This window comes from Pseudomonas sp. UC 17F4 (genome assembly GCF_900101695.1).
In the GTDB taxonomy this organism is placed as follows: domain Bacteria; phylum Pseudomonadota; class Gammaproteobacteria; order Pseudomonadales; family Pseudomonadaceae; genus Aquipseudomonas.
The window spans coordinates 2,246,289-2,473,822 of record NZ_FNKV01000001.1 but is presented as its reverse complement, the minus strand read 5'-3'; the positions used below and the strand labels follow the sequence as shown (position 1 = coordinate 2,473,822).

The following is a 227,534-nucleotide window of genomic DNA, read 5'->3' as shown; positions in this document are numbered from 1 at the left end:
TGGCGTTGCCGACGATGGGCTGCACAGCAGCCCCGACTTCACGATTTGAACAATTTTCCCTGCTGCCGTTAGTCGCAAGCCCCCGGATGGATTAAAGTATCAGCCCCCGCCCGGGCGCTTTTACGCCGCACGCCCTGGCTTTTTTCCAGGAACCGTCAACGATGGAACACCGTGAGGCGCTGATCGCGCTGCGCACCTTTCTTTCAACCCAGATCCTGGGCCAGGAAAAACTCGTCGAGCGCTTGCTCATCGTGCTCCTCGCCGACGGCCACATGCTGGTCGAAGGCGCCCCGGGCCTGGCCAAGACCAAGGCCATCAAGGAACTGGCCGAAGGCGTCGAAGCCGAGTTCCATCGTATCCAGTTCACCCCCGACCTGCTCCCGGCCGACATCACCGGCACCGAGATCTATCGCCCGGAAACCGGCAGCTTCGTGTTCCAGCAGGGGCCGATCTTCCACAACCTGGTATTGGCCGACGAAATCAACCGCGCCCCGGCCAAGGTTCAGTCGGCGCTGCTCGAGGCCATGGCCGAACGCCAGGTCAGTGTCGGGCGCAGTACCTACGAGCTGTCGCCGCTGTTCCTGGTGATGGCCACGCAGAACCCGATCGAGCAGGAAGGCACCTACCCGCTGCCCGAAGCCCAGCTCGACCGCTTCCTCATGCACGTCAAGATTGGTTTTCCCGATGCCGCCGTCGAACGGCGCATCCTCCAGCAGGCCCGGGGCGAGGCGCTCAACGGCGAGACCAAGCCGGAACGACGGGTCAGCCAGCAGGCGATCTTTGCCGCACGCAAGGAAATCCTCGGCCTGTACATGGCCGACGCGGTAGAGGAATACCTGGTGCAACTGGTGATGGCCACCCGCACCCCGGCCAAGTTCGACCTGGAGCTGGCCGACTGGATTGCCTACGGCGCCAGCCCGCGCGGCTCGATTGCCCTCGACCGCTGCGCGCGGGCTCATGCCTGGCTGGCCGGACGCGACTTCGTCAGCCCTGAAGACATCCAGGCGGTGCTGTTCGACGTACTGCGCCACCGCATCATTCTTTCCTTCGAGGCCGAGGCCGCCGGGATTGACCAGGACCGGGTGATCCAGCGCATCCTCGACGTCGTCGCCGTCGCCTGAACCCATGCCCAATCGCCTGCTGGCCGTGCCCGGAATCCGCATCAGCCTCGCCGAGCTGATCGAGATGCGCCATCGCGTGCGCGAAGTGCAGTTGTTCTCCCGGCCCGGCCAGCGCAGCCCGCTGGTCGGCCTGCACCACTCGAAACTGCGCGGACGCGGGGTCGACTTCGATCAGGTGCGGGTGTACCAGGCCGGCGACGATGTGCGCAACATCGACTGGCGGGTGACCGCGCGCACCCAGGAGCCGCATACCAAGCTGTTTCATGAGGAGCGGGAGCGGCCGATCTTCATCCTCGTCGAACAAAGCCAGCGTCTGTTCTTCGGTTCCGGGCTGATGTTCAAGTCGGTGCTCGCCGCCCAGGCCGCCGCCCTGATCGGCTGGGCTGCGCTGGGCCACAACGACCGCATTGGCGGCCTGGTGTTCGGCGACAACGAGCACTACGAAATCAAGCCACGGCGCAGCAAGCAGAGCCTGTTGCAGTTGCTCAACCGCCTGGCACGGGTCAACCAGTCGCTGCATACCGAAGCCGTGCCCCAGGCCGACAGCCTCGGTATCGCCCTGCGCCGCGCCCGCGAAGTGCTGCGCCCGGGCAGCCTGGCAATCATCATCTGCGACGAGCGGGCGCTGACGCCTGCGGTCGAGCAGCAATTGAGCCTGCTTTCGCGTCATTGCGACCTGCTGCTGTTGCCGTTGTCCGACCCGCTCGACCATGCCCTGCCGGCCGCCGGCCTGCTGCGCTTTGCCCAGCACGGTGCGCAACTGGAGCTCGACACCCTCGACCCGACCCTGCGCAAGAGCTACCGCCAGCAAAGCGAGGCGCGCATCGAACGCTGGGAGCTGCTGGCGCAAAAGCTGCGGGTGGTGCTGATGCCGCTGAGCACCCAGAGCGAGATGATCGAGCAACTGCGCGAGTACCTTAACGCGCAACGACCGGGGAAAACCTCGTGAACCCGCTCGATCAATTGCAGCCGCTGCTGGCCCCACCGCCGATCGGCTGGTGGCCGCTGGCGCCAGGCTGGTGGGCACTGCTGTTGCTGCTGCCGCTACTGGCTTGGGGCCTGTGGCGCCTGCGCCATTGGCGCCCGGGCAAAAAGCCCATCGTGCGCGCCGAACTGCCCCTGGACCCGGTACGCATCGAGGCCCTGGCCGAACTCGCGCGCCTGCCCAAACCCTACGACGGTGCCCCGGCCGGGGCCTGGCTGCAGCAGATCAACGCACTGCTCAAGCGCCTGTGCCGCAACCATTACCCGGGCAGCCACAGCCATACCCTCAACGGCCGCCAATGGCTGGCGTTTCTTGATAACCGCTGCCCGGCCGCCGGCCTGACCCGCTGGATGGTACTGGTCGAAGGCGCCTACAAGCCCGAATGCAAACTCGACGACAAAGCCATCAACGGCCTCAACCAGTCGGTCGAAACCTGGATCCGCAAACATGTTTGAACTGGCCTGGCCGTGGATCTTCGTGCTGCTGCCGCTGCCCTGGCTGGCGCGCCTGCTGCTGCCGGCCGCCGACAGCGGCGAGCCGGTGCTCAAGGTCAGTTTCCTCGATGAACTCGAAGGCCTGGCCGGGCGCCGCGCGCGCCTGAACCTGCCGACCTGGCGCCAGCAAGCGCCATTCGTGCTGGTCTGGCTGTTGCTGCTGTTTGCCGCCGCCCGCCCGCAGTGGCTGGGCGAACCGCTGCCGGTGGCCGCCAGTGGCCGCGACCTGCTGGTGGCGGTGGATGTTTCCGGCTCCATGGACTTTCCCGACATGCAGTGGCAAGGCGACGACGTCAGCCGCCTGACCCTGGTCAAGGCCCTGCTCGGCGACTTTCTCGAAGAGCGCCAGGGCGATCGCGTCGGCCTGATCCTGTTCGGCAGCCAGGCCTACCTGCAGGCACCGCTGACTTTCGACCGGCGCACCGTACGCACCTTCCTCGACGAAGCGCAGATCGGCATCGCCGGCAAGAACACTGCCATTGGCGATGCCATCGGCCTGGCGCTCAAGCGCCTGCGTCAGCGCCCGGCGCAGAGCCGGGTGCTGGTGCTGGTCACCGACGGCGCCAACAACGGCGGGCAGATCCACCCGCTGACCGCCGCGCGCCTGGCCGCCCAGGAAAACGTGCGCATCTACACCATCGGCATTGGTGCCGACCCGGAGCAGACCGGCACCGCCGGCTTGCTGGGCATCAACCCGAGCCTGGACCTGGACGAAGCCTCGCTCAAGGAAATCGCCGAACTGACCGGCGGCAGCTACTTCCGCGCCCACGACGGCGAAGAACTGCAAGCCATCGGCGACGCCCTCGACCGCCTGGAGCCTGTGGCCCAGCAGCCGACCCAGGCGCGCACCGCCGAGCCGCTGTACAGTTGGCCGCTGGCCCTGGCGTTGGTGCTCAGCGTGCTGCTGGTGGTCGAACAGCAATGGCCCGACAACCTGTTGCAGCGCCTGCTGCGCCGCCCACGCTTTTTGCAGCCGCACCCGGAATGGCGCCAGCGCCTGCAACGGCTGCGCTTGAGGAGGCGGCGATGAACGAACTGTGGCCGCAATGGCTACGCCCGCTGTGGCTGGTCGTCCTGCCGCTGCTGGCCTGGTTGCTGTGGAAGCTCTGGCACCGGCAAAAACGCGCCGGGCGCTGGCAGATGATCCTGCCCGCGGCCTTCCATGCCGTGCTGCTCGGTGGCGGCAACGGTCGCGACAGCAAACTGCCGTGGATCGCGTTGGGCCTGGCCTGGCTGATCACCGTGCTGGCCCTGGTAGGCCCAAGCTGGCAGCGCCTGGAGGACACCCGCCAGCGCCCGGCCGACCCGCTGGTGGTGCTGCTTGAGCTGACCCCGCAGATGCTTGCCGACGACGCCGCGCCAAACCGCCTGGAACAGGCCCGACGCAAGATCCTCGACCTGCTCGAGCACCGCCGCGACAGCCAGACCGCGATCATCGTCTACGCCGGCAGCGCGCACACCCTGGTGCCGCTGTCCGACGACCTGGCCACCAGCCGCAACCTGCTCGAAGCCCTGGACCCGGCGATCATGCCGCAAGCCGGCCAGCGCGCGGATCTTGCCGTGCGCAAGGGCCTGGCCCTGCTCGCCCAGGCAGGCATCGGCCAGGGCCGGCTGCTGTTGATCGGCTCATCGCTCGATACCCAGGAGCGCCAGGGCATCGTCCAGGCGCTTGGCCGCCAGGGCCCGAGCCTGTTGATGCTCGGCGTCGGCAGCGCCGAGGGGGCGCCGGTCAGGCAGGCCAACGGCGAGTTCCTCAAGGACGATCAGGGCGGCATCCTCTTGCCGCGCCTCGACAGCGCCAGCCTCAAAGCCTTTGTCACCAGTACCGGCGGGCGTTATCGCAGCGCCCGCATCGACGACCTCGACCTGCGCGGCCTGCGCCTGTTCGACAACCCGCGCAGCCTGCGAGACGATGGCCAGACCGTGCAGCTCGACAGCTGGGCCGACCAGGGCTATTGGCTGTTGCTGCCACTGTTGCTGCTGGCCGCCTGCGCCGGCCGCCGTGGCTGGCTGTTCTGCCTGCCGTTGCTGCTGGCCCTGCCGCAACCAAGCTACGCCTTCGAGTTCAACGACCTGTGGCTGCGCCCCGACCAGCAAGGCCAGCGCCTGCTTGAGCAGCAGCGCCCGGCCGAAGCTGCGCGACACTTCGAAGACCCGCAATGGAAAGGCCTGGCCTTGTATGAGGCCGGCGACTACAACGGCGCCGCGCGCCAGTTCGCCCAGGGCAACCGCGCCGCCGACCATTACAATCGCGGCAACGCCCTGGCCCGCAGCGGTGAACTGGAAGCCGCAGTGGATGCCTACGAGCAGGCTCTGGAGCGCCAGCCGGAACTGCAACCGGCGCTGGCCAACAAGGCCCTGGTCGAGCAATTGCTGCAACAACGCCAGGCCGAACAGACGCCTGAGCAGCCGCCCGAAGACAACCAGCAAAGCGACCCCAACAGCAGCAGCGACGCTGCCAGCAGCTCGCAGAACGCCCAGGACCAGGCCGCAGCAAAACCACCGCAAGAGGCCGATGAAGCAGGCAAACCTGCAGACAACGCCAACGAGCAGGCACAAAACCAGGCCAGCGGCGCGGACGACGAAGACACCACCCGCCCGCCCCAGCGCCCGACCGACAGCAGCCTTGATGCCGAACAGCGCCAGGCCCTGGAACAATGGCTGCGACAGATTCCGGACAACCCGGCCGAGCTGTTGCGGCGTAAATTCTGGTATGAACAGCAACAACATCAGGAAACCCATCGATGAGTCGCGTCTGCGTCCTGGTCTTCAGCCTCTTTATCGCCCTGCAGGTGCAGGCGGCGGCGCTGCTCGCCAGTGTCGACCGCACCCGCCTGAATGCCGGCGAAACCCTTGAGCTGACCCTCGAGACCCAGGATGTCACCCAATTCGGCAAGCCCGACCTGACGCCGCTCGATGCCAGCTTCGAAGTGCGTGGCACCCGCCAGGTCAACAGCCTCAACAGCCTCGACGAGAACAGCGCCAACACCCGCTGGATCATCACCCTGTTGCCACGCCAGAGCGGCAGCGTGGAAATACCCGCTCTGCAACTGGGCGAGGTGCGCAGCCAGCCGATCAGCCTGCAGATCCAGGCCAACGAGATCAGCAGCGAAAACCACGGGCCGGTGTTCATCGACGCCAGCCTCGACCAGCCCGAGGTTTACGTCCAGGCCCAGGCGGTGCTGACCCTGAGCATCTATCACTCGGTGCCGCTGTACGACGACAGCAGCCTCAGCCCGCTGCAGCTGGACAACGCCAGGGTCGAGCCGCTGGGTGAGTCGCGCACCTTCGAAAAAGTCATCGACGGTGTGCGCCACGGCGTGATCGAGATGCGCTATGCAATTTACCCGCAGCAAAGCGGCGACCTGAAAATCCCGGCCCTGACCTTCAGCGCCACCGCCGCGCAGAACGACGCCGAGCAGGAACTCAACACCCCGCGCGCCGGCAAGCAGGTGCAGGTCAGCTCGACACCGCTGGTGTTGACGGTCGACCCGATCCCGGCCGATTACCCAGCCGATACACCGTGGCTGCCGGCCAACAGCCTGACCCTGGAAGAACACTGGAGCCCGGACCCGGCCCAGCAACAGACGCAAATCGGCGACTCGCTGACCCGCACCGTGATCCTCCAGGCCGAGGGTTTGTCCAGCGCCCAGTTGCCACCACTGCCCGGCACTGAAGTGAGCGGCCTGCGCCGCTACCCGGACCAGCCGCAACTGCGCAACCAGGTCAATGACCGCGGCCTGCTCGGGGTGCGTGAAGAGCGCGAAGCGCTGGTACCGACCCACGCCGGCAGGCTGGAACTGCCGAGCCAGGAAGTGGTCTGGTGGAACACCCGCGAAGATCATCTGGAGCGCAGCAATCTGCCGGCGCGCAGCCTGCAGATCGAGGACAACCCGGCGCTGAGCGCCGACAAGCCGGCCAGCGTCGACCCGGTCACGGTGCACACCTACCTGCTCTGGCCCTGGCAACTGAGTACCCTGGTGCTGGCCCTGACCACCCTGCTGGGCTTTGCCCTGTGGTGGCGGGCGCGCTCGCAACCGGCGGTGCTGCGCGCGGCGCAAAGCGGGCCGAGCCCGCGCACCCTGCTAGATGACCTCAAGCGCGCGTGCCAGGCCAACGACCCTCAAGCGACGCGCCAGGCCCTGGATGCCTGGGCGCGCCAGCAACCGGAAACCCTGGCCGAGATGGCCGCGCGTTTCGTGCCGCTGTCCGATGCCCTCGATGGCCTCAACGGCGCCTTGTACAGCGAAAGCGGGCAGTATTGGCAAGGCGAAGAATTATGGCGGGCCATCGGTACCATCCCGGCCGCCGAGCAGGTCCAGCCTGCACAAAGCGAGAACGGCAGCTTGCCGCCGCTGTACCCCAAATAACCTCAAGGCGTGACGCCCCGGGCGCCACGCCGGCACACTGCGGAACCCTTCATGCGTCTGTTTCACACCTCCGACTGGCACCTGGGTCAAACCCTGCACGGCCAGGAACGCGACTTCGAACACGCCTGCTTTCTCGAGTGGCTGCTCGGCCAGCTCAAGCTGCGCCAGCCCGATGCCCTGCTGATTGCCGGCGACATCTTCGACACCGTCAACCCGCCGGTCAAAGCCCAGGAACGGCTCTACGACTTCATCGTCCAGGCCCACGAACAGCAGCCCAAGCTGACCATCGTGATGATTGCCGGCAACCATGACTCCGGTTCGCGCATCGAGTTGCCGGCGCCGCTGATGCGCAGCCTGCGCACCCACGCCCTGGGCCGTGTGCAATGGCTGGATGAAGGCGAGCTGGACAGCGAGCGCCTGCTGATTCCGCTGACCAACGCCAAGGGCAAGGTCGCCGCCTGGTGCCTGGCGCTGCCATTTTTGCGCCCGGCAGAAGTCACCGGTGCGCACCTGGGCGATGACTACCTGCGCGGCATCGCCCAGGTCCACGAAAAACTCATCGCCGCCGCCCTGCAACGGCGCAAAAACGGCCAGGCGCTGATTGCCGTGAGCCATGCCCACATGGCCGGCGGCTCGATCTCGGAAGACTCCGAACGCAGCCTGATCATCGGCAACGCCGAAGCCTTGCCGGCGCGGCTGTTCGCCCCGGAGATCAGCTACGTCGCCCTCGGCCACCTGCACAAACCGCAGAAGGTCAACCGCGAAGAGCGCATCCGCTACAGCGGCTCGCCGATCCCGCTGTCGTTCTCGGAAATCGGCTATCAGCACCAGGTTCTGGAAATCGAACTGGACGGCGCCAAGCTTGCCAGCGTCGAATCGCGCCTGGTGCCGCGCGCCGTGCACCTGCAACGCCTGGGCCCGGCGCCGCTGGCCGAGGTGCTGGAGCAACTGGCCGAGCTGCCGGTGGTCGACCTGCTCGACGACCCGCAGCGCCAACCCTGGCTGGAGATCCGCGTACGCCTGGACGAACCCCTGCCCGACCTGCGCGCGCAACTTGAAAGCGCCCTGCACGGCAAGGCCGTGCGCCTGGTGCGCATCGCCGCCGAATATGCCGGCAACGGCCGCAGCGCAGACGACAGCAGCGCCGACCTGCTGGAACTCGGCCAACTGACCCCGCACGAGCTGTTCAGCCGCGCCTGGGAGCAGGCCTACGGCAACGCCGTCGATGAACAGACCCTGGCCGACTTTGCCCTGTTGCTGCAGGACGTCCAGCAGGAGCAAGAACAGCCATGAAGATTCTCGCCATCCGCCTGAAGAACCTGGCCTCCCTGGAAGGCCCGATCGAGATCGACTTCAGCGCCGAGCCGCTGGCCAGCGCCGGCCTGTTCGCCATTACCGGACCTACCGGCGCCGGCAAGAGCACCCTGCTCGATGCCCTGTGCCTGGCGCTGTTCGGCGCGGTGCCGCGGCTGAGCAACATCGGCCGCGAAACCAAAGTGCCGGAAGTCGACAGCGACATCCTTACCAGCGACCCGCGCACCCTGCTGCGTCGGGGTTCGGGCAGCGGCTTTGCCGAGGTGGATTTCGTCGGCATCGACAGTCGTCGCTACCGCGCCCGCTGGGAAACCAACCGCGCCCGCGACAAGGCCAACGGCAAGCTGCAAGGCAGCCGCCAGAGCCTGCATGACCTGGACAGCGAGCAACTGCTGAGCAACCAGAGCAAGGCCGAATACAAGCAACTGATCGAGTCGCGCCTGGGACTTAATTTCGAGCAGTTCACCCGTGCCGTGATGCTCGCCCAGAGCGAGTTCAGCGCCTTCCTCAAGGCCGATGACAAAGAGCGCAGCGAGCTGCTGGAAAAGCTCACCAACACGGCGATCTACAGCCAGTTGGGGCGCCGCGCCTACAGCAAGAGCAAAGAAGCCGAAGAGGCGCACAAAGCCCTGCAGGACCAGGCCAGCGGCGTGCTGCCCATGGCCGCCGAGGCTCGCGCCGAACTGGACCTGCACTACACCCAAGCGCTCGACGGGTTCAAGGCCGAACAGGCGCAACTGCGCCTGCTCGAACAGCAACGCAGCTGGCTCAGCGAGCTGCTGCAACTGCAAGAGCAAGTGCAGGCCAGCAGCGCGCAACTGCACAGCGCCCAACACCACCACGATAGCCTGCACGGTGAGCGGCTGAAGCTTGCGCGCCTGGAACAGTTGGCGCCGCAGCGTCACCAGTTCGCCCGCCAGCAGGCGCTCAATGCCCAGCTCAGCCCGCTGGCCGCGAGTATCGCCGCGCAGCGCCAGCAACATGAGCAGTTGCATAGCCGTCAGCAGCTGCAGGACGAACAGGCCAAGGCCCGCGAAGCCCTGGGCCTGGCCCTGGCACAACAAAGCGACAGCGCACCTGCGCTACGCCAGGCCTTTGCCGAACAAAACACCCTGACCCGTTTGCAGCAGGAGCTGACCAACAGCACAGGGCTCAAGCAGCAGGCCGAACAGGCCAGTGCCGAAGGCCAGCAACAGCTGCTGAGCCTCAATGAGCAGCAACGCCTGAGCGAACAACGCTTGCAGCAGATCGGCGCGCAGCTTGAGCAAAGCGTGGCGCTGGCTGGCTTGAGCGAAGCCTGGAATGCCTATCGCCACCGCCTGCAGCAACTGATGCAACTGGGCAACCGCCTAAACCAGGGCCGTGCCGAACTGCCGGGCCTGCAGCAACGCGCCAGCGAGGCCCACGCCCAGCTTGAAACGCAACGCGCCGCCCTGGCCCTGCTCTACCGCGAAGCCGAGGCCGAACCCGAGGCACTGGCCGAACAGATCGGCCTGCTTGGCGAGCTGTTGCAGAAAAACCGCCAGCAGCAACGCCAGGTCGAAGAACTGAGCCGGCTGTGGAGCAACCAGCAAGAGCTCGAACAGCGCCTGCAAGCCCTGCGCGAACGCCAGCAAGCTGCCCTGCAACAACGCGAACAGCTGATCAGCGAAGGCCTCAATGGCAAAAACCAGTTGACCGCCGCCGAACAGGCGCTGAACGTTACTCGCCAGTTGCTCGAACGCCAGCGCCTGGCCCGCAGCCAGAGCGTCGAAGAACTGCGCGCGCAATTGCAGGACGACCAGCCCTGTCCGGTCTGCGGTAGCCAGGAACACCCTTACCATCAGCCCGAAGCCCTGCTGCAAAGCCTCGGCCGCCACGACCAGAACGAAGAAGCCAATGCCCAGCAGGTGGTCGACGGGCTGAAGAAGCAACTCGATGAGCTGCGCACGCAACTGGGCGGGGGCAACGGCCAGATCAAGGAGTACCTGCACCAGCAGGAGCAACTGGGCAGCCAGCAACAGGCGCTGCTGCCCAGCCTCCAAGCGCACCCGCTGTACCCGTCGCTGGCCGCTCAGGACGCAAGCCAGCGCAGCACCTGGCTGGACTTGCAGGCACGCAACCTGAACCACGACATCGGTCGTGACGAGCAGCGCCAGAACGCCCTGCTGACCCTGCAAAAAGACGCCAGCCGCCTGCAACAGCAGCTGCAGGCAGCCCAAGAAGCCAGCCAGCAGGCCAGCCAGCACCTGAGCCAGCAGCAAACAGCGCTGGCCAGTGACGAAGAACGCCTGGAACAGGAACTGGGCAGCTTCGCCAGCCTGTTGCCCGCTGACATCCTCAACGACCTGCGCCAGGAGCCGGCCGCCGCCTTCATGCGCCTGGACCAGCAACTGGCCCTGCGCCTGGATCTTTTGCAACGGCAAAAGGACGAACAGCAGGAACATGCCGAGCGCCAGCAGAGCCTGGACAAAGCCCAGCTGCAGCAACAGGCGCGGGTACAAAAACACGAAGAGCTGCAACAACAGTGCACTGAGCTGGAACACCAGCATCAAAGTAGCCGCGACAGCCTCACCGCCCTGCTCGGCGAACAGGCCAGCGCCGAACACTGGCAGCAGCATCTGGAACAGGCCGTGGAGCACGCACGCCAGGCTGAAACCCAGGCGCTGCAACAACTGCAGCAAACCCAGGCGCAACTGATCGAACTGGCCGCCGAGCTCAAGGCCAAAGACGAACGCCTGAGCAACCTGGAACAGGAACACAACGAGGTTCGCGCGCAGATCGAACAATGGCGCCAGGGCCACCCGGAACTGGACGATAGCGGTCTGGAGCAATTACTGGCACTGGACGACAACGCCGTAGCGCAGCTGCGTCAGGGTCTGCAGGACGCCGAAAAAGCCATCGAACAGGCCCGCACCCTGCTGCAGGAGCGCCAGCAGCGCCTGGACCAGCATCAGGCCCAGGGCAACGCCGAGCTCACCCGCGAAGCCCTGGAGCAGGTAATCGACAGCCTGCAGCTACAGCTGGCGGCCAGCGAACAGACCTGCGCCGAACTGCGTGCCGCCCAGGCTGAAGACCAGCGCCGGCAACTGGCGCACCAGGCCCTGGCCGAACGGATCGCCAGCGCCTACGGCGAATGGCAGCGCTGGGCGCGGCTCAACGCCCTGATAGGCTCGGCCACCGGCGACACCTTCCGCAAGATCGCCCAGGGCTACAACCTCGACCTGCTGGTGCACCACGCCAACGCCCAATTGCGTCAGCTGGCCCGGCGCTACCGGCTCAAGCGCGGTGGCAGCCTGCTCGGCTTGCTGGTGCTGGACACGGAAATGGGCGACGAGCTGCGCTCGGTGCATTCGCTGTCGGGCGGTGAAACCTTCCTGGTCTCGCTGGCCCTGGCCCTGGGCCTGGCATCGATGGCCTCGAGCACCTTGCGCATCGAGTCGCTGTTCATCGACGAAGGCTTCGGCAGCCTCGATCCGGAGTCGCTGCAACTGGCCATGGACGCCCTCGACGGCCTGCAGGCCCAGGGCCGCAAGGTCGCGGTGATCTCCCACGTACAGGAAATGCACGAGCGTATCCCGGTGCAGATCCAGGTGCGTCGCCAGGGCAATGGCCTGAGCACGGTGGAGGTCAGCGGATGATCCTCTACTCGTTCCGCCGCTGCCCGTGGGCCATGCGTGCGCGCCTGGCGCTGCGCTATGCCGAGTGTCCGGTAGAAATTCGCGAAGTCAGCCTCAAGGCCAAACCTGCCGAGCTTCTGGCACTGTCGCCCAAGGGCACGGTACCGGTGTTGAGTGCAGGTAGCCTGGTGCTGGAGGAAAGCCTGGAGATCATGCGCTGGGCCCTCGCCCGGCATGATCCGCAAGACTGGCAACTGGCGGCCGACCCGCAGGCGGCGCAGGCCGCCGAGGCGCTGATCGAGCGCAATGATCGCCAGTTCAAGGTGCAGGTCAATCTGTACAAGTACGCTGAACGCTACCCGCAGCACTCGCGTGAGGAGTACCGGGCACAGGCTGAACCCTGGCTGGCCGAGCTGAATGAGCGACTGGCGCACCAGGGCTACCTGTTCGCTGACCATCCAAGCCTGGCGGATGCGGCGTTACTGCCATTGATGCGCCAGTTCGCCGGGGTCGAGCCTGAATGGTTTGCCCAGGCGCCCTACCCGCACTTGCGGGCGTGGCTGCAGGGTTGGCTGGAGTCGGCGCTGTTCAAGGCGATCATGGCGCGCTAGGCTTGTGGTCCAGCGCGGCGTAGAAGTTGGCGCTTTGTTGCAGGTACTTCTGGGTATAGCTCTGGGTCGACGATTTGCGCTCGCTGAGCTCGACGTGGGCGTTGGCCGGCAGGACCACCGAAGCAGAAATGGCGGAAGCGGCGATGACCGGGAAAAGGTTGAAGTTCATGGCGCTGACCCTCGAAGTCTGTGGTTTGAAGTGGCCGTCTGGGGCCGTGGTTCAAACTTACGCCGCTGGCGCGGCGCACAGAAATTCATTGCAGCAGTAGCAAACATCAGCGTAATTGATAGTCAGTTGACGAACTTCAGGTCCGAGGGCGCATCCTGGGCCAGCTTCTGCACGGTTTCACCGAGCAAGCCACTGCGCGGATCACGGCGGATCACCACGATCTGGTTACTCTTCTGATTGGCCACCAGCAGGAACTTGCCGCTCGGGTCGAGGGTGAATTCCCGAGGATGATCACCTTCGACACTGCGCCTCTGCACCTGCATCAGCTTGCCGGTCTTGTCATCGACGGCAAACACCAGCAGCTCGTTGGCCGTACCGCGGTTGCTGACATACAGAAAGCGCCCGTCAGCCGACAGGTGCAAGGCCCCCGCCGCGCGGGCCGAGGCATCACCCTGTTCGGTCAAGGGCAGGCGCTGCAGTTCCAGCAGCTTGCCGTCCTGGTACTCGAACGCCACCACTTGCGCGCTCATTTCCAGGGTCAGGTAGGCATGCTTGCCGTCGCGGTCAAACAGCAAATGGCGCGGCCCGCTGCCCGGCGGCAGGCTTACCGGCTCGACCGCGCTCAGGGGCTGGGTGGGGCTGGCACCGTCGTAACGGTAGACAAACACCTTGTCGGCGCCAAGATCACTGGCGAACACGTACTTGCCGTCGTCCGAGGACACCACCGAATGCACGTGCGGCCCGGTCTGGCGCTCCGGGTTGACGCCGCTGGGCTTGTGCCGGTCTTGCTGCACCGAGGCCTGCAAACGGCCTTTACGGTTCACCGGCAACACACTGAGGCTGCCGCCCGGGGCGGGCAACACGCCGTAGTTGGCGACGAACAGGTAGCGCTGGTCATGGCTGAGGCTGGAATGGGTCGGCTCGTCGCCCAGGCTGGGCACCTGGTTCAGGGCCTTGAGGCTGCCGTCCTTGCCGATGGCAAAACTGCTGACCTGACCGTTGCCGGCGCCATTCTCGTTGACCGCGAACAGCAGGCGCTTGTCGACCGAGAGGGTCAGCCAGGACGGGTTTTCACTGTTGAGCACCTGCAGCGGCGTGGGGTCGATCTGGCCGCTGTCGCTGTTGAAGCGATAACGGTAGATGCCCTCGCTGCTGCCTGCGGTGTAGCTGCCGACCAGCAGCTCATGGGCCTGGGCGGTGAACATCAGGCTCATGCTACTGGCGATCAGCAGGTTCTTCAGCAGGCGCGTCATCGTCATCCTCTTCGCGGGCACTAAAGGCACTCATACAGACTAGCCGATGCTCGCCGGTGTCGGCCGTGATCAGCCAGTCGGTACCTTCGAGCCGGGCGGCGCCGATCTGCTCGGGGGAGAACGCGTATTTTTTCAAGGCGCGGCCGTCCATCAACTCGATGCGCAGGCCGGTTTCGTCGAAGCTGAAGTCAAAGGCGTGCAGGCCGTCGACCAGGAGCATGTTGCAGGATTCGAGGGCTTGGGAGAGGGTTGTCATTGCAGGGATATCACTGGCGGGAAACCCCCATGATACCTGAAAGCATCGCGGGTCAAGTCGGATCGCCGCACCGCGGCTCCCACAGCCAGGGTGGGAGCGGCGGTGCGGCGATCCGACTTGCCCCGCGATTGCCGCATCAATGGGCGAAAATCGAACCGCCCTGCTTGCCCGCCATTTTTTCCGGCTTGATCAGGAACCGCGCCAGTGCCGGCAGCAGCCACAACGCGCCGAACATGTTCCACAGCAGCATGAAGGTCAGCATCAGGCCCATGTCGGCCTGGAACTTGATCGCCGAGAAGATCCAGGTGCACACGCCGATGGCCAGGCACAGGCCGGTGAACAGCACCGCCTTGCCGGTGGACTTGAGGGTCTGGTAGTAGGCTTCCTGCAGCGGCAGCCCGGCACGCAGGAAACTCTCCAGGCGGCTGTAGATGTAGATGCCGTAGTCCACGCCGATACCCACGCCCAGCGCCACCACCGGCAGGGTCGCGACCTTGACGCCGATGCCCATGAAGGCCATCAGGGCGTTGCCCAGCACCGAGGTCAGCACCAGCGGCAGGACAATGCACAAGGTTGCGGCAAACGAGCGGAAGGTGATCATGCACATCACCGCCACGCAGATGTACACCAGGATCAGGATGGTCAGCTCGGCCGACTTGATCACCTCGTTGGTGGCCGCCTCGATACCGGCGTTACCGGCCGCCAGGAGGAACTCCAGGCCTTCCTTGTTGTGGGTGTCGGCAAATTCCTGCACCGCCTTGACCGCGCGGTCGAGGGTCTCGGCCTTGTGGTCGTTGAGGAAGATCAGCACCGGCGCCAGCGAGCAGTCGGCGTTGTACAGGCCGTCGGCTCGGGAGATCGAGCTGTTGAGCACGTCCGGGTTGCGCGACAGGCTTTCCCATTTCAGGTTGCCCTCGTTCATGCCCTTGATCATCTGCTTGGACACAGTCACCAGGGAGATCGCCGATTGCACCCCCTGGGTGTTCTCCATCTTCCACATCAGCTCGTCGATCGGCGCCATGGTCGAGTGCACCGAGCAGCCTTCGGTCGGGGTCTTGACCATGACCACCAGCACGTCGGAGCTGGTCGAGTAGTTGTTGATGATGAAGGCGTTGTCCTGGTTGTAGCGCGAGTCCGGACGCAGCTCCGGCGCGCCCTGGTCGAGGTCGCCGATCTTCAGGTTCTGGCTGTACCAGAGGCCGCCACCGAAGGCCAGCAAGGCCAGGACGATGGACACCGGCGCGACCTTGGCGCTGGCAAAATTCGACAGCAGGCGCCAGAACGGATGCTCGCGGGTGGCGTCCTTCTTGCTGCGCTCGATGGCCTTCTTGCTGATGCCGACATAAGAGATGGCGACCGGCAGCAGGATCAGGTTGGTAAAGACGATTACCGCCACACCGATCGAGGCACCGATGGCCAGCTCGCGGATCACGCCGATGTCGATGATCAACAGGGTGATGAAGCCCACGGCGTCGGCCAGGATGGCGATCATCCCCGGCAGGAACAGCTGGCGGAAGGTGCGCCGGGCCGCGGTCAGGGCGTTGTCGGCATCACTGGACTGCAAGGCGATGCCGTTGATCTTTTGCACCCCGTGGGAGATGCCGATGGCGAAGATCAGGAACGGCACCAGCATCGAGTACGGGTCAAGACCGAAACCCACCGCATGCATCAGGCCCAATTGCCAGACCACCGCCACCAGGGTGGTGATCAGCACCGCGATGGTGCTGCGGATACACCAGGTGAACCAGTACAGCAGCACCCAGGTGATCACCAGGGCGATGCCGAAGAACATCGCCACCATCATCAGGCCGTCGATCAGGTCACCGACCTTCTTGGCGAAGCCGACGATGTGCACCTTCACGTTGGGGTTCTGGGCCTGGAACTTGTCGCGGATCTTCTCTTCGAGCTGATGGGAGAATTGCTGGTAGTCGAGCTTGATCAGCCTGCCCTGGTCCTGCGGGTCGGGGTAGGACTCCAGCAGCGGGATGTCGATGATGCTCGACTTGAAGTTGTTGGCCACCAGGCGCCCGACCTGCCCGGACTTGAGCACGTTGTTGCGCAACTGGTCGAGGCTGTCGGCCGAGCCGTCGTAGGTCTGCGGGATCACCTCGCCGCCGGCGAAGCCCTCTTCGGTCACTTCGGTCCAGCGCACGCTGGGGCTCCACAGCGACTTAAGCCCGGAGCGGTCGACGCCGGGAATGTAGAACACCTCGTCATGCACCTGACGCAGGGTTTCCATGTAGTCCTTGCTGAAGATGTCGCCGTCGGTGGCCTCCACCGAGATGCGCACGGTGTTGCCGAGGTTGGCCAGGTCGTTGCGGTGTTCGAGCATCTTCTCGATGAACGGATGCTCGAGCGGGATCATTTTTTCGAAGCTGGTGGACGGACGAATCTGCGTGGCCTGCCAGAACAGGAACACGCTGACCAGCAGGCAGATGAGGATCACCACCGGGCGGTTATTGAAGATCAGGCGCTCAAGCAAGGTCGCCTTGTCCTGATGGTGTTGCTGCTGGTTCATGTTGAACTGCTCCTGACGGGTCATGGCTGCACTCCTTCGGCGCCCTGGGCCGAAGCCAGGTGCACGCCACCCTGGCCCACCAGCACCAGGCGCCCTTCATTCAGCCCGCTGACGCCGGCCAGGGCAATGCGATCGGCCCGGTTGAACACGCTGAAGCTCTGACCGTCGTCGCTGCTGCGCAGCACGCTGCCGCCATTGCCCACGAGTACCAGGCTGCCATCATCGAGAAGCGTAGCGCTTGCCAGACCAAATTCGAGGTTGCCGCGCGCGGCTTTCAATTTGATCTGTTGCCAGGTGTCGCCAAAATCGCTGGAACGGTAGAGGTTGCCGCGCAAGCCGTAGGCCAGCAAGGTGCGTGGCTGGGCGGTGCCGGTGACGCCGAACAGCGAGCCTTCATAAGGGCCTTCGAGCTTTTCCCAGGTCTGGCCGTCGTCGCTGGAGCGGAACATGCTGCCCTGCTCACCAACGATGAACAGGCCGGCGTCTTTTACCGCGGCGATGCCGTTGAGGTGGAACTGGTCATCGTTATGCAGCCGATCGCCGACATCGTTCCAGTGCTTGCCACCGTCGGTGGTTTCCAGCAATGCGCCATAGGCGCCCACGGCGATGCCGTGCTGGGTGTCCTTGAACCAGACATCGAGCAGCGGCGCTTCACGCGCCAGGTCTTCGAATTGTTTGCTCCAGGTAGCGCCGCCGTCGGTGCTGGCGAGGATCTGCGCATCGTGGCCGACCGCCCAGCCGTGCTGGTCGTCGACAAAATAGACGGCGGTGAGCAGTTGCCGGGTCGGCACCTTGGCCTGGGTCCAGGACTTGCCCTGGTCATCGGAAAACAGGATATGGCCACGATCACCCACGGCGACCAGGCGTGCGCCGGCCTTGGTGACGTCCAGCAGCAAGCTTTTTACCGCCTTGGACGATTGGGTGGAGTAGTCATCGGTTTGCGCGGCTGCGGCTTCGGCCGTATTGGCCCACAGCCCGATTGCCAAGACCAGCAAGCCGCTGGCGGCCAATGCCCAAGGGCGATTGCCGGCTTTACGCGCAGCAGCGCCGAGACCCGCCATGACAGGCTCAGTCATAGATCTATCCCCCGTTTATTGTTATTTGGGTCAATCTATATGCAGGTACTGCAAAAACCGTGTTCCAGAGCCCCGCAATAGCTGAGAGCCATCCTATCGGGGTTTGCAAAGGGCTGACAACGAACGGGACGTTATCTTTTGTTAAGCGCAGGATTTGCGGGGAAGCAATCGCGGGTCAAGCCCGCTCCCACAGGGTCGGTGCATGCAATTCCCTGTGGGAGCGGCGGTGCGACGCCTCGACTTGACCCGCGATAGGGTCTTCAGGCCAGACTTTTGCTCACAACCTCATACACATCGCTGGACAACGAACCCGACGCCAGAATCCGCTCCAGCTCGCCTTTCATCAACGCCTGACGGGCGCTGTCGTGTTTGCGCCAGCGGGTCAGCGGCGCCAGTTGCCGCGAAGCGATCTGCGGGTTGAGGGCGTTGAGCTCGATCACCAGGTCCGCCAGGAAGCGATAGCCCGAACCATCGCCGGCATGGAAGTTGACCAGGTTCTGCCCGGCGAAGGCACCGATCAGGGCGCGGACCTTGTTCGGGTTCTTCATGGTGAAGGCCGGGTGCTGCATCAGCGCCTTGACCCGCGCCAGGCCGCCCGGCAGGGTGCTGGCCGCCTGTACGCTGAACCATTGGTCCATGACCAGGGGGTTGTCCTTGAAGTGCTCGGCAAAGCTTTCCAGGGCCTTGGCCCGCTCCGTCTCGAACGGCGAGTTGACCAGCACGGCCAGGGCGGTGAGGCGCTCGGTCATGTTGTCACAGGCGTCAAACTGCTCCAGGGTTGCAGCCAGCACTTCGGGCCGGGCGCTGAGCATCAGGTACGAGAGCACGATGTTCTGCAGGCTGCGACGGGCAAAGTGCTCGGCTTCGGCAACGTACTCGGTGCCACGCGATAGCGCGCGGTTGGCCTGGTAGCGTGCGTTGAGGGCATCGAACAGCTGCTCGGCGATCTGCTTGCGGGCGAACTCGCGGGCGGCGTGGATGGCATCGACGTCAGCCACTTCGCTGATTTCGGTGAGGTAGGCTTCGCTGGGCAGCGAGAGCATCTCGGCGACCATGGCCTGGTCCAGTTGCTCGTTGGCCAGCACCGTACCCAACGCGGTCACCAGGCGCTGATCCAGCATTAGCTTGGCGCCCTGCTGGTGCTGGGCGATCAGTTCCTGCAGCACCTGTACCGACAGTTGCTGGCCGGCTTCCCAGCGATTGAAACCATCGCTGTCGTGCTGCATGAGGAACATCAGCTGGTCACGGTCATACGGAAAGCTCAGCTTGACCGGGGCACTGAAGCCACGCAGCAAGGAGGGTAGCGGCTTGGCAGCGATGCCCTCGAAGGTGAAGGTCTGCTCGGCTTCGGTGACCGACAACACCCGCGAGGTGCCGTCTGCTGCCGCTTCACCTTGCAGGCGCAGGGCAATGTCGTTGCCCTGGGCATCGAGCAGGCCCAGTTCCACCGGGATCACGAATGGTTTTTTCTCGACCTTGTCCGGGGTGGCCGGGCAGCTCTGGCGGAACGTCAGGCTGTAAGTCTGCGTGGCGCTGTCGTAAGCCTCGCTGACTGCCAGGCGCGGCGTGCCGGCCTGGCTGTACCAACGCTTGAACTGGGTCAGGTCGACGCCGTTGGCGTCTTCCATGGCCTTGATGAAGTCATCGCAGGTCACGGCCTGGCCGTCATGACGCTCGAAGTACAGGTCGCTGCCTTTACGGAAACCCTCGGCGCCCAGCAGGGTGCGGACCATGCGCACCACTTCCGAGCCCTTCTCGTACACGGTCAGGGTGTAGAAGTTGGAGATCTCGATGAAGCTGTCGGGGCGCACGGCGTGGGCCATGGGCCCGGCGTCTTCGGCGAACTGGTGGGTGCGCAGGTAGGCGACGTCCTCGATACGCTTGACCGTGCGCGAGTTCATGTCGGCGCTGAACTCCGAGTCACGGAACACCGTGAAGCCTTCCTTGAGCGACAGCTGGAACCAGTCACGGCAGGTCACGCGGTTGCCCGACCAGTTGTGGAAGTATTCGTGGGCGACCACCGCCTCGACCCGCTGGTGCGCGGCGTCGGTGGCGGTTTCGGCGCGGGCCAGCACGCAGCTGGAGTTGAAGATGTTCAGGCCCTTGTTTTCCATGGCGCCCATGTTGAAGTCGTTGACCGCGACGATCATGAAGATGTCCAGGTCGTACTCGCGGCCATAGACTTCCTCGTCCCAGCGCATGGACTTCTTCAGGCTGGTCATGGCGTGCTGGCACTTGTCGATGTTTTCCGGCTCGACATAAATGCGCAGGGTCACGTCACGGCCCGACTGGCGGGTGAACTTGTCTTCGACGCACCACAGGTCACCGGCGACCAGGGCGAACAGGTAGGCCGGTTTCATGAACGGGTCTTCCCAGGTTGCCCAATGCCGGCCATCTTCCTGCGGGCCAGTACCGACCGGGTTGCCGTTGGACAGCAGCACCGGGTAGCGATGCTGCTCGGCGATCACCGTGGTGGTGAACTTGCTCATCACGTCCGGGCGGTCGAGGTAGTAGGTGATCTTGCGAAAACCCTCGGCCTCGCACTGGGTGCAGAACATGCTGCCGGACTTGTACAGGCCTTCGAGGGCGGTGTTGCGCTCGGGGTGGATCTTCACGCTGGTGTCGAGGGTGAAGGTCGCAGCCTTGGGCTGTACGGTCAGGTGGCTGTCATCGAGCTGGTAGTCGCCGGCGGCCAGGGCCTGGTCGTCCAGGGCGACGCTGAGCAGCTCCAACTGCTGGCCGTCGAGCACCAGCGGCGGCAGGCCGGCACCACGGGCCGGATTGCGGCGCATGACCAGCTGCGCGTGGACCAGGCTGTGGTCCTCGAACAGTTCGAAGGTCAGGTGGGTCTCGTCGATCAGGTATTCGGGGGCCTGATAGTCCTTGAGGTAGATCACTTGCGGCTGTTCGGTACGCATGTGGCGGTCCTTTTTTACTGATGCACGGCGAGCTGGTACGCCGTGTATTTGCGAATATTGATCACGCCGGTGTCGAAGATCAGGTACTGGCCCTTGATGCCCAGCAGCGTGCCTTCAGCCACGGGATTCTTATCCAGGTTAAAGCTGACGATCTTGCTCGGGTAGGCCTCGACCGGGTAGCGGATTTCCAGCACTTCACCATCATTCAACGGCTGCACGGCCTGTAGGCCGAATCGCGCCTGCAGGGCAGTCAGGCCCTCGGCGCAGCTGTCGAACAGTTGATCGCGCACGGCAAGCAGGTCGACCGCCTCGGCATCGCCCTTGAGCAAGGCGCGCCAGTTGGTGCGGTCGGCCACCTGGCTGCGGAACAGGTCTTCGACCAGCCCCGACTGCTGGCGGGTGGCAACCCGCACGATCGGCAGCGCCTGGCTGGCGCCCTGGTCTAGCCAGCGGGTGGGCAACTGGGTCGCCCGGGTAATGCCGACCTTGATGCCTGAGGAGTTGGCCAGGTACACCACATGATCGGTCATGCAGAACTGCTCGCCCCACGAAGGTTCGCGGCAGGTGCCCTGATCGTAGTGGCATTTTTCCGGGGCCATGATGCACACGTCGCACTGCGCAAGCTTGGTCATGCACGGGTAGCAATAACCCTGGCTGAAGCTGGTCTTGGTCTTGCGCCCGCAGTGGCTGCAATGGATGGCACCGAGGTATTCCAGGCGCAGGGTCTTGCCGATCAAGGGGTTGACCGGCACTTCCTGCTCGCCCAGACGAAAAGCGTACTGCACCACCGGCGCATCGAGACGCGCCGACATTTTACTGATGGAGCCGCGGCCGAGTTCGATCAATGGATCGCATCCGACTTGAACAGGATGTTCGGCACCGGTGCCGACTTCGAGGCGCATTCCTGCGGGCCCATGTAACCGGTACGCTGTTCTTCCGGCAGGTTCTGCAGCTCCCAGGCGATCACCGCCTGCAGCGACAGCTCTTTCTGCTCGGTGGTGAGCTTGCGCCCGTCTGCCCATTTGCCCAGCTCTACCGCCAGTTTCAGGCTCTGGTAGATTTCCGGGGTGATGTTTTCAATCATTTGCGCAAAAGTGGACATAAGGTCTCCCAAAATCAAGCGGTCAGTTTACGCCGGGCCAGCGCCCCGCCCAAGAGCCCGCTGAGGCAACCGACCAACAGCCCGCCGACATGGGCGGCGTTGGCGATCTGGCCGAAGCCGAGCAGGCTGATCAAACCGGACAGGCACAGCAGCAGCCACACCAGCATCATCACCAGCACGCCGCGCGGCATGCGATACACCGGGTTGGGCGCCAGCCACTGGTACAGCCAGATGTGTCCGAGCAAACCGTAGAGCACCCCCGACAAGCCGCCGAACAGGCTCGGGCCGCCAAACAGGTACTGCGCAGCGTTGGACACCAGGCTGAACAGCAAGGTCAGGCCGAGCAGGTTCCATGGCCCCTGGCGCAGTTCGATGCGCCGGCCCAGTTCCCAGTACCAGAGGCCGTTCATGGCCAGGTGGAGGATGCCGAAATGCACCAGCATCGGCGTGAACAGGCGCCACCACTGGCCATCGGCAAGGCTGGCGGCCAAGGGGGTGAAGTACAGGTAGTCGCCCTGCACGCGAAAATCGAGGAAGGTCAGCCAGCTCAAGGTCGCGAAGTTGTCGCCAAGGCCAGTAAGGCCGGCGACGATCAGGCACAGCAGGAGGATCGCCGCCGTGGCCTTGCTGGCGCGCAACTGCTCGCCGATGCTCGGACGCGCCGGCGGCGCCAGGGCGGCATCGGCCGGCAGTTCGAACTCGGCATTGCCCTCGGGGAAACGCTGGTAAAGCTGGCGTACGTCTTCGGCGAGGTTCTCGGCCACCCACAACACCTGGTCACCGCCCTCCTCGCTGACCCGGTGCGGCACCTGCAGGCGCCGCAACAGGCCGACAAAGCCGCTGAGATCGGTACTCAACGGCATGCGTAATACCACCACTGCAGTCATTGGCTGGCCTCCGGCCGGTCGACATCAACCCAGACGAACTTGCGCGGGTCGATGCGGGTTTCAGCATCCAGGCGGTAAGCGACCAGTTTGCCGTACAGCACCGCACTGTAGTCCAGGCAGGCCAGGTTGGCGCGGATCGGCGCTGGTTTGCCGCTGCGCCAGTAATGGCCGACGAACAGCATCGGCTCGTCCTCGCTGTAGCGCAGCAAGGCGTTCTTCTGGCTGTGGCTGAGCGGCGCACTGGCCACCTGCTCGGGCAACGCATCGGGCTGGAAGACGATATCGCCGTAGGTCTGCGGGTCTTCTTCCCAGAACTTGGTGCGGAAAAACGCCCGGGTCAGGCCGTCGCCGCCAGTCAGGGTCAAACCGTCCGGCAGGCGCATGTCGGTGCCGCGCAACAGGCGGTTGCAGACTGTGGCGGCAAAGCTCTCAGGCACTGCCGAAGCCTGGATGAAATGCTCGTCGATGCGCCCGTCCGGGTACTGCTGGCGCAGGGGGTCGATCAGCCGCGCATCCCAGCAGGCATGGACAACGCGAAAACGCCCGGCGTCGATGAACAACGGCAGTTCGTAGAACCACTCGAGAAAGTCATGCCAGTCGCCTGGATGCTGTTCGAACTGGGTCAAGGTTTCGTAGATCAGCCGGCCGTGGCGCGGGGTGTGCTCGCGCACGTAGTGCTTGCCGCTCTCGGGCAGCGCCGGGGTGTTCCAGCCCAGGGCGTTGTACTCGTGGTTGCCCATGATGCAGTGGGCCTGGCCGGCCTCGACCATGTCATGGACGATGTGCAGCGCTTCGCGAATCCGCGGGCCACGGTCGATGATGTCGCCAAGGAACACGGCCTGGCGCGACGGATGCCGCCAGACGCCACCCTGGCGCTTGTAGCCGAGGGCGTCGAGCAGGCGTTCGAGGGTATGTGCACAGCCGTGCACGTCACCGATCAGGTCGAAACTGCGAGCGGGATCGAGCATCACTCGCCTCCACCACCCAGGCGGCTGCCCCAGCCGAGCTTGGTCCGGCATACCTCGTAGTAATTGTGATCCAGCGGATGGATCAGGCGCAGCTTCTGCGGCTTCTTGTTGACCGTGATGGTATCGCCAGGCGCGCAGGTGAAATGGTTCTGGCCGTCGCAGGAAATCTGCGGGTAGATCTGCAGGTCCTTGGACACGACGATCTTCAGCTCACTGTTGCCGTCAACCACGATCGGCCGCCCCGACAGCGTGTGCGGGTACATCGGCACGATGACGATGGCGTCGAGCTTGGGGTGCATGATCGGCCCGCCCGCCGACAGCGCGTAGGCGGTCGAGCCGGTCGGCGTGGCGACGATCAGGCCGTCGGCCTTCTGGCTGCAGACGAACTGGCCATCGATGTAGATCTCGAACTCGATCATCCGCGTCGACTTGCCCGGGTGCAGCACCACATCGTTGAGGGCGTCGCCCTGGCCGATGGCTTCGGCGTGACGGCGCACTTCGGCCTGCAGCAGGAAGCGGTTTTCCACCAGGTAGTGGCCGTCGAGCACCTCGGCGACCTTGACCTCCAGCTCATCGGGGCGGATGTCGGTGAGAAAGCCCAGGCTGCCACGGTTGATGCCCAGTACCGGAATGTTATGCCGGGCTAGGGCGCGGGCGGCGCCGAGCAGGCTGCCGTCGCCACCGACGACGATCACCAGGTCGCAGACCTCGCCCAGCAGCTTGCGGGTCGAGGTTTGCAGGCCGTGGCCGGGCAGGACTTCGGCGATGGTGTCCTCGAGGATCACGTGCAGATGCCGCGCCAGCAGGAATTTTTTCAGTCGGCGAATGGTATCGAGCACCTGGGAGCTGCCCAGACGTCCGATGATACCGATATTGCGAAATTGCTCCATGGGGCTCCAGGGCTCTGCGGCGGGTAAAGAGGCGATGCTCGCCAAAGAGTTCGATTATGGGCGAAAGCGCCGGGCAGCGGCAAACGCCGGAGAAATTCAGCAAGCGCGCAGGCTGAGCGGCTATGCTCGCAGAATGAACCCGTTTCCCAGCCTGACCGACCTGCCCCGCCAGTTGCGCCAGCCCCAGGTGCGCGACCTGGCCTGGGTGATCCTGGCGCCGCCGATGCTGCGCGACACGCCGTGGCCGCAGCGCCACCCGCTGGCGGCCAGCCGCTGGGTAGCCGAGCCTGAACAACTGCGCCAGTGGCTGCTGGCACAAGACCGCGACAGCCAGCCCCTGCTGCACTGGCTGGCCCAGGCCAGCACCCGGCGCCTGGGTTTGTACTACGAACGTCTATGGCAGTTCGTCCTCCAGCATGCTCCCGGCGTGACCCTGTTGGCTGCCAACCTGCCGATCCGCAATGGCGGGCACACCCTCGGCGAGCTGGACCTGTTGCTGCGCGACAGCGACGGTGTGCACCACCTGGAGCTGGCGATCAAGCTGTACCTGGGGCCGCAGAACGGCACGGGAGAGAACCCGGCGCAGTGGCTGGGGCCGGGTTGCCATGACCGCCTGGACCGCAAGCTTGCCCACCTGGCCGAACACCAGTTGCCGATTTCGGCGCGCGCGGAAAGCCGCGAAGCGCTGGCGGCGCTGGAGATCGAGCAGTTCAGTGCGCAATTGTGGCTGGGCGGTTACCTGCTCTACCCCTGGCCGGGGCAGGCGCAAGCGCCGCGTGGGGCCAACCCGCAGCATTTGCGCGGGCTCTGGTTGCATCAGCGGGACTGGGCGTCATTGCGGGCGCAAAGCGCGGCTGGTCGCTGGCAGCCGCTACCGCGCCATGCCTGGCTGGCGCCGGCCTGTTATCCGGCGCAGGACTGCTGGTCGGTGCAGCGCTTCGAAACCTGGCTGCAGGCCCTGGACCCGCTGGCACCGGCGCAATTGCTGGTAAGGCTGGTCGAGGGCGAGCGTGGCGAGTGGGAGGAAGCCGAGCGCTTGTTCCTGGTCTCTGACCTTTGGCCCAATCTTCCCGGGTAAATGGTTTTGTGGGAGCGGCGGTGCGACGCCTCGACTTGCCCCGCGATCAGGCCAGCCCTAAACCACCGTCAAGCGCAACGCCAGCGCCACCAGCGTCAGCAGCAACACCGGCAGCGTCAGCACAATCCCGACCTTGAAGTAATACCCCCAGCCAATCTTCACCCCCTTGCGCTCCAGCACATGCAACCACAACAGGGTCGCCAGGCTGCCGATCGGGGTAATTTTCGGCCCCAGGTCACTGCCGATCACGTTGGCGTAGATCATCGCTTCCTTGACCACCCCGGTGGCGGCACTGGCATCGATCGACAAGGCGCCGATCAGCACCGTCGGCAGGTTGTTCATGATCGACGACAGCACCGCGGTCAGCAGCCCGGTACCCAGCGCCGCACCCCACACCCCGCCGCTGGCGAATGCGTTGAGCCAACCGGCCAGGTAATCGGTCAGCCCGGCGTTGCGCAGGCCATAGACCACCAGGTACATCCCTAAGGAGAACACCACGATGTGCCAGGGCGCTTCTTTGAGCACCTTGCGCGTGGAAATCCTGTGCCCGCGTGCCGCCACCAGCAGCAACACCAGTGCACACACCGCCGAAATCGCGCTGATGGGGATGCCCAGCGGCTCAAGGGCAAAACAGCCGAGCAGCAGGATCGCCAGCACCAGCCAGCCGGCAACAAACGTCGCCGGGTCTTGCACCACGCTGCGCGGCGCATCCAGTTGCAGCGGGTCGTAGTCTGCCGGGATATCACGGCGGAAGTACCACAACAGCACCGCCAGGGTTGCCGCCACGGCAACCAGGTTGACCGGCACCATCACCGCCGCATAACGGTTGAAACCAATACCGAAGAAGTCGGCGGAGACGATGTTGACCAGGTTCGACACCACCAGCGGCAAGCTCGCGGTATCGGCTATAAAACCTGCGGCCATGACAAAAGCCAGGGTCGCCGCCGGGCTGAAGCGCAGGGCCAGGAGCATGGCCACCACGATCGGGGTGAGGATCAGCGCCGCGCCGTCGTTGGCAAACAACGCCGACACCAGTGCCCCCAGCAGTACGATGAAGCAGAACAGCCGCTGGCCACTGCCGCGCCCCCAACGCGCCACGTGCAGCGCCGCCCAGGCAAAAAAGCCAGCAGCATCGAGCAACAGGCTGATGATAATCAGGGCAATGAAGGTGCCGGTGGCGTTCCAGATGATCTGCCAGACCACCGGAATATCGCTCCACTGCACCACCCCGCAGAGCAACGCCAGCAGCGCCCCGCCCGTGGCACTCCAGCCAACGCCCAGGCCGCGGGGCTGCCAGATCACCAGGGTAATGGTCAGGAGGAATATCAGCGATGCCATCAGCATGAAGTACAAGCCTTGTAGAAATGGGGCACAAGCGCCGGATTCTAGCGACAGATCAAGGCCTGCGTGACCAATTTCTGCTGCAATGGCCGGGTAATCGGCTGGCAAGCGGTTACAGTTAGCTGACTGCGCCACAAGAGCGCGGACTTCGACCTGATGATGAGGAATACCCATGACGTTGAGCCAAAACCAGGCCCGCTATGGCGGTCTGTCGATTGCCCTGCACTGGCTGATGCTGGTGCTGCTGGCGGCGGTCTACGCCTTTATCGAACTGCGCGGCATGTTCCCCAAGGACAGCGCCGAGCGCGCGCTGATGAAAGACCTGCACTTCATGCTCGGCCTGACGGTATTCGTGCTGGTCTGGCTGCGCCTGGCCCTGCGCCTGGGCCGCCCGACCCCGCCGATCATTCCGGCGCCGCCGGCCTGGCAGACCGGCCTGGCGCACCTGATGCACCTGGCCCTGTACCTGCTGATGATCGGCCTGCCGCTGGCCGGCTGGCTGCTGCTCAGCGCTGCCAACAAGCCGATCCCGTTCTATGGCTTCGAGCTGCCGGCGCTTATAGCCCCGGACCCGGACCTGGCCAAGTTCATCAAGGGCTGGCACGAGCGCATCGGCACCTGGGGCTACTGGTTGATCGGCCTGCATGCTGTTGCCGGCCTGTTCCATCACTATGTGCAGCGCGACAACACCTTGCTGCGCATGTTGCCACGCAATAACTAGGCGAACCCGCGGCGGCCCTGCAGGCCGCCGCTGTGCAAAAAGATCAGCCGGGTGCCGGCGGCAAAAGCCCCCGCTTCGACTTCCCGGCGCAGCGCCAGCAAGGCCTTGGCGGTGTACAGCGGCTCCAGCGGCATGCCCGTTTCAGATTCGCAGTCGGCCATAAACGCCAGCAGCTCGTCATCGACCTTGGCAAAGCCGCCACGGCAGGCCTCATGCAGCCTGTAACCTGCCTTGCCAACCAGTGTTTCTACAGACTCGGGCACGCCGTGGTCCAGCGGTACGGCCAGGGCGCCATGCACCTCACGCCGGCCCGCCTCGGCCAACACCAACCCGGCCAGGGTGGTGCCGGTGCCGGCCGCCAGCCACCAGCCGTGGTAATCCGCCCAGCCCAGCGCCGCCAACTGCGCTTGCGCCTGCTCGACGATCAACGCACAACCCTTGGCGCCCAACGCCCCGCCACCGCCTTCGGCGACACATTGCCACCCCGGATAAAGCGCCTGCCACGGCTGCCAGAACCCCGGTTGATGACGCTCGCGATAACCGCCATACCCCAACCAGTGCAGCTGCATGCCAAAGGCTTGCAGGTCGCGCACGGTCGGGGTGTCCTGGGCATGGCCACGCAACAGCCCGGCGGTAGCAAAGCCGAAGCGCTTGCCCGCCGCCGCCAGGGCATGCAGGTGATTGGAATGGGCGCCGCCAAGGCTGATCACCCCGGGCGCCCCTTGGGCCTGGGCGATTCGCAGGTGTTCGAGCAGCTTGAACCACTTGTTGCCACTGATCAGCGGGTCGATCAGGTCCAGGCGCAACACCGCGAGCTTCACGCCATGAGGGCGTAGCCAGTTCAACGGCAAGGGTTGCAGGGGGGCGAGCGGAAGGTCGTCGAAATTGCCAATCATGGGCGGGGCACAACAGGGTTGCCAGGGCAACGCAGTGTAACAGCGCGACGGGCCGGGCGGCCCGCCGCGCTGCGCCGGTCAGAGCTCGGCGGCCAGACGCGAGCCCTGGTTGATGGCGCGCTTGGCGTCCAGCTCGGCAGCGACATCGGCGCCACCGATCAGGTGCACCGACTGCCCGGCGGCGAGCAGGCCGTCCTGCAGTTCGCGCAGCGGATCCTGGCCGGCGCAGATGACGATGTTATCCACAGGCAGCACCTGCAGCTCGCCCTCGGCGATACGGATGTGCAGGCCGGCATCGTCGATGTTCAGGTATTCGACGCTGTTGAGCATCTGCACCTGCTTGTTCTTCAGGCCCGTGCGGTGAATCCAGCCGGTGGTCTTGCCCAGGCCGTCGCCTACCTTGGTTTTTTTCCGTTGCAGGAGGAACACCTGGCGCGCCGGCGCATGCGGCTCGGCCTTGATCCCGGCCACGCCGCCGCGGGCTTCAAGCCGGGTATCGATGCCCCACTCCTTCCAGAACGCTTCACGGTCCTGGCTGGTGGCCACGCCCTGGTGCACCAGGTACTCGGAGACGTCAAAGCCGATACCGCCAGCGCCGATCACGGCGACCTTCTGCCCTACCGGCTTGCGCTGCAGCAGCACGTCCAGGTAGCTCAACACCTTGGCGTGCTCGATGCCAGGGATGGCCGGCAGGCGCGGGGCGATACCGGTGGCGAGGATGATCTCGTCAAAGCCGCCCGCCGCCAGTTGCTCGGCATCGACGCGGGTGTTCAGGCACAACTCGACACCGGTGGTCTGCAGCTTGCGCTTGAAGTAACGCAGGGTTTCATAGAACTCCTCTTTGCCCGGCACGCGCTTGGCCACGTTGAACTGGCCGCCGATCTCGCTGGCCGAATCGAACAGGGTCACTTCATGGCCGCGCTCGGCCGCCACGGTGGCAGCCGCCAGGCCGGCGGGGCCGGCGCCCACTACGGCGATACGCTTGACCTGGGTTACCGGCAGGTAATTGAGCTCGGTTTCGTGGCAGGCGCGCGGGTTGACCAGGCAGCTGGTCAGCTTGCCGCCGAAGGTGTGGTCCAGGCAGGCCTGGTTGCAGCCGATGCAGGTGTTGATCTCGTCGCCACGCCCGGCGGCGGCCTTGTTGACGAACTCCGGGTCAGCCAGGAACGGCCGCGCCATCGAGACCATGTCGGCGTCGCCCTCGGCAAGGATCTGCTCGGCGACTTCCGGGGTGTTGATGCGGTTGGTAGTGATCAGCGGGATCTGCACCGCGCCGCGCAGCTTGGCGGTGACCTTGGTGAATGCCGCACGCGGCACCTTGGTGGCGATGGTCGGGATCCGCGCTTCGTGCCAGCCGATACCGGTGTTGATGAGGGTCGCGCCGGCCTGCTCCACGGCCTTGGCCAGCTGCACGATCTCTTCCCAGCTGCTGCCGCCCTCGACCAGGTCGAGCATCGACAGGCGGAAGATGATGATGAAGTTCGGCCCTACCGCTTCGCGCACCCGGCGCACGATCTCCACCGCCAGGCGCATGCGGTTCTCGTAGCTGCCACCCCAGCGATCGGTACGCTGGTTGGTGTGGGCGGCGAGGAACTGGTTGATGAAGTAGCCTTCCGACCCCATGATCTCGACGCCGTCGTACTCGGCGCTTTGCGCCAGCAGCGAGCAGGTGACGAAGTCCTGGATCTGCTTCTCGATGCCCTCTTCGTCCAGCTCACGCGGCTTGAACGGGTTGATCGGCGCCTGGATCGCGCTCGGCGCTACCGATTTGGGGCTGTAGGCATAGCGCCCGGCGTGAAGGATCTGCATGCAGATCTTGCCACCGGCTTCATGCACCGCTTTGGTGACGATGCGGTGTTTATCGGCTTCTTCCGGCGTGCTCAGCTTGGCGGCGCCGGAATACACCCCGCCCTCCACGTTCGGGCCGATGCCGCCGGTCACCATCAGGCCGACGCCGCCACGGGCACGCTCGGCAAAATAGGCCGCCATGCGCTCGAAACCGCCGGGCTTTTCTTCAAGGCCGGTGTGCATCGAGCCCATCAGGGTGCGGTTGCGCAAGGTGGTGAAACCCAGGTCCAGCGGGGCGAGCAAATGCGGGTATTGAGCGGCGGCCATAGTGAACTCCACAACAGGCGTAATCACGGAATGCGGGCGCCTCGCCAAGGCTGGCGGGGCCCGTCAGTTATCTGAGGCCGACATTAAAGAGCCAGCGGGCGCGGCTCAATGACCGAAAGTGACAAGTTATTGATCCTGCTGCACTCGGGGTCTACCCTAGGGGCCGAATCCCTTTTCGGCGCTGTCCCGTTTCATGCGAAAACTTCTGTTGAGCGCCCTGGCGCTGGTTGTCATTGCCGTCCTCAGTGGCTACGGCTTCTGGACCGAGCAGCGCCCGGCCGGGCACTACCTGTCGGACCTGCGCATCGAGCTGGCCCTGAGCGAAGGCGTGCCGGCCGATCACGGCAACCTGCTGGGCGTCGAGCCGCAGCTGTTCCCCGGTGACTACCAGAGCCTGCAGCGCCTGCACCGCAAGCTGGCCGCCTACCTTGAACACGCCCGCGCCCAGGGCCTGGTCAACGCCAAAACCATCGTCATCCTGCCCGAACACATCGGCACCTGGCTGTGGGCCCGAGGCGAGAAGAGCGAGCTGTACCAGGTCACCCAACGCCGCGAAGCCCTGCAATGGCTGGAACTGAGCAACCCGCTGCGCTACGGCCTGGCCCTGCTCGGCGCCGAGGGTGACGACCGCCGTGCCGACGCCCACCTGCGGATGAAAGCCGGGCAGATGGCCGAGGATTATCAGCAGCTGTTTGGCGGTCTGGCCAAGGAGTTCGGCGTGACCCTGGTGGCCGGCTCCATCGTCCTGCCTGAACCTTACGTCGAGCGCGGTACCCTGCGCATCGGCTCCGGCGCCCTGTACAACGCAAGCCTGGTGTTCGCCAGCGACGGCTCGGTGCTCGGCCAGCCGCAACGCCAGCAGCACCCGGACAGTGAAGTGCGGCGCTTTATCAGCAGCGGCACCGATCAACTGCCACAGGTGCTGCAAACCCCGGCCGGGCGCCTGGGCGTGTTGATCGGCAGCGACAGCTGGTACCCGAGCAACCAGCAGCAACTGGCCAACCAGTTTGCCCAGATCGTCGCCAACCCGGTGTTTCTCAGCGGCCATGACAGCTGGAACGCGCCGTGGCGCGGCAACCGGCATCAACCCCTGGCCTCGTCGCTGGCGCTAAAGCCCGGTGAGGTGAGCGAACACGAAGCCTGGCAACGCCTGACCCTGAACGCCAACGCCGCCAGGGTCAGCAGCATGAGTGTGTTCCTGCGCGGGCGCTTCTGGGACCTGGCCGCCGATGGCCAGGGCTTTGCCCAGCTCAACGGGGTGAACCTGGGCGGCACGTCCAGCCCCGGTGCGCGCCTGCTGAACCTCTGGTTGTAGGGCATGAACCGTCCCCGCGTGCGCCTGGGCGACCTGTCGGTCGGTTTTATCCAGCCGCTGAGCGAAACCCTGCAGCAACGCGGCATCGATCCTACGGCCCTGCTCGCCCGCTACGGCCTGGAGCCAGCGCGCCTGGCCGAAGCCGGCGCGCGCCTGTCGATCCCGCGCTATATGCACCTGGGCCATGCCGCCATCGAACTGACCGGCGACCCGGCCCTGGGCCTGCGCATGGGCCACATCAGCCGCCTGGGCCAGGCCGGCCTGGCCGGCGTCACTGCGGCACAAGCACCCACCGTGGGCGAAGCGGCGCGCACCTTGTTGCGCTTCGAGCCACTGTACGCGGCCAACTACCGCGGGCACTCAAGCTTTCATGAAGACAGCAGCGGCGCCTGGCTACGGTTCTATTCGATCAGCCCGTACAACGCCTATAACCGCTTCGTGGTGGATTCGCTGCTGGCCGGCTGGCTGGCGCAGCTGTCGAGCCTGGCGGGTACGATGCTGCTGGCCGAACGGGTCGAGATCGAGTTCGAGGCGCCCGCCTACGCCGCCCACTACCAGGCATTGAGCTGCAACCCGGTGCAGTTTGGCGCCGCCACCAATCAACTGCGCCTGAGCCGCGCCAACCTGGCCCTGCGCAACCCGGCGCACTGCCCAAGCACCTGGCAGCACTTGCTGCAGCTGTGTGAGGCCGAGCTTGAGCAACGCACGCGGATACGCAGCCTGGGCGAGCGCATCGCCCACCTGCTGGGGCCGCTATTGAATGGCGGACGGGAACCGGATCTGGAGGAAGTGGCCAGGCACCTGCAATTGCCGACCTGGACCCTGCGGCGCAAGCTGGCCGAGGAAGGCACGCAGTTTCGCGCCATCCTCAACGATACCCGGCGCGATCTGGCCATGACCTATATCCGTGACACGGAACTGGCCTTTGGCGAGATTGCCTACTTGCTCGGGTTTGCCTCGGCGGAGGCGTTTCAGCGTGCGTTCAAGCGCTGGAACGGCATCACCCCGGGCGAGTTTCGCCGCAGCCAGCGGCGTACCGGCTGATTACAGCTCGGTAGCGTCTTCGGCCGGCTCGACCGGGTCGAGCTCAATGGCGCGGTATTCGAGTAGTTCTTCTTGATAGTCGTCCATCGTCTGCTCCGTTGTTTCTCATTCATGTCATTGATTCATCAACGAGCCTAAAGTGCCGCGATGAAAGAAAAATGACAATGACGCTTATCAAAACAACGTAGCAGAGACGGGCGAATTTACAGCGGCGCCTGCTCGCTGCTGGCCGGTGCTACCGGGGCGATGGTCGGGGTCGGCTCTACGGGTGCCGGTGTGCTGCTGTCCTGGACGCTGATTGGCGCAGCTTCGGCGGGCGGCGGCACCGGCTGCGAGCCACTGCTGTCATCCACCACCGGCGCGGCCGGCACTTCGGCAGCCGGGGCCGGCGACGGTTCGCTGACCGGTACGCCAGCCGCTGGTGCTTCAACCGGAGCCGGAGCCAGGGCGGCCGCTGGTGCTGCCGGCGCGGTCTCGGGCACACCCAGCTCCACCGCTGGCTTGGCTGCAGGCTTTGCCTCAGCCTTCTTCTTGGTTTCCTTGGGCAGGAAACTTTCCACCAGGGCGAAGTAACGCTCGTAGAACTTGGCCGAGGTCACGGTCTCGCTGGCAACCTTGACCATCGAATCGTCACTGGAGCCGATCGGCATCGACACCGAACCCAGCACGCCAACGCCGAGGCTGGCCGAGGTGTTGGATTTTTTCAGCGCATAGCGATCCTGCAGGGCGTTGGCGAACATGGTCGAGCGCTGCTCGTCGCCGCTGTCGCGGGCACAGACCACGTTGAAGCTGATCTGCAGGTGCGAATCGCCAGTCTGCTGGAAGCTCTTGTTGCCATTGACCTGGCCAGCGTCGCTGCTGGTGATGATATAGCCCTGGCTGAGCAAGGCACGGCGCGCCGCTTCGCAGGTACCGGCTTCACTCACCGCAAAGCTGCGCGAGAAGGTACCCGAGTCGTCGAAATTCTCGTGTTCGTAAATGGCAGCTTTCTTCGAAGAACAGCCGGAAACACCCGCCAGCACAAGGGCCAGCCCGAGCGCACCGCAGACGGTTGACTTTGACATTGCAAATCCTGAGGAAACGGTCGGCGCCTATTGTGCAACACATCGACGGAATGCTGAAACCACAGGCGGGCAATCACCGCAGAAAATTCATACAAGGGGCCAGTGATCGCCCCTGATGCCGGGGTTTGACCATTGGTCGATAAACCCACAAATCCTTCGCTCAAGCCCTACGAACAGATCGGACTCATCCGACTTTTGCCCTGCCCATTCTACGACTACGCTGGCAACTAGCCATCACCGCCTACCGGTCGACAGGAGTTATCTCGGTGAAAAACCTATCTGTGAAAATCAAGTTGCTGCTTGGCTTTGCGCCCATTCTGGTACTGATGGTGCTACTCGCCATTACCGCCATCAACAGCTTGAACACCCTGACCCAGCGCGCCGATCGCCTGGTGTCGGTCAACTACATCCTCGACAACCTCAATGAAATGCGCGCCGCCCAGCTGAGCTTCGAGCAACGCCGCGAAGGCAGCTTCGCCAGCCAGCTGGTACAGGCCCACCAGGAGGCCAGCCGCCTGGTCGAGGAAAACCTCGGCGCCCTGCCCGATGCCGACTCGCAGCGCCTGCTCAAGGCCACTGGCGATGATCTCAAGCAGTACCTGCAACAGTTCGAGCAACTCAAGGCGGCCAGCGGCGGCACCCTGCTGCAGAGCAAGCTGCATGACCAGTTGCTGCAGACCGTGCATCAGGGCCTGGAGGCGATCAACCAGTTGATCACCCTGCAGAACCAGAAGAGCACCGAGGAATCCAGCGACAGCCGCAGCCTGATGCTGGGCTTGCTGTTCGCAGCCCTGGTGCTGGGCGTGCTGATCAGTGCGCTGATCATCCGCCAGGTCACCCAGCCGCTGCGCCAGGCGGTGGAAATTGCCCGGCGCATTGGCCAAGGCGACCTGACCAACACTGCCAGCGAACCACGCCGCGACGAATTCGGCCAGCTGTTGCAGGCGCTGGCGCAAAGCGGCGAGAACCTGCGCGAGATGCTTGGCCAGGCCGGGCATGTCACCCGCCAGCTGTCGACCGCCGCCGAGGAGCTGTCGACCATCACTGAACAGACCAGCGCCGGCATCACCAGCCAGAAGGTCGAAACCGACCAGGTGGCCACGGCAATGAGCGAGATGGTTGCCACCGTCCAGGAAGTCGCGCGTAACGCAGAAGAAGCCAGCGAAGCCACGCACCAGGCCGACAGCCAGGCCAAACAGGGCAACCGCGTAGTGCAGCAGGCCCTGAGCCAGATCGGCCAGCTGGCCGACGACATCGGCAATTGCGCCAGTGCGGTCAGCCAATTGTCGGAAGAAAGCGAGCGCATCGGCACCGTGATGACGGTGATCAACGCCATTGCCGAACAGACCAACCTGCTGGCTCTCAACGCCGCCATCGAGGCGGCGCGCGCGGGTGAGGCCGGGCGCGGCTTTGCCGTGGTCGCCGATGAAGTGCGCGGGCTGGCCCAGCGCACACAGCAATCAACAGCGCAGATCGAGACGCTGATTCTGTCGTTGCAACAAGGCGCGCAGAAAGCCGCCGAAATGATGCAAGCCAACCAGCAACAGGTCGGCGGTACTGTGGAATTGGCCAACCAGGTCGGTATCGAGCTGCAGGCCATCACCCAGACCGTGACCGGCATCCAGACCATGAACCTGCAGATCGCCACCGCCGCCGAACAGCAGAGCAGCGTCGCCGAATCGATCAACCGCAGTGTGCTCAGCGTGCGCGACGTTGCCGAACAGTCGTCCACCGCGTCGCAGCAGACGGCGGCTTCGTCGGTGGAACTGGCGCGCCTGGGCAGTGAACTGCAACAGCTGGTGGCGCGCTTTCGGGTGTAACCGGTAAGTCAGCCGAACAGGCCGCCGTCGTCGCTGTCGATAACGATCGACGACAGGCTCACATGCCGCGGCCGGGTCACGGCAAACAGCACGGCCTCGACCACGTCACGGTTGGTGCCGCGCTCGCCCTTCTGGCGCTGGGCGGCGGCCTCCCAGGCCGGTTGCGTCGGGCAGATGTCGTCCAGGTACGGCGGGTGCACGCACAGCGAACGGATCGGCGTACCGGCCAGTTGCTGACGCAACCCCTCTGCCAGTGCACGCTGGGCCTGCTTGGCGGCGTAGAACGGCACTGAGACGCTGTGCAAGGCGGCATTGGGCAGCGCGCTGATCGAGCCTATGGTGACGATGTCCGGGCGCTGAGAGCGGCGCAGAGAGGCCAGCAAGCCCTGGGTGAAGAGGAAGGTACCGGTGACCGCAGCGTTGATCACGCCGTGGACCTCTTCAGGAGAATAACTTTCCTCGTTGTGCTCCAGCCACATGGCGCCGTTGTTGATCAGCAGATCGATAGTGGGGAAGCGCTGGCTGATGGCCTGCGTTGCGTGGGTAACGCTGGCGCTGTCGGCGAGATCGACCTGGACAGTCAATGGCAGTTGAGCGGTGCGGGTTTCGATCGTGGCAGCGACTTGGGCCAGGGCTGCTTCGTTGCGGCCACAGAGCACGACCTTGCAACCAGCGTCGGCCAGGGAGATGGCCAACGCGGCACCCAGGCCGCGTCCGGCACCGGTGATGACCGCGATCGAGTCTTGAAGATTGTTCATCCTGAACCTCAGTGGAAGACTTGAGGCGCTAGCATACCGGTTGTGCGGACTGGATGCAGACCAAGCAGGCCTGAAAAGCATCGCGGGTCAAGCCCGCTCCCACAGAGTGGGAGCCGGCCTTGCTGGTGATGAACGTACCACGGTGCCAAAATTTCGGCACAAAAAAAGCGACCCGAAGGTCGCTTTCTCTGGTACTGCAATATGGCGCAGCGGACGGGACTCGAACCCGCGACCCCCGGCGTGACAGGCCGGTATTCTAACCGACTGAACTACCGCTGCGTGTCGTGCTCACCCGGGCTGCGCAAAGGCTGCAAATCCCGGGCACAAAAAAAGCAACCTCAGGTCGCTCTCTTTGTTGCTTCGAGGAGTTCAAGGGCCTCGAAGCGAAGATGGCGCAGCGGACGGGACTCGAACCCGCGACCCCCGGCGTGACAGGCCGGTATTCTAACCGACTGAACTACCGCTGCGTATCGTACAGGCTTGCGCCCGCTTGAAACTGGGATCTGGCTACAAGGCTGTTTGGCCCTGGAACCTCAAACCGGTCGTTAAACCGATCTGGAGAAAAGTGGCGCAGCGGACGGGACTCGAACCCGCGACCCCCGGCGTGACAGGCCGGTATTCTAACCGACTGAACTACCGCTGCGCATATGGACTTGCGTCCGGTTCCTCTCTGGTAACACCTTCTTGCGAAAGTGTCGGGTCAGGAACATCTCAGGAAGTGGTGGGTGATGACGGGATCGAACCGCCGACCCTCTGCTTGTAAGGCAGATGCTCTCCCGGCTGAGCTAATCACCCGTGTGCTTCGCTGAGGTGGCGAAATTTACGCAGGTATCTAACCTAAGTCAATAGCCTGATTGAAGTTTTTTTCACGGAGGTGGAAAAAACAGCTTCAAGGTTCAAGCTGCAAGCTACAAGAAAAAGCAAAATCAAAAGCACAACGCGGACGTCTTGTCGCTTGCCGCTACCGATAAATCATCTTCTTGGTCATGCCGCCGTCGACCACGAATTCCTGGCCGGTGACGAAGCCGGCGTTGCGCGACAGCAACCAGGCCACCATCGCCGCCACGTCTTCTACCGTCCCTACCCTGCCCGCCGGATGCTGAGCATGGTCGGCTTCGGTCAGCGGCTCGGCACGGCGCTGGGCTGGATCACGGGCGTCGATCCAGCCGGGGCTGACGGCGTTGACGCGAATCTCCGGGCCCAGGCTCATGGCCAGGGCATGGGTCAGGGCCAGCAGCCCGCCCTTGCTCGCGGCATAGGCCTCGGTGTCGGGCTCCGATTGCCCGGCGCGCGTTGACGCCAGGTTGACGATCGCCCCGCAATGGGCGCGCAGGTACGGCGCACAGTGCTTGGCCAGCAGCATCGGGCCGCCGAGGTTGACCGCCAGCACCCGGTTCCAGTGGGCCAGGCTCAGGCTTTCGAGGGTGGTGTTGTGCGGGTCGGCAATCGCCGCGTTGCATACCAGGGCGTCGAGCCGGCCAAACTGGCCCAGCACTTCGGCCACGCCGGTCATTACCTGGGCTTCGTCGGCGACATCCATGCCGACGAACCAGGCGTTGTCACCCAGCACCTTGGCCACTTTCGCGCCACGGGCCCGGTCGAGGTCGGTGAGCACCACCTGCCAGCCTTCGCTGATCAGCCAGGCGGCAATGCCCAGGCCGATGCCCCGCGCCGCGCCGGTGACCAGGGCGACGCGGCCGTTATGGCTGCTGTCGCCCACCGACCAGTCGATCACAGTGCCGCCAGCCCGCGGGCCAGGTCGGCCTTGAGGTCAGCGACGTCTTCCAGCCCCACGGCAACCCGGATCAGGCTGTCGCGAATGCCGGCGGCCTCACGCTCCTGCGGCGACAGGCGGCCGTGGGAGGTGGTGCCCGGGTGGGTGATGGTGGTCTTGCTGTCACCCAGGTTGGCGGTGATCGAAATCAGCCGGGTGGCATCGATGAAGCGCCAGGCGCCCTCTTTGCCGCCCTTGACCTCAAAGCTCACCACTGCACCGAAGCCGCTCATCTGCTGCTTGGCCAGCTCGTGCTGCGGATGGCTGTGCAGGCCCGCGTAGTGGACCTTGTCGATACCGTCCTGCTGCTCCAGCCATTCGGCCAGGGCCTGGGCATTGGCGCAGTGGGCGCGCATGCGCAGGTTGAGGGTCTCAAGGCCCTTGAGGAAGATCCAGGCGTTGAACGGGCTCAGGGACGGCCCGGCGGTGCGCAGAAAGCCCACCACTTCTTTCATCTGCTCGCTGCGCCCGGCAACCACGCCGCCCATACAACGGCCCTGGCCGTCGATGAACTTGGTCGCCGAATGCACGACGATGTCGGCGCCCAGCTTCAGCGGCTGCTGCAAGGCCGGGGTGCTGAAGCAGTTGTCGACCACCAGCTGCGCGCCCTTGGCATGGGCGATTTCAGCCAGGGCAGCAATATCCACAAGCTCCGCCAACGGGTTGGACGGTGACTCGACGAACAGCAGCTTGGTGTTGGCCTTGATCGCCTGGTCCCAGCCGGCCAGGTCGGTCAGCGGCACGTAGTCGACCTGCACGCCAAAGCGCTTGAAGTACTTCTCGAACAGGCTGATGGTCGAACCGAAGACGCTCTGCGACACCAGCACATGGTCGCCGGCGCTGCACAGGGCCATGACGGTCGAGAGAATCGCCGACATGCCGGTGGAGGTGGCAACCGCTTGCTCGGCGCCTTCAAGGGCGGCGATGCGCTCTTCGAACGCGCGTACGGTGGGGTTGGTGTAGCGTGAATAGACGTTGCCTGGAACCTCGCCGGCGAACCGCGCGGCGGCATCGGCCGCCGTACGGAACACATAGCTGGAGGTGAAGAACAGCGGATCGCTGTGCTCACCTTCCGGCGTGCGATGCTGGCCGGCGCGTACCGCCAGCGTGTCGAAAGCGACCCCTTCGAGGTCGCTGTCCAGGCGCCCGGCATCCCATTCCTGTGTCATGCCGCTGCTCCTAACTTAGTTGTTGTAGAGGTCGATGATCGCGCTGACCGCCTGGTTCTTGACCTTGGAGGCGTCGTTGCGCGCCTGCTCGATCTTGTCCAGGTAGGCTTCGTCGATGTCGCCGGTGACGTACTTGCCGTCGAACACCGCGCAATCGAAATGCTCGATCTTGATCTTGCCACCGCCGACCGCTTCGATCAGGTCCGGCAGGTCCTGGTAGACCAGCCAGTCGGCGCCGATCAGCTCGGCGACATCCTGGGTGCTGCGGTTGTGCGCGATCAGCTCGTGAGCGCTCGGCATGTCGATGCCGTAGACGTTAGGGAAGCGCACCGCCGGGGCGGCCGAGCAGAAGTAGACGTTTTTCGCGCCGGCTTCGCGGGCCATCTGGATGATCTGCTTGCAGGTGGTGCCGCGCACGATCGAGTCGTCGACCAGCATCACGTTCTTGCCGCGGAACTCCAGCTCGATGGCGTTGAGTTTCTGGCGTACCGATTTCTTGCGCGCGGCCTGGCCGGGCATGATGAAGGTACGGCCGATGTAGCGGTTCTTGACGAAGCCTTCGCGGAACTTGACGCCCAGGTGGTTGGCCAGCTCCAGCGCTGCGGTGCGGCTGGTGTCGGGAATCGGGATGACCACGTCGATGTCGTGGTCAGGGCGCTCGCGCTGGATCTTCTCGGCCAGCTTCTCGCCCATGCGCAGGCGCGCCTTGTACACCGAGACGCCGTCGATGATCGAGTCAGGCCGGGCCAGGTAGACGTGTTCGAAGATGCACGGCGACAGTTGCGGGTTGGTCGCGCACTGACGGGTGTGCAGCTTGCCCTCTTCAGTGATGTACACCGCTTCGCCCGGCGCCAGGTCACGGATCAGGGTGAAGCCCAGCACGTCCAGAGAAACGCTTTCGGAAGCGATCATGTACTCGACGCCTTCGTCGGTGTGACGCTGACCGAAGACGATCGGGCGGATACCGTTGGGATCGCGGAAACCGACGATGCCGTAGCCGGTGATCATCGCCACCACCGCGTAACCGCCAACGCAACGGTTGTGCACGTCGGTGACCGCGGCGAACACGTCTTCTTCGGTCGGTTGCAGCTTGCCACGCACCGCCAGCTCATGGGCGAAGACGTTGAGCAGCACTTCCGAGTCAGAGCTGGTGTTGACGTGGCGCAGGTCGGACTCGTAGATCTCCTTGGCCAGCTGTTCGACGTTGGTCAGGTTGCCGTTGTGCGCCAGGGTGATGCCGTAGGGCGAGTTGACGTAGAACGGCTGGGCCTCGGCCGAGGTCGAGCTGCCCGCGGTCGGGTAGCGCACGTGGCCGATACCCATGTGACCGACCAGGCGCTGCATATGGCGCTGCTGGAATACGTCACGGACCAGGCCGTTGTCCTTGCGCAGGAATAACCGGCCATCATGGCTGGTCACAATACCGGCAGCGTCCTGGCCGCGGTGCTGGAGGACGGTTAGCGCGTCATACAGCGCCTGATTGACGTTCGACTTACCGACGATACCGACGATGCCACACATGCGACGCAACCCCTACTTAATGAAACTGGATTGAAAAGCGCTCAAGGCGTTTTGGGCCCCAGCAGCTGTTCCTGGAACGGGAGATCAGCCGGTGCGCTGATCCCGCTGGCTAGCCACTGACTGGTGAACCCCAGAATGAGGTTTTTCGACCAGTCAGCCACCAATAGAAATTGTGGCAGGAGGCGAGACTCCTGCCACCACTGATCCTGTTGTACCGGCCCCAGGCTCAACAGCCCGACCGCCACGACCACCAGCAAGGCCCCGCGGGCGGCGCCGAAGGCCATGCCCAGGAAGCGATCGGTCCCGGACAGCCCGGTGACGCGAATCAGCTCGCCGATGAGAAAGTTGATCATGGCCCCCACCAGCAGGGTGGCGACGAAAAGAATGGCGCATCCGGCGATGACCCGGGCCGAAGGCGTCTGGATATAAGCTTCCAGGTACTGCGACAGCGAGCCACCGAACATCCAGGCCACGGCACCGGCGATGATCCAGGTAAGCAGCGACAAGGCCTCTTTGACAAAGCCGCGCTTGAGACTGATCAGCGAAGAAATGGCGATGATCGCGAGAATCGCCCAGTCGACCCAGGTAAATGCCACAGTGTTGCCTGCAAACGGATAAGGCGGCGCATTTTACCAGAGCAACGGGCTGTCGGTAAGCAGTGATTTACCGCCCGGTACGGGCCGGGCGGCAAGGGTTCAACTGCGCTCGGGCTGGAAGCGTACGACAAAGCCCTTGAGCTTCTGCTGGCGGTTGATCACATCGCGCAGGCGCTCGGCCTCGGCGCGCTCGATCAACGGTCCGACATACACCCGGTTCATGCCTTCGGCCGAACGGATATAAGCGTTGTAGCCCTGGCTGCGCAGGGTTTTCTGCAGGTTGTCGGCGCTGGCGCGGTTGGCCAGGCTGGCCATCTGAATCGACCAGCTGACCGGCAGGCCATTGGCGTCGATCTTGCCCGCAGCAGGCTTGGTCGCAGCGGCGACGGTGGCTGCCGGCTTGGCTTCTACCTTGGCGGGCGCCGGCGTCGCCGGTTTTGCCGCGACAGCCGGTGCGGCCGGGGCCGGTGTCGGCAGCGGCGTGGCAGCTGGCGCCGGGGCAATCGGCGTGCTTGGCGCCTGCACCGGTGCCGCAGGCTGCTCGACGATCAGCGACTCTTCAGGCACTACCTGCGGCTCGGGGACCTGCACCGGCTCTACCTGCACTTGCGGCAGGGTCGGCGCAGCCGGTGCCTCGGGGGCTTCGACGCGCACCTGGCGCATTTCGTCTTCGCGCGAGAACAGCATCGGCAGGAAGATCACCGCCAGCGCCACCAGCACCAGCGCCCCGACCATGCGTTGCTTGACCACTTTATCCAGCAATGCCATTTGCCCCGTCCTCCGTGGCCTGCCGGTCGAGCCACTGCAGGGCTTCGCCGACACAGAAAAATGATCCGAACAGCAGGATTTCGTCATCCGCCGTTGCCTGCGCGCACTGCCCTTCCAGGGCGGCGGCGACGCTGGGGTAAGACTGCACCGCAGCGCCAAGGTTCGTCAGCGCCGCCTGCAACTCGCCAGCCGGCCGGCTGCGGGCGGTGTCCAGCGGCGCCACGGCCCAGGCCTGAACCTGGTGCTGCAGCGGCTTGAGCACACCGTCGAGGTCCTTGTCGGCGAGCAAACCGAACACCGCCAGGCGCTTGCCCTGCGGCGGCCGGGTGGCCAGGCGCTGAGCCAGGTACTCGGCAGCATGCGGGTTGTGCCCGACATCCATGAGGATAGTCAAAGGTTTGCCTTGCCAGGTAAAGGCTCGCCGATCGAGGCGGCCGACCATGCGCGTGCTGCGCAGGGCCTCGGCAATCTGCCCGGCATCCCACGGCAGGTCGAGCAACAGGTAGGCCTGCAATGCCAACGCGGCGTTTTCCATCGGCAGGTCGAGCAGCGGCAAATCCTGCAGCTCGACCACCTCGCCACGGGCATTGACCCCACGCCACTGCCAGTACTGGTCAGTGCTGGCCAGGTCGAAATCGCGACCGCGCAAAAACAGCGGGCTGTTCAGGGCACGGGCCTTGTCCAGCAACGGCTGCGGCGGATTGAGGTCACCACATAGGGCCGGCTTGCCCTGGCGGAAGATCCCGGCCTTCTCGAAGGCCACCAACTCACGGGTGTCGCCCAGGTAGTCGACATGGTCAACGCCGATGCTGGTGACCAGCGCCAGGTCGGCATCGACGATGTTGACGGTATCCAGGCGTCCGCCCAGGCCGACTTCGAGCACCACGGCGTCGAGCGCCGCCTGCTTGAACAGCCAGAACGCCGCCAGGGTACCGGCTTCGAAGTAGGTCAGGGAGATGTCGCCGCGGGCCGCTTCAACCGCGGCGAAGGCTTCGCACAGCTGCTCATCGCCGGCTTCAGCGCCGTTGATCTGCACCCGCTCGTTGTAGCGCAGCAGGTGCGGCGAGCTGTAGACGCCGACCTTGAGGCCCTGGGCGCGCAGCAACGCGGCAACGAAGGCGCAGGTCGAACCCTTGCCGTTGGTGCCGGTCACGGTGATTACCCGTGGCGCCGGCTGGCCCAGCCCGAGCCGCGCAGCGACCTGTTGCGAACGCTCCAGGCCCATGTCGATGGCCGACGGATGCAACTGCTCGAGGTAGGCGAGCCAGTCGCCAAGGGTACGTTGGGTCATACGGTGGCAGGCGCCGGCGGCACGACGATCGGCTCGATCACCGGGGCGACGAACGTGGGCGTCGGCAGGCCCATCATCTGGGCCAGCAGGTTGCCCAGGCGCTGACGCAGCTCCTGACGCGGGATGATCATGTCGATGGCGCCGTGCTCCAGAAGGAACTCGCTGCGCTGGAAGCCTTCTGGCAGCTTCTCGCGTACGGTCTGCTCGATCACCCGCGGGCCGGCAAAGCCGATCAGCGCCTTGGGCTCACCGACGATGACATCACCAAGCATCGCCAGGCTGGCAGAAACGCCGCCGTAGACCGGATCGGTCAGCACCGAGATGAACGGGATGCCTTCTTCGCGCAGGCGTGCCAGTACTGCGGAGGTCTTGGCCATCTGCATCAGCGAGATCAGCGCTTCCTGCATGCGCGCACCACCGGAGGCCGAGAAGCAGACCATCGGGCAGCGGTTTTCCAGGGCGTAGTTGGCGGCACGGACGAAACGCTCGCCGACGATGGCGCCCATCGAACCACCCATGAAGGAGAATTCGAAGGCGCTGACCACGATCGGCATGCCCAGCAGGGTACCGCTCATGGAGATCAGTGCGTCTTTCTCGCCGGTCTGCTTCTGGGCAGCAGTCAGGCGGTCCTTGTACTTCTTGCCATCGCGAAACTTCAGGCGGTCGACCGGTTCCAGGTCAGCGCCCAGCTCGGCGCGACCTTCGGCATCGAGGAAGATGTCGATACGGGCGCGGGCGCCGATACGCATGTGATGGTTGCACTTAGGGCAGACATCCAGGGTCTTTTCCAGCTCCGGACGATACAGCACGGCCTCGCAGGACGGGCACTTGTGCCACAGGCCTTCAGGGACCGAACTCTTCTTCACCTCGGAACGCATGATCGAAGGGATCAGTTTGTCTACTAACCAGTTGCTCATGCTTTCTTTCTCCAGTAGCGGCGACCGGCAGGCTATGGCTGCCGGCTCGCGCGTATGCCCTTGAGCTCAATTCGTGTATGACGCGATGAAGATGCGGCTCCGGCGCCCGCCTGCAGCGAGCCACCCCGATACCGCACCCTCGTCAACCTGTAAGGGCGACGCCCGTGGCGTCACCCGCTAATTTCGACCGGCCCATGGGCGCGATCCGGCAGCACCGGGCTGCGAAAGCTATGGACGATGGCGCGCGGCCAGCCGTCACATCCGCAGCATGCAGCGCTTTCACGCCTGCTTGACCGCGCGGATAAACGCCTCGATCCGCGCCGGGTCCTTGATGCCCTTGGCCTGCTCCACGCCGCCGCTGACATCCACCGCATAAGGCCGCACCTGCGCAATGGCCTGGGCGACGTTATCCGGCGACAGGCCGCCGGCGAGGATGATTGGCTTGCTCAGTTGCGCAGGCACCAGCGACCAGTCGAACGCCTCGCCGGTACCGCCGGGCACGCCGGCCACGTAGGTATCGAGAAGAATGCCGCTGGCACCGCTGTAGCGCTTGCAGCTGGCCTCCAGGTCGTCGCCCGGGCGCACCCGCAAGGCCTTGATCCATGGACGGTTGTGACCTGCGCAATCGGCCGGGGTTTCATCGCCATGGAACTGCAGCAGGTCGAGCGGCACCGCTTCGAGGATTTCCGTCAGCTCGCAACGGCTGGCGTTGACGAACAGGCCGACGGTGGTGACGAACGGCGGCAAGGCGGCGATGATCGCCCGCGCCTGCTGCACATCGACCGCCCGCGGGCTCTTGGCATAGAACACCAGGCCGATGGCATCGGCGCCCGCCTCGGCTGCGGCCAGCGCATCCTCGATGCGGGTAATGCCGCAGATTTTGCTGCGAACGGCGCTCATGACCTGTGAACCTCAGCAGAAAGCGGAAAGTCCCGGATGTTAGCAAATGGCTTGCGGGCCGTCAGCCCGTCAATGCCTCGTAGCCGGTAATGAAGTGTGGGCCGATGTAACGCTCGGGCAGTTCGAACTCGTCGTGGTACTCGACCTGCACCAGGTACAGCCCATACGGATGCGCGGTCACCCCGCCGGCGCGCCGCTCGCGGCTTTGCAGCACTTCCAGGGCCCACTCCGGCGGGCGCTCGCCAGCGCCGATGGTCATCAGCACGCCGGCAATGTTGCGCACCATGTGGTGCAGGAAGGCGCTGGCGCGGATGTCGAGGACGATCATCTGGCCGTGGCGGCTAACACGCAGGTGATGGAGGTTCTTGACCGGCGACTTGGCCTGGCACTGGCCGGCGCGAAAGGCACTGAAATCGTGGGTGCCGACCAGGTACTCGGCGGCCAGGGCCATGCGCTCGGCGTCCAGCGGCCGGTGGTTCCAGGTCACCTCTTCGCCCAGGTGCGCCGGGCGGATCTGGTCGTTGTAGATCACGTAGCGGTAACGCCGGGCAATGGCCTTGAAGCGCGCATGGAAGTGCGCCGGCATCTGCTTGGCCCAGGACACGCTGATGTCGTGCGGCAGGTTGATGTTGGCGCCCATGGTCCAGCCCTTCATGCTGCGCACCGCCTGGGTGTCGAAATGCACCACCTGGCCGCAGGCATGCACGCCGGCATCGGTGCGCCCGGCACAGTGCAGGGTGACCGGCGAATCGGCCACCCGCGACAAGGCTTCTTCGAGGGTTTGCTGCACGCTTGCCACGCCACTGGCCTGGCGCTGCCAGCCGCGGTAGCGCGAACCTTTGTACTCAACGCCCAGGGCGATACGAAAGAAGCCTTCGGCGGCCACTTCGGCAGCCGCGTTATCAATGATTTCCAAGGGGATACAGCCTGTCGGTTTAGCAGATGGCGGCAATTATAACGACAACGGCAGCCACTTGGGCTGCCGTTGGTTTTACACAGGGTGAACTCAGACCAGGCGCGAGAGCAGCTCGTCGGCTTCCTGGCGCTGGGCATCGCTGCCGTCCTTGCGCACTTCGTCGAGAATGTCGCGGGCGCCGTCATGGTCGCCCATGTCGATATAGGCCCGGGCCAGGTCGAGCTTGGTGGCCACTTCGTCGGCGCCGCCGAGGTAGTCGAAATCATCGTCGAGGTCGTCGCTGATCGCGGCGTCCGCTTCGCTGAAGTGCGGCTCGATCGACGGCTGCTCCAGGCTTTGCGACAGCTTGTCGAGTTCGGCGTTGACGTCATCGAGCTCCGAGGCAAAGTTTTTATCCGCCTGCGAGTCCTCCAGTGACAGCGACAGGTCGAAGTCTTCCGGCAGGTCCAGCTCGCTCAACGGGTCGAACTCGGGCATGGTTTCATCGAACGCCGCCAGCTCTGCGGCGATATCGACGGTCTCGCTGTTCGGCGCCAGCGCCGGCTCGTCGCCAGCGACGTCGAGGTCGAAATCGGCGAGGTCGTCCAGGGCCTGCTCAGGCTCGGCAAGATGCTCTGCGAGCAAGGCGTCGAAGTCCGGTTGCGCCGGGCTGGCTTCGCTCGCGACTGCTTCGGCTTGTGGCGCTTCAACAGCCAGCGAGGGCTCGTCGAGCAGTGGCGGCGCGTCCAGCTCCAGGCCTTGCAGGTCGTCATCCAGGCTCAGGTCGAAGGCACTGTCCAGGTCGTCTTCAGGAACAGGCTCAGGCTCGGCCAGCGATTCTTCAACCACAGGTTCAGGTTCAGGTTCAGGCTCAGGTTCAGGTTCAGGCTCGGCCCCTGCTTCTGGCTCAACGGCTGGCTCGACGGCTGGTTCGGCTTCTGCCAGCGGTTCGGCTGGCACCTCGTCCTGCAGCAGCTCCTGGACATACTGGGCATCCAGTTCGGCCGCCAGCGCCGCCGCGCTGACGCCCGCCGCCGCGACGGCGAGCATGGCCGGGAAGCGGTTTTTCAGGGCTTCGACATCGGCATGGTTCTGGCCGGTGGCAATCAACTGCCGCTCGTGGCCGACAAAGGCATCGCGATCGCCCTGGCGGGCATAGACTTCCATCAGCTTCAGGCGCAGGTCGCTGCGCTCAGGGGCTGCGGTAACCGCAGGCTCGAGCAGTTCGGCGGCGTGATTGAGGCGACCACGGGCAATGCTCAACGCTGCTTCGTCGAGCACAGCGTCGCCGGTCGGGGCTGCCGGGCTGGCCGCCGGAGCAACCAATGGCGCGGCAATCGGGCCTTGCACCGGCTTGCTCGGCGCTGGCTCCGCCACCACAGGCGCCGGCTCTTCGGCAGGCAAGGCGGCGGCTGTGGCGGCGGCGGCAGATGCCGCGACCACTGCCGGTGCCAGGGTCACGCTCGGCGGCGCGATGTCCAGGCCTTCAAAACTGCTTGGCGGCAGGTCCAGGTCTGGGGCGCGCTCGCCCTCTTCGGCCAGGGCGCGGGCCATGCGCAGGTGTTTTTCCGCTTCCTGGTCGGCCTTGCGCTTGCGTGCCAGCAACAGCAGCAGAAGCAACAGCACCAACAACGCGGAACCGGCGATCAGCGCCAGCAACAACGGGTTGCCGAGCAGATCGTCGAGCATCTTGTTCGAGTCGGCCGGTGCCTGGTCGGCAGCAGGCTGCGCCGGATCAACCGGTGCGGTATCGACCGCAGCCGGTGCCGGGGTGACCACCGGTTCGGCAGGAGCCGGCTGCAACTCGGCGGCAATGGCCGGCGGCTGGGCCGCGGCAGCTTCAGGCGCCGGCGCGCCAGCGGCGCCCTGGGCTTCAAGCTTGGCCAGTTGGTCGTTTTTCAGCGCGATCAGGCGCTGCAGTTTGTCCAGCTGGCTCTGCAGGTCGGCCATGCGGCCTTTGAGCTCTTCATTGTCACGACGGCTGGTGTCCAGGCTTTCCTGGGCCACAGCCAGCTTGTCGTTGAGACCTTTACTGCCCGCAGCGCCTTTGCTGCCGGGTGCGACCAGCTTGAGGTTGTCCTGGTTGGCGATACGTGCCGGCGCCGCCTCGGTGCCGCTGCGCCGGGTGGCGTCCAGCTGGCGTGCGCGCGGGCCCAGGCGCCGGCCTTCGCGCCAGGCAGCATACTGCTCGGCCACTTCGGTAACGGCCTGGGCCTGGGGAATACTGGTGATCTGCTGTTGATCGGGCAGGCGCAAGACCTGGCCGGTTTTCAGCAGGTTGATGTTGCCGTTGATGAAGGCATCCGGGTTCAGCGCCTGAATGGCCAGCATGGTCTGCTGCACCGACCCGCCCTGACGGGCTTTCGAGGCGATTTCCCACAGGGTGTCGCGACGCACGGTGGTGTAGTTGGCCGCGGTTACCGCAGGCGCAACGCCGGCCGGCGCCGGTTGCCCGGCCGGAGCGTTGAACTTGGCCGCGTCAATCAGCACGCTGTAGTCGCGCAGCAGGCGACCGCTCGGCCACATGACCTGGACCAGGAACTTGACCATCGGCGCCGGCAGCGGCTGGCTCGAGGTCACCCGCAACACGCTCTTGCCGTTGGGGTTGATCACCGTGGTAAAGGTCAGGTCATTGAGAAACGCCTGGCGCTCGACACCGGCCTTGGCGAACTCTTCGGCCGGCGCCAGGCTCGGCGCTACTTCGGCCGCGGTCAGGTCGCGGACATCGAGCAGTTCGATCTCGGCATCCAGGGGCTGGTTCTGCGCTGACTTCAAGGTCAGCTCGCCCAACCCGAGGGCATGCGCCATACCGGACGACAGCGCCGACGCCGCGGCTATTGCTAAGACCAGTTTGCGAATTCGAAGCATGACCTCTTCCTTTGAATGAACCTTCCCCGGCAAGCGAGAACAAGTGGAGCAAATTGTCGGCAAGTATCTTTTACACAAGGCCTTTTATCAACAATTGCGCCAGCTGGACCGCGTTCAGGGCCGCACCTTTGCGCACATTGTCGGTGGTCAGCCAGAGGTTGAGCTGCTCAACCTCGTCAATTCCACCCCGTACCCGTCCAACATAGACCACGTCCTGGCCCACTGCGTCACCCACCGGCGTCGGATAATCACCCTCCTCCACCAGTTCGATGCTGTCAGCGGCTTCCAGTGCGGCGTTGACCGCCGCCAGGTCGACCGGCGTGCGGCTTTGCACGGACACACTGTAGCTATCGCCGAAAAACACCGGGACTTGAACGCAGGTCACCGAAATCTTCAGTGAAGGCAAGCCGAGCACTTCGCGCAACTCACTGACCAGGCGGCGTTCAAGGGCGCCATGGCCGTCAGCATCGCTGGCACCGACCTGGGCCAACAGGTTGAAGGCCATTTGCCGGTCGAAGAAGCGCGGCTCCAGCGGGCGGGCGTTGAGCAGCTCGGCGGTCTGCCGGGCCAGCTCGTTGACCGCCTCGCGACCCTGGGCCGAGACCGCCAGGCACGCGGTGACATTAATGCGCTCAAGTTCCAGCAAGCCCTTGAGGGGCGCCAAGGTTACCGCCAGGGCAATCGCTGCGGCGCTTGGGCTGCTCAGTTGCTGCGGCGCCTTGAGGCTGTCGAGCACTGCCGGGTTGGCTTCCGGCACCACCGCCGGCGCCTGCTCGGCCGGCAAGCCGCCGGACAGGTCGATGACTGCGCAACCAGCCGCCTGGGCCCGTGGCGCGAAGCTGCGGGTCACTGCCGGGCCGGCGGCGAAGAAGGCCAGCTTGACCTTGCTGAAGTCGAAGCTGTCGACCTCGCGCACGCGCAGGCTCTTGCTGCGAAACATCACGCCGCTGCCCGCCGATTCGTTGCTGGCCAGCAGGTGCAGGGTGCCGACCGGGAAATCGCACTCGTCAAGGATCTGCACGAGGGTTTCACCGACAGTACCGGTGGCACCGATAACGGCAATATCAATAGGCTGGCTCATGGAAAAATCCTCTGCTGAAACGGCGGGAGCGGCACTTTACTTGGATTCTCATGCGCGGAACACCTGAATCGCGGGTCAACCCCGCTCCCACAGCGTGGACCACCCACAAAAAAGCCCGTGCTGTTTCCAGCACGGGCTTGGGTTCAACACTGCCTGGCGATCAACGCTCCAGGAGGATGCGCAGCATGCGCCGCAGTGGCTCGGCCGCGCCCCACAGCAGCTGATCACCAACGGTGAAGGCGCCCAGGTACTGGGAACCCATGTTCAGCTTGCGCAGGCGACCCACCGGGATGTTCAGGGTACCGGTGACGTTGGTCGGGCTGAGCTCCTGCATGCTGATTTCACGCTGGTTCGGCACCAGTTTCACCCAAGGGTTGTGCTGGCTGATCATGCCTTCGATGTCGGCAATCGGCACGTCCTTGTTCAGCTTGATGGTCAGTGCCTGGCTGTGGCAACGCATGGCGCCGATGCGCACGCAGATGCCGTCGACCGGGATCGGGCTCTTGAAGCGGCCGAGGATCTTGTTGGTCTCGGCCTGGGCCTTCCACTCTTCACGGCTCTGGCCGTTAGGCAGCTCTTTGTCGATCCACGGGATCAGGCTGCCGGCCAGCGGCACGCCGAAGTTCTCGGTCGGGTAGGCGTCGCTGCGCATGGCCTCGGCAACCTTGCGGTCGATGTCGAGGATGGCGCTGGCCGGGTTGGCCAGGTCATCGGCGACCGCGGCGTGGGTCGCGCCCATCTGGCGAATCAGCTCGCGCATGTTCTGCGCACCGGCGCCGGAGGCTGCCTGGTAGGTCATGGCGCTCATCCACTCGACCAGGCCGGCTTCGAACAGGCCGCCCAGGCCCATCAGCATCAGGCTGACGGTGCAGTTGCCGCCGATGTAGTTCTTGGTACCGGCGTCGAGCTGCTGGTCGATGACCTTGCGGTTGACCGGGTCGAGAACGATGACCGCATCATCCTGCATGCGCAGGCTGGAGGCGGCGTCGATCCAGTAGCCCTGCCAGCCGGCTTCGCGCAGCTTGGGGAAGACTTCATTGGTGTAGTCGCCGCCCTGACAGGTCAGGATCACATCGAGGGTCTTGAGCTCTTCAATGCTGTAAGCGTCCTTGAGCGGAGCAATATCCTTGCCCACTGCCGGACCCTGGCCACCGACGTTGGAGGTGGTGAAGAACACCGGCTCGATAAGATCAAAATCCTGCTCTTCCAGCATCCGCTGCATGAGCACGGAACCGACCATACCGCGCCAACCGATCAGACCTACACGTTTCATCGCAACTACACCTTTGCTAAAAAGTGGGCCGCTGCTTCACTAGGAAAAACAGCAGCGGGCCCGAGAGATTACAGATTCCGCAGCGCTGCGACTACTGCGTCGCCCATTTCCTGCGTACCTACCTTGCTGCAACCGTCCGACCAGATGTCGCCGGTACGCAGCCCCTGATCCAATACCAGGCTGACGGCCTTTTCAATGGCCTCGGCTGCCGCCTGCTGGTTGAAGCTGTAACGCAGCATCATCGACACCGACAAGATGGTCGCCAGCGGGTTGGCGATGCCCTGGCCGGCGATGTCCGGTGCCGAGCCGTGGCAAGGCTCGTACATGCCCTTGTTGTCGGCATCCAGCGACGCTGATGGCAGCATGCCAATGGAGCCGGTGAGCATGGAAGCCTCATCCGACAGGATGTCGCCGAACATGTTGTCGGTGACCATCACGTCGAACTGCTTGGGCGCACGCACCAGTTGCATGGCGGCGTTGTCGACGTACATGTGGCTGAGTTCGACGTCCGGGTAGTCCTTGGCGACTTCCTCGACGATCTCGCGCCACAGCTGGCTGGAGGCCAGGACGTTAGCCTTGTCGACCGAGCAGAGTTTTTTACCGCGCACGCGGGCCATGTCGAAACCGACCCGGGCGATACGGCGGATTTCGCTCTCGCTGTATGGCAGGGTGTCGTAGGACTGACGCTCGCCGCCTTCCAGCTCGCGGGTGCCGCGGGGTGCGCCGAAATAGATGCCGCCGGTCAGCTCGCGAACGATGAGGATGTCCAGGCCGGCGACGATTTCTGGCTTGAGCGACGAAGCGTCGGCCAGTTGCGGGTAGAGAATCGCCGGACGCAGGTTGGCGAACAGGCCCAGTTGCGAGCGGATTTTCAGCAGGCCGCGTTCAGGGCGAATGTCGCGCTCGATCTTGTCCCACTTCGGCCCGCCAACGGCGCCGAGCAGCACGGCATCGGCCTTGCGAGCGCGCTCCAGGGTCTGGTCGGCCAGCGGCACGCCGTGCTTGTCGATGGCGGCGCCGCCGATGACGTCGTGCTCCAGGCTGAAACCGAGCTGGAACTTGTCGTTGGCCAGTTCCAGCACCTTGACCGCCTCGGCCATGATTTCCGGACCGATGCCATCACCTGGAAGAATCAGAATCTGCTTGCTCATGCTTTCCTCTATTCAATTCAAGCGGCACGCCCTGTTGGCCTGCCGGAAAAAACCTAGCGTTCGGCCCAGAGCACCACGACATCGGTGCTGAACGAGCCGTCGGCTTCAATCTGGTAATACTGCCGTACTTCTTCGCCCATCGCCTGCTGCAATTGGCGGATGGCGCCACGCATCACTTCAGGGGTGCGCATGCGCTCGACCCACGAGCTGTACTCCAGGCGCAGGCGCTGGCGGCTGTGGCTGCGGGTGAACAGGCCGGCTTCGCTGACCTGCTGCAGCCATTCGCTGGCCGAATAATCGCGTACATGGCTGGTGTCGCGCAGCACCTCGACGCTCTGCAGGTAAGTGTCGAGCAACGGGCTGCCCGGCGACATGACGTCGATGAAGGCTGCCACGCCGCCGGGCTTGAGCACCCGTTTCACTTCCCGCAGCGCCAGGCCCAGGTCGCTCCAGTGGTGCGCCGAATAGCGGCTGAAGACGAATTCGAACGATGCGTCAGCGAACGGCAGGCGCTCGGCGGCGCCGCGTTCGGTGACGATGTTCTCGAAGCCACGTTCGCTGGCAGCGGCGGCGACCACATCCAGCATCTGCTGCGACAGGTCGTAGGCCACCACTTCACGCACCAGCGGGGCAACGTGGAAACTCACATGGCCGGCGCCACAGCCAAGGTCCAGCAGGCGTGCCCGGCCTTGGCCGGCAAGTTCGGCCTGCAACAGGGCGAACTCGCTGCCCTGGGCATGCACGGCGCTGCTCAGGTAGGCACTGGCCTGTTCGCCGAACTGGCGCTGGACGACGTCCTTATGGGTGGTGCTGGTCATCTGCATCTCCTGGGGCCTTATCGCGGGGCATGTGAGAGCGGGCTTGCCCCGCGATTGGCATCAATCAAGCGTCACGAAACAACCAGGGCTGGCTGGCCCGGTGCTTGGCTTCAAAGGCGGCAATCGCATCGCCATCCTGCAAGGTCAGGCCGATGTCATCCAGGCCGTTGAGCAGGCAGTGCTTGCGAAATGCATCGATCTCGAAGGTCAGCACCTTGCCGTCCGGGCGGGTCACGGTCTGAGCCTGCAAGTCGATGCTCAACTGGTAACCCGGATCGGCTTCAACCTGCTTGAACAGCTCGTCGACTTCCTCATCGCTGAGGATGATCGGCAGCAAGCCGTTCTTGAAGCTGTTGTTGAAGAAGATGTCGGCATAGCTTGGCGCGATGATGCTGCGAAAGCCGTACTCTTCCAGGGCCCACGGCGCATGTTCACGGCTTGAGCCACAACCGAAGTTCTCGCGGGCGAGCAACACGCTGGCACCTTGATAACGCGCGTGGTTGAGCACGAAATCCGGGTTCTGCGGGCGCTTGCTGTTGTCCTGGTACGGCTGGCCGACATCCAGGTAACGCCATTCATCGAACAGGTTGGGGCCGAAGCCGGTGCGCTTGATCGACTTCAGGAACTGCTTGGGAATGATCTGGTCGGTGTCGACGTTGGCACGGTCCAATGGCGCGACAAGGCCGGTGTGCTGGGTAAAGGCTTTCATGCTGCGCTCCCTTGGATCAACTCGCGTACATCGACAAAACGGCCGGTAACGGCGGCGGCGGCGGCCATGGCCGGGCTCACCAGGTGGGTACGGCCACCGGCGCCCTGACGCCCTTCAAAGTTGCGGTTGGAGGTCGAGGCGCAATGCTCGCCACTCTCCAGGCGGTCGGGGTTCATCGCCAGGCACATCGAGCAACCCGGTTCACGCCACTCAAAGCCCGCTTCGAGGAAAATCTTGTCCAGGCCTTCTTTCTCGGCCTGGGCCTTGACCAGGCCCGAGCCCGGCACCACGATCGCCTGCTTGATGGTCGCGGCCACCTTGCGGCCCTTGGCGATCTCGGCGGCGGCGCGCAGGTCTTCGATGCGCGAGTTGGTGCAAGAGCCGATAAACACCCGGTCGAGCTGGATGTCGGTGATCGCCTGGTTGGCATTCAAGCCCATGTACTTCAACGCCCGCTCGATCGAGCCACGCTTGACCAGATCGGCCTCGGCAGCCGGGTCCGGTACGCGCTGGTCGACGGCCAGGACCATCTCCGGCGAGGTGCCCCAGCTGACCTGCGGCTTGATCTGCGCAGCGTCCAGCTCGATCACCGTGTCAAACACCGCATCGGCGTCGGAGACCAGGTCTTTCCAGGCTTCGACCGCTTGCGCCCACTGCTCGCCCTTGGGTGCATAGGGGCGGCCCTTGACGTACTCGACGGTTTTTTCATCGGTGGCCACCAGACCTACCCGGGCGCCGGCTTCGATGGACATGTTGCAGATGGTCATGCGCCCTTCGACCGACAACTCGCGAATCGCGCTGCCGGCGAATTCCATGGCATGGCCGTTGCCGCCGGCGGTGCCGATCTTGCCGATCACGGCGAGGACGATGTCCTTGGCAGTGACGCCGAACGGCAATGTGCCTTCAACGCGCACCAGCATGTTCTTCATCTTTTTGGCCACCAGGCACTGGGTAGCGAGCACGTGCTCGACCTCGGACGTACCGATACCGTGGGCCAGGGCGCCGAAGGCACCGTGGGTCGAGGTGTGCGAGTCGCCGCAGACCACGGTCATGCCCGGCAAGGTCGCACCCTGCTCCGGGCCGATGACGTGGACGATGCCCTGACGCACGTCATTCATCTTGAATTCGACGATGCCATACTCGTCGCAGTTTTCATCGAGGGTCTGAACCTGCAAACGCGAGACCTGGTCGACAATGGCGTCGATACCGCCCTTGCGCTCCGGGGTGGTCGGCACGTTGTGATCAGGCGTGGCGATGTTGGCATCGATGCGCCAGGGTTTGCGATTGGCCAGACGCAGGCCTTCGAAGGCTTGCGGCGACGTCACTTCGTGAATGATGTGACGGTCGATGTAGATCAGCGCCGAACCATCGTCGCGCTGCTTGACCAAATGCGAATCCCAGAGCTTGTCGTAAAGCGTTTTGCCGGCCATCAGACTGTTCCTCATCAGCGTCTTTCTATGCCAATAACCCCTTGGCTTGTACGGACGATGCTATGCCGGTAGATTGAATAACTCAAATTCATAATTTTTATGCTTTGGATAACCAAAAGGAATTCGAGTAGTGGACCTGGCCAACCTCAATGCCTTTATCGCGATTGCCGAGACTGGCAGCTTCTCCGGGGCCGGCGAGCGCCTGCACCTGACCCAGCCGGCAATCAGCAAACGCATCGCCGGCCTTGAGCAGCAACTGGATGTGCGCCTGTTCGACCGCCTCGGCCGCGAGGTCAACCTGACCGAGGCCGGACGCGCCCTGCTGCCGCGCGCCTACCAGATCCTCAATGTGCTGGACGACACCCGCCGGGCGCTGACCAACCTCACCGGGGAGGTCAGCGGGCGCCTGACCCTGGCCACCAGCCATCACATCGGCCTGCACCGCCTGCCGCCGCTGCTGCGAGCCTTTACCCGCCAGTACCCGGCGGTGGCGCTGGATATCCAGTTTCTCGATTCGGAAGTTGCCTACGAAGAAATCCTCCATGGCCGCGCAGAGATCGCCGTCATCACCCTGGCCCCGGAGCCGCACCATCTGGTGCGCGCCGTGCCGGTATGGGACGATCCGCTGGACTTCGTCGCCGCCCCAGAGCACCCGCTGGCACGCAAAGGCGCGGTCAGCCTGGCCGACATTGCCCACCATCCGGCGGTGTTCCCCGGTGGTAACACTTTCACACACCATATCGTCCAGCGCCTGTTCGAAGCCCAGGGCCTGACGCCGAACATCGCCATGAGCACCAACTATCTGGAAACCATCAAGATGATGGTCTCCATCGGTCTGGCATGGAGCGTGCTGCCGCGTACTATGCTCGACGAGCAGGTTGCGCCCATCGCCTTGCCGGGCATACAGCTGTCGCGCCAGCTAGGCTACATTCTGCACACCGAACGAACGTTATCGAATGCCGCCAGGGCCTTTATGGCATTGCTCGACAGCCATGCAAGCCCCTTGAACCACTGAGGTAGTACCCGGGCACACCCGCCCGCTCAAGGACGCGTTATCTGCCAAAGGTCTGGTATCGATGCCCAAATCAGCAAACCGTTTTCCGCGCATGCCCCGAATTCATGCAGCGGACCCCCAGGAATCGGAGCAAACCTGGGAAAACGCCCCGCAACTGTTGGCGGCGCTTAACGGTGCGCGCCTGGGTGCCTGGTTCTGGGATGTCGAGACCGGGCAGATCAGCTGGTCGCGCGGCACCCAGGCGCTGTTCGGCTTTGACCCGCACCAGCCGCTGCCCAATGACCTGGACTACCTGGAACTGGTGCCCATGGAAGACCGCGCCCGCGCCCTGCAGGCCTTTCATGCGGTGGTCAACGGCGAGCCGGTCGAGCAAGCCCTGCGCCATCGCATCCGCTGGCCCGACGGCAGCCTGCACTGGCTGGAAATCAACGGCAGCATGACCAAGGACCGCAACGGCCGGCGACAGATGGTCGGGGTGATTCGCGAAATTACCCGCCAGCGTGAACGGGAAGCGGCGCTGATCAACTCGGAAAAGCGCTTTGCCACGCTCTTCCACCTGAGCCCCAATGTCATCCTCCTGACCCGCCGCGCCGACGGCATGATCTACGAGGTCAACCAGCACTTCGAGAACATCCTCGGCTGGCCGGGCCACCAGATCATCAACAAAAGCACCCTCGAACTTGGCCTGTGGGTGCATCCACAGCAGCGCCTGCAGGTGCTGGCGGCGACCAGCGGCACCAGCGGCCCGGTGACCCTCGAAGTGCAGTTTCGCGGCAGCAGCGGCGAAGTCCACGACGGTCTGCTCTGTACCCAGAACATCGACCTGGAAGGCACCGCCTACCTGCTCAGCACCTTCGTCGACACCAGCGAGCGCAAACGCGCCGAACAAGCGCTCAAGGACAGCCAGGAACGCCTGGACCTGGCCCTGGACTCGGCACAACTGGGCACCTGGGACTGGCACATCCCCAGCGGCATGCTCTATGGCTCGGCGCGCGCCGCCGAACTGCACGGCCTTGAGCCGGTGCCGTTTCACGAATCCTTCGAGTCGTTTTTCGAAGGCGTGCCGGAAATGGAACGCAGCAGCATGCGCCAGGCCTACCGCAGCCTGCGCGAAGGTCCGGCCGGCAATTACCAGATCACCTACCGCATCCAGATGGAAGACGGCAGCTCGCGCTTCATTGAAAGCCGCGCGCGCCTGTACCGCGATGAACAGGGCAACCCGCTGCGCATGGCCGGCACCTTGCTGGACATCACCGAACAAGTGGAGCGCGAGCAGCGCCTGACCAGTTCCGAAGAAAAGTTCGCCAGCCTGTTCCAGGCCAGCCCCGACCCGATCTGCGTGACCCGCCAGGACAGCGGCCAGTTCATCGAGATCAACCCGGCCTTTACCCAGGTGTTTGGCTGGAACGCCGAACAGGTACTGGGCAACACCGCCGAACAGATCGGCCTGTGGGCCGAGTCGGCCGAACGCGCCCGGCGCATCGAACGGGTGATCCGCGACCAGGCCTTGAACAACGTCGCCGTGGTGGTCAACCACAAGGACGGGCAGCCGCTGACCTGCGTGATTTCCAGCCGCCTGATCAAGGTCGACAACCAGCCCTGCAGCGTCACCACCCTGCGCGACATCACCCAGCAGCAGCGCGCCGAAGCGGCGCTCAAGGCCAGCGAAGAGAAATTCGCCAAGGCCTTCCATTCAAGCCCCGACGCCATCACCATCACCGAACGCGACAGCGGCCGCTACCTGGAGGTCAACGACGGTTTCTGCCGCCTGACCGGCTACAGCGCCGCTGAAGTGATCGGCCAGACTGTGCACGACATCGGCATCTGGGCTGACGACAAACAGCGCGCCGCGCTGCTCAACGAATTCCACGACAAAGGCCGCGTGCATCACCGGGAAATGCTCGGGCGCAACAAGCGTGGCGACATTCTCACCGTCGAGGTTTCGATCGAGCCGATCAACCTCAACGAAACCGAGTGCCTGCTGCTCACCGCCCGCGACGTCAGCCAGTTGAAGAATGCCCAGGCGCAGATCCGCCACCTGGCCTACCACGACCCGCTGACCAACCTGCCCAACCGCGCCCTGTTGATGGACCGCCTGAGCCAGCAGATCGCCCTGCTCAAGCGCCACAACCTGCGTGGCGCCCTGCTGTTTCTCGACCTCGACCACTTCAAGCACATCAACGATTCGCTTGGCCATCCGGTCGGCGACACGGTGCTGAAGATCATCACCGCGCGCCTGGAAGCCAGCGTGCGCCTGGAAGACACCGTCGCGCGCCTGGGTGGTGACGAGTTCGTGGTGCTGCTCAGCGGCCTTGAAGGCAGCCGCGAGGAAGTCACGGAAAAAGTCCGCGAACTGGCCGACACCCTGCGCGAACTGCTGGCCGAGCCAATGTCGCTGGACGGCCAGCGCCTGCAGGTGACGCCGAGCATCGGCGTGGCGCTGATCCCCGACCACGGCTCGACCCCGGCCGATTTGCTCAAACGTGCGGACATCGCCCTGTACCGGGCCAAGGACTCCGGGCGCAACACCACGCAAATGTTCCACACCACCATGCAAAAGGCTGCCAGCGAGCGCCTGCGCATGGAGAACGACCTGCGCCTGGCCCTGGCCCGCGGCGAACTGGCCCTGCACTTCCAGCCCCAAGTCGACGCCCGCGACAACCGCATCGTCGGCGCCGAAGTGCTGTTGCGCTGGCACCACCCGCAACTGGGCCAGCAGCCGCCGGCGCAGTTCATTCAGGTACTGGAAGAAAGCGGGCTGATCCTCGAAGTTGGCAGCTGGATCCTCGACGAAGCCTGCGACGCCTGCGCCGGTATGCTGCGCGACGGCCTGATCGACCCCGACGACTTCAGCCTGTGCGTGAACATCAGCCCGCGCCAGTTCCGCCAGAACGACTTCGTCGAACGGGTAATGCGCAGCCTTGACGACTACCGCCTGCCGCACAAGATCCTCAAGCTGGAAATCACCGAGGGCATCGTCATCCAGAACCTCGAAGACACCATCAGCAAAATGCGCGAGCTCAAGGCCTTTGGCGTGAGCTTTGCCATGGATGATTTCGGCACCGGCTACTCCTCGCTGACCTACCTCAAGCGCCTGCCGGTGGATGCCCTGAAGATCGACCAGTCCTTCGTCCGCGACGCCCCGATCGACCCCAACGACGCCGAAATCGTCCGCGCCATCGTCGCCATGGCCCGCAGCCTGGACCTGGCGGTGATTGCCGAAGGGGTGGAGCTGTCGGAGCAACTGGAGTTTCTTGAGCGGCTGGGCTGCCACTTGTACCAGGGCTACCTGCATAGCCGGCCGTTGCCGCTGGGGGAGTTTCGGGCGATGTTGCTTGAAGCGCCGGCGGGCTACTGAAGCTTTCGAAAATGTAGAAGCGGGCTAGCTCCGCGATATCGTCCCGCCCGCCACATCGCATCGCGGGTCAAGCCCGCTCCCACAAAAGCAACTCGAATCGTGCTCTTGATCTGCCGGCCCCGTTAACCAGAAGGGCCGTAGCGACACCGGAGCGAGGGAACCCGAAGCGCAGCGTAGGGCCCACTGGTGGGGCGAGAATTTTTGCTTACTTTTTTTTCGACTGAAAAAAGTAAGCCGCCGTAAGGGCGGAAAGGTGCCTCGGCAGCACCCTCGCCAATGGATAATCACCAAAGACAAAAAGGGCACCCGAAGGTGCCCTCATTCACATCAAACAATCAATTCAGAGCAGGCTTGCTCTCACCATTGATAGGAATCCGCTTGGCCTTGGCCTCTTCCGGCACAATCCTCAGCAGATCAATGCTCAGCAGCCCGTTCGCCAGACCAGCCGCCTTGACCTCGATATGGTCAGCCAACCGGAACGACAACTTGAACGCCCGTTGGGCGATGCCCTGATGCAGATAGGTAACGCTATCAGCGTTGCTGTCACGCTTGCCGCCAGTCACGGTCAAGACGCCTTTTTCCACCTGCAGGTCCAGATCCTGCTCCTGGAAACCGGCCGCAGCAACGACGATTCGATAATGGTCATCGCCATGTTTTTCAACGTTGTAGGGAGGGTAGCTGCTACCCGCCTCATTACGCGCCGCAGATTCGAACAGGTCATTGAAACGGTCGAAACCCACGGAATGGCGGAACAGTGGAGCCAGAGAAAAAGCAGTAGTCATGATGCATCTCCTGAAAATCAGCGAGGTTGTGTAGTAACGCGACCCGACTTCGGCATCGCGTACTCCCTAGATAAGGACCCTCGCCTGCTTTTCAAGCAACCCTGCAAAAAATTTTTCAGGCCGCCTCGCTGACCGGTACACCAATCAACTGCCCGACCCGATTGCAGTCGGTTTCCCGACGCAATTCGGTGAACAGCGCCACCGCTTCGGGGTAGGTGCGGGTCAGCATCGCCACCCATTGCTTGAGACGCCCCGGCGCCTGGCGCGGGGTCATCTGCGCGCGGGCCTGGCCCCAGAAGTCCTGGATCAGCGGCAGCAAGCTCTGCCAGACCATGGGCACGAACTCGACGCCATCGCGTTCGGCGGCAATCTGCCGGGCCAGGTCCGGGCGCGAAACCAGGCCACGCCCCAGCATGATGTCTTCAACGCCACTGACTTCGCGGCAGCGCCGCCAGTCTTCCAGGGTCCAGACCTCGCCGTTGGCATACACCGGCACCTTGACCACCTCTTGCACCCGCGCCACCCACTCCCAATGGGCCGGCGGCTTGTAGCCGTCAACTTTGGTCCGCGCGTGCACCACCAACTGCTCGGCGCCGCCTTCGGCCAGGGCCCGGGCGCAGTCCAGGGCGCCGTCGGGGCTGTCGAAACCCAGGCGCATCTTGGCCGTGACCGGGATATGCGCAGGCACCGCGCGACGCACTTCACACAAGATCGCGTGCAGCAGTTCCGGCTCCTTGAGCAGCACCGCCCCGCCCCGCGACTTGTTGACGGTCTTGGCCGGGCAGCCAAAGTTGAGGTCGATCACCGGCGCGCCCAGCTCACAGGCCAGCACTGCGTTCTCGGCCAGGCACACCGGGTCGGAACCGAGCAATTGCACCCGCAACGGCACCCCGGCCGCAGTGCGGGCGCCCTGGCTCAGCTCCGGCGCGAGCTTTTCGAAGGTCGCCGCCGGCAGCAGGCGGTCGCAGACCCGAATGAACTCGGTGACACACCAGTCGATGCCGCCCACCTGGGTCAGTACGTCGCGAAGAATGTCGTCGACCAGCCCCTCCATCGGGGCCAGGGCAATTTGCATGGGTTGCATCTCGGCTGGAAAAGGCCGGCAGTCTAGCAAAATCCGCGGCTTACAGCGCTCCGGCCATCAGCGCCGGGCCATAGCCGTCGATAAACTCGGCCGGCATGCGCTTGGGTCGCCCTGTGGATAACTCGATGCAGACGAAGGTGGTTTGCGCACGCAGCAAGGTGGTGCCGTCGCTGGGGCGGACCAGCTGGAAGCGCCGGGTCATTTTCAGCCGCTGGTCCCAGTCGACGATCCAGGTTGCCAGTTGCAGCTCGTCGTCTTCGTAGGCAGCGGCCAGGTAGTCGATTTCGTGGCGGACCACCGCCATGGCCCGGTCCAGGCGCCGGTATTCGGCCAGGTCCAGCCCCAGGCGCTGGGAGTGGCGCCAGGCGCAGCGCTCGAGCCAGGTGACGTAGACCGCGTTGTTGGCGTGGCCGAGGCCGTCGATGTCGTCGGCAGCGACCCGCAGGTCGATGATGAACGGTGTTGCCAGGTCCCAACTCATGCCCGCTCCAGATCCGTGGTTAACGGGCAGAGTGTACCGGATGCTCAGGCCGATTGCCGGGCCGGTGAACTGCTGCGCTGCAGCAGCGCCAGCACCCCTTCGCGCACTTGTGGGTCAGCCAGCACCCGCAGGTGACCACCGTCGGACAGGCGCAGCAGGCGGCTGTCGAACCAGGCGCGGTGGATGGCGTCGGACTCGTCTACCGGTACCAACTGGTCGTCCTCGGCATGCACGATCAAGCCGGGCAGCTCCAGTTGGTAGCCGCTGACATCCAGGCGAGAAATCTGCACGCCGACATCGCGCTCAATCTGGCGAATGAACGCCGCCCGCGCCCGCGCCGGCATGCCCAGGTGACGAGCGAAACCGCGGATCACGCCAAGCAACTGCGCCGGCGCGGCGATGCTCACCGCCACTTCGGCGCGCAGCCCCCACTGCAACGCCAGGAGCATGCTGGCGCCGCCCATGGAATGGCCAACCACGGCCTTGAGCGGCGGCAGTTCGGCGGCGGCTTCCAGCAAGGCACGGGCGAACAGCACCACGTTAGCTTCGTTGCCCGGCGAGCGGCCATGGGCCGGGCCTTCCAGGGCCACGGCGGTGTAACCGGCGTCGACCAGGCTGTCGATCAGGTGGGCGAACTGGGTCGGGCGCCCTTCCCAGCCGTGCATCAGCAGCACGGTCGGGCCCTGGCCCCAGCGCAGTGCCGAGAGGCCGAAACGCAAGGTGATGCGCTCGGCGCGGGCCAGCAGCGGCAGCTCCCAGTCTCGCGGCGGCCGGTTGCGCGGGGTCATGAAGGCACGGCGCATCTTGCGTGCGATATGTTCCGGCGCCAGATGCCCGAGGGTGCCGTTAACGCTACGAATCCAGCTCAAGGTATTCATCGCTTCACTCCGGTGGATATCGCGTAGTTCAGACAACCGCCGACTTGGCGGCGCGCAGGATGCGGTCAGACAGCTCGTCAGTGCCCAGGGCCCGGGCCAGGGCCAGGCCACCGATCATCAGGGCCATGTCGGCGAGCACCTTGTCGGCCTCTTCCGGGCTGTCGGCGAGGTTGGCCATCATCAGTTCAATGTGTTCGGCCAGCACTTCGCGGAAGGCTTCCGGAAGGCGCGCCATTTCGCCCAGCGAGGTCGGCAGCGGGCAGGCACGCTCGGTGGCGTCGCGGTGCTTGCGCGACAGGTAGAAGGCGGCAACCAGAGCCCGGCGCTCCTCGCCGCTCATGTTCGGGTCGACTTCGGCGAGCAGCGCCCGACGCTCGCCCAGCAACTGGCGAAAGGCTTCGAGCATCAACGCGTCCTTGCTGTCGAAATGGGCGTAGAAGCCACCGACGGTCAGGCCGGCGGCGCCCATCACCTGATTGACGCTCGGCTCGGCGGGGCCATGCTGGATCAGCGCACTGCAGGCAGCATCGAGAATCCGTTCGCGGGTCTTGGCCTTTTTGTCGTTCATGCTCGCCTCCAAAATATTATGGTTAGAATATTATTCTCATCATATTTTTTAGCAAGCAGAAATTGCTGCCGCTGGTCGCGTCAGGCAAGAAAGGCGTGAGGAGAAGTTTTTTCAAGACAAAAACAAAAGGCTCATTCAATAATCGAATGAGCCTTGAAATCCCACAAAGTGGGTAAAATGGCGTCCCCTAGGGGACTCGAACCCCTGTTACCGCCGTGAAAGGGCGGTGTCCTAGGCCACTAGACGAAGGGGACTTGTAACCTTCGTGCAGATCCGTTTTCACGAATCCTGGCAAAATTGGTGGAGCTAAGCGGGATCGAACCGCTGACCTCCTGCATGCCATGCAGGCGCTCTCCCAGCTGAGCTATAGCCCCAGATTTCTAGCCTCGCGGCCCAGCGACTTCTTTCGACGTCGCTTGTGTAAAACTGGCGTCCCCTAGGGGACTCGAACCCCTGTTACCGCCGTGAAAGGGCGGTGTCCTAGGCCACTAGACGAAGGGGACGAACCTTCTTACCTTACCAACCCGGTCGCTGGAACCCGGTTGATTCCGCAGTCAGTCTAGCTGACTGCGAATCGGAATTTGGTGGAGCTAAGCGGGATCGAACCGCTGACCTCCTGCATGCCATGCAGGCGCTCTCCCAGCTGAGCTATAGCCCCACTATGTCGCTTTGAACTTGAATCGCTTGGCTGGGTGCTTCGCGTTTCGTTTTCGTTCATCGCTGTGGACGGGGCGCATATTAAGATCGGATGGCGAACCTGTCAAATATATTTTCAACAAAATTCAAAAAAAATTTCCGAGATAACAAACACTTACCGCCCGAGCGGATGAAACACCCCGGTTTTACAGGGGTTTGCGGGCTTCTTCGCGGGGCAAGCCCGCGCCTACTGAACAGGTAGGAGCGGGCTTGCCCCGCGAAGTTTTACCAAGGTCAGGCAATCAGGCGATGGTGCCCAGGAGCTTTTCCCACTCTTTGTTTTCTTTCTTCGACACACCACCGAGCAGGTCCAGAGCCTGGCGCAGGCGGTAGCGGGTCAGGTCCGGGCCGAGGATTTCCATGGCATCGAGCACCGAAACCGAGCTGGCCTGGCCGGTGATGGCGGCAAACATCAGCGGCATGGCATCACGCAGCTTCAGCTCCAGGGCTTCGACCACCGCCTGGATGCAAGCGGTGATCCGCTCTTTTTCCCACTGGCGCAGGCTTTCGAGCTTCCACAGGATCAGCTGGATCACCTGGCGTACCTGGTCGGCCGAGAGCTTTTTGCTTTCGAACAGCTTGGCGTCGAGCTTGAGCGCACCTTCAAAGAAGAAGCCGCCCAGCGGCACGACCTGGCTGAAGGTCTCTACCCTGCCCTGCACGTGCGGCGCGATCTGCATCATGTAGTCGCTGTTGAACGCCCATTTCTGCAGGCGCGCAGCGAATTCCTCTACCGGCAGTTCGCGCAGCCACTGGCCATTGAGCCACGACAGCTTCTCGATGTCGAAGATCGGCCCGCCGAGGGACACCCGCGACAGGTCGAAGTGCTCGACCATCTCGGCCAGGGAGAACTTCTCGCGCTCGTCCGGCATCGACCAGCCCATGCGGCCCAGGTAGTTGAGCATGGCTTCGGGCATGAAGCCCATGCGCTCGTAGAAAGTCACCGAGGTCGGGTTCTTGCGCTTGGACAGCTTGCTCTTGTCCGGGTTACGCAGCAGCGGCATGTAGCACAGGGTCGGTTGTTCCCAGCCGAAGTACTCGTACAGCTTGATCAGCTTGGGCGCCGACGGCAGCCATTCTTCACCGCGCAGCACGTGAGTGATGCCCATCAGGTGGTCATCGACGACGTTGGCCAGGAAGTAGGTCGGCAGGCCGTCGGTCTTCATCAGCACCTGCATGTCCATGCGGTCCCACGGGATTTCGACGTCGCCACGGAGCATGTCCGGGACCACGCAGACGCCTTCGCTCGGCACCTTCATGCGGATCACGTGCGGCTCGCCAGCGGCCAGGCGGCGCTGCACTTCTTCAGCCGACAGCAGCAAGGCGCGACCGTCGTAGCGCGGGGTTTCGCCGCGGGCCATCTGCTCGGCACGCATCTGGTCGAGCTCTTCGGCGGTGCAGAAGCACGGGAAGGCGTGGCCAAGGTCGACCAGTTGCTGGGCGTACTGCTTGTAGATATCGCCCCGCTCGCTCTGCCGGTAAGGGCCATGCGGGCCGCCGACGTCCGGACCTTCGCTCCACTCGATGCCGAGCCAGCGCAGAGCGTCGAAGATTTGCTGTTCCGACTCGCGGGTCGAGCGCAGCTGGTCGGTATCTTCGATACGCAGGATGAACTCGCCGCCGTGCTGCTTGGCAAAGCAGTAGTTGAACAGGGCGATGTAAGCGGTGCCGACGTGGGGATCGCCAGTAGGCGAAGGCGCGATACGCGTGCGAACGGTGGTCATGGACAGTCTCGAACTAGAGATGAAACAAAGGCTGGATGTTAACAGGGAGCGGGCACCGGGCTCCAGCAATGGGCGCGATCGGCACTTGTAAGCACGGCTGCAAACGCTGTTAAATTTGCTTACATTTTTACAACGATCGTACCCATGCCTGCCCAACTCAAGCGTCGCCTGCTGATTTTTCTTGCCCTTGTCCTGCTGATTGCCCTCGCCTTCCTGGCCCACTGGTACTTCAAGGGACGCTTCTATGAAAGCACCGACAACGCCTACGTGCAGGGCGAAATAACCCGGGTTTCCAGCCAGCTGAGCGCGCGCATCGATCAAGTGCTGGTACAGGACAACCAGCACGTGGCCAAGGGCGACCTGCTGGTGCGCCTTGAGCCCGAAGATTTTCGCCTGGCCGTTGAACGCGCCCGCGCCGCCCTCGATACCCGCGAAGCCGAACGCCTGCAGGCCGAAAGCCGGCTCACCCAACAAGCCAGCCTGATTGCCGCAGGAAAAGCGCAGGTTGCCGCTAACCAGGCCACCCTCGGCCGTGCGCAACTGGACCTGAACCGCGCCGAGGCCCTGCGCAAACCGGGCTTTGTCTCGGAAGAACGGGTCACCACACTGTCAGCCGAAAACCACGTCGCCCGCTCCCAGGTGAGCAAGGCCCAGGCCGACCTGCAAGGCCAGCGCCAGCAGGTCAACGCCCTGGCCGCCGAGATCAAGCGCCTCGATGCGCAGATCGTCAACGCCCGCGCCGACCTGGCCCAGGCCGAGCTGAACCTGACCCGCAGCGAAATCCACGCCCCGATCAGCGGCATCATCGGCCAGCGCGCCGCGCGCAATGGCCAGGTGGTCCAGGCCGGCGCCTACCTGCTGTCGATCGTCCCCGATGAAGACATCTGGATTCAGGCCAACTTCAAAGAAACCCAGATCGGCCACATGCAGCCCGGGCAAAAGGCTGAACTGCTGTTCGACAGCTACCCGGACACCCCGATCGAAGCGCGGGTCGACAGCCTGTTCGCCGCCTCCGGCGCGCAGTTCAGCCTGCTGCCGCCCGACAACGCCACCGGCAACTTCACCAAGGTGGTGCAGCGCATTCCGGTAAAACTGACCTTCGCCGCCAACAACCCGCTGCACGGCAAGATCCGCCCGGGCATGTCGGTAACCGCCACCGTTGATATCCGCGACAACGCCGACCATGGCCGGTGACCAGTTGATCCGTCCCGCCGGCGAACCCAGCCGGCGCGACTGGATCGCGGTAATGAGCGTGATGCTCGGCGCCTTCATGGCGGTGCTGGACATCCAGATCACCAATTCCTCGCTCAAGGACATCCAGGGCGCGCTGTCGGCAACCCTGGAGGAAGGCTCGTGGATTTCCACCTCCTACCTGGTGGCCGAGATCATCATGATCCCGCTCACCGCCTGGCTGGTGCAGCTGCTGTCGGCGCGGCGCCTGGCGGTGTGGGTGTCGCTGGGCTTTCTGGCCTCATCGCTGCTCTGCTCCATGGCCTGGAACCTGGAGAGCATGATCGTCTTCCGCGCCATGCAGGGCTTTACCGGCGGCGCGCTGATCCCCCTGGCCTTCACCCTGACCCTGATCAAGCTGCCCGAGCACCACCGGGCCAAGGGCATGGCCATGTTCGCCATGACCGCCACCTTCGCCCCCTCGATCGGCCCGACCCTGGGTGGCTGGCTGACCGAGAACTGGGGCTGGGAGTACATCTTCTACATCAACATCCCGCCGGGGCTGATCATGATCGGCGGCTTGCTGTACGGCCTGGAGAAGAAAGAAGCCCATTGGGAACTGCTGAAAAGCACTGACTATGCCGGTATCGTCACGCTGGGCGTCGGCCTTGGCTGCCTGCAGGTGTTTCTAGAGGAAGGCCACCGCAAGGACTGGCTGGAATCGAGCCTGATCGTCACCCTGGGCAGCATCGCCCTGCTCAGCCTGATCACCTTCGTGATCCTGCAGTTTTCCAAACCCAACCCGCTGATCAACCTGCGCATCCTTGGCAACCGCAACTTCGGCCTGTCGAGCATTGCCAGCCTGGGCATGGGCGTGGGTTTGTACGGTTCGATCTACCTGCTGCCGCTTTACCTGGCGCAGATCCAGAACTACAACGCCCTGCAGATCGGTGAAGTGATCATGTGGATGGGCATTCCGCAGCTGTTCCTGATTCCGCTGGTGCCGCAGCTGATGAAGGTGATTTCACCGAAGATCCTCTGCACCCTGGGTTTCGGCCTGTTCGGCCTGGCCAGTTTCGGCTCCGGGGTGCTCAACCCGGACTTTGCCGGCGAGCAGTTCAACCATATCCAGATCATCCGCGCCCTCGGCCAACCGATGATCATGGTGACCATCTCGCTGATTGCCACCGCGTACATCCAGCCACAGGACGCCGGCTCGGCCTCGAGCCTGTTCAACATCTTGCGCAACCTGGGTGGCGCCATCGGCATCGCCTTGCTGGCGACCTTGCTGGATGCACGTACCAAGGTGTATTTCGATTACCTGCGCGAGTCGATCGTGCCGAGCAACCCGCAAGTCGCGGAGCGTCTGGCGCAACTGGCAGAGCGACTGGGCAGCGATGCGGCGGCGCTGGGCAAGCTGAGTGAAATCACCCACCAGCAGGCGATGATCATGGCCTATAACGATGCCTTTCACTTTGTCGGCATCGGCTTGGCGATCAGCATGCTGGCGGTGGTGATGACGCGCAAATTGCCGCAGGGGTTGAAGGCTGGGGAAGCGCACTAATCGCGGCGCCTTATCGCGGGTCAAGTCGAGGCGTCGCACCGCCGCTCCCACAGGTAAGGCAATCATAGGGCCAGCGATAAGGCCCTCAGGTGGTGATCATCCGCTCGCGCAGCGCGGTAATCTCGTCGCGCAACTGCGCCGCCGCTTCGAACTCCAGGTCCCGCGCCAGCTGGTACATTTTCTCTTCCAGCTGCTTGATGCGCTTGGCGATCTCGCCCGGTGAGCGCAGTTCGGCTTCGTAACGGGCGCTCTCCTCTGCCGCCTTGGCCATGCCCTTGCGCTTCTTGCTGCGCGAGCCAGGCACGTTGGCGCCTTCCATGATGTCGGTGATGTCCTTGACCACGCCCTTGGGCACGATGCCGTTGGCGGCGTTGAAGGCGATCTGCTTGTCGCGGCGCCGCTCGGTCTCGCCAATCGCCCGCTGCATGGAGCCGGTCATGTTGTCGGCATAGAGGATCGCCCGGCCATTGAGGTTACGCGCCGCGCGGCCGATGGTCTGGATCAGCGAGCGCTCGGAACGCAGGAAACCTTCCTTGTCGGCATCGAGAATCGCCACCAGCGATACCTCCGGCATATCCAGGCCTTCACGCAGCAGGTTGATGCCCACCAGCACATCGAAGGTACCCAGGCGCAGGTCGCGGATGATCTCGACCCGCTCCACTGTATCGATGTCCGAGTGCAGGTAGCGCACGCGCACATCGTGGTCGGCCAGGTAGTCGGTGAGGTCCTCGGCCATGCGTTTGGTCAGGGTGGTGACCAGCACGCGCTCCTCCACGGCCACGCGCTTGCGGATCTCCGAGAGCAGGTCGTCGACCTGGGTGGTGGCCGGGCGCACTTCGACCTGCGGATCGACCAGGCCGGTTGGGCGTACTACCTGCTCGACCACCCGGCCAGCATGTTCGGCCTCGTAGTTGCCGGGGGTCGCAGAAACGAAGATGGTCTGCGGGCTGACGTTTTCCCACTCGTCAAAGCGCATCGGCCGGTTGTCCAGCGCCGAGGGCAGGCGAAAGCCGTACTCGACCAGGGTTTCCTTGCGCGAGCGGTCGCCCTTGTACATGGCGCCGACTTGCGGAACGCTGACGTGGGATTCGTCAATTACCAGCAGGGCATCGTCCGGCAGATAGTCGTAAAGAGTCGGTGGCGCTGCCCCGGCCGGGCGCCCGGAGAGGTAGCGCGAGTAGTTTTCGATGCCGTTGCAGTAACCCAGCTCGAGGATCATCTCCAGGTCAAAGCGGGTGCGCTGCTCCAGGCGCTGGGCCTCGACCAGCTTGTTGGCCTTGTGCAGGTACTCAAGGCGCTGGGCCAGTTCCTCCTTGATGCCGTCCACGGCCTCGAGCAGGGTCTCGCGCGGGGTCACGTAATGGCTCTTGGGATAGAAGGTGAAACGCGGCAGCTTGCGGATCACCTCGCCGGTCAGCGGATCGAAGGCGGCGATGTTCTCGACCTCGTCGTCGAACAGCTCGATGCGGATGGCTTCCAGGTCCGATTCGGCCGGGAAGATATCGATCACATCACCGCGCACGCGGAAGGTAGCGCGGGCAAAGTCCATTTCGTTGCGGGTGTACTGCAGGTCGGCCAGGCGGCGCAGCAGCGCACGCTGGTCGAGCTTGTCGCCGCGGTCCACGTGCAGGACCATCTTCAGGTAGGTTTCCGGGCTGCCCAGGCCATAGATGCAGGACACCGTGGTGACGATGATCGCATCACGGCGCTCCAGCAGCGCCTTGGTCGCCGACAGGCGCATCTGCTCGATATGGTCGTTGATCGAGGCGTCCTTCTCGATAAAGGTGTCCGAGGACGGCACGTAGGCTTCGGGCTGGTAGTAGTCGTAGTAGGAAACGAAGTACTCGACGGCGTTGTTCGGGAAGAATGACTTGAACTCGCCATACAGCTGCGCCGCCAGGGTCTTGTTCGGCGCCAGTACCAATGTCGGGCGCTGCACCTGGGCGATCACGTTGGCAATGCTGAAGGTCTTGCCTGAGCCTGTCACCCCGAGCAGGGTCTGGTGCGCAAGGCCCGCCTCGATTCCTTCGACCATCAGGCGAATGGCCTCGGGCTGGTCGCCGGCCGGCTGGAAACGGGTGACGAGCTGGAACTCGGACATGACAAACCTCTGTGTGATCGCGATGGTTTCATCGCTGGCGCGGGCAACTGTATTTATAGACAGTAGTTATACCGAATTAAGGGCCCATTGCGCCAGTTTCAACTGAGTAACCCGGGCATTTCTGAGTATGGACCGGTGAAATCGACTAACGGTCGAAAAATATTCGGTCAAACAGCAGGAAAAGCTGCGGCAGACTGTCGCCGTGACCGAGCGGTATCACTATACTGACTCCCCGTTTGTGCACCGCTCTAGTGCAAGCGACTGGAGCGTGCGACCTCTTCCACTCTCCATTCAGAGCCAAGGTAATAATGAGCCTGTTTTCCGCTGTCGAGCTGGCACCACGCGATCCCATTCTGGGCCTCAACGAAGCTTTCAACGCCGATACCCGTAGCAACAAGGTCAACCTGGGTGTAGGTGTTTACTGCAACGAAGAAGGGCGTATCCCACTGCTGCGTGCAGTGATCGAAGCCGAAACCCAGCGCGCTGCCCAGCACGCTTCCCGCGGTTACCTGCCGATCGACGGTATCGTCGCTTACGACCAGGCCGTACAGAAGCTGCTGTTCGGTGCCGAGTCGCCACTGCTGAGCGCCGGTCGCGTAATCACCACCCAGGCCGTCGGCGGTACCGGCGCCCTGAAGATCGGTGCCGACTTCCTCAAGCAGCTGTCGCCGAACGCCGTCGTCGCCATCAGCGACCCGAGCTGGGAAAACCACCGCGCACTGTTCGAAACCGCTGGCTTCCCGGTCCAGAACTACCGCTACTACGACGCCGCCACCCACGACGTCAACCGCAGCGGCATGCTCGAAGACCTCAACGCCCTGCCGTCCGGCTCGATCATTGTGCTGCACGCCTGCTGCCACAACCCGACCGGTGTCGACCTGACGCCAGAAGACTGGAAAAACGTCCTCGAAGTGGTCAAGGCCAAAGGCCACGTGCCGTTCCTCGACATGGCCTACCAGGGCTTTGGCGCCGGCATCACTGAAGACGCCGCCGCGGTACGCCTGTTCGCCGAGTCGGGCCTGGACTTCTTCGTCTCCAGCTCGTTCTCCAAATCCTTCTCGCTGTACGGCGAGCGCGTTGGCGCCCTGTCGATCGTCACCGAGTCCAAGGAAGAGGCCACCCGCGTGCTGTCGCAAGTCAAGCGCGTGATCCGCACCAACTACTCCAACCCGCCGACCCACGGCGCGACCATCGTCGCCACCGTGCTCAACAGCCCAGAGCTGCGCAAGATGTGGGAAGACGAGCTGGCCGAGATGCGCCAGCGCATCCACGGCATGCGCAAGCAGATGGTCGAGCTGCTGGCCGAGTACGGCGCCAAGCAGGACTTCAGCTTCGTCGGTCGCCAGTGCGGCATGTTCTCCTACTCGGGCCTGACCGTTGAGCAGGTCGCGCGCCTGAAGAATGAGTTCGGTATCTATGCTCTGGATACCGGTCGCATCTGCGTCGCCTCGCTGAACCAAAGCAACATCCATGTGGTGACCAAGGCGATCGTCGAGGTCCTGTAATTTACTCAATTGCATAGGGGAGGCTTGACTTCCCCTTAGCAATCAGTAAGATACGCCACAGATTCCGCGATAGCTCAGTCGGTAGAGCAAATGACTGTTAATCATTGGGTCCCAGGTTCGAGTCCTGGTCGCGGAGCCAAACACCTGAAAAACCTCCAGTTGCCCTGAGCACTGGAGGTTTTTTCGTTTCTGGCAGATTAAATCGCACAGCCCGGTCACCCCTCAGGGAAAACCGGGCGGACGATCAGGTCCGGCCGATGGGGTAGAAACAGCCACCACTCCAGACGCCCAGCCACTGCTGGCCATCGATCTGCCTGGGCACCGCCAGTTCGACCAACTGGTAGAAGACATTGCGATGGATCAACGCTTCGAGGTTGCTACGCATGTGCACGTACGGCGAAGGCTCCTGGGTCTGCGCGTCGATTTCAACGCGCAGCGGATGCTCGGGGCCGGCCTCGACCTGGTCGTCGACATTGCTGGTAAAGCGCAACAATTGCTGCTCACCCTCACCCTGTACCTCCAGGCTGACCGCAACAAAGGGCGCGTCATCGACCTTGATGCCGACCTTCTCCACTGGCGTCACCAGGAAGTAGTCGTCACCGTCGCGGCGGATGATGGTCGAGAACAGCCGCACCATCGGCTTGCGCCCGATCGGCGTACCCAGGTAGTACCAGGTGCCGTCACGGGCGATGCGCATGTCGATGTCGCCGCAAAAATCCGGGCTCCACAGGTGCACGGGCGGCAGGCCCTTTTCTGCCTTGGGAATCTGCGCCAGCAGATCATTGGCCTTGCCGGTGTCTTGCATCACCCTCTCCTTAACGACTCATGCCCAACAGACTGCGAGCGTAATCCTCGAGTGGCGGGCGGAGCAAATCTTCCGGCTTGTTGTCGTGGAACGTCAGCAAACCGCCGCGGCTTTTGATCCGCGCGGTGTCGATCAGGTAACGGGTGCTGGTTTCAATCAGCATCAGCTGCACCACACCAGTATCGATACCCAGACGATCGACCGCCTGCTCGTCATACCACTCATCGCCATTGCCGATGCGATCGTCGGTGCGGGCAAAACGGGTGTACAGCAAGTAATGGGCGCCGACTTCACGCGCTTCGATCAGCGCTTGCTCAAGGCCCAGCGGCGCAGGGGCACGGCGAACCAGCGGGAAGTACTCGACAAAGCCCTTGAAGGCTTCTTCAGCCACGACGTTGGGCCGCGGGTACGGGCCCTTGCCTGATGGCACGAAAGCACCCTGGCCAATGTAAATGAATGAATCAGGCTGCAGGCGCACCGACAGCGAACGACGGGTGTCGCTGTGATCGAGCAGACCGGCATCGCTCATGTGATAACGGGCACCCTCGCCCATATCGCTGACATTCATGCAGCCGCCCAGCGCCGTCAGCGCCAGCAGCAAAACCAGGCTACGCATCTATCCTCCAGTGGCCGGTGACGGAAAACCGGCGAACAGCTGGCAGATGCAGCTTTTGCGCCAGTCTTAGCCGCCGATGATTTTCATCACCGTCGCGCCACCGGAAAACGCCACCGACTGCTTGTCGCCAAGGGCTTTGACCAGCAAGCCCTGTAGCGCCGGCAAGGCCTGGTGGCGCGGTTTGTCGAGCAGGTCGCCGATATAGTGACGGTTGCTCGACGACAGGCAACCGTGCAGCCAGCCGGTGGAGGACAGGCGCAAACGCGAACAGGTACGGCAGAACGGCACGCTCTCGTTGGCGATCACGCCAAAATAACCCTGGCCCGGGATCTGGTAGCGCAAGGCGGTGGCATCCACCGGCGCGTTGGCCTGCAGGTACTCGTACTGCTCGCCGATCAATTGCAGCAAGTGCTCAAGGCTGACGAACTGCTGCAAAAAGGCATTGCTGTCGCGCGCCAGGTGCCCCATGCGCATCAGCTCGATGAAGCGCAGCTCGTAGCCGTGGGCCAGGCAGTACTCCAGCAGCGGCAGCACCTGGTCGAAGTTCTGCCCGCGCAACGGCACCATGTTGACCTTGATCTGCATGCCGGCGGCGCTGGCCTGGCTCATGCCGTCGAGCACAGTGGCCAGGTCGCCGCCACGGGCAATACGCCGGAAGGCATCCGGATCAAGGGTGTCGAGGGAAACGTTGAGGCGACGGATACCCGCCGCGCGCAGCAACGGCAGCTTGCGCGCCAGCAACTGGCCGTTGGTGGTCAGGCTGATTTCATCCAGGCCCAGATTGGCAATGGAGCTGAGGAAGGTTTCCAGCTTGGGGCTGACCAGCGGCTCGCCGCCGGTGACGCGCACCCGCTCGATACCGGCGGCCTCGACCAGATAAGCCACGCCGCGGGCCATGGCCTCGGCCGAGAGCTCGTCCTGGGCCGCGACCAGACGCTTGCCGTCGGGCACACAATAGGTACAGGCGTAGTTGCAGGCAGCCGTGAGGCTGACACGCAAATTGCGAAAACGCCTGCCTTGGCGGTCGACGATCATGGGTGACTCCGGCATGGGTGAATCGGGCCTGCAAAACCTGACTCAAAAATCAGGTTTTTGCAAGCCTCATACCTGAGTATATTCCTCGCCACCCAATCCCAGTAGCGCCATGGTTTGGCTGAATGTCTCAGCTACCGGCGGTATCCGGGTCGCGCTTGCGCTTGTTGCCCATGCGCACGCCAATGTCCATGAGGAACTGGAAGAAGCCTTCCTGATCTTCCAGGACGTTGCTCCAGAACGGCGAGTGGTAGAGCGCCACGGCCCCATGCACAAGGGCCCAGGCCGCGCAGTAGTGGAAGTACGGCGGTACGTCCTCAAGCTTGCCTTCGCTGATGCGACCCTTGATCAGCAGGGTCAGGCGGTCGAAGTTGGAGGCGCGGATCTTGTGCAACTCCTCGACCATCTCCGGCACCTGGTTGCCTTTGACCACTTTCTCTTCGAGACGGTCGAACAGGCGGTAGCGCTGCGGATCACGCATGCGGAATTCGAAGTAGGCGCGCGACAGGGCTTCCTTGTCGCGGTCGACGTCGGCAGAGTGCAGCAGTTCGTTCAAATCGCGCTCGTAGTCGAGCATCAGGCGCAGGTAGATCTCCGCCTTGGATTTGAAATGCTTGTAGATCGTGCCTTTGCCGATACCGACGGCATCAGCGATCATCTCGACGGTGACACTGTCTTCACCCTGTTCGAGAAACAGCTTGAGCGCGGTATCGAGAATTTCTTGCTCTCGGCGACGAAACTCACGGACCTTACGAGGTTCTTTCTGCATAAGAAGGACTGGATCAAAATCGAAGCCGGTTATTATGCCTAACTTGCGCCAAAATGCACGGATCATCCAACCATGTCTATGTTTCTTGATGAGTTTGAACAGGCCCCGGGGCTTCGTTATCTGAACCATGCCGCGGTCGCACCCTGGCCCAAACGCGCCAGCCAGGCGGTTTCGCGCTTCGCCAGCGAGAACGTTTTGCTCGGTGCAAGGGACTATCCGGACTGGATGGCCATGGAGCAGCGTTTACGTGAACGCCTGATGCGCCTGACGAATACACCGTCGACGGATGACATCGCATTGGTCAAGAACACCTCCGAAGCGCTGTCTTTCGTCGCCTTCGGTATCGACTGGCAGGCCGGCGACCAGATCGTCATCAGCGACGAGGAATTCCCCTCCAACCGGATTGTCTGGGAAGCCCTGGCCGACAAAGGCGTCAGCGTCATCCAGGTAAGCCTCAAGGGCAGCGACCCGGAGGCGGCCTTGCTCGCGGCCTGCGGCCCCAAGGTGCGCCTGCTGGCAATCAGCGCCGTGCAGTTTGCCAGCGGCCTGCGCCTTGACCTGGTGCGTCTGGGCCAAGGCTGTCGTGAGCGTGAGGTGTTGTTCTGCATCGACGCCATCCAGCAATTGGGCGCCCTGCCCTTCGACGTCCAGGCCTATCAGTGCGACTTTGCCATGGCCGATGGGCACAAATGGATGCTCGGCCCGGAAGGCCTCGGGGTGTTCTATTGCCGCGCCGAGGTACGCCCGCTGCTCAAGCTCAGCGAGTACGGCTGGCACATGCTCGAACACATGGGCGACTACAGCCGCAGCGAATGGCAGCCGGCCCACAGCGCCCGGCGCTTTGAATGCGGCAGCCCGAACATGCTCGGTGCAGCGGCGCTGGAGGCAAGCCTGGCGCTGCTCGAAGAAGTGGGCATGGATCAGGTGGCCACAGCGCTGCTGGAGCGGGTGCACTGGCTCAACGAAGGCCTGGCAGCGATCCCTGGGGTCCGCGTACACAGCCCGCAGGAGCCTGCGCGTCGCTCAGGGATCGTGTCCTTCAGCATTGATGGCGTCGAGAACGCCCAGGTTTATCAGCGCCTCAAGCAGGAACAGGTGATCTGCATTCCGCGTGGCCCCGGGGTGCGATTTTCCCCGCACTTCTACACACCCAGGCAGATAATCGACGAAACTCTGGCCATTGTGCGCGAGATCGCAGAGCGATGAGTGCTCAGCAGCGGCAGGCGTATTCCAAATCTGTTTAAAAAACGACCAGCTGTGGCTGGCGGCGCGTCAATCCTGGCCAATACTTCAGGTGTTGGCGCAGCGCATCCCCCCATGTGGCGCGCCGATAAAGGTGCTCAGGGACCGCGTGCCTTTGTTTTACTCCTAATGGTCTTAACCCGGATTCACCCCCCAGAACCCGGGTTTTTTTTGCCTGCGGTTTTTACCGCCCGCAGGCTCAGGCCACCCGCGCCAACGGAAACAGGCGCTTGAAGTTGGCCGTGGTCTGTTCAGCCAGTTGCTCATAACTTTCACCGCGCACCATCGCCACGAACTCCGCCACTTCACGCACGTACTCTGGCAAGTTGGCCTTGCCGCGGTAGGGGATCGGCGCCAGGTACGGCGAGTCGGTCTCGACCAGTAGCCGATCGGCAGGCACCTGGCGGGCCACATCGCGCAACGCATCGGCATTACGGAAGGTGACGATGCCCGACAGCGAAATGTAGTAGCCCAGGTCCAGCGCCGCCCTGGCCATGTCCCAGTCTTCAGTGAAGCAATGCAGAACGCCGGCCTGCTTGAGGTCCGCTTCACGCAGCAAGGCCAGGGTGTCGGCGCGCGCCGCGCGGGTATGGATGATCACCGGCTTGCCGGTTACCCTGGCTGCCTCCAGGTGCAGGCGGAACGAGTCCTGCTGCACCTGAGCCGCGTCCGGCTCGTAGTGATAGTCCAGGCCGGTCTCGCCAATCGCCACCACATGCGGGTGCTCCAGCTCCTTGAGCAGCCAGTCCAGCGGCGGAGCGCCATCGGGGGTGAGGTCGAGCGGGTGGATGCCCACCGAGCAGTCGACATCACTGTAACGCTCGCTCAGGTCCTTGACCGCCTGGGCGTTGTCGGCGCTGATGCCGATGCACAGGAAGTGGCCGACGCCGCGCGCGCGGGCAGCGTCCAGGGCCGCATCCAGGGAGCCCTGGTGGGCGGTGAGGTCAAGACGGTCGAGGTGGCAATGGGAATCTACAAGCATGGGTACATGACAACGCTGAAAAAAAATGAAGGAACGGCACAGCTCAACGCTGGCCCGGCAACATCGCCCAGGACGCCAGCAGCGCCTCGAGCAACAGCACCCGATTGAGGTTGGCCTTGCCCAGGACCTTCTGGCGCTGGGCCAGAATCCAGTCCTGGATCTCCAGGACCCTGGCCTGGCTGCTCTTCTGCGCCAGGTACTGGACCACCTTGCGCATATCGCTCAAGCCTAACCCCTCCTCGTCCTGGGTCAACTGATAACGCAGGACCAGGTTGGACCAGTCGCAGAACCAGTCGAACAGTTGCAGCAAGGGAATGGCATTCCAGGCGTCGGCCAGCTGGCTAGGCGATTGCTGCTGCTTGAGCAGCTTCTTCACCCCATCGACCACCAGCGCGCGCTGCTCGCGCACACCCTGGGCCAGCAGACTGACGGCCGCCAACGGCGAGCCGGCGGCCAGGCTGAGCAACTCCAGGCGCTCCTGCTCGTCGCAGTCGGGCAAGGCCTGTTCGAGCCAGGCCAGGCTTTGCTCGCGGCTCGGCAGCGGGCAGGCCTGCTGCTGGCAGCGGCTCTTGATGGTTGGCAACAGGCGGCTGGGCTGATGACTGACCAGCAGCAGAACAGTATTGCCCGAGGGCTCTTCAAGGCTTTTGAGCAAGGCGTTGGCGGCGTTGACGTTCATCGCCTCGACCGGCTCGATCAAGATTACTTTGCGCCCACCCAACTGCGCAGTCTGCACCACGAAAGACACCAGCTCGCGGACCTGGTCGACCTTGATCGGCTTGTCGGCCTCTTCCGGCTCCAGCACGTAGTTGTCCGGGTGGCTGCCGGCTGCGAGCAACAGGCATGACTTGCACTGCCCACACGCCTGCAGCCCTTGCACACGCTGGCACAGCAGCAAGGCCATCAGGCGCTCGGCCAGGGCCCGCTTGCCAATGCCTTGCGGACCGTGCAGCAGATAGGCATGGGCATGCTGGGTGCGCCCGGCCAGTTGCTGCCACAGCGCCTGCTGCCAGGGAAAGGCCTCAGCCACGGCAACGCTCCAGAATCTGCGGCAGCAAGGCGTCCAGCGCCTGCTGTACCTGGGCCAGCGGCAAAGCGGCATCAATCAGCCGGTATTGCTGCGGCGAAGCCTGGGCGCGAGCCAGGTAGGCCTGGCGCACGGCCTCGAAGAAGGCCTGGCCTTCCTGTTCGAAACGGTCCAGGCGGCCGCGGGCGGCAGCGCGCGACAGACCGATCGCCACCGGCAGATCGAACACCAGGGTCAGGTCCGGGCGCAGATCGCCCTGGACGAAATTCTCCAGGGTGGCGATGCGCTCCAGCGACAGGCCGCGCCCGCCGCCCTGATAGGCGTAGGTGGCATCGGTAAAACGGTCGCACAACACCACCGCGCCACGGGCCAGGGCCGGGCGAATGACTTCGGCCAGGTGCTGGGCACGGGCGGCAAACACCAGCAGCAGCTCGGTGTCGGCATCCATCTTCTCTTCACTGGGGGCCAGCAGCAGTTCGCGGATTCGCTCGGCCAGCGGCGTGCCGCCCGGCTCGCGGGTCAGCACGACATCCAGGCCGGCGCCGCGCAGGTGCTCGGCGAGGTACTCGCGATTGGTGCTTTTGCCCGCGCCTTCAGGGCCTTCCAGGGTGATAAACAAGCCGCTCACAGGCAGTCCTTACAGTGGGTCATTGCGGGGAGGCCGCGTCGCTGGCCGGCGCCGCTTGCTCGGTCGCCGGCTCAGGGCTGACATCCGGCGATTGCGGCGCCGACGGCTGGGCCTCGGGTTCAGGTTCGGTAACCGGGGCCGGGCTCGAACGGTAGTCGGCACGGCGCTTGATCTGGTACTCGCGCACGGCCGAATTGTGCGCATCGAGGTCATCGGAGAACACATGGCTGCCATCGCCACGCGCCACGAAATACAGGCTGCTGCCCGGCGTCGGGTTCAACGCGGCATGAATGGCTTCGCGGCCAACCATGGCAATCGGCGTCGGCGGCAGGCCGGCGTTGGTGTAGGTGTTGTACGGCGTCGGCTCGCGCAGGTCGGCGCGGGTGATCTTGCCGTTGTAGCGTTCGCCCATGCCGTAGATCACCGTCGGGTCGGTCTGCAGCAGCATGCCGATGCGCATGCGCCGCACGAACACCCCGGCAATTTGCCCGCGCTCTTGCGGTACGCCAGTTTCCTTCTCGACCAGCGACGCCATGATCAGCGCCTGGTACGGATCGCGATACGGCACATCGCTGGAGCGCTCAGCCCATTCCTTGGCCAGCACTTCTTCCAGGCGCGCGTAGGCCTGCTGGAGGAACTCGACATCGCTCATGCCACGCACGAAGCGATAGGTATCGGGGAAGAACCGACCTTCAGGGAACACCCCCGGATGGCCGAGCTTGTCCATGACCTCGGCATCACTCAGGCCGTCGATGGTTTTCTTGATCTTCTCGTGCCTGGCCAGCGCCGCACGCACCTGGCGGAAGTTCCAGCCCTCGACCAGCGTCAGGGTGTACTGCACCACATCACCGCGACGCCAGACCTCGAACAGCTCGCGCACGGTCATGCCCGGGGTCATGCGGTACTCGCCGGTATGCAGCGGCACGCCAGCCATGTTGAAGCGCCAGTACAGGCGTAGCCAGAAGGCGTCTTCCAGCACCCCGTCGTTCTGCATGCGGTAGAACATGCGGTTGGGGGTGGTACCGGTGGGCACGTCGAGCAACTGCTCCTGGGACACGTGCAGGGTCTGCTCCAGCGCCGATTTTACCTTCCAGGCCGAATAGCCCAGCGTCAGGCCGGCCAGGATCAAGCCGATCTCCAGCAGCACCAAGAATTTACGTCTCACAAATCAGGCATCCAGTAGCGTACGGGCAATGGCCTGCAGTTTACGGGTGAGCGGCCCCGGCGGCCAGTTCAGCGATGTAAAAGCCTGTACCGGCCAGATGCCGTAGACGCTATTGCAGACAAACACTTCGTCAGCTTGCTGCAGGTCCTGCAGGCTCAGGTCGGTAATCTGCACAGCGATTGCGGCGTCCCTGGCGTGATCGAGCAAGGCTGCGCGCATGACCCCGGCCACGCCGCAGCGGCTCAGGTCGGCGGTCTGCAGTTGGCCGTCGCGCACCAGGAACAGGTTGCTGTACACCCCCTCGATGATGCGCCCGGAAACATCGCGCATCAAACCTTCGGCGTGCGCGGCATCCTGCCACTCGGCACGGGCCAGCACCTGCTCGAGGCGATTGAGGTGTTTCAAGCCTGCCAGCAAGGGTTGCTCGGCCAGACGGGTCTGGCAATCGAACAAGCGAACGCCCTGTTCGGCATGCCCTGCGGGATAGGTGGGCAAGGGATTGCCCTGGAGAATTCGTCGTGGCGCCACGCCAGCGGCCGGCGCGTAGCCGCGCTGGCTGTCGCCGCGGGTAACAATGAGCTTGAGCACGCCGTCACCCAGCAAGCTGGCATAACGGCATAGCTCGTCGCGAATCAGGCCGTGATCGGCGCTGATCGCCAGGCGCTGGCAACCCAGCGCCAGGCGCTCGAGGTGGTACTCGAGCAACGATGGCCGACCGGCGCGCACGGCGATGGTCTCGAACAGACCATCGCCATAGGCCAGCCCCCGGCTTTGCAGGGTTAGTGCATCTGCCGGCAGGCCATCGACCCAGCTGTGCATCAGCCGGCGAACCGGCGGAACACCAGCGAGCCGTTGGTGCCACCAAAACCGAAGGAGTTGGACAGCACCACCTCGATCGGCATGTTGCGCGCCTGGTGCGGCACGAAGTCGAGGTCGCAACCTTCGCTCGGCTCGTCCAGGTTGATGGTCGGTGGCGCCACCTGGCTGTTGATCGACAGCACGCTGAAGATCGCCTCGACGGCACCGGCAGCGCCAAGCAGGTGCCCGGTCATCGACTTGGTCGAGCTGACGGCCAGCTTGTAGGCGTGATCGCCAAACACCGACTTGATCGCCGAGCTTTCTGCCAGGTCGCCGGCCGGCGTCGAGGTGCCGTGGGCGTTGATGTAATCGACTTCGCCGGGGTTCAGGCCGGCATCACGCAGGGCGTTGGCCATGCAGCGCGCGGCACCGCTGCCATCTTCTGGCGGCGAGGTCATGTGGTAGGCATCGCCACTCATGCCAAAGCCTACCAGCTCGGCATAGATGGTCGCGCCGCGGGCCTTGGCGTGCTCGAGCTCTTCGAGTACCAGCGCACCGGCACCGTCGGCGAGGACGAAGCCATCACGGCCCTTGTCCCACGGACGGCTGGCGCGGGTCGGGTCGTCGTTGCGGGTCGACAGCGCCCGCGACGCACCGAAACCACCCATGCCCAGGCCACAGGCGGCCATTTCCGCACCGCCGGCGATCATCACGTCGGCTTCACCGAAGGCGATGTTGCGCGCAGCCATGCCGATACAGTGGGTACCGGTGGTGCAGGCGGTGGAAATAGCGTAGTTAGGCCCCTGTACACCCAGGTGGATCGACAGGAAACCGGAAATCATGTTGATGATCGAACCCGGCACGAAGAACGGCGAAATACGCCGCGGGCCCTGGTCATGCAAGGTCCGGCTGGTTTCTTCGATGTTGGTCAGGCCACCGATACCCGAGCCCATGGCCACGCCAATGCGCTCGCGGTTGGCATCGGTCACTTCCAGGCCGGCGTTACGCACTGCCTGAAAACCGGCTGCCAGGCCGTACTGAATGAACAGATCGAGCTTGCGGGCTTCCTTGACCGACAGGTACTGCTCGACTTCAAAGCCCTTTACCGAGCCGCCAAAACGGGTGGAGTAGGCAGACAGGTCAGTATGCTCGATCAGACCTATGCCACTGCGGCCAGCCAGAATGCCCTGCCAACTGCTCGGCACATCCGTACCCAGTGGCGACAGCATACCCATACCGGTGACCACGACGCGTCTACGCGACACAGCACTCTCCTTATTCAATTGACTACATCTCTTGTAAAGAAAAAACCGCACGCCGGCGAAGGCAGTGCGGTTTTTCCATGACAAGAAGCGACGACTACAACGTCTTAGGCCTGGTGGCTGGTGACGTAGTCGATAGCAGCTTGAACAGTAGTGATCTTCTCGGCTTCTTCGTCAGGGATTTCGGTCTCGAATTCCTCTTCCAGAGCCATCACCAGCTCAACGGTGTCAAGGGAATCGGCACCCAGATCTTCGACGAAGGAAGCAGTGTTCACTACTTCTTCTTCTTTAACGCCCAGTTGCTCGGCGACGATTTTCTTGACGCGTTCTTCGATGGTGCTCATACCTTGTTTTCACTCCTAATGGACATATGTCAGGCAGCTGGCCGGTGTGTAAGTGTATAGAAAGACGTCTGCTTTTCAAGCGCAACACGCCTTGCAAGACCACACCTGCCAACCGACTAGAATCTGGTTGCAGCTTTATAACGGATTTTAGACAGCTCGTATGACATTTTTTTGATGCAATCCGTCACATTCAATTTTACATGTACATGCCGCCGTTGACCGGAATGGTCGCGCCGGTGACATAACCTGCACCTTCGGAGGCCAGGAAAGCCACCACATTGGCGATCTCCTGAGCCTGGCCCAGACGCCCCAGGGGGATCTGGGTCTGCAGCGCTTCACGCTGAGCTTCAGGCAGCTCGCGAGTCATGTCGGTGTCGATGAAGCCCGGGGTCACCGAGTTGACGGTGATCGCGCGGGAGCCGACTTCACGCGCCAGGGCGCGGCTGAAGCCCTCCAGGCCGGCCTTGGCGGCAGCGTAGTTGACCTGGCCGACGTTACCCATGGCACCGACCACCGAGCCGATGCTGATGATACGACCCCAGCGCGCCTTGGTCATGCCGCGCAGTACGCCCTTGGACAGACGGTAGAGGCTGTTCAGGTTGGTGTCGATGACGTCGAACCACTCGTCGTCCTTCATGCGCAGCATGAGGTTGTCGCGGGTGATGCCGGCGTTGTTGACCAGAATGGTCGGCGCACCGAACTGCTCCTGGATCTTGGCCAGGGTAGCGGTGACCGACTCGTCGCTGGTCACGTTCAGCTCAAGGCCAGTGCCGGTGATGCCGTGCTCCTTGAGGGTCGCGGCGATACGCTCGGCGCCCGAAGCGGAGGTGGCGGTACCGATCACGGTAGCGCCCAGACGGCCCAGCTCCAGGGCGATAGCCTGGCCGATACCACGGCTGGCGCCGGTAACCAGGGCAACTTTACCTTGCAGGCTCATGCAAGTTTCTCCTAAATCAGGCCAGCGCCGCACGAGTGGCGGCGACAGCATCTGGGGTATTGAGGTTGTAGGTGGTCACGCCATCGGCGCAACGCTTGTTCAGACCGGCCAGAACCTTGCCCGGGCCGCATTCGACCAGGTTGACCGCACCATTGGCGACCAGGGTCTGCACGCACTCGACCCAACGCACTGGCTTGTACAGCTGCTCCAGCAGATCGCGCTTGAGGGTGTCGAGGTCCGCGGCAACGGCAGCGCTGACGTTTTGCACCAGCGGGATTTGCGGGGCCTGCCAGTCGATGGCATTGACCGACTCGGCAAAGCGCTCGGCTGCCGGGCGCATCAGCTCACAGTGCGACGGCACGCTGACCGGCAGTGGCAGTGCGCGCTTGGCGCCAGCAGCCTTACAGGCTTCCATGGCACGCTCAACGGCGGCCTTGGCACCGGCGATGACTACCTGACCTGGCGAGTTGAAGTTCACCGCGCTGACCACTTCGCCCTGGGCTGCTTTTGCGCAGATATCCACGACAGCGGCATCGTCCAGACCCAGGATTGCCGCCATGGCGCCCTGCCCGGCCGGTACGGCCTCTTGCATGAGCTCGCCGCGGCGCTTGACCAGTTTAACGGCGTCACCCAGGCTCAGGCTGCCGGCGGCGACCAGGGCGCTGTACTCACCCAGGCTGTGACCGGAAACGAACGCCGGACGCGCGCCGCCCTCAGCCAGCCACAGGCGCCACAAGGCGATCGAGGCGGTAAGGATGGCCGGCTGGGTTTTGTCGGTTTGGTTGAGTTGCTCTTCCGGACCGTTCTGGGTCAGCGCCCAGAGGTCATAGCCCAGAGCCTCGGAGGCCTCACGGAAGGTATCAATGACCAGCGGATGCTGGCCGCCCAGCTCGGCGAGCATGCCGAGGGACTGCGAACCTTGACCGGGAAAGACGAATGCGAGGGATGCAGACATTGAACAAGCCCCTAGTGATCTTGTCGTCGGAAATTAAGCGCCCAGCACCAGGCTGAGCACAAGAAACTGAAGAGTTGGATGGTAGCGAGGACCAAGCGGTCACATTTAACCACTTCCTGAGGCATATGCCTAAAGCAACAGGTCTTCCAGGCGCCCGTGCAAACGTTGCGGCAGGTTCTCCTGGATCTCGATCAAAGCGCGCTGGATAGCGCTCTGCAAGCCCTGCACCCCGGCAGAGCCATGGCTCTTGATGACAATGCCCTGCAGGCCGAGAAAGCTTGCGCCATTATGTCGCGCCGGCGCCAGGTCAGCCTGCAGGCGGCGCAGCAGGGGCATGGCCACGGCGCCGGCCAGGCGCGCGCCGAGCCCGCCCTTGAACAACGCCTCGATGCGCGAGCCGATCATGGTCGCCAGGCCCTCGCTGGACTTGAGCAGGATATTGCCGACAAAACCGTCGCACACCACCACATCCGCCTCGCCACGGTACAAGCCGTCACCTTCGACGAAACCGATGTAGTTCAGGCCGCGGGCGTTCTGCAGCAGGCTGGCCGCAAGCTTGACCTGCTGGTTGCCCTTGATATCTTCAGTGCCAACATTGAGCAAGGCTACGCGCGGGCGCGAGATACCCAGGGCCTGGGCGGCCACCGAGCCCATCACGGCAAACTGATAGAGGTTTTCTGCACTGCAGTCGACATTGGCGCCCAGGTCGAGGAGCTGGCAATAGCCGGTCTGGGTGGGAATGGCGGCAACCATGGCCGGGCGATCGATACCGGGCAGGGTTTTCAGCACATAGCGCGAAAGGGCCATCAGCGCACCGGTGTTGCCGGCACTGACGCAGGCTTGAACCTTGCCATCACGCAATAATTCGAGGGCCACGCGCATGGACGAATCGGGCTTGCTGCGCAGCGCCTGTGACGGCCGCTCGTCCATGCCGATCACTTCGCTGGCGGCCACGATCTGCAGGCGCGCGCGATCCGCTGCCGACTGGCCAGCGATCAGATCTTCAAGGAGGGAGGGTTGACCGACAAGGGTCAGGTGCAGCGAGGGGGTAGCCGACAGGCAAGCAATACTCGCCTGAACAATGCTGCGGGGACCGAAGTCCCCGCCCATTGCGTCAATCGCGATGATCTGAGCGGACAAGGATTACTCGTCAGCGCCCTTGTCGATCACTTTACGACCACGGTATACGCCTTCTGGCGATACGTGGTGACGCAGGTGCACTTCACCAGTGGTTTTCTCTACGGACAGAGCGTTTTCCGAGAGGGCGTCGTGCGAACGGCGCATGTCACGGGCAGAGCGGGATTTTTTGTTCTGCTGAACAGCCATAATTGATTAACTCCTAAACGTTTGGGTCACGCTTTAACTGCGCCAATACACTGAACGGGTTGGACCGTGTTACCTCGTCCTTGCTCGGTTCGGGCTCATCGGCGCCCGCCGGCTGCTGGCATTCTTCCGGATGATGAGCAGGCACGATAGGCAAGGCGAGCAGAAGCTCTTCCTCGACCAAGGCCTGCAGATCCAAAGGATCTTCGCCCAGTTCCAGCACGTCATAACCTTTCGGCAACGACTGGGTATTCGCACCCTCCTTCACCACGGCGTAAGTACATTCGCTGTGGATCGGCAGGGTGACCAGCTCAAGACAACGCTGGCAAACCATCTTGACCTCGACGCGCAGGTCGGTGTGGATAACCACAGCCTTCTGCTCGTCGCGCTCAAAATCGAATTTAGCCTGCACCGTACCGACAGTGTCGGAAAGCGGGTCGCAGAGTCTCTCCAAATCGGCGAGCTGCAGTGTTCCTTCGAGGGAAACACCACGATCGGCCAATTTGCGCGGGTCAACGTGAGGTGGAATCGGGTCATTCAACATAGGCGCAGCATTCTAGGGATGACCCCCGCCCCTGTCAAAGGAAATTCGGCTCCGTTCAGCATGTTAGAATCGTTTCACCTGTTCAGGAGTCTATCATGCTGCCTTTATTACTGGCTTCCAGCTCACCCTATCGGCGCGAACTGCTCGAACGCCTGCGCCTGCCATTCAGCTGGGCCTCGCCGGATATCGACGAACATCGGCTGGACGAAGAGCCCGCCCTTGAGCTGGTCAAGCGCCTGGCCCGGGAGAAAGCCCAGGCCCTGGCCGGCAGCCATCCCGGGCAACTGATCATCGGCTCCGACCAGGTCGCGGTGCTCGGCGAGCAGATCCTCGGCAAGCCGCACACCTTCGAGCGCGCCTGCGAGCAACTGCTGGCAGCCAGCAGCAACCATGTGACCTTTCTCACCGGCCTGGCGCTTCTCAACAGCGCCACCGGCCACTGCCAGGTCGACTGCGTGCCGTTCACGGTAAACATGCGCGAACTGGACCTGCCACGCATCGAGCGCTACCTGCGCGCCGAACAGCCCTACGACTGCGCCGGCAGCTTCAAGGCCGAAGGCCTGGGCGTCAGCCTGTTCCAGAGCACCCACGGCGTGGATGCCACCAGCCTGATCGGCCTGCCACTGATCCGCCTGGTAGACATGCTGCAGGCCGAAGGCGTCAGCCTGCCCTGACACGCACAAAAAAGCCGACCTCGATGGTCGGCTTTTTCAATGCATCAGGCAATCAACGCAGCGATGGGCCCTGAAAGCCCATCCACATCGCCAAGTGCTCGGCCACACTGGCCCCCAGGCGCTTGGAGAAGCGATCGAACGGCGACTCCTCGACGGTGAAGTCAACCAGCTCCTTCTCCCCTACCACCTCGCGCGCCACGTAACCGGCGCTGCCCAGGCCATCCACCAGGCCCAGGGCCAGGGCTTGCTCGCCCGACCAGATCAGACCACTGAACAGCTCAGGGTGCTCCTTGTCCTTGAGGCGCTCGCCACGACCCTGCTTGACACTGGCAATGAACTGCTTGTGGGTGGTTTCCAGCACGCCCTGCCAGAACGCCGTCTCTTCAGGCTTTTGCGGCTGGAACGGATCAAGGAAGGCCTTGTGCTCACCCGCGGTATAGGTACGACGCTCGACGCCGAGCTTTTCCATGGCGCCGACAAAACCGTAACCGGCCGCCGTTACACCGATGGAGCCCACCAGGCTGGCCTTGTCGGCGTAGATCTGATCAGCGGCACTGGCGATATAGTAAGCGCCGGAAGCGCCGAGATCGCTGATCACCGCATACAGCTTGATCGTCGGGTATTCGGCACGCAGGCGGCGGATTTCATCGTAGATGTAACCTGACTGCACCGGACTGCCGCCCGGGCTGTTGATACGCAGGATCACCGCCTTGGTTTTCGGGTCCTTGAACGCTTCGCGCAGGCCGCTGACGATATTGTCGGCACTGGCCGGCTCCTGGTCGGCGATCATGCCGCGCACCTCGACCAGCGCGGTATGGCTGACGCTGCGCGAGGCCGCCTTGTCCATGTTCATCAAAGGCGTGAACAGGGCAAAAATGCCGAACAGGTAAACAAAGGTCAGCAGCTTGAAAAAGATCCCCCAGCGCCGCGCCCGACGCTGCTCCTGAACACCGGCCAGGAGGGTTTTCTCCAGCAGCTTCCAGCTCTTCTGCTCTTCGTTGCTGTCGTTACTTTCGGCGCTGGGCGCCTTCCACTCGTCAGCCATGCTCACCTACCCTGGAATGTACTGCTGCAGGCGTGCAGCGAAGCCAGGCCTGCAACTGTGAAAAATGATCGATACACACCTGTGGCCCGAAGGCACTCAAGGCCTCAAGCGACATGGCGCCGTAACCCACCGCCACCGAATGCATGCCGGCATTGCTGGCCATCAACAAGTCGAAGGAAGAATCTCCGACCATCAATGCACGCTGCGGTTCGACCTGGCAATGGGCAAGAATCTCCTCAAGCATCTGCGGGTGCGGCTTGCCGCGGCTTTCGTCGGCTGCACGGGTGATATCGAAGTAATCTTCCCAACCATTGGCGCGTAACACCCGATCAAGCCCGCGCCGGGCCTTGCCGGTCGCCACCGCCAGGCGATAGCCCTCGGCCCGAAAGGCCTCCAGCGACTCGACCACGCCCTCGAACAGCGGCGAAGGCTGGTCATCCAGGGCCATGTAGACGTCGGCATAGTGCTGGCGAAACTGCACGATCTGCTCGGCATCCAGCTGCGGATACAACACGCTGATGGCCTCGGGCAACGCCAGGCCAATGATACCTTTGACCGCGTCATCCGCGCAGATGGCATAGCCGGCGCGACCGGCGGCCAGGTGCATGGCCTCGACGATACGGCCAATGGAGTCGGCGAGGGTACCGTCCCAGTCGAAGATCAGCAGGTCGTAATTACGCTGCACCCAGGCGCTCCACGGTCTTGGCCCACATTTCGTCTACCGGCGCTTCGAGCTTGAGCTCGCCACCATCGGGCAGCGGCACGGTCAGGGCGTAGGCATGCAGGAACAGGCGCTTGCCACCCAGATCACGGATCTCACGGGTGAAATCTTCATCGCCATACTTGCTGTCGCCAGCAATGCAATGCCCGGCATGCAGGGCATGTACGCGGATCTGGTGGGTACGACCGGTGATCGGCCGCGCCTCGACAATGGTGGCAAATTCGCCAAAACGGCGCAGCACGCGGAAGATCGTCAGCGCTTCCTTGCCTTCGTCATTGACCTCGACCATGCGCTCGCCGGAGCGCAGGTTGCTCTTGAGCAACGGCGCATTGACCTGCTTCTTGGCGGTGGCCCAATGACCGCGGACCAGGGCCATGTAGCGCTTGTCGACACCGTCGCCGCGAAGGGCAGCGTGCAAATGGCGCAACATGCTGCGTTTCTTGGCAATCATCAACAGGCCCGAGGTGTCGCGGTCCAGGCGATGGACCAGCTCCAGCTCCTTGGCGTCCGGGCGCATCTGACGAAAGGCTTCGATCACGCCGAAATTCAGGCCGCTGCCACCGTGTACGGCGATGCCGGCCGGCTTGTTGAGCACAATCAGGGCCTTGTCTTCATAGACAATCGCCGCCTCAAGGCGCTGAAGCAAGCCCTGAGCCACCGGTACCGGCTCGTCGCGCTCGGGCAGACGAACGGGCGGCACGCGCACGATGTCGCCCGCCTGCAGCTTGTACTCGGGCTTGATCCGGCCCTTGTTCACGCGCACTTCGCCTTTACGCAAAATGCGGTAAATCAAGGTCTTGGGAACACCCTTGAGCTTCGTTACGAGGAAATTATCGATTCGTTGGCCGGCAAGTTCCGGCGCGACCTCGATCAGCTGGACGCCGGAGGTCGGAGGGGCAGTAGTCGTCATTTGCCAATCATAACAATTTTTTATGGATTTGAAGCACTTAATGATTGCTGCTATAGTCGCGAACGCCGCCAAAAGCGGCTGGCCAGCGGACTCACGGCTTTCAGCCGGCCCTGACCGACGCAATTCTCGAGGACGCGAGGCCGTCCGACGGGGCTTTCGCCAGTTTACAGAAATGCCTGGAATCGCCACCAGCGCCGTGCAGAGAAGACCGATAAAAAACTACAAGAGCGGTATTTCACCCTCCCCCACGTTTTTTTCGCTGCCACTCTGTCAGTGCCGTCAATTTCACGCAGTCATGGCGACGGCTTCGGAAATACCAGCCTTGGACATAAAAGGCGCGGGCTCCCGTATGGAGCTGGCGAAAATGCAACCCGTTGCGGATTCAGCGCGCGGCAGCACCCGAATTATCAGGGATACGTGTAGGGTGGAGATGCACAACCGTCGGACCGTGTAGTACTGCGTCCAGTCCACCGGCCTATTGGCCAGGCGACCGGACCCGGTCTTGATCAAGATGCCCCACGGGCGTCCACGGCCGAAGGCTGATTCCTCCTCCTGACTGAGTGCATTTGACACCACAGCAAGCAGGACGCGTCGTCGCGACTTCGGCAGTACTGGGTGACCAGTCGGACTCGAAAGTTGCTGGACACGGGGGTGGCCCGCCACCCCTTGCGCACCTGACACAGACCGTGAGAAGTCGTGTGTGCCGAACGCCGTTTCCGGCAGCCCGGAAACCGACGGTATTACATGAAAAGAATGCTGATTAACGCGACTCAACCCGAAGAGTTGCGTGTAGCTCTGGTGGACGGCCAACGTCTCTACGACCTGGACATCGAGTCCGGCGCGCGTGAGCAGAAGAAGGCCAACATCTACAAAGGCCGGATCACCCGGATCGAACCTAGCCTGGAAGCCGCTTTCGTCGACTTCGGCTCCGAGCGTCACGGCTTCCTGCCGCTGAAGGAAATCTCCCGCGAATACTTCAAGAAGTCGCCCGAAGGCCGGGTGAACATCAAGGAAGTGCTCAGCGAAGGCCAGGAAGTCATCGTCCAGGTCGAGAAAGAAGAGCGCGGCAACAAGGGCGCCGCCCTGACCACCTTCATCAGCCTGGCCGGTCGCTACCTGGTGCTGATGCCGAACAACCCGCGTGCCGGCGGCATCTCCCGTCGTATCGAAGGCGAAGAGCGCAACGAACTGCGCGAAGCCCTCAACGGCCTGGTCGCCCCTGCCGACATGGGCCTGATCGTGCGCACTGCCGGCCTTGGCCGCAGCAGCGAAGAAATGCAGTGGGACCTCGACTACCTGCTGCAGCTGTGGACCGCGATCAAGGAAGCTTCCCAGGACCGCGCCGCGCCATTCCTGATCTACCAGGAAAGCAACGTCATCATCCGCGCCATCCGTGACTACCTGCGTCAGGACATCGGCGAAGTACTGATCGACAGCATCGACGCCCAGGAAGAAGCCCTGACCTTCATCCGCCAGGTCATGCCGCAGTACGCCAGCAAGATCAAGCTGTATGAAGACAGCGTGCCGCTGTTCAACCGCTTCCAGATCGAAAGCCAGATCGAGACCGCCTTCCAGCGCGTCGTCGACCTGCCGTCCGGCGGCTCGATCGTTATCGACCCGACCGAGGCCCTGGTCTCCATCGACATCAACTCGGCGCGCGCCACCAAAGGCAGCGACATCGAGGAAACCGCCCTGCAGACCAACCTGGAAGCGGCTGAGGAAATCGCCCGCCAGCTGCGCCTGCGTGATATCGGCGGCCTGATCGTGATCGACTTCATCGACATGACCCCGGCCAAGAACCAGCGCGCCGTGGAAGAAAAAGTCCGCGAATGCCTGGAAGCCGACCGTGCCCGCGTACAGGTTGGGCGCATCTCGCGCTTCGGCCTGCTGGAAATGTCCCGTCAGCGCCTGCGTCCTTCGCTGGGCGAAAGCAGCGGCATCGTCTGCCCACGCTGCAGCGGCACCGGCATCATCCGTGACGTCGAATCGCTGTCGCTGGCCATCCTGCGCCTGATCGAAGAAGAAGCCCTGAAAGACCGCACCGCCGAAGTCCGCGCGCAAGTGCCGATTCCGGTTGCCGCCTTCCTGCTCAACGAGAAACGCAATTCGATCACCAAGATCGAGCTGCGCACCCGGGCGCGTATCGTCATCCTGCCGAACGACCACCTGGAAACCCCGCATTTCGAAGTCCAGCGCCTGCGCGACGACAGCCCGGAAGCCCTGAGCAGCCAGTCCAGCTACGAAATCGCCGCCGCCGAGACCGAAGAAGTCCAGCCGACTGCCGCTACCCGCACCCTGGTGCGCCAGGAAGCTGCGGTCAAGACCGCTCCGGCCCGCGCCAATGCTCCAGTACCTGCCGAAGCTGCCGCGCCAGTGGCTGCTCCAGTCCACGCTCCTGAGCCAAGCCTGTTCAAAGGCCTGGTGAAGTCGTTGGTCAGCCTGTTCGCCGGCAAGGACGAGCCTGCCGCCGCCCCTGTGGTTGCCGAGAAGCCCGCCACCGAACGCCCGCAGCGCAACGAAGAGCGCCGCAACGGTCGCCAGCAGAGCCGCAACCGCAACGGACGTCGCGACGAAGACCGCAAGCCGCGTGAAGAGCGTGCCGAGCGCGCCCCGCGTGAAGAGCGTCAGCCTCGCGAAGCCCGCGAAGAAGCACCGGCCCGCGAAGAACGTGCACCACGCCAGCCGCGCGAAGAGCGTCAAGCTCGCGCCCCACGTGAAGAGCGCCGCTCCCGTGAAGAGCGTCCGGTCCGCGAACTGCGCGAGCCGCTGGACGCTGCTACCCCGGCGGTCCGTGAAGAACGCCCTGAGCGCGCCCCACGTGAAGAGCGCCAGCCTCGTGAAGAACGTGCTCCACGCGAAGAACGCGCCCCACGTGAAGAGCGCGCACCGCGCGAAGAACGTGCACCGCGTGAAGAGCGTGCCCCACGCGAAGAGCGCGCTCCGCGCCCACCGCGTGAAGAACGCCAGCCGCGCCCGGCCGAACAGGCTGCCGACGCTGCTGAAGAGCAACTGCCGAACGAAGAGCTGCTGCAGGATGACAACCAGGAAGGTACCGAAGGCGAACGCCCCCGCCGCCGCTCCCGTGGCCAGCGTCGTCGCAGCAACCGTCGTGAGCGTCAACGCGATGCCAACGGTAACCTGGTAGAAGGTTCGGAAGACGGCAGCGACGAGCAGCCTCAAGCCAGCGAACTGGGTGCTGAACTGGCCGCAGGCCTGGCCGTGACCGCCGCTGTTGCCACCAGCAACATCAGCGCCGCTGCCGAAGCCCAAGCCAACCAGCAGGCTGAACGCGCCACCGCTACTGTCGAAGAGCAGGCGGTTGTTGAAGTCGCGGCCAGCGAAACCGTCGTCGAAGCAACTCAGCCAGTCGTTGAAGCGGCTGAAGTCGCCGAAGTGGTTCAAGCAACTGAAGCAACCGAAGTGGTAGAAACTGCCCAGGTCGCTGAAGTCGCTGCCGCGCCGGTTGTCGAACAGCCCTTCACTGCCCCGGTCGAAGCAGCAGAAGCCGTAGAAACCAGCATCGCGCCGGTTATCGAAGCCCCTGTTGCTGCCCCGGCTGAAGTGGTCGAGCCGGTTGCTGCGGTCGAGCCAGCGCCTGAAGTCCAGGCACCTGTAGTGGCCGAGCCGGTAGTCGTTGCTGAAGTGGTCGAAGCGCCTGCGCCAGTAGTTGCCGAGCCTGCAGCGGTTGAAGAGCCAGCGATTGAAGCTCCTGCCAGTGCTCTGACCAGCAACGGTCGCGCACCGAACGACCCACGTGAAGTACGCCGTCGCAAGCGTGAAGCCGAAGCTGCCGCAGCCGCTGCTGCAGTGGCCGCCGCCGAAGCCAGCGCTGCTGTAGTCGCTGAAGAGGCGCCTGCTGCACCGGCTGAAGAAGTGGTTGAAGAAAAAGAAGAGCACAAACCGCTCGTCTGATCTTCCAGGCTGAAAAAAAGCCCCGCCAGGTGACTGGCGGGGCTTTTTTATTGCCGTTGGGAGCGTTAATAAAGGTTTGGCTCCATCTCCAGCTCAACCCCGAAACGCTCGAGGATATCGGCCTGGATCTTCTGCGCCAACTGATGCAACTGCACACCGGTGGCCTGGCCATAGTTGACCAGCACCAGCGACTGCAATCGGTGCACCCCGGCATCGCCTTCGCGATGGCCCTTCCAGCCCGCCTGTTCGATCAGCCAGCCGGCAGCCAGCTTGAACTGGCCATCAGCCTGTGGATAAGCCACCAGCCCCGGATACTGCAAACGGATCTTGTCGGCCAGCACAGCTGCCACCACCGGGTTCTTGAAGAAACTTCCGGCATTGCCCAGCTCGACCGGGTCAGGCAGTTTTTCCCGGCGGATGCTGCAAATCGCATCACTGACATTTTGCGCAGTCGGCTGGCTGATGCCTTGCTCGTTCAGGCGCTGGCGCACCGGACCGTAATCCAGGTGGGCATGCATGAGCCGGCTCAAGGCAAAGCGCACCCGCAGGATCAACCAGCGCCCAGGATTGCGCTTGAACAGGCTGTCGCGGTAGGCGAAGGCGCACTCTTGCAGGCTGAAGTCGCGCAGCTTGCCCGTCTGGCGATCCAGTGCGGTGAGCCCGGCGAACACGTCCTTGATCTCGACGCCATAGGCGCCAATGTTCTGCATCGGCGCGGCGCCGACCGTGCCCGGAATCAGGCTGAGGTTCTCAAGCCCGGCCAGGCCTTGGGCCAGACTCCATTGCACAAACGGGTGCCAGGGTTCGCCAGCTTCGGCCTCGACCACCACCCGCTCACCATCGTCAGACAAGATGCGCAGGCCACGGCTGGCCATGCGCAGCACCAGCGCCTGGATATCGGCAGTCAGCAACAAGTTGCTACCGCCTCCCACCACCAGCACCGGTACTCCCTGATCAGCCGCCTGGGCCAAGGCCTGACGAGCCTCTTCGTCGTCGTGGGCTTCAGTGAAAAACTGGGCCTTAACGTCGATACCGAAGGTGTTAAATGGCTTGAGCGAAACTTGTTGCTGCCACTGCCCGCTCATAGACGACCCTTGAGTTCGGTGACCAAACGGCTGCAGGCGATTTCGATCAGGTCGAGGACCTGTTCGAAATCCTCCTCGGCGCCGTAGTAAGGATCCGGCACCTCATCCAGCGCGCCGTCATAGCGGCGCAGGAACAGGTCCAGCTCGGCTTTGGCCGTGGCCGGGCGCATGCCCTGCAGATGGCCAAGATTGCTCTTGTCCATAGCCAGGATCAGGTCGTAGTCATTGAAGTGCGCGGCCTTGATTTGCTGCGCACGCTGCTGCGACAAGTCATAGCCACGAATGCGCGCGGTGCGGCAGGTGCGCGCATCCGGCTGCTTGCCGACATGCCAGTCGCCAGTGCCGGCCGACGCCACTTCGACCAGTTCGGCCAGGCCTTCGGCGCGCAATTGCTGACGCAGCACGCCTTCGGCGGTAGGCGAGCGGCAGATATTGCCCAGGCACACGAACAAAACCCGCATCAGGCCTCCAGCAAGCGCCGTACGCGCTCCAGGTCTTCAGGGGTATCGACGCCCACGGGCGGCGCATCGATGGCATCGGCAACGTGAATACGCACGCCATGCCAGAGCGCCCGCAACTGCTCCAGCGATTCGGCCTTCTCCAGCCAGCACGGGCCCCAGGCGACGAAGTCCTGCAGGAAGCCGGCGCGATAGGCGTACATGCCGATGTGGCGACGGTACGGCACGCCTTGCGGCATCTGCTCACGGTTCTGGGCAAAGGCATCCCGCGCCCAGGGCAACGGTGCGCGGCTGAACGTCAGGGCCAGGCCATTGCAATCGCTGACCACCTTGACCGCATTGGGATTGAACAGCGCTTCGACGTCACTGATCGGCTCGGCCAGGGTGGCGATGCCGGCCTCCGGATGGGCCGCCAGGTTGGCCGCCACCTGATCGATGATCACCGGCGGAATCAGCGGCTCGTCACCCTGCACGTTGACCACGATGGCATCGGCAGCCAGGCCCAGCTTGGCGGCGACTTCAGCCAAACGGTCGGTACCGGAGTCATGGTCTTCGCGGGTCATCAGCACTTCAGCGCCAAAGGCCTCGCAGGCCTTGAAGATATCCGCGTCGTCGGTGGCGATTACCACACGGTTGGCGCTGCTTTTGCGAGCCTGTTCCCAGACGTGCTGGATCATCGGCTTGCCGGCAATCGGCAGCAACGGCTTGCCGGGCAAGCGCGTGGAGCGCAGCCGCGCCGGAATCACAACGGTAAAGGCCAGGCTCATTTGTCCAGACGCTCGTCATCGGTCAGGGTACGGGCTTCGCTTTCGAGCATCACCGGGATACCGTCGCGGATCGGATAGGCCAGACCCGCGCCCTTGCTGATCAGCTCGGTCTTGTCGGCGCTGAGCTTGAGCGGGCCCTTGCAGATCGGGCAGGCAAGGATATCGAGCAGTTTGGTGTCCATGGAAATTCCTCAGGCCAGTGGCCGGAAAAAGAAACGAATCAGGAGGGCCGCGACCCGGGCAGCAAGCGTGCAAGCTGTGTGTCGAACCAGGCCTTGAAGGCCGGCGAAGGCACAGCATCGACCGCAAGGTACCACCAGTCGTCGGCAGCGAAGGCGCGGCATTTGACCGCGTCCTTCTCGGTCATGACCAGGGGCAGCGCAGGGCTGAAGCTCAGGGCCTGGGCGCTGTATTGGGCATGATCGGCAAAAGGGTGTGGCACAGGTCGCCAGTTTAGCCCCTGCAAGGTATTGAAGAAACGTTGCGGGTTGCCAATGCCGGCCACCGCGTGCACGGCCTGGCCTGGCTCAAAGAAGTCGAGGCCACGGCGCTCGCCACTGCGCAGGTTGACCAGTGCAGTAGGTTGCAGGGCAAAGGCAAAACCGTCTTCGCGGTCGGTCGTGGCGCCGTTGTAAAGCACCGCGTCGACGTCCTGCAGGCGTTCCACCGGCTCGCGCAGGGGGCCGGCCGGCAGGCAGCGGCGGTTACCCAGGCCACGGGCGGCATCGATCAACACCAGCTCCAGGTCGCGGGCCAGGCGGTAATGTTGCATGCCGTCGTCACACAGGATCAGGTCCAGCGGCTCGCTGGCCAGCAATGCCTGAACCGCACGCGAACGGTCCGGGTCGATCATCAGCGGCACGCCGCTGCGCTGGACGATCAGCAAAGGTTCATCACCCGCCTCAGCCGCGCTTTGCTCGGCACGCACGCGCCACGGCAACTGTGGCGGCCTGGCGCCATAGCCACGGCTGACCACGCCGACACGCAGGCCCTGCTGGCGGCAATGCTCGATCAACCAGAGGATCATCGGTGTCTTGCCGGTGCCGCCGACGGTGATGTTGCCCACCACGATGACCGGCACCGGCGCGCGGTAGCTGGGGCTCTCGCCACTGAGAAAGCGCGCGCGCTTGCCCAGCACCACGCGACGATAGAGGGCTTCGAGCGGACGCAGCAGCGCCAGGGCCGGATGCCCGGCGTACCAGGCATCGAGCAGACGATCGGCAAAGGCCATCAGGGCGTCCCCTGAGCCGCCTCGACCGTGGTCATGCGCAACTGGCTGAAACCGAGCTTGCCGGCCGCATCCATGGCAGTCACCACCGCCTGGTGCGGGGTCTTGCCGTCGGCGCTGATCGACAACGGCAGTTTGGTGTCCCCTGCGGATTCCTGCTGCAGGGCTTCAATGAGGGTCGCCAGGTCGCTCTTGGGCAACAGGTGGTTGTTCACCGAATAGACGCCGTCGGCGCTGATGGTGATGTCCAGTTGCTTGAGCTCCGAATCCGGTGCCGGCGCGCCGCTGACCGACTCCGGCAGCTCGACACGCAACTGGGTTTCGCGAGTGAAGGTGGTGGTGACCACGAAAAACAGCAGCAGGATGAACACCACGTCGATCAGCGAGGCCAGGTTGATGTCCACGGTCTCCCGTGGCTTGCGCCGGAATTTCACGCCTTGCCCTCGGCCAGGTCGACATCACGGTCGCCCTGCACCACTTCGACCAGCTTGATCGCTTCCTGCTCCATACCGACCACCAGCTCGTCGATACGACGCTGCAGGAAACGGTGGAAGAACACCGACGGAATACCGACCATCAGGCCGGCCGCGGTGGTGATCAGTGCCTTGGAGATACCGCCGGCGAGCACTGCGGCATTGGTGGTCATGCCGGTACCCATGAAGGCGCTGAAGATGTCGATCATGCCCAGCACGGTGCCGAGCAAGCCCAGCAGCGGCGCCATGGCGGCGATGGTGCCCAGGGCGTTGATGTAGCGCTCCAGCTCGTGAATGACACGCGCTGCGGCCTCTTCGATGCATTCCTTCATGATTTCGCGGCCATGGCGCGAGTTGGCCAGGCCTGCGGCAAGGATCTCGCCCAGCGGCGAATCGGCGCGCAGGGCCTTGAGCTTGTCACTGGTGAGCTGTTTGTCCTTGATCCACATCCACACCTGGCCCAGCAGGTGCGGTGGCGTGACCCGGCTGGCGCGCAAGGTCCAGAGACGCTCGGCGACGATCGCCATGGCAGCGATGGAACTCAGAATGATCGGCAGCATCATCCAGCCACCGGACTTGACCAATTCCCACACAGTAAGCATCCCCTCGAAAAAGTCCGCCACTTTACCATAGGACCCCAGGGGGCTCATCTGCCGAAGGTCGTCATCTCGGTTCACGCCAGAAACGCCGCTGGGCACGCAACCCCTCAGGCTCGCCGAACACACCCAGGCGCAGGCGCAAGGCACCGTGGTCGACATTGTCATAGGCCTGAATACCGTGCGTCCGATAGCGCGCCATGACTTCCGGGTGCGGATGCCCGAAGGCGTTGTAGCGCCCGCGCGAGATCAGCACGCCGCGCGGGGTAGTAGCCTTCAACAAGGCCTCGCTGGAGGAGCTGCGACTGCCGTGATGGGGCGATTGCAACCAGTCGACCGTGGTCGCCTGCCAGTCCCGCGCCCAAGCCCGTTCGCCGCGGGCATCGAGATCGCCGGTGAGCAGCAGTTTTTCGCCATTTGCCTCGACCAGCAGCACACAGGAATCCTGGTTGCTGTCGCCAGCATCCTGCCACTGCCACAGTGAAAAACTCACCCCGTCCCACTGCCAGCGTTCGCCGCTGCTGCACGGCTGCGCTTGCAGCACTTCAGGCAAGGCCGCAGCCTCACCAGCCTGCACCCGCAGCACCGGCAAACCGCGCTGCACGGCGCGGGCGCCCCCGGCGTGATCGGCGTCGGCGTGGCTGAGCAACATCAGGTCGAGCTTGCTTACCCCCAGCTTGCGCAAGCTGGGTAGCACTACCCGCTCGCCCAGATCGAAATCGCCCATGGCCGGGCCGGCGTCATACAACATGGCGTGGTGCCGGGTGCGCAGCACAAAGGCCAGCCCCTGGCCGACATCCAGCTGCCAGACCTCTACCTGCCCCTGCGGCACGCGCTCTCGGGGCGCAAACACCGCCAACAGCAACAATGGCCAGCCCAGCACCCGCATCGGTATGCCGCGCGGCAACAACACCAGCAATGCCCCCAGGCACACCAGCAACCAGGCCCAGAACGGCAATGGTTCTGGGATCCAGGCCGGTTGCCAAACCGCCACATGCGCCAGCAAGCGAAACAAGCCGTCGAGCAGGCCGCCGGCAAGCCACAGCAAGCCTTCCCCCAGAAGCGGCACCGGCAGCAACACAGTGCCGAGCAACGCCATTGGCAACACCGCAAGGCTGATCCACGGCACTGCCAGCAGATTGATCAGCGGCGCCGTCAGGCTCACCGGCAAACCTTGCGCCAGCAGCACCGGCAGCAAGCCGATGGCGATCAACCACTGGGCGCGACTCCAGGCCAGCCAGGGGTTCCAGGCGCCAAGGCGGCCGCTGAAGGTGAAGATCAGAATGGCCACGGCCATGAACGACAGCCAGAAGCCCGGCTGCAAGCTGGCCAATGGTTCCCACAGCAGCACTGCATCGAGCGCCAGCAACAACGGCAGCCCGACACCCAGGTGACGAAAGCGCAGGCGCCAGAGCAGCACCATGGCCAACATCATGCAGGCGCGCTGCACCGGCACCTGAAACCCGGCCAGCAAGCCATAGGCCAGTGCTGCGGCAAAGGCCAGCGCACAGGCCCAAGGCAGCCAGGGTAGCCGTTGCGGCCACCAGCCCAGGCGCGCCAGCCCGGCAATCAAGGCGTATACCAGCCCGGCCAACAGGCCAATATGCTGGCCGGAAATCACCAGCAAGTGCACCGTGCCGGTGGCCTGCAGCGCTTGCCAGTCCTGGCGCGCCAAAGCGCCGCCATCGCCGAGTATCAAGGCCACCAGCGCCGCCTCCCGGCCCTGGGCATCAACGCTGAGCAAGCGCTGGCGCAGATCATCCCGCCAGGCCGCCGTTGCCGGCAGCAGCCGCTCGCCGGCCTTGACGCTGCCGGTGGCGCCGATGCGCCGGGCCAACAGGTTGGCCTCCTGGTCCGGGCCGTGAGGATTGAGCAAACCTGCGGGGCGCTTGAGGCTGACTGCCAAACGCCAGTATTCACCGCTATTGACCGCCGGGCCGCCGAACCAGCTGAGCTGCATGCGCCTTGGCAATTGCCCCCGGCGCGACTCGGCATCGCTCAACTCGAACCTCACCGAGCGCGCACCCTGCTCCGGCAAACCAGTAACCCGGCCCTCTATCCACAGGGTACGGCCATCGAACTGCGCCGCCAGGCGCTCATCCAACGCCCATTGCGCCGAGACACAGGCCCAGCTCAAGCCCAGCAGAAACAGCCCGGCGGGCCACAGCCGCGTAGGCAGGCAGCAAAGCCCGGCAATTGCCAGCAGGACAAGTATCCAGACGGGCGGCAAAGCCGGCAGGAACCCGAGGCTGAGCAGCCCGAGTGCAAGCGCCAACATCCCTGTGCGCATAAGCGTGAAGCTCCAGAAGTAAACCACCCCCTGAGGCTTAGATCAGTGACGGCAACCGCTCGCTAAATAATTGTCACAAAGTCTGAATAAGGCACTTTTAGAATCCGTGCATACTGGCACCCTTCAGATTGCCGAGACCCCACATGCCGCGTCGTCTCTTCAAACGCTACATGCCCGATCCGACCAGCATCAGGGAACACAAATCCTTACGCTTTCTCGGCCGGCTGTTGCACGACCCCAACCTCTGGCACCTCAACCGGCATTCGGTTGCGCGCGCCATGGCTGTCGGCCTGTTCGCCGCTTTCATTCCGATTCCGATGCAAATGCTGCTGGCCGCAAGCCTGGCGATCATGGTCCGCGGCAACATGCCGATCGCGGTCAGCCTGGTGTGGCTGACCAACCCGATCACCATGCCGCCGGTGTTCTTCTGCACCTACCAGATGGGCGCCTGGCTGATGCAGATCCCACCACGCACCCTGCCTGAAGAACTGACCTTCGAGTGGATCACCGACCAGCTGTCGACCCTGTGGCAGCCGTTCCTGCTCGGCTCAGTGGTGTGTGGCGTGCTGCTCGGCGCCCTCGCCTACTGCCTGACCATGCTCTACTGGCGCTGGTGGGTCGGCAGGCAGTGGCGCCGGCGCAAGGTCAAACAATCAGGTGCGCATTCCTCGCCCACTGACCAGTAACCGCGCGCAGCCGATATACAGCACTGCCGTGGCGACCAGCATGAAGCTGATGGCGACGCCGATGCGGATGTCCGACACGCCGAGAATGCCGTAGCGGAACGAGTTGACCATGTGCAATACCGGGTTGGCCATCGACACGGTCTGCCAGAACGGCGGCAACAGGGTAATCGAGTAGAACACCCCGCCCAGGTAGGTCAGCGGCGTCAACACGAAGGTCGGGATGATCGAGATGTCATCGAAGTTGCGGGCGAACACGGCGTTGATGAAGCCCAGCAGCGAGAAGATTGTCGCCGTCAGCAGCACCACGACAATGGTCACGCCCAGGTGATGAACCTGCAGGTCGGTGAAGAACAGCGACAGCAAGGTGACGATCACCCCTACCGCCAAGCCGCGCAACACGCCGCCCAGGGTGTAGCCGACGAGGATGGTATGCGGCGACACCGGCGACACCATCAGTTCCTCGATCGAACGCTGGAACTTGCTGCCGAAGAAGCTCGAGACCACGTTGCCGTAGGAGTTGGTGATCACCGACATCATGATCAGCCCCGGGACGATGTACTCCATGTAGGTGAAGCCGCCCATGTCGCCGATCTGCCGGCCGATCAGGTTACCGAAAATCACGAAGTACAAAACCATGGTGATCGCCGGGGGCAGCAGGGTCTGCGGCCAGATCCGGGTAAAACGGCGTACTTCGCGGTAGACGATGGTATTGAGGGCGACCAGGTTGGCGCTCAGTTCCGAACTCATACCGCCACCTTTGCCAGGTTTTTCTCAACCAGGGACACGAACAGCTCCTCGAGACGATTGGTCTTGTTGCGCAGGCTCTGCACCTCGATGTTCTGCAGCGCCAGCTGGCCGAACAGCGCAGTAATGCCCACTTCCTTGTCAACTTGCACTTCCAGGGTGTGCGGGGTGATCAAGCGGCACGGATAGCCGACCAGGTTTGGCGCCTGGGGCAGGTCCTGCTTGAGGTCGAGCAGGAAGGTCTCGACATGCAGCTTGCTCAGCAAGGCGCGCATGCTGGTGTTCTCGACGATGGTGCCGTGGTCGATGATGCCGATGTGACGGCACAACTGCTCAGCCTCTTCCAGGTAATGGGTGGTGAGGATGATGGTGATGCCTTTCTGGTTGAGCTCGGTCAAAAAGCTCCACATCGACCGGCGCAGCTCGATATCCACACCCGCGGTCGGCTCGTCGAGGATCAGCAGGCGCGGCTCGTGGATCAGCGCGCGGGCGATCATCAGGCGGCGTTTCATGCCGCCCGACAGCGAGCGCGACGGCACATCGCGCTTGTCCCACAGGCCCAACTGGGTCAGGTACTGCTCGGCCCGCTCCTTGGCGACCTTGGCCGGGATACCGTAGTAACCGGCCTGGGTGACGACAATGTCGAAGGTCTTTTCAAACTGGTTGAAGTTGAACTCCTGCGGCACCACGCCGATGCAGCGCTTGAGCGCGGCGGGCTGGCGATCGAGGTCGTGACCAAAGATGTTGACGCTGCCGCTGGTCTTGTTGACCAGGGTCGAGAGGATGCCGATGGTGGTGGATTTGCCGGCGCCGTTGGGGCCGAGCAAGGCGAAGAAGTCACCTTCGGCGACATCCAGGTCAATGCCCTTGAGGGCCTGGAAACCGTTGCCGTAGGTTTTGGTTAGCTGCCTTATGGACAGAGCAGAACTCATAGCGGGTCGCGTACCAGTGTGGAAGGTTCTAGACGCGGCCGGGCGAGGCCAGCCGCAGTGAATAGGAGCATGGTGCTTGTGCAGACCAGACAAGTACAGTCATGTGTATCGATATTAACTATCAGCTTGACCGCACTTTCCCGGTAACCGTCAATCAGGTCAGCGCCGTCATCACCGCCGCCTGATAGGCCGGACGCTCTTGCAGGCGCTCATACCAGGCGCGCAGGTGGCGCATCTCGGGGCGCTCGATGGGCATCTCGAACCAGGCGTAGGCAAAGCAGCCCAGGGGGATATCGCCCATGCCCAGCTTGTCGCCAGACAAATACGGCTGGTGCGCCAGGGCCTGGTCGGCAATCGACAGCAACTGCGCGCAGGTCTTGTGTGCGGCATTGATTGCCACCCAGTCCTGCTGATCGGCAGGCGTGCGCAGGATGCCCCAGAACAACGGCCGGAACGGCGTGGCCAGGGAGGAAGTAACCCAGTCCATCCACTTGTCGGCCTCGGCACGCTTGCGTGCGTTCTGCTCATACCAGCCCGACTCGCAGCCGTACTGCGCCGACAGGTAGCGCACAATGGCATTGGACTCCCACAGCACCAGGCCGTCGTCCTCGATCATCGGCACCAGGCCGTTGGGGTTCAGCGCCCGGTACTGCGGCTCGTTGACCAGGCCGAATGCGCCACCGGCATCGATCGACTCATACTCAAGACCAAGCTCTGCGGCGCACCACAGTGCTTTCCTGACATTCGACGAATTCTTCCTGCCCCAGATCTTGAGCATGTCGTTTCCCTGATGATTTGGCTGGTCGCCCAGTCTACTCCAGGCGCTCGCGCTGGCAATCGTTTGGCGTGCAGGCGAACTCCTGAGGTCATGTCCTGTCACTGTTCAGACAAGCCGTTTAGCCGATGCGGTCTAAGCTTCGATGGATGGCGAAATGCCCCGATGTTTCACGGAGGAATTCCTATGTTGCTGTTGTGGTTAGTGGTCCTGGTGATCGGCGTGGCTTACCTGGCCCACCGTCGCATCGCCGCCTTGCCGGCGTTGGGCATCGTTGCCCTGTACCTGCTGGCGATGGGCATTTTCAGCCACGCCCCAGGCTGGCTGCTGACGATTTTCTGGCTGCTGCTGGCCGCCGTCGCCGCGCCCCTGCTGCTCCCCGACCTGCGCCGCAAAGTGCTCACCGCGCCCCTGTTCGGCTGGTTCCAGCGCACCTTGCCGCCAATGTCGCAGACCGAACGCGAAGCCATCGACGCCGGCACCGTGTGGTGGGACGGCGAGCTGTTCAGCGGCCGACCGGACTGGAACACCCTGCTCGGCTACTCCAAGGCCGAACTCACTGAAGAAGAACAAGCCTTTATCGACGGCCCCACCGAAGAACTCTGCGCCATGGTCAGCGACTGGCAAATTGGCCAGGACCTGGATTTGCCCCCCGCGGCCTGGGAGCACATCAAGAGCCACGGCTTCTTCGCCCTGATCATTCCCAAGGAGTACGGCGGCAAGGGCTTTTCGGCCTACGCCCACTCGCAGGTGGCAATGAAGCTGGCGACCCGCAGCGGCGACCTTGCTTCCACCGTGATGGTGCCCAACTCCCTCGGCCCGGCCGAACTGCTGCTGCACTACGGCACCGACGAGCAGCGCAATCACTACCTGCCGCGCCTGGCCCGCGGCGACGAAATCCCCTGCTTCGCCCTCACCGGTCCGCTGGCCGGCTCCGATGCTGGCGCCATGCCCGACACCGGGATCATCTGCAAAGGCCAGTGGCAAGGCGAGGAAGTCATCGGCCTGCGCCTGAACTGGGAAAAGCGCTACATCACCCTCGGACCGGTCGCGACCCTGCTTGGCCTTGCCTTCAAGGCCTACGACCCCGAACACCTGCTGGGCGATAAAGAAGAACTGGGCATTAGTCTCGCGCTGATTCCCACCGACACCCCCGGCGTCGAAATCGGCAAGCGTCACCTGCCCCTGGGCGCGGCGTTCATGAACGGCCCCAACAGCGGCAAGGATGTGTTCGTGCCGCTGGAGTTTCTCATCGGCGGCCAGGACATGCTCGGCAAGGGCTGGATGATGCTGATGAACTGCCTGTCGGTGGGCCGCTCGATTTCCTTGCCAGCCGTGGGCACTGGTGCAGCCAAGTACACCAGCCTGGTGACCGGCCAGTACGCGCAGATTCGTGAGCAGTTCAACGTGCCGCTGGCGGCCTTCGAAGGTATCCAGGAATCCCTCGCGCGCATTGGCGGCAACGCCTTCCTGATGGACAGTGCGCGACTGCTCACCGCCAAGGCCGTGGACCTGGGCGAAAAACCCTCGGTGCTGTCGGCGATTCTCAAGTACCACCTCACCGAGCGCGGGCGCGAATGCATCCAGCACGCCATGGACGTGCACGGCGGCAAGGGCATCATCATGGGCCCGAACAACTACCTGGGACGCAACTGGCAAGGCGCGCCGATCTTCATCACCGTCGAGGGCGCCAACATCCTCTCGCGCAACCTGATGATCTTCGGCCAGGGGGCGATTCGCTGCCATCCGTTCGTACTCAAGGAAATGGCCCTGGCCAGTCGCGAAGACCACGACCAGGCGCTCAAGGAGTTCGATCACCTGCTGATGCAGCATATTGGTTTTGCCGTCGGTAACGCTGCCAGTACCTTGGTGCTCGGCCTGGGCCTGGGCCATTTCGAGAAAGTCCCGGGCGACGCGTTAAGCCAAGGTTACTTCCGCGCCCTCAATCGCCAGGCGGCGGCGTTCGCCTTGCTCGCCGACCTGTGCATGATGCTCCTGGGCGGCGAACTCAAGCGTCGCGAGCGTTTGTCGGCGCGCCTGGGCGATGTGCTCAGTCATTTGTACCTCAGCTCGGCGGCGCTCAAGCGTTACCACGACCTGAATTCGCCCGAGTACCTGCAACCGCTGCTGCGTTGGGCCCTGGAGGAGAGCCTTGGCCAAGCCGAAAAAGCCCTGGACCGCTTGCTCGACAACTTCCCCAACCGCTTGCTCGGTTGCGCCCTGCGCCTGGTGGTGTTCCCCTTCGGCCGCCGGCATACCGGGCCAAGCGACGAACTGGACGCGGAGATTGCCGAACTGATCGGCCGCGCCAAGGGTGACCCGGCGCTGGAGGAGCTGCTTGCCGGTTGTTATCGGCCGCAAGCGGACGGCGACCCGGTTGCCGCCCTGCAACAGGCCTGCGATTTACTCAGCGCCGGCGCGCCGCTGCGTAAAAAACTGCACCAGGCCGTCAAGAGTGGCCAGGTTGACCCTGCGCCAGGCGAGTCGATTATCGACGCGGCGCTGCACGCTGGCGTGCTGCAAGCCAGTGAGGCGCAAAGCCTGCATGCCGCTGAGTCGGCACGCCGGCGGGTGATCGATGTCGATGCCTTCGACAAGGAGCAACTGCTACCGGCCGACGGCAAGATTCGCTAAGGGCCGGGACATCGGGCGCCGGGAGCCGTATACTCCCGCGCCCGTTTTTGCTCAAGAGGACTGCCTGCATGGCTACCGATCGCCTGGAATACCATCTCGCCCTGCTCACCCACCTGCGCACCATCCTGGTTGCCCTGGGCGAAGCCGAGCAGGTGCCGGAAGAAAGCCACGCGTTGTTTCTGGAGCGCTTCGACGATCTGATGCTGCAACTGCCCGTCGATCCGGAAAGCACCTATCTTGGCCAGGACCTGATGTGCCAGGTCATCCAGCGTTATCCACAGGTCGCGCACCTGGTACCGCGCGACCTGCTGTGGTTCTTTGGCGGCGACTGCCTGCACTTCATGCCGGAGAACGAACTGGACATGTACCAGGAACTGGAAGAGCGCCGCTTCGAGGCCGAGCAGAATGATGAACCCTTCGACTGGAACCAGGAAAAACAGCTGCTGAGCATGTCGGACGACGACAGCAAGCATTAAGCGATGAAGCTGCGCAGGGCTGACAACAGCCCTGCCGCACGCAGACAGCGGATAAAATCGAGACGAAAAAAAACGCCGTTCAAACGAACGGCGTTTCTTTATTTGGAGCGGGAAACGAGACTCGAACTCGCGACCCCGACCTTGGCAAGGTCGTGCTCTACCAACTGAGCTATTCCCGCAAATTTGTAGCGACCGGCCGGACCGGCAAGAACAAGCACTGACGCCCTTGTTCCATCACTACAGCGTTATCAAACGCTGGAGCACCATATTTGGAGCGGGAAACGAGACTCGAACTCGCGACCCCGACCTTGGCAAGGTCGTGCTCTACCAACTGAGCTATTCCCGCAAAAATGGCGTCCCCTAGGGGACTCGAACCCCTGTTACCGCCGTGAAAGGGCGGTGTCCTAGGCCACTAGACGAAGGGGACGACGCCCGAAACATGCAATGCATGCTTCAGTTACCAACTCAAACCATAAAGATCTGACGCTGGGTTTTTACAAGCCCTGCCGTTAAGCAAAGCCTTTGTAAACTGGAGCGGGAAACGAGACTCGAACTCGCGACCCCGACCTTGGCAAGGTCGTGCTCTACCAACTGAGCTATTCCCGCATTGGCGTCCCCTAGGGGACTCGAACCCCTGTTACCGCCGTGAAAGGGCGGTGTCCTAGGCCACTAGACGAAGGGGACACGCTACAACATTCACTCCCTGCCGCGTTCCGCTGTGTGCTTTACGCTGCAAGTGGCGCGCATTCTAGGGATGCTTTGATAAGCCGTCAACCCCTCTGTATAAATTTATTTAAATCAATGACTTCCCGGCGCTTTGCAGCCTTGCGCCAGGGCAACGCGCGCCTGAGGCTTGACGATTATTTTCTGACGCCCTACCCGCCTTCGGCCCAATAGCCACGGCGATCTACCAGCAAAAGGCCATCAATCGCCCCCGGGCAACCGCCAAACAGCTCTATCCGGCTAAAAGCTTAGCCACTACACTCAAACAGTAAATCATCCTGTATGAGGCGTTAACGGTGACACCACTTCTGATCACCCTGCTTATAGTAGCGGGGATCGCGTTATTGATCGTGATCGGCTACCTGAACAACGTGGTCGAGAACAACAAGCTCGAGCGTGCCCGGCTGAAGATCGAGCTGGCCGAACGTTTGCGCCGTTGTGGCGAAATCACCGAAACCTTTCCTGGCCAGTTGATGACCCCGGCCCTCAAGTTGCTGTTGACCCGCCTGGAACTCAACCTCAACCAGCGCCAGTTGGCCCTGGACAAGCACAGCCGCGATATCCGCGCACGGATCGCCGAACTCGAAGGGCTGATTGCCAAAGGTGAAGCACTGCCGGTGAACAACCCGCCGATGCCGATCCAGACCGAAGCCCGGGCCAAGGATGTGCGTTTTTTGCTGGAAGGCATGCACAACCAGATCACCCGCGCCGCCCAGGAAGGCTTCCTGCCGACCAACGAGGCCAAGTACTGGGTCAAGGAAATTCGCCACATCCTGGTGCTGCTGCACATCGAGTTCTTCAACAACCTCGGCCAGCAGGCGCTGCAACAGAACCAGCCCGGGCACGCGCGCCTGGCCTTCGAGCGTGGCGTGCAATACCTGCGCAAGCAGCCTGACCCGGTGATTTACCGCGAACAACTGGAATACATGGAGAAGCTGCTGGCCCGCGCCAATGCCCAGGTGTTGAGCCAGCTGGAACCGGCCGAGGACGAAACCAACGCCCTGACCGAAGGCCTGAAGACCGATACCACCGAAGACTGGAAGAAAAAGGTCATCTACGACTGAGTTCTAATTGACCCATCGCCGGCAAGGCCGGCTCCCACAAGGTTCGCTACATACAAGACCTGTGAGAGCTGGCCTTGCCAGCGATCGAGTGCAAAGCGCTCGTCAGCAATCGGTCAGTCGCAGGAAAATCCCCGCCAAACGCTCCAGCCCCGCCTGATCCACTTCGCTGAAACGCGCAAGCTTAGGGCTGTCGAGGTCCAGCACGCCAATCAACCGGCCATCCTTTACCAGCGGAATCACCAGCTCGCTGTTCGATGCACTGTCGCAGGCAATGTGCCCGGGAAACGCGTGCACATCTTCCACCCGCTGGGTTTCCCGGCTGGCCGCAGCCGCGCCGCACACACCACGCCCGAACGGGATGCGCACGCAGGCCACCTGCCCCTGGAATGGCCCCAGCAGCAGTTGCTCGTTGCGGTTGAGGTAGAAGCCGGCCCAGTTCAGGTCTTCGACCTGACTGTAGAGAAACGCCGAAAACTGCGCGGCGTTGGCGATGAAGTCACGCTCATCGGCCAGCAGGGCTTCCAGTTGTGCCGCCAGCAGACCGTAGCCTTCGAGGCCGGCGCCGGTAGCGTTGAGGTCGATCATGATTTTTGCTCCAACAGTTTCAGTCCCACCCAGTAACGGGCGAACTGGTAGGCACAACGGCCGTTACGGTTGCCGCGACCGGTTGCCCAGCGCACGGCGAGAATGTCCAGTTCCTCGTCGCGGCGCCAGGCCAGGCCAGCGCTCTGCGCCAGCTGGGTGATCCAGTGCTCGACCACGTTGAGAAAATGCTCCTGGGTGAAGGGGTAGAACGACAGCCACAGCCCGAAGCGGTCAGACAGGGCAATTTTGTCCTCCACCGCTTCGTTGGGATGCAGCTCGCCGTCAACCATCTTCCAGTTTTCGTTGTCGCTCTGTTTTTCCGGCACCAGGTGGCGGCGGTTCGAGGTGGCATACAGCAGCACGTTATCCGGCGCCTGTTCGAGCGAGCCGTCGAGTACGCTCTTGAGCACCCGGTAGTCGCCCTCCCCGGCTTCGAACGAGAGGTCATCGCAAAACAACACGAAGCGTTGCGGCAGTTTCTGCAGTTGCTCGACCACCCGCGGCAGGTCGGCCAGGTGATCGCGCTCGATTTCGATCAGGCGCAGGCCGGCTTCGGCATGCTCGGCCAGCAGTGCGCGCACCAGCGACGACTTGCCGGTACCGCGCGAGCCCCACAGCAGTGCGTGGTTGGCCGGCATGCCATCGAGAAACTGGCGGGTGTTGCGCCCCAGTTGCTCGCGCTGCTGATCGACGCCGATCAGGTCGGACAGGCGCATGTCGAGGCTGACCTGCAGCGGCAGCAGGTAGCCGCTACGGCCATCGCGCTGCCAGCGCGCAGCCAGGCATTGCGACCAGTCGATGCTCGGGCGTGGCGCCGGCAACAGGGGCTCAAGGCGCGCAAGTACGGTTTCGGCGCGCTCCAGAAAAGCATTCAAACGTGAGTCCACAAGAATTCCTCAAGACAGATGCAAGGACAAAAGCACAGCTGAATGTGTGACAGGGCGTGCCAGCAGCCGGGACTGATCGGCTATGCTTGCGCAGCGCACGGAACGTGAAACTGGCTCGGGACTCATGGATATCAAGTTCACCAATCGCCTGTCCTACAAGCAAGCCCGGCTGACGGTCCTGGTCGGCTTCATCCTGGGTACATTGCTCAGTCTCATCCAGATCGGTATCGATTATGCCAGTGAAGACGCCTCCATCAACCGCGAGATGCAGGCGCTGCTGCAAATCAGCCATAACCCGGCTTCGCGCATCGCCTATAACATCGATGCCGAACTGGCCCAGGAACTGACCCGCGGCCTGCTGCAATCGCCGGCGATCACCCGCGCCTGGCTGATCGACAACAACGACACCGTCCTCGCCGATGTTCAGCGCCCACGCCAGGAAAGCAGCTACCGGCTGATCAGCGATTTCCTCTTCGGCGAATCGCGCCAGTTTCGCGACCAGCTGTTTCTCAGCCATATGCCCGACGAATACCTCGGCACCCTGTACCTGGACGTCGATACCTTTGCCTTTGGCAGCCGCTTTCTCAAGCGCGCCGAAGTCACCCTGCTCAATGGCTTTGTGCGCAGCCTGGTCCTGACCGGGATTCTTCTCGGCCTGTTCTACATCATGCTGACCCAGCCGCTGGTGCGGGTGATCAGCGCCCTGAGCAACAGTGATTCGCGCAACCCGGCGCAGTCCAAACTGTCGTTTCCACCCGGCCACGAGCAGGACGAAATCGGCGTGCTGGTCAAGGTCGCCAACCAGCAGTTCGTCAGCATGGCCACCGAGATCCAGCAGCGGCGCAACGCCGAAAACCGCCTGACCGACTACCTCAACGAGCTGGAGAACATCGTCTCGGCGCGCACCAACGAGCTCAAGGCCAGCAACACTCGCCTCAGCCAGTCCAACGAAGAACTCGAAGACGCCCGGCGCCGCGCCCTGGACATGGCCCAGGCACGCGCGGCCTTTCTGGCCAACATGAGCCACGAGATTCGCACCCCGCTCAATGGCCTGCTGGGGATGATCGCGCTGTCACTGGACAGCCCGCTCAATGCCGAGCAGCGCCAGCAGCTGTCGATTGCCCACGACTCGGGCAAGGTTCTGGTCGAGCTGCTCAACGATATTCTCGACCTGTCCAAGTTCGATGCCGGGCAACTGGAGCTTGAACGCATTCCCTTCGACCTCGGCGCGCTGGTCGAAGACACCGCCAACCTGCTGTCGCAGAACGCCGCGCCCAGTGTCGAGCTGACCTGCCTGATCGACCCGCAGTTTCCCTCGATGGTGCTCGGCGACCCGACACGGGTACGGCAGATTGTCAGCAACCTGCTGTCCAACGCCTTGAAGTTCACTCGCTTTGGTCGCGTCGATGTGCGCCTTTGCAGCTACGCCGGCGGCGTTCGCCTGGATGTCTGCGACACCGGCATCGGCATCCCCAGCGAAGCCCAGGTACGGATCTTTCAGCCCTTCACCCAGGCCGGCGCCGGTATCACCCGCCAATACGGCGGTACCGGCCTGGGCCTGGCGCTGACCAATAACCTCTGCGAAGCCATGCAAGGGCGCCTGAGCATCAGTTCTGAAGCCGGCTTTGGCAGCCAGTTCAGCGCCGAGCTGCCACTGCCCAGCCATACCGCGGCGGTGCCCGCGCAACCTTTGCATGGCAGCGTTGCGGCCATCAGCAATGCCAGCAGCGGCCTGGCCGAACTGCTGCAGACACTGCTGCCCGGCTGGGGCCTGGACTACCAGCGCTACGACACGCCAGAGCAACTCAAGGACGCGACCCCGGACCTGCTGATCACCGACGACCTGGATTGCCTGTTCAGTTTGCGTCCGCAGATCAGTGCGCCAATCCTGCTGGTTACCGCCTATGGCAATTTCCTGCCCGGCGAACAGGCCGCGCACCTGGCGCCCTTGCAGCAGCAGGCCCGACCGCTGGCCCGCAACGCCCTGTATCAGACACTGCGGCGCACCCTGCACGGCGCCGACCACATCAACCAGTCACCGCTTGGCGGCGCCTCGCACAGCGAACGCCGTGCACGCATCCTGCTGGTCGAGGACAACCCGGTGAACCAGTTGGTGGCCAAGGGTATGCTGGCCAAGCTCGGCTGTGAGGTCAGCGTCGCCGCCCATGGCGCCGACGCCCTCGAACAGCTGGAGCAGTCACCCTTCGACCTGGTGCTGATGGACTGCAACATGCCGGTGATGGACGGCTATGAAGCCAGTCGGCGGATCCGCCAGAGCGGGCGCTGGCCAGACCTGCCGATCGTCGCCCTGACCGCCAACGCCATGCCCGAAGAGCGCGAGCGCTGCCGGGCTGCGGGGATGAGCGACTACCTGGCCAAGCCGTTTCGCCGCGAGGAATTGCTGGCGCTGATCGATCACTGGGTGCCGTTGACGGCTACCTGAGCAGTTTCTCGATCGAACCGGCCAAGGCGTCCGGCTTGGTGCTCGGAGCATAGCGGGTGACCTTGCCGGTGGCCGGGTCGAGCAGGAACTTGGTGAAGTTCCACTTGATGCCTTCGGAGCCGAACAGCCCCGGGGCGCGCTTTTTCAGCTCGATAAACAGCGGATGGGCTCCGGCGCCGTTGACTTCGATTTTGCGAAACAACGGGAAGCTGACCCCAAACTTGAGCTCGCAGAACTGCGCAATCTCGCTCGCATCGCCCGGCTCCTGCTTGCCGAACTGGTTGCAGGGAAAGCCCAGCACCACCAGCCCCTGCTCGCGGTAACGTTGCCAGAGCTGCTCCAGGCCCTTGTATTGCGGGGTAAATCCGCACTGGCTGGCGGTGTTGACCACCAGTACTGCCTTGGCCGGGTAATCGGCCAGGGCTTTTTGCTCACCGGTCAGGGTAATGCAGGGAATCTTCAGCATTGCGTCGGCCATGACCTTGCTCCTTTGTCAGCGTGGCACCAGGTCCAGGCAGACCGAGTTGATGCAGTAGCGTAGCCCGGTCGGCGGCGGACCGTCGGGAAATACGTGGCCCAGGTGGGCGTCGCACTTGGCGCAGGTGACTTCGGTACGAATCATGCCGTGGGAGGTATCGCGAATTTCGATCATCGCGCTGTCGGCAATCGGCTCATAGAAGCTAGGCCAGCCGCACCCGGAATCAAATTTGCTGCTCGAATCGAACAGCGGCTCGTTGCAGCAGATGCAATGGTAGACGCCGTCGGTCTTGGTGCCGTTGTATTTGCCGCTGAACGGCCGCTCGGTGCCCTTCAGGCGGCACACGTTGTACTGCTCGGGGTCGAGCATGGCGCGCCATTCTTCAAGGGTTTTCGCGAGTTTTTCCATCATCAGGCCTCATCTGTCCAAAAACCCCGCGCCATGGCTTTTCCACAGGGCGGGCGGCACGTATATTATTGCGCCTCATCAGACATCAGTCTGGCACCCGCGTCATACGCATTTCAAACGTTTTCACAGCGCAATGCGCGGCGATCTTTTCTAATCGGGATCACATCATGCAGGTCAGCAAATCGAACAAGCTCGCCAATGTCTGCTATGACATTCGCGGCCCGGTGCTCAAGCACGCCAAACGCCTGGAAGAGGAAGGCCATCGCATCCTCAAGCTGAACATCGGCAACCCGGCGCCCTTTGGTTTCGAGGCGCCGGACGAGATCCTCCAGGATGTGATCCGCAACCTGCCGACCGCCCAGGGCTACAGCGACTCCAAGGGCCTGTTCAGCGCACGCAAGGCGGTGATGCAGTACTACCAGCAAAAACAGGTAGAAGGTGTCGGTATCGAAGACATCTACCTGGGCAACGGCGTCTCCGAGCTGATCGTGATGTCGATGCAGGCGCTGCTCAACAATGGCGACGAAGTGCTGATCCCGGCCCCGGACTACCCGCTGTGGACCGCCGCGGTGAGCCTGGCCGGCGGCAACCCGGTGCACTACCTGTGCGACGAGCAGGCCGACTGGTTCCCGGACCTGGACGACATCAAGGCCAAGATCACCTCCAACACCAAGGCCCTGGTGATCATCAACCCGAACAACCCGACCGGCGCGGTGTACTCGCGCGAACTGCTGCTGGGCATGCTCGAGCTGGCCCGCCAGCACAACCTGGTGGTGTTCTCCGACGAGATCTACGACAAGATCCTCTACGACGAAGCCGTGCACATCAGCACCGCCTCGCTGGCCCCGGACCTGCTCTGCCTGACCTTCAACGGCCTGTCCAAGTCCTACCGGGTGGCGGGCTTCCGCTCCGGCTGGCTGGCCATCTCCGGGCCCAAGCATCACGCCATGAGCTACATCGAAGGCATCGACATGCTGGCCAACATGCGCCTGTGTGCCAACGTGCCGAGCCAGCACGCGATCCAGACCGCCCTGGGCGGCTACCAGAGCATCAACGACCTGGTACTGCCACAAGGCCGCCTGCTTGAGCAGCGCAACCGCACCTGGGAGCTGCTCAACAGCATCCCCGGGGTCAGCTGCGTCAAGCCGATGGGCGCGCTGTATGCGTTCCCGCGCATCGACGCGAAAGTCTGCCCGATCCACAACGACGAGAAGTTCGTCCTCGACCTGCTGCTGTCGGAAAAGCTGCTGATCGTCCAGGGCACTGCCTTCAACTGGCCGTGGCCGGATCACTTCCGCGTCGTGACCCTGCCACGGGTCGACGACCTCGAGCAGGCCATTGGCCGCATCGGAAACTTCCTGAAGACATATCAGCAGTAACCTACTGCGCATATGGAAACGTCTGCGCCGCCCTCGGCGCAGACCTTTCAGACCCAGCATTCAGCCCTTACATCACCCGCCGCTCTGGCGTGCGGGTTGCTGGAATTCGTCTGTAATAAAGGCAAGTACACAGTTTGAAATAGTCGCCCGGTTGAATCACTGCAGCGCGCACCTTATATACCCCGCATACGTGACACTTTTATCCGTCAGGAGAACGTAACAACCATGATGCGCATCTTACTGTTTGTGGCCACCAACCTCGCGGTTGTGCTGATTGCCAGCATTACCCTGAGCCTGTTTGGCTTCAACGGGTTCATGGCGGCCAACGGGGTTGACCTCAAACTCGACCAGCTGCTGATTTTCTGCGCGGTGTTCGGTTTTGCCGGCTCGCTGATCTCGCTGTTCATCTCCAAGTGGATGGCGAAGATGAGCACCGGCACCCAGATCATCAGCCAACCGCGCACCCGCCACGAACAATGGCTGCTGCAGACCGTCGAGGAACTGTCCCGCGAAGCCGGCATCAAGATGCCCGAAGTGGGTATCTTTCCGGCCTACGAGGCCAACGCCTTCGCCACCGGCTGGAACCGCAACGACGCCCTAGTAGCGGTCAGCCAGGGCCTGCTCGAGCGCTTCTCGCCCGATGAAGTGCGCGCCGTACTGGCTCACGAGATCGGCCACGTGGCCAACGGCGACATGGTCACCCTTGCCCTCGTGCAAGGCGTGGTCAACACCTTCGTGATGTTCTTTGCCCGCATCATCGGCAACTTCGTCGACAAGGTGATCTTCAAGAACGAAGAAGGCCAGGGTATCGCCTACTACATCGCGACCATCGTCGCCGAACTGGTACTGGGCATCCTGGCCAGCATCATCGTCATGTGGTTCTCGCGCAAACGCGAGTTCCGCGCCGACGAAGCCGGCGCCCGCCTGGCCGGCACCAACGCGATGATCGGCGCCCTGCAGCGCCTGCGCTCGGAACAAGGTGTGCCGGTGCACATGCCCGACACCCTCAACGCCTTCGGCATCAACGGCGGCCTCAAGCAGGGCCTGGCCGGCCTGCTGATGAGCCACCCGCCGCTGGAAGAGCGCATCGAAGCCCTGCGCCGTCGCGGCTGATCGGTAGCAGCAATAAAAAAGGGCGACTTCGGTCGCCCTTTTACATTTCAGCGCTGCAGGCGGTACACCCGCTCAAATAGCATCGGCACCCCGGCCTGAACGAACTTCGGGCTCTCGGCGAGAATATCCCGCGCCTCAAGCTCATGCGGCTGCCAGTCAGCGAACAGTTGCCGCACCTGGGCATCAACCACCGCAAAGGGCGGGCCCGGCAGCAGGGCCTGGTCGTAATCCATGGTGATCAACAGCCCCCGACACCCGGACCCCAGATAGCCACTGAGCAGCGCGGCATAGCGCTGGCGCAACGCAGGCGGCAAGGCAATCACTGCGGCCCGGTCATACAGCGCGGTGCAGTCGGCGATATCCTCGGCGCTCAGGGCGAAGAAATCACCACACCACAGCTGCAGGTTGCCACTGCGATAGGTCTTGAACGCGCCCCGCTGGCCGACTTCGGGCGTCAACCGCTGTTCGTTGAAGAAATCCTCCACCGCCCGCTGGGACAGCTCGATGCCGAGCACCTGATGGCCCTGCCCGGCCAGCCAGGCCAGGTCGAGGCTTTTGCCACACAACGGCACCAGGACCTTGCTGCCGGGCGCCAGGCCCAGGCTGGGCCAGTACTGTTGCAGGTCGCCGTTGACCTGGCGCTGGTGAAAGCCGATCTGGTTGTCTGCCCAACGCTTGTGCCAGAACTCTGCCTGCATGGCATACCTCGAATTATTCGATCAGATTATGCGAAAACTTATATTGGAATCAGATCAATGATCTGCCGGAAGATGGGCCCATCTTAACCGCCAGGACCCTCTCCATGCTGCCCAGCCTGTTTATTTCTCACGGCTCGCCCATGCTCGCCCTCGAGCCCGGTGCCAGCGGCCCGGCCCTGACGCGCCTGGCCGCAGAGCTACCGCGGCCCAAAGCCATCGTGGTGGTCTCGGCGCACTGGGAGAGCCGCGAGCTGTGGGTCAGCAGCCACCCGCAACCAGAAACCTGGCATGACTTCGGTGGCTTTCCTGCCGCCCTGTATGCCGTTCAGTACCCCGCTCCTGGCGAGCCGGCACTGGCCGAGCGCTTGATCGGCCTGTTGGGCGATGCCGGGCTAGCCGCGCGCCTCGACCCCAAGCGCCCGTTTGATCATGGCGTGTGGGTGCCGCTGTCGTTGATGTACCCGGCAGCCGACATCCCCGTAGTACAGGTGTCTCTACCAAGTCAGATGGGCCCGCAGCTGCAGGAGCAGGTGGGCAAGGCGCTGGCGCAATTGCGCGAGGACAACATCCTGCTGATTGGCTCGGGGAGCATTACCCACAACCTGCGCGAGCTCGACTGGCAGGCTGGACCCGAAAGCGTCGAGCCCTGGGCCCTGGCGTTTCGCGACTGGATAATCGACAAGCTGGTAGCCGATGACACCCCCGCCTTGCACGACTACCGCCAGCAGGCGCCGTTTGCCGTGCGCAATCATCCCAGTGATGAGCACCTGTTGCCGCTGTATTTCGCCCGGGGTGCGGGCGGGCGATTCGGGATTGCCCATCAGGGGTTTACGCTGGGGGCGCTGGGGATGGATATTTACCGGTTCGATTGATCCTGTCGCTGGATTGCGACCGATCGCGGGTCAAGCCAACACATCACCTCGTACAGGCAAAAAAAATCCCCGAACCAGTCGGGGATTTTTTTATCGCTCGCGGATCAGTCTTCGCGGTAGCGGCGCAGCTTCAGCTGCTTGCCGGCAACACGAGTGTCCTTGAGCTTGGTCAGCAGACGCTCCAGACCTTCCTCCGGCAGCTCGACCAGGCTGAAGCTGTCGCGCACCTGGATGCGGCCGATCGCTTCGCGGGCCAGGCCGCCTTCGTTGAGGATCGCGCCCAGCAGGTTCTTGGCGGCGATACCGTCACGCGCGCCCAGCGCGGTACGGCAACGCGCACGACCTTCGCCCAGCGGCATGGGTGCACGACGCTCACGCTCGCCACGCTCTGGACGATCGCCAGTGCGCTCACGCGGAGTGTAGGTCGGAACCAGCGGCTGCTCTTTCTCGACCGCTTCAAGGGTCAGGGCCTGACCGTTGGTAGCCTTGCGCAGCAGGGCAGCGGCCAGGGCACGCGGGCTGCAACCGATGTCGGCGGTCAGGCGGTCAAGCAGATCACCGTGGGTCGACTCGGCGTCAGCAACCAGCGGCGCCAGGCTGTTGGTCAGCTTCTTGATGCGCGCATCGAGAACGGCCTGGGCGTTCGGCAGGCGAACTTCAGCAACCTTCTGACCGGTAACACGCTCGATCACCTGCAGCATGCGACGCTCGCGCGGGGTAACCAGCAGCAGCGCACGGCCTTCGCGACCGGCACGGCCGGTACGGCCGATACGGTGAACGTAGGACTCCGGGTCGTACGGCATGTCGACGTTGAACACGTGAGTGATGCGCGGTACGTCCAGACCACGGGCAGCGACGTCGGTAGCGACGACGATGTCCAGGCGGCCATCTTTGAGCGAGTCGATGACGCGCTCACGCTGGTTCTGGGCAATGTCACCGTTCAGCGCAGCGGCTTTGTAGCCTTTGGCTTCGAGGGCGCTGGCCAGGTCCAGGGTGGCTTGCTTGGTACGCACGAAGGCGATCAGCGCGTCGAACTCTTCCACTTCCAGCAAACGCAGGACAGCAGAAACCTTCTGGTCGGCGTGGACCATCAGGTGGGCTTGTTCGATAGCGGTAACGGTCTGGGTCTTGCTCTGGATCTTGACGTGCTTCGGCTCGCGCAGGTGGCGCTCGGCGATGGCACGGATGGATGCAGGCAGAGTGGCCGAGAACAGTACGGTCTGACGGCTTTCCGGCATGGCCTTGAAGATCACTTCGAGGTCATCCATGAAGCCCAGCTTGAGCATTTCGTCGGCTTCGTCGAGCACCAGGTGGTTGACGGTTGCCAGGACTTTCTCGTCGCGACGCAGGTGGTCGCAGAGACGGCCCGGGGTAGCAACGACGATTTGCGCGCCGTTACGGATAGCTTTCAGTTGTGGGCCCATCGGGGCACCACCGTATACGGCCACCACGGTTACGCCCGGCATTTGCTTGGCGTAGGTTTCAAAAGCGGTGGCTACTTGCAGCGCCAACTCACGGGTTGGCGCCAGGATCAGGGCTTGCGGCTCGCGCTTGCTCGGGTCGATGCGGTGCAGGATTGGCAGAGCGAAGGCAGCGGTTTTACCGGTGCCGGTCTGCGCCTGACCGATCATGTCGTGACCAGCGAGAATAATCGGGATCGATTGCTGCTGAATGGCGGACGGCTCTTCGTAGCCGGTAGCCAGCACTGCAGCAACAATGCTCGGATGAAGTTCGAGAGCGGCGAAGCCGCCGGTTTCCTGGGTCATGGGTCTGCCTCTAAGTGCATCCGCAAAGACCCATGCTCCAAAGCTGCACATGCCTTGTAAGACCCGAAGGTCACCCTGGCAGCTTTGTCGGCGGGGATTTGCGAAAACGATTGAAGAAAAAAAGGAACGTCAAGGAGAGTCCGCAGTGCGGACGCGCAGCCGAAGCTGGCTTCGGGGAATTGCACACCTTAAACGAGGTCCGGTGAAAGACCGGCGCGTACTATACCTGAATTCGCCATTCACGGGAGATTTTTTTCATGAAACACACCAGCGCCAGGCCACGTAACGGCGGGCCCGGAAAGTGGACGACACTGGCGGCTGAATCGATTTTCCGCCAGTGACACAGTGACGCGCCTCAGGACGCCGGGCGAATCGCACCGATCAGCGGTTGCAACGAGTAGCCCAGTTGCGGCGCCAGCGCCTCGGCCCGCGCGGTCAGGCCCGGCAGATCGAGCTGCTGGTCGAGGTCAGCCGGGACCATGAGGATCACATTGCCCTCCTTCACCGGCAATTCCCAGTAATGCCGATGATAAAGGCCGCGCAGCAGCGCCGCACCCAACGGCTTGCCGTCGTCGCTGGCCCACTGGTTGATCACCAGCCAGCCACCAGGGTTCAGGCGTTTCTGGCAGTTTTCCAGAAAACTCCAGGCCAGGTGCGCGACCCCCGGGCCGTGGTCGGTGTAGAGGTCGACGAAGATCAGGTCGGCGGATTCGGCCGTCTCCAGCAGCTCCATGGCATCGCCGATACGAATGTACAGGCGCGGGTCGTCATCCAGGCCCATGTACTCGATGGCCAGGCGCGGTACATCCGGGCGCAACTCGATGGCTTCGACGTCTTCCAGCGGCAGGAACTTCAGGCAGGCCTGGGTCAGGGTGCCGGCACCGAGCCCCAGGAACAACGCGCTCTCGGGCTCGGCGTGAGCCAGCGCGCCGATCAGCATGGCACGGGTGTAGTCGTACTCCAGCCAGCTCGGGTCGGCGGTGAACACGCAACTCTGCTCGATCGCCTCGCCAAATTCGAGAAAGCGATAGTCGTCAACTTCCAGCACGCTGATGGTGCCGTACTGGTCCTGCACCTGGGCCAGCAGTCGCTCTACCCGTTCCACTGTCATGCTGTCTCCCGGCAGACGCCGCCGTATCGCGCAAAAACCGCCATTGTCTGTCAATAGCGCCAGTGCAACAAGGCATGCGCCACCTGTTAACATGGCAGACAGCCCCTTTCCGAACAGATCGAGCCCGCAATGAACCACCCCTGGAGTCCTGACAGCTGGCGCGCCCTGCCGATCCAGCAGCAACCAAGCTACCCCGATGCTGCCCATCTGCTCAAGGTCGAGCAGACCCTGGCCAGCTATCCGCCGCTGGTGTTCGCTGGTGAAGCGCGGGAGCTGCGCCGCCAGTTTGCCGAAGTCACCCAGGGCCGGGCCTTCCTGCTCCAGGGCGGTGATTGCGCCGAAAGCTTCGCCGAGTTTTCCGCAGCCAAGATTCGCGACACCTTCAAGGTCCTGTTGCAAATGGCCATTGTCATGACCTTCGCCGCCGGCTGCCCGGTGGTCAAGATCGGGCGCATGGCCGGGCAATTCGCCAAGCCGCGCTCGGCGGGCGACGAGACCATTGGCGGCGTCACCCTGCCGGCCTACCGTGGCGACATCGTCAACGGCATCGGTTTCGACGAAGAAAGCCGGATCCCCGATCCGGAGCGCCTGCTGCAGGCCTACCACCAGTCCACCGCCAGCCTCAACCTGTTGCGCGCCTTTGCCCAGGGCGGCTTCGCCGACCTGCATCAGGTGCACAAGTGGAACCTGGACTTCATCGCCAACTCGGCGCTGGCAGAAAAATACAGCCAGCTGGCCGACCGCATCGACGAAACCCTGGCATTCATGCGCGCCTGCGGCCTGGACAGCTCGCCACAGCTGCGGGAAACCAGCTTCTTCACCGCCCACGAAGCGCTGCTGCTGAACTACGAAGAGGCCTTTGTACGCCGCGACAGCCTGACCAACGACTACTATGACTGCTCGGCGCACATGCTCTGGATCGGCGATCGCACCCGTCAGCTCGATGGCGCCCACGTCGAGTTCCTGCGCGGGGTGAACAACCCGATCGGGGTCAAGGTCGGGCCAAGCATGAACACCGAAGAGCTGATCCGCCTGATCGACGTGCTCAACCCCAGCAACGACCCCGGCCGCCTCAACCTGATCGTGCGCATGGGCGCCGACAAGGTCGGCGAACACCTGCCGGCGCTGATTCGCAGCGTCGAGCGCGAAGGCCGCCAGGTGCTGTGGAGTTCCGACCCGATGCACGGCAACACCATCAAGGCCAGCAGCGGCTACAAGACCCGCGATTTCGCCCAGATCCTCAGCGAGGTCAAGCAGTTCTTCCAGGTGCACCAGGCCGAAGGCAGCCATGCCGGTGGTATCCATATCGAGATGACCGGGCAGAACGTCACCGAATGCATTGGCGGCGCACGCCCCATCACCGAAGACGCCCTCTGCGACCGCTACCACACCCATTGCGACCCGCGAATGAATGCCGATCAGTCGCTGGAGCTGGCGTTCCTGATCGCCGAAACCCTCAAGCAAGTGCGTCGCTAACGCGGCCAGCGGCCAGCGCCACGCGCAAGCGTGCGGCGCTGGCGCGCGGGCAGTGCAACTGCACCTCGGCCAGGCCCAGCCAACTGGCCATGCGCTGCAGGTTGTCGGCCAGGGCCTGCATGCCCGCGTCATCCAGCCCCGGCTGCTCTTCGTGCACCGCGTGGATTGCCAGGCAGTCATTGGCACGCTCGGCGCGCAGGTCGACCCGCGCGGCAATCCGTTCGTTGTGCAAAAACGGCAACACGTAATAGCCGTACACGCGCTTGGGCGCCGGCGTGTAGATCTCCAGGCGGTAACGAAAGTCAAACAGCCGCTCGGTGCGCTCACGCGCCCAGACCAGCGAGTCAAAGGGTGAAAGCAAGGCGCTGCTGCTCACTTTGCGCGGCACCTTTGGCGCCTCCAGGCAATACGCCGCTTGCGTCCAGCCCTGTACCGCACAGGCTTGCAATTGCCCCTCCTCGACCAGTTCGGCCAGGCGTGCGCGGCTGTCGCCGGGGGCCAGGCGAAAGTAGTCGCGCAGGTCCTTCTCGGTGGCCACGCCCAGCGCCTGTGCGGCATGCAATAAAAGCCCACGCTGAGCGTCGGCCTCCGGCAGTGGTGGTTGCTCAAGCAATGCAGCCGGCAGTACCCGCTCGGGCAAATCATACAAGCGCTCGAACCCGCGCCTGCCGGCGACATTGACCAACCCTGCGGCAAACAGCCATTCCAGCGCGTGCTTCTCCGCGCTCCAGTCCCACCAGGGCCCGGCGCGCTCCTGGCGGGTCGACAGGCTGCCAGCGCCGAGGGCGCCGTGCTCGGTCACCGCCGCCAGCACCCGGGCAATGGTCGCTTGCTGCTCGCGGCCAAAACGCGCCAGCTGTTGATAGATCCCCTGCCCCTGGCGCGCACGCTCCATGCGCCAGCGCAGCAGTGGATACAGCTGCAGCGGCAACAGCGAGGCCTCATGCCCCCAGTATTCGAAGAGTTTGCGTTGACGGTTGCGCCCCCAGGCCAGCTGATCGAGCAGCGCCTGTGGATAACTGCCGAGGCGGGAAAACAGCGGAAGGTAGTGCGAACGCACCAGGGCGTTGACCGAATCGATCTGCACCACACCCAGGCGTTCGATCATCCGGCTAAGTTGCGCGGCACCGAGCGACGGGCTCGCCTGCCGATTGTTGAAGCCTTGAGCCGATAACGCCAGGCGGCGCGCCTGGGCCAGGGAAAGCGACTGTGTGGTGGGCATGCCCGGCTCCTTGTGAACAAGCCCACTTACACTAGTCGTGGCACCGCCATGACGCGACTCATTTTTTCAGCGGATCATCCCAGAACGGGCGCTCCACCTCGCGCAGGATATCGGCGCGGCTCAAGCCGATATCGTCCAGCGCCGCGTCACTCAGGCGCGCCAGTTCGCGGCGCTCACGGCGCAGTTGGCGCCAACGCAGCAGTTGCTGGGCCGCCCCTTGGGCGAGCTGGTAGATCCAGCTGTGCTGGGACGTTGAGTACTGCAGAACAAGCGATTTCTGACCTTTCATCGTCTTACCCTCCTGTTGGGATGACGACAGTGTCAGCTCGGGCATAAGATCAATCCAACGAATGTTTCTTATGTAATACATCTAGGAGATTGATGCCTTGTCCCAGTACCAGAGTATCGATTCCGACGTACTGCGCACCTTTGTCGCCATCGCCGAGCACGGCGGCTTCACCCGTGCCGGCGAAGTGGTCAACCGTACCCAGTCGGCGGTGAGCATGCAGATGAAACGCCTGGAGGAGGACATCATCCAGCGCCAGCTGTTCGAGCGCGATGGCCGCCAGGTGCGCCTGACCGCCGAGGGCCAGGTGCTGCTGGGCTATGCCCGGCGGATCCTCAAGCTGCACGGCGAGGTGTTCAATACCCTGCGCATGCCGCACATGGTCGGTGTGGTGCGCATCGGCACCCCGGACGACTACGCCATGCGCTTTTTGCCAGGCATCCTCTCAAGTTTTGCCCAGGCCTATCCGCTGGTGCAGGTCGAGGTGCACTGCGAAAGCTCGAGGCAGTTGATGCAACGCCAGGACCTCGACCTGACCATCGTTACCCGTGAGCCGGGCAACGAGATCGGCCAGTTGCTGCGCCGCGAGCGCGCAGTGTGGGTGCAGGCCCAGGGCTTCTGCCCGCATGAGCACAACCCGCTGCCGCTGGCGATGTTCAACTGCGATTGTTACTGCCGGACCTGGGCCTGCAACGCCCTGGATGCCATCGAGAAGGAGTACCGGATCGCCTACACCAGCGCCAGCACCGCGGCGATCATGGCCGTGGTCAGCGCCGGCCTGGCGGTCACCGCGCAATTGCAGAGCCTGATCACCAGCGACTTGCAGATCATCGGCGAGGCCGAAGGCCTGCCCCCACTGCCCACCGCCAGCATCATGCTGCTGCGCAATCGCACCACGCAGTCGGAAATGACAGACTGCCTGGCCGACTACATCATCGAGGGCTTCAGATCTTGAACGCGAGCATTACCGCGCACAGCACCAGAAAACCGCAGAACAGCGAACGCAGGACTTTTTCCGGCAGGGCGTGAGCCAGTTTCACACCCCAACTGATGCTCAGCAAGCCACCGACCGCCAGCGGGATGCCCATGCTCCACTGCACATGTTGATGCAGGCCGTAAGTCAGCAAGGTAACGGCCGTGCTCGGGGCCGCCAACGCCAGCGACAAACCCTGGGCAACCACCTGGGTGGTGCCGAACACGCTGGTCAGCACCGGCGTTGCCACCACCGCCCCGCCGACCCCGAACAAGCCGCCCAGCACCCCGGCGCCGCTGCCCAGCACACCCAGCCACGGCCAGGGTTGACGCAGCTCGCTGGACGGTTGCGCCGTGCGCATGAACATCCGCGCCAGGTTCCAGGCCGCCAGCGCCACCAGAAACAGCACGAAGCCAAAGCGCATCGCCTGGGCATCGACGCCCACCGCCCAGATCGAACCCAGCCAGGCAAACACAAAGCTGCTCGCCGCAAGAGGCAGCGCATGCCTGAGCTCAATGCGATTGCGCTGGTGATACCGCCACAGTGCCAGCAGCACGTTGGGCACCACCATCACCAACGCCGTGCCCTGGGCCAGTTGCTGGTCGAGGCCGAACAGCACCCCCAGCGCCGGAATCGCGATCAGCCCGCCGCCAATGCCGAACAACCCGCCCACGGTGCCCAGTGCCGCGCCCAGCGCTATGTACATCACCCACTCGATCATTGCTGTCTCTCTTAAGTGCCAAGCGCTGCATGCTACCGAGCTGGCGCTAGCGGGGAAACGCACAGCAACGCACAATGGCTGTGCCATATACGCAAAAGCAGATCTGCCGCCATGAACCCCGACGCCCTGACCGAACAACTCAGCCTGTTTCTCGATGTGCTGGAAACCGGCAGCTTCTCCGCTACTGCCAGGCGTCATCCGTTGACGCCTTCGGCGGTGGCACGGCGTATCGACAGCCTGGAAAGCGCAGTCGGCAGCCGCCTGTTCGTGCGCAGTACCCATGCGCTAAGGCCGACGCCGGCGGGCAATGCCTTTGCCGAGCGCGCCCGGCGAATTGTCGAAGAACTGCGCCTGGCCCGGGCTGAAGCGGTGTCGCTGAGCAATGCCCCGGAAGGCCTGATTCGCATCGACGCCCCGGCCGCCTTCGGCCGCCGCCACCTGGCCCCGGCCATCGCCGATTTCCTCGTTGCCTATCCCGGCCTGGACGTACAACTGCGCCTGATCGACAGCTTCGTCGACCTGCACGGCGCACACCTGGGCGAAGTCGACCTGGTACTGCGCGCCGGCCCGCTGGCCGACACTCGCCTGGTGGCCACGCCGCTGGCCTATATGGTGCGCATTGCCTGCGCCAGCCCCAGCTATCTGGCCCAGCGCGGCATTCCGGCCTGCCCGGCTGAACTGCCTGAACACGATGGCCTGGACTGGGACGGCCTGGCCCCGCCCTTCGCCTGGCGCTTCGCGGTCGAGGGGCAGATGCGCCTGTACCGCCCGACGCGCATGCGCATGAGTGCCAACAATGCCGAAACCCTGCTGTTCGGCGCCCTCGCCGGCCTGGGCATCGCCCACCTGCCCACCTGGCTGATCAGCGAGTACCTGCTGCGCGGCGAATTGCTGCCGCTATTCTGTGACAACGGATTGCCCAGCGCCGAAAGCAGCGGCATCTATGCCCTGCGCCTGGAACATGAAACGAACTCTCGCAGCCGTTTGCTGCTCGAATTCCTCAAGAGCCGCTTCAGCCCGATCCCGCCATGGGACCTGGCGCTGCAAAGCGAGCTGCGCTGGCAGTAAGTGCGCTAATGACTTGCGTGCTAAATTTAAAGGACTCAACCCATGAAAGGATGTGCATGAACGCCGACCCGAAAGCGCCCGCTCCCTGCGACGAACTGCGCCTGGATAACCAGGTGTGCTTTGCTCTGCATTCGACTTCGCTGCTGATGACCAAGGTCTACAAGCCGCTGCTGCACAAGCTTGGGCTGACGTACCCACAATACCTGGCGATGTTGGTGCTGTGGGAACAGGACGGCCTGACCGTCGGCGAGATAAGCCAGCGCCTGCTCACCGATCCAGGCTCACTCACTCCCTTGCTCAAGCGCCTGGAAGCCGAAGGCCTGCTCAAGCGTACCCGCAGCCGTGAAGATGAACGGGTCGTGCTGGTGCAGTTGAGCGACCAGGGCCGCGCCTTGCAAGCCCGGGCCAAGGATGTGCCGCACTGCATCCTCGCCGCCAGTGGCGAGAACCTCCAACGCCTGCAAAAGCTGCAGGCCGACTTGCTGGAACTGCGCGCCAACCTGCAAAAAAGCCTCTGAGGGCTATGCTGGTAGATGACCGTTCGTAGGTCAGCCGAAAAATTATCTTGCGCACTAAATAATTGCGCGCTAATTTAATTTCCGTACCCACTCAGCGCCGCGGCGCCACTCACAAGCGAGGCTCATCATGCAAAAAGTCACTCCGCTGTACATTGCCCAAGCCACATCCACCGGTGGCCGCGACGGTAAATCGAGCTCCAGCGACGGCAAGCTGGAAGTCAAACTGAGCACCCCCAAGGAACTGGGCGGCGCCGGTGGTGACGGCACCAACCCCGAACAGCTGTTTGCCGCCGGCTATTCGGCCTGCTTTATCGGCGCCCTGAAGTTTGTCGCTGGCCAGCAGAAAAAGGCCCTGCCTGCTGACAGCTCGATCACTGCCAAGGTCGGCATCGGCCAGATTCCGGGTGGCTTCGGTCTGGATATCGACCTGAACATCAACCTGCCGGGCCTGGACCAGGCTGAGGCGCAAGCACTGGTCGACGCCGCTCACCAGGTCTGCCCGTACTCCAATGCCACCCGTGGCAACGTTGATGTACGCTTGCATGTCACTGTCTGAGTGATAAAACCCCAGGCATAAAAAAACCCGGCCAAGGCCGGGTTTTTCGATTGCGCAGGAATGCCAGGCTTAGACCTTGGCACGGCCCTTGTAGGAGCCGCCTTCGCGAGTGTCGATCTCGATCCAGTCGCCGATTTCGATGAAGTCAGCAACGCTCAGCTCGGTGCCGTTCTTCAGCTTGGCAGGCTTCATGACCTTGCCCGAAGTGTCGCCGCGAGCGGAACCTTCGGTGTAGTCAACCTGACGCACGATGGTGGTTGGCAGGTCAACCGAAACCAGGCGCTCTTCGAAGAACACGGCTTCGCAGACGTCTTCCATGCCTTCTTCGATGAACGGCAGAACGGCCTCGATGTCTTCGGCGTTCAGCTCGTACATGGTGTAGTCAGTGGTGTCCATGAAGGTGTAGGTATCGCCGTTGATGAACGACAGGGTCGCTTCTTTGCGATCCAGGATTACGTCGTCCAGCTTGTCGTCGGCCGAGTAGACGGTTTCAGTCTTGTAGCCGGTCAGCAGGTTCTTCAGCTTGGTTTTCATGATCGCGCTGTTACGGCCCGACTTGGTGAACTCAGCCTTCTGAACCAGCCATGGATCGTTGTCGATACGGATCACGGTACCGGGTTTCAGTTCTTTACCAGTTTTCATTGCGATATATCCGAATTTGGATGGATTTACAAAAATCGAGGCCGCATATCATAGCCAATTTCGGTAAAACTGTACCAGCGCCGTGGCAAGGTCCGGCTGAGCGGCCTGCGCGGCGCTCCAGCGGCGGGCGTGCTGGTCGAGTTCGTCCCAGTGCAGCAGCACCTGCTGCCAGGCCTGGCCCATGTCGCAGTCCATGTTCCAGGCGCGCCACAATTGCACCAGCGCGTCGCCTGACGCAGCGCTCAGGCCCTGGATGTACAGATCAAGAAACGCTTCGAGTTTTTCCCAGTGGGCATACTCTTCCTGCACATAAATATGCCAAAGCAGCGGTCGTGCCGCCCATTGCGCGCGAACGAAAGAGTCTTCACCGCGCACTGCATTGAAATCGCAGCTCCACAGCAGCCGGTCGTAATCGTCCTGGCTGACGAACGGCAGGATCTGCACGGTCAGTGCGCCGCGCCGGGCAACACTGCCGACGCACAGCGGCTCGCCGAGCCAGGCCTGAACATCGCCCAGCACCCGGCCTTCGGGCACCAGTAGATGATTGGCGCGGCTGTCGCCAGCCAGGGCCTCGAGCCAGCTGGCCACGCCGGGGTTTTCGTAGGCGAACAGCGAAATCAGGCGGGCGTTTGCCGCTGTCGTCACGCCCAGGCTCTGCAGAAACGCGGTGCGTGCGGCAGGGTCCTGCTGCAGCACGTCGCGTTGTGCCAACAGGTTCGCCTCACGCAGCAAGCCGCCGGTTTTGCGGGTGAAGCCCGGAAAGAAAAACACCTTGCGCAAGCCATTGGCCTGGGGCGACGGCAAACCATGGCAGCCTTCGACCCAGTCTTCGGCGCTGAGATAATCCAGGTTCAGCCACAATGGCGCACGTGGCTGATCGAGCATCGCCTGCACATAAGCGGGCGGCAACTGACAAGCGAACGCGCCAATCACCACCTGCGCTACCGCCGTGTCCTGCCACTCGCCAGGCCATTGGCGCACATCAACGCCCTGTTGCCATTGCTGGGCGGCATCGGCCCGGGCCTCGGGACAAATACGCACGAACGCCTTAAGGTCATCCACCCACAGGCGCACCGCCTGGCCCTGCTCGGCCACCAATTGCCGGGCCAGGCGCCAGGTCACGCCGATGTCGCCGTAGTTGTCGACGACACAACAGAAGATGTCCCAGTGCGCTTTCATCGCGGGCCCCTTGGAAAAAGCGCCGATTGTCCGGGTAAATCATCGCAGACAAAAGCATGGCAGGTAAAAAACCTGCTGCACCATGCGACAATGGCCACCCGTGTCCTGGCCAGGAGGCCATCATGCCCCGCCCTCGCGAACTGAAGATCACCCTCAAGCCGCTGCAACTGATCCTGTGCATTGCCCTGGGCCTGTGGCTTGGCGCCGTGGCCATCGCCCTGAGCCTGTGGCTGGCCGGGCGCCTGCTTCCCGCGACGGTGCCGCCGATCGGCCAGGTGCTTGCGCCGCCCGCCATCGCCCCGGCGCCCCCGCCGGCGGCAGACCCGCAACAGCAGATGTTCGAGCAGTACCAGCAGATCCTGCGCAACCAGCAGGTACAGCAGGCCGAAGAACAGGCACAAGGCAGCATGCGCAACCTGTCCAACCCCAAGTGCCAGTTCTGGCTGCAGCAAAACCGCAACCTGCCCACGGAAAAAAGTCGCGCCCATGTCCTGGAATTTTGCAACTGACACCATGAACAAAGCCGACCTGTTGCAACGCATCATCGATACCCTGACCTTCGACCTGGACGTCGCCCAGCGCGCGGCGCAAACCGCCTATGAAGCGGCCACCGCCGAAGAGAACATCGCCGAGAACAAGTACGACACCCTGGGCCTTGAGGCTTCGTACCTGGCCACCGGGCAAGCCCGGCGCATGGAAGAGATCCGCCAGGCGCGGGCGGCGTACCAGCAGTTGCTGCTGCGCGACTATGACCCGCAACGCGGCATCCAGGTCAGCAACCTGGTGACCCTCGAGGCCGAGAATGGCAGTTGCCAGCAGTTATTCCTCGGCCCCGAAGGCGCGGGCCTGAAGATTGGCCAGGGCGAGCACCTGGTCACGGTGATCACCCCGCGCTCGCCACTGGGTCAGGGACTGCTCGGCAAGGTCGAAGAGGATGAGGTCAGCCTGGTGCTTGGCGGGGTGTCCCAGCGTTACTACATCCTCAAGGTTCTGTGATCAGGAAGGCTGCGCCTTCACAAAGATCCCAAGGCATCAAAGCGCTGCGCCAACCCCTGGCTGGCAAACTGCTCGATGATAAAATCGACAAAGGCCCGGGTCTTGCCCGGCAACAGTTTGTGTTCGGCGTAGTACAGCGAGATGTTGCCGTCGTCCACATACCAGTCCGGCAACACTCGCAGCAGCCGCCCGGCCTGCAGGTATGGCACGGCAAATGGCATGCTCACCAGCGCTACGCCCAGGCCCTGCTCCGCTGCCGCGCAGGCGGCTTCCGAATCGCTCATGGTCATGCGCAGGCGCAGGCTCAACGGACTTTGTTCCCGCTCGCGGCTGGTCAGCGGCCAGGAGCGCACGCGCCCGGTTTGCGGCGAACGGATGAGGATGCCATCGAGTGCGTGCAAGTCGCCAGGCTGGGTGATCGGCGGATGCTGCTGCAGGTAGGCCGGCGCCGCTACCAGAATCCGGTGCGCCGGAGTCAGCTTGCGCGCCACCACGCCTTGCGGCAGATCGAAGCCGCCACCAATGGCCGCATCGAAACCCTGGCCAATCAGGTCGACCTGGCGGTTATCAAAATGCCAATCAGGGCTGATGGCCGGGTAGCGCCGCAGGAACTCAGCCAGCAGCGGCACAATGTACAGACGGCCGAACACCGTGCCCATGCTCACTTTCAGGGTGCCGGCCGGCTGCCCTTCGGCACTGGCAAGGTTAGCCACGGCGTACTGGATGGTCTGGAAACTCGCCGCTACCTCACCGAGAAAACGCTGGCCGGCCTCGGTCAGGGTCAGGCGCCGAGTACTGCGCTGGAACAAGCGCACACCCAGGCGTGCCTCCAGGCGGGCGACGTTCTTGCCCACTGCCGCCGGGGTCAGGCTCAGGCGCCGCGCGGCTTCGGCAAAGCTGCCGACCTCGGCGCTGCGGACAAAACACTCGATACTGCTGAACGACTCCATCGCGGCGATTCCATACTTTTGGTTTACACAGACTATAGCGATTACTGGCTAGCGGCAGGGTAATCAGCGGCCGATACTGAGCACCATCCAAGGCATCCGGCCTTGTTCTTTCGGGAGCACAGCATGTCGACCCAATCCAGCCTCAACGGTAAAGTAGCCCTGATCCAGGGTGGCTCGCGCGGTATCGGCGCTGCCATCGTCAAACGCCTGGCCGCCGAAGGCGCCAGTGTCGCCTTCACCTACGCCAATGCCACGGCCCAGGCCGATGCCTTACAGCAGAGCATCATCGCCGCCGGCGGCAAGGCCCTGGCAATCAAGGCCGACAGCGCCGATGCCAGCGCCGTGCAGCAGGCTGTGGCAAGCACCGTCGAGGCCTTCGGTGGCCTGGATATCCTGGTCAACAACGCCGGGGTACTGGCCGTCGGGCCACTGGCGGATTTCAGCCTGGAAGACTTCGACCGTACCCTGGCGGTGAATGTGCGCAGCGTTTTCGTCGCCACCCAGGCCGCTGCCCGGCACATGGGCCAGGGCGGGCGGATCATCAACATCGGCAGCACCAATGCCGAGCGCATGCCCTTCGCCGGTGGCGGCCCCTATGCCATGAGCAAGTCGGCGCTGGTCGGCCTGACCCGCGGTCTGGCCCGTGACCTCGGCCCCCTGGGCATCACCATCAACAACGTCCAGCCGGGGCCGGTGGACACCGACATGAACCCGGCCCAGGGCGAGTTCGCTGAAAGCCTGATGGGCTTGATGGCGGTGGGTCGCTACGGCCACGTCGATGAGATCGCCAGCTTCGTCGCCTACCTGGCCGGCCCGGAGGCGGCGTACATCACTGGCGCAAGCCTGAGCATTGATGGCGGCTTCGCGGCCTGAGGCCAGTCAATGACCGTCCCTGTCGGCCAGGCGCTGTTCAATCAACTGGACAAAGGCCCTGGCGGCCGGGGTCGGGTGCGTCGACCAGATCGCATAAACGTGACGCACCGGCGCATCCTCAACCGCTACCGACGCCACGCCATTGAAGCCGTTGGCAATTCGCGCCGGCACCAGGCCGATCGCCAGGCCGCGCTTGGCGAATTTCTCCACCAGGCGGATGTTGGTCATTTCGAACTGCACCCGATGGCGCACTCCGGCGGCAGCAAAGGCTTCGTCAGTTTGCCGGCGCGCGCCGCTACCGGCGGGAAAATCCACCAGCGGCTGGGCTTCAAGATCGGCCAGGGACAAGCGAATCTTGCCTGCCAAAGGGTGCTCGACAGCCATCACCGCCACCAATTCTTCTTCGGCCAGCAGGCGGTACTCGACGCCTTCCAGCCGCTCGCCCGGCCAGATTCCGATAAAACCCACGTCCAGGCGTCGCTCGCGCACGTCGGCGATCAGCAACTCGCTCTTGGCCATCAGCCAGCGGATGTCCACCCGTGGATGTTGGGCATGAAAATCAGCCAGCAGATCGACCAGGTCCAGCTCGGTCAGCGAGGTGATCTCGCCGATCGACAATTGCCCGCGCACTTCACCGCAGGCGGCGGCAACATCCTCGGCAATCCTTCGAGTCGCCTCCAGTGCTGGCCGCGCGCTTTGCACAAAAGCTTCCCCCGCAGGCGTCAGGCGCACGCGCCGCGAGCTACGCTCGAACAGGCTGACGCCGAGGGTTTCTTCCAACCGGGCAATCTGATGGCTCAAGGCCGACTGCACCACATGGCAGCGCTCGGCGGCGCGGGTGAAGCTGCCGGTGTCGACTACCGCCAAGGCATATTCAATCTGCTTGAGATTCATGGATCGATCTATTTTCAAGATGGATAGAATGAAAACGATACATTGGCGTCATGCTAGCGCATTTCCCATACTGTCACCTCCAACTGCCACTGATTAGAGACGGTCCATGACCTCTGCCACCCACCCCCTGAGCCGCGGCCTGATTTTGCTGATGGCCACTGCCACAGGCCTCGCGGTCGCCAGCAACTACTACGCACAACCCTTGCTGCACAGCATCGCCGAGCATTTCGGCCTGACCACCGCCAGCGCCGGGGCCATCGTCATGGCCGCGCAACTGAGCTACGGCGCCGGCCTGTTGCTGCTGGCACCGCTGGGCGACCTGTTCGAACAACGCAAGCTGATCGTCAGCATGATTGCCATCAGCACCCTGGGCCTGCTGATCAGCGCCTTTTCGCCAAGCCTGATATGGCTGCTGATCGGCACCACCCTCACCGGCCTGTTTTCGGTGGTCGCCCAAGTGCTGGTGCCGATGGCGGCGGGCCTGAGTGATCCGGCGCAACGCGGGCGGGTGGTCGGCACGCTGATGAGCGGGCTGCTGCTGGGCATCCTGCTGGCGCGCACGGCTGCCGGCTTCATGGCTGAACTGGGTAGCTGGCGCAGCATCTACCTGTTGGCGGCAGGATTGATGGGGCTGTCGGCGATCGCCCTGCTCCGCGCCCTGCCCGAGCGTCACCAGCACGCTGGGCTCAGTTATCCGGCGCTGCTCGGCTCGGTGTTCCGCCTGTTCGTCGACGAGCCGATCCTGCGCTTGCGCTCGCTGCTGGGGCTGTTGTCGTTCAGCCTGTTCGCCTTGTTCTGGACGCCGCTGGCCTTTCTGCTGTCGGCCGAGCCTTACCACTATTCCGACGCAGTGATCGGCCTGTTTGGCCTGGCCGGTGCCGCCGGGGCCCTGTCGGCCAACTGGGCCGGGCGCCTGGCCGACCGCGGCAAAGGCCCGCTGGGCACCACGGTGGGCTTGCTGGTACTGCTGCTTTCGTGGGTACCGCTGGCCTTTGCGCAGTCGTCGCTGGCGGCATTGCTGGTTGGCGTGCTGTTGCTCGACCTGGCGGTGCAACTGGTGCACGTGAGCAACCAGAACGCGGTGATTGTCCTGCGTCCGGAAGCGCGCAACCGCCTGAATGCCGGCTACATCACCTGCTACTTCATCGGCGGCGCCCTCGGCTCGCTGCTCGGCACGCAGCTGTTCCAGCGCTATGGCTGGGACGGCATCGTCATCGCCGGCCTGAGCATCGGCGCCCTGGCCCTGCTGGTCTGGGGCCTGGCTGAGCGCCAGCGCGCCGTGCGCCCGGGTATCGCCTAACGGCGCACAAAGGCTTCATCGACCCTCGCCAGGTGCTCCTCGCGCAGGGTCCCGGCGTAGTAGTGCAGCTTGATCCAGGCCAGCAAATAGTCGTAGCGGGCCTGGGCCAGGTCGCGGCGGGTGGTCGCCAGTTGCTGCTCGGCATTGAGCACATCGAGGTTGACCCGCTCGCCACCCAGCACACTCTGGCGGGTCGATTGCACCAGCGCCTCGGCCGAAGTCAGCGCGCGCTGATAGGCACGCAGGCGGCTGACGCCGGACTGGCAGGCGTTGTACTGGCGGCGCAGCTCGATCAGGGTGGTACGGGTATTGCCGTCCAGTTCATATTCGGCCTGCTCCAGGTTGCGGCTGGCCTGACGGGTGGCCGCCGACACCCCGCCCCCGGCAAACAACGGCAGGCTGACTTCGATGCCGATGGTGTTGGTGTCATAGCGCTGGTTATAGGTGTTGCCACTGTCGGACTGCATTTGCCGAGAAGTCGCGTAAGCCGTGACCTTGGGCAGGTGCCCGGCCCGGTTGCGCTCCACCTCGAATCCGGCCACTTGCAGGGCCTGGCGCTGGGACGCCAGTTGCGGGTTGTTGGCCAGGGCCAGCTCATGCCAGGCCTCGTAGGTCGCTGGCTGCAGCGCCAGCAGGGCAAAGCCGTCGTTGAGCGGCGCCAGCTCGTCGATGCGCGCCGAAGGCTCGCCAATCAGCGCCCCCAGCTCGCGCAGGGCGGCGTCCTGGTCGTTACGGGCCTGGATCTCCTCGGCGTCGGCCAGCTCATAGCGGGCCTGGGCTTCGAGGATGTCGGTACGGGTGCCCTCGCCCTGCTGGAACAGTTGCTGGTTCTGCTGGAACTGCTGTTGATAGGCCTGCTTGCTGGCGACACTGATACTGATCTGGTCGTCGGCAAACAGCGCCTGGGTATAACTGGTCATCACCCGCACCAGCAGCTCCTGGCTCTTGTCGCGAAATGCTTCATCGGCGAACAGCGCCTGGGCCACGCCCTTGCGGTAACTGGCGTAGGCCTCGTAGTCGAGCAACGGCTGCTGAAGGATGAAGGTCGAGCCGTAGCTGTTGTAGTGGCGGTCTTCATCTTCGCGCCGCGAATCGCCCAGGTAGCGGGCCTTGGAATCGTTGCGACCCTTGTTGTAGTTGTACGACAGGTTTGGCAGCAAACCGGCGCGGCCGATGGCGCGGTTTTCCTGCCCGGCGTCGCGGGCCTTGAGCGCGCCGAGGAACACCGGGTCCTTGCGCAGCGCCTGTTCATACACCTGAAACGGCCCCATGGCCTGCGCGCCCGCCCCTGTTGTCAGGGCGAACGCCGCCAGCAGCCCGGTCATCAAGCTTCTCATCCACGGGCTTCCTTATTGTTCGGTCAACGCGGTGCCTGCCCGGTCGAGCAGGGGTTTGAACAGGTAATTGAGCATCGAGCGCTCGCCGGTACGCACGAACAATTCGGCCGGCATGCCCGGCTTGATCACCAGCCCGTCCAGGCGTGCCAGGGCCTGCTCGCTGACGGTGCTGCGCAGCACGTAATACGGCTGGCCGGTCTTGTCGTCGAGCAACTGGTCGGCGGAAATCAGCGCCACCTCGCCCGACACCCGCGGCGTGCTGCTCTGATTGAAGGCGGTGAAGAGGATATCCACAGGCAGCTGCATCGCGACTTTATCCACAAGGTTGACCGGCAAGCGCCCTTCCACTTCCAGGGCGGTGCCCTGGGGCACCACCTCCAGCAAGGTTTCGCCGGCGCGCACCACCGCGCCCTCGGTATGCACGCCAAGGTTGACCGCAATGCCGTCGGCCGGGGCGAGGATCTCGCTGTGCTGCAGGTCGAAACCGGCCGAGGTCAGTTGCTGCTCAAGGGTCAGGCTTTTCAGTTGCGCTTCGGCCAACTGGCTGCGCACCTCTTTCTGATATTCCTCGCGCCGCTGCTGCAGGTTCAGCCGCGACTCGACAATGCCCTGCTCCAGCCGCGCGCTGTCGCCGCTGTTTTGCGCCAGATCGCGCTGGACCTGGGACAACTGACGCTGATACTCGAGCAAGCGGTTGCGCGGAATGTAGCCCTGAATTGCCAGCGGCTTGAGGTTCTCCAACTGCTCACGCAGCGAATCGGCCTGGGCCTGCAGGTCGCCACGGGCGCGGCGCATGCCGGCCAACTGAGCCACGGCGCCGTCGATACTGGCGGTCAGCCCGGCCTGCTCGCGGGCCTGGGCATCACGGCGGCTGCTGAACAGCTGGCGCTGGCTCTCGAGCACCAGGCTCAGCTGCGGGTCGGGGTTGCTGGCAAGCTGCGCTGGAAAGATGATTGCGCCGAGGTTGTCGCGCTCGCTCTGCCAGCGCGCCAGGCTGGCCCAGGCCAAGCGGTACTGGGCCTGCAGCGATTGCACATCGGCCTGGACCTGGGTCTGGTCGAGGCGAAACAACGGCTGACCCTGTTTAACCAACTGGCCTTCGCTGACCAGGATGCGGCTGACCACGCCACCGGCCAGAGATTGCACCGCCTTGCGCTTGCCCGAGACCACCACGGTGCCCTGCACGGCAATGCCTTGATCGAGCGGCGCCAGGGTTGCCCAGGCAATGAACCCGCCAAAACCGACCAGGGTCAGCAGCCAGCCCAGGCGCACGTAAAACCGGGCACTGCGGCTTTTATCGACCTGGCTCATGCGCCACCTCCGGTTGCCAGTGCGGCATTTGCGGGCTGGCGCTGGGCCTGCTCCTGAGCCCGGCTCAGGGCCTGCATGACTTCATGGGTCGGGCCAAAGGCCTGCATCCGGCCCTCGCTGAGCACCAGCAGTTTATCCGCCTGGGCGAGGGCGGCAGAGCGGTGCGTAACCAGCACCACGGTGCGGCCCTGGGCTTTCATCTGGGCGATGGCAGTGGCCAGCGCCGCTTCGCCGCTAGTGTCGAGGTTGGAATTGGGTTCATCGAGCACGATCAGGCTCGGCCCGCCGTACAGGGCCCGGGCCAGGGCGATGCGTTGCTTCTGCCCGCCTGACAGGTCGCCGCCGTCTTCGCCCAGGCGTGTGTCATAGCCTTGCGGCAGGCGCAGAATCAGTTCGTGCACGCCGGCCTGGCGCGCGGCTTCGACCACCTTGAGGCCGTCGAGCTCGGCAAAGCGGGCAATGTTCTCGGCAATGCTGCCGCGCAGCAGTTCGATGTTCTGCGGCAGGTAGCCGATATGCGGGCCGAGGGCCTCGCGGTCCCAGCGGTGCAGGTCGGCGCCGTCCAGGCGCACGGTACCGGCCAGGGTCGGCCAGACGCCGACCAGCACCTTGGCCAGGGTCGACTTGCCCGAGCCGGAGGTGCCGAGCACGCCAAGTACTTCGCCGGCACCCAGGTTGAAACTGATCTGCTGCAAGGTGGCCACGCGCTTGCCAGGCGGCCCGGCGCTGACCTGTTCGAAGCCCAGGCGCCCGCTTGGCGCTGGCAAGGCCATCGGCGCCGGCGGCTCGGGAAACGCGCGCAGCAGGCCATCCAGGCGCTGATAGGCCATGTGCGCGCCACTCCACTGCTTCCACACGGCAATCAGCTGATCGATCGGGCTGAGCACCCGGCCCATGAGGATGGAACCGGCGATCATCATCCCCGGAGTCATCTGCCCCTCGATCACCAGCAGGGCACCCAGCCCCAGCACCAGCGACTGCAGGCACAGGCGCAGCGACTTACTCACCGCGGTGATCACCGCTGAGGTATCGCTGGCCTGGTTTTGCAGGTTCAGAAAGCGCGAATGCAAGGCAAACCAGCGCTGGCGCAAGGCGCCAAGCATGCCCATGGCCTGGATGCTCTCGGCATTATGCAACTGGCTGCTGGCCAGGTGTGTGGACTGCTGCTGGAAACCGCTGGCCTCGACCAGCGGCTTGTGAGTCAGGCGTTCGTTGAGCACCGCCAGGGCGATCAGCAGCAGCGCCCCGGCGCAGGCCATGACACCCAGCCAGACGTTGAAGAGGAAAATCACTGCCAGATAAATCGGAAACCAGGGTGCATCAAAGAAGGCAAACAGTGCAGGACCGGTGACAAATTGCCTCACTTGCGTGAGGTCGTTAAGTGCTTGCCCGGCCTGCCCGTCACCCTGGCGCAAGTTGCGCTCAAAGGCTGCACGGTAGACGTGGAGGTTAAAGCCCTGCTCCAGCTGGTTGCCAACCCGGATAACAATAAAACTGCGGATCGCTTCCAGCGCGCCGATAAATACGAAGAAGCCGACTACCATCAACGTCAACATCCACAGGGTTGTTTCGTTTTGCGAAGACAGTACCCGATCATACACTTGCAGCATATAAATCGAGGGCACCAACATAAGCAGATTAATCAACGCGGTAAAACAACCCACACTCAATAGCGTGGACTTGTGATCGGCCAGTGCTGCCCACAGGGGCGCCCCGGCTTTATGAGTCGGCTTGTTCATTGTCCGCCTTTCTATCCCTGAAAAATCGGCAATCGCCTACAAGGCTTTATTCTTTATTCTTACGTTCCAGCAAGAGTATCTTTCCAGATATGGAAGTCCATTTGAAGATATCTGGCTTATAACGGTTAAAGTGCACCATCGCGCTACCGCTGCCATCAAGCAAAGCCAGCGTATCAGTGGTCGGCAGCCAGCCGCTGGGGCGCTGCCCAATCAGCCCTGCTACGCATTCGAGATCGCCGCGCAAGGTTTGCGCTGCATCCAGGTGCATTTTACAACCCGCGGCCCGATCGTTTTCGGGGTAAAGCATCCAGTCACCGGCCAGTTGCGCGGGCGTGGGGAGTAGCAGGCTGCTTGCCATACCGACCTCGGTCATCAACATCAGGGGAATCGCGCCAAGCGCGATCATTCGCTTCAAAGCCATTATCTGCCCGCCTCGGAAAGAGCGGCGCATCGGCGCCGCCCTTTCAGGTTGCTATCAGACCACGATATCCGTGGCGACCGCCTGACCTACAGTGGTCACCAGGAAATCAGACAGGCTGTTGCCGGTGAAGTCGATCGACAGGCTACCGAGGTTGCTTGCCTGATCGAAGCTCAGCACCGCTTCGCCGGCATGGCCGGTGAAGGCATCAACGAACTGCAGCGGCAGCTTGTTGACGGCAAAGGCCGACATTGCCGACAGATCGATCTTGTCCTGGCCGCTGACGAAATCCATGATCCGGTCGGGATTGCTCGGGGTCGAATCGCTGCTGGCAGCGAAGATAAAGGTGTCGGAACCGGCACCACCCCAGAGTTTGTCGGCACCGCCGCCGCCGTAGATGATGTCGTTGCCGGCACCACCCTTGAGCTCGTTGGCCACGGCGTTGCCGATCAGCAGGTCGTTGCCCGAGCCGCCGATGGCGTTCTCGACGATGGCACCCTTGGCAATGGAAATATTGCCGATCATGCCGCCGACGTCGGAGAACGACGCGTCATTGAGGTTGATCTTCTGGTTCTGGGTAAAACCGGAGAAGTCCAGGGTGTCGTTGCCGCCACCGTCCCACACCGAGAAGACGATTTTCGACGAGGCCGAGGTGGCCGAGTAGAAGTCGCGGTCAGCGGTGGAGTTGAAGCCGTACACGGTGTCGCCGGAGCGGGTCGCGTAGTTGGCGCCATAGAGCTTCTGGATGGCGGCGATGTCATCCATCAGCGGTGCCGAGGAGTACACCTGCACACCGCCCTTGGTGAAGTTCTGGCTGGTATTGCTCTCGCCCCAGTAACTCATGACGCTGTAGCCACGGGTGTCCTGGCCGTAGCTAGCATCGGCATAGGTCGGGTAGCCTTCGCCGGCGTTGTAGTCGCCGGGGTGGGACAAGCCCAGGACGTGGCCGATTTCGTGGGTCAGGGTCTGACGGCCGTAGTTGCCGTTTTCCGGGTTGACGTTGGCCTGGTACTGATTGTTGATCAGGTACCAGGATTCGCCCTTGTGCGAGCCCGGACCGTCGAACGGCAGGTAGGCGAATGCCGCGCCGCCGGTGCTGCCATCGCTGTAGTTGCCGAAGGTCATGTGACCGTCGCCGCCCGAGGCGCCTTCCTTGAAGGTGACCTTGGCCACGTCCGCCCAGGACTGCATGGACAGTTTGGCCTGGGCTTTCTGCTGCGCGGAAAAGGCGCTGAACGAGCCCAGCCCCTGACCATAGAAGTCAGAAGGTGCCTTGGTCAGGAAGGTATAGGTCAGGCTGATGGTGCCGTCCTTGTTCAGGTCTTTCCAGGCAGCGCCGTCGCGCAGCAACTGGGTAGCGGCCTGGTCGACCGAGAACGAAGGTTTGCCATTGACTGTCGCACTGCCGCCGCGATCATATTGATGGCCGAAACTATTGATCAGACTGTAAGCGGAACTTGCACCGTGCGGTTGCAATACAGAGCCAGCTGAAACAATAGCGCTTTCTTTGACTTTCGACATACAGACACTTCCTTGTTTACAAAAAAGCAGTTGTTGTCCGATAGGACGCTCCTGCGGCGAGATCGTCCTATCACTCGCCTGAATGAGGCGGGGAAAAACTGACACAGGTGGAATTGAACTGTCCAGCTTTTTTTGACGTCAATTTTCAATAAGACTAATTGTTTATTGTCCTACACGCGCAAACCCTTGATTTAGCCAATGCGTATACATTTGCGCAAACGACGATATATCGAGACTGACAAAAACCCCGGCCCTAGACGAAAACTGACCCGACAGTTTTAGTTGCATAATCGAAGTTTAATTATAAGAATGCGACATGCCGTTATAACCCGCTGATTCTGAGCCTTTACTTTTTTGTGACAACTAGCGGGTGACCCTCCGTCGGCTGGCCATTGACTTGTGACGGGCCCGGGCGCTGAGTAGGGATTGGTCAACAGCCCTTTCAACCTGGATGCCACTATGACAAGACTCACGGTTCAATCCGGCGATTTCTTGCAAGGTGAAGGCGAGTACCGCAATGGATCGCTCACACTCAAGACCGCCCGCAGCCCCTCACCTGGCGAGAAAATCGCCCTGACCCGCATTACCGATCTGATCGTCGCCAATCAGGAATCCAGCCGCAGCCTGAGCAGTGCGCTGGGCTGGGGCGTTGCCGGCGCCCTGGTGGCCGGCCCGGTCGGCCTGATCGCCGGCCTTTGGCTAGGCGGCAAGGAAGAAGAAGTGACCTTCCTGGCGACCTTCAAGGATGGTCGCAAGCTGATGGCCATCACCGACAAGAAGACCTGGTCGAAAATCGACGGCAATTGGCGACGCCACAGCCAGGCGGCAGCGAACGGCTGAATCCGCACAGCCCTCGTACGTTCATGGTCATGACAATCGATTGAAAACAGGGGCGCCGCCAACCGGTCGCCCCTGCTAAGATTGCGCCCCCGCCTGCCCGGCGCAATACCCGGCAGGCTTTCGCCACCCGGGCTCGCGCCCCTCATCGCCTATCGGGCAAATACGCCCTGCCGGACAGCAGCCGATCGATAACGGCGCGTTCGCGTTCGTTTTCAAGGAGCTCCTGCATGACCCTGCCTCGCCCTCGCCTGCCCTTGCGCCTGCTCGGCCTGAGCCTGGCCCTGCCGGCTACACACAGCCTGGCCGAGGACAGCATCACCCTGGCCCCGCTGCAGGTGTCGCAGGTCTATAGCGAGGGGTACCAGGCCCGCGAAGCCGCGGTCGGCGGTTTCCAGCCGGCGCCACTGCTCGATACGCCGGCCTCGATTGCAGTGTTCAACGAGCAACTGCTGGCCGACCGCCAGGTGCGCAAGCTCAGTGAAGTGCTGCAAAGCGATGCCTCGGTGGGTGAAAGCTATGCGCCGATCGGATACTACGAAAACTTCAACGTGCGCGGCTTCGAGCTCAACGCCGCCAGCAGCTACAAGATCAACGGCCAGACCATCGCCGGCGAGCAGAACGTGGCGCTGGAGAACAAGCAACAGGTCGAGTTGCTCAAGGGCCTGTCGGGCTTGCAAAGCGGCGTGTCGGAACCCGGTGGCCTGATCAACTACGTGACCAAGCGCCCGGAGGATGTGCGCTCGGTGACGGTTTCAAGCAACGAACAAGGCGAGCGCTACCTGGCCACCGACCTCGGCGGCTGGTTCGGCAGCGAGCGTCAGTTCGGCCTGCGCGCCAACCTGGCGCATGAGGACATCCGCAGCTACGTCGACCACGCCGACGGCAAGCGCGACTTCGCCTCGCTGGCCTTCGACTGGCAGATCAACCCCGACGCCGTGCTGCAGCTGGATGCCGAATACCAGCAGCGCGAGCAGCGTTCGGTGCCGGGCTACCAGTTGCTCGGCGGCAACAGCCTGCCCCACGGCATTGACCCGCATGACCGCCTGGCCTATCAGCACTGGGCCAACCCGGTGAGCATCGACTCGCTGAACTTTGGCGGGCGCTTCGAATATCGCTTCAGTGACAACTGGACCGGCAGCGTCAGCGCCTCGCGCAGCAAGGTGGTGATCGATGACTACAGTTCGTTTGCCTGGGGGTCAGGAGGCGGCATGGCTGCCCACTTCAGCCCGGAAGGCGACTATGACGTCTATGATTTTCGCAGCCCCGACGACACGCGCCGCATCGACGAAGCACAGGTGGCGTTGAACGGTCGCTTTGAAATGACCGGGTTGAGCCACGAACTGACCGTCGGCAGCGGTGCACAGCGGCGCACCCTCGACCAGCGACCAACCTTCAACCAGCTCATCGGCAGCGCTAACATCTACCAGGCGACCCCTGCACTGGAGCCGTTCGATGGCGTGCCAGGGCACTCCGAACGGCGCCTGGACAGCCGTCAGTACGGTATTTTTGCCAGCGATCGCATCACCTTCAATGAGCACTGGCAAACCCAACTGGGTGCACGTGTAGTGCGCCTGGACGAAAAAGCCTTCGATGAAGCTGGCAACGACCGTCGGCACACTCGCCAGTACGAACTCCTGCCCAATGCCGCGTTGATCTACAAACCTCGGGCCGACATCTCACTGTATACCAGCTACAGCAAAGGCCTTTCAGCGGGCAGTGCGGCGCCATGGTTTGCCCAGAACAGCCAGGACATCCTCGCCCCGACCACCTCGCATCAGATCGAGCTGGGCATCAAGCGCGACTGGCAACGCCTGAGCCTGAGCGCCGCGCTGTTCCAGCTGCGCCAGGCCTATCAGTATTCACAACCTGACGGTGCCGGTGGTTTCACCTATGTGCAGCAAGGCCAGCAAAAAAACATCGGCCTGGAGCTGGGCGCCAGCGGCTGGCTGACCTCCAACCTGCAGATCAACGCCAGTGCTGCGGCAATTCGCGCGCGGGTCAAAAACAGCGGCACAGCTGACTACGAAGACCACCAGGCGCTCAACGTACCGAACTTGCGCGCTGCGGTGCAGGCCGACTACAGCCTGCCGATCCCGGGCCTGGCCCTGCTCGGCGGTGCGCGCTACAGCGCCAGCAAGTACGCCAATCAGGCTGGAACGGTAGAGGTCGGCAGCTATGCGGTGTTTGACCTGGGCAGCCGTTACAGCACCAGGATTGGTGGTTACGACACGGTGCTGCGGCTGATGGTGGATAACGTCTTCGACAAACGCTACTGGCGCGATGCCGGGGAGTACCTGGGGGATGGTTATCTGTTTCAGGGGGCGCCGCGCACTGCACGGGTTTCGGCGTCTGTGAGCTTCTGAGGGGCTCATCGCGGGTCGACTTGACCCGCGATGAAGACACCGCCGTCAGAACGGCTCGCTACCCTCGCGGATTTCTACTTCCAGCACTTTGCCCAACGCCACCAGCTGCGTCGCCACGTCCCTGGTGGTAATGAAACCGCTGTAGCAGTCACCATCGGTAGACCAGTTCCACAGCACCAGGCCCTGCTTGTGCAGTTCGTCGTGGGCGGTGACCATCAGTTCGGGCACCGTGGTGCCTTCGAGGAAGTCTTCATCTTCCGCGTCCTCAACGCCGAACGTAACGTCGGCATCCCGTGCCTCGGCCAGCTGCTGCACGCTCTGCACAAAAGACTCGGTGTCTTTCCAGTCGACAAAGAACACCGACTCCCAGTCTGCCACGTCCTTGACGATGTACATCAGTTGCTGCGGATCGTCCTCGAATTCCTCGATGTCGTCTTCATCCAGCTCGACCTCGCGCAGGGCCTGGACATGCTGGCTGGCCATTGCCGCCGACGGGCTGACCAAGGTCAGCAATTGTTCGGCGGCGAGGATCTGCGCCTTGGTAAAACATTCTTTGAGCATCTGAAACATCCTTTTTCATGGGCAAAACAAAAAGCCCCCGACCTTGTTCAGGTCGGGGGCTTTTCTAGATATGGCGGTGAAGAAGGGATTCGAACCCTTGATACAGTTTCCTGTATACACACTTTCCAGGCGTGCTCCTTCAGCCACTCGGACACTTCACCGTTTCTCTTCAAGCAGTTCAGCCTGTCGAGGCGCGCTAATGTAGTCGAAAGAGGTTCTGATGGCAAAGGTTTTTTTCAGAATATTCATGCGCTTAAGCCATTCAAGCAAAAAACCACGGTACACAGGGCAAAGCCGCCATTCTCTGGCGTGCTTTGACAGCGCCGATTCACCTACTCCCGTCAGCACGAGCGAACGGGCCGTCAAGCTGACCGGTCAGTCAGTCACAGCGCTTTACCTCGGGCACTTGCCTGAGTAACGTCTGCCCCACTCCCCTTTAAGGAACTCTGTCATGAGTGAGCTGATTACCTACCACCTCGAAGACGGCATTGCCACCCTGACCCTGAACAACGGCAAGGTCAACGCCATCTCGCCTGACGTCATCAAGGCCTTCAATGCCGCCCTCGACCAGGCCGTGCAGGACCGCGCGGTGGTAATCATCACCGGCCAGCCCGGCATTCTGTCCGGTGGCTATGACCTCAAAGTCATGACCGCAGGCCCTAAAGAAGCCGTCAGCCTGGTCACCGCAGGCTCGACACTGGCCCGGCGCATGCTTTCGCACCCGTTCCCGATCATCGTCGCCTGCCCGGGCCACGCGGTGGCCAAGGGCGCTTTCCTGCTGCTCTCGGCCGACTACCGCATCGGTGTCGAAGGCCCGTTCAGCATTGGCCTTAATGAAGTGCAGATCGGCATGACCATGCACCACGCCGGTATTGAACTGGCCCGCGATCGCCTGCGCCGTGCAGCATTCCACCGCTCGGTGATCAATGCCGAGATGTTCGACCCGGTCAGCGCCGTGGACGCCGGTTTCCTCGACAAGGTCGTGCCGGTCGAGCAACTTCAGGAAGCTGCGCTGACTGCCGCCCGGCAGTTGAAGAAGATCAACATGAACGCCCACAAGCACACCAAGCTCAAGGTGCGCAAAGCTCTGCTGGAGCTGCTCGACGACGCGATCATCCGCGACCAGGAACACCTCGGCTGACCCCCTACCAAGGCCTGATTGCAACTAATTGTGTAATCAGGCCTGTCCCGCCCAATGAGCGTTTGCCGATAGAAGTGCACACCCGTACACTGCGCCGCGTTTGCCTGGTGTGAGTCGTACGAATGCTTTTTATTATCCGCATGTTCCTGTTGGGGCTGCATTTTCTCCTGGCCGGTGTTCTCGGTGTGCTAGTTGGTTTGTGCCGACCGTTCAACCCGGACAACAGCCGAATTTGTGCACGCCTTTACGGCCTGCCCGCCACCTGGCTGATGCGCCTTGAGATCAAGGCCGAGGTCGGCCCGCTGTTCGACCAGCCGCCGGGCTGCGTGATCATCGCCAACCACCAGTCCAACTACGACTTGTTCGTGCTCGGCCATGTGGTGCCGCCGCGCACCGTGTGCATCGGCAAGAAGAGCCTGAAATGGATCCCGCTGTTCGGCCAGTTGTTCTGGCTGGGCGGCAACGTGCTGGTCGATCGCGGCAATGCCTACCAGGCGCGGCGGGCCATGCAGACCACCACCCGCACCCTGAGCGAAGACGACACCTCGATCTGGGTGTTCCCCGAAGGCACACGCAATGCCGGCGAGCATCTGATCACCTTCAAAAAGGGTGCCTTCCACATGGCCGTGGAAGCCGGTGTGCCGATCGTGCCGGTGTGCGTCAGCCGCTATGCCAGCCGCCTGAAGCTCAACGGCTGGCGGCGCAGCAAGGTCATCATCCGTTCGCTGGCGCCGATCGCCACCAGCGGCCTGACCCAGCAGGATGTGCCGGCCCTGGCCGAACAGTGCCGCCTGCAGATGCAACACTGCATCGATCGCATGGAAAGTGAACTGACCCAGGCGTGAACGGTTGCCGAATCGTGCCGGTCATACCAAGCTACTGGCACGGTTAACAGAAGAAGCGGACAACCATGGGTCGAGTCGTTGCGGCGGCGGTGTACAGCGCCGGCAGAAAAGTCACCAATATCAGCCTCGATGAAGGCAGCCAGTGGGCAAGCAAACCCGGGCATTTTGTCTGGATCGGCCTGGAAGAGCCCAACGCCCAGGAACTGGCCAACCTGCAACGCCAGTTCAACCTCCATGAGCTGGCCATCGAGGACGCGCTGGAAAAGCACAGCCGGCCCAAGCTCGAGACCTTCGGCGATGCGCTGTTCATCGTCACTTATTCGCCAGTGCGCCATGAAGGCAAGCTGGAGTTCATCGAAACCCACATCTTTGCCGGCAACGGCTACATCATCACCGCCCGCAACGGCCACTCGAAATCCTACGCCCTGGTGCGCCAGCGCTGCGAGGCCCGGCCGCTGCTGCTCGAGCACGGCGAAGACTTCGTGCTCTACGCCCTGCTCGACTTCGTCACCGAGAACTACCAGCCGGTCAGCGAAGCCATTCATGGCGAGATCGAGGAGCTTGAGCGCAGCGTGCTCAGCGGCTCGCTCAAGGAAGAAGACATCCAGCGCATCCACAGCCTGCGCCGCGACATCCTGCGCCTGCGCCGCTATGTGGCGCCGATGGTCGAGGTCAGCGAAGAACTGCAGCGTCTGACCTTCCCGTTCATCGACAAGAACATGCGCCCGTACTTTCGTGACGTGCAGATCCACGTCACCCGGCAGATGGAGGACCTGGCAGGGATTCGCGACATCGCCAGCCAGACCATCGAAATCGGCATGCTGCTGGAGTCGTCACGCCAGAGCATCGTGCAGCGCAAGTTCGCCGCCTGGGCGGCGATCCTGGCCTTCCCCACCGCCGTGGCGGGGATCTACGGGATGAACTTTCAGAACATGCCGGAGCTGAGCTGGCACTACGGCTACTTTGCCGTGCTGGGCGGGATCGCCGTGGGCTGCACGGCGCTGTACGCCAGCTTCAAGCGCTCCGGCTGGCTGTAACGGCAGGCCTCAGGCCGAACTGCCCTGGGGCTTGTGCGCGACGAAGCGCATCATCCATTCAGCCACCGTGCTGCCCTGGTGCTGCTGCGCCAGGCTGTCGATGCCCTTGCGGTAGACCTCCTGGCCGAGGCTGTCCTGGCGCAGCTCAAGCAGCGCCCGCGAATAGTCGTGGATGAACTCCGGGTGGCCCTGAAAGCACAGCACCTGGTCGCCGATGTGATAAGCGGCGTTCGGGCAGAAGTCGCTGGAGGCAATCACCGTGGCGTTCTCCGGCAGGCGGGTGACCTGGTCCTGATGGCTGATCAGCAAGGTCAGCTCTTCGACCTGTGGGCTCATCCACGGCGCCTTGGCGTTCATCACATAGCGGTGGGTACCCACCCCCCAGCCTTGGTGCGCGCGCTCGCTCTTGCCGCCCAGCAGCAGCGCCAGCAGTTGATGACCAAAACACACGCCAAGCAGTTTGTCGCCACGCTGATAGCGCTCCAGCAGGAACGCCTTGAGCTTGTGAATCCACGGATCATCACCGAACGAGTCGGCCTTGCTGCCTGTAACCAGGTAGGCATCGAACACTTGGTCATCATCGGGGTATTCGTCGTTCAACACGTTGTAGACGCGAAACTCGGCGGCGATTGGCTGGCGGGTAAACAGCTGCTCGAACATCCGTCCGTAGCCCTGATACTGCTCGACCAGCTCCGGTCGCAGGACGTCGGTTTCCAGGATGCAGATGCGTAGCGACATAGAGATAGTCCTGAACGACAAAGGCGGGATTGCCCCGTAAAGCCTGCCCCGAATAAGGCGCGCAGGCAAGTATGATGCTCGGACGAACGGTCATGAGCTTGGGATCCACTTGCCGATGTGGCGCAGGCGTCTAGCAAGGGGAATGCTGATGGATGGCCAAAGGCCTCATAGCGAAAAACATCTGAAGCGCAATAAGTACAGATTAAAGCGTTCTAAAACACGGGTGACGTTGACCCTAAGGTTAGCTGTATACCCATTAGCAACGGTTCGCGACTTAATGTTTCACCACGTTAAATGATGTTCGCCAGATCGACGACAAGGAAGCCTCTGGGCACTCAGGAATAACAACAAAAAGGCGGTCAGCCATGTTCAAACAACACAAAGTACGTCAAGCCGGGCTCATTCTCTTCGCCACTACGCTGCTGTTGATCCTGCCGAACCTTTCACGCCTGTTCGGCTGAGCGGCATGCCCTCTTCCCGCGGTTTGTGCCTGGCACAAGCCGGTTGTGTGCAGGTAATCTGCCGACCCTGATGGTTGGAGACTGCCCATGCGCCACTGTTTCAGCTTGTTGCTCGCCCTGCTGTGCCTGCCCCTGCAGGCGGCGCAGTTGACCCTCGACCTGGGCAACGGCAGCCGCCACTGGCAGAGCGCCGAGTTGCTGGCGCATCCGCTGGCGCAGGATATCCAGATTGAAAACGACGTTTCCTACAAGCGAACCATGCATTACCGCGCGGTACCACTGGCTGTGCTCCTACAGGGAGTGCAGGCCGATGATCACCTGCAAGCCATTGCCCTGGACGGTTTCGCCGCCGAGATGCCCGCCGCGCCTTTGCTCAAGGACGGCCCTGCGCGGGCCTGGCTGGCCATTGAAGACCCGGCCAGACCCTGGCCGGCACTGGCCAAGGGCAAGCCCGGTGCCGGGCCGTTTTACCTGGTCTGGACCGACCCGCAAGCCGGGCGCATCAGCCCTGAGCAATGGCCTTTCCAGGTCGCCAGCATTCGCCGCCTGGCGGCAGTGGCCGAACGCTTCCCGGCCATGCGCCCGGCGCCAGGCATTAGCGTCGACAACCCGATCAACCAAGGCTTTGCCGTGTTCCAGAAGAACTGCCTGGCCTGCCATCGCCTCAACGGTGCCGGGGACGCCCAGTTCGGCCCGGACCTGAACCTGCCGCACAACCCGACCGAGTACTTCCAGGCCGATTTCCTCCGGCGCTATATCCGCGACCCGCAAAGCCTGCGCCAGTGGCCCCAGGCAAAAATGCCCGGGTTTGCCGCAGCGGTCATCAGCGATAGCGAGCTGGATGCGCTGCTGGCGTACCTGGCCCACATGGCCACGCGCAAACCCTGAGGCTCACTGCTGCTGGGCGTTGAGGGTCGGGGTCACCAGCACCTTGGCGTGCAACTGCTCGAAACCACCACCGCGGCGCATGCCGCGCACCGGGCAGGCATCCAGGTAGTCCAGGCCCACCGCCAGTTTCAGGTGGCGTTCAGGCCGGGCCAGTTGGTTGGTGACATCGAAGCTGTACCAGGCATCCTCCAGCCAGGCTTCGGCCCAGGCGTGGCTGGCCATCTGCTGGCTGTCGCTGTCGAACAGGTAACCGGACACATAGCGCGCCGGGATGCCCAGGCTGCGCGCGCAGGCCAGGAAGGCATGGGTGTGGTCCTGACATACCCCGGCGCCGCCGGCAAACGCCTGGGCGGCGCTGGTATCCACGGCGGTGCTGCCGGACCTGTAGGCCATGCGCTGGTTCAGGGCATTCATCAGTTCGATCAACGTCGAGCGGTCACGGCGCTTGCGGCAGTGCTGGCTGGCGAAGGCACGCAAGGCTTCGTCAGCTTCGGTCAGGCGGGTGAAGCGCAGGAACGGCAGCGGCGATTGCAACTCGTGCTCGGCCTCGCGGCTTTCATCAATGTCGACCAGGCCACGGGCGCCGATGACCAGGTCCGAATGTGGCTCTTCCAGGCTCAGCACATGCAGGATGTTGCCGAACGGGTCCAGTTGCGCGCGCACCGGCCGCGGCAGGTCCAGTTGCCAACTGAGCACCTGTTGACGCTCGCTGTCGTGCGGAGTCAGACGCAGGTACTGGATGCTGGCACGCACCTGGTCTTCGTAGTGGTAGGCGGTTTCGTGGCTAATGGTCAGTCTCATACGGCCTCCAGGTAGGCGCTGTGAATGGCGTTGCCCAGTTCACGCACCAGCGGGATGTAATGGGTCAGCCAGGGGTGCAGCCCTTCGGCAAGGATTTCATCGATCGAGGTGTAGCGCAGGCGCGCGTCCACCTCGGCGGCCAGGCGCTGGGCCGGGCGGCCGTTGCCGCCGGGCAGGCTGGCGAGGATCAGGTCGATTTCCTCGGTGCAGGCACGCAGCGAGCGCGGCACGTCGGCGCGCAACAGCAGCAACTCGGCAACATGGCGAGCGGCCGGTGCATCACGGTAGATTTCGGTGTAAGCCTCGAATGACGACAGCGCGCGCAGCAAGGCGCTCCACTGGTAATAACCGCGCGCCGAGCTGTCGCTGACCGCCTCGGCCTCGTCGCCAAGCATCTCGTAGCGGGCATCGAGCAGGCGCAGGGTGTTGTCGGCGCGCTCGATGAAGGTGCCCAGGCGGATGAAGCGAAAGGCGTCGTTGCGCATGATGGTGCCGTAAGTGGCGCCACGGAACAGGTGCGAGCGTTCCTTGATCCACTCACAGAAACGGCTCATGCCATAGCGGCCCAGGCCTTGCTCGGCGATGCCACGAATTTCCAGCCAGGTGGCGTTGATGTTTTCCCACATGTCGGCGGTGATCCGCCCACGTACCGCATGGGCACTGGCCCGCGCGGCACCCAGGCAGCTGTAAATGCTCGCCGGGTTTTCCGGGTCGAGGGCGAAGAAGTGCAGCAGGCGTTCGGCATGCAGTTGACCATGGCGCTCGAGGTAGTCGTCGAGGGTACCGGTGATCAGCAGCGGCATGGCCATTTCATCCAGACCGTCGCCGCGCCCGTCTTGCGGCATCAGCGACAGCGAATAACTGACATCGAGCATCCGCGCGAGGTTTTCCGCCCGCTCCAGGTAACGCGACATCCAGTACAAATCAGAGGCAGTTCTACTCAGCATGACTTAATCCTCGACCACCCAGGTGTCCTTGGTGCCGCCGCCCTGGGACGAGTTGACCACCAGCGAGCCCTCGCGCAGCGCGACCCGGGTCAGGCCGCCTGGCACCACCCGGGTCTCGCGCCCGGACAGCACGAACGGGCGCAGGTCGATATGCCGCGGGGCGATGCCGTTTTCGACAAAGGTCGGGCAGGTCGACAGCGACAGCGTCGGCTGGGCGATATAGGCCGCTGGCCGGGCCTTGATCCGGGCGGCGAACGCCTCAATCTCGGCACGGCTGGCCGCCGGCCCGACCAGCATGCCGTAGCCGCCGGAACCCTGGGTTTCCTTGACCACCAGCTCCGGCAGGTGCGCCAGCACGTGGGACAGTTCTTCAGGCTTGCGGCACTGCCAGGTCGGCACGTTCTTGAGGATCGGCTCCTCGTCGAGGTAGAAGCGGATCATGTCGGTGACATAGGGGTAAATCGACTTGTCGTCGGCCACCCCGGTGCCAATGGCATTGGCCAGCACCACGTTGCCGCAGCGATAAGCCGCCAGCAGCCCGGGCACACCGAGCATCGAATCGGGGTTGAAGGCCAGCGGGTCGAGGAAGGCATCGTCCAGGCGCCGGTAGATCACATCCACCGCCTTGGGGCCGTCGGTGGTGCGCATGAATACCCGCTCGTCACGCACGAACAGGTCGGCGCCCTCGACCAGCTCGACGCCCATCTCGCGGGCGAGGAAGGCATGCTCGAAGAAGGCGCTGTTGAAACGCCCGGGCGTCAACACCACCACGCTGGGGTTGTCCAGCGGGCTTGAGCTCTTGAGGGTATCGAGCAACAGGTTGGGGTAATGATCGATCGGCGCGATGCGCTGGGCAGCGAACAGCTCGGGGAACAGGCGCATCATCATCTTGCGGTCTTCAAGCATGTAGCTGACGCCGCTGGGGGTGCGCAGGTTGTCTTCGAGCACGTAGTAACTGCCATCACTGTCGCGCACCAGGTCGACCCCGGAAATGTGCGAATAGATGTCGCGGTGCAGGTCCAGGCCCTGCATCGCCAGTTGGTACTGCTCGTTGGCCAGCACCTGCTCGGCCGGAATGATCCCGGCGCGAATGATGCGCTGGTCGTGGTACAGGTCGGCTAGAAACAGGTTCAGCGCCTTGACCCGCTGAATGCAGCCCCGTTCGACCACCCGCCATTCACTGGCCGGGATGCTGCGCGGGATGGTATCGAAGGGAATCAGGCGCTCGGTGCCCTGCTCGTCGCCATAGAGGGTGAAGGTGATACCGGCGCGGTGGAACAGCAGGTCGGCTTCACGTCGACGCTGGGCCAGCAGCTCTGGCGGGGTTTCGGCCAGCCAGCGGGCGAATTCCCGGTAGTGCGGACGGACCTGGCCGTCAGCGGCGTACATTTCGTCATAAAAGGTGCGGATCATGCCGAACTCCTTGTCACCCGTGCACCGGAGCCATCGCAAGCCCCGTGCCAGCGGCACAATTCCTTGTTATTCAGTATGTTGCGTTTTAAACGAAGAACGGTCGCACCAGATCTGTGCAACCGCTGCGCTCGCTTTGACGGCGGCGCCTCATTGCGAAGCGCCGCGCTTGCTTGCCGGTCAAGCCAGTTGACGTTCCTGCTTGACGCCCCAGCCTTCTATTTCTCCGCCCAGCGGGGCGATCACCGCCTCGAAATCCTGTTCGAATTCGCCGATACCGCCATAGGTTGCAAACATCACCTTGCTCAGCTCCAGGTGCCAGGCGCCATCATCGCGCTCGTGGACCTGGGCACTGAGTGATTCGCCGCGAAACTTACCTGCCGCTCGCCGCGCCCGTGCCTCGTCCGGAAAGACCGCATAAAACTCGATGGGATGAATCTGCGCGAAGTTGAACCCCCCTTCTTTCATCCGACGCAAGACCGTGCTGCTGATGTCCTCGTATTGGCTGCTCATGAATCGTCCTCCTCATTACCGATGGATAGACTTTCAGTGCAAAACGCACCTGCCCGCCACACAAGCCGTGCGGGGGCAATTCGAGCTGTTGCGTGACGTGGATCGGCAAGCCCGGACAATCAGAAAAAATCGCCCGACCTTGTCTGCAGCGTAGCGCCTGATTGCCCAGCGTGCCAGCCGGCATGCGGGTTCAAGGCCCTTCAGTGATGGCAGTGATCTCCACCCCGTTCTGCTCCTTCAGCCATTTGGCCGTTGGCGAGGTTTCGCGGTCCTGGAAATCATTGAGGTCCAGCTCGCCCAGGACCGGAAACAGATGGGAGCGAATCAGCCGCGCCGCCTCTTCGATACTCGGTTCCAGCTCTGCGCTGAGCGGCAGCGAGGTACGCTCGCCCTTCTGGTCAACGAAGGTAATGACCCATGCTTTCATTGGACTCTCCTCTGTACAGATGTTCAGGGTGAATCGGGCTTACCTTCCGTTGACCTCGATACAGCGGTGGTTGTTCAGTCTTCTTGCGGCTCGAAGCGATGAGCGCCTGGCAGCGCGCGTATGCTTTGCAGCGTGCGTAGAAAATCGTCCCTGGAAGGCTCGAACTGCAGCGGCGGCTCGGAGTGTTCATCGGTCACTCCCAGCACCACAGTGGGCTGGTCGCCGGAGCCCAAGGCGCCGGCGACCATCCTGAACGTTTCTGTGGCCGCCGGCTTCAAACTGTCAGGCTCATAGACGCGAAAGCGTGCACCGCCGAACCTGCCCTTGGCGGCGCCGATCCGCACGCTTGAGGGCCCGAACTTATCGACGCTGATCTGCAGCGGAAACGGGTTGGCAATCAGTCGATCCAGCAGCATCGGCACCATCTCGACGGCCTTGTCACTGTCACTGCTCATGCTCAGGCGGTGCAACAGGTTCGAGTTGTCTGCGGGGTTGAGGCCCAAGGTGATGGCATGGCGCGGCGTGCCATCATCGGCAATGAAGCCGAAGGGCACACAGAAGCCGTTGTCCTGGGGAATTTCGTATTGCTTGCGGATGCGGAACGCGGCCAGCACAGCGCGCGCCCTGGGCTCCAGCCGGGCCAGCGCCGCGGTGTCTGTCGCGGTATTGGCGCCACTGTAGAACTTGAATCGGTAGATGCGTTGATCGCGCCACAGGTAGGCAGTCAGATTGCCTTCATACCAGTTTGCAGAGGCGTCTGGCACACCCAGCTCGATAAAGCGCTCATGCTCGTACTCTACATCGGTCGGCCATTGCGCCTGCTCCTCGAAGAAGGCATCGCGCTCGACCTGCAGCTTCGCCACCGACCGCCCCTCGCCAGTAAATTGCTTGATCATGTCGTCAAGCACCACCAGTTGCGAAGTCACATAGCCTATGCGCTGGAGCTTTTCACGCAAGTCGTAGTACTGATCACTCAGGGCCCTGTAGCGCGTTTCGTCGTCACGGCTCGCAGAGATGGCGGCATCCAGCGCCTCCATCTGCGCCTTCACCACCCGCTCCTGCGCCGGGCCACGGGTGAGGCCCTGCACATAGCGGATCTGTTCGTAGAGTGCACGGGTGGTCAACGGGCTGACCTCAATGTCGACCAGAAAGGGCAGCTCGCCGGTCAATCCTTCGCCGTAGGCAATCTGCTTGTCCCCAGGGGTGATTGTGGGAGTGGGGAGCTCGAAATTGTAGTACTGCCAGTAGCCACTGGAAGTGTGCCAGGCAATGTCCTTGGGCACATCGAACTGCACCCGGCCCATGCATTCGGTACGCCAGCCGGGGGGCGTCTGGTAATCCGCCGGTGCAACATCGGCCAGCGCCAACAGTGAATGGCACAGGCCGGCAAACAATACGAACACGCGCACGCAAAAATCCTTTTTTGATGGGCGCCGTTGCAGCCCCCGCTTCCTCAAGCGCGCGATTTGAGCATCCATGGCCCAGAAAGCCAAGACCCCGGCAAGCCGGGGTCCTGTTTACAGCACCCGCAACGTCGTTATTCCGGGGTGCCGTGCACTACACCCGCAGTGTTATCCAGCAGGCTCTTGGTCGCGGTCTGGATGAACGACTCAAGCTTGTGGGTCAGCTCGGTCTGGTCCGGGGCTTCGATCAGCTCGGCCTTGAAGTTGGCGCCCAGCTCGTAGCGGTACATGCGTGGCGACATGTCCTTGGACTCGATCAGGATCCGGTCGCCCTTGACCAGCCCGACGATCTGCTCGCTGCCCGATGGCTTGATCATGCCGAAGCCCTGGTCACCGGCTGGCAGGTTGAGCAGGTCACGGCCCCAGCACTGGTGACGGGTTTCGCCGCCCAGGCGGCCCATGATGGTCGGCACGATGTCGATCTGGGTACCCACGGTGTGGTTGACCGCACCGAACTTCTCCTGGATACCCGGGGCGATCAGCAGCAGCGGCACGTTGAAGCGCCCGAGGTCGAGCTCGGTGACCTGCTGGTGGTTGCCGAAGCCATGGTCGCCGACAATGACGAACAGGGTTTCCTTGAAGTAAGGCTCCTTGCGCGCTTTCTCGAAGAACTGGCCCAGGGCCCAGTCGGAGTAGCGCATGGCAGTCAGGTGCTCGTCCAGGCGGCCCTGGCCGGTAACCTTCTCGACCGGCAGATCCTTGGGCAGCGCATACGGCGTGTGGTTGGACAGGGTCTGCAGCAGCGCGTAGATCGGCTTCTTGCCATCGTGCTTGGCCAGCTCTTCGTTACCACGGTCGAACATGTCCTGGTCGGACACACCCCAGGTCGGGTCGGAAAACACCGGATTGACGAAGTCGTTACGGCCGATGAAGGTGGTCATGCCCTGGTTGCCGAAGAAACCGGACTGGTTGTCCCAGGCAAAGTCACCGTTGTAGACGTAGACGTCATCGTAGTCACGAGCACTGAGCAGCGCCGGCAGGCCGGACAGCTTGTGGCCACCTTCCGGGGTTTGCATCAGGTATTCGAAGCCCGGCAGGTTCGGGTAGCAGGCCATGGTGGCGAACATGCCCTGGTGGGTATGGGTGCCGTTGGAGAAGAAGCGGTCGAACAGCAGGCCCTCTTTCGCCAGTTTGTCGAAGTACGGGGTGATGTTGTTCGGGCTGCCCAGGGCGCCAACCGAATGACCGGCGAAGCTCTCCATGAGGATCACCACGACGTTCTTGATTGGCAGGGTGTTGTCCGCCGGCGGGGTGAAGTCACGGCGCACGGCGGCGCTGTCGGTATCGACCAGCTTGTCGTTGGCGGTCAGCAGCATGTCGCGCACGGTCTGGGTCGCCAGGCCTTGCTCGATGGTCGACTTCCAGATGTTGGCGCGGTCTTCGCCGAAACGGCTCTTGGCCGCGTCGATCAGGGTCAGGGTGCCGTTCAGGCCCAGCTGGTTGACGAAGTTCGAGTCGGTGGTGAAGGCATCGCCCCAACGCATCGGCGGGCCCTGGCGCAGGGTACCGCGAGCGGCGATGACCGCTACCAGCAAGACCATGAAGAACACCACGCCGCGCACGTACCAGGGCGCAACGCTGCGCGTGCCGGCTACCTGGCTTTCATACCCGCCAGCAGGCCGGGTCAGGCGGTCGATGCCCTTGAACAACAGGCTCAGCAGCCAGGTGCCAAAAGCCCAGGCCAGCAGGTAGCGCACCACCGGGAAACCGTACCAGAGCATGCTCAGCACGGTTTTCGGGTCTTCCTTGACGTACTGGAACACCAGGCCGTTGAGGCGCTGATGGAACTCGCGATAGAAGTCCATCTCCATCAGGCCGAGGAACATGACAATGCTCGAGGCGATGGTCAGCCAGGCCCGGAACAGGCCGCGGGCAGCCATGGCGCGGGCACTGAGGATCGCCAGCAGCAGCGGGATGCTCAGGTACACCACAACCCGCAGGTCGAACCGCAGGCCATTGAGGAAACCCTCGGCTACGGTCGAGGTCGGCGTGTCGCCGATCATGTCGCTGTTGTAGACCAGCAACGCGAGGCGGACCAGGCTGAGCATCAGCATGATCACCAGCCCGCACAGCAGGGTGTAGGCCAGATGCGATTTCAGCGTCGGTTGCAACGGGCGCGACGCAGCCCGCTGTTGACTCAAGGCGTCCGTGTTAGCCATGAATTGGAAGATCCTAGGGTTCAGGTTCGAGGAAGGCGGTAAAACGAATCGGCAAATGTGCCCTAAACGCGAGCGCGTTGCACGGTCATTCGGCGAACGGATAATTGCGCGCGCAAATTGTCGGCAATCGTTTGTGAAAATTTCGTAATAGAATCAGGGTTATCCGCAGGGAGATCATTACCCCATGTTTTTTCGCTACCTACCAAGCCCGCTAGGCCCGCTGCTGCTGGCAGGCGATGAACAGGGCCTGCGCCTGCTGCACATGGACGCCGCCCAGCCCTGGGAGCTGGCCGCGGACTGGCTGCCGGCCAGCAACCAGCTGGACGACGTGGCGCGCCAACTGGACGAGTATTTCGCGCGCAAGCGCGAGACCTTCGAAGTGCGTGTGGCGCCCCGCGGCACACCGTTCCAGCGCGAGGTTTGGCAGGCCCTGCAGCGCATTCCCTACGGCACCACCTGCAGCTACGGCGAACTTGCCCAGGCCATCGGCAACCCCAGGTCGGTACGGGCAGTGGGCACCGCCAATGGCGCCAACCCGATTGCCATCATCATCCCCTGTCACCGGGTGATCGGCAGCAATGGCACCCTCACCGGCTTTGCCGGCGGGATCGAGCGCAAGCAGATCCTGTTGGAACTGGAGGGGACCTGGCTGATCTGAAGATTATCCCGGGCTACAGCCGCACATTGCCCCGCGGCCCGGCTATCGCCCAGATAATCAGGCCCAGCACCGGCAGCAGCAGAATCAGCAGGATCCAGAGAATCTTGGCGCCCCCGCTGGCACCGCTTTTGATCACATTGATGATCGCCCAGATGTCCAGGGCGAGGATGATCAGCCCAACCAGGCTATTGAAGGTAGAACCCATGGTATTGCTCCCTTGGTCGCGTCTGCCCTCAGGATAGCTGGCTATCAGGCCCATAGAGGCGAATCGTTCGCCGCGCCCAGGCAGCGCTGGTTACACTCGATTGATTGAATTGCCCCAGAGAGGTTCCTATGCCACCCGCCCACAGTCACAGCAGCCCCGCTCCCGTCCCCTTGTGGAACGCCTGGATGCAACAGGCACAAAGCAGCCCGTGGCTCAGCGCAGGTTTGGGCCTGAGCTTGCTGGCGGTGCTCGGCCTGCTGATCGCCAGCGCGTGGAATGCTGTGCATGGCGACCACCAGCAAAACCTGCACATGGCCATGCTCGGCGGCCTCGCCGGATTTGCCGCCACCGCCCTTGGCGCAGTCATGGCAGTGGTGCTGCGCGAGGTCAGCGCGCGCACCCAGGACGTGATGCTCGGCTTTGCCGCCGGGATGATGCTCGCCGCCAGTTCGTTCTCGCTGATTCTGCCGGGCCTCGACGCCGCGCGGGAGATCACCGGCAACGGCCCGTACGCGGCACTGACGGTGGTGGTCGGCATGGGCCTGGGGGTCTTGCTGATGCTCGGCCTTGACCGCTTCACCCCGCATGAGCACGAAAGTACCGGCCCCTGCGGCCCACAGGCGGAGCGGATCAACCGGGTGTGGCTGTTCGTCCTGGCCATCACCCTGCACAACCTGCCCGAGGGCATGGCCATCGGCGTCAGCTTTGCCAACGGTGACCTGAATGTCGGCCTGCCACTGACCAGCGCCATCGCCATCCAGGACATTCCCGAAGGTTTGGCCGTGGCGCTGGCACTGCGCGCCACCGGTCTCTCGACCTTCAAGGCGGCGCTGGTGGCCATCGGTTCTGGTTTGATGGAGCCCATTGGCGCAGTGATCGGCCTGGGTATTTCCACCGGCTTTGCCATTGCCTACCCGGTGAGCATGGGCCTGGCAGCCGGGGCGATGATTTTCGTGGTGTCCCACGAAGTGATTCCGGAAACCCACCGCAACGGCCACCAGACCTCGGCAACCCTGGGCCTGATGGGCGGTTTTGCGGTGATGATGTTCCTCGATACCGCCCTGGGTTAAACGTGCACGGCCACCCGCAGCGCTTCCAGGGCCGGCGCTGCGGCGATGCCGACTTCGGCACACAGCTCCAGCACCCGCGGCAGGTCGTCGTTGCCGACCAGCACCATCTGCAGCTCGTCATCGAGCAACTGGCTGAAGTTCATCAGCACATAGCCGCCGGCTTCCTTGTTCATCGCCCCCATCTGCACCTGGATGCGGTTAAGCGCGGTCAGCGCCTCGACTTTGGCCAGTTGCTTGGGCTTGAGGTTGAACGGCACGCTCTTGTCGAAAGAGTCGGTGATCTGCTGGAACAGGTCCTGATAGCTATCAGCCTGGAACAACACGGTGTCGGGCAGGCTGCCGACGACAATCCACTCACCCAGCGGGATAGGGAAACTGTCGTCGTAGTTGATGTCCGGGTTGGCGGCGAGAAACGCCTGCGGGTCGGCATAGGCCTGGGCGGCTTCGTCGGCGATACGCGCGACTTCGTCCTCGCCCATGCAGCCAGCGCTGATTTTGCCGATGAGTTCGGCCAGTTGGAGTTTCATGAAGGGGCCCTGCGACGCTGAAAAAAGTCGCCAAGGATAGCCGCAAAAGGCCCCGTGGGGTTAGCCGAGCAGCTTGAGCAACTGCTCGGTGGTCTCGGGCGCGCCCATGGTTTGCGCCGCGCCCAGGGCATCGGTGCCACGGGCGTCGCGATGGCGCGGGTTGGCGCCCTGGGCCAGCAGGTAGTCGACAATCACCGTGCGGTTGAACATCGCCGCCATCATCAGCGCGGTGCGTCCATCGGCGGACGCGCCATCGACCTCGGCGCCCTTGTCCACCAGCAACTGGACCATCTCCAGGTTACCCTTGAAGGCCGCGCCGGCAATCGGCAACTGGCCCTTGTCATTGGCGATCTGCGGGTCGGCGCCGTGCTCGAGCAGTACCGCCACGGCATCCAGGTGCCCGTGGTAGCTGGCAAGCATCAGCAAGGTGTCGCCATTGCCATTGCGCAGGTTCACTGGCAAGCCGTTTTCCAGCAAGCGCCCGAGTATCACCGCGTCGCCCTTGCGCGCCCGGTCGAAGACCTCTTCGGCAAACGCTGCCGCCTCGTCGTCGTTCATCGGCGTTGGCCTGCGTTGGTCAGACATGGGGAACCTCCTGGCTATCGGAAAGGCCCAAGTCTTGAGCAGGGAGCGCGGCGGGTCAACGGTGGATAAGTCATGGCCATGACAGAAGAAATCTATTGGCCAAGGCGATACTGCAAAATGCACTGTGCAAAATGCACGACCATGCAGAATGCACGGCACACCTTTCCCAACCAAATCCTAAGCCATTGATTTATAAAGATTTTCTAAAATCAAAAAGCTGGCACAGTCGCTGCACCTGTCACTCCATGTCTGCCACTAACAGTCAGGAGCTGATATGGACCTCATCCAGGAAAAATTCGCCTCGGTATTCTCCGCCTACGATGTCACCACCCAGGCGCGCCCCGATGGCGGAATTCTGCTGACCCTGCGGGCAGCCGACGGTACCCAGACCAAGCGCTCGATTTCTTATGCCCAGCTGCATAGCGCCGAACAACTGTCGTGGGCGATCAGTGCGATTCGCCGCGACCTGGCTGAACAGGCCAGTGAGCTGCCGGTGATTTCGATGCTGCAAAGCCAGCAGCGGTTTGCCTTGCCGACTTATCGGTAACTTCGCGGGGGCAAGCCCGCTCCTACCTGTAGGAGCGGGCTTGCCCCGTGATGGCGTTTATCAGTCGTCAAGCCGCGGGAACATCTTGGCAATCGAATCGCCAGTAAACCGTACAAGCCCACCTTCCGGCCGGTTGAACACCCGGATCGCCACGAACCGCGGCTCCTCGCCCATGTCGAACCAGTGCCGAACCCCTGCCGGCACGCCGATCAAATCGCCCTTCTCGCACAACACCGCATAGATGTAGTCCTCGATCCGCAGGCTGACCAGCCCGCGCCCGGCGGCAAAAAAGTGCAGTCGCTCTTCGCCACAGGTGTGCTCATCGCGCAGGCTGGTATCCGCTTCGCGGCTTACCTCGACACGGGCGTAACCGGTCTCGGCTTTTAGCGCATCGATACTGGCTTGATAAGCGCCGATCAGTTGCTGGTCGCTGGCGCCCGCCTGAATCGGCGCGCCAGCCTGCCAACGGGCAAAACGCACGCCCTGCTCTTGCAGGGTCGCGCCGATGTCCTCCAGGTGAGTCAGAACCTTGTTTGGGGTGTCCGGGGTGGACTGGTGATACACGCTAAGGCTGCTCATCGGGGCAACTATCCTCTTTCATTCGAAGCGCAATGATAACGGCTGCAGCCAGGGCTGCGATGCTGGCAATACTAAAGGTGGTAGCCGGCCCCAGCAGGTTCCAGCTGTAACCCGAATACAGGGCGCCCAAGGCGCCGCCAGTGCCGGCCAGTGCGGCATATAACGCCTGCCCCTGACCTTGCTGGCGGGCCGCGAAGCTGCGTTGCACGAAGGCGATGGCGGCCGCGTGAAAACTGCCAAAGGTGGCCGCATGCAAGAGCTGGGCGAGCAACAGTACGCCCAAATGTTCGGCAAAATTGCCGAGCAACGCCCAACGCACTGCCGCCAGGGCAAAGCTGGCCAGCAGCACCCGGCGCAGCGATACCCGCGCCAGAATCCAGCTCATGGCCAGGAACATCAGCACCTCGGCCACCACCCCCAGCGCCCAGAGCATGCCGATGGTGCCGCGGCTGTAGCCCAGGTGCTCAAGGTGCAGAGTCAGAAAGGTGTAGTACGGGCCGTGGCTCAGTTGCATCAGCGCCACGCACAGGTAAAACGCGGCAACCCCGGGGCTGGACAGTTGCTTGAGAAAGCCGCCGCCGCTGGCCCGCTCATTCTGCCCCGGCGGCTGGGCATTGGGCACCCAGAGGCTGGCCAGGACGATACCGGCCATGATAATCACCAGCGCCAGCGGGTAGATGTCCAGGCTCAGCCAGTCGAACAAGTGGCCCAGGCCGACTACGGTGAGGATGAAGCCGATCGACCCCCACAGGCGGATCTGGCTGTAACGCGCGGTCTGCCCCTGCAGATGGGCCAGGGTGATGACTTCAAACTGCGGCAATACCGCATGCCAGAAGAACGCATGCAGGGCCATTACCAGCGCCAGCCAGGCGTAGCTCTTGGCGAAGAAGATCAGCGAAAAGGTCGCCAGGGTCGACAACGCCCCCAGGCGCACGATCAGCAGGCGCTGGCCACTGCGGTCACCCAGCCAGCCCCACAGGTTGGGGGCCACGCAACGCATCAGCATGGGAATGGCGACCAGCTCGCCGATGCGCGCGCTGGAAAAACCCAGATGATCAAAATACAACGCCAGAAACGGCGCGGTCGAACCAAGCAAGGCGAAGTAGAACAGGTAGAAGCTGGACAGCCGCCAGTAGGGAATCGCCGCCACGGCTCAGCGAGCCGCAGCGCGATTGGCCGAGGCCGGCATTACAGCTGGCCCAGTACCGGGGTGTTCACGCGTACCTCGGCATTCTGCCCGCGATGGCGCAGCAGGTGGTCCATCAGCACGATGGCCATCATCGCTTCGGCGATCGGCGTGGCGCGGATACCCACGCACGGGTCGTGACGGCCCTTGGTGATGACCTCGACCGGGTTGCCATCGACGTCGATGGAGCGGCCCGGGGTGGTGATGCTCGACGTCGGCTTGAGGGCCAGGTGGGCAACGATCGGCTGGCCGGAGGAAATACCGCCAAGAATGCCGCCGGCGTTGTTGCTGAGAAAACCCTCTGGGGTCAGCTCGTCACGGTGTTCGGTGCCGCGCTGGGCGACGCTGGCAAAACCCGCGCCGATCTCCACGCCCTTGACTGCGTTGATGCTCATCAGCGCATGGGCAAGCTCGGCGTCCAGGCGATCGAAGATCGGCTCGCCCAGGCCCGGCATGACACCTTCGGCGACCACGGTGATCTTTGCCCCGACCGAATCCTGGTCACGGCGCAGCTGGTCCATGTAGGCCTCAAGCTCCGGGACTTTGTCCGGGTCGGGGCTGAAGAAGGCGTTCTGCTCCACCGAATCCCAGGTCTTGAAAGGGATTTCGATCGGACCGAGCTGGCTCATGTAGCCGCGTATGCGAATACCCTGGCTGGCCAGGTACTTCTTGGCGATGGCGCCGGCGGCCACGCGCATGGCGGTCTCGCGCGCCGAGCTGCGGCCACCGCCGCGGTAGTCGCGCTCACCGTACTTGTGGTGGTAGGTGTAGTCGGCGTGGGCCGGGCGGAACAGGTCCTTGATCGCCGAGTAGTCCTTGGACTTCTGGTCGGTGTTGCGAATCAGCAAGCCGATCGAGCAACCGGTGGTGCGGCCTTCGAACACACCCGAGAGGATTTCGACTTCGTCGGCTTCCTGGCGCTGGGTGGTGTGGCGGCTGGTGCCGGGCTTGCGCCGATCGAGGTCGTGCTGCAGGTCGGCCAGGGAAATTTCCAGGCCCGGCGGGCAGCCATCGACAATGGCGACCAACGCCGGACCATGGCTTTCGCCAGCGGTGGTGACAGTGAACAGCTTGCCGTAGGTATTGCCGGACATGCAGGACGCTCCGCGAATCAGCCAGATTTGAACAAGGCCGCCAGTATACGCAGGCTAACCATTCAGTTCATCCCTGACGGCGAACCTTCTGCGCTGGCCCCGGTCCAAACCGCACTCTCTAGATAGTGGCCTGATGATGTTGCGTATTGTTGCAGTAATCGCCCTGCTGTTCAGTGGTCTGGTCCAGGCTGCTGCCCCCGTCGTGTTCCAGCGCCCGCTCAGCCTCGATACCGGCAGCGGCGTGCTGCACGGCAGCCTGCTGTTGCCGCGCACCGAGCAGCCGCCACCGGTGGTGCTGATCATTGCTGGCTCCGGGCCGACCGATCGCGACGGTAACAACCCCTACGGCGGCAATACCGACAACCTCAAGCAACTGGCCCTGACCCTGGCGAAAAACAATATCGCCAGCGTGCGCTACGACAAGCGAGGCGTCGCCGCCAGCCTGGCTGCTACGCCGGATGAGCGTGACCTGACGGTGGAACGCTATGTTGCCGACGCGGTGGCCTGGAGCCAGAAAATCAAGGCCGACCCACGCTTCGGCCGCCTGGTCCTGCTCGGCCACAGCGAAGGTGCGCTGATCGCCAGCCTTGCCGCCGAGCACAGCGGCGCCAGCGCGGTGATCAGCATTGCCGGCAGCGGCTGGCCGATCGACAAGGCGCTGCGCGCGCAGATGTTTGACCGCATCCCCGGGCGCTACATGGCCAGTGCCCATGACATCCTTGACCGCTTGAAAAACGGCAAGACTTCTTCCCGCGTGCCGCTGCCACTGCAGGACGTCCTGCGCCCGAGCGTGCAGCCCTACCTGATTTCGCTGTTCCGCCAGGACCCGGCCGAGGCCTTCGCCAAGGTCAAGGTACCGGCATTGATCATCCAGGGCACCCATGACTTCCAGGTCGGTGTCGATAACGCCGAGATCCTCAAGGCGGCCAAGCCGGATGCCGAACTGGCGTTGATCAAGGGCATGAACCACATGCTGCGCATCGCCCCCGAAGAAATCAGCCAGCAACGCGACAGCTACCTTGACCCGCAACTGCCGCAAGCGGCCGAACTTGGCCAGCGCGTTGTCGACTTCATTCAGCGGTTGCCCGCCAGCTGAGGCCAATTCGCAGAAATTACGCCTCCAGTCCAGGCCAATCCTGCCGATAAAGCGGTGCTGGCATCGTCAATGCGACCAGCCCGCTGCGCACATGAGGATTGCCGTGATGACCGAAGCCGCCCCCCAGGACACCGCCGAGACGACTGCCGAGCAGGCAGCAGCGGAAGTTGCCCCCCTGCCCTGGGCCGATGTTACCCCCGAACATTTCCAGATGCTGCGCCTGGCGCCGTTGCCGACCGACCGCAACAGCGGTGCGCGGCCGCTGCGCTTTGTCCAGTACGGTTATGCCGAACGCCACAGCAAGCAGACCAGCCTGCTGCGCATGGCCATCCAGCTGCCGGCGCAAAAAGTGCGCAAGGAACAGAACCACCTCGATGTGTGGGTCGACCATGAAGAAAAGCATGTGACCTTCACGCCCGACACCGGCTTGCAGATCGAGCCGCTGAACCGCGGCCTGGGGCGCTTTCTGCTCAACCAGGCGGTGCAGTGGGCGCAGCGCAAGTGGCCGCACTACCGGGTCGAAGGTGCGGCCCTGCCAAGCAAGGATGCGCTCAACGAAGACACTCGCCTGCGCCGCGACCATGTGCTGCGCAGCCATGGCCTGGAGGTCGAGTACGCCGATGCCCAGCACCTGAAGGGGCGCTTCGTCGATGTCCAGGTTGGCGAGCTAAAAGGCGGCTGGAACACTGACAAGGTGCAGCGGGTCGAGATCCTCGATGCCGCGCAGATGCTGCAACAGGCCGAGCAGACCTTGCAGGAAAAAGAGGCGCAACTGCGCGAGCGTGACGAGCGGGTCAGCAAGTACCGCCGTGAAGACAGCGGGCTGCGTTTTACCATCACTTGCCTGGTGGCCTTTGCGGTGTTTCAGGCGGGGTTGTTGATCTGGATCGCGACTCACCGCTGAATCTATCGCGGGGCAAGCCCGCTCCTACAGGAGCGGGCTTGGTGCTTACACCTTCGAGGCAAACAGCCCCTGGTGCTGGCGGCACTGCTCAGCCGTGAGCATGAACACCCCGTGGCCGCCGCGCTCGAACTCCAGCCAGGCGAAATCCACCTCCGGATACAACGCCTCGACATGCACCTGGCTGTTGCCCACCTCGACAATCAGCAACCCTTTGTCGGTCAGGTGATCGGCCGCTTCAGCCAGCATCCGTCGCACCAGGTCCAGGCCGTCGTTACCGCAGGCCAGGCCCAGCTCCGGCTCGTGGTGATATTCCTCGGGCATGTCGGCAAAGTCTTCGGCATCGACGTACGGCGGGTTGGACAGAATCAGGTCGAAACGCTGACCCGGCAGGCCGGCAAAACCGTCGCCCTGCACTGTATACACGCGCTCTTCCAGGCCATGGCGCTCGATGTTCTGGTTGGCGACTTCCAGTGCCTCGAACGACAGGTCGGCCAGCACCACTTCAGCCTCGGGGAACACTTCGGCGCTGACGATGCCGATGCAGCCGGAGCCGGTGCACAGGTCGAGGATGCGCGCAGGTTCGCTGGCCAGCCACGGTTCGAAGCGTTTTTCGATCAGTTCGCCGATCGGTGAGCGCGGAATCAGCACGCGCTCGTCGACGATGAACGACAAGCCGCAGAACCACGCCTCGCCCAGCAGGTAGGCGGTCGGCACGCGGTCTTCGATGCGGCGCTTGAGCATGCGCTGCAGGTTGACCAGCTCGTCGTCTTCCAGCTGGCAGTCCAGGTAGGCATCGGCGACTTCCCAGGGCAGGTGCACCGAGCCCAGCACCAGCAGCCGCGCTTCATCCCAGGCGTTGTCGGCGCCATGACCGAAAAACAGGCCATGCTCGTGGAAACGGCTGACGGCCCAACGGATATGATCGCGCAGGGTGCGCAAGCGAGAAGTGATCACAACAGACTCCTTGAAAGACGACCTGCGATTCTAACAGCCCGGCAAAAGAAATGATCGGCAAAAACACCCTGTAAGGATATCGCCAGGGTGGCTGCAGGCCACTAACGACGCTGCTTGTACGCGAAGCGATTCACATAACTGCTCAGGCAGGGGACAATAGGGTAAAAGCCCTATCCAAAGGAGCCCTTGATGTCTGTTCCAACGACGATGTTCCACCTCAGCGGCCGCGGCTATCCGCCGGCCAAGCTGAACAACGCCAGCCTGGTGATTATCGATGCGCAAAAGGAGTACCTCAGCGGTCCCCTGGCGCTCTCGGGCATGGACGCGGCCGTGGCCAACATCGCTAAAATGCTCGAGGCGGCCCGCAAGGCCGGGCGCCCGATCATCCACGTGCGTCACCTGGGTACCGTCGGCGGCATGTTCGACCCGCAGGGCCCACGCGGCGAATTCATCCCGGGCCTGGAGCCTGTGGGCGATGAAGTGATCATCGAAAAGCGCATGCCCAATGCCTTCAAGAACACCACCCTGCACGAGACCCTGCAAAAGTACGGGCACCTGGACCTGATCGTCTGCGGCTTCATGAGCCACTCCAGCGTCAGTACCACCGTGCGCCGGGCCAAAGACTACGGCTACCGCTGCACCCTGATCGAGGATGCCTGCGCCACCCGCGACCTGCCGTTCAAGGACGGCGTGATTCCGGCGGCGCAGATCCAGCAGAGCGAGATGGCGATCATGGCCGACAACTTTGCCTGCGTGGCGCCAACCACCAGCCTGATCTGAGCGACCGCCCGGCAGCCGGGCGGAACCACCTCAAGGCTTTTCGGTCCAACGCCGGATATCCATAGAGGAAATCGGAATGAAAATATCCGATGGTTTTGATGCCAAACGCTTGCGCCCACGCACGCCCCGTAACTGGGGCATGCGCCTGGCGGCGGCGTTTTCGGCGTTGCTGGCAACCGCCGGCGTGCTGCTGGCCATGGCCGGCGCCGCCAGCCTGCTGGGCCACCCCGCTGCTCTGGGCGAGCTCAACGCCAACCCGGCCGGCGCCAGCGTCCTGCTGGGCCTTGGCCTGTTGCTGCTGTACCTGGGTGTGTGGTTCTGGCGCCGCAGCCGCTTGCGCCTGCGCCGCAGCCGCGAGCTCAACCTGTCACCGCACCTGATGAAAAAACACGATTGACTGCACGCTTTGGGGGAGTCGCGTAAACTACGCCGCCCTGGCGGAGGCTTACATGCAAGACGACGATTTTTCCCTGTTCAAAAGCGAGATGCGCGGCGTCAAGCCGATCACCCATGATCGCGCCGAAGTCGGCAAACCCAAGGCCGACCGCAAGAAACTGGCAAGCCTGCGCCAGGCCGCGACGGTCCGTAGCGACCAGACCGTGGTCGATGGCCTGTCGGACCAGTTTGTGATTGATGTCGGCCCCGAAGACGATCTGCACTGGAGCCGTGACGGCGTCCAGGAAAGCCAGATGCGCAAGCTCAAGCTCGGCCAGATCGGCTTCGAAGGCAGCCTCGACCTGCACGGCATGACCGTCGAAAAGGCCCGGGAAACACTGTGGGCCTTCCTTGCCGAAGCCACCCGCTTCGAAGTGCGCTGCGTGCGCGTCACCCACGGCAAGGCAGTGCGCCTGGATGGCAAACGACCGATGATCAAGAGCCACGTCAACACCTGGCTGCGCCAGCACCCTCAAGTGCTCGGTTTTACCTCATGTCAGGCCCGCCATGGCGGTACTGGCGCGGTGTATGTCATGCTCAAGCGAACCATGCTCGAAGGCCGTGACGAGTAACGCCGTACTTGCAGCGCCGCCGTCGCCGCCGTACCCTTCGCGTTTGCGATAAATCCCACAGGTAGATCCATGTCCCTGGAACAGAACTACACCGCGATCCTTGGCCAGCTTGGCGAGGATGTCTCCCGCGAGGGCCTGCTCGACACGCCCAAGCGGGCTGCGAAGGCCATGCAGTACCTTTGCCGCGGTTATGAGCAAACCCTGGAAGAAGTGACTAACGGCGCCCTGTTCAGCTCCGATAACAGCGAAATGGTCCTGGTCAAGGACATCGAGCTGTACTCGCTGTGCGAGCACCACATGCTGCCGTTCATCGGCAAGGCCCACGTGGCCTACATCCCTGACGGCAAGGTCCTGGGCCTGTCGAAGGTGGCGCGGATCGTCGACATGTACGCACGCCGCCTGCAGATTCAGGAAAACCTCAGCCGCCAGGTCGCCGAAGCGATCCAGCAGGTCACCGGCGCCCTGGGCGTTGCCGTGGTCATCGAGGCCAAACACATGTGCATGATGATGCGCGGTGTGGAAAAACAGAACTCGACCATGATCACTTCGGTGATGCTCGGCGAATTCCGCGAAAACGCCGCGACCCGCAGCGAGTTTCTCAGCCTGATCAAGTAATCGGGCCAGACTGCAAGCCGACCTTTCGTGGTCGGCTTTTTTTATCCTTTGGAGTTGCCATGATCGTCAAAGCACTGCGTGTGGGCCTCGGCCAGTTGATTGTGTTCGGTGACTGGATCAGCCGCCCGGCCAAGCTCAAGCGCGACCCGGCCGCCCAGGCCCTGGTCGAGCAACAGGCCAAGGGCCTGAGCCTGTACCAGTTTCATGCCTGCCCGTTCTGCGTGAAAACCCGCCGCACCCTGCACCGCCTGAACGTGCCGGTGGCACTGCGCGATGCCAAGAACAACCAACAGGATCGCCAGGCCCTGCTTGCCGAAGGCGGCAAGATCAAGGTGCCGTGCCTGCGTATCGAGGAAGACGGCAAGACCACCTGGATGTATGAATCCAAGGTGATCATCGACTACCTCAACAAGCGTTTTGCCGCCTGATCGCTCAACCGAGCATGGTCACATGCCGGGGATGGCTGGTCACACGCTCCAGCCATGCCTGGATGCCAGGGTAGCCGTCGAGGTCAAAGCCGCCCTGGTGGGCGACATGGGTGTAGGCGTACAGCGCGACGTCGGCGATCGAATAGCGATCACCCACCAGGTAAGGCGTTAGCTGCAGTTGCTTCTCCATCACCCGCAGGGCCTTGTAGCCGCCTTTGTGCAGGGTCTTGTACTCCTCCAGCCGCTCTTGCGGCAGCCCCAGGTAAAACTGGATGAAGCGTGCCACGGCGATGTACGGCTCATGGCTGTACTGCTCGAAGAACTGCCATTGCAGCACCTGGGTGCGCAAGCGCGGTTCGGTGGGCAGGAACTCGCTACCATCGGCGAGGAAGTTGAGAATCGCGTTGGACTCCCACAGGTAGGTGCCATCCTCGAGTTCCAGCACCGGCACCTTGCCATTGGGGTTCATGGTCAGGAACTCAGGGGTTTCCGTCTCGCCCTTGAGGATATCCACCGAATGCCATTCATAAGGCAGGTCGAGCAGGTGCAACATGAGCTTGATCTTGTAGCAGTTGCCCGACTGGTAGTCGCCGTAAACCTTGTACATCGCTCCCCCTCTTCGTAATGCTGAATCGAACCCGCGCCCATAGTTGGCGACTGTACGGCTAATTGCAATGCCTGCTGTATGGCAAAGATCAACAGTACGCACGGTAGTCTGAAAAAACTGCTTACATCCAGAACAAGGAATGCCCCCATGCCCGACGCCACGTCTGCGCAATTGCGCCCTTTGGCCGACTCCTCGCCGTCTGCGGTGGTGGCTGGCTTCATCGCCATGCTCACCGGTTATACCAGCTCCCTGGTGCTGATGTTCCAGGCCGGCCAGGCTGCCGGCTTGACCACGGGGCAGATCTCGTCGTGGATCTGGGCGCTGTCGATCGGCATGGCGGTGTGCAGTATCGGCCTGTCGCTGCGCTATCGCACCCCGATCACCGTCGCCTGGTCGACCCCCGGCGCGGCACTGCTGATTACCAGCCTGGGCGGGGTCAGCTACGGCGAAGCGATCGGTGCCTATGTCACCTGCGCGGTGCTGGTGGTGATCTGCGGCATGACCGGCAGTTTCGAGCGCCTGGTCAAACGCATTCCGGCCTCGCTGGCCTCGGCATTGCTGGCCGGGATCCTGTTCAAGATCGGCAGCGAGATTTTCATTGCCGCCCAGCATCGGACCGCGCTGGTGCTGGGCATGTTCTTCAGCTACCTGTTGATCAAGCGCGTTTCGCCGCGCTACTCGGTATTGGCAGCGTTGGTGGTCGGCACGGTGCTGTCCGGGGCCATGGGCCTGCTGGATTTCAGCGGTTTCAGCCTGGAAGTGGCCACCCCGGTGTGGACCACGCCGAGTTTCTCTCTGGCGGCGACCATCAGCATCGGCATTCCGCTGTTCGTGGTGGCCATGACCTCGCAGAACATGCCCGGTGTCGCCGTGCTGCGCGCCGACGGCTACCAAGTGCCGGCCTCGCCGTTGATCACGGTGACCGGCCTGGCTTCATTGCTGCTGGCACCGTTCGGCTCCCACGGCGTCAACCTGGCCGCCATCAGTGCAGCGATCTGCACCGGCCCGCATGCCCATGAAGACCCCAGCAAACGCTACACCGCGGCCGTCTGGTGCGGGATTTTCTACGGCATCGCCGGGGTCTTCGGCGCCACCCTGGCGGCGCTGTTCGCCGCCCTGCCCAAGGAGCTGGTGCTGTCGATTGCCGCCCTGGCATTGTTCGGCTCGATCATGAATGGCCTGACCGTGGCGATGAACGAGGCCAGGGAGCGCGAGGCGGCGCTGATCACCTTCATGGTCACCGCCTCTGGCTTTACCCTGTTCTCGATCGGTTCGGCATTCTGGGGGATCGTCGCCGGGGTGCTGACCTTGATGATTCTCAACTGGCGTAAATAGTCGTAGGGACGCCGCTCCTACAGGCGAAAATGCCCGACCATCCCCTTCAAGTCATTGCCCAACTGCGCCAGCTCGATACTTGAGCTGGCGTTGCCCTGCATGGCCAGCGCCGACTGATCGGCGCTGCTGCGGATCTGGGTGACACTGCGGTTGATCTCTTCGGCCACCGAGCTTTGCTGCTGCGCCGCCGCGGCAATCTGCTGGTTCATCTGCTGGATCAACGATACCGCCGCGGCAATGCTGCCCAAGGCGCTTTCCGTATGCAGGGCATCGCTGACGGCCAGCTTGACCAACTCGGCACTGCCCTGGATCTGCGCCACCGAGGCCTGGGCACCGCTGCGCAAGCTGCTGACCAGGCGCTCGATCTCCTCGGTCGATTGCTGGGTACGCCGGGCCAGTGCCCGCACCTCGTCGGCGACCACGGCAAAACCGCGGCCCTGCTCGCCGGCCCGCGCGGCCTCGATGGCGGCGTTGAGCGCCAGCAGGTTGGTCTGCTCGGCGACGCTCTTGATCACTTCCAGCACCTGGCCGATGTTCTGCACTTCGCTGCTGAGGTTGTCGATGCTCTGGCTGGCTGATTCAGCAGAGCTCGCCAGTTGCTCGATGCGCTGCATGCTCTGGCGCACCACCTGCTGACCGCTCTCGACCTTGTCGTCCGCCGTTTGCGCCGCCAGGGCAGCCTCTTCGGCGTTGCGCGCAACATCATGCACGGTAGCGGTCATCTGCTGCATGGCGGTAGCCACCTGCTCGGTCTCATCCTTTTGGCTGTTGACCTCGCGATTGGTTTGCTCGGTAACCGCCGACAGCGACTGAGCATTGCTCGCCAATTGCTCGATACCGTTTTGCAGGCCACTGACGATGGCGCTCAAGCCCGAGCCCATCTGCTGCATGGCCAGCATCAGCTGACCGACCTCATCACGCCGATCGATACTGATTTCACCACGCAGGTCACCGGCGGCTATCTGCTGGGCGCGGCCCATCACCTGGCGCAACGGCCCGACCACCGCACGGGTGATCAGCCAGGCCGCCAGCACCCCGACCAACAGCGCCAACAGCGCAGCGCCAAGGATCAGCACGGCATTGCGCTGCAGCTCGCCTTGCATGGCCTGGTCTTCAGCGAGCCGGGCCTGGTCGACCTGGCGGGTGACCTGTTCGGCACGCGCTTGCAATTGCTGCTTGAGCTGCTGCTCACGGCCAAGCAGGTCGGTGTATTCAGCAAGTTTTTCAGTGAAACTGGCGATGTGCGTGCTGACCTCGCCGAGCACGGTCTGATAGCCAGCGTCGGTCACCGCGGTTTTCAATTGCTCGACCAGTGCTGCTGCCTGCTCGGTCTGTTCGATGCGGCCCTGGCGGGCATCGTCGGCGCCCTTGCGATTCTGCTCAAGACGCACGCGCGCTTCGTCCATGGCCTGCAGCATCAGCCGTGCGACTTGTGCCACCTGCCCGGCTTGCTCGACGAACTCGGCGCCCTGCTGGCCCTGGGTGTCCTTCAGGGTATAGGTGCCGTCATCGGCGAGCCCGGACTGCAGCACATCCAGGTTGTTCGCCACGCTTGAGACCGACCAGCTGGCCATGTCCAGCGCCAGCTCCTTGGCCTGGGTCAGTTCGACGAACTGGTCAAAGGCCTGGCGGTAGTCGTTCAGCGCCTGTTCGACGCCGCTCAGTTGCACCAGCGTCCGGGCTTGCTCTTGCAGGGCCTCGAGGCGCTGGTGCACCGCGTCTACCGACTTGGGATCGGAGCGCAGGGCGAATGCCTGTTCCTGCAAGCGGGTATCGAGCAGCGCGGTATTGAGCGCCGCCATCTGCTTCAAGCCATCGAAGCGCTGCCCGACGCCGTGCAGGGCGGCAACCCCCGCTGCCGCCACCACCGCCGTCAGCAGTAGCACCAGGGCAAAGCCCAGCCCGAGTTTGCGGGCCATGCCCAGGTTGGCGAAAAAACCACGCTTGGCCGAACTCATCGCACTACCCCCTGCTGCCCGCAAATGCATCAAGCCTCAAGAGTGGCAATGGCACGGCCAGCGGCACAAGATCCCGGCGTCGGAATAATGGCAAAAAGCTACAGTTGCGTCGTTTTCAGGACTGCCGAGGTCGTCCGGCGCGCTGAAAGAACGCCTGCGCGCGCTGGTCCTGGGCATAGGCGACATTAATCCGCAGCCAGTCACAGGCAGCGCCCTGGGGGTCAAAGGCACTGCCCGGCGCCAACAGCACCGAACAGGCCTGGGCCTCGCGGCTGAGCTCGGCAAAACTGCGTCCCGGGCAGCGCGCCCAGACAAACATGCCGCCATAGGGCTCGGTAAACACCTCCCAGCCATAGGCCTCCAGTTGGCCCAGCGCCTTGGCCATGTGCTGGGCCAGGCGCAGGCGCAGACGCGCCGTGCTTTTGCGGTAGCTGCCGTTGCCGAGCATTTGCGCCACCACCTGCTCGGTAAACCGCGAAGTCCCCAGGCCACTGACCATTTTCAATTCCGCCAGGCGCGCAACCAGTTCCGCCCTGGCCACCAGGTAGCCAACCCGCAGCGAACTGCTCAGGGTCTTGGAAAAGCTCGCCAGGTAAATCACCCGCTGTTCAGCGTCCAGGGTTGCCAGACGCGTCACCGCACCGTCCTGAAAGTCCGCGTAGATGTCGTCCTCGATGATCAGCAGGTCATGTTCGCGTGCCAGCTCCAGCAAGCGATAGGCGACCTTGGGCGACAGGCTGCTGCCGGTGGGGTTCTGGTACAGGCTGTTGATGTACAGGCAACGTGGCCGGTGCTGCTTGAGCAGCGCCTCGAGCACCTGCAGATCAGGCCCCTGCGGGGTACGCGGCACTTCGAGCATGTCGACGTGATGCTGGCGCAACAGGCTGTAGAGGTTGTAGTAGCCCGGGCTTTCCACCAGCACCTTGTCGCCGGGCTTGAGCAACGTGCGCACCAGCAAATCCAGGGCATGGCTGGCGCCCTGGGTGGTGAGGATCTGCTCGGGCGCGGCGTCGATGCCGATCTGCCCCAGGCCCTTGTGCAGCTGGGTACGCAGGCTGGCCAAGCCCAGCGGCGGGCAATAGTCGATCAAGTCCTCGACCGCGCCGCGGCTGACCTGGCGCAGCGCCTGGGCAATGGCTTCGGTAGCGCGCCAGCTGGAAGGTACCCAGCCACAGCAGAGCTTGAGCAACTCGCCGGGGTCATCGGTGAACTGCTGCCAGCGGCTGTCGAAGGCCTCGTCATGGATCGGCTGATCAACCAGCGACGCCTGCAGGCGCTGTTCGGCGACGAAGAATCCGGCGCCATGGCGCGCCTGCAGCCAGCCCGCCGCCACCAACCGGTCGTAGGCTTCGATCACGCAGGACTGGCTGACACCCTGCTCGCGGGCCAGTTGGCGAATCGACGGCAAGCGGCTACCCGGGCGCAGGCGCTGGTGTTCGATCCAGGCCTGCAATTGCTCACTCAGTTGCTGCACGAGCGGGCGGGAGGAGTGGCGATCGAGGCTCAGGTGCATGGCAAAGTGTTCGCTGATTTTATCCGAACAGTTAACCACAAAACCCTCGCCAGTGTGCCTTGTGACGCCCAGGCGATCACCGGATAGTCGGCCCATCGACAAGGAGCCGAACCATGCCCACCCCGCGCCACCCCGCCCTCCTGGCCTTCGCCCTGTGCCTGATCACCTTTGCGGTCAACCTGCAGGCACCGCTGTACACCGCTTACGCCGAGCTTTCCGGTGAGGGCGCCGGGGCCACGGCCATGGCCTTCTGCGGGTATGTGCTGGGGGTAATCCCGGTACTGCTGTTGCTCGGTGGCCTGGCCGACCGGGTCGGGCGGCGGCCGCTGATCCTCATCGCCCTGGCCCTGTCGATGCTTGCCACCTTGCTCATGCTCTTGGCGCCGGGGCTAAAGACCCTGGGCCTGGCGCGCCTGCTGCTGGGCATCGGCACTGCGCTGGCGTCGGCCACCGGCACTGCCTACATGGGCGAACTGATGCACGGCGGCGACAACCGCCATGCCGCCACCTGGGTCACCGCCAGCACTTCGCTGGGCTTTGGCCTCGGCGCGGCGCTGACCAGCCTGTTCCTGCTCAGTGGCCCAAGCCTGACCCCGGGCAGCTTCCACCTGCACCTGGCGCTGGCCTGCCTGGCGATGCTGGCGGTATGGCAATTGCCCGACCGGCGCCTGGCCCCACCTGCCGCGCTGTTGCGCCTGCCCTGCTACCCGGCCGGCAGCCTGCCCTACGGTTTGGCAATTCTGCTGGCCTGGGCCTGTGTCGGCCTGGTGATTGCCTTGCTGCCGTCGATCCTCAAACAGCATGGCCTGGCCAACTGGTCGGGGTTCTCGACCTTTTGCGTGATCAGTTGCGGGTTGTTGTTCCAGCCCCTGGCCAAGCGCCTGGCGCCGGTGCGGGCCACGGCCATTGGCCTGGTGATCTTGCCCTGCAGCTACGCGCTGCTGGCCTGGGGCGCCGACAGCGGCGCGCTGGCGGCAGTGCTGCTGGGCACCATCGCCGCCAGCAGTGCCTGTTATGGCTTTATTTACCTGGGCGGGCTGTCAGCGGTGAACACCCTGGCGGGCGAGGAAAAAACCCGCGCCAGCGCAGGCTTCTTCCTGTTGGCCTACATGGGCTTCAGCCTGCCAGTCATCCTTACCGGGCTGCTGGTCGATCGCCTCGGCCCGGGTAATGCCCTGCTGGTGTTCGGCCTGGTGTTAGTGGTTGGCTGCCTGCTGGTGGGCCTGGCCCTGGCACGCAGCCACAAGGCGCTCGCTCTGCCTGCGCTGGCAGGCGTCAAATAGCCGTGGCGCCGCCATCGACTGCCAGGGCCTGGCCCGTTGTAAACGCCGCACCATCGCTGCACAGGTAAAGCACCGCACTGGCGATCTCCTCGACCTTGCCGATGCGCCCGACCGGGTGCATGGCAGCGGCGAACTCGGCCTTGCGCGGGTCGGCCTCATAGGCGCGGCGGAACATGTCGGTGTCGATCACCGCTGGGCACACGGCGTTGACGCGAATCTTCTTCTTGGCGTACTCGATGGCCGCCGATTTGCTCAGGCCGATCACCGCATGCTTGGAAGCGCTGTAGATGCTCATCTTCGGCGCGGCGCCAAGGCCGGCCACCGATGCCGTATTGACGATGGCGCCGCCGCCCTGGGCGAGCATCAACGGCAACTGGTACTTCATGCACAACCACACACCCTTGACGTTGACGCCCATGATCGCGTCGAACTCGGCCTCGCTGCCTTCGGCCAGGCGGCCCTGCTCGATCTCGATGCCGGCGTTGTTAAAGGCGTAGTCCAGGCGCCCGTAAGCCTCGACCGTGCGCCCCATCAACTGCCGCACATCGGCCTCGCGGGTGACGTTGCAACTGACGAACAGCGCCTCGCCGCCGCTGTTGCGGATCAGCTCGACCGTGCCTTCGCCACCTACGGCCTCAAGGTCGGCCACCACCACTTTCAACCCCTCGGCGGCAAACGCCAGCGCCGTCGCCCGGCCAATCCCCGCAGCACCACCGGTGACCAGGGCAACCTGGCCAGAAAAACGCATGCTCATCGCTAGCTCCTGCAACAAAGTGAGGTCAGTGATCAGGAGTCTAGGCAGCGATCAGCGCCATTGGGCAGCATCATCAGGGCGCCGGTTGGTGCACTATCGGCCTGGGTGATTGTCTTCCCCCGGATCGATCAGCGCAGTGGATTACCGTGCATTCGCCAGGCGGGTAAACCTTGCCGCCTGGCCAAACAAGGTCTATCAACAAGCATTGCCCTTCAATCGAGAGCCTTGCCATGACTGCCCAGACCAACCGCCGCTTCCTGCTCGCCAAACGCCCGACCGGCGCCGTGACCCGCGACGACTTCAGCTACGAACAGGTGCCGGTGGCCGAACCTGGCGAAGGCCAGATCCTGGTAAAAAACCTGTATCTATCCCTGGACCCGGCCATGCGCGGCTGGATGAACGAAGGCAAGTCGTATATCCCGCCAGTGGCCCTGGGCCAGGTGATGCGCGCCCTGGGCGTCGGCGAGGTGATTGCCTCGAAACACCCGGGCTACGCCGTCGGCGATCACGTCGACGGCGCACTGGGTATCCAGGACTATTTTGTCGGCGAGCCCCAGGGCTTCTACAAGATCGATCCGAAACTGGCGCCGCTGCCGCGCTACCTGTCCGCGCTGGGCATGACCGGCATGACCGCCTACTTCGCCCTGCTCGACGTCGGCACCCCGAAAGAAGGCGATACCGTGGTGATTTCCGGTGCTGCGGGCGCGGTCGGCAGCATTGCCGGGCAGATCGCCAGGCTCAAGGGCTGTCGTGTAGTGGGTATCGCCGGCGGCAGCGAAAAGTGCCAGTACCTTAAAGATGAACTGGGCTTTGACGGGGTCATCGACTACAAGGCAGAGGACGTCCTGGAAGGCCTCAAGCGCGAATGCCCGAAAGGCGTCGATGTGTTTTTCGACAACGTCGGCGGCGAGATTCTCGATGCCGTGCTCAGCCGTCTGAACTTCAAGGCGCGAGTGATCATCTGTGGCGCCATCAGCCAGTACAACAACAAGCAGGCGGTCAAGGGCCCGGCCAACTACCTGTCACTGTTGGTCAACCGTGCACGCATGGAAGGCTTCGTGGTCATGGACCATGCCGCCAACTACGGTAAGGCGGCACAGGAGATCGCCGGCTGGCTGGCAACCGGCAAGGTGAAGAGCAAGGAGGATGTGGTCGAAGGCCTGGAAACCTTCCCCGAGACACTGTTGAAGCTGTTCAGCGGGGAAAATTTCGGCAAGCTGGTGCTTAAGCCCTGATCTCGGCGACCACTGCTGCCAGCGCCTGGGCAGGGTCGGCGGCCTGGCTGATCGGGCGACCGATCACCAGGTAGTCGGAGCCGGCATCCAGGGCCTGGCGCGGGGTCAGGATGCGGCGCTGGTCGTCCTGGGCGCTGCCGGCCGGGCGAATGCCCGGGGTCACCAGTTGCAGTGACGGGTGCGCAGCCTTCAGTGCCGGCGCTTCCAGCGCAGAGCACACCAGGCCGTCCATGCCGGCCTTCTCGGCCAGGGCCGCCAGGCGTAGCACCTGCTCCTGCGGCTCGATGTCCAGGCCAATACCGGCCAGGTCTTCGCGCTCCATGCTGGTCAGCACCGTCACGCCGATCAGCAGCGGCTGCGGGCCGCTGCGCTGGGCCAGCACCTCACGGCAGGCCGACATCATGCGCAGACCACCGGAGCAGTGCACGTTGACCATCCACACGCCCATCTCCGCGGCGGCCTTGACGGCCATGGCGGTGGTGTTGGGAATGTCGTGGAACTTCAGGTCGAGGAACACTTCGAAGCCCTTCTCGACCAGGGTTTCGACAATGCCCGATGCGCTGCTGGTGAACAGCTCCTTGCCGACCTTGACCCGGCACAGGGCAGGATCGAGCTGATCGGCCAGCTTCAGGGCGGCGTCACGGGTAGGGAAATCCAGGGCGACGATGATGGGCGTCTGGCAGGCGGACATGGGCGGGTCTCTTGGCAAGTCTTGAACGGCGCGCATTGTAAACGAAGCGGCGGCCCGTGGGGGGCCGATGATCGCGAAATGGCCGCGGCCCACCCCTGCCCCTATAATTGAACCAATGAATGATGCTTTGGCTCCAATTTAGTGAAGCAGTGTCATTTGCTGTTTAAAAGGAGAATTACATGCCCTGGTATGCCTGGTTGATTCTGGTGCTCGCAATCGGCTCCATCGTCGGTGGTCTGATGTTGCTGCGCGATACCGCAAAAAAGCTGCCCCTGACCGAGGAGCAGCTCAAACGTGTGCATGAGCGCAATGCCGAGATGGATGCCAAGGATGCGCAGGATCGCTGAGCCTTCTGCACGGCCCGGCAACGCACGGCGTTACTTGTAGCGCGCCGCCGCCGAACTGCGCGAAAGATTCGGCCCCAGCGCATCCCGCGCCTTGATATACGCCTGCCAATCCGCCGCTTGCGGCAATGAAGGAATGGTTACCAGCTCGTTCTGGTCCAGCCCGCTCAGTGCCGCGTCAACCATCTCCCCTACTTCCATCACCATCTGCGGGTCGATCTGGTTCACGTCAAGGCCTGAACGCTCGAAGATTTCCGTACGGGTCACCCCGGGCAGTACAGCCTGAACCTGTATCCCCTTGTCTTTCAACTCACCGCTCAGCGTCTGGGTCAGGCTCAGGACATAGGCCTTGCTCGCGCTATAGACGGCGTTGAACATTTCCGGCGCCAGGGCCACGACTGAAGCGATGTTGATGAGGGTCCCCCGGCCGGCGTTGGCGAACTGTGTCGCAGCAGCAGAAGCCAGGCGGGTGACAGCGACGATGTTGAGTGCGACCACTGCATCGATCTGTTGCGCGGTAACCTCCGCCAGGGTGCCATGCAGGGCGATGCCAGCATTGTTGACCACTACCGCAATGCGGTGGTCGTCACGCAGACGCTTCTCGACCCGGGCAAGGTCGGCGGCTTCGACAAGGTCCGCAGTCAGCACTTCGACACTTACGCCATGACGAGCCTGCAACTCATTCGCCAGCGCCTGCAGGCGTTGGCCGTCCCGTGCGACCAGAAGCAGGTCGTGCCCGCGTGCAGCCAGGCGCTCGGCGTAGACAGCACCGATTCCTGACGATGCACCGGTGACCAGTGCCGTAGTGGTTAATGAAGAATTCGACATGACAGTGATCTCCAAAGGCTCGACGAAAGAGAGGAACAAGTGCGCCAGATAAAAATATTATGATCATAATATTTTATCAACCCGAGCCGACCAAAGGCATCGCACAGCCAAGAAAAAGCCGGTCAATGACCGGCTCCTTCCCTGTGGGTGATCAATTGACCGTGAGCTTGTCCCGATTGCGATCCAGCAGTGCCTTGCCAATACCCTTGATTTCGAGCAGTTCATCCACCGAGGTGAAGGCGCCGTGCTCATCACGGTAGGCGACGATGGCTTCGGCTTTGGTTTTGCCAATGCCGGTCAGGGTGGTTTGCAGGGTTGTGGCATCGGCCTGGTTCAAATCGAGCTTGGCAACCGGCAAAGTGACCATGGCGGCCGTCGGCTCGACTTGTGGTTGCGCCGCCATTGCCGAAAGCGAGACGGCAGTAAACAGTGGCAGAAAGAGGTACGACAGGACGGTGTTGCGCATGGGGAAACTCCTTGGCTATGAATTTGCAGAGCAGCATTTCCTTGGCTGCTACCGAAACCTAGACCGGCAAGAGAGTCGGCGCAAATGTGTCCACAGCGGATTGTTTTACCAAACAAGTCTCAACAGTATTCGAGCGTAGCTGTAGCACAAACGCTTGTGCAAACGCGCCCCACTACAACAGATGTAGTAAACTCCCGCGCACTTTGTGAGGGGGAGTCAAATGCGTAGAAGGGAATTTATTGTTGGCCTGGGCGTGGTTGCCCTGGCAGGGATCGCCACGAAAGTTATTGTTTCGGGTTCGTCGAATGCACTTAAAACACCAACCGGCATGGACTGGCTGCCGTTTGACTTGCTGGCCCTGAATGCCGATGGAACCGTTACAGTAAGTAAAGACGCGGCCAAGATCATGGACAAGATTTCCATGCTGCCGTCGGCCGATGCCGAGTCGCTGGCAGCCGGCGCGCATGATCCTTTCCAGATCCGCATCGACAACGGCTCGGGTGCCAGTGCTCGCAGTTTCATTGGCGCCAGCAATCCAAACCAAGGCCCGTTTGACCTGAGCAAGCTGACCGTCATCCGCGCGCCGGGGCCTGAGCCCAAAGCGCTGGACTGGGCCCAGGGCGGCAAGTTTTACCGCGCGTTGATTCCGGCCGGCTCCGATCCACGGGCCGTTACTGTATCGAATGTGCTGGACGAATACTCCCGGCCAAAGCCGCTGCGCGAGTTCGCCGACCTGGAACAGGCTGGCGAGGAAGGCTGGTTCTTTGATCAGAAAGAACGCACGCTCTATGTCAGCAAAAAACTTGCAACTAATGTCAACGCACTGAAAGATATCCTCGGCATTGTGTATCGCCAGCCCGGCACTACTACAATGCGCGTACAAGGCGGTGAAGCCTATTTCGAAAACCTATTGTTCCTCGGTGTCCTGCCGTGGGTACTGAATGCCTCTGGCCTGGTGTCCAAGGCGGTCTTCAAGAACTGCGCGTTCTGGTATTCCCCGGGTTCAGGTATCGCCAACGAAGGCGGCTATGTTGTTCTCGATGGCTGCGAAATCTATCGTAGCCGCGACCATGGTTTGGTCTCACGTAAAAGCGGTGATACCCAACCCAAGCACATCGTTATCAATACCAAGGTTAGGTACGCCGGCGATGTAGATACATACGGCTCCACGCGTAACAGCCAAAGCGGTTTATCGATGAATGATAGCGGGCTGGCCGTCATCATGGGCTGTGACATTCGCAAATCGTTTGGCCCTAATATCGTCGACAGCGGTGCCGGCGCCGGTAGCCAAGGCATCTCCTGGTGGTATGGCGTGCACTGCGAGGAAAGTCTGGGGACGCATCCGATGAACTTCGGAGCTCAAGGTGTACGCACCGTCTGGATGGAACATTGCAGTGAAGGCAACACCAAGGGGACGTCAGTGCGGGTTGCCGGTGAAGGCACGGTACTCCATCACGCCAATAATACAGTCGGCAAGTTTGTAAGCGATAAAGGCGGTCAAGTACTGCATTTCAGCGAAGTTTAAGTAGTTCGGTACATGCGTATAAAAAAGTCGCCTGCGGGCGACTTTTTTATACCAACAATATCGACAGTCACATTGACTTCAGTCGTTCTTGGCGCAACGTTCAAGCCCTCTGCCCCGCTGGGTAACGGCAAGCAGTACCGCCAATGGCAGCCAGACAATAGTCCAGTAATCCCCTGGCCGCGTGTAGATCCTTTCTACGTCTGTAAGCATGACAATCAGCGCATAGCACAACGCTGGCAACGCCAGACATACCAATGGATCATGGCGCATTTTCCAGGCTTTTTTCATAACGCAGCCGAGTCCCGCCAATAAAAGCCCCACTGCAACCAACCCGCTGTCATACACCTGCTGTAGATAAAGGCTGTGGGCATGGGGTGAGACTGTCTTGCCGTCCGGCCAATGGTAAGCAAAGGGCGTACCGAGCCCATGGCCTGCGATCCATGAGCCTGACATGCTCGAAAAAAAATACTCCCAGATGGGGCTACGACCAGAAAGCCGGCGCGTCAGAAGCTCGTTTAGCAAGTGATCTTTCCAGATAAGAGCAGCCACCAGCCCGACAGCCAGGCCCACGCTAAACAGCCACCACCCTAGCCTTGAGCGCTGGAGGAGGATTGCCAACAAGCAACTTGCCGCCAGCGCAATCCACGCACCTCGTGCATAGGTTAAGAGCACATAGGCCGCAAGCACCATAAACACCAGCATCCAGACAACGGCCTTGCGTAGCGACGCCGTTCTATCAACAGCGAGGGCAAACGCCCAACTGGCGATGGCACCATGGAACATCCCGGCGGCCACAGGATAACGGTAATTGGCAAATTCACCGATCCCCAGTCGATCCAGCCGAAAAGCACGGTAGTGAAAGGAGCGATCAAGCCAGTAAAACTGAAAGTACAGGGTCGCCAAGGCACCGAGTGCAACCACGATCACCGCACCAGATAACACCCTGCGAAACACCTGAGGCGAACTATCGACAAGCATATGTACCGCGACCATGAACAACGCTATAAATAGGCCGCGCTTGGCTAACGCGAGGGCATCCACTTCACTGCCCGATGACCACAGTCCGGAAAGCGCCACCCAAACCAGGTAACTCGCCCACACCCAATAACACACACCTGGCAGCCGGGCCCTTCTGGTCGCGACAACGGCCACCAGGTAAATCAGGGCTGGCAACAGCAAGAAGAAATACACCTGACTGTTACGCGCGCTCCCTGAGGTCAACCATACCTTGCCACTGATCAGCACGAACAAGCCCAGTGCCAACACCCAGCCTGTCAGGTACCGCCAACGACTGTCATCATTCCAGTAGCTACCCATGGTCAGCACTCACATCAAACCGCCTTCTAGAACGCATTTTTGTTGATGAACCCCTTGAACACGGTGCTGGCAATGATCTTCAGGTCCAGCCACAGCGACCAGTTATCGATGTACCAGAGATCATGCTCCACCCGCTTCTGCATCTTCTCGAGGGTGTCGGTTTCACCACGAAAACCGCTGACCTGAGCCCAACCGGTGATACCCGGCTTGACTTTGTGCCGCTGCATATAAGACTCGACCAGGTCCTTGTAATACTCGTTATGTACCAGTGCATGAGGACGTGGCCCGACCAGAGACATGCGCCCCTGAAGGACATTGAAGAACTGTGGCAGTTCGTCAAGGCTGGTGCGCCGCAAGAACGCGCCCACTTTGGTCACACGCATATCGTTGCGCGTCGCCTGGGTTACGTCCTTGTCATCGTGGACGACCATCGAACGGAACTTGTACACCTTGAAGCGCACCCCATTGATCCCGGTGCGGTACTGCTTGAACAACATCGGGCCAGGCGAGCTGAGCTTGACCACAATGCCGATGACGGCACATACCGGCAGGATCATCAGACTGATCAGGCCGCCGACCACCAGATCTTCCAGGCGCTTGACGATCTGCGCCGGCCCGTCGATCGGACTGCAGCTCAAGTCCAGCGAATACAGCCCGGCAATGTAGCTGACACGATGATTGAGCAAGCGGATATCGCCCCACTCCGGAATGAAGCGTACTGCCACCGTGTGATGCCTCAAGGCGTACATTACCGCCTGAATACCGCCGCCCTCGCTAAGCGGCAAGCACAGCCAGACTTCATGAGCCCCATGCCTTTCAACTTGTTCGACCAGCTCGGCCAACCAGCTTTCGTCTGCCCGATAGTTGAAGGACGTCGCCACCTTGAAGCCAAACTCGTTCAACTTGCGTGTACGGTTCAGGCGCCGTGCCGTTTCACCACCGGTGTCTACCAGCAAAACAGACTTCAGGTTCATCCCCGAAGATCGCAGCTGGCGCAAGACCAGATAAACGATCACACGAAACGACAGGCTAAATACTGCGCCCAGAATCAAGGTCGAAGAAAACCATATCCGCGAGTAATTACCCGACACTTTCAAGAAGAATGACAGCGACAACAAGATACCCGCAGCAAGACACCAGCACGCCAGAAGGATGCCCAATTGCCGCCAGATGGACACGCCGCGTTGCGACCCATAGCCGCCGCCAAAGGTAATACACAGCACAACGACTGCCGCAATGAGCAAAGTCGTGGTGTTATAGCGCCCTGCCATGTCAAACGTTGTAAATCGATAATCGTGGGCAAGCAAGGAGGCCACAATAACAATCAACATATCCAGCAACGCTACAACGAACGGTACCGGATAGCGCTCTGAAAACGTGGGCTGATAACGATTGATCAGTTCCATACCCTACACATCCTCCCCCATTCCGGAGCCTGACGGCCTCTTGGCCGCGCCCCGGAAGTCCTATAAAAATGTTGCTTGTTATTGCCCTATGGCGCCTGGGTTCTTTGCCCACGATCGCCATCGATACAGCCAACCTGAGTTGACTGACTGCTGGCCTGCTCCCGACAGTGCCAACCCTCATCACACGCTATTGAAGATGCTTCCAGCCAGCGAAAAACGCCTGGCACTTGTCATCGACAAAACGTTTGAATTTGTCCCGAAAAACCTCTGGTGCAAATTGTTCGGCGTGCGCACGAATGGTTGTCGGATCAAAATCCTCAGCGCTTTCAAACTGGCTGATAGCTGCGCAAATCGCAGCCTCGGTCTGCTCATAGAAAAACATCCCGGTTTTCCCCTCGACGACGGTTTCGAGAGCGCCGCCCTTACCAAAAGCAATGACCGGTGTGCCACAGGCCTGGGCCTCGACCGGGGTGATGCCAAAGTCTTCCTCGGCAGCAAACACAAATGCCCGACAGCGTTGCATATGGTCACGCAGGACCTCGAAAGGCTGATACCCCAGAACCCGCACATTAGGCCCTGCCGCCTGTTTGACTTTATCGAACTGCGGCCCGTCGCCAATCACCACCAGTTTCTTGTCGGGCATGGCACTGAAGGCCCTGACAATCAGGTCCATTTTTTTATAGGGGACCATGCGCGAAGCGGTCAGGTAGAAGTCTTCCTTGTCAGGCGTGAAAGCAAAGTCCTGAACATCCACCCCCGGGTAGATGGTGGTCGCCTCACGTTTGTAGACCTTGCCGATGCGACGGCCGATGTAATTGCTGTTGGAAACGAAATGCTCGACGTTGTTGGCCGTGCGCGCGTCCCAGTTGCGAATTTTGAACAGCAGGTAACGGGCCAGCCAGCCCTTGAGCCCTTCACTCTTGTTGGACTCGATCAGGTACTGGTTCTGCAGGTCCCAGGCGTAGCGGATCGGTGAGTGGCAATAACAGATGTGCAACTGGTCAGGGCCGGTCATCACCCCCTTGGCCACCGCGTGGCTGCTGCTGATGATCAGGTCATAACCCGACAGGTCCAGTTGTTCAATCGCCAGTGGCATCAACGGCAAGTACAGTTGATAGCGCTTGCGGGCCTGTGGAAGACGCTGGATGAAGGTCGTCGTGGCAACTTTGCCACCGATCTTCTTACGCTCGGCGTCAGAAAAGAAATCCACCACAGAGAACAGATCTGCCTGAGGCCAGAGACTGATAATTTCAGCCAACACCTTCTCTGCACCCGCGAATGTCACCAGCCAATCATGAACAACCGCTACCCTGATATTCACTACATCACCATCGCAAATTTTCAAAAAATCAATGTATTGCCGCGACTGCCTGTTACACCGAGTCAGACGCTTTGAACAGCGTTGAATAGAACACACGGAGTATCAATCCCAGGAGTACTGCGGCAATCATTGCGTACTGTCCGATACCACTGACAAACAGATTGACGACCAGAAAGAACGGCAAGAACGAACAAAAAATCAGGTACATCGGCAACCAGGCCAGACGCCGATACCGCAGGGCCCTGGCGACCAGGCCGAGCACGGACGCAAAAACCACACAGGCCAACGCCCCGCCCCAGATGCCAAAATCATATACCACAGGCCCGAAGAGCGTCGTGTAAACACCGGGGCGGATAACTCCAGCGCTTAACACATCCTCAATATCACCTTTGCCGAGAGCGGCCATGACAATCTTGGCGGGAATATAAAAACTGTGCAGCCCATAAGTACTTGCGCCATCAACCAATGAGGTGAGATAGAAAAACTCATATAACCCATGGGTGATGTACTGGGAAAAATGGGTCAACGCATAGACCAGACCAGCGAGCCCCGAACTATCGTTTTGTCCGAGGTAGTCCACCACTTGCGCGCTGGCCGGAGCGAATCGCGCATACCCGGAAAGCTCCATTGATGCCACCGGATCCATGCCCATTTGCTGGGTCCGGATCCAGAAAACCATGCCACCCAACCAAATAAAGGCGATCGCTACAACTACCCCGAGAACCAGATTCCTGAGAGACAAGCGGACATATCCCGTCATCAATGCTGACATTAGCGAAGTCGCCATAAATACCACCAAAATACTTCGCGAGCCCTGAATCACCATGTCGAACACGGCGAATAATAGGCAGCAAAACAACATCGGAAAATGATACCAACGGCGAGCACCAGCCACGCGCATCATGCAGATAAAGATGGGCAAGAACAGAAAGAATGACGATAACACCCCACCTAACAAGGCAAGACTGCCTGAACCTCCAGAGGCAATCAGCTCACGGTTCTCCATGAAATCTGAACTTAGGTTTCCACCGGCCCGCATAAAGATCCGCTCAATAACACGCAACAGCAACCCGATACTTCCGAGGCCATAGATAAGCCAGACCAGGCGGCTAATCGAACCTGCCTCGCATTCAAAAGTCAGTACCCGCGCCCGCATCTGCCCGCACGCAAAAAACAACGTCAGGAGAAACAGATACACATATGAGAGCAGGATAAAAAGCGACGATGGTCCTGCCTCGTACGAGTAATCAATAGGGGCACACAACCAGATCAACACACAGCACAAACCGCCCCACAGGAAAATCCGATAAGGCGGAAACACCGCGAGCCTTATGAACAATGGCGTCATCGCGACCCCACTTTCACTGCATTTCTCCGGGTGAAGGCGAACAGCCCCAATTTCATTACCCAGCGTAACTGCATTAACACGATCGATAAAAATCCGATAATCCAAGCGAGCGAAACCAGCCACTTGAAGTCAGTGACTCCGAGACAGACTCCAATACCTGTGAATGCCAAAAAGGTAGTGCCTCCCATGGCCACACTAAGCGTTTGCAGGCCTGGGCGGGCTGCACTTCCGAGGACACCCTCCAGACTTGCGCTAGCGGCCCAGAACACCATCACCAATGCCATAGTTGCGATCAGCCAGCGGTCCTCGAACAATGGCCAAGGTAATCCCAATTGCTCCCCGGGGATAAACACAAGCGCCATTGCAATTATCAACGCAGCGAGCCCAACCAGTGTCACACTGGCCATGATCGCCGTGCTTCTGTACTTCACCGCACCGCCGTAAACGCGCTTGAAAAATACAGTATTGATGAACTGGTGAACGACAATCGCGATGGATAGCCAACGGAACACGATCGAGAACGTAGCCACAGCGGTTTCGTCGTCGAGCAGTCCAAGCAAAATTCTTGGCCCCCCCATAAACGCGGCCATTAGGACGCCACCAATCAGAAACTTGTAACTCTGCAGGAGTGCACCTTTCATCGCCCGCACATTCAACGCATCGCGCTGAGGCCGTGGTGAAATCCAGAGCAGAACTCCCCCCATCACCCCACCGCACAGGGTCATGATCTTGACGTAAACATTCAGGAAGTCCATCCCCAGCCAGTGGGCTGCCAGGCCCACTAACAGGGTAAGGTACACTGTGCTTTCGAACAACGACGCCACAGCACCTTTGCCCAATGCTTTCATTCGGGCCGAGATAGCTAACTGCAACACTACAATGGCACTTTGCAGACCAATAACGGTGGCAAAAATTAGCCATTGCTGCGAAGCCAGATGAAACACTGAACAACTCACTACAATGGCCATCGTGCTAGCCACAAGGACATAAGCGGTAGCGCTACTGAGGTGTTGCGTCAAGGATCCGCCCAAGGTCCCATACGCGATCACCCCGTGCATACCCAGCGCGAGCACAGGTCCGACTACCATCGAGACCGAAAGCCACCATTCGACAGCGCCGTACTCGCCTGTACTCAAGCTCCAGGCGGCAAAAAACGGCGCGAGCAAGACCGCTGATTTCGACAGCGCAAAAATGCTTGCCTGGGCAAACAGGTGCTTGGCATGTCTGAGCAAGACTAAATCCCCGGTTTCTTGTGATAGACCCGCTCTACCAGCCCTTTGACCTGCACTTTGGAATGGCGAGTCTGAGCTTGCTCATAGTCCAGGGCAATCCAGCGCAAAGGCTGTGCCACATACAGACCGGGTTTTGGCAAGGACTTGGAAACACAAGATGCAGCACCTACAGTCACTCCGTTGCTGATGCTGACCGCAGCATTAATCACCGACATCGAACCGATATACACGTTGTTACCGACCCGTACACTGCCATCCACGCGAAATCGATCAAGCCCTTCAGGCGCATGCATGTAGCCATGAGTCCAGATCTGACTGGCAGACCCCGCCAAAATCGAGTAATCGCCAAAGCGAACACTTCGCGTGCAGTCGACCGTATGCCGCGAGGTGATTTTCGAGTAGATCCCCAGCCTGAAAACAGCTCGCCCCCAGGTCACACCACGGCGTCCCCGGTACACTTTGTTGAAATTTCCAAGAGCGGCATTGGCCAGCAGAAACACCCAGATGTCGCCTTTGACCTGATTAAAGTATTGGATGTATGAAGCCGGGCGCATCACCAGGCTTTTACAAACGATGTAATTACCATGGCCAATAGAAACGCGTTCACCAAGCACAATCGAATCAGCGCGAATCCAGGAAAATCCGATCCGGCAGCCTGATCCAATTTGCCAACCCAGTGCGCGCAATATCAGGTTTTTCAGCCCACTGGCAGGCAAACACAGGCCCAATAGCGATGCACATACCTGTTTCATTCGCATCGCTCCGCCACTTGCAGCAAGTTACGCGCAATGGTCTGGACGTTGCTCGGATCAAGAACGCTTGGCAATGATGCAGGGTCAGAAACCAAACCCGTGAACGTCGAGGTGAACAATTTTTTGACCAAGTGCGTTCGGGCGGCGTCATCTGCAAGAGGGAATGCTCCCGACTCGACGTCGCTGATCACCTGCGAAATGCATTCAACGTTTTGCAGTTGAACATATCCAGGCTCACCAGAGAGAATGCCGGGACCGAATTGAACCAATGGCTTGCGCGAAAGAACCGCTTCCACGGCAATGGTGCCGGTAACGGTGCAGATCATCGTTACGTGCTCAAGCAATTCCCCCATCGCCACTTCGTAAGGTACTGGAACAATGTTGTCCCTGCGCATGACTTGCTCAAGCAACGCGTCATCCAGTTCGTACTTGGTCTTGGGGTTCAACTTGACCAGCAGCTTCCAGTTATCCGGTATCGCCTGGGCCAAGGCGCCGATTAAATCAGCCTGATTGCGGAACGACTGCCCCCACAAGTCCAGATTGGACTCCGGTTGCATCTGCATGGGGTAAAGCAGGTAGTGTTGTTCAGCTTGCAGATGGAATCGCCCGCTACTTATCTGGGCCCAACGAGCCAGGCGGGTTTTGACCGCCTTGTCCAATCGCCACTTTTTCAGCGGCGACGGCGTATTGAAGCGCTCCCCACTCAGGTAACTTTTTATCAGTGTCAGCCGATTGGGCCAGGATCCATGGATCGGAAACACTCGCCCTGGGTCCGAAGGCAACGAGGGACGCATGTAATCCGGGACTTTCTCCCGCTTGCGTATGGCTTCGGCAAGTGCAAAACAGTCTTCATCGGTCGGGCAATCCGTCGACACACCGATCGCCTCTTTGCTATCCCCTGCATAGATGCTGTAACGCCCGCCCGGATAGCCTGGCATGGACGGGTGGAAAAATGGTACCTGATGCTGCTTGCACCATTCTACCGCCAACAACTCATGAAAAAGCGTAGCCTCCCCAATGACCAAGTCGGGCTTGGCCTGATCCAGCGCCTGCCAGATGGCGGACTTGTAATAGTTGTAATGGGTTGGTTGGCCGCCAAAATAGTTGAGCAAACGATCCGACTTGCATGTACGGGTACAGACTTCATCGTTTGCTAATGGGGTGAGGTTGCTGCCCCGCGGGAACGCGATCACCGTGGCTTGGCCATGGATCGGGGTGAATAGCGGATTCTGCACAACCCAGCGGACAGTGTGTCCATCAGCAATAAACTGCTGCGCCAGCGCATCCCAGAAATAGGTTTTGTACCTATTCTCTACCATTAGAATGTTCATAGGTCAGCAGAAGCCTTTAAGCGCGATAGACTGCGCAGTGGGAAAACCCGTCCCACGATTTTTTTCAACTTGTTCCCAACCATTTCTATCTCCTTGGTCCACGGGTTTGAACCCAGCGTTGACTGCGTCAATCACAGGCCTTCTATATTTGCGAAGTCCACGGGGGTATTGGCCTCTACTGCCGCCTTCACGTATTTACCAACAACGTCATCGAAGTATTTCGGCGCAACACCACGCCCTGGACGGACGCTGCGGATCGCATCGGCGGTAACCACATCACCTGCGGCCAGTGACTTGACGAAGTAGAGCGAGCGACGGAACTGCACATTGCCCTGCTCGCTGGATTTGCGCGCGTAGTTGACGTCACCCAGTGCCGCCCACGCGGTTTTGCTGTCCTGACACAGCGCCTTGAGCTCCAGTGGCTCCAGCGAGAAACTGTCGTCCGGTCCTCCACCCTTGCGATCCAGGGTGAAATGCTTCTCGACGATCGAAGCGCCCAAGGTAACGGCGGCAATCGCAGTGGTGTTGTCCAGGGTGTGATCGGAAAGCCCGGTGACCAAACCAAAACGGCGAACCATGTCGGGAATGGTGCGCAAGTTGTATTCCGCAGCCGGCGCCGGATAGCCGCTGACACAATGAAGAATTGCCAGCTCCTTGCAGCCGCCCTCACGCGCGGCCTCGATCGCTTCGCTGATCTCTTCGGCATCGGCCATGCCGGTAGAAATGATCATGGGTTTGCCAGTGCCAGCCACATATTTGATCAATGGCAGGTCGATTGCCTCGAAGGAGGCAATCTTGTAAGCCGGGGCATTCAGGCTTTCCAGCAAGTCGACGGCAGTAAAGTCAAAGGGCGAACTGAAAATGGTGATACCCAGTTTGCGGGCATGCTCGAACAACGGCTGGTGCCACTCCCAGGGCATCTGCGCCTCCAGATAGAGGTCGTACAGGGTACGGCCATCCCACAGCCCCCCGTGAATGCGGAACTCTTCAGCATCGCTGTTCAGCGTGATGGTATCTGCGGTGTAGGTTTGCAGCTTGACCGCATCGGCGCCGGCTTTCTTCGCTTCCTCGATGATCCTCATTGCTGTTTCGAGCTTGCCATTATGGTTGGCAGACAGCTCGGCAATGATGTAAGGCGCATGCGCGGCACCGATTGCCCGCCCTGCAATGGATATCATCGGATTCATCATTGGCCTCGAATTAATTTATTCAGTTTTTCTTGCATGACATCACGGTGCATATCCCACTCACGGGACAGCAGCGCCAGCCTGTATATATCGACGTACGCGTCGTCCACACGGTGCTGCTCGCGAAAAATACCTTCCACCTGGAAGGCGAACTTCTGGTGAAGCTTGATGACGGCACTGTTGAATGCCAGCACCTCGCAATTGAGCTTGTTCAGCTGCAGCACGTTGAACGCATGCTCCAGCGCGAGAAACTCCATACGGCTGCCAGTGCCCTTGGCGGCATCCGGGGCGGCGTAGAACGCCCAGCTGGCATTGGCGCTGTGGGTGTCGATGTCGGTGAAGCCGACAATCCCCGCAGCCCCCCCCTGCCACTCGTACATGAAGTACTGCTGGTCCTGGCGCTGCTGCAGGCGTTGCCACCATGCCAGGTGTTCCTGCTCGCTGATTACATGCCGGGTGTACATGTTGGCCCGCACGGCGGGTGCGTTTCGCCACTCAAGCATCAGGCCGACTTCGTCAGCCTCGATATTTCGCAGTTTTCCAAATGCCTGCACGTGTTCAATCCTTTTCCGATTCAGCCATAACCTGCGCGACGACCCGGCAGCCGGAGCCGTCGACAATCTTTCGTGCCTGCTGGCTCATTTGTTCCAACATGGACGGATCCCCACTCGCCTGTTCCAGATACCGGGCAAGGTCGCGGCCCAAAGTCTCATCCAGCGCCAGCGTCAGCACGGCGCCGGTAGCTGCCAGTTGTCGGGCGGCAAATACCTGGTTTTCCGCCAGCACAACCATCAGCGTCGGCAAACCCAGGCAGCAACGCTCCCATGAGGTTGCACCGGCCGCACCGATAGCAAGGTCAGAGGCAGCCATCAGCTCTGCCATGTTGCTGACATTGGTCTTGACCTCGGTGCTGAATGGCAGGGTCCGGGCTTGGGCACGAACCTCTTCGAGCCAGGGCGCGGTAGCCCCCATCACTACGGTTACCCGGGAGATAGTGGCCAGGGAAAGCGTTTCCAGGACCGATAAAATGCGTCCCGTGACGTTGTCCTTATCGACGCCACCCATGGTGATCAACACGTTCCTGAGGGCAAATGCCGCCCGGCGCTGCAGGCTATCGCCCCGCAACGCGGAAAAATCCGGTCGCAGCAATGCATGCTGTACACCGCACAGTAACCTGCAGTGCGCAGGCACCCATCGGCAATAATCCTGAGGCGAACGTCCCAACGACTGATCAAGCAACAGGTCGCACTGATGGGCTCGATCGGCTAGGTCGTCTATGACCATCAACTTGCGGGACAACCCCGCAATACTGCCCTCCCATTGCTGGTCCAGAGCGTAATGATCAACAACCAGCCAGTCCGGCCTGATGCTTTCAAGCAGCGCAGCACACGCAGCCGCATCCTCTGCCTGGCTGGCCCCCAGCCAATAACCGTAGATTCCGCGGTCCGCCCCCGGATTGCCGGCAATGCCGGTCACCACTTGCAGCGGATGGACCTGATAGCCGCGGGACCTGATCTGCTCGATCAGATTCCCGGTATGCGCCCGGCAAATGAAGTGACAGTGCGCGCCCTGTGCGGTCAGCTCATCGGCCAGGGTCAGGCAGCGCATGACATGCCCGATGCCAATCTCGACGGAGGCGTCTGCACGGAACACAACTTTCAATCGATCCACCCGCCTACCTCAATGATCTTACGCAGCATCACAACAACCCTGGCAACTTACCCTGAAAGCCCTTTCGCGACTCCTGAGCCGGATCAAGGTTTACCGGTTCATTTCCCGGAACATCCATTCAGCCCGAACCCAATCTTCAAGCGTGTCGATATCCTGGACCCTGTGGCCTGGCAGCACTACCGGTACCGAGCCGGGCCCAAACACGGGCTTGCCCAACCGCCAGGCCTGCGTACGCCCCCAATAGAACTGGCCAGCGTCATGAAAGGTTTCCTGTAGATCTTGCGAGCGGGTATTGAATTGCTCCGGATAGATCATTTCAATCCGGCCCTGGGTGTTGATCCGTACTGCCCGCTGGACAGGAAATGCATAGCGGGTAACGGCAAAGGCAAAATCGCATTGTTCACGGATCAAGGCGTCGAGCCCTGCCTGCAAATCCTCGGGCCTTACAAAGGGTGCCGTTGCGTAAAGGCAGCACAGGTAATCGATCTGCTGCCCGTCCTGTTCGAACCACTCAATGGCATGCTGAATCACCGGCACTGTGCCGCTGTGATCGTCAGCCAGTAGCGCGGGACGGATAAATGGCACCTGTGCCCCGGACTGGCGGGCCACCTCGGCGATCTCCAGATCGTCGGTCGAGACGATCACCCGGTCAAAAACACCGCTATTGAGGGCGGCCTCGATCGACCAGGCGATCATCGGCTTGCCGCAGAACATCTTGATGTTCTTGCGCGCAATACGCTTGCTGCCGCCACGGGCGGGAATGACCGCCAGTTTCATGCCTGCAAGGCCTTGGTCAGTGCAGCGACGACCACGTCCTGCTGAGACTCGCTCATGGTCTGGAACATCGGGATGCTGATGGCGTCCCGGTAATAGGCTTCAGCTTCAGGGAAATCGCCGCGGGCAAACCCCATGGCGGTGTAGTAAGGCTGGGTATGTACCGGAATGTAGTGAAGATTGACTCCGATACCCTGCTCACGCAACGACTCGAAAACCTGGCGATGGGTCTTGTCGATCTTGTCCAGTTGCAGGCGAATCACATACAGGTGCAATCCGGAATAACTGTCTGGATGCTGCCACGGCAGGGTCAGCGGTAATGCTGCCAGCAGTTCATTGTAGCGCGCCGCCAGTTCATGCCGGCGAGCGATGAACTGATCGAGGCGCTGCATCTGGCTCACACCCAAGGCCGCCTGCAGTTCGGTCATGCGGTAGTTGAAACCCAGATCGATCTGCTGGTAGTACCAGGGCCCATCAGCTTCATGGGTCATCTGTTGCGGGTCGCGGGTGATGCCATGGCTGCGCAGCAAGGCCATCTTTTGTGCCAATGCGTCGTCGTTGGTGACCGCCATACCGCCTTCGGCGGTGGTGATGATCTTCACCGGATGGAAGCTGAACACAGTAATGTCACTGTACTTGCCGTTACCGATGAACTCGCCCTGGTATTGGCCACCAATGGCATGCGAGGCATCTTCGATGACTTTGAATCCGTATCGCACGGCCAACGCATGGATCGCCTGCATGTCGCAGGGCTGACCACAAAGATGCACCGGGACCACAACCTTGGGCAGCGTCCCCGCTTGCTCCGCCAGCTCCAACTTGCGCGCCAGGGCTTGTGGGCAGAGGTTATAGGTGCGTGGGTCGATGTCCACGAAATCGACCTGCGCCCCACAGTACAAGGCGCAGTTTGCCGATGCGACAAAAGTAACCGGGGTAGTCCACAAACGATCACCAGGCCCCAGCCCCAGGGCCAGGCAGGCAACATGCAATGCCGACGTTGCACTATTGAGCGCAAGTGCGTGACGCGCGCCTACATGCTGTGCAACCCGCTGCTCGAACTCCGGCACCATTGGGCCCTGAGTGAGAAAGTCGGACTGCAGGACGCTGACGACAGCGTCGATATCAGCCTGGCTGATGTCCTGGCGACCATAAGGGATCATGGCTCAGATGCTCCCGATTTTTTCTTTGTTGATGGTGATCCACTCTTGCAGATCGGCATCACTCATCCACTCCGTGTTGTTGTCACTGGCGTAGACGAAACCTTCCGGCACTTTCTTGCCGTCCTTGATGCGCTTCTCGCAGTTGGCCCAGTCATTGATGACCGGCAGGATCTTGAAGTGCTCGGCATACTCGTAGGTGTAATAAGCGTCTTCAGCACTGATCATCTGTTCATGCAGTTTCTCGCCCGGGCGGATACCGACGACTTTCTGCCGAGCCTCGGGAGCGACAACCCGTGCCAGGTCGGTCACCTTCATGGACGGGATCTTCTTCACATAGATTTCGCCGCCTTCCATATCTTCGAAAGCATGCCAGACCAGTTCCACGCCCTCTTCCAGGGAGATCATGAAGCGCGTCATACGCTCATCGGTGATCGGCAACTCACCCTTGTCCTTGATCGACATGAAGAACGGGATGACCGAACCACGCGAGCCCATCACGTTGCCGTAACGGACCACCGACATGCGCGTGTCATGGCCGCCAGCGTAGGAGTTACCGGCAACAAACAGCTTGTCGGAAGCCAGTTTAGTGGCGCCGTACAGGTTAACCGGGCTGCTGGCCTTGTCGGTGGACAACGCCACGACCCGCTTCACGCCCTTGTCGATGCAGGCGTCGATCAGGTTCATTGCACCATTGATGTTGGTCTTGATGCATTCGAACGGGTTGTACTCCGCAGTCGGAACAATCTTCGTTGCCGCCGCGTGCACCACGTAATCGACGCCATCCAGCGCCCGGTACAGACGATCCTTGTCTCGCACGTCACCAATGAAGAAGCGCACGCGGGAATCACCTTCGAATTTCTTCGCCATGTCCCACTGCTTCATTTCATCACGCGAGAAGATGATGATCTTCTTGGGGTTGTACTTGGCCAGTGTCATCGGCACGAACGTGTTGCCGAAGGAGCCGGTACCACCTGTGATGAGAATGGTCTTGTTAGTGAACATGTAACGCGTCCCTATGTAAAATCTGACCAGTTGGTCTTGATGAACTGAATAATGCTGGCCGCGGCCCTTCAAGAAAGCCGTCTGCCGTGCACATTAACTTGAGAAGTAACCATGCCCCTTTCACGGAGCCAGGCAGCGGACCTGCCCGCAGCCCGTACAAGGGCTGCGAACCTGTGTTGACTTACTGGGGATTGCCCAATGGCTCGCCGCCCTTTGCCACCTTCGTCATCCGCAAGACGACAAAGTAACGAATGATCGCCAGCAACACCCCCAACATCCCCCCCACGGCCAGGCCCGCTAGAATCATCAGCGACTTTTTCGGCCAGACGGGTTTGAGTGGCTCCAGCGCGTACTGGTCAATGGTGACCAGATTCAAGCGCATCACATCGATATCGAGCTTTTTCAAGCGGGCCATTTCAGAACGCAACGGTTCGATGTTCTGCAAGAACACATCTTCGTTCTCTCGCTGTTTCAATGATTCGATCCGGCGATTGTTCTTCAGCAGCATGAGTTCTTTGCCGATCTGCGCCACCCGCGGGTCGGTGAAGTCATCGGAAGTTCGCTGACGGAGGGCCTTGCGCTCGGCCTCCAGGGCATCGGTACCCATGAAGTACAGCGGGATCTGCTGGTTATTGACCTCAGTACGGATCACATTGCCACCAGACTCGCCTTCGCTGGCCATGGCCGAAGGGGTAGACGGCTTCTTCAAGCCCAGCGAACGGGCGATGCTGATGGCTTCATCCAGCTGGGCGATTCGGTCGGCACGGCGCGCCTTGAGCTGAACGCGCAGTGCCCGAAGTTCATCTTGCAGTTGCGCGCGCGTGAGATTGTCCTTCTCCAGCAGCGTGGCAATTTGTGACTCCTTGCCTGCTTCATATCCGGCACGGGCTGCGTCGAGCTTGCCATCCAGTTCATTCAAGCGGTTCTTGATAATGACCGACAAGTCCGAGGCCACTTGCTGGCGCTCGCTTTCAATGGCGTATTTAACGAAGCCGTTGAGGATCTCGTCACCGTCGACATTCTTTGGATAGCGCAACTCCATGCCAATGTAGGCGCTGAGCAGGTCAACCTTCTTTTTGGGGTCCGGCTGCACCAGCTTGATGGAATTGCGGTTGAACTCTTCGAAAGCTTGTTCGTCGGTCTGGCCAGGCATGCGCAAAGGAGCGAAAAGCTGAGGATTGGCGCGAAAGTAACCCAGGCGCACATCGTAGGAATCAAGCGCGGCGCCGACGCGGGTGAGCGCCTGCTCACGCGGCAGCGAGTAAACACCAGAGCGGTTCAGGGCATCCAGATCGTTGAGCGCAGCAGGGCGCAGCGTGGTGCTGACCTGATACTCGGGAGTGGTGAGGAAGGCATAGGCTCCCGCCGCCGCCCCAACTGCCAGAGTGACAGCAACGATCAGAAATTTCTGCTTCCAGAGGCTTTGAACCACGGCAAAAAAATCGATATCGCTACTTTGGCTTACGGGGGGTATACGGGAAATGCTGGTCACGCACATGCCTGCCTGGTCGAGTAACAATGGCTCCAACGACAAGCGAGGTGTCACCAAAATCCTGGTAAGCAGCGCTCCCTGCCCCATTGACTCGATCCCGGAGAAACTTCCCTGTCATCAGACGAGAAAGGCGCGCATTGTGACAGTTTATGCAAAGGCAAACCACTCTCTGGCCAATCTTTGTAGGAAAAGTTCCCGACCAAAAGGTCGCAAAGCCCAGCAAAATAGGCACTTTTTCGGGTTTGCCCGTCAGAAACTGACGAACGGCAGGCAAGGTATTCCAGCACAATTGATCGACAATATCCTGGCGCGCCAGGGCGGCGCGTTTTGACTCAGGGTGTTGACAGGTACTGCGTTTCCAACTCGAGCAGGCCCTTGTTGCGATTCTTGATTCGCTTGGCCGGGATTCCGAAATAGATACCCCAGGCTTCAGTGGATTTGGTCACCAGGGTCATCGCCCCGACAGAACAGCCATCCTCGACGTTGACTCCGGGCACTACGATCGAGGAGGTGCCGATGATCACGTGACGACCAAGTCGGACCGCGGCCTTGGTTTCGCCCTTGAACTGCGCGGGGACCGTGGGATTGGTCATGGTCTTGCCGGAATAGTCATCGGACTGGGCAAATACATGACAGCCATAGGCCAGGCCGGAAAAATCTTCCAGGGTGATACCTGGCTCGCCCCCGGCAACATTGCAGAAAACGGCGATATGCACATTGCGACCGATCGACACCTTACCGGAGACGACACAGAAATCGTCAATTCGGGAGTTATCGCCGATCTCGATCTGGTCGCAATTGTAAATAGAGGCCTTGTCACTGATCAGTACGTTGGAACCCAGTTTCTTGAACCCTTTTGACGCCAGTTCAGCAGGTGTAAGGAATGCCATTAACGCCTCACCGTTTTATACGCTTCACGAAGAACCACCCTATCAACACTCCCAGATGAAGACAAGGCAGCGCGCGGCTCACAATTTAATGGTACAGATCACGGATCCAGGCGGCGCTGCTGATAGATCCAGTCGACAATTTCACCGTCCGGCGTATAGCCACTAACGGTTTCACGCAGCAACTGGCGAACCCGCCCGTAGTCATCACCGGCAACCGCCGCCAGTAACCGGTGCAGACGCTCCTTGAGCGTCTCCCAAGGCAGATGATCTTCGGCAGCGCTCATGATCATCGGGTGTCGGGTAGCAACGACGTTGTCACCGATCAGCAATTCTTCATAGAGTTTCTCGCCTGGACGCAGCCCGGTGAACTCAATAGCAATATCGCCGTGCGGATTCTTTTCAGAACGCACGCTTAGCCCGGAAAGGTGGATCATTTTTTCCGCGAGTTCGGCAATGCGGACCGGCTCGCCCATGTCCAGCACGAACACATCCCCACCCTGCCCCATGGAGCCGGCCTGGATAACCAACTGGGCCGCCTCGGGGATGGTCATGAAGTAGCGAGTGATCTTCGGGTGGGTGACCGTCAGTGGCCCGCCCGCCTTGATCTGCTTGTGGAACAACGGAATCACCGAGCCTGACGAGCCCAGCACGTTGCCGAACCGCACCATGGTAAAACGCGTCTTGTTGACCTGAGAGACTTTGTCCGAGTCACCAAACAGAACCGGCGCGAGCTCCTGGCTGAGCGCCTGCAGGGTCATTTCCGCCAGACGCTTGGTACTGCCCATGATATTGGTGGGACGAACCGCCTTGTCCGTGGAGATAAGGACAAAGTTGGCAACTCCGGCCTGCAATGCGCTTTGCGCCGTATTGAGCGTGCCGATGACGTTGTTCAACACGCCTTCGGCGATATTGTGCTCAACCATGGGAACATGCTTGTAGGCTGCAGCGTGATACACCGTATCGACACTCCAGGTCTTCATGACATCCAGCAACTGCGCCTGATTACGGATGGAGCCAAGAATAGGCAAGACCCTTACCGGCAACGAAGACCTGCTGATGGTCTGCTCCAGCTCGCTGAGAATGGTGTAGAGGTTGAACTCACTGTGCTCGAACAACAGCAAGGTAGTAGGTTGCGACTTGAGGATCTGCCGGCACAGCTCCGAACCGATCGAACCACCGGCCCCGGTCACCATTACCGACTGCCCCTTGATGCAACGTTCGATCAGGTCATCCTGTGCCGGAACCGCGTCGCGGCCCAGCAGGTCGGCGATATCCACTTCCTGGATATCATCGACCTTGACCCGGCCACTGGCCAGATCCATGAAGCCGGGCACACTACGCACATGCAGCGGGAAGCCTTCCAGGTAACTGAGTATCTCCCGCCGGCGCGCGCGCGTGGCAGACGGAATGGCCAGGAGAATCTCCTGGGCGCCGGTCATATCGACCATGCGCTGGATATGCTTGGACTTGAAAACCTGCAGACCGGAAATCGTCCGGTCAGTGATGCTGGCGTCATCATCGATGAATGCAACCGGACGCATCACCTTGCCCATGCGCAACGCGGCCACAAGCTGGTTGCCCGCAGCCCCGGCACCGTAGATGGCTACCTTGGGCAAACCATCGTCACGGTTGGTAAAAGGTACATTCTGAATGCCCGCGAACCAGTCACCGAGAAAATACTGACGCATGGCCAGGCGCAAGCCTCCGACCATGATCAGACTCAGCCACCAATAGTTGAACACGATCGAACGGGGGATCACGACTTGATGGTTGCTGTACCAGTAAACCGCTACGCCCAGTATCAGCGAGGACAGGCTCACCGCCTTGATAATGGTCACCAGCGCATCGTTGCCGAAGTAGCGCATCACCGCACGGTACATGCCGAAACGGATAAACAGCGGAATGGCAATCAACGGCGCGGTAACAAATATCCACAGGTGCGTGGTGAAAGGGTTGATGGCTTCTTCAATACCCAGGCGAACGACAAACGCCATCCACAGCGCAATCCAGACCAGTACCACGTCTGCCGCGACTTGAATCAACCGTTTGTAACGGCGCGGCAATGAAACCAGCCAGAGCCGTAGCCTATCGTATTTCACCATCTTCAAACTCCACTACGCCTGAGCCGACACTGCCATTGCTGCAGCATTCCATGTTCATACACCCCGTTCCCGGCGCTCCAGCGGTGGCAACAATTCATCACCACCCTGTGATTTACCAGGGTAACGGCTACCTCATCGAGAAACGATCTTTGCAAGTGTGGCAAAAATGATCTTGATATCGGTCACCACACCATGTTGCTCGACATACTCCAGATAGTACTTCTGCTTGATTGGCAGAATTACATCAATATAGGCCTGCCGAGGATCCGGGTACTGGCCCAGGATCAAACTTTCATCAACCATCTCGATGGATGCCCGATCAGTGATCCCTGGGCGCACCGAGAGCACTTTGCGGCGCACCGATTCTTCATAGCAGTTCATGAATTCTGGTACTTCCGGGCGCGGTCCGACCAGGCTCATGTCCCCCAGCAACACGTCGATGAGCTGCGGCAGCTCATCGATCTTGGTGCGACGTAAAAAACGACCGGAGCGGGTAATACGCGAATCTTCGCCAATGGTCAGGCGCCCGGCACTTTCCGCGTGCAGCTTCATGGTCCGGAACTTATGAATCCTGAACAGATTACCGAAACGTCCGACACGCTCCTGTCGAAAGAATACCGGCCCGGGCGAATCCAGCTTGACCCACAGAAAAATCGCCAACAGCAACGGCGACAGCACCAGGAGACCCAGCGCAGCACAGACAATGTCAAAGAGCCGCTTAAGCATTGGCCAACACCGATCGCACCGCCGCAATCACACGTTCCTGATCGGCTTCGGTCATCTTGGTGTAGAGCGGGATCGAAACCTCCTGCTCGAACAGGCTCTGGGCTACCGGGAACTGCTCGGGACTCAGGGCACAGCTTTCACGCCAGTAGGGTTGCAGGTGCAGCGGAATGAAATGCACCGAGCAACCAATGCCCAGTTCGGCCATCTTGATGATGAAGTCGTCGCGCTTGATATTTGCCTCTGCGCGCAGACGCAGCGGGAACAGATGCCATGCATGCATGTCGCCAGCAGCGGCCACTGGCGGCAACACCAATGGCAGATCGCTCAGCGCCTCAAGGTAACGCTCGGCCATGGCCTGACGCTTGAGTTGGAAGCCTTCAAGACGACGCAACTGGTGAATGCCCATGGCGGCGGCGACGTCGCTCATGTTGTATTTGAAACCGGGAGCGACAATTTCGTAGAACCAGGCCGGCGTCTTCGACACATAACGATCGAAGGCATCGCGACTGATACCGTGCAGGCGCATGATCCGGCAGCGCTTGGCCAGTTCCGCATTGCGGGTCACCAGCATGCCGCCTTCACCGGTGGTCATGGTTTTGTTGGCGTAGAAACTGAACACTGTGATATCGGACTCGAGGGTACCGATCTTGCTGCCTTTCCAGGTGGTTGGCAGTGCATGCGCAGCATCTTCCACCACCTTCAGGCCATGGCGACGGGCAATCTGCAAAATCGCATCCATGTCACAGCTCAGTCCGGCGAAGTGCACAGGCATGATCGCACGGGTCTTGTCGGTAATCGCCGCCTCGATCGCCGCCGGATCGATATTGAAGGTCTCTTCCAGCACATCCACGATAACCGGCGTGCCGCCCAGATACCGGACAACCTCGGCAGTTGCCGTGAAGGTATAGGACGGCAGAATGACTTCATCGCCTGGGCCGATACCAATGGCTTCCAGCGCCAGGTGCAGCCCGGCGGTTGCCGAGTTCACGGCAATGCTTTCAACATCACCACCAAGAAAACTGGAAAAGTCCGCTTCGAATTGCTTGGCTTTTGGCCCGGTGGTCACCCAGCCGGAACGCAGGGTGTCGACAACTTCATTGATTTCCTCTTCACCCAGTTCAGGAAGAGCGAAGGGCAGGAACGGAGTATTCTGCATAGGTTCACCGCAAGCGTTTGATGTAACGGTTCATGATGCGATTGCCACTTTTCTTCAGCGTGGACTCCAGCACATAACCATTGCGTTGATAAAAACCGTTGACCTCGACATTGGCATCGCGATCAGTTGTCAGGTACACAAAAGCGGCGCCGGATTCGGCAGCCCACGCCTCTACTTCTTGCAGCAGTTGCCTGCCCACACCCTGCCCCTGCGCCTGCGGCGACACCGAAATGGTGCTCAGCAGCACCGCATTCTCGGTATCGAGACTCTCGACCTGATCGCCTCGATAAAACACCGCCGCCCATAATTTTTTGGCGACGAACAACGGGTTCTTCAGCAGGCTCGGCAAGGCGCGCAAGGCAAATGCCAGCCAATGCTTGGCAAACAGGTCCTTGTAGAACAGCGATGGCTGGCGAATGGCAACCGCCAACCCCTTGGGCGCCCGGCCTGCCGAATCATCAGAGGCAAGGATGCAGGCGCACTGTTCGGACTGCAGGTAATGGGTGTAGAGCAAGGCCAGAAACTTCGGCCCCAACTGACTGAGAAAAAAGCCTGGAAACGCCTGAACATGCAAGTCGGCAAATGCCTGGACCTGAGCACTGTCAACCAACCTAACCCGTTCAAGCTTCATAGACATCCTCAACAATTGCCTTCAGTTTGGGCACTGCTCGCTCAGCCGAGTAAAACTCCTGGGCGTATTCACGACCGTTGCTTCCCATTGCGGCCAGACGCTCAGATGAGGCATTGAGCAAATAGTTCATCCCCTCCAGCACTGCCGCATTGGTACGCACACCAATGGTATGGCCCGCATCCGATTTGCCCAGCTCGATTGCCGACTCGCTACGCTCATCGGCCAGCAACAGAATGGGCCGGCCAGCCAGCATATAGGTGATCAGCTTGGAAGGCACTGAGGCGAACTCCTGACCTGCGGCGGTTGGCAGCAACAAAGCATCTGCGGCACCGAACACTGCCGGAGTCAGTTCGAACGGCCAAGGCGAAAGGAAGTGGCAACGGGACTCCAGACCGCGGGCCTGTAGCAACCGCTTGAGCTCCGGCACCAGCGATCCGTCACCTGCAAACAGGAACACTGCCCGTGGATCGACGCCATCCAGATAACCCATGAACTCATCCAGGCCGGAAGCGACGCCCATATTGCCGCCATACACGAAAAGAAACTGCTCAGGCGCCAGGCGCAAGCCCATCACCTTCTCAAGCTCCCCTCGCGCCTGCTCCTTGGGTAAGGCCTGAATCTGACTGCCTTGAACCCAGTTTCGGACAAGCGTCACCTTCGATGGATCGATTTTTCGCGTCTCGGTATAAGCACGATGGAATCCATCGGAAATCACCACCAAGTGATCGCAGTTACGCGCGATGAGCGTATCAAGCTTGAGCAGGCCGCGATAAATGCCGCCGGTTTCCTCGATACGCTTTTGCACGGCCAAGGACTCCGGATACAGGTCCTGGACACTGGCGACCACCTTGATGCCCTTGAGCCTGGCCGCCATCAGCAGCAGGCCGAGGGAGAACAACGGCCACACGTTGGCGTAGATCACATCAACCTTGCGCTGACGCAAGATGAAGAAAAATACTGACAACCCGAAAGAGATGTTCTCCAGAAATCGTGAGACGAAGCTGGATTTTTTCGAAGAAAAGGCAAACAGGCGTGACACCGGAAACGGCATGTTCAAACCGGCGATCTTCTCATCCAGCCCTTCGGCGGCGACGTTGCGGGTTGGTGTCGGACATGCCACCAGCACCTCATGCCCTTGGGCATGCAGGTACTGGGCGACATCAGCACTGGTTCTGGCACTCACCACCGGCTCCGGCGGAAAAACACAACTCGCAACTAAGACTTTCAACCGCAACCCCTCGCTTACGCCCGCCCGTAGATATCTTCGAAACGAACAATGTCGTCTTCACCCAGATAGGAACCCGATTGCACCTCGATCAGCTCGAGGGGCACTTTTCCTGGGTTCTCCAGGGCATGCACCTGACCGATAGGAATATAGGTCGACTGGTTTTCGGTCACCAGATAGGTTTCCTTGCCATTGGTGACCTTCGCCGTACCGCTGACCACGATCCAGTGCTCGGCACGGTGATGATGCATCTGCACCGACAGCTTGGCGCCCGGCTTTACAGTGATACGCTTGACCTGGTAGCGATGCCCCTGGTCTATGGCCTCGTAGCTACCCCACGGGCGATACACTTCGCTGTTGCAATGAAACTCCTGGCGCTGCTGGGCCTTGAGGTTCTCAACGATTTTCTTGACCCCCTGGACCTTGTCCTTGTGCGCTACCAGCAGAGCATCCTTGGTCTCAACGATGATCAGGTCGCGGACCCCTACGGCAGCCACCAGGCGGCTGGTCGACTTGATGTAGCTGTGCTCCACTTCATCAGCCATGACATCGCCGCTGACGACGTTGCCACTTTCATCCTTCTGGCCAACATCCCACAAGGCGGACCAGGAACCGATATCGTTCCAGCCGGCATTCATTGGCACTACTACCGCATCGGCAGTCTTTTCCATGACGGCGTAGTCGATGGAGTCGCTCGGGCAGCGTGCAAAGGCCTCGGCACCGACGCGGGTGAAATGCAGATCACGGGAACTTTGCTCCAGGGCTTCGGCGCAACAAGCATGGATCTGCGGAGCAAACGCCTTGACCTCGTCAAGCAGACGGCTTGCCTTGAACAGAAACATACCGCTGTTCCACAGGAACTTCTTGCTGGCCAGATAGCGTTGGGCGGTGGCCAGGTCAGGCTTTTCGACAAACCGTGCAATCGCATACCCAGAACCCACGGCCGGCCCCTGTTCGATATAGCCGTAGCCGGTTTCCGGAGACAGCGGCTGGATGCCGAAGGTGACTAGCTTGCCTGCCTGAGCCAGCGGCAATGCGCTGCGAACGCACTGCTGGAAAACTTCGGCATCACTGATCAAATGATCTGCCGCCAGTACCAACAGGAGCGGATCCTGACCGTCCTGTACGGCCTTCAGGGCAGCAAGCGTAATAGCAGCGGCGGTGTTGCGCGCCACAGGCTCGAGAAGTAGCTCGCAATCATCGAAACCCAACTGGCGCATCTGTTCCGCGGCAACGAAACGATGGGCTTCGTTGCAGATGATTTGCGGCTTCAGATCGGTAAGACCGGACAGGCGCTCGACCGTCACCTGGAGCATGGTGTGCTCATCTGCCAATGACAGGAATTGCTTCGGGTTGAGCTCACGGGACATTGGCCACAAACGCGACCCGGAGCCGCCAGCCATCACAATAGGTAAAATCATAAGCCACCCAGGACCGAAGTATACGGTTGCACAAAGCCTAGGACTTGCAACACATAGATGATTTGGAATGTTGATACTGCGAGCATCCCTGCAGCGCCGACAACGCGACCAAACAGAATGGCGTACGCAAGCAGCGAGAATACCATGAAATGATTGAAAATATCCGATATCCGGTAGGCCACAACCTGGGCATCGTGCAACGCCAGCAAGATCAGCAAGCCACTTAGATGGAGGATCACCGAGTAAGCAATAAAGGGCTGTTGGCGCTGTATACGAGCAAACATAAAGACCAACGGCGATAACAGCGCAAAATGAAATATCGCCCGAAAAAAGTTGATCGAACCACCCTGACCACTAAGAATATTATTAATATAAAAGTCGAGCCTAGGGTTCTCCAGCAGCGACAAGAGCTGTAAAAACCCTTTAAGCACACTGATGTCCAGCAAGTAGAGTGCAAACAGCGCGCAGCAACACAAATATATATAAAATACCGTACGCACCCCGGCTGCGCGGAGCAACATAAAGGGCAGAAACAGAATGGCCGAATAATGAAATAACACGGCCCCACACAAGACCGCCAGACTTTTCGACCACTGCCCATTAAACACCAGGTAAGCTGAACACATTACCAAGCCGGTGGCCACACCGATACGAATCTGCGTGAAGTCCTGCAGCAAGAAGAAGTAAGACAGGTAAATTGCAACACTCAACCAACGATACGGTGTTGCCCGCTCCATCACATAAAATTTGCTACCGACGCCCAAAACCGCGTAAAAAACAAACAGCAGTATCGCTGAACCCGTCAGTAGCGAAGACAGCTTCGCCAGAACGAAAAAAGTTGGCTCGACAAAAAACGGCCCAAATTCACCAGAAACAATACCTGCATAATAATCAAGGTAGTTCCCGTGATCGTCCGATACCCCGGGCGCCTGGAAGGCACACATGGCAATCAGCAAGGCGGCCAAGCCCCAGTAGCAAAGCTTGCGCTTGCCACCCAGCAACGAGAGTAGCGCCGAAACCATGAAAGGCAGATAGTAGAAAAGCATACGACGCAACCCTAGACAGAACCCCGAGCGACCATGTGAAACAGAGCAACTGCCCGCTTCGCTTAACCCTCAGCCCTGATCGAAATAGTCCAAGACATGCTGATGCACGCGCAACGAAGTTGTGCGCACGTCGACCCAGCGATATTCAGCATGCTGTTCACGTGGCAGGCTTTCAAGTGCCGAATCTGCCAGTAACAGGGTATAGGCGAGTACCACATAGTGAGTGCCCGAATCGTGCTCATCTGCCGAAAAGTAACTATCGCGGTAGAAGTGTTCGTACACACCGCGAAACGTCGCGCTCGCCATTAACAGTTGCACCCCGAGCTCGGAGTGACTGATGCGGCGAAACGCCTGTTCCAGTGACTCGTTCTTGCGCACCCGCCCCCCGGGGGTAAACCAGTATCCCTGGGCGGGACGATTCAAACGCTCGCCCAGAAGCACTTGCCCGTGCTCATTCAACACGAGCAGGTCAATCGCTATCAGAGGCGTATGCATGACGACTGTGCGGAATGCATCCGCCTGCAGATAGCCGGCCATTAGCGTCTGGCCGAACTTTCGTGATCGACAAACCACTGATAGGCATCGACCAGGCCATCTTCGAGACTGATAGAGGCCTGCCAGCCGAGGTTCTTCAAACGAGAGACGTCCAGCAGCTTTCTTGGCGTGCCATCAGGCTTGCTGGCATCAAAGCCAAGACGCCCCTGATAACCGGTCACTCGACAAATGGTTTCAGCCAGCTCACGAATAGTGCAGTCGACGCCTGTCCCCACGTTAATGTGTGACAAGGTCGGCTGGGTATGCTGCTGATACACCTGCGACTCCATGTTCATGACATGCAGGCAGGCCGCCGCCATATCATCTACGTGCAGAAACTCGCGCATCGGTGTGCCGCTGCCCCAGATGACCACCTCCTGGTCACCCCGCACCTTGGCCTCATGAAAACGACGAATCAGCGCCGGAATCACATGGCTGTTTTGCGGATGATAGTTGTCATGAGGACCGTACAGGTTGGTCGGCATGACACTGCGGTAATCCACCCCATACTGGCGGTTGTAACTTTCACACAGCTTGATACCGGCAATCTTGGCGATGGCGTAAGGCTCGTTGGTAGGCTCCAGTACGCCAGTCAACAACGCTCGCTCTTCAATTGGTTGCTCAGCGAACTTTGGATAGATACACGAAGACCCGAGAAACAGCAGCTTTTTTACGCCGCTGGCGTACGCGCCCTGAATGATGTTGGCCTCAATCATCAGGTTTTCATAAATGAACTGAGCTGGGTATTCATTGTTGGCATGAATACCCCCTACCTTGGCCGCTGCCAGGTAAACCTGATCGATCTGCTGCTCGGCAAAGAACGCACTGACCTGGCGCTGATCCAGCAGGTCGAGCTCTTCCCGGGTTCGCGTAACGATGTTGGTGTAGCCCTGCTGCTTCAATGCACGCATCAATGCCGAGCCGACCATACCGCGGTCACCGGCAACGAAAACCGTTTCTTTGCTCACGATTAACGCTCCACCGCTACATGCACGTCATGACCATGGGACTTGAGCAGCGCGTGGCGCTGGGCCACCTTGAGATCTTCGCTGACCATTTCCGCACACATTTCCTGAACGGTAATTTCCGGCACCCAGCCCAGCTTCTCTTTTGCCTTGGCTGGATCGCCCAGCAAAGTTTCTACTTCCGCAGGACGGAAGTAGCGCGGGTCGACACGCACAATGACATCGCCAACCTTCAGCGCTGGCGCCTTGTCACCTTCGATGGCGGAAACGATCGCAACCTCATCAACACCCGTGCCTTCGAAGCGCAACGAGACACCCAACTCCGCTGCTGACCACTCGACGAACTGGCGAACCGAGTACTGCACACCCGTAGCAATGACGAAATCATCAGCAACTTCCTGCTGCAGCATCATCCACTGCATGCGAACGTAGTCCTTGGCATGCCCCCAGTCACGCAGCGCGTCCATGTTGCCCAGGTACAGGCAATCTTCCAGCCCCTGACTGATATTGGCCAAGGCACGGGTAATCTTGCGGGTCACGAAAGTCTCGCCGCGACGCGGCGACTCGTGGTTGAAGAGAATACCGTTACAGGCATACATACCGTAGGCTTCACGGTAGTTGACCGTGATCCAGTAGGCATACATCTTCGCCACCGCATAGGGCGAACGCGGATAGAACGGCGTGGTTTCACGCTGCGGCGTCTCTTGGACGAGGCCATACAGCTCAGAGGTCGACGCCTGATAGAAGCGGGTTTTCTTTTCCAGGCCGAGCAAGCGAATGGCTTCGAGAATCCGCAGGGTACCCAAGGCATCGACATCCGCGGTGTACTCAGGCGACTCAAAACTTACCGCAACATGAGACTGGGCGCCCAGGTTGTAGACCTCATCAGGCTGAACTTCCTTGATGATGCGGGTCAAGTTGGAAGCGTCGGAAAGATCACCGTAGTGCAAAACGAAATTTTGATTGGCAACATGTGGATCCTGATAGATATGGTCCACACGCTGGGTATTGAATGAAGAAGCCCGGCGCTTGATTCCGTGAACTTCGTAACCTTTTTCCAGCAGCAATTCGGCGAGATAAGAACCGTCTTGCCCGGTAACGCCAGTAATTAAAGCTTTCTTTTTCATTTCAATTATCCAGTTCTATATTTCAGCCGAAATCAAATCAGAAACCCTGTCAGCCCAGTGCAGATGGCTGAACACACGCGCTGCGCGCTCGTGAATGACGCCGGGTTGCTCGAGATCAGGCGCTTGCGCCCGGTAAACACTGAGGATACGTACTGCCATTTGCCGGACATCAAGCCGGTCGACGATAAAACCATTGCGACCTTCTTCCACGAGCTCCGTGGCGATGCCGACATCAAATGCCACTACGGGTACGCCACACATTAGCGCTTCCCCTACCATCATAGGGCCAGCATCTTCGATTGACGTACTGACAAACAGATCAGCCTTACGATAAAGCGCCGCCAACGCGGCATCGCCTTGACAGTAGTCGAATTGGATCACTTTAACACGCTCAAGACCCAGATGAGAGAAGCGATCCGGCGCCAGGCACAGGAGACCAATCTCCTCCCCCGCGAGCAACTGCTGCTCCAGACAGACGAGCACTTGGGAGAGGTATTCAAAACCCTTGCGCGGGTCGTCAGCATCATTGGCATTGGTAAGCATCCGGAACTGCACCGAACGCTCCGGAGCACGCTGCGCCAGTTCTGGCTTGAACAGGTCGGCGTCCAGCGGCAGCGACAACAGCTGATGGTCAGCATATTGAATGGCAGAGCGCTTTCCGGCCTCATGAATGCGCTGGCTACCCGACAATAATGTCGCCTTCATCTGCAGAATATTCACCGACTTGGCGCGCAACTGATAAGCCGCATAATTTTTCTGGCGCTGATCGAGCGCCGGACAATCAGAGCAATCGACCTGGAAACCCGTGCACTGCCAGTAGTAGTGGCAGCCACCGGTCAGGTGCGCCATGTCCATTGAGGTGTAATACACCTTGCAACCAGTTTTTCTCTGGATCTGCAGGACATCGAAGCTGTTGGCAAAGCCCGCAACCCAGTGCACAAAGAGCACATCTGCCGAGGTAATACGCTGAACCAGCTCGGGATTGATGCCTTGAACCGCGGACTCGCCGACAGAAAAGAACAGGTACTTTCTTTTTGCCGAAAATCGCTCGCGAGCGGCAAAGTGGGCCCGCACCCTGGAGAACACTTTTGATGGCAAGTGCTTCCTGGCAAACGCCTTGATACGGACCTTGAACAGTTCGCTCACCACCCGCGTTACCGCCGGCACGGTATGGGACGATCGGGATTCAGCCACAAACAATTGCGAGTCGTGCCCGGCTGCCAGCAAGGACGCGTGAAAGCGCAAAGCCGCACTGCCGGCACCACCAAAATCATTGGTAGACAAGTGAATGACCCTGGCACTGAACGCTTGCTGCGCCCGCTCGGACGCACCGGTTTCCTTGAGACTCAACGCTGCTTCCTCATATAAACCCGCAAACCGATCAAGCAAATAACGAAGTACAGGATATAAGTAACAACGTATGCTTGCATAACACTTTCAACGCCCACCTGAGCGCGACTCATCAGCCAGGCACCCAACAAAAACAAACCGCCCTGGAGCACCTCGGCAATAATATATAACTTCGTTGCCGCCTTCGCCACGGCGATAAAACCGATTACATAGGCCGATATTTTGAAAAAGTCCCCCAGCAACTGATAAATAATCAGGTCGGCCAGCGGGCTAAACTCTTCGGAAAAAATAAGCTTTATGAAGAACGTTCGCCCCAGGTACAGCGTCCCCGCACCAAGGACAAAAATAGCCTGAACCAGATACAGGTGCCGGAGTGTCATCTTCACCACGACAGTACTGTCCTGTTCAGGGGAAATCCGTGGCACAAAATAGAAGGCCAGGAACATGGTAAAGAAACCCAGGTACGCCGCAGAAAAGCGAATCGCCGCCTGCCAGATCCCCGCATCGTGATAGCCCACCTGGGAAATCAACATGCTGCGCACAGTGATTTCTACCAGCGGGAATGCCAGCGTGCTGACCACCAGCATTGTGGTATAGGCAAACAATTGCCGGAACGACAGCCCATCAATCTTGAATAGGCGAATCCGCCCCCAAAAAGGTGAGCGACGGTAAAAGTACAGTGCTGGTAGCGCGCACAAGGATGAAGCCAGAACGATGGAAACCCCGGCCCCATACTCCAGATAACGGGAGATACAGAACCATAACAAAGGGACCGCCAAGACGTTGCCAAGAATCTGGCTGTAGGCGAAAACGTGGGTTACACGCAAGCCATTGGTGACACCGAAAACAACATTTGCAAACGCCAGTGCCAACTGGGCAATGGCCAGCAGAATGATGATCGACTGATAGTCATCGACACCAAATACAAACAGTGAAAGCGGCCGTGAAAGCACTATCCCCGCAATACAAACCAACAGGGAGAATAACAGGGCATAGGTGACCGCAGCCGAAATGAAACGCAGCAGTTTCCTGGGCGTCTGGTGGTACTCAGAACAGTACTTGACCAACGCATTGATGATGCCGCCTCCGGAAAGAATCGTCAGCACACTGACAACACTCATCAGGTGCCCGAGCTTACCCACGCCCTCCGGACCAAGATAAACAGCCATGACCTTAAGAAGGATGAAGCCCATGAGCACTTTCGATGCATGGGCGCCACCCGTGAACAGGGCTGAACGGACAGCACTCATTGAATTGAACTCAGCCCCTCGAGCGCTGCATCAATGACGGTAGCCACCATGGCATCAGTCATGTTGAACCAGACCGGAAGGCGAACCAGTCGTTCACTGTCACGAGTCGTTACTACGTCGTCACCGACAAACCTGCCGAACTGCTGGCCTGCAGGGCTGGCATGCAGAGGGATATAGTGGAATGGCGTCAAGATTTCGCGCTGACGCATATGGCTGATGAACTTCGCACGCTGGTCGAGCGACTGGAGTTTCAGGTAGTACATATGGCCATTGTGCTCGCAGCCCTCCGGAACCTGGGGACGCTGAACCAGCCCATGCAATTCCGAAGCCGCAAAGGCCTGGTGATACATATCCCAGATTTGCAGTCGACGGGCATTGATCTCTTTCGATTTTTCCAACTGTGCATAGAGGTAAGCAGCCTGCAACTCACCCGGCAAGAAACTTGAGCCAATGTCACGCCACGTGTACTTGTCGACCTGCCCACGAAAGAACTGCGAGCGGTTCGTACCTTTCTCACGAATGACTTCTGCACGCAAAACAAAGCGCTCGTCATTAATCAGCAGCAAGCCCCCCTCACCACCGCTGGTATAGTTCTTGGTCTCGTGAAAGCTGTAAGCCGCCAAATGCCCAATGGTGCCCAGCGGCCGTCCTTTGTAGGTCGACATCATGCCTTGAGCCGCATCTTCGACAACGAACAGGCCGTGCTTCTCGGCAATGGCCATCAACGTGTCCATTTCGCAGGCAACACCGGCATAGTGCACAGGAACGATCGCTTTTGTTCGTTCGGTAATCGCCTGTTCAACCAAGGTTTCGTCGATATTCATGGTGTCAGCCCGAACATCAACAAAGACAATTTTGGCACCGCGCAAAACAAAGGCGTTGGCGGTACTGACAAAGGTATAGCTTGGCATGATGACTTCATCGCCAGGGCCAATATCCAGAAGCAGTGCTGCCATTTCGAGCGCCTGGGTACAGGACGGCGTTAACAACGTGCGCAAGCAAGCAAAGCTTGTCTCAAACCACTGTTGGCAGCGTTGACTAAACTCGCCATCTCCGGACATTTTATCGCTGCGCATCGCCGCAATAACGTACTGATCTTCCGCACCGGTGTAAGGTGGTTTGTTGAACGGAATCATGCTACACCCTCGAAAATTCGCTTTCAGGCCGCCTTGCTGCACGATAGCAAAGCGGGCCTCACGATAAAACAGAGCCTGCCCCGGAAACACCAAAAGCGGCGCCGCCGCTTTTGGAGTCATGACCGAGCACTTTAATTATTGCGGTCGAACCGGCCGCCGGCGCATCGCTGCCGCCAACAGGACATAGCCTACACCCAGGAGCAATCCAGCCAGCGCAGCCATGGCCAGCACCACAGATTTTCTTGGCTTGATCGGGGCGTCAGGCTGTTCTATAGGACCGTCGATGCGAAAAACCGCTACACTCTCAGGGTTGACTTCAACACTCATATAGAACGCATACCGGGCCTGCAGGTCACGCAAACGGGTAATGAACGGATCGTCAGACCTGCGCTGCTCGAGGTTCTGAATCTCCGCCTCCAGCGCCTTGGTACCACGCATGTAGCTCAAGTGCCCATCCATACCCGCAGACACTTCGGTAGACAAATTCCCACTGATAATCGGCGGCTCTTTCAAACCAATTGCACGCGCAACATTCAGCGCCTCGCGCAACTGAACAATAAGGTCCTCGCGCACCTTCTGCCCACCTTCGCGCAAACGATCAATCTGTTGAGCCAGATTCCTCGCGCGAACTTCTGCTTCGCGGGTGACGTTCTTTATCATCTCTTCACGAGCCGAATCACCGGCGCGCATAACGTAAGTCTTGGCCCAGGCGACCACACGCTGTGGATCCTCGCCTTGCACTGTCAACGAATAGCGATCAGGGGAGTCTTTTCCACTGGGTGAAATCACCAACTCACGAGAAAATTTTTCGTAAAGTCGAGTTTGCGAACCCGCACGCTCTGACTCGCTGAGCGATGGCAGATAAAACTCTTCAAAAAAACTACGGCGCAACGATTCTGCTTGAAGATCACGCAAAAAAACCTCGTACACATCCTTGACCGAGTACGGTTTCAGCTCAGCCTCGGCAGTACGACCGTAGTTGAAATCGGCGATACCATTCTGGGTCGGCGGAATGACAAAAACCCGGGCTTCATAAACAGGCTTGGCGATGAACAGATAAATCACAGCTGCCAGGACGGCGAGGAACATGACTGACAAGATAATCAGTTTTTTCGCCCAAAGGCTTCCAAGTAACTCAAGCACGTCCAACTCTGGATCTAACCGATTACTCTCGGGGGTGTTGCGCATTTATAATTCAGTCCTTATCAGGTTTCGCTGCGCTCTTATCGTTGAGCGTTTTTACATCTATAACAGCCACGCCCTTGCCATTGGCAATCGCCAAGCAGGCTACGAAAATCAAACTTTAGCTCGCCCCCGCCCTTCTTTGCCAAGCAATCGGCCGGCCAGCACCAACAAGGGGCCCACAGCCAGACCAACCAGCAATGCGATAAGTACAAATACAGCCAACGGCAGGGAAGGCAGTGTCCAGGCCATGAAATGCAATGACGCCGGCTGCTGATTATCCAGCACAAAAATCAGCACCATCGCTGCTAGCAGCAAAAGAAATACGACCAAAATCAACCGCTTGAAGTTCCGCACGGAGGCTTCCTTTTATCCGATTAGTGTTCTTGGGACTCTTCCTCATTCACCCGATCCCGCAGCTCCTTCCCCGGCTTGAAGTGTGGCACAAACTTGCCATCCAGGCTGACGGACTGACCGGTTTTTGGGTTGCGACCTACGCGGGGGGCACGATAGTGCAGGGAGAAGCTGCCAAAGCCGCGGATTTCGATGCGGTCGCCAGTGGCCAGGCACTGGGACATTTGCTCAAGCATGGTCTTGATGGCCAGCTCGACATCCTTGGATGAGAGCAGCCCTTGATGGGTGACAATACGTTCGATCAGCTCCGACTTCGTCATATTTTTCCCTTCTTTATCAAGCAGCTAGATCATTGCTCCGTTGTTTTTAGCATGACCTGAGGGATTTGAACAGGGCGGTTCTTGACTTAATCGGATTTTGAAGAAATACGCCTTGGCGTAATGGATGATAGCTGTTTGCCATTGATTACGCCGAAGCTCACTGGCGTAAGGGTTTCAGCCGCAAGCAAGAATCGCAGGCATAAAAAAGGGCGACCGAAGTCGCCCTTTTTTAACACCAGCAGAACTTAGTTCTGTTTGGCCATTGCCTGACGCAGCAGCGCAGCCATGGTGGTGTCAGCAGCAGCTTCCGGAGCGGATTCTTTCAGGCTCTGGATAGCTTCTTTCTCTTCAGCGTCGTCTTTCGACTTGATCGACAGCTGGATGACGCGCGATTTGCGGTCAACGCTGATGATCTTCGCTTCGATCTCTTCGCCTTCCTTCAGGACGTTACGCGCGTCTTCAACGCGGTCACGGCTGATTTCGGAAGCTTTCAGAGTGGCTTCGATGTCGTCGGCCAGGGTGATGATGGCGCCTTTGGCGTCAACTTCTTTTACAACACCCTTGACGATTGCACCCTTGTCGTTGCTAGCAACGTACTCGGAGAACGGATCGCTTTCCAGCTGCTTGATACCCAGCGAGATGCGCTCGCGCTCTGGGTCAACCGACAGGATGACGGTGTCCAGCTCGTCGCCCTTCTTGAAGCGACGTACGGCTTCTTCGCCGACTTCGTTCCAGGAGATGTCCGACAGGTGAACCAGGCCGTCGATGCCGCCGTCCAGACCAATGAAGATACCGAAATCGGTGATCGACTTGATGGTGCCGGAGATCTTGTCGCCCTTGTTGAACTGGCCAGAGAAGTCTTCCCATGGGTTGGACTTGCACTGTTTGATGCCCAGGGAGATACGACGACGCTCTTCGTCGATGTCCAGAACCATGACTTCCACTTCGTCGCCGACTTGTACGACTTTCGAAGGATGGATGTTCTTGTTGGTCCAGTCCATTTCGGAAACGTGTACCAGGCCTTCCACGCCTTCTTCCAGCTCTGCGAAGCAGCCGTAGTCGGTCAGGTTGGTAACACGCGCCATGACGCGGGTGCTTTCTGGGTAACGAGCCTTGATAGCAACCCATGGGTCTTCACCCAGTTGCTTCAGACCCAGGGATACACGATTGCGCTCGCGATCGTACTTCAGAACCTTGACATCGATCTCGTCGCCAACGTTGACGATTTCCGATGGGTGCTTGATACGTTTCCAAGCCATGTCGGTGATGTGCAGCAGGCCATCAACGCCGCCCAGGTCAACGAATGCGCCGTAGTCGGTGAGGTTCTTGACGATACCTTTGACTTGCTGGCCTTCCTGCAGGGATTCCAGCAGAGCTTCGCGCTCGGCGCTGTTCTCGGCTTCCAGGACGCTGCGACGGGAAACGACAACGTTGTTGCGCTTCTGGTCCAGTTTGATGACCTTGAATTCCAGCTCTTTGCCTTCCAGGTGGGTGGTGTCGCGCACTGGGCGGACATCAACCAGGGAACCAGGCAGGAACGCACGGATACCGTTAACGTCGACAGTGAAGCCGCCTTTAACCTTACCGTTGATAACGCCCTTGACCACTTCTTCGGCGGCGAAAGCTGCTTCCAGAACAATCCAGCACTCGGCGCGCTTGGCTTTTTCACGGGACAGTTTGGTTTCGCCAAAGCCGTCTTCGACCGCGTCCAGCGCAACGTGAACTTCGTCACCGACCTTGATGGTCAGCTCGCCAGCTTCGTTGTAGAACTGCTCGAGCGGGATGACGCCCTCGGACTTCAGGCCAGCGTGTACGGTAACCCAGTCGCCGTCGATGTCGACAACGATACCGGTGATGATCGCACCCGGCTGAAGATTGAGGGTTTTCAGGCTTTCTTCAAAGAGTTCTGCAAAGCTTTCGCTCATTTTAATTCCTGTAGATTAGGGCGGGACATACGCCCATCAGCCACATTCCAGACAATGTGGGTTTCGTTCATATAAAGGAAAGCCGACAGGACGTTGACTGGTGCCCCTGCCTGCTCTCCTGGTCATCAGGCGATATCGCGCAGGGCGATCTCGCTCTTGATGCGTTGCAACACCTGCTCGATGGACAACTCCGTGGAATCCAGCTGGATCGCATCGGCCGCCGGCTTGAGCGGGGCCACTGCGCGCTGGGTGTCGCGCTCATCGCGCGCACGAATCTCATCTAGCAGACTCGACAGACTAACATCTTCGCCCTTGCCCTTCAACTGCAAGTAACGACGGCGGGCACGCTCCTCGGCGCTGGCGGTCAGAAAAACCTTCAGAGGCGCATTCGGGAACACCACGGTGCCCATGTCGCGGCCGTCGGCAATCAGCCCCGGCGCTTCCTGGAACGCCCGCTGGCGCTGCAGCAAGGCTTCACGCACCGCCGGCAGCGAGGCGACCATGGAAGCACCGGCACCCACGGTTTCGGTACGGATGACATTGCTGACATCCTCACCTTCGAGAATGATCTGCTGCAGCTTGCCCGGCTCGGCGGCGATGAACTGCACATCCAGATGTGCGGCCAGGGCCTTGAGCAATTCTTCGTTGGTCAGGTCGACACCGTGGTTGTTGGCGTTGAAGGCCAGCAAGCGGTACAGCGCGCCGGAATCCAGCAGCTTCCAGCCCAGCTCGCGGGCCAGCAGGCCGGCGACGGTGCCCTTGCCCGAGCCGCTTGGCCCGTCAATGGTGATGACCGGTGCGTTGGAATTCACGACTTGCCCTCTTCTGCCACACGGATGCCGACTTCGGCGCACAGGGCGAGGAAGTTCGGGAACGAGGTCGCGACGTTGGCACAATCATGGATGCGGATCGGCGCGGTGGCGCGCAACGAGGCCACACTGAAGGCCATGGAGATGCGATGGTCGCCATGACCGTGCACTTCGCCGCCGCCGATCACGCCGCCGTCGATGATAATGCCGTCCGGGGTTGGCTCGCACTTTACGCCCAGGGCCAGCAGGCCGTCGGCCATGACCTGGATGCGATCGGATTCCTTGACCCGCAGCTCTTCGGCACCGCGCAGCACGGTACGGCCTTGGGCGCAGGCCGCGGCGACGAACAGCACCGGGAACTCGTCGATGGCCAGCGGTACCAGGTGCTCGGGGATCTCGATACCTTTGAGTTTAGCCCCGCGTACGCGCAGGTCAGCCACCGGCTCACCGCCGACTTCACGCTGGTTTTCCAGGGTGATGTCGCCGCCCATCAGGCGCAGGATATCGATGACGCCGGTACGGGTCGGGTTGATGCCGACGTGCTCGAGCAGCAGTTCAGAGCCTTCGGCAATCGATGCAGCCACCAGGAAGAACGCCGCCGAGGAAATATCCGCCGGCACTTCGATATGAGTTGCCGTCAGCTTGCCGCCAGATTCCAGCGAAGCCGTAGGACCCTCAACGTCAACGCTGTAGCCAAAGCCACGGAGCATGCGCTCGGTGTGGTCGCGGGTTGGCGCAGGCTCGGTAACCGTGGTCTTGCCTTGGGCGTACAGGCCGGCCAGCAGCAGGCAGGATTTGACCTGGGCACTGGCCATCGGCAGCGTGTAGGTCAGGGCCTTGAGGGTGTGGCCACCACGGATGGTCATCGGCGGACGACCTTCGGCGGCAGTTTCGATCACCGCGCCCATTTCCCGCAGCGGGTTGGCCACGCGATTCATCGGCCGCTTGGACAGCGAGGCATCGCCGGTCAGCACGGTGTCGAACGGCTGCGCCGCCAGCAGGCCGGAGAGCAGACGCATGGAGGTACCGGAGTTACCCAGGTAGATCGGGCCCGGTGGCGGCTTCAGGCCATTGAGGCCGACACCATGGATAGTCACACGGCCATGGTGCGGTCCTTCAATGACCACACCCATGTCGCGGAAGGCCTGCAAGGTTGCCAGGGCGTCTTCGCCCTCGAGGAAACCTTCCACTTCGGTGGTGCCTTCGGCCAGGGAGCCGAGCATGATCGAGCGATGGGAAATCGATTTGTCACCTGGTACACGAATACGGCCAGACACGCGGCCACCAGGATTTGCCAGGAAAATCAGGTCGTTGGAGTTCATAGCGTCCACATAGGCCCGGCGGGCCAGGATTTTACTGAAATGCTCGCGGGCAACACGGGCGCGCGTGAAGACGCCCAGCAGTTGATGCCCATCCCCTGCATCGACCGCGTCGCGCAAGGCGTCGAGGTCGCTGCGAAATGTATCCAGCGTGCGCAGGACAGCCTCGCGATTGGCGAGAAAGATGTCGTGCCACATGACCGGGTCGCTTCCGGCGATTCTCGTGAAATCGCGGAAACCTCCGGCAGCGTAACGGAAGATATCGAGGTTTTCATTGCGCTTGGCCAGGGAATCGACCAGGCCGAAGGCCAGCAGGTGCGGCAAGTGGCTGGTCGCGGCCAGGACTTCGTCGTGACGCTCGACCTGCATGTGCTCGACATCGGCCTCAAGCGCACGCCAGAGCTGATCGACCAGCGCCAGCGCGGCCGGCTCGGTTTCAGCCAGCGGCGTGAGAATGACTTTGTGGCGGCGGAACAGCGAAGCATTGGAAGCCTCCACCCCGCTCTGCTCGGAGCCGGCAATCGGATGCCCGGGTACAAAACGCGGCAATCGCGCACCGAGGGCCTCGCGGGCGGCGCGCACGACATTACCCTTGGCACTGCCGACGTCGGTCAGCACCGCCTGGCCGAGATCCAGTTGAGCCAGGCGCGCGAGGAGCTTTTCCATGGCCAGGATCGGCACGGCCAGCTGAATGACATCAGCGCCGACGCAGGCGGCAGCGAGGTCTTCTTCGCAGCGGTCGACCACGCCCAGCTCCACCGCCAGCTTGCGCGACTGCGGATCGAGGTCGACACCGACCACTTCGCGGCACAGACCGCTTTCACGCAAGCCCTTGGCGAAAGACCCGCCAATCAGGCCCAACCCGACCACCACCAGCCGGCCGATGATCGGCCCAGGCTTGTTTACCACGACTTCAACCACGGAGCTGGACCCTGTTCAAAACTGCATGCACGCCATTCATACCTCAGAGTACCGCTTTAGGGTAGGAACCCAGCACCTTCAGGGCCACGGCTTCCTGACTGATCTGCTCGAGCACGGCCTTGATCAGCGGATCGCGGTGGTGGCCGACGAAATCGATGAAGAACACGTAGGTCCATTTGCCGCTGCGCGACGGACGGGTCTCGATACGAGTGAGGTCAATACCATTCTCGTGGAACGGCACCAACAGCTCGTGCAAGGCACCCGGCTTGTTGCTCATGGAGACGATGATCGAGGTCTTGTCGTCGCCGGTCGGCGGCACTTCCTGGTTACCAATCATCAGAAAGCGCGTGGAGTTGTCCGGACGGTCTTCGATCTTCTCGGCCAGGCGCGTAAGGCCGTACAGGCCAGCCGCCATGTCGCCGGCAATGGCCGCCGAGTTCCACTCACCCTTGACCCGCTTGGCCGCTTCGGCGTTGCTCGACACCGCCACGCGCTCGACATTCGGGTAATGGGCATCCAGCCACTTGCGGCACTGGGCCAGCGACTGGGCGTGGGAGTAGATGCGGCTGATGCTGTCGGTCTTGGTGTTCTCACCCACCAGCAGGTGGTGGTGAATACGCAGCTCGACTTCGCCGCAGATCACCATGTCGTGCTCGAGGAAGCTGTCGAGGGTGTGATTGACCGCACCCTCGGTGGAGTTCTCCACCGGCACCACGCCGAAGTTGACGGCGCCGGCCGCCACTTCGCGGAACACTTCGTCGATGGCTGCCATCGGCTTGCTGATCACCGCATGGCCGAAATGCTTCATCGCCGCAGCCTGGGTGAAGGTCCCCTCAGGGCCGAGGTAGGCGACCTTCAGCGGTTGCTCCAGGGCCAGGCACGAAGACATGATTTCGCGGAACAACCGCGCCATCTCTTCGTTGCCCAGTGGCCCCTGGTTGCGCTGCATGACGCGCTTGAGCACCTGCGCCTCACGCTCGGGACGGTAGAACACCGGCGTCTCGCCTTCGGCCAGGGTCGCGGTTTTGACCCGCGCCACTTCCTGCGCGCAGCGAGCACGGTCACTGATCAGCTCGAGGATCTTCTCGTCGAGGCTGTCAATGCGCACCCGCAGCGCCTTGAGTTCCTGCTCCGACATCAGCCGTGCTCCTTCTCGAATTCAGCCATGTAGCCAACCAGCGCTTCGACCGCGTCCAGGCCCAGGGCGTTGTAGATCGAGGCACGCATGCCACCGACCGAACGGTGCCCCTTGAGGTTGAGCAAGCCACGGGCGTCGGCACCGGCGAGGAAAGCCTTGTCCAGGCGCTCGTCGGCCAGGCGGAACGGCACGTTCATCCACGAACGGGCGTTGACGCTGATCGGGTTGGTGTAGAAGTCGCTGTTGTCGATGAAGCCGTACAGGCGGTCTTTCTTGGCCCGGTTGCGCTGCTCCATGGCCTCGACGCCGCCCTGCTCTTTCAGCCACTCGAAGACCAGCCCCGACAGGTACCAGGAATAGGTTGCCGGGGTGTTGTACATCGAGCCGTTGTCGGCCGCGACCTTATAGTCGAGCATGGTCGGGCAACTGCTGCGGGCGCGGCCGAGCAGGTCTTCACGGACAATCACCACCACCAGGCCGCTCGGGCCGATGTTCTTCTGGGCGCCAGCGTAGATCAGGCCGAAGTTGGAGACGTCGATCGGACGCGAGAGAATGTCCGAAGACATGTCGACCACCAACGGCACGTCACCGGTCTGCGGCACCCAGTCGAACTCCAGACCACCGATGGTCTCGTTCGAGGCGTAGTGCACGTAGGCGGCGTTGTCGCTCAGGTTCCATTCGTTCTGACCGGGGATGGCCAGGTAGTCGTAGGCCTTGGCACTGGCAGCAACGTTGATGTTGCCGTAGCGGCGGGCTTCTTCGATGGCTTTTTTCGACCAGATACCGGTTTCGATATAGTCGGCGGTGCCGTCTTCAGGCAGCAGGTTGAGCGGAATCTCGGCGAACTGCTGGCTCGCACCGCCCTGCAGGAACAGCACCTTGTAATTGGAAGGAATGGACATCAGGTCGCGCAGATCCTGCTCGGCCTTCTCGGCAATGGCCACGTAGTCGTCGCTACGGTGACTCATCTCCATCACCGACAGGCCTTTGCCACGCCAGTTCAGCATTTCAGCCTGGGCGCGCTGCAGTACAGCGTCAGGGAGCGCAGCAGGGCCTGCGCAGAAGTTAAAGGCTCGTTTGCTCACATCCACTCTCGCTCTGCTCTTGATGTCCGCAGGAGCCGGTCGGGCAGCGAGCCGTGCCCGACTGCCGCGACCTCCCCCACCAGGATTGCGCTACTAATAGGTTATTCCGGCTGTGCCTCTTCGTCGGCAACGGCATCGGCCTGTGGCGCCGCATCGGCGTCCACTTCGGTGCCATCCACGTCGGCGTCGAAGTCCTCGTCACCTTCCTCTTCGGATGGCTCCTGGACCCGCTCCAGACCCACCAGGGTCTCGTCGCTGGCCAGTTTGATGAGGGTCACACCCTGGGTATTACGGCCCAGGCTGGAGACTTCACCGACACGGGTACGGACCAGGGTGCCCTGGTCGGAAATCAGCATGATTTCTTCGCCGTCGAGCACCTGCACAGCCCCGACCAGACGGCCGTTACGCTCGTTGCTGACCATGGCGATTACGCCCTGACCGCCACGCTTGTACTCCGGGAACTCGCTAATGGCAGTACGTTTGCCGTAGCCGCGCTCGGAGGCGGTAAGGATCTGGCTGCCTTCTTCCGGGATGATCATGGAGATCAGCTTCTGCCCTTCGGCCAGACGCATGCCGCGTACACCGCGGGCAGTACGGCCCATGGCGCGAACGTCGGACTCCTTGAAGCGGGTCACCTTGCCGGCGTCGGAGAACAGCATGACCTCACGCTCGCCATCGGTGATGGCCGCGGAAATCAGTACGTCGCCTTCGTCCAGCTCCAGGGCGATCAGGCCGACACTGCGCTGGCGGCTGAAGGATTCCAGCGGGGTCTTCTTCACGGTGCCGTTGGCGGTGGCCATGAAGATGAAGTGACCTTCGGTGTATTCCTCGACCGGCAGCATGGTCGAAATGTACTCGCCCTCATCCAGCGGCAGCAGGTTGACCAGCGGTCGACCGCGCGCGGCACGGGAGGCTTCGGGGATTTCATAGGTCTTGAGCCAGTACACCTTGCCCTTGCTGGAGAACAGTAGCAGGGTGGTGTGGCTGTTGGCGACCAGCAGGTGCGAGATGTAGTCCTCGTCCTTGACGCCGGTAGCCGACTTGCCTTTACCACCGCGACGCTGGGCTTGGTAGGCGGCCAGTGGCTGGGTCTTGGCGTAGCCGCCATGGGAGATGGTCACGACCCGGTCTTCTTCCGGAATCATGTCACCCAGGGTCAGGTCCAGACGCGCATCGAGGATCTCGGTACGGCGCACGTCGCCGTACTCGGCGCGGATCAGCTCCAGCTCTTCACGGATCACTTCCATCAGGCGCTCGGCGCTGTTGAGGATGCGGATCAGCTCGCCGATCTGGTTGAGGATCTCCTGATACTCGGCCAGCAGCTTCTCGTGCTCCAGGCCTGTCAGGCGGTGCAGGCGCAGGTCGAGAATGGCCTGGGCCTGTTCCGGCGACAGGAAGTACTTGCCATCGCGCAGACCGAACTGCGGATCAAGGTTCTCCGGACGGCAGGAGTCGGCGCCGGCGCGCTCGACCATGACCTGCACGGCACTGGATTCCCACGGCGTGCTGATCAGCGCTTCCTTGGCCTCGGAAGGCGTTGGCGAAGCCTTGATCAGGGCGATCACCGGATCGATGTTGGACAGGGCAACCGCCTGGCCTTCAAGGATGTGCCCGCGCTCACGCGCCTTGCGCAGTTCGAACACGGTACGGCGGGTAACCACTTCGCGGCGGTGGCGAACGAAGGCCTCGAGCAGCTCCTTGAGGTTCAGCACCCGTGGACGGCCGTCGATCAGCGCTACCACGTTGATGCCGAAGACGCTCTGCAGCTGGGTCTGGGCGTAGAGATTGTTGAGGATCACCTCAGGCACTTCGCCACGACGCAGCTCGATGACGATACGCATACCGTCCTTGTCGGACTCGTCGCGCAGCTCGGTAATACCTTCGAGCTTCTTCTCCTTGACCAGCTCGGCGATCTTCTCGATCAGACGCGCCTTGTTCAGCTGGTACGGCAGCTCGGTGACGACGATCTGCTGGCGGCCACCGACCTTGTCGATGTCTTCGACCATCGAGCGGGCGCGCATGTAGATACGGCCACGGCCGGTGCGATAGGCCTCGATGATGCCCTGGCGACCGTTGATGATCGCCGCGGTCGGGAAGTCCGGGCCGGGGATGAACTGCATCAGTTCGTCGACAGTGATGTCGGCGTTGTCGATCAGCGCCAGGCAACCGTCGATGACTTCACCGAGGTTGTGCGGCGGAATGTTGGTCGCCATGCCCACGGCGATACCGCTGGAACCGTTGACCAGCAGGTTGGGGATCTTGGTCGGCATGACCGCCGGGATCTGCTCGGTACCGTCGTAGTTGGGTACCCAGTCGACCGTCTCTTTATGCAGGTCGGCCAGCAGCTCGTGGGCCAGCTTGGTCATGCGCACTTCGGTGTATCGCATGGCGGCGGCATTGTCGCCGTCGACCGAACCGAAGTTACCCTGGCCGTCGACCAGCAGGTAACGCAGCGAGAACGGCTGGGCCATACGTACGATGGTGTCGTAAACGGCGGTATCACCATGCGGGTGGTACTTACCGATCACGTCACCGACCACACGGGCGGATTTCTTGTACGGTTTGTTCCAGTCGTTACCCAGTTCGCTCATCGCATACAGAACGCGGCGATGCACGGGCTTCAAGCCATCACGCGCATCGGGCAGTGCACGCCCGACAATGACGCTCATCGCGTAGTCGAGGTAGGACTGTCTCAGCTCGTCTTCGATATTGACCGGGAGGATTTCTTTGGCCAGTTCGCCCATGAGAAGCCTGATTCCTTTTTCTGGTGAAACCTCGTCACATCCATATGGGACGAACGAAGCTCGCCGCTGCAAAGTGACTCCTTGCAACGACTTACGACAAATCAACGAGTTATGCCATGGATCTGCGCAGTAAAGACAGCCCCGCAGGGCGGCCTTGGAAACCGTCGGATGTTACCACAATCGCCCAGAGGGTGGGAGTAGCCTGCGGCACTACTACCCTACTGCTCGTCGATAACGCCCGTTAGCCGCTACAACAGGCCGCAGACGACGGCAAAGACTCAATGCAAACGCTTGCGACACATCAGTTGCGCCATCTTCACCGTGTCCGGGCGCTCGACGATGCCTTTCTCGGTGATGATCACGTCGATCAGGTCGGCCGGAGTTACATCAAAGACCGGATTGAACGCCTCGAAGTCGGCGCCTAGCGACTCGCCGCCGAGCTCCAGCAACTCGCTGGGGCTGCGCTCTTCAAGGAGGATGTCGTCGCCACTTTCAAGGTTCATGTCGATGCTCGAGCTCGGCGCCACGACCATGAAGCGCACGCCGTGGTGCATGGCATTGACCGCCAGCTGGTAGGTGCCGATCTTGCTCGCCACATCGCCATTGGCAGTAATGCGCTCGGCGCCGACGATCACCCAGGTGATGCCCTTGGTTTTCATCAGGTGGGCAGCCGCCGAGTCGGCAGTGATGGTAGCCGGGATACCCTCGCCGGCCAGCTCCCAGGCGCTCAGGCGCGAGCCCTGCAGCCACGGGCGGGTTTCATCGACATAGACGCGCTCGATCATGCCTTCCAGGTAAGCGCCGCGCACCACCCCGAGGGCGGTACCGAAGCCGCCGGTGGCCAGGGCCCCGGTGTTGCCATGGGTGAGAATGGCCTGTTCGTTGCCCTGGTGCTTGCGGATCAGGTCGACGCCCAGCTGGGCCATGGTCAGGTTGGCTTCACGGTCGCTTTCATGAATGGCCACGGCCTCAGCCGCCATGATGGCCTGCACGTCATCGCCATCCTTGAGCCGCAGCAGGCGCTCACGCATGCGGTTCAGGGCCCAGAACAGGTTGGCGGCGGTCGGCCGCGCGTGCACCAGCAGCTCGAAATCCTCTTCTAGGGCCATTTCCCAGTCACCGCCGGCGGCCAGGCGCTGGGCAATCGCCATCGCCAGGCCGTAGGCGGCGCTGATGCCAATGGCCGGGGCGCCGCGCACCACCATTGTGCGGATAGCCTCGGCCACTGCGGCGGCGTCCTTACAGGCCAGCCAGACCTGCGCCGACGGCAACGCGCGCTGGTCGAGCAGATAGAGGGTGCCATCCCGCCAATCGATGGCTTTCACCTTCTCTGCTGCCATTAGTCGATCGCGCATGCCTCACCCCATCATTCGGACATCAAAAGCGGACGATTATAGCGAGCCCCAGGCGCGGACGCTCGGGTATACTTCGCCCTCACCTTCTATCGCCCAGGGAAACCTGACATGCCCAAACCCGCTTTGCCGCTCGACCTGCTGCTCCTGCCTGCCTGGCTGGTGCCGGTCGAGCCTGCCGGGGTGGTTTTGCAGGACCATGCCCTGGGCGTGCGCGACGGGCAGATCGTGTTCATCGGCCCGCGCAGCCAGGCCCAGGCGTTCATCGCGGCGCAAACCCGCGAGCTGCCGGGCTGCCTGCTCAGCCCGGGGCTGGTCAACGCCCACGGCCATGCGGCGATGACCCTGTTTCG

At 62.0% G+C, this 227,534-nt stretch carries 210 protein-coding genes, 15 tRNA genes and 2 pseudogenes (1 of these 227 only partly in view); 63 read left to right on the top strand and 164 right to left on the bottom strand.

All coding sequences use genetic code 11. The annotated features are described in order from the left end of the window. The first annotated feature begins 161 nt into the window (after positions 1-161). The 9 genes from BLR26_RS11525 to BLR26_RS11485 are packed head-to-tail and all read left to right on the top strand — an operon-like array spanning position 162 to position 12,494. Positions 162-1,121 (top strand): AAA family ATPase, encoded by a 960-nt coding sequence (locus BLR26_RS11525; protein WP_038994235.1) that lies wholly within the window; start codon positions 162-164, stop codon positions 1,119-1,121. 4 nt (positions 1,122-1,125) lie between these two features. Next, positions 1,126-2,070, top strand: coding sequence for a DUF58 domain-containing protein (locus tag BLR26_RS11520; RefSeq protein WP_093380676.1), 945 nt, complete (start codon positions 1,126-1,128; stop codon positions 2,068-2,070). Beyond that, the gene (locus BLR26_RS11515; RefSeq protein WP_093380674.1) at positions 2,067-2,561 is read left to right on the top strand and encodes a DUF4381 domain-containing protein; all 495 of its coding nucleotides are present in this window, start codon (positions 2,067-2,069) and stop codon (positions 2,559-2,561) included. Before BLR26_RS11520 ends, BLR26_RS11515 begins: the two co-directional genes overlap by 4 nt. Continuing rightward, positions 2,554-3,630: a vWA domain-containing protein gene (locus BLR26_RS11510; protein ID WP_045195041.1), complete on the top strand. Its 1,077-nt coding sequence runs from the start codon at positions 2,554-2,556 to the stop codon at positions 3,628-3,630. The genes BLR26_RS11515 and BLR26_RS11510 overlap by 8 nt, the downstream gene beginning before the upstream one ends. Further along, positions 3,627-5,348 (top strand): tetratricopeptide repeat protein, encoded by a 1,722-nt coding sequence (locus BLR26_RS11505; protein WP_093380671.1) that lies wholly within the window; start codon positions 3,627-3,629, stop codon positions 5,346-5,348. Before BLR26_RS11510 ends, BLR26_RS11505 begins: the two co-directional genes overlap by 4 nt. After that, a complete protein-coding gene (locus BLR26_RS11500; protein ID WP_093380669.1) occupies positions 5,345-6,970 on the top strand; it encodes a BatD family protein in 1,626 nt (541 codons plus the stop codon). The genes BLR26_RS11505 and BLR26_RS11500 overlap by 4 nt, the downstream gene beginning before the upstream one ends. 51 nt (positions 6,971-7,021) lie before the next feature. Beyond that, complete coding sequence (locus tag BLR26_RS11495; RefSeq protein WP_093380666.1) at positions 7,022-8,263, top strand: exonuclease SbcCD subunit D C-terminal domain-containing protein; 1,242 nt, start codon at positions 7,022-7,024, stop codon at positions 8,261-8,263. Continuing rightward, the gene (locus BLR26_RS11490; protein WP_093380663.1) at positions 8,260-11,904 is read left to right on the top strand and encodes an AAA family ATPase; all 3,645 of its coding nucleotides are present in this window, start codon (positions 8,260-8,262) and stop codon (positions 11,902-11,904) included. The genes BLR26_RS11495 and BLR26_RS11490 overlap by 4 nt, the downstream gene beginning before the upstream one ends. Beyond that, the gene (locus BLR26_RS11485; RefSeq protein WP_093380658.1) at positions 11,901-12,494 is read left to right on the top strand and encodes a glutathione S-transferase; all 594 of its coding nucleotides are present in this window, start codon (positions 11,901-11,903) and stop codon (positions 12,492-12,494) included. Before BLR26_RS11490 ends, BLR26_RS11485 begins: the two co-directional genes overlap by 4 nt. Here the strand turns inward: BLR26_RS11485 and BLR26_RS11480 are convergent. The 11 genes from BLR26_RS11480 to BLR26_RS11430 form a co-directional block, all read right to left on the bottom strand. Further along, positions 12,481-12,663, bottom strand: a complete 183-nt coding sequence (locus BLR26_RS11480) for a hypothetical protein (protein WP_093380655.1) — start codon at positions 12,661-12,663, stop codon at positions 12,481-12,483. The two genes, BLR26_RS11485 and BLR26_RS11480, sit on opposite strands and share 14 nt — an antisense overlap. A gap of 122 nt (positions 12,664-12,785) precedes the next feature. Continuing rightward, a complete protein-coding gene (locus tag BLR26_RS11475) occupies positions 12,786-13,877 on the bottom strand; it encodes a lactonase family protein (protein ID WP_093387407.1) in 1,092 nt (363 codons plus the stop codon). A gap of 1 nt (position 13,878) precedes the next feature. Beyond that, entirely contained in the window at positions 13,879-14,172 is a 294-nt protein-coding gene (locus BLR26_RS11470) for a DUF5629 family protein (protein WP_093380652.1), read from the bottom strand. 136 nt (positions 14,173-14,308) lie between these two features. Beyond that, positions 14,309-16,690: an efflux RND transporter permease subunit gene (locus BLR26_RS11465; RefSeq protein ID WP_093387402.1), complete on the bottom strand. Its 2,382-nt coding sequence runs from the start codon at positions 16,688-16,690 to the stop codon at positions 14,309-14,311. Between the two features lie 20 nt (positions 16,691-16,710). After that, complete coding sequence (locus tag BLR26_RS11460; protein WP_093380649.1) at positions 16,711-17,766, bottom strand: YCF48-related protein; 1,056 nt, start codon at positions 17,764-17,766, stop codon at positions 16,711-16,713. Between the two features lie 260 nt (positions 17,767-18,026). Then, the gene (gene pepN / locus BLR26_RS11455) at positions 18,027-20,684 is read right to left on the bottom strand and encodes an aminopeptidase N (protein WP_093380646.1); all 2,658 of its coding nucleotides are present in this window, start codon (positions 20,682-20,684) and stop codon (positions 18,027-18,029) included. A 14-nt stretch (positions 20,685-20,698) separates the two neighbouring features. After that, positions 20,699-21,529 carry a DUF2797 domain-containing protein gene (locus BLR26_RS11450; protein WP_045195062.1) on the bottom strand — a complete coding sequence of 277 codons (831 nt, stop codon included), beginning with the start codon at positions 21,527-21,529 and terminating at the stop codon, positions 20,699-20,701. Then, positions 21,526-21,786 (bottom strand): YeaC family protein, encoded by a 261-nt coding sequence (locus BLR26_RS11445; protein WP_045195064.1) that lies wholly within the window; start codon positions 21,784-21,786, stop codon positions 21,526-21,528. The genes BLR26_RS11450 and BLR26_RS11445 overlap by 4 nt, the downstream gene beginning before the upstream one ends. Positions 21,787-21,800: 14 nt before the next feature. Further along, positions 21,801-22,673: a rhomboid family intramembrane serine protease gene (locus BLR26_RS11440; protein ID WP_045195066.1), complete on the bottom strand. Its 873-nt coding sequence runs from the start codon at positions 22,671-22,673 to the stop codon at positions 21,801-21,803. Continuing rightward, the gene (locus BLR26_RS11435) at positions 22,670-23,641 is read right to left on the bottom strand and encodes a metallophosphoesterase (protein ID WP_093380644.1); all 972 of its coding nucleotides are present in this window, start codon (positions 23,639-23,641) and stop codon (positions 22,670-22,672) included. Before BLR26_RS11435 ends, BLR26_RS11440 begins: the two co-directional genes overlap by 4 nt. Beyond that, the gene (locus BLR26_RS11430) at positions 23,641-24,531 is read right to left on the bottom strand and encodes an NAD(+) kinase (RefSeq protein ID WP_045195070.1); all 891 of its coding nucleotides are present in this window, start codon (positions 24,529-24,531) and stop codon (positions 23,641-23,643) included. Before BLR26_RS11430 ends, BLR26_RS11435 begins: the two co-directional genes overlap by 1 nt. Before the next feature lie 133 nt (positions 24,532-24,664). Here BLR26_RS11430 and BLR26_RS11425 point away from each other — a divergent pair, with 133 nt between their 5' ends. Continuing rightward, on the top strand, positions 24,665-25,609 hold the full coding sequence (locus tag BLR26_RS11425; protein ID WP_093380641.1) for a DUF1853 family protein: 945 nt from the start codon (positions 24,665-24,667) through the stop codon (positions 25,607-25,609). A gap of 57 nt (positions 25,610-25,666) precedes the next feature. On the opposite strand, the gene BLR26_RS11420 is transcribed toward BLR26_RS11425, so the two are convergent. Then, positions 25,667-26,953 (bottom strand): arsenic transporter, encoded by a 1,287-nt coding sequence (locus tag BLR26_RS11420; RefSeq protein WP_045195073.1) that lies wholly within the window; start codon positions 26,951-26,953, stop codon positions 25,667-25,669. A gap of 169 nt (positions 26,954-27,122) precedes the next feature. On the opposite strand from BLR26_RS11420, the gene BLR26_RS11415 reads away from it, so the two are divergent. Continuing rightward, positions 27,123-27,671, top strand: a complete 549-nt coding sequence (locus BLR26_RS11415) for a cytochrome b (RefSeq protein WP_093380638.1) — start codon at positions 27,123-27,125, stop codon at positions 27,669-27,671. Here BLR26_RS11415 and BLR26_RS11410 read toward each other — a convergent pair. Next, a complete protein-coding gene (locus BLR26_RS11410; RefSeq protein ID WP_093380635.1) occupies positions 27,668-28,567 on the bottom strand; it encodes a 1-aminocyclopropane-1-carboxylate deaminase/D-cysteine desulfhydrase in 900 nt (299 codons plus the stop codon). The two genes, BLR26_RS11415 and BLR26_RS11410, sit on opposite strands and share 4 nt — an antisense overlap. 78 nt (positions 28,568-28,645) lie before the next feature. After that, positions 28,646-30,682, bottom strand: a complete 2,037-nt coding sequence (locus tag BLR26_RS11405; protein ID WP_093380632.1) for an NADPH-dependent 2,4-dienoyl-CoA reductase — start codon at positions 30,680-30,682, stop codon at positions 28,646-28,648. A 193-nt stretch (positions 30,683-30,875) separates the two neighbouring features. Here BLR26_RS11405 and BLR26_RS11400 point away from each other — a divergent pair, with 193 nt between their 5' ends. Together BLR26_RS11400 and BLR26_RS11395 are read left to right on the top strand one after the other, a co-directional pair. Beyond that, complete coding sequence (locus BLR26_RS11400) at positions 30,876-31,997, top strand: carbon-nitrogen hydrolase family protein (RefSeq protein ID WP_093380630.1); 1,122 nt, start codon at positions 30,876-30,878, stop codon at positions 31,995-31,997. A 3-nt stretch (positions 31,998-32,000) separates the two neighbouring features. Then, positions 32,001-33,041 carry an AraC family transcriptional regulator gene (locus BLR26_RS11395; RefSeq protein WP_093380628.1) on the top strand — a complete coding sequence of 347 codons (1,041 nt, stop codon included), beginning with the start codon at positions 32,001-32,003 and terminating at the stop codon, positions 33,039-33,041. A gap of 203 nt (positions 33,042-33,244) precedes the next feature. On the opposite strand, the gene BLR26_RS11390 is transcribed toward BLR26_RS11395, so the two are convergent. Then, entirely contained in the window at positions 33,245-34,105 is an 861-nt protein-coding gene (locus tag BLR26_RS11390; protein WP_093380626.1) for a DUF2242 domain-containing protein, read from the bottom strand. Positions 34,106-34,371: 266 nt separating this feature from the next. On the opposite strand from BLR26_RS11390, the gene BLR26_RS11385 reads away from it, so the two are divergent. After that, complete coding sequence (locus BLR26_RS11385; RefSeq protein WP_249744410.1) at positions 34,372-35,925, top strand: methyl-accepting chemotaxis protein; 1,554 nt, start codon at positions 34,372-34,374, stop codon at positions 35,923-35,925. Between the two features lie 8 nt (positions 35,926-35,933). On the opposite strand, the gene BLR26_RS11380 is transcribed toward BLR26_RS11385, so the two are convergent. The 21 genes from BLR26_RS11380 to leuC form a co-directional block, all read right to left on the bottom strand. After that, positions 35,934-36,683 carry an SDR family oxidoreductase gene (locus BLR26_RS11380; RefSeq protein WP_093380624.1) on the bottom strand — a complete coding sequence of 250 codons (750 nt, stop codon included), beginning with the start codon at positions 36,681-36,683 and terminating at the stop codon, positions 35,934-35,936. A 202-nt stretch (positions 36,684-36,885) separates the two neighbouring features. Beyond that, positions 36,886-36,962, bottom strand: a tRNA-Asp gene (locus BLR26_RS11375). Positions 36,963-37,073: 111 nt separating this feature from the next. Beyond that, a tRNA-Asp gene (locus BLR26_RS11370) sits at positions 37,074-37,150 on the bottom strand. A 99-nt stretch (positions 37,151-37,249) separates the two neighbouring features. Then, positions 37,250-37,326, bottom strand: a tRNA-Asp gene (locus tag BLR26_RS11365). Between the two features lie 76 nt (positions 37,327-37,402). Then, positions 37,403-37,478, bottom strand: a tRNA-Val gene (locus BLR26_RS11360). Positions 37,479-37,644: 166 nt separating this feature from the next. After that, positions 37,645-38,403, bottom strand: a complete 759-nt coding sequence (locus BLR26_RS11355) for an SDR family oxidoreductase (protein WP_174242333.1) — start codon at positions 38,401-38,403, stop codon at positions 37,645-37,647. A gap of 11 nt (positions 38,404-38,414) precedes the next feature. Further along, positions 38,415-39,626 (bottom strand): O-succinylhomoserine sulfhydrylase, encoded by a 1,212-nt coding sequence (locus BLR26_RS11350; RefSeq protein WP_093380622.1) that lies wholly within the window; start codon positions 39,624-39,626, stop codon positions 38,415-38,417. Between the two features lie 15 nt (positions 39,627-39,641). Continuing rightward, positions 39,642-41,147: an amidophosphoribosyltransferase gene (purF, locus tag BLR26_RS11345; RefSeq protein ID WP_010223267.1), complete on the bottom strand. Its 1,506-nt coding sequence runs from the start codon at positions 41,145-41,147 to the stop codon at positions 39,642-39,644. 41 nt (positions 41,148-41,188) lie between these two features. Further along, positions 41,189-41,743 (bottom strand): CvpA family protein, encoded by a 555-nt coding sequence (locus BLR26_RS11340; protein ID WP_045195095.1) that lies wholly within the window; start codon positions 41,741-41,743, stop codon positions 41,189-41,191. Between the two features lie 99 nt (positions 41,744-41,842). Continuing rightward, a complete protein-coding gene (locus BLR26_RS11335; protein WP_093380620.1) occupies positions 41,843-42,511 on the bottom strand; it encodes an SPOR domain-containing protein in 669 nt (222 codons plus the stop codon). After that, positions 42,495-43,802: a bifunctional tetrahydrofolate synthase/dihydrofolate synthase gene (gene folC, locus BLR26_RS11330; protein WP_093380618.1), complete on the bottom strand. Its 1,308-nt coding sequence runs from the start codon at positions 43,800-43,802 to the stop codon at positions 42,495-42,497. The genes BLR26_RS11335 and folC overlap by 17 nt, the downstream gene beginning before the upstream one ends. Then, complete coding sequence (gene accD / locus BLR26_RS11325) at positions 43,799-44,719, bottom strand: acetyl-CoA carboxylase, carboxyltransferase subunit beta (RefSeq protein WP_045195100.1); 921 nt, start codon at positions 44,717-44,719, stop codon at positions 43,799-43,801. Before accD ends, folC begins: the two co-directional genes overlap by 4 nt. Before the next feature lie 279 nt (positions 44,720-44,998). Next, the gene (locus BLR26_RS11320) at positions 44,999-45,619 is read right to left on the bottom strand and encodes a phosphoribosylanthranilate isomerase (RefSeq protein WP_045195103.1); all 621 of its coding nucleotides are present in this window, start codon (positions 45,617-45,619) and stop codon (positions 44,999-45,001) included. Between the two features lie 61 nt (positions 45,620-45,680). Continuing rightward, complete coding sequence (gene truA, locus BLR26_RS11315) at positions 45,681-46,505, bottom strand: tRNA pseudouridine(38-40) synthase TruA (RefSeq protein WP_045195741.1); 825 nt, start codon at positions 46,503-46,505, stop codon at positions 45,681-45,683. A gap of 120 nt (positions 46,506-46,625) precedes the next feature. Then, a complete protein-coding gene (locus tag BLR26_RS11310; protein WP_093380614.1) occupies positions 46,626-49,382 on the bottom strand; it encodes a motility hub landmark protein FimV in 2,757 nt (918 codons plus the stop codon). Between the two features lie 70 nt (positions 49,383-49,452). Next, complete coding sequence (locus BLR26_RS11305; protein WP_045195107.1) at positions 49,453-50,463, bottom strand: aspartate-semialdehyde dehydrogenase; 1,011 nt, start codon at positions 50,461-50,463, stop codon at positions 49,453-49,455. 160 nt (positions 50,464-50,623) lie between these two features. Further along, the gene (asd, locus tag BLR26_RS11300; protein WP_045195108.1) at positions 50,624-51,736 is read right to left on the bottom strand and encodes an aspartate-semialdehyde dehydrogenase; all 1,113 of its coding nucleotides are present in this window, start codon (positions 51,734-51,736) and stop codon (positions 50,624-50,626) included. A gap of 68 nt (positions 51,737-51,804) precedes the next feature. Beyond that, positions 51,805-52,887 carry a 3-isopropylmalate dehydrogenase gene (gene leuB, locus BLR26_RS11295; protein WP_045195110.1) on the bottom strand — a complete coding sequence of 361 codons (1,083 nt, stop codon included), beginning with the start codon at positions 52,885-52,887 and terminating at the stop codon, positions 51,805-51,807. A 53-nt stretch (positions 52,888-52,940) separates the two neighbouring features. Beyond that, entirely contained in the window at positions 52,941-53,705 is a 765-nt protein-coding gene (locus tag BLR26_RS11290; RefSeq protein ID WP_093380612.1) for a class I SAM-dependent methyltransferase, read from the bottom strand. Positions 53,706-53,769: 64 nt separating this feature from the next. Then, on the bottom strand, positions 53,770-54,414 hold the full coding sequence (leuD, locus tag BLR26_RS11285) for a 3-isopropylmalate dehydratase small subunit (RefSeq protein ID WP_045195114.1): 645 nt from the start codon (positions 54,412-54,414) through the stop codon (positions 53,770-53,772). Continuing rightward, positions 54,411-55,844: a 3-isopropylmalate dehydratase large subunit gene (gene leuC / locus BLR26_RS11280; protein WP_045195116.1), complete on the bottom strand. Its 1,434-nt coding sequence runs from the start codon at positions 55,842-55,844 to the stop codon at positions 54,411-54,413. The genes leuD and leuC overlap by 4 nt, the downstream gene beginning before the upstream one ends. Before the next feature lie 130 nt (positions 55,845-55,974). Here leuC and BLR26_RS11275 point away from each other — a divergent pair, with 130 nt between their 5' ends. Together BLR26_RS11275 and BLR26_RS11270 are read left to right on the top strand one after the other, a co-directional pair. Further along, positions 55,975-56,859 (top strand): LysR family transcriptional regulator, encoded by an 885-nt coding sequence (locus BLR26_RS11275; RefSeq protein WP_093380610.1) that lies wholly within the window; start codon positions 55,975-55,977, stop codon positions 56,857-56,859. A gap of 61 nt (positions 56,860-56,920) precedes the next feature. Then, positions 56,921-60,217, top strand: a complete 3,297-nt coding sequence (locus BLR26_RS11270; RefSeq protein ID WP_045195120.1) for a PAS domain S-box protein — start codon at positions 56,921-56,923, stop codon at positions 60,215-60,217. 335 nt (positions 60,218-60,552) lie between these two features. Here the strand turns inward: BLR26_RS11270 and BLR26_RS11265 are convergent, their stop codons facing one another. From BLR26_RS11265 to gltX, 10 genes are all read right to left on the bottom strand, one after another. Further along, a complete protein-coding gene (locus BLR26_RS11265; RefSeq protein WP_045195122.1) occupies positions 60,553-60,999 on the bottom strand; it encodes an Hsp20 family protein in 447 nt (148 codons plus the stop codon). Between the two features lie 115 nt (positions 61,000-61,114). Then, on the bottom strand, positions 61,115-62,074 hold the full coding sequence (locus BLR26_RS11260; protein ID WP_093380608.1) for a tRNA dihydrouridine synthase: 960 nt from the start codon (positions 62,072-62,074) through the stop codon (positions 61,115-61,117). A gap of 49 nt (positions 62,075-62,123) precedes the next feature. Further along, positions 62,124-62,564 carry an acyl-CoA thioesterase gene (locus tag BLR26_RS11255; RefSeq protein WP_045195126.1) on the bottom strand — a complete coding sequence of 147 codons (441 nt, stop codon included), beginning with the start codon at positions 62,562-62,564 and terminating at the stop codon, positions 62,124-62,126. A 44-nt stretch (positions 62,565-62,608) separates the two neighbouring features. After that, entirely contained in the window at positions 62,609-63,442 is an 834-nt protein-coding gene (locus tag BLR26_RS11250; RefSeq protein WP_093380605.1) for an alpha/beta fold hydrolase, read from the bottom strand. Between the two features lie 28 nt (positions 63,443-63,470). Further along, positions 63,471-64,010, bottom strand: coding sequence for a TetR/AcrR family transcriptional regulator (locus tag BLR26_RS11245; RefSeq protein WP_045195130.1), 540 nt, complete (start codon positions 64,008-64,010; stop codon positions 63,471-63,473). A 178-nt stretch (positions 64,011-64,188) separates the two neighbouring features. Further along, positions 64,189-64,264, bottom strand: a tRNA-Glu gene (locus tag BLR26_RS11240). 44 nt (positions 64,265-64,308) lie between these two features. Next, positions 64,309-64,384: transfer RNA gene (locus BLR26_RS11235), tRNA-Ala, on the bottom strand. A gap of 53 nt (positions 64,385-64,437) precedes the next feature. Next, a tRNA-Glu gene (locus tag BLR26_RS11230) sits at positions 64,438-64,513 on the bottom strand. Positions 64,514-64,592: 79 nt separating this feature from the next. Continuing rightward, positions 64,593-64,668, bottom strand: a tRNA-Ala gene (locus BLR26_RS11225). Positions 64,669-64,948: 280 nt separating this feature from the next. Beyond that, positions 64,949-66,430, bottom strand: a complete 1,482-nt coding sequence (gltX, locus tag BLR26_RS11220; RefSeq protein ID WP_045195132.1) for a glutamate--tRNA ligase — start codon at positions 66,428-66,430, stop codon at positions 64,949-64,951. Between the two features lie 144 nt (positions 66,431-66,574). On the opposite strand from gltX, the gene BLR26_RS11215 reads away from it, so the two are divergent. Further along, the gene (locus BLR26_RS11215) at positions 66,575-67,624 is read left to right on the top strand and encodes an HlyD family secretion protein (protein WP_045195134.1); all 1,050 of its coding nucleotides are present in this window, start codon (positions 66,575-66,577) and stop codon (positions 67,622-67,624) included. Next, the gene (locus BLR26_RS11210) at positions 67,614-69,164 is read left to right on the top strand and encodes an MDR family MFS transporter (protein WP_045195135.1); all 1,551 of its coding nucleotides are present in this window, start codon (positions 67,614-67,616) and stop codon (positions 69,162-69,164) included. The genes BLR26_RS11215 and BLR26_RS11210 overlap by 11 nt, the downstream gene beginning before the upstream one ends. 85 nt (positions 69,165-69,249) lie before the next feature. On the opposite strand, the gene uvrB is transcribed toward BLR26_RS11210, so the two are convergent. Next, the gene (gene uvrB, locus BLR26_RS11205) at positions 69,250-71,265 is read right to left on the bottom strand and encodes an excinuclease ABC subunit UvrB (RefSeq protein ID WP_045195137.1); all 2,016 of its coding nucleotides are present in this window, start codon (positions 71,263-71,265) and stop codon (positions 69,250-69,252) included. A gap of 308 nt (positions 71,266-71,573) precedes the next feature. Between uvrB and BLR26_RS11200 the strand changes: the two genes are divergently transcribed. Beyond that, positions 71,574-72,770, top strand: coding sequence for an amino acid aminotransferase (locus tag BLR26_RS11200; protein WP_093380602.1), 1,197 nt, complete (start codon positions 71,574-71,576; stop codon positions 72,768-72,770). Between the two features lie 63 nt (positions 72,771-72,833). Beyond that, positions 72,834-72,909: transfer RNA gene (locus BLR26_RS11195), tRNA-Asn, on the top strand. Positions 72,910-73,014: 105 nt separating this feature from the next. On the opposite strand, the gene BLR26_RS11190 is transcribed toward BLR26_RS11195, so the two are convergent. From BLR26_RS11190 to BLR26_RS11175, 4 genes are all read right to left on the bottom strand, one after another. Next, entirely contained in the window at positions 73,015-73,575 is a 561-nt protein-coding gene (locus tag BLR26_RS11190; protein WP_093380600.1) for a DUF1285 domain-containing protein, read from the bottom strand. A 10-nt stretch (positions 73,576-73,585) separates the two neighbouring features. Beyond that, the gene (locus BLR26_RS11185) at positions 73,586-74,191 is read right to left on the bottom strand and encodes a DUF4823 domain-containing protein (RefSeq protein ID WP_045195142.1); all 606 of its coding nucleotides are present in this window, start codon (positions 74,189-74,191) and stop codon (positions 73,586-73,588) included. A 66-nt stretch (positions 74,192-74,257) separates the two neighbouring features. Next, positions 74,258-75,226, bottom strand: a complete 969-nt coding sequence (locus BLR26_RS11180; protein WP_093380598.1) for a GTP 3',8-cyclase MoaA — start codon at positions 75,224-75,226, stop codon at positions 74,258-74,260. Positions 75,227-75,353: 127 nt separating this feature from the next. Beyond that, positions 75,354-75,992 (bottom strand): TetR/AcrR family transcriptional regulator, encoded by a 639-nt coding sequence (locus BLR26_RS11175; RefSeq protein ID WP_045195146.1) that lies wholly within the window; start codon positions 75,990-75,992, stop codon positions 75,354-75,356. A 72-nt stretch (positions 75,993-76,064) separates the two neighbouring features. Between BLR26_RS11175 and BLR26_RS11170 the strand changes: the two genes are divergently transcribed. Next, positions 76,065-77,198 (top strand): aminotransferase class V-fold PLP-dependent enzyme, encoded by a 1,134-nt coding sequence (locus BLR26_RS11170; protein WP_093380595.1) that lies wholly within the window; start codon positions 76,065-76,067, stop codon positions 77,196-77,198. Positions 77,199-77,433: 235 nt separating this feature from the next. On the opposite strand, the gene BLR26_RS11165 is transcribed toward BLR26_RS11170, so the two are convergent. The 12 genes from BLR26_RS11165 to BLR26_RS11110 form a co-directional block, all read right to left on the bottom strand. Continuing rightward, positions 77,434-78,216 (bottom strand): TatD family hydrolase, encoded by a 783-nt coding sequence (locus BLR26_RS11165; protein ID WP_093380593.1) that lies wholly within the window; start codon positions 78,214-78,216, stop codon positions 77,434-77,436. 43 nt (positions 78,217-78,259) lie between these two features. Further along, complete coding sequence (locus tag BLR26_RS11160; RefSeq protein WP_093380590.1) at positions 78,260-79,246, bottom strand: DNA polymerase III subunit delta'; 987 nt, start codon at positions 79,244-79,246, stop codon at positions 78,260-78,262. Then, complete coding sequence (gene tmk, locus BLR26_RS11155) at positions 79,239-79,871, bottom strand: dTMP kinase (RefSeq protein WP_045195155.1); 633 nt, start codon at positions 79,869-79,871, stop codon at positions 79,239-79,241. Before tmk ends, BLR26_RS11160 begins: the two co-directional genes overlap by 8 nt. 19 nt (positions 79,872-79,890) lie before the next feature. Then, positions 79,891-81,036, bottom strand: coding sequence for an endolytic transglycosylase MltG (gene mltG / locus BLR26_RS11150; protein WP_093380587.1), 1,146 nt, complete (start codon positions 81,034-81,036; stop codon positions 79,891-79,893). A 3-nt stretch (positions 81,037-81,039) separates the two neighbouring features. Then, positions 81,040-81,855, bottom strand: coding sequence for an aminodeoxychorismate lyase (gene pabC / locus BLR26_RS11145; protein ID WP_093380584.1), 816 nt, complete (start codon positions 81,853-81,855; stop codon positions 81,040-81,042). Then, positions 81,855-83,099 (bottom strand): beta-ketoacyl-ACP synthase II, encoded by a 1,245-nt coding sequence (gene fabF, locus BLR26_RS11140; RefSeq protein WP_045195160.1) that lies wholly within the window; start codon positions 83,097-83,099, stop codon positions 81,855-81,857. The genes pabC and fabF overlap by 1 nt, the downstream gene beginning before the upstream one ends. Positions 83,100-83,203: 104 nt before the next feature. Then, entirely contained in the window at positions 83,204-83,440 is a 237-nt protein-coding gene (gene acpP, locus BLR26_RS11135) for an acyl carrier protein (RefSeq protein ID WP_003175607.1), read from the bottom strand. Between the two features lie 196 nt (positions 83,441-83,636). Continuing rightward, on the bottom strand, positions 83,637-84,377 hold the full coding sequence (gene fabG, locus BLR26_RS11130; protein ID WP_038994156.1) for a 3-oxoacyl-ACP reductase FabG: 741 nt from the start codon (positions 84,375-84,377) through the stop codon (positions 83,637-83,639). Positions 84,378-84,393: 16 nt separating this feature from the next. Next, on the bottom strand, positions 84,394-85,332 hold the full coding sequence (fabD, locus tag BLR26_RS11125; protein ID WP_093380581.1) for an ACP S-malonyltransferase: 939 nt from the start codon (positions 85,330-85,332) through the stop codon (positions 84,394-84,396). Positions 85,333-85,461: 129 nt separating this feature from the next. Then, entirely contained in the window at positions 85,462-86,472 is a 1,011-nt protein-coding gene (plsX, locus tag BLR26_RS11120) for a phosphate acyltransferase PlsX (protein WP_082075402.1), read from the bottom strand. Positions 86,473-86,475: 3 nt separating this feature from the next. Beyond that, a complete protein-coding gene (gene rpmF, locus BLR26_RS11115; RefSeq protein ID WP_010223221.1) occupies positions 86,476-86,658 on the bottom strand; it encodes a 50S ribosomal protein L32 in 183 nt (60 codons plus the stop codon). Between the two features lie 13 nt (positions 86,659-86,671). Then, the gene (locus BLR26_RS11110) at positions 86,672-87,199 is read right to left on the bottom strand and encodes a YceD family protein (RefSeq protein ID WP_045195168.1); all 528 of its coding nucleotides are present in this window, start codon (positions 87,197-87,199) and stop codon (positions 86,672-86,674) included. Positions 87,200-87,294: 95 nt separating this feature from the next. Here BLR26_RS11110 and BLR26_RS11105 point away from each other — a divergent pair, with 95 nt between their 5' ends. Next, entirely contained in the window at positions 87,295-87,873 is a 579-nt protein-coding gene (locus tag BLR26_RS11105; RefSeq protein WP_093380578.1) for a Maf family protein, read from the top strand. Positions 87,874-87,925: 52 nt separating this feature from the next. On the opposite strand, the gene BLR26_RS11100 is transcribed toward BLR26_RS11105, so the two are convergent. The 3 genes from BLR26_RS11100 to rluC are packed head-to-tail and all read right to left on the bottom strand — an operon-like array spanning position 87,926 to position 90,549. Continuing rightward, positions 87,926-88,918, bottom strand: a complete 993-nt coding sequence (locus tag BLR26_RS11100) for a S49 family peptidase (protein WP_093380575.1) — start codon at positions 88,916-88,918, stop codon at positions 87,926-87,928. Beyond that, positions 88,911-89,603, bottom strand: coding sequence for an HAD family hydrolase (locus BLR26_RS11095; protein WP_045195174.1), 693 nt, complete (start codon positions 89,601-89,603; stop codon positions 88,911-88,913). The genes BLR26_RS11100 and BLR26_RS11095 overlap by 8 nt, the downstream gene beginning before the upstream one ends. Then, on the bottom strand, positions 89,593-90,549 hold the full coding sequence (rluC, locus tag BLR26_RS11090) for a 23S rRNA pseudouridine(955/2504/2580) synthase RluC (RefSeq protein ID WP_045195176.1): 957 nt from the start codon (positions 90,547-90,549) through the stop codon (positions 89,593-89,595). Before rluC ends, BLR26_RS11095 begins: the two co-directional genes overlap by 11 nt. A gap of 744 nt (positions 90,550-91,293) precedes the next feature. On the opposite strand from rluC, the gene rne reads away from it, so the two are divergent. Next, the gene (gene rne / locus BLR26_RS11080) at positions 91,294-94,461 is read left to right on the top strand and encodes a ribonuclease E (RefSeq protein ID WP_093380573.1); all 3,168 of its coding nucleotides are present in this window, start codon (positions 91,294-91,296) and stop codon (positions 94,459-94,461) included. 65 nt (positions 94,462-94,526) lie between these two features. Here rne and murB read toward each other — a convergent pair whose 3' ends face one another. The 8 genes from murB to BLR26_RS11040 form a co-directional block, all read right to left on the bottom strand. Beyond that, positions 94,527-95,546, bottom strand: a complete 1,020-nt coding sequence (murB, locus tag BLR26_RS11075; RefSeq protein WP_093380570.1) for a UDP-N-acetylmuramate dehydrogenase — start codon at positions 95,544-95,546, stop codon at positions 94,527-94,529. Beyond that, positions 95,543-96,007, bottom strand: a complete 465-nt coding sequence (locus tag BLR26_RS11070; RefSeq protein ID WP_045195182.1) for a low molecular weight protein-tyrosine-phosphatase — start codon at positions 96,005-96,007, stop codon at positions 95,543-95,545. Before BLR26_RS11070 ends, murB begins: the two co-directional genes overlap by 4 nt. After that, positions 96,007-96,771, bottom strand: coding sequence for a 3-deoxy-manno-octulosonate cytidylyltransferase (gene kdsB, locus BLR26_RS11065; RefSeq protein WP_093380567.1), 765 nt, complete (start codon positions 96,769-96,771; stop codon positions 96,007-96,009). Before kdsB ends, BLR26_RS11070 begins: the two co-directional genes overlap by 1 nt. Further along, complete coding sequence (locus tag BLR26_RS11060; RefSeq protein WP_038994143.1) at positions 96,768-96,953, bottom strand: Trm112 family protein; 186 nt, start codon at positions 96,951-96,953, stop codon at positions 96,768-96,770. The genes kdsB and BLR26_RS11060 overlap by 4 nt, the downstream gene beginning before the upstream one ends. Before the next feature lie 38 nt (positions 96,954-96,991). Beyond that, positions 96,992-98,002 carry a tetraacyldisaccharide 4'-kinase gene (gene lpxK, locus BLR26_RS11055; protein WP_093380565.1) on the bottom strand — a complete coding sequence of 337 codons (1,011 nt, stop codon included), beginning with the start codon at positions 98,000-98,002 and terminating at the stop codon, positions 96,992-96,994. Further along, positions 98,002-98,433, bottom strand: coding sequence for an ExbD/TolR family protein (locus BLR26_RS11050; protein WP_045195189.1), 432 nt, complete (start codon positions 98,431-98,433; stop codon positions 98,002-98,004). Before BLR26_RS11050 ends, lpxK begins: the two co-directional genes overlap by 1 nt. After that, positions 98,430-99,065, bottom strand: coding sequence for a MotA/TolQ/ExbB proton channel family protein (locus BLR26_RS11045; RefSeq protein ID WP_176794233.1), 636 nt, complete (start codon positions 99,063-99,065; stop codon positions 98,430-98,432). Before BLR26_RS11045 ends, BLR26_RS11050 begins: the two co-directional genes overlap by 4 nt. Before the next feature lie 70 nt (positions 99,066-99,135). After that, positions 99,136-101,358, bottom strand: coding sequence for a DNA internalization-related competence protein ComEC/Rec2 (locus BLR26_RS11040; protein ID WP_093380563.1), 2,223 nt, complete (start codon positions 101,356-101,358; stop codon positions 99,136-99,138). Positions 101,359-101,501: 143 nt separating this feature from the next. On the opposite strand from BLR26_RS11040, the gene BLR26_RS11035 reads away from it, so the two are divergent. Beyond that, positions 101,502-102,044, top strand: a complete 543-nt coding sequence (locus BLR26_RS11035; protein ID WP_045195193.1) for a DUF2062 domain-containing protein — start codon at positions 101,502-101,504, stop codon at positions 102,042-102,044. Here the strand turns inward: BLR26_RS11035 and BLR26_RS11030 are convergent. From BLR26_RS11030 to BLR26_RS11020, 3 genes are all read right to left on the bottom strand, one after another. Next, a complete protein-coding gene (locus tag BLR26_RS11030; RefSeq protein ID WP_045195195.1) occupies positions 102,012-102,791 on the bottom strand; it encodes an ABC transporter permease in 780 nt (259 codons plus the stop codon). The two genes, BLR26_RS11035 and BLR26_RS11030, sit on opposite strands and share 33 nt — an antisense overlap. Further along, on the bottom strand, positions 102,788-103,720 hold the full coding sequence (locus BLR26_RS11025) for an ABC transporter ATP-binding protein (protein ID WP_045195197.1): 933 nt from the start codon (positions 103,718-103,720) through the stop codon (positions 102,788-102,790). The genes BLR26_RS11030 and BLR26_RS11025 overlap by 4 nt, the downstream gene beginning before the upstream one ends. A 154-nt stretch (positions 103,721-103,874) precedes the next feature. Then, entirely contained in the window at positions 103,875-104,498 is a 624-nt protein-coding gene (locus tag BLR26_RS11020) for a glutathione S-transferase (RefSeq protein WP_093380561.1), read from the bottom strand. Between the two features lie 183 nt (positions 104,499-104,681). On the opposite strand from BLR26_RS11020, the gene BLR26_RS11015 reads away from it, so the two are divergent. Further along, positions 104,682-107,129: an acyl-CoA dehydrogenase gene (locus BLR26_RS11015; RefSeq protein WP_093380558.1), complete on the top strand. Its 2,448-nt coding sequence runs from the start codon at positions 104,682-104,684 to the stop codon at positions 107,127-107,129. A gap of 68 nt (positions 107,130-107,197) precedes the next feature. After that, complete coding sequence (locus BLR26_RS11010) at positions 107,198-107,605, top strand: PA2817 family protein (protein WP_045195203.1); 408 nt, start codon at positions 107,198-107,200, stop codon at positions 107,603-107,605. Positions 107,606-107,708: 103 nt separating this feature from the next. Here the strand turns inward: BLR26_RS11010 and BLR26_RS11005 are convergent. The 5 genes from BLR26_RS11005 to BLR26_RS10985 form a co-directional block, all read right to left on the bottom strand. Continuing rightward, positions 107,709-107,784: transfer RNA gene (locus BLR26_RS11005), tRNA-Gly, on the bottom strand. 91 nt (positions 107,785-107,875) lie between these two features. Then, a tRNA-Gly gene (locus BLR26_RS11000) sits at positions 107,876-107,951 on the bottom strand. 5 nt (positions 107,952-107,956) lie between these two features. Continuing rightward, positions 107,957-108,032: transfer RNA gene (locus BLR26_RS10995), tRNA-Glu, on the bottom strand. Between the two features lie 103 nt (positions 108,033-108,135). After that, positions 108,136-108,211: transfer RNA gene (locus BLR26_RS10990), tRNA-Gly, on the bottom strand. 2 nt (positions 108,212-108,213) lie between these two features. Then, a tRNA-Glu gene (locus tag BLR26_RS10985) sits at positions 108,214-108,289 on the bottom strand. 335 nt (positions 108,290-108,624) lie between these two features. Between BLR26_RS10985 and BLR26_RS10980 the strand changes: the two genes are divergently transcribed. After that, the gene (locus tag BLR26_RS10980) at positions 108,625-109,392 is read left to right on the top strand and encodes a hypothetical protein (RefSeq protein ID WP_045195204.1); all 768 of its coding nucleotides are present in this window, start codon (positions 108,625-108,627) and stop codon (positions 109,390-109,392) included. Positions 109,393-109,494: 102 nt separating this feature from the next. On the opposite strand, the gene BLR26_RS10975 is transcribed toward BLR26_RS10980, so the two are convergent. Together BLR26_RS10975 and BLR26_RS10970 are read right to left on the bottom strand one after the other, a co-directional pair. Further along, complete coding sequence (locus tag BLR26_RS10975; RefSeq protein WP_093380555.1) at positions 109,495-109,977, bottom strand: GAF domain-containing protein; 483 nt, start codon at positions 109,975-109,977, stop codon at positions 109,495-109,497. Further along, positions 109,974-110,864 (bottom strand): ATP-binding protein, encoded by an 891-nt coding sequence (locus BLR26_RS10970; protein ID WP_045195206.1) that lies wholly within the window; start codon positions 110,862-110,864, stop codon positions 109,974-109,976. Before BLR26_RS10970 ends, BLR26_RS10975 begins: the two co-directional genes overlap by 4 nt. 82 nt (positions 110,865-110,946) lie before the next feature. Between BLR26_RS10970 and BLR26_RS10965 the strand changes: the two genes are divergently transcribed. After that, positions 110,947-113,307: a response regulator gene (locus tag BLR26_RS10965; RefSeq protein WP_093380552.1), complete on the top strand. Its 2,361-nt coding sequence runs from the start codon at positions 110,947-110,949 to the stop codon at positions 113,305-113,307. On the opposite strand, the gene BLR26_RS10960 is transcribed toward BLR26_RS10965, so the two are convergent. Beyond that, positions 113,300-113,785 (bottom strand): glutathione peroxidase, encoded by a 486-nt coding sequence (locus BLR26_RS10960; RefSeq protein WP_045195209.1) that lies wholly within the window; start codon positions 113,783-113,785, stop codon positions 113,300-113,302. The genes BLR26_RS10965 and BLR26_RS10960 overlap by 8 nt on opposite strands. 15 nt (positions 113,786-113,800) lie before the next feature. Next, entirely contained in the window at positions 113,801-114,193 is a 393-nt protein-coding gene (gene msrB / locus BLR26_RS10955) for a peptide-methionine (R)-S-oxide reductase MsrB (RefSeq protein ID WP_045195211.1), read from the bottom strand. Between the two features lie 167 nt (positions 114,194-114,360). Between msrB and BLR26_RS10950 the strand changes: the two genes are divergently transcribed. Together BLR26_RS10950 and htpX are read left to right on the top strand one after the other, a co-directional pair. After that, a complete protein-coding gene (locus BLR26_RS10950; protein ID WP_093380549.1) occupies positions 114,361-115,572 on the top strand; it encodes a pyridoxal phosphate-dependent aminotransferase in 1,212 nt (403 codons plus the stop codon). Between the two features lie 225 nt (positions 115,573-115,797). Continuing rightward, complete coding sequence (htpX, locus tag BLR26_RS10945) at positions 115,798-116,685, top strand: protease HtpX (protein WP_045195215.1); 888 nt, start codon at positions 115,798-115,800, stop codon at positions 116,683-116,685. A gap of 47 nt (positions 116,686-116,732) precedes the next feature. Here htpX and BLR26_RS10940 read toward each other — a convergent pair whose 3' ends face one another. Next, positions 116,733-117,383, bottom strand: a complete 651-nt coding sequence (locus tag BLR26_RS10940) for a thiopurine S-methyltransferase (protein ID WP_093380546.1) — start codon at positions 117,381-117,383, stop codon at positions 116,733-116,735. A gap of 104 nt (positions 117,384-117,487) precedes the next feature. Here BLR26_RS10940 and BLR26_RS10935 point away from each other — a divergent pair, with 104 nt between their 5' ends. Continuing rightward, complete coding sequence (locus tag BLR26_RS10935) at positions 117,488-118,255, top strand: DODA-type extradiol aromatic ring-opening family dioxygenase (protein WP_093380543.1); 768 nt, start codon at positions 117,488-117,490, stop codon at positions 118,253-118,255. Positions 118,256-118,359: 104 nt separating this feature from the next. On the opposite strand, the pseudogene BLR26_RS10930 reads toward BLR26_RS10935, so the two are convergent. Together BLR26_RS10930 and BLR26_RS10920 are read right to left on the bottom strand one after the other, a co-directional pair. After that, positions 118,360-120,055, bottom strand: a pseudogene (locus BLR26_RS10930) (DEAD/DEAH box helicase). 321 nt (positions 120,056-120,376) lie between these two features. Further along, positions 120,377-121,132 carry a spermidine synthase gene (locus tag BLR26_RS10920; protein ID WP_045195222.1) on the bottom strand — a complete coding sequence of 252 codons (756 nt, stop codon included), beginning with the start codon at positions 121,130-121,132 and terminating at the stop codon, positions 120,377-120,379. Between the two features lie 129 nt (positions 121,133-121,261). On the opposite strand from BLR26_RS10920, the gene BLR26_RS10915 reads away from it, so the two are divergent. After that, complete coding sequence (locus tag BLR26_RS10915) at positions 121,262-122,608, top strand: class II 3-deoxy-7-phosphoheptulonate synthase (protein WP_093380541.1); 1,347 nt, start codon at positions 121,262-121,264, stop codon at positions 122,606-122,608. Here BLR26_RS10915 and BLR26_RS10910 read toward each other — a convergent pair. Both BLR26_RS10910 and BLR26_RS10905 read right to left on the bottom strand, forming a co-directional pair. Beyond that, the gene (locus tag BLR26_RS10910; RefSeq protein WP_093380539.1) at positions 122,589-123,830 is read right to left on the bottom strand and encodes a winged helix-turn-helix domain-containing protein; all 1,242 of its coding nucleotides are present in this window, start codon (positions 123,828-123,830) and stop codon (positions 122,589-122,591) included. The genes BLR26_RS10915 and BLR26_RS10910 overlap by 20 nt on opposite strands. Positions 123,831-123,888: 58 nt before the next feature. Further along, on the bottom strand, positions 123,889-124,119 hold the full coding sequence (locus BLR26_RS10905) for a DUF1127 domain-containing protein (protein ID WP_093380537.1): 231 nt from the start codon (positions 124,117-124,119) through the stop codon (positions 123,889-123,891). A gap of 97 nt (positions 124,120-124,216) precedes the next feature. On the opposite strand from BLR26_RS10905, the gene BLR26_RS10900 reads away from it, so the two are divergent. After that, positions 124,217-125,071, top strand: coding sequence for a LysR family transcriptional regulator (locus BLR26_RS10900; protein ID WP_093380535.1), 855 nt, complete (start codon positions 124,217-124,219; stop codon positions 125,069-125,071). Here BLR26_RS10900 and BLR26_RS10895 read toward each other — a convergent pair. Further along, the gene (locus BLR26_RS10895; RefSeq protein WP_093380533.1) at positions 125,061-125,810 is read right to left on the bottom strand and encodes a sulfite exporter TauE/SafE family protein; all 750 of its coding nucleotides are present in this window, start codon (positions 125,808-125,810) and stop codon (positions 125,061-125,063) included. The genes BLR26_RS10900 and BLR26_RS10895 overlap by 11 nt on opposite strands. A gap of 111 nt (positions 125,811-125,921) precedes the next feature. Here BLR26_RS10895 and BLR26_RS10890 point away from each other — a divergent pair, with 111 nt between their 5' ends. From BLR26_RS10890 to BLR26_RS10880, 3 genes are all read left to right on the top strand, one after another. Continuing rightward, a complete protein-coding gene (locus tag BLR26_RS10890; protein ID WP_093380531.1) occupies positions 125,922-126,878 on the top strand; it encodes a LysR family transcriptional regulator in 957 nt (318 codons plus the stop codon). Between the two features lie 56 nt (positions 126,879-126,934). Further along, positions 126,935-127,396, top strand: a complete 462-nt coding sequence (locus BLR26_RS10885) for a MarR family winged helix-turn-helix transcriptional regulator (RefSeq protein WP_093380528.1) — start codon at positions 126,935-126,937, stop codon at positions 127,394-127,396. Positions 127,397-127,523: 127 nt separating this feature from the next. Further along, positions 127,524-127,952 carry an organic hydroperoxide resistance protein gene (locus BLR26_RS10880; protein ID WP_045195238.1) on the top strand — a complete coding sequence of 143 codons (429 nt, stop codon included), beginning with the start codon at positions 127,524-127,526 and terminating at the stop codon, positions 127,950-127,952. Positions 127,953-128,021: 69 nt separating this feature from the next. Here the strand turns inward: BLR26_RS10880 and BLR26_RS10875 are convergent, their stop codons facing one another. Both BLR26_RS10875 and earP read right to left on the bottom strand, forming a co-directional pair. Then, a complete protein-coding gene (locus BLR26_RS10875; protein WP_038994110.1) occupies positions 128,022-128,594 on the bottom strand; it encodes an elongation factor P in 573 nt (190 codons plus the stop codon). Between the two features lie 48 nt (positions 128,595-128,642). Next, positions 128,643-129,773, bottom strand: a complete 1,131-nt coding sequence (gene earP / locus BLR26_RS10870) for an elongation factor P maturation arginine rhamnosyltransferase EarP (RefSeq protein WP_093380526.1) — start codon at positions 129,771-129,773, stop codon at positions 128,643-128,645. A gap of 122 nt (positions 129,774-129,895) precedes the next feature. Between earP and BLR26_RS10865 the strand changes: the two genes are divergently transcribed. Together BLR26_RS10865 and BLR26_RS10860 are read left to right on the top strand one after the other, a co-directional pair. Then, on the top strand, positions 129,896-130,282 hold the full coding sequence (locus tag BLR26_RS10865) for a hypothetical protein (protein WP_045195243.1): 387 nt from the start codon (positions 129,896-129,898) through the stop codon (positions 130,280-130,282). Positions 130,283-130,286: 4 nt separating this feature from the next. Then, entirely contained in the window at positions 130,287-130,769 is a 483-nt protein-coding gene (locus BLR26_RS10860) for a GreA/GreB family elongation factor (RefSeq protein WP_093380523.1), read from the top strand. Positions 130,770-130,786: 17 nt separating this feature from the next. Here BLR26_RS10860 and BLR26_RS10855 read toward each other — a convergent pair whose 3' ends face one another. Then, on the bottom strand, positions 130,787-131,719 hold the full coding sequence (locus BLR26_RS10855; protein WP_093380520.1) for a LysR family transcriptional regulator: 933 nt from the start codon (positions 131,717-131,719) through the stop codon (positions 130,787-130,789). 123 nt (positions 131,720-131,842) lie between these two features. Between BLR26_RS10855 and BLR26_RS10850 the strand changes: the two genes are divergently transcribed. After that, positions 131,843-132,592, top strand: a complete 750-nt coding sequence (locus BLR26_RS10850) for a 3-oxoacyl-ACP reductase family protein (RefSeq protein ID WP_045195248.1) — start codon at positions 131,843-131,845, stop codon at positions 132,590-132,592. Between the two features lie 6 nt (positions 132,593-132,598). On the opposite strand, the gene BLR26_RS10845 is transcribed toward BLR26_RS10850, so the two are convergent. Continuing rightward, positions 132,599-133,486, bottom strand: coding sequence for a LysR family transcriptional regulator (locus tag BLR26_RS10845; RefSeq protein ID WP_093380517.1), 888 nt, complete (start codon positions 133,484-133,486; stop codon positions 132,599-132,601). A gap of 106 nt (positions 133,487-133,592) precedes the next feature. Here BLR26_RS10845 and BLR26_RS10840 point away from each other — a divergent pair, with 106 nt between their 5' ends. Next, positions 133,593-134,786 carry an MFS transporter gene (locus BLR26_RS10840; protein WP_045195252.1) on the top strand — a complete coding sequence of 398 codons (1,194 nt, stop codon included), beginning with the start codon at positions 133,593-133,595 and terminating at the stop codon, positions 134,784-134,786. Here the strand turns inward: BLR26_RS10840 and BLR26_RS10835 are convergent. The 5 genes from BLR26_RS10835 to BLR26_RS10815 are packed head-to-tail and all read right to left on the bottom strand — an operon-like array spanning position 134,783 to position 141,112. Next, positions 134,783-136,123: a TolC family outer membrane protein gene (locus BLR26_RS10835; RefSeq protein ID WP_371128639.1), complete on the bottom strand. Its 1,341-nt coding sequence runs from the start codon at positions 136,121-136,123 to the stop codon at positions 134,783-134,785. The genes BLR26_RS10840 and BLR26_RS10835 overlap by 4 nt on opposite strands. A gap of 12 nt (positions 136,124-136,135) precedes the next feature. Then, positions 136,136-137,434, bottom strand: a complete 1,299-nt coding sequence (locus tag BLR26_RS10830) for an HlyD family type I secretion periplasmic adaptor subunit (RefSeq protein ID WP_093380515.1) — start codon at positions 137,432-137,434, stop codon at positions 136,136-136,138. Continuing rightward, positions 137,431-139,173 (bottom strand): type I secretion system permease/ATPase, encoded by a 1,743-nt coding sequence (locus tag BLR26_RS10825; RefSeq protein ID WP_093380513.1) that lies wholly within the window; start codon positions 139,171-139,173, stop codon positions 137,431-137,433. The genes BLR26_RS10830 and BLR26_RS10825 overlap by 4 nt, the downstream gene beginning before the upstream one ends. Positions 139,174-139,219: 46 nt before the next feature. Continuing rightward, positions 139,220-139,624, bottom strand: coding sequence for an AprI/Inh family metalloprotease inhibitor (locus BLR26_RS10820; RefSeq protein ID WP_249744409.1), 405 nt, complete (start codon positions 139,622-139,624; stop codon positions 139,220-139,222). 24 nt (positions 139,625-139,648) lie between these two features. After that, positions 139,649-141,112: a serralysin family metalloprotease gene (locus BLR26_RS10815; RefSeq protein ID WP_093380511.1), complete on the bottom strand. Its 1,464-nt coding sequence runs from the start codon at positions 141,110-141,112 to the stop codon at positions 139,649-139,651. A 459-nt stretch (positions 141,113-141,571) separates the two neighbouring features. Here BLR26_RS10815 and BLR26_RS10810 point away from each other — a divergent pair, with 459 nt between their 5' ends. Beyond that, entirely contained in the window at positions 141,572-141,952 is a 381-nt protein-coding gene (locus BLR26_RS10810; protein WP_045195746.1) for a hypothetical protein, read from the top strand. A 227-nt stretch (positions 141,953-142,179) separates the two neighbouring features. Next, on the top strand, positions 142,180-144,315 hold the full coding sequence (locus BLR26_RS10805) for a TonB-dependent siderophore receptor (protein ID WP_093380509.1): 2,136 nt from the start codon (positions 142,180-142,182) through the stop codon (positions 144,313-144,315). A 45-nt stretch (positions 144,316-144,360) separates the two neighbouring features. Here the strand turns inward: BLR26_RS10805 and BLR26_RS10800 are convergent, their stop codons facing one another. Both BLR26_RS10800 and BLR26_RS10795 read right to left on the bottom strand, forming a co-directional pair. After that, entirely contained in the window at positions 144,361-144,876 is a 516-nt protein-coding gene (locus BLR26_RS10800) for a DUF6630 family protein (protein WP_143013269.1), read from the bottom strand. 71 nt (positions 144,877-144,947) lie between these two features. Beyond that, a tRNA-Ser gene (locus BLR26_RS10795) sits at positions 144,948-145,037 on the bottom strand. Between the two features lie 290 nt (positions 145,038-145,327). On the opposite strand from BLR26_RS10795, the gene BLR26_RS10790 reads away from it, so the two are divergent. The 3 genes from BLR26_RS10790 to BLR26_RS10780 all read left to right on the top strand — a co-directional run bounded on the left by BLR26_RS10790 (position 145,328) and on the right by BLR26_RS10780 (position 147,899). After that, positions 145,328-146,017: a crotonase/enoyl-CoA hydratase family protein gene (locus BLR26_RS10790; protein ID WP_045195264.1), complete on the top strand. Its 690-nt coding sequence runs from the start codon at positions 145,328-145,330 to the stop codon at positions 146,015-146,017. 122 nt (positions 146,018-146,139) lie between these two features. Beyond that, positions 146,140-146,862, top strand: a complete 723-nt coding sequence (locus BLR26_RS10785; protein ID WP_045195267.1) for a lysophospholipid acyltransferase family protein — start codon at positions 146,140-146,142, stop codon at positions 146,860-146,862. A gap of 65 nt (positions 146,863-146,927) precedes the next feature. Next, positions 146,928-147,899: a magnesium and cobalt transport protein CorA gene (locus tag BLR26_RS10780; RefSeq protein WP_045195270.1), complete on the top strand. Its 972-nt coding sequence runs from the start codon at positions 146,928-146,930 to the stop codon at positions 147,897-147,899. 9 nt (positions 147,900-147,908) lie between these two features. Here BLR26_RS10780 and BLR26_RS10775 read toward each other — a convergent pair whose 3' ends face one another. Beyond that, the gene (locus tag BLR26_RS10775) at positions 147,909-148,637 is read right to left on the bottom strand and encodes an amidotransferase (protein ID WP_093380506.1); all 729 of its coding nucleotides are present in this window, start codon (positions 148,635-148,637) and stop codon (positions 147,909-147,911) included. Positions 148,638-149,185: 548 nt separating this feature from the next. On the opposite strand from BLR26_RS10775, the gene BLR26_RS10770 reads away from it, so the two are divergent. Then, positions 149,186-149,986, top strand: a complete 801-nt coding sequence (locus BLR26_RS10770; RefSeq protein ID WP_093380504.1) for a cytochrome c — start codon at positions 149,186-149,188, stop codon at positions 149,984-149,986. A gap of 3 nt (positions 149,987-149,989) precedes the next feature. Here BLR26_RS10770 and BLR26_RS10765 read toward each other — a convergent pair whose 3' ends face one another. From BLR26_RS10765 to BLR26_RS10735, 7 genes are all read right to left on the bottom strand, one after another. Then, the gene (locus BLR26_RS10765; protein WP_093380502.1) at positions 149,990-150,787 is read right to left on the bottom strand and encodes a transglutaminase family protein; all 798 of its coding nucleotides are present in this window, start codon (positions 150,785-150,787) and stop codon (positions 149,990-149,992) included. Continuing rightward, positions 150,784-151,734 (bottom strand): alpha-E domain-containing protein, encoded by a 951-nt coding sequence (locus BLR26_RS10760; RefSeq protein WP_045195278.1) that lies wholly within the window; start codon positions 151,732-151,734, stop codon positions 150,784-150,786. The genes BLR26_RS10765 and BLR26_RS10760 overlap by 4 nt, the downstream gene beginning before the upstream one ends. 3 nt (positions 151,735-151,737) lie before the next feature. Next, entirely contained in the window at positions 151,738-153,147 is a 1,410-nt protein-coding gene (locus BLR26_RS10755) for a circularly permuted type 2 ATP-grasp protein (RefSeq protein ID WP_093380500.1), read from the bottom strand. 177 nt (positions 153,148-153,324) lie between these two features. Further along, a complete protein-coding gene (locus BLR26_RS10750) occupies positions 153,325-153,657 on the bottom strand; it encodes a ribonuclease E inhibitor RraB (RefSeq protein ID WP_010226349.1) in 333 nt (110 codons plus the stop codon). 190 nt (positions 153,658-153,847) lie between these two features. After that, on the bottom strand, positions 153,848-154,084 hold the full coding sequence (locus BLR26_RS10745) for a hypothetical protein (RefSeq protein ID WP_045195283.1): 237 nt from the start codon (positions 154,082-154,084) through the stop codon (positions 153,848-153,850). Between the two features lie 74 nt (positions 154,085-154,158). Further along, complete coding sequence (locus tag BLR26_RS10740) at positions 154,159-155,493, bottom strand: hypothetical protein (RefSeq protein ID WP_093380498.1); 1,335 nt, start codon at positions 155,491-155,493, stop codon at positions 154,159-154,161. A gap of 128 nt (positions 155,494-155,621) precedes the next feature. Then, positions 155,622-157,706, bottom strand: coding sequence for an LTA synthase family protein (locus BLR26_RS10735; protein ID WP_093380496.1), 2,085 nt, complete (start codon positions 157,704-157,706; stop codon positions 155,622-155,624). 184 nt (positions 157,707-157,890) lie between these two features. On the opposite strand from BLR26_RS10735, the gene BLR26_RS10730 reads away from it, so the two are divergent. After that, positions 157,891-158,364 carry a methylated-DNA--[protein]-cysteine S-methyltransferase gene (locus tag BLR26_RS10730; RefSeq protein WP_093380494.1) on the top strand — a complete coding sequence of 158 codons (474 nt, stop codon included), beginning with the start codon at positions 157,891-157,893 and terminating at the stop codon, positions 158,362-158,364. A 13-nt stretch (positions 158,365-158,377) separates the two neighbouring features. Here BLR26_RS10730 and BLR26_RS10725 read toward each other — a convergent pair whose 3' ends face one another. Beyond that, complete coding sequence (locus BLR26_RS10725) at positions 158,378-158,569, bottom strand: PLDc N-terminal domain-containing protein (protein ID WP_045195289.1); 192 nt, start codon at positions 158,567-158,569, stop codon at positions 158,378-158,380. A 128-nt stretch (positions 158,570-158,697) separates the two neighbouring features. On the opposite strand from BLR26_RS10725, the gene BLR26_RS10720 reads away from it, so the two are divergent. Continuing rightward, a complete protein-coding gene (locus BLR26_RS10720; RefSeq protein ID WP_045195291.1) occupies positions 158,698-159,639 on the top strand; it encodes a ZIP family metal transporter in 942 nt (313 codons plus the stop codon). Here the strand turns inward: BLR26_RS10720 and BLR26_RS10715 are convergent. Both BLR26_RS10715 and BLR26_RS10710 read right to left on the bottom strand, forming a co-directional pair. Then, positions 159,636-160,166: a hypothetical protein gene (locus tag BLR26_RS10715; RefSeq protein ID WP_045195293.1), complete on the bottom strand. Its 531-nt coding sequence runs from the start codon at positions 160,164-160,166 to the stop codon at positions 159,636-159,638. The two genes, BLR26_RS10720 and BLR26_RS10715, sit on opposite strands and share 4 nt — an antisense overlap. 60 nt (positions 160,167-160,226) lie before the next feature. Beyond that, positions 160,227-160,751 carry an ankyrin repeat domain-containing protein gene (locus BLR26_RS10710; RefSeq protein ID WP_045195295.1) on the bottom strand — a complete coding sequence of 175 codons (525 nt, stop codon included), beginning with the start codon at positions 160,749-160,751 and terminating at the stop codon, positions 160,227-160,229. Positions 160,752-161,025: 274 nt separating this feature from the next. Here BLR26_RS10710 and BLR26_RS10705 point away from each other — a divergent pair, with 274 nt between their 5' ends. Next, on the top strand, positions 161,026-161,298 hold the full coding sequence (locus BLR26_RS10705) for a DUF3509 domain-containing protein (protein WP_045195296.1): 273 nt from the start codon (positions 161,026-161,028) through the stop codon (positions 161,296-161,298). Between the two features lie 60 nt (positions 161,299-161,358). On the opposite strand, the gene BLR26_RS10700 is transcribed toward BLR26_RS10705, so the two are convergent. From BLR26_RS10700 to aroC, 3 genes are read right to left on the bottom strand one after another with little or no spacing between them, the layout of a single operon-like run. Continuing rightward, positions 161,359-161,877, bottom strand: a complete 519-nt coding sequence (locus BLR26_RS10700; protein WP_093380490.1) for an acireductone dioxygenase — start codon at positions 161,875-161,877, stop codon at positions 161,359-161,361. After that, entirely contained in the window at positions 161,864-163,027 is a 1,164-nt protein-coding gene (locus BLR26_RS10695) for an MFS transporter (RefSeq protein ID WP_093380487.1), read from the bottom strand. The genes BLR26_RS10700 and BLR26_RS10695 overlap by 14 nt, the downstream gene beginning before the upstream one ends. A 38-nt stretch (positions 163,028-163,065) precedes the next feature. Continuing rightward, positions 163,066-164,157: a chorismate synthase gene (aroC, locus tag BLR26_RS10690; RefSeq protein ID WP_045195301.1), complete on the bottom strand. Its 1,092-nt coding sequence runs from the start codon at positions 164,155-164,157 to the stop codon at positions 163,066-163,068. A gap of 133 nt (positions 164,158-164,290) precedes the next feature. Here aroC and BLR26_RS10685 point away from each other — a divergent pair, with 133 nt between their 5' ends. Together BLR26_RS10685 and BLR26_RS10680 are read left to right on the top strand one after the other, a co-directional pair. Beyond that, positions 164,291-165,253 (top strand): alpha/beta hydrolase, encoded by a 963-nt coding sequence (locus tag BLR26_RS10685; RefSeq protein ID WP_093380483.1) that lies wholly within the window; start codon positions 164,291-164,293, stop codon positions 165,251-165,253. A gap of 106 nt (positions 165,254-165,359) precedes the next feature. Continuing rightward, positions 165,360-166,157 carry a hypothetical protein gene (locus tag BLR26_RS10680; RefSeq protein ID WP_045195305.1) on the top strand — a complete coding sequence of 266 codons (798 nt, stop codon included), beginning with the start codon at positions 165,360-165,362 and terminating at the stop codon, positions 166,155-166,157. A gap of 45 nt (positions 166,158-166,202) precedes the next feature. Here BLR26_RS10680 and prmB read toward each other — a convergent pair whose 3' ends face one another. Then, on the bottom strand, positions 166,203-167,111 hold the full coding sequence (gene prmB / locus BLR26_RS10675; protein WP_045195306.1) for a 50S ribosomal protein L3 N(5)-glutamine methyltransferase: 909 nt from the start codon (positions 167,109-167,111) through the stop codon (positions 166,203-166,205). Between the two features lie 189 nt (positions 167,112-167,300). Here prmB and BLR26_RS10670 point away from each other — a divergent pair, with 189 nt between their 5' ends. From BLR26_RS10670 to BLR26_RS10650, 5 genes are all read left to right on the top strand, one after another. Continuing rightward, positions 167,301-167,891 carry a cysteine hydrolase family protein gene (locus BLR26_RS10670; RefSeq protein WP_093380478.1) on the top strand — a complete coding sequence of 197 codons (591 nt, stop codon included), beginning with the start codon at positions 167,301-167,303 and terminating at the stop codon, positions 167,889-167,891. A 76-nt stretch (positions 167,892-167,967) separates the two neighbouring features. Next, positions 167,968-168,288, top strand: coding sequence for a hypothetical protein (locus BLR26_RS10665; RefSeq protein WP_045195308.1), 321 nt, complete (start codon positions 167,968-167,970; stop codon positions 168,286-168,288). A 52-nt stretch (positions 168,289-168,340) separates the two neighbouring features. After that, complete coding sequence (locus BLR26_RS10660) at positions 168,341-168,898, top strand: Smr/MutS family protein (RefSeq protein WP_038994072.1); 558 nt, start codon at positions 168,341-168,343, stop codon at positions 168,896-168,898. 69 nt (positions 168,899-168,967) lie between these two features. Beyond that, positions 168,968-169,513: a GTP cyclohydrolase I FolE gene (folE, locus tag BLR26_RS10655; protein ID WP_045195310.1), complete on the top strand. Its 546-nt coding sequence runs from the start codon at positions 168,968-168,970 to the stop codon at positions 169,511-169,513. A gap of 59 nt (positions 169,514-169,572) precedes the next feature. Continuing rightward, positions 169,573-169,941 (top strand): glutathione S-transferase N-terminal domain-containing protein, encoded by a 369-nt coding sequence (locus BLR26_RS10650; RefSeq protein ID WP_045195311.1) that lies wholly within the window; start codon positions 169,573-169,575, stop codon positions 169,939-169,941. A 4-nt stretch (positions 169,942-169,945) separates the two neighbouring features. Here the strand turns inward: BLR26_RS10650 and BLR26_RS10645 are convergent, their stop codons facing one another. Next, positions 169,946-170,548, bottom strand: coding sequence for a glutathione S-transferase family protein (locus BLR26_RS10645; protein ID WP_093380476.1), 603 nt, complete (start codon positions 170,546-170,548; stop codon positions 169,946-169,948). A gap of 147 nt (positions 170,549-170,695) precedes the next feature. On the opposite strand from BLR26_RS10645, the gene BLR26_RS10640 reads away from it, so the two are divergent. Further along, positions 170,696-171,883: a benzoate/H(+) symporter BenE family transporter gene (locus tag BLR26_RS10640; RefSeq protein WP_045195313.1), complete on the top strand. Its 1,188-nt coding sequence runs from the start codon at positions 170,696-170,698 to the stop codon at positions 171,881-171,883. Positions 171,884-171,900: 17 nt separating this feature from the next. Here BLR26_RS10640 and BLR26_RS27685 read toward each other — a convergent pair whose 3' ends face one another. The 3 genes and pseudogenes from BLR26_RS27685 to BLR26_RS10630 all read right to left on the bottom strand — a co-directional run bounded on the left by BLR26_RS27685 (position 171,901) and on the right by BLR26_RS10630 (position 175,354). Beyond that, complete coding sequence (locus tag BLR26_RS27685; RefSeq protein WP_371128670.1) at positions 171,901-172,764, bottom strand: methyl-accepting chemotaxis protein; 864 nt, start codon at positions 172,762-172,764, stop codon at positions 171,901-171,903. After that, positions 172,762-172,986, bottom strand: a pseudogene (locus BLR26_RS27680) (HAMP domain-containing protein); the annotation flags it as partial. The gene BLR26_RS27685 and the pseudogene BLR26_RS27680, both read right to left, overlap by 3 nt. A 970-nt stretch (positions 172,987-173,956) precedes the next feature. Beyond that, a complete protein-coding gene (locus BLR26_RS10630) occupies positions 173,957-175,354 on the bottom strand; it encodes an aminotransferase-like domain-containing protein (RefSeq protein WP_093387389.1) in 1,398 nt (465 codons plus the stop codon). A gap of 113 nt (positions 175,355-175,467) precedes the next feature. Here BLR26_RS10630 and BLR26_RS10625 point away from each other — a divergent pair, with 113 nt between their 5' ends. Then, positions 175,468-176,637 carry an MFS transporter gene (locus BLR26_RS10625; protein WP_093380470.1) on the top strand — a complete coding sequence of 390 codons (1,170 nt, stop codon included), beginning with the start codon at positions 175,468-175,470 and terminating at the stop codon, positions 176,635-176,637. Here the strand turns inward: BLR26_RS10625 and BLR26_RS10620 are convergent. Next, entirely contained in the window at positions 176,630-177,391 is a 762-nt protein-coding gene (locus BLR26_RS10620) for an SDR family oxidoreductase (RefSeq protein WP_093380467.1), read from the bottom strand. The two genes, BLR26_RS10625 and BLR26_RS10620, sit on opposite strands and share 8 nt — an antisense overlap. Before the next feature lie 230 nt (positions 177,392-177,621). On the opposite strand from BLR26_RS10620, the gene BLR26_RS10615 reads away from it, so the two are divergent. Beyond that, a complete protein-coding gene (locus tag BLR26_RS10615; protein WP_093380465.1) occupies positions 177,622-178,626 on the top strand; it encodes an NADP-dependent oxidoreductase in 1,005 nt (334 codons plus the stop codon). On the opposite strand, the gene pyrF is transcribed toward BLR26_RS10615, so the two are convergent. Then, positions 178,616-179,317, bottom strand: coding sequence for an orotidine-5'-phosphate decarboxylase (gene pyrF, locus BLR26_RS10610; protein WP_038994059.1), 702 nt, complete (start codon positions 179,315-179,317; stop codon positions 178,616-178,618). The genes BLR26_RS10615 and pyrF overlap by 11 nt on opposite strands. Before the next feature lie 179 nt (positions 179,318-179,496). Here pyrF and BLR26_RS10605 point away from each other — a divergent pair, with 179 nt between their 5' ends. Then, positions 179,497-179,664 (top strand): DUF2897 family protein, encoded by a 168-nt coding sequence (locus tag BLR26_RS10605; RefSeq protein ID WP_010224101.1) that lies wholly within the window; start codon positions 179,497-179,499, stop codon positions 179,662-179,664. Between the two features lie 30 nt (positions 179,665-179,694). Here BLR26_RS10605 and BLR26_RS10600 read toward each other — a convergent pair whose 3' ends face one another. Further along, complete coding sequence (locus tag BLR26_RS10600) at positions 179,695-180,489, bottom strand: SDR family NAD(P)-dependent oxidoreductase (protein WP_093380462.1); 795 nt, start codon at positions 180,487-180,489, stop codon at positions 179,695-179,697. A gap of 151 nt (positions 180,490-180,640) precedes the next feature. After that, positions 180,641-180,955 (bottom strand): ComEA family DNA-binding protein, encoded by a 315-nt coding sequence (locus tag BLR26_RS10595; protein WP_045195325.1) that lies wholly within the window; start codon positions 180,953-180,955, stop codon positions 180,641-180,643. 220 nt (positions 180,956-181,175) lie between these two features. Here BLR26_RS10595 and BLR26_RS10590 point away from each other — a divergent pair, with 220 nt between their 5' ends. Further along, on the top strand, positions 181,176-182,480 hold the full coding sequence (locus BLR26_RS10590) for a right-handed parallel beta-helix repeat-containing protein (protein ID WP_143013268.1): 1,305 nt from the start codon (positions 181,176-181,178) through the stop codon (positions 182,478-182,480). 78 nt (positions 182,481-182,558) lie between these two features. Here BLR26_RS10590 and BLR26_RS10585 read toward each other — a convergent pair whose 3' ends face one another. From BLR26_RS10585 to BLR26_RS10520, 14 genes are all read right to left on the bottom strand, one after another. Then, entirely contained in the window at positions 182,559-183,797 is a 1,239-nt protein-coding gene (locus BLR26_RS10585) for an O-antigen ligase family protein (RefSeq protein WP_143013267.1), read from the bottom strand. 26 nt (positions 183,798-183,823) lie between these two features. Continuing rightward, positions 183,824-185,203 (bottom strand): undecaprenyl-phosphate glucose phosphotransferase, encoded by a 1,380-nt coding sequence (locus tag BLR26_RS10580; RefSeq protein WP_176794231.1) that lies wholly within the window; start codon positions 185,201-185,203, stop codon positions 183,824-183,826. A 187-nt stretch (positions 185,204-185,390) separates the two neighbouring features. Next, positions 185,391-186,518 carry a glycosyltransferase family 4 protein gene (locus BLR26_RS10575; protein WP_093387380.1) on the bottom strand — a complete coding sequence of 376 codons (1,128 nt, stop codon included), beginning with the start codon at positions 186,516-186,518 and terminating at the stop codon, positions 185,391-185,393. 58 nt (positions 186,519-186,576) lie between these two features. Then, positions 186,577-187,872, bottom strand: a complete 1,296-nt coding sequence (locus tag BLR26_RS10570; protein WP_093380453.1) for a hypothetical protein — start codon at positions 187,870-187,872, stop codon at positions 186,577-186,579. Further along, positions 187,869-189,104 carry a hypothetical protein gene (locus BLR26_RS10565; RefSeq protein ID WP_093380450.1) on the bottom strand — a complete coding sequence of 412 codons (1,236 nt, stop codon included), beginning with the start codon at positions 189,102-189,104 and terminating at the stop codon, positions 187,869-187,871. Before BLR26_RS10565 ends, BLR26_RS10570 begins: the two co-directional genes overlap by 4 nt. 2 nt (positions 189,105-189,106) lie before the next feature. Further along, positions 189,107-189,856, bottom strand: coding sequence for an acyltransferase (locus BLR26_RS10560; RefSeq protein WP_143013266.1), 750 nt, complete (start codon positions 189,854-189,856; stop codon positions 189,107-189,109). Further along, positions 189,853-191,187, bottom strand: coding sequence for a capsular polysaccharide export protein, LipB/KpsS family (locus tag BLR26_RS10555; RefSeq protein WP_093380447.1), 1,335 nt, complete (start codon positions 191,185-191,187; stop codon positions 189,853-189,855). Before BLR26_RS10555 ends, BLR26_RS10560 begins: the two co-directional genes overlap by 4 nt. A gap of 131 nt (positions 191,188-191,318) precedes the next feature. Then, complete coding sequence (pseI, locus tag BLR26_RS10550; protein ID WP_052676496.1) at positions 191,319-192,377, bottom strand: pseudaminic acid synthase; 1,059 nt, start codon at positions 192,375-192,377, stop codon at positions 191,319-191,321. Beyond that, positions 192,374-192,928: a UDP-4-amino-4,6-dideoxy-N-acetyl-beta-L-altrosamine N-acetyltransferase gene (gene pseH / locus BLR26_RS10545; RefSeq protein WP_249744406.1), complete on the bottom strand. Its 555-nt coding sequence runs from the start codon at positions 192,926-192,928 to the stop codon at positions 192,374-192,376. Before pseH ends, pseI begins: the two co-directional genes overlap by 4 nt. 4 nt (positions 192,929-192,932) lie before the next feature. Continuing rightward, positions 192,933-194,027, bottom strand: coding sequence for a UDP-2,4-diacetamido-2,4,6-trideoxy-beta-L-altropyranose hydrolase (gene pseG, locus BLR26_RS10540; protein ID WP_249744435.1), 1,095 nt, complete (start codon positions 194,025-194,027; stop codon positions 192,933-192,935). A gap of 108 nt (positions 194,028-194,135) precedes the next feature. Then, the gene (gene pseF, locus BLR26_RS10535; protein WP_093380444.1) at positions 194,136-194,822 is read right to left on the bottom strand and encodes a pseudaminic acid cytidylyltransferase; all 687 of its coding nucleotides are present in this window, start codon (positions 194,820-194,822) and stop codon (positions 194,136-194,138) included. Further along, a complete protein-coding gene (pseC, locus tag BLR26_RS10530; RefSeq protein ID WP_045195345.1) occupies positions 194,819-195,979 on the bottom strand; it encodes a UDP-4-amino-4,6-dideoxy-N-acetyl-beta-L-altrosamine transaminase in 1,161 nt (386 codons plus the stop codon). The genes pseF and pseC overlap by 4 nt, the downstream gene beginning before the upstream one ends. A gap of 3 nt (positions 195,980-195,982) precedes the next feature. Continuing rightward, positions 195,983-196,981, bottom strand: a complete 999-nt coding sequence (gene pseB, locus BLR26_RS10525) for a UDP-N-acetylglucosamine 4,6-dehydratase (inverting) (RefSeq protein WP_045195347.1) — start codon at positions 196,979-196,981, stop codon at positions 195,983-195,985. 181 nt (positions 196,982-197,162) lie between these two features. After that, complete coding sequence (locus BLR26_RS10520; protein ID WP_052676505.1) at positions 197,163-198,473, bottom strand: Wzz/FepE/Etk N-terminal domain-containing protein; 1,311 nt, start codon at positions 198,471-198,473, stop codon at positions 197,163-197,165. On the opposite strand from BLR26_RS10520, the gene BLR26_RS27100 reads away from it, so the two are divergent. Beyond that, positions 198,463-198,804 (top strand): hypothetical protein, encoded by a 342-nt coding sequence (locus tag BLR26_RS27100; protein ID WP_176794193.1) that lies wholly within the window; start codon positions 198,463-198,465, stop codon positions 198,802-198,804. The genes BLR26_RS10520 and BLR26_RS27100 overlap by 11 nt on opposite strands. 1 nt (position 198,805) lies before the next feature. Here the strand turns inward: BLR26_RS27100 and BLR26_RS10515 are convergent, their stop codons facing one another. From BLR26_RS10515 to mtnA, 24 genes are all read right to left on the bottom strand, one after another. After that, positions 198,806-199,363: an acyltransferase gene (locus BLR26_RS10515; protein WP_093380442.1), complete on the bottom strand. Its 558-nt coding sequence runs from the start codon at positions 199,361-199,363 to the stop codon at positions 198,806-198,808. Positions 199,364-199,461: 98 nt separating this feature from the next. Next, the gene (locus BLR26_RS10510) at positions 199,462-201,465 is read right to left on the bottom strand and encodes a polysaccharide biosynthesis protein (RefSeq protein ID WP_045195352.1); all 2,004 of its coding nucleotides are present in this window, start codon (positions 201,463-201,465) and stop codon (positions 199,462-199,464) included. A 132-nt stretch (positions 201,466-201,597) separates the two neighbouring features. Continuing rightward, positions 201,598-202,191, bottom strand: coding sequence for a sugar transferase (locus BLR26_RS10505; RefSeq protein ID WP_045195354.1), 594 nt, complete (start codon positions 202,189-202,191; stop codon positions 201,598-201,600). After that, entirely contained in the window at positions 202,184-203,347 is a 1,164-nt protein-coding gene (locus BLR26_RS10500) for a DegT/DnrJ/EryC1/StrS family aminotransferase (protein ID WP_045195356.1), read from the bottom strand. Before BLR26_RS10500 ends, BLR26_RS10505 begins: the two co-directional genes overlap by 8 nt. Positions 203,348-203,351: 4 nt before the next feature. Beyond that, the gene (locus BLR26_RS10495) at positions 203,352-203,861 is read right to left on the bottom strand and encodes a GNAT family N-acetyltransferase (protein WP_176794230.1); all 510 of its coding nucleotides are present in this window, start codon (positions 203,859-203,861) and stop codon (positions 203,352-203,354) included. A gap of 106 nt (positions 203,862-203,967) precedes the next feature. Beyond that, positions 203,968-205,161, bottom strand: coding sequence for a glycosyltransferase family 4 protein (locus BLR26_RS10490; protein WP_176794229.1), 1,194 nt, complete (start codon positions 205,159-205,161; stop codon positions 203,968-203,970). A 59-nt stretch (positions 205,162-205,220) separates the two neighbouring features. After that, complete coding sequence (locus BLR26_RS10485) at positions 205,221-206,624, bottom strand: mannose-1-phosphate guanylyltransferase/mannose-6-phosphate isomerase (RefSeq protein WP_045195362.1); 1,404 nt, start codon at positions 206,622-206,624, stop codon at positions 205,221-205,223. Further along, positions 206,621-207,670 (bottom strand): EpsG family protein, encoded by a 1,050-nt coding sequence (locus tag BLR26_RS10480; protein ID WP_045195365.1) that lies wholly within the window; start codon positions 207,668-207,670, stop codon positions 206,621-206,623. The genes BLR26_RS10485 and BLR26_RS10480 overlap by 4 nt, the downstream gene beginning before the upstream one ends. A 69-nt stretch (positions 207,671-207,739) precedes the next feature. Further along, on the bottom strand, positions 207,740-208,207 hold the full coding sequence (locus BLR26_RS10475) for a GDP-mannose mannosyl hydrolase (protein WP_045195367.1): 468 nt from the start codon (positions 208,205-208,207) through the stop codon (positions 207,740-207,742). After that, positions 208,207-209,172, bottom strand: a complete 966-nt coding sequence (locus BLR26_RS10470) for a GDP-L-fucose synthase (protein WP_093380434.1) — start codon at positions 209,170-209,172, stop codon at positions 208,207-208,209. The genes BLR26_RS10475 and BLR26_RS10470 overlap by 1 nt, the downstream gene beginning before the upstream one ends. Before the next feature lie 2 nt (positions 209,173-209,174). Beyond that, positions 209,175-210,296 carry a GDP-mannose 4,6-dehydratase gene (gene gmd, locus BLR26_RS10465; RefSeq protein WP_045195372.1) on the bottom strand — a complete coding sequence of 374 codons (1,122 nt, stop codon included), beginning with the start codon at positions 210,294-210,296 and terminating at the stop codon, positions 209,175-209,177. A gap of 15 nt (positions 210,297-210,311) precedes the next feature. Further along, entirely contained in the window at positions 210,312-211,646 is a 1,335-nt protein-coding gene (locus tag BLR26_RS10460) for a glycosyltransferase (protein ID WP_093380431.1), read from the bottom strand. Beyond that, positions 211,643-212,896 (bottom strand): O-antigen translocase, encoded by a 1,254-nt coding sequence (locus BLR26_RS10455; protein WP_093380428.1) that lies wholly within the window; start codon positions 212,894-212,896, stop codon positions 211,643-211,645. Before BLR26_RS10455 ends, BLR26_RS10460 begins: the two co-directional genes overlap by 4 nt. Then, entirely contained in the window at positions 212,893-214,032 is a 1,140-nt protein-coding gene (rffA, locus tag BLR26_RS10450) for a dTDP-4-amino-4,6-dideoxygalactose transaminase (RefSeq protein WP_093380425.1), read from the bottom strand. The genes BLR26_RS10455 and rffA overlap by 4 nt, the downstream gene beginning before the upstream one ends. Positions 214,033-214,167: 135 nt before the next feature. Beyond that, the gene (locus tag BLR26_RS10445; protein ID WP_093380422.1) at positions 214,168-215,220 is read right to left on the bottom strand and encodes an LPS O-antigen chain length determinant protein WzzB; all 1,053 of its coding nucleotides are present in this window, start codon (positions 215,218-215,220) and stop codon (positions 214,168-214,170) included. Positions 215,221-215,328: 108 nt separating this feature from the next. Beyond that, entirely contained in the window at positions 215,329-215,571 is a 243-nt protein-coding gene (locus tag BLR26_RS10440) for a lipopolysaccharide assembly protein LapA domain-containing protein (protein WP_045195379.1), read from the bottom strand. Between the two features lie 20 nt (positions 215,572-215,591). Further along, positions 215,592-215,888 carry an integration host factor subunit beta gene (gene ihfB / locus BLR26_RS10435; RefSeq protein WP_045195381.1) on the bottom strand — a complete coding sequence of 99 codons (297 nt, stop codon included), beginning with the start codon at positions 215,886-215,888 and terminating at the stop codon, positions 215,592-215,594. A gap of 245 nt (positions 215,889-216,133) precedes the next feature. Beyond that, positions 216,134-217,813 (bottom strand): 30S ribosomal protein S1, encoded by a 1,680-nt coding sequence (rpsA, locus tag BLR26_RS10430; RefSeq protein ID WP_045195383.1) that lies wholly within the window; start codon positions 217,811-217,813, stop codon positions 216,134-216,136. 125 nt (positions 217,814-217,938) lie between these two features. Continuing rightward, positions 217,939-218,625, bottom strand: a complete 687-nt coding sequence (cmk, locus tag BLR26_RS10425; RefSeq protein ID WP_093380420.1) for a (d)CMP kinase — start codon at positions 218,623-218,625, stop codon at positions 217,939-217,941. Continuing rightward, a complete protein-coding gene (locus tag BLR26_RS10420) occupies positions 218,622-220,862 on the bottom strand; it encodes a bifunctional prephenate dehydrogenase/3-phosphoshikimate 1-carboxyvinyltransferase (RefSeq protein ID WP_045195387.1) in 2,241 nt (746 codons plus the stop codon). The genes cmk and BLR26_RS10420 overlap by 4 nt, the downstream gene beginning before the upstream one ends. 43 nt (positions 220,863-220,905) lie before the next feature. Then, positions 220,906-222,000, bottom strand: a complete 1,095-nt coding sequence (gene pheA, locus BLR26_RS10415; RefSeq protein ID WP_093380418.1) for a prephenate dehydratase — start codon at positions 221,998-222,000, stop codon at positions 220,906-220,908. Beyond that, on the bottom strand, positions 222,000-223,085 hold the full coding sequence (serC, locus tag BLR26_RS10410; RefSeq protein WP_093387365.1) for a 3-phosphoserine/phosphohydroxythreonine transaminase: 1,086 nt from the start codon (positions 223,083-223,085) through the stop codon (positions 222,000-222,002). Before serC ends, pheA begins: the two co-directional genes overlap by 1 nt. Before the next feature lie 101 nt (positions 223,086-223,186). Beyond that, on the bottom strand, positions 223,187-225,829 hold the full coding sequence (gyrA, locus tag BLR26_RS10405; protein ID WP_093380415.1) for a DNA gyrase subunit A: 2,643 nt from the start codon (positions 225,827-225,829) through the stop codon (positions 223,187-223,189). Between the two features lie 278 nt (positions 225,830-226,107). Continuing rightward, positions 226,108-227,184 (bottom strand): S-methyl-5-thioribose-1-phosphate isomerase, encoded by a 1,077-nt coding sequence (gene mtnA, locus BLR26_RS10400; RefSeq protein ID WP_093380413.1) that lies wholly within the window; start codon positions 227,182-227,184, stop codon positions 226,108-226,110. A 108-nt stretch (positions 227,185-227,292) separates the two neighbouring features. Between mtnA and BLR26_RS10395 the strand changes: the two genes are divergently transcribed. After that, positions 227,293-227,534, top strand: partial view of a TRZ/ATZ family hydrolase gene (locus tag BLR26_RS10395; RefSeq protein WP_093380411.1) — the start only. 1,090 nt of this gene lie beyond the right edge of the window; 242 of the gene's 1,332 nt are visible here — the first part of the coding sequence; its start codon is at positions 227,293-227,295; its stop codon lies off the right edge, out of view.

What these genes read in the sequence shown, in the direction of transcription:
- BLR26_RS10640 (WP_045195313.1), top strand. Translation starts at nt 170,696, where the DNA reads ATGCCCGACGCCACGTCTGCGCAATTGCGCCCTTTGGCCGACTCCTCG.
- BLR26_RS10730 (WP_093380494.1), top strand. Translation starts at nt 157,891, where the DNA reads ATGTTTTTTCGCTACCTACCAAGCCCGCTAGGCCCGCTGCTGCTGGCA.
- BLR26_RS11485 (WP_093380658.1), top strand. Translation starts at nt 11,901, where the DNA reads ATGATCCTCTACTCGTTCCGCCGCTGCCCGTGGGCCATGCGTGCGCGC.
- kdsB (WP_093380567.1), bottom strand. Translation starts at nt 96,771, where the DNA reads ATGAGCCTGGCCTTTACCGTTGTGATTCCGGCGCGGCTGCGCTCCACG.
- acpP (WP_003175607.1), bottom strand. Translation starts at nt 83,440, where the DNA reads ATGAGCACCATCGAAGAACGCGTCAAGAAAATCGTCGCCGAGCAACTG.
- gyrA (WP_093380415.1), bottom strand. Translation starts at nt 225,829, where the DNA reads ATGGGCGAACTGGCCAAAGAAATCCTCCCGGTCAATATCGAAGACGAG.
- BLR26_RS11380 (WP_093380624.1), bottom strand. Translation starts at nt 36,683, where the DNA reads ATGAACAATCTTCAAGACTCGATCGCGGTCATCACCGGTGCCGGACGC.
- BLR26_RS11180 (WP_093380598.1), bottom strand. Translation starts at nt 75,226, where the DNA reads ATGATCGTCGACCGCCAAGGCAGGCGTTTTCGCAATTTGCGTGTCAGC.
- BLR26_RS10485 (WP_045195362.1), bottom strand. Translation starts at nt 206,624, where the DNA reads ATGATTTTACCTATTGTGATGGCTGGCGGCTCCGGGTCGCGTTTGTGG.
- lpxK (WP_093380565.1), bottom strand. Translation starts at nt 98,002, where the DNA reads ATGGCCTTTGCCGATCGTCTGCTCGATGCCTGGTACGCCGGGCATCCG.
- BLR26_RS11100 (WP_093380575.1), bottom strand. Translation starts at nt 88,918, where the DNA reads ATGGCTGACGAGTGGAAGGCGCCCAGCGCCGAAAGTAACGACAGCAAC.
- BLR26_RS10960 (WP_045195209.1), bottom strand. Translation starts at nt 113,785, where the DNA reads ATGGCCGACGCAATGCTGAAGATTCCCTGCATTACCCTGACCGGTGAG.
- BLR26_RS11525 (WP_038994235.1), top strand. Translation starts at nt 162, where the DNA reads ATGGAACACCGTGAGGCGCTGATCGCGCTGCGCACCTTTCTTTCAACC.
- BLR26_RS10700 (WP_093380490.1), bottom strand. Translation starts at nt 161,877, where the DNA reads ATGAGCAGCCTTAGCGTGTATCACCAGTCCACCCCGGACACCCCAAAC.
- BLR26_RS11500 (WP_093380669.1), top strand. Translation starts at nt 5,345, where the DNA reads ATGAGTCGCGTCTGCGTCCTGGTCTTCAGCCTCTTTATCGCCCTGCAG.
- BLR26_RS11105 (WP_093380578.1), top strand. Translation starts at nt 87,295, where the DNA reads ATGCTGCCTTTATTACTGGCTTCCAGCTCACCCTATCGGCGCGAACTG.
- folE (WP_045195310.1), top strand. Translation starts at nt 168,968, where the DNA reads ATGTCCCTGGAACAGAACTACACCGCGATCCTTGGCCAGCTTGGCGAG.
- BLR26_RS10510 (WP_045195352.1), bottom strand. Translation starts at nt 201,465, where the DNA reads ATGGTGAAATACGATAGGCTACGGCTCTGGCTGGTTTCATTGCCGCGC.
- murB (WP_093380570.1), bottom strand. Translation starts at nt 95,546, where the DNA reads ATGAGCGGGCAGTGGCAGCAACAAGTTTCGCTCAAGCCATTTAACACC.
- asd (WP_045195108.1), bottom strand. Translation starts at nt 51,736, where the DNA reads ATGAAACGTGTAGGTCTGATCGGTTGGCGCGGTATGGTCGGTTCCGTG.
- BLR26_RS11435 (WP_093380644.1), bottom strand. Translation starts at nt 23,641, where the DNA reads ATGCTCGATCCCGCTCGCAGTTTCGACCTGATCGGTGACGTGCACGGC.
- BLR26_RS11405 (WP_093380632.1), bottom strand. Translation starts at nt 30,682, where the DNA reads ATGGCCGCCGCTCAATACCCGCATTTGCTCGCCCCGCTGGACCTGGGT.
- BLR26_RS27685 (WP_371128670.1), bottom strand. Translation starts at nt 172,764, where the DNA reads ATGGGCTCGGGCTTGAGCGCCATCGTCAGTGGCCTGCAAAACGGTATC.
- BLR26_RS10625 (WP_093380470.1), top strand. Translation starts at nt 175,468, where the DNA reads ATGCCCACCCCGCGCCACCCCGCCCTCCTGGCCTTCGCCCTGTGCCTG.
- BLR26_RS11400 (WP_093380630.1), top strand. Translation starts at nt 30,876, where the DNA reads ATGCGAAAACTTCTGTTGAGCGCCCTGGCGCTGGTTGTCATTGCCGTC.
- BLR26_RS10725 (WP_045195289.1), bottom strand. Translation starts at nt 158,569, where the DNA reads ATGGGTTCTACCTTCAATAGCCTGGTTGGGCTGATCATCCTCGCCCTG.
- BLR26_RS11270 (WP_045195120.1), top strand. Translation starts at nt 56,921, where the DNA reads ATGCCCAAATCAGCAAACCGTTTTCCGCGCATGCCCCGAATTCATGCA.
- BLR26_RS11395 (WP_093380628.1), top strand. Translation starts at nt 32,001, where the DNA reads ATGAACCGTCCCCGCGTGCGCCTGGGCGACCTGTCGGTCGGTTTTATC.
- BLR26_RS11290 (WP_093380612.1), bottom strand. Translation starts at nt 53,705, where the DNA reads ATGACCAGCACCACCCATAAGGACGTCGTCCAGCGCCAGTTCGGCGAA.
- BLR26_RS11210 (WP_045195135.1), top strand. Translation starts at nt 67,614, where the DNA reads ATGGCCGGTGACCAGTTGATCCGTCCCGCCGGCGAACCCAGCCGGCGC.
- BLR26_RS10860 (WP_093380523.1), top strand. Translation starts at nt 130,287, where the DNA reads ATGAACAAAGCCGACCTGTTGCAACGCATCATCGATACCCTGACCTTC.
- BLR26_RS11070 (WP_045195182.1), bottom strand. Translation starts at nt 96,007, where the DNA reads ATGCGGGTTTTGTTCGTGTGCCTGGGCAATATCTGCCGCTCGCCTACC.
- BLR26_RS10775 (WP_093380506.1), bottom strand. Translation starts at nt 148,637, where the DNA reads ATGTCGCTACGCATCTGCATCCTGGAAACCGACGTCCTGCGACCGGAG.
- BLR26_RS10770 (WP_093380504.1), top strand. Translation starts at nt 149,186, where the DNA reads ATGCGCCACTGTTTCAGCTTGTTGCTCGCCCTGCTGTGCCTGCCCCTG.
- folC (WP_093380618.1), bottom strand. Translation starts at nt 43,802, where the DNA reads ATGACCCAACGTACCCTTGGCGACTGGCTCGCCTACCTCGAGCAGTTG.
- BLR26_RS10750 (WP_010226349.1), bottom strand. Translation starts at nt 153,657, where the DNA reads ATGAGCAGCCAATACGAGGACATCAGCAGCACGGTCTTGCGTCGGATG.
- BLR26_RS11175 (WP_045195146.1), bottom strand. Translation starts at nt 75,992, where the DNA reads ATGCAGAAAGAACCTCGTAAGGTCCGTGAGTTTCGTCGCCGAGAGCAA.
- BLR26_RS10715 (WP_045195293.1), bottom strand. Translation starts at nt 160,166, where the DNA reads ATGAAACTCCAACTGGCCGAACTCATCGGCAAAATCAGCGCTGGCTGC.
- BLR26_RS10605 (WP_010224101.1), top strand. Translation starts at nt 179,497, where the DNA reads ATGCCCTGGTATGCCTGGTTGATTCTGGTGCTCGCAATCGGCTCCATC.
- BLR26_RS10600 (WP_093380462.1), bottom strand. Translation starts at nt 180,489, where the DNA reads ATGTCGAATTCTTCATTAACCACTACGGCACTGGTCACCGGTGCATCG.
- pseB (WP_045195347.1), bottom strand. Translation starts at nt 196,981, where the DNA reads ATGTTCACTAACAAGACCATTCTCATCACAGGTGGTACCGGCTCCTTC.
- BLR26_RS10505 (WP_045195354.1), bottom strand. Translation starts at nt 202,191, where the DNA reads ATGCTTAAGCGGCTCTTTGACATTGTCTGTGCTGCGCTGGGTCTCCTG.
- BLR26_RS10760 (WP_045195278.1), bottom strand. Translation starts at nt 151,734, where the DNA reads ATGCTGAGTAGAACTGCCTCTGATTTGTACTGGATGTCGCGTTACCTG.
- BLR26_RS10705 (WP_045195296.1), top strand. Translation starts at nt 161,026, where the DNA reads ATGGACCTCATCCAGGAAAAATTCGCCTCGGTATTCTCCGCCTACGAT.
- BLR26_RS10570 (WP_093380453.1), bottom strand. Translation starts at nt 187,872, where the DNA reads ATGACGCCATTGTTCATAAGGCTCGCGGTGTTTCCGCCTTATCGGATT.
- BLR26_RS11410 (WP_093380635.1), bottom strand. Translation starts at nt 28,567, where the DNA reads ATGATTGGCAATTTCGACGACCTTCCGCTCGCCCCCCTGCAACCCTTG.
- BLR26_RS10765 (WP_093380502.1), bottom strand. Translation starts at nt 150,787, where the DNA reads ATGAGACTGACCATTAGCCACGAAACCGCCTACCACTACGAAGACCAG.
- BLR26_RS10840 (WP_045195252.1), top strand. Translation starts at nt 133,593, where the DNA reads ATGACCTCTGCCACCCACCCCCTGAGCCGCGGCCTGATTTTGCTGATG.
- gltX (WP_045195132.1), bottom strand. Translation starts at nt 66,430, where the DNA reads ATGACCACCGTTCGCACGCGTATCGCGCCTTCGCCTACTGGCGATCCC.
- BLR26_RS10580 (WP_176794231.1), bottom strand. Translation starts at nt 185,203, where the DNA reads ATGGAACTGATCAATCGTTATCAGCCCACGTTTTCAGAGCGCTATCCG.
- BLR26_RS10940 (WP_093380546.1), bottom strand. Translation starts at nt 117,383, where the DNA reads ATGCAGGCAGAGTTCTGGCACAAGCGTTGGGCAGACAACCAGATCGGC.
- BLR26_RS11265 (WP_045195122.1), bottom strand. Translation starts at nt 60,999, where the DNA reads ATGACTACTGCTTTTTCTCTGGCTCCACTGTTCCGCCATTCCGTGGGT.
- BLR26_RS11415 (WP_093380638.1), top strand. Translation starts at nt 27,123, where the DNA reads ATGACGTTGAGCCAAAACCAGGCCCGCTATGGCGGTCTGTCGATTGCC.
- BLR26_RS11440 (WP_045195066.1), bottom strand. Translation starts at nt 22,673, where the DNA reads ATGACTGCAGTGGTGGTATTACGCATGCCGTTGAGTACCGATCTCAGC.
- BLR26_RS10810 (WP_045195746.1), top strand. Translation starts at nt 141,572, where the DNA reads ATGACAAGACTCACGGTTCAATCCGGCGATTTCTTGCAAGGTGAAGGC.
- BLR26_RS11020 (WP_093380561.1), bottom strand. Translation starts at nt 104,498, where the DNA reads ATGCTCAAGATCTGGGGCAGGAAGAATTCGTCGAATGTCAGGAAAGCA.
- BLR26_RS11025 (WP_045195197.1), bottom strand. Translation starts at nt 103,720, where the DNA reads ATGAGTTCTGCTCTGTCCATAAGGCAGCTAACCAAAACCTACGGCAAC.
- BLR26_RS11495 (WP_093380666.1), top strand. Translation starts at nt 7,022, where the DNA reads ATGCGTCTGTTTCACACCTCCGACTGGCACCTGGGTCAAACCCTGCAC.
- aroC (WP_045195301.1), bottom strand. Translation starts at nt 164,157, where the DNA reads ATGTCCGGCAATACCTACGGCAAGCTGTTCACTGTCACCACCGCTGGC.
- BLR26_RS11445 (WP_045195064.1), bottom strand. Translation starts at nt 21,786, where the DNA reads ATGTCCACTTTTGCGCAAATGATTGAAAACATCACCCCGGAAATCTAC.
- BLR26_RS11165 (WP_093380593.1), bottom strand. Translation starts at nt 78,216, where the DNA reads ATGCTTGTAGATTCCCATTGCCACCTCGACCGTCTTGACCTCACCGCC.
- BLR26_RS10665 (WP_045195308.1), top strand. Translation starts at nt 167,968, where the DNA reads ATGAAAATATCCGATGGTTTTGATGCCAAACGCTTGCGCCCACGCACG.
- leuB (WP_045195110.1), bottom strand. Translation starts at nt 52,887, where the DNA reads ATGAGCAAGCAGATTCTGATTCTTCCAGGTGATGGCATCGGTCCGGAA.
- BLR26_RS10620 (WP_093380467.1), bottom strand. Translation starts at nt 177,391, where the DNA reads ATGAGCATGCGTTTTTCTGGCCAGGTTGCCCTGGTCACCGGTGGTGCT.
- ihfB (WP_045195381.1), bottom strand. Translation starts at nt 215,888, where the DNA reads ATGACGAAGTCGGAGCTGATCGAACGTATTGTCACCCATCAAGGGCTG.
- BLR26_RS10830 (WP_093380515.1), bottom strand. Translation starts at nt 137,434, where the DNA reads ATGAGCCAGGTCGATAAAAGCCGCAGTGCCCGGTTTTACGTGCGCCTG.
- BLR26_RS27100 (WP_176794193.1), top strand. Translation starts at nt 198,463, where the DNA reads ATGCTGGTCACGCACATGCCTGCCTGGTCGAGTAACAATGGCTCCAAC.
- BLR26_RS10755 (WP_093380500.1), bottom strand. Translation starts at nt 153,147, where the DNA reads ATGATCCGCACCTTTTATGACGAAATGTACGCCGCTGACGGCCAGGTC.
- rffA (WP_093380425.1), bottom strand. Translation starts at nt 214,032, where the DNA reads ATGATTCCGTTCAACAAACCACCTTACACCGGTGCGGAAGATCAGTAC.
- BLR26_RS10865 (WP_045195243.1), top strand. Translation starts at nt 129,896, where the DNA reads ATGCCCCGCCCTCGCGAACTGAAGATCACCCTCAAGCCGCTGCAACTG.
- BLR26_RS10590 (WP_143013268.1), top strand. Translation starts at nt 181,176, where the DNA reads ATGCGTAGAAGGGAATTTATTGTTGGCCTGGGCGTGGTTGCCCTGGCA.
- BLR26_RS10630 (WP_093387389.1), bottom strand. Translation starts at nt 175,354, where the DNA reads ATGCACCTGAGCCTCGATCGCCACTCCTCCCGCCCGCTCGTGCAGCAA.
- BLR26_RS10515 (WP_093380442.1), bottom strand. Translation starts at nt 199,363, where the DNA reads ATGGCATTCCTTACACCTGCTGAACTGGCGTCAAAAGGGTTCAAGAAA.
- BLR26_RS10455 (WP_093380428.1), bottom strand. Translation starts at nt 212,896, where the DNA reads ATGAGTGCTGTCCGTTCAGCCCTGTTCACGGGTGGCGCCCATGCATCG.
- BLR26_RS11110 (WP_045195168.1), bottom strand. Translation starts at nt 87,199, where the DNA reads ATGTTGAATGACCCGATTCCACCTCACGTTGACCCGCGCAAATTGGCC.
- BLR26_RS11425 (WP_093380641.1), top strand. Translation starts at nt 24,665, where the DNA reads ATGAACCCGTTTCCCAGCCTGACCGACCTGCCCCGCCAGTTGCGCCAG.
- BLR26_RS10560 (WP_143013266.1), bottom strand. Translation starts at nt 189,856, where the DNA reads ATGAAACAGGTATGTGCATCGCTATTGGGCCTGTGTTTGCCTGCCAGT.
- pabC (WP_093380584.1), bottom strand. Translation starts at nt 81,855, where the DNA reads ATGCACAGCTGGGTCGATGGCCTGCCGGCAGATGCACTAACCCTGCAA.
- BLR26_RS11465 (WP_093387402.1), bottom strand. Translation starts at nt 16,690, where the DNA reads ATGAACCAGCAGCAACACCATCAGGACAAGGCGACCTTGCTTGAGCGC.
- BLR26_RS11420 (WP_045195073.1), bottom strand. Translation starts at nt 26,953, where the DNA reads ATGCTGATGGCATCGCTGATATTCCTCCTGACCATTACCCTGGTGATC.
- leuD (WP_045195114.1), bottom strand. Translation starts at nt 54,414, where the DNA reads ATGAAAGCCTTTACCCAGCACACCGGCCTTGTCGCGCCATTGGACCGT.
- BLR26_RS10915 (WP_093380541.1), top strand. Translation starts at nt 121,262, where the DNA reads ATGAACCACCCCTGGAGTCCTGACAGCTGGCGCGCCCTGCCGATCCAG.
- BLR26_RS11015 (WP_093380558.1), top strand. Translation starts at nt 104,682, where the DNA reads ATGTTGCTGTTGTGGTTAGTGGTCCTGGTGATCGGCGTGGCTTACCTG.
- BLR26_RS10710 (WP_045195295.1), bottom strand. Translation starts at nt 160,751, where the DNA reads ATGTCTGACCAACGCAGGCCAACGCCGATGAACGACGACGAGGCGGCA.
- BLR26_RS11430 (WP_045195070.1), bottom strand. Translation starts at nt 24,531, where the DNA reads ATGGAGCAATTTCGCAATATCGGTATCATCGGACGTCTGGGCAGCTCC.
- rluC (WP_045195176.1), bottom strand. Translation starts at nt 90,549, where the DNA reads ATGACGACTACTGCCCCTCCGACCTCCGGCGTCCAGCTGATCGAGGTC.
- BLR26_RS10895 (WP_093380533.1), bottom strand. Translation starts at nt 125,810, where the DNA reads ATGATCGAGTGGGTGATGTACATAGCGCTGGGCGCGGCACTGGGCACC.
- BLR26_RS11475 (WP_093387407.1), bottom strand. Translation starts at nt 13,877, where the DNA reads ATGAGCCTGATGTTCACCGCCCAGGCCCATGAGCTGCTGGTCGGCAGC.
- BLR26_RS10825 (WP_093380513.1), bottom strand. Translation starts at nt 139,173, where the DNA reads ATGAACAAGCCGACTCATAAAGCCGGGGCGCCCCTGTGGGCAGCACTG.
- BLR26_RS10885 (WP_093380528.1), top strand. Translation starts at nt 126,935, where the DNA reads ATGAACGCCGACCCGAAAGCGCCCGCTCCCTGCGACGAACTGCGCCTG.
- BLR26_RS10585 (WP_143013267.1), bottom strand. Translation starts at nt 183,797, where the DNA reads ATGGGTAGCTACTGGAATGATGACAGTCGTTGGCGGTACCTGACAGGC.
- BLR26_RS11170 (WP_093380595.1), top strand. Translation starts at nt 76,065, where the DNA reads ATGTCTATGTTTCTTGATGAGTTTGAACAGGCCCCGGGGCTTCGTTAT.
- BLR26_RS10890 (WP_093380531.1), top strand. Translation starts at nt 125,922, where the DNA reads ATGAACCCCGACGCCCTGACCGAACAACTCAGCCTGTTTCTCGATGTG.
- uvrB (WP_045195137.1), bottom strand. Translation starts at nt 71,265, where the DNA reads ATGTCCGAGTTCCAGCTCGTCACCCGTTTCCAGCCGGCCGGCGACCAG.
- BLR26_RS10790 (WP_045195264.1), top strand. Translation starts at nt 145,328, where the DNA reads ATGAGTGAGCTGATTACCTACCACCTCGAAGACGGCATTGCCACCCTG.
- accD (WP_045195100.1), bottom strand. Translation starts at nt 44,719, where the DNA reads ATGAGCAACTGGTTAGTAGACAAACTGATCCCTTCGATCATGCGTTCC.
- BLR26_RS10875 (WP_038994110.1), bottom strand. Translation starts at nt 128,594, where the DNA reads ATGAAAACTGGTAAAGAACTGAAACCCGGTACCGTGATCCGTATCGAC.
- BLR26_RS10645 (WP_093380476.1), bottom strand. Translation starts at nt 170,548, where the DNA reads ATGTACAAGGTTTACGGCGACTACCAGTCGGGCAACTGCTACAAGATC.
- BLR26_RS10920 (WP_045195222.1), bottom strand. Translation starts at nt 121,132, where the DNA reads ATGACAGTGGAACGGGTAGAGCGACTGCTGGCCCAGGTGCAGGACCAG.
- BLR26_RS11215 (WP_045195134.1), top strand. Translation starts at nt 66,575, where the DNA reads ATGCCTGCCCAACTCAAGCGTCGCCTGCTGATTTTTCTTGCCCTTGTC.
- BLR26_RS11245 (WP_045195130.1), bottom strand. Translation starts at nt 64,010, where the DNA reads ATGAACGACAAAAAGGCCAAGACCCGCGAACGGATTCTCGATGCTGCC.
- BLR26_RS11030 (WP_045195195.1), bottom strand. Translation starts at nt 102,791, where the DNA reads ATGAGTTCGGAACTGAGCGCCAACCTGGTCGCCCTCAATACCATCGTC.
- BLR26_RS11460 (WP_093380649.1), bottom strand. Translation starts at nt 17,766, where the DNA reads ATGACTGAGCCTGTCATGGCGGGTCTCGGCGCTGCTGCGCGTAAAGCC.
- BLR26_RS10720 (WP_045195291.1), top strand. Translation starts at nt 158,698, where the DNA reads ATGCCACCCGCCCACAGTCACAGCAGCCCCGCTCCCGTCCCCTTGTGG.
- BLR26_RS10845 (WP_093380517.1), bottom strand. Translation starts at nt 133,486, where the DNA reads ATGAATCTCAAGCAGATTGAATATGCCTTGGCGGTAGTCGACACCGGC.
- BLR26_RS11510 (WP_045195041.1), top strand. Translation starts at nt 2,554, where the DNA reads ATGTTTGAACTGGCCTGGCCGTGGATCTTCGTGCTGCTGCCGCTGCCC.
- fabD (WP_093380581.1), bottom strand. Translation starts at nt 85,332, where the DNA reads ATGTCTGCATCCCTCGCATTCGTCTTTCCCGGTCAAGGTTCGCAGTCC.
- BLR26_RS10800 (WP_143013269.1), bottom strand. Translation starts at nt 144,876, where the DNA reads ATGCTCAAAGAATGTTTTACCAAGGCGCAGATCCTCGCCGCCGAACAA.
- BLR26_RS10815 (WP_093380511.1), bottom strand. Translation starts at nt 141,112, where the DNA reads ATGTCGAAAGTCAAAGAAAGCGCTATTGTTTCAGCTGGCTCTGTATTG.
- BLR26_RS10780 (WP_045195270.1), top strand. Translation starts at nt 146,928, where the DNA reads ATGGGTCGAGTCGTTGCGGCGGCGGTGTACAGCGCCGGCAGAAAAGTC.
- BLR26_RS10910 (WP_093380539.1), bottom strand. Translation starts at nt 123,830, where the DNA reads ATGCCCACCACACAGTCGCTTTCCCTGGCCCAGGCGCGCCGCCTGGCG.
- BLR26_RS11035 (WP_045195193.1), top strand. Translation starts at nt 101,502, where the DNA reads ATGCCGCGTCGTCTCTTCAAACGCTACATGCCCGATCCGACCAGCATC.
- BLR26_RS10595 (WP_045195325.1), bottom strand. Translation starts at nt 180,955, where the DNA reads ATGCGCAACACCGTCCTGTCGTACCTCTTTCTGCCACTGTTTACTGCC.
- BLR26_RS10905 (WP_093380537.1), bottom strand. Translation starts at nt 124,119, where the DNA reads ATGAAAGGTCAGAAATCGCTTGTTCTGCAGTACTCAACGTCCCAGCAC.
- BLR26_RS11200 (WP_093380602.1), top strand. Translation starts at nt 71,574, where the DNA reads ATGAGCCTGTTTTCCGCTGTCGAGCTGGCACCACGCGATCCCATTCTG.
- BLR26_RS10835 (WP_371128639.1), bottom strand. Translation starts at nt 136,123, where the DNA reads ATGAGAAGCTTGATGACCGGGCTGCTGGCGGCGTTCGCCCTGACAACA.
- BLR26_RS11390 (WP_093380626.1), bottom strand. Translation starts at nt 34,105, where the DNA reads ATGTCAAAGTCAACCGTCTGCGGTGCGCTCGGGCTGGCCCTTGTGCTG.
- rpmF (WP_010223221.1), bottom strand. Translation starts at nt 86,658, where the DNA reads ATGGCTGTTCAGCAGAACAAAAAATCCCGCTCTGCCCGTGACATGCGC.
- pheA (WP_093380418.1), bottom strand. Translation starts at nt 222,000, where the DNA reads ATGTCGGAGCAGGAACTCAAGGCGCTGCGGGTGCGCATTGACAGCCTC.
- BLR26_RS11520 (WP_093380676.1), top strand. Translation starts at nt 1,126, where the DNA reads ATGCCCAATCGCCTGCTGGCCGTGCCCGGAATCCGCATCAGCCTCGCC.
- BLR26_RS10685 (WP_093380483.1), top strand. Translation starts at nt 164,291, where the DNA reads ATGATGTTGCGTATTGTTGCAGTAATCGCCCTGCTGTTCAGTGGTCTG.
- BLR26_RS11010 (WP_045195203.1), top strand. Translation starts at nt 107,198, where the DNA reads ATGGCTACCGATCGCCTGGAATACCATCTCGCCCTGCTCACCCACCTG.
- BLR26_RS10500 (WP_045195356.1), bottom strand. Translation starts at nt 203,347, where the DNA reads ATGCAGAATACTCCGTTCCTGCCCTTCGCTCTTCCTGAACTGGGTGAA.
- pseI (WP_052676496.1), bottom strand. Translation starts at nt 192,377, where the DNA reads ATGATGAATCCGATGATATCCATTGCAGGGCGGGCAATCGGTGCCGCG.
- BLR26_RS10975 (WP_093380555.1), bottom strand. Translation starts at nt 109,977, where the DNA reads ATGATCGACCTCAACGCTACCGGCGCCGGCCTCGAAGGCTACGGTCTG.
- pseF (WP_093380444.1), bottom strand. Translation starts at nt 194,822, where the DNA reads ATGAAACTGGCGGTCATTCCCGCCCGTGGCGGCAGCAAGCGTATTGCG.
- BLR26_RS10650 (WP_045195311.1), top strand. Translation starts at nt 169,573, where the DNA reads ATGATCGTCAAAGCACTGCGTGTGGGCCTCGGCCAGTTGATTGTGTTC.
- purF (WP_010223267.1), bottom strand. Translation starts at nt 41,147, where the DNA reads ATGTGTGGCATCGTCGGTATCGTCGGTAAGTCGAACGTCAATCAGGCG.
- BLR26_RS10820 (WP_249744409.1), bottom strand. Translation starts at nt 139,624, where the DNA reads ATGCGCCGCTCTTTCCGAGGCGGGCAGATAATGGCTTTGAAGCGAATG.
- BLR26_RS10475 (WP_045195367.1), bottom strand. Translation starts at nt 208,207, where the DNA reads ATGGCCGGCTATCTGCAGGCGGATGCATTCCGCACAGTCGTCATGCAT.
- BLR26_RS11480 (WP_093380655.1), bottom strand. Translation starts at nt 12,663, where the DNA reads ATGAACTTCAACCTTTTCCCGGTCATCGCCGCTTCCGCCATTTCTGCT.
- BLR26_RS10850 (WP_045195248.1), top strand. Translation starts at nt 131,843, where the DNA reads ATGTCGACCCAATCCAGCCTCAACGGTAAAGTAGCCCTGATCCAGGGT.
- BLR26_RS11310 (WP_093380614.1), bottom strand. Translation starts at nt 49,382, where the DNA reads ATGCTTCGAATTCGCAAACTGGTCTTAGCAATAGCCGCGGCGTCGGCG.
- pseC (WP_045195345.1), bottom strand. Translation starts at nt 195,979, where the DNA reads ATGATCCCTTATGGTCGCCAGGACATCAGCCAGGCTGATATCGACGCT.
- BLR26_RS11350 (WP_093380622.1), bottom strand. Translation starts at nt 39,626, where the DNA reads ATGACACAGGAATGGGATGCCGGGCGCCTGGACAGCGACCTCGAAGGG.
- BLR26_RS10735 (WP_093380496.1), bottom strand. Translation starts at nt 157,706, where the DNA reads ATGGCTAACACGGACGCCTTGAGTCAACAGCGGGCTGCGTCGCGCCCG.
- BLR26_RS11060 (WP_038994143.1), bottom strand. Translation starts at nt 96,953, where the DNA reads ATGGACACCAAACTGCTCGATATCCTTGCCTGCCCGATCTGCAAGGGC.
- htpX (WP_045195215.1), top strand. Translation starts at nt 115,798, where the DNA reads ATGATGCGCATCTTACTGTTTGTGGCCACCAACCTCGCGGTTGTGCTG.
- fabG (WP_038994156.1), bottom strand. Translation starts at nt 84,377, where the DNA reads ATGAGCCTGCAAGGTAAAGTTGCCCTGGTTACCGGCGCCAGCCGTGGT.
- pyrF (WP_038994059.1), bottom strand. Translation starts at nt 179,317, where the DNA reads ATGTCCGCCTGCCAGACGCCCATCATCGTCGCCCTGGATTTCCCTACC.
- earP (WP_093380526.1), bottom strand. Translation starts at nt 129,773, where the DNA reads ATGAAAGCGCACTGGGACATCTTCTGTTGTGTCGTCGACAACTACGGC.
- rpsA (WP_045195383.1), bottom strand. Translation starts at nt 217,813, where the DNA reads ATGAGCGAAAGCTTTGCAGAACTCTTTGAAGAAAGCCTGAAAACCCTC.
- BLR26_RS11305 (WP_045195107.1), bottom strand. Translation starts at nt 50,463, where the DNA reads ATGAGCCAGCCTATTGATATTGCCGTTATCGGTGCCACCGGTACTGTC.
- BLR26_RS11190 (WP_093380600.1), bottom strand. Translation starts at nt 73,575, where the DNA reads ATGCAAGACACCGGCAAGGCCAATGATCTGCTGGCGCAGATTCCCAAG.
- BLR26_RS10555 (WP_093380447.1), bottom strand. Translation starts at nt 191,187, where the DNA reads ATGAACATTCTAATGGTAGAGAATAGGTACAAAACCTATTTCTGGGAT.
- BLR26_RS10445 (WP_093380422.1), bottom strand. Translation starts at nt 215,220, where the DNA reads ATGCGCAACACCCCCGAGAGTAATCGGTTAGATCCAGAGTTGGACGTG.
- gmd (WP_045195372.1), bottom strand. Translation starts at nt 210,296, where the DNA reads ATGAAAAAGAAAGCTTTAATTACTGGCGTTACCGGGCAAGACGGTTCT.
- BLR26_RS11335 (WP_093380620.1), bottom strand. Translation starts at nt 42,511, where the DNA reads ATGGCATTGCTGGATAAAGTGGTCAAGCAACGCATGGTCGGGGCGCTG.
- BLR26_RS11255 (WP_045195126.1), bottom strand. Translation starts at nt 62,564, where the DNA reads ATGAGTTGGGACCTGGCAACACCGTTCATCATCGACCTGCGGGTCGCT.
- BLR26_RS11470 (WP_093380652.1), bottom strand. Translation starts at nt 14,172, where the DNA reads ATGACAACCCTCTCCCAAGCCCTCGAATCCTGCAACATGCTCCTGGTC.
- BLR26_RS10855 (WP_093380520.1), bottom strand. Translation starts at nt 131,719, where the DNA reads ATGGAGTCGTTCAGCAGTATCGAGTGTTTTGTCCGCAGCGCCGAGGTC.
- BLR26_RS10950 (WP_093380549.1), top strand. Translation starts at nt 114,361, where the DNA reads ATGCAGGTCAGCAAATCGAACAAGCTCGCCAATGTCTGCTATGACATT.
- BLR26_RS11505 (WP_093380671.1), top strand. Translation starts at nt 3,627, where the DNA reads ATGAACGAACTGTGGCCGCAATGGCTACGCCCGCTGTGGCTGGTCGTC.
- mtnA (WP_093380413.1), bottom strand. Translation starts at nt 227,184, where the DNA reads ATGCGCGATCGACTAATGGCAGCAGAGAAGGTGAAAGCCATCGATTGG.
- BLR26_RS10805 (WP_093380509.1), top strand. Translation starts at nt 142,180, where the DNA reads ATGACCCTGCCTCGCCCTCGCCTGCCCTTGCGCCTGCTCGGCCTGAGC.
- BLR26_RS10615 (WP_093380465.1), top strand. Translation starts at nt 177,622, where the DNA reads ATGACTGCCCAGACCAACCGCCGCTTCCTGCTCGCCAAACGCCCGACC.
- BLR26_RS10785 (WP_045195267.1), top strand. Translation starts at nt 146,140, where the DNA reads ATGCTTTTTATTATCCGCATGTTCCTGTTGGGGCTGCATTTTCTCCTG.
- rne (WP_093380573.1), top strand. Translation starts at nt 91,294, where the DNA reads ATGAAAAGAATGCTGATTAACGCGACTCAACCCGAAGAGTTGCGTGTA.
- leuC (WP_045195116.1), bottom strand. Translation starts at nt 55,844, where the DNA reads ATGGCCGGCAAAACGCTTTACGACAAGCTCTGGGATTCGCATTTGGTC.
- msrB (WP_045195211.1), bottom strand. Translation starts at nt 114,193, where the DNA reads ATGGAAAAACTCGCGAAAACCCTTGAAGAATGGCGCGCCATGCTCGAC.
- BLR26_RS10965 (WP_093380552.1), top strand. Translation starts at nt 110,947, where the DNA reads ATGCTTGCGCAGCGCACGGAACGTGAAACTGGCTCGGGACTCATGGAT.
- BLR26_RS11040 (WP_093380563.1), bottom strand. Translation starts at nt 101,358, where the DNA reads ATGCGCACAGGGATGTTGGCGCTTGCACTCGGGCTGCTCAGCCTCGGG.
- BLR26_RS11260 (WP_093380608.1), bottom strand. Translation starts at nt 62,074, where the DNA reads ATGCAAATTGCCCTGGCCCCGATGGAGGGGCTGGTCGACGACATTCTT.
- BLR26_RS10480 (WP_045195365.1), bottom strand. Translation starts at nt 207,670, where the DNA reads ATGCTTTTCTACTATCTGCCTTTCATGGTTTCGGCGCTACTCTCGTTG.
- BLR26_RS11250 (WP_093380605.1), bottom strand. Translation starts at nt 63,442, where the DNA reads ATGAATACCTTGAGCTGGATTCGTAGCGTTAACGGCACCCTCGGGCAT.
- BLR26_RS11320 (WP_045195103.1), bottom strand. Translation starts at nt 45,619, where the DNA reads ATGAGCGCCGTTCGCAGCAAAATCTGCGGCATTACCCGCATCGAGGAT.
- BLR26_RS10670 (WP_093380478.1), top strand. Translation starts at nt 167,301, where the DNA reads ATGTCTGTTCCAACGACGATGTTCCACCTCAGCGGCCGCGGCTATCCG.
- BLR26_RS10880 (WP_045195238.1), top strand. Translation starts at nt 127,524, where the DNA reads ATGCAAAAAGTCACTCCGCTGTACATTGCCCAAGCCACATCCACCGGT.
- BLR26_RS10745 (WP_045195283.1), bottom strand. Translation starts at nt 154,084, where the DNA reads ATGAAAGCATGGGTCATTACCTTCGTTGACCAGAAGGGCGAGCGTACC.
- pepN (WP_093380646.1), bottom strand. Translation starts at nt 20,684, where the DNA reads ATGCGTACCGAACAGCCGCAAGTGATCTACCTCAAGGACTATCAGGCC.
- BLR26_RS10935 (WP_093380543.1), top strand. Translation starts at nt 117,488, where the DNA reads ATGCTGCCCAGCCTGTTTATTTCTCACGGCTCGCCCATGCTCGCCCTC.
- BLR26_RS10680 (WP_045195305.1), top strand. Translation starts at nt 165,360, where the DNA reads ATGACCGAAGCCGCCCCCCAGGACACCGCCGAGACGACTGCCGAGCAG.
- BLR26_RS11185 (WP_045195142.1), bottom strand. Translation starts at nt 74,191, where the DNA reads ATGCGTAGCCTGGTTTTGCTGCTGGCGCTGACGGCGCTGGGCGGCTGC.
- BLR26_RS11490 (WP_093380663.1), top strand. Translation starts at nt 8,260, where the DNA reads ATGAAGATTCTCGCCATCCGCCTGAAGAACCTGGCCTCCCTGGAAGGC.
- BLR26_RS10660 (WP_038994072.1), top strand. Translation starts at nt 168,341, where the DNA reads ATGCAAGACGACGATTTTTCCCTGTTCAAAAGCGAGATGCGCGGCGTC.